This window comes from Demequina flava (genome assembly GCF_000975035.1).
Lineage (GTDB): Bacteria > Actinomycetota > Actinomycetes > Actinomycetales > Demequinaceae > Demequina > Demequina flava.
Window position 1 is genome coordinate 1,172,228 of record NZ_BBRA01000001.1, and the last position, 190,584, is coordinate 1,362,811.

At 65.2% G+C, this 190,584-nt stretch carries 169 protein-coding genes, 6 tRNA genes and 1 pseudogene (1 of these 176 running past the window's edge); 103 read left to right on the plus strand and 73 right to left on the minus strand.

All coding sequences use genetic code 11. The features are described 5' to 3' along the window. A protein-coding gene (locus AOP74_RS05520; protein WP_201774296.1) for an SDR family oxidoreductase crosses the window boundary here: on the minus strand, positions 1 to 175 show its start. 635 nt of this gene lie to the left of the window's left edge; the window shows 175 of its 810 coding nt (coding positions 1–175); its start codon is at positions 173 to 175; the stop codon falls past the left edge of the window. Between the two features lie 65 nt (positions 176 to 240). Here AOP74_RS05520 and AOP74_RS05525 point away from each other — a divergent pair, with 65 nt between their 5' ends. Genes AOP74_RS05525 through AOP74_RS05535 form a run of 3 tightly spaced genes read left to right on the plus strand, consistent with a single transcriptional unit; the run spans position 241 to position 3,646 of the window. Beyond that, positions 241 to 897, plus strand: coding sequence for a nucleoside/nucleotide kinase family protein (locus tag AOP74_RS05525; RefSeq protein ID WP_236683726.1), 657 nt, complete (start codon positions 241 to 243; stop codon positions 895 to 897). After that, positions 894 to 2,384, plus strand: coding sequence for a mannitol dehydrogenase family protein (locus AOP74_RS05530; protein ID WP_061961330.1), 1,491 nt, complete (start codon positions 894 to 896; stop codon positions 2,382 to 2,384). The genes AOP74_RS05525 and AOP74_RS05530 overlap by 4 nt, the downstream gene beginning before the upstream one ends. A gap of 23 nt (positions 2,385 to 2,407) precedes the next feature. After that, positions 2,408 to 3,646, plus strand: a complete 1,239-nt coding sequence (locus AOP74_RS05535) for an AGE family epimerase/isomerase (protein WP_061961916.1) — start codon at positions 2,408 to 2,410, stop codon at positions 3,644 to 3,646. Here AOP74_RS05535 and AOP74_RS05540 read toward each other — a convergent pair. The 3 genes from AOP74_RS05540 to AOP74_RS05550 form a co-directional block, all read right to left on the minus strand. Next, positions 3,631 to 4,029, minus strand: coding sequence for a YchJ family protein (locus AOP74_RS05540; RefSeq protein WP_160297457.1), 399 nt, complete (start codon positions 4,027 to 4,029; stop codon positions 3,631 to 3,633). The genes AOP74_RS05535 and AOP74_RS05540 overlap by 16 nt on opposite strands. After that, the gene (locus tag AOP74_RS05545) at positions 4,026 to 4,664 is read right to left on the minus strand and encodes a hypothetical protein (RefSeq protein ID WP_061961332.1); all 639 of its coding nucleotides are present in this window, start codon (positions 4,662 to 4,664) and stop codon (positions 4,026 to 4,028) included. The genes AOP74_RS05540 and AOP74_RS05545 overlap by 4 nt, the downstream gene beginning before the upstream one ends. Before the next feature lie 81 nt (positions 4,665 to 4,745). Beyond that, positions 4,746 to 5,279: a type 1 glutamine amidotransferase domain-containing protein gene (locus AOP74_RS05550; protein WP_061961333.1), complete on the minus strand. Its 534-nt coding sequence runs from the start codon at positions 5,277 to 5,279 to the stop codon at positions 4,746 to 4,748. 130 nt (positions 5,280 to 5,409) lie between these two features. Here AOP74_RS05550 and AOP74_RS05555 point away from each other — a divergent pair, with 130 nt between their 5' ends. Further along, complete coding sequence (locus AOP74_RS05555; protein ID WP_061961334.1) at positions 5,410 to 5,844, plus strand: RNA-binding S4 domain-containing protein; 435 nt, start codon at positions 5,410 to 5,412, stop codon at positions 5,842 to 5,844. A gap of 3 nt (positions 5,845 to 5,847) precedes the next feature. Here the strand turns inward: AOP74_RS05555 and AOP74_RS05560 are convergent, their stop codons facing one another. The 6 genes from AOP74_RS05560 to AOP74_RS05585 all read right to left on the minus strand — a co-directional run bounded on the left by AOP74_RS05560 (position 5,848) and on the right by AOP74_RS05585 (position 13,195). Beyond that, positions 5,848 to 8,310 (minus strand): glycogen/starch/alpha-glucan phosphorylase, encoded by a 2,463-nt coding sequence (locus AOP74_RS05560; RefSeq protein ID WP_061961335.1) that lies wholly within the window; start codon positions 8,308 to 8,310, stop codon positions 5,848 to 5,850. Between the two features lie 121 nt (positions 8,311 to 8,431). Then, the gene (locus AOP74_RS05565) at positions 8,432 to 9,676 is read right to left on the minus strand and encodes a polysaccharide pyruvyl transferase family protein (RefSeq protein ID WP_061961336.1); all 1,245 of its coding nucleotides are present in this window, start codon (positions 9,674 to 9,676) and stop codon (positions 8,432 to 8,434) included. Further along, the gene (locus AOP74_RS05570; protein WP_061961337.1) at positions 9,673 to 10,686 is read right to left on the minus strand and encodes a lysylphosphatidylglycerol synthase domain-containing protein; all 1,014 of its coding nucleotides are present in this window, start codon (positions 10,684 to 10,686) and stop codon (positions 9,673 to 9,675) included. Before AOP74_RS05570 ends, AOP74_RS05565 begins: the two co-directional genes overlap by 4 nt. Then, a complete protein-coding gene (locus tag AOP74_RS05575) occupies positions 10,670 to 11,758 on the minus strand; it encodes a nitroreductase family protein (protein WP_061961338.1) in 1,089 nt (362 codons plus the stop codon). The genes AOP74_RS05570 and AOP74_RS05575 overlap by 17 nt, the downstream gene beginning before the upstream one ends. Further along, positions 11,755 to 12,816, minus strand: a complete 1,062-nt coding sequence (locus tag AOP74_RS05580; RefSeq protein ID WP_082096022.1) for a glycosyltransferase — start codon at positions 12,814 to 12,816, stop codon at positions 11,755 to 11,757. Before AOP74_RS05580 ends, AOP74_RS05575 begins: the two co-directional genes overlap by 4 nt. Positions 12,817 to 12,850: 34 nt before the next feature. Further along, positions 12,851 to 13,195, minus strand: a complete 345-nt coding sequence (locus tag AOP74_RS05585; protein WP_061961339.1) for a hypothetical protein — start codon at positions 13,193 to 13,195, stop codon at positions 12,851 to 12,853. Between the two features lie 155 nt (positions 13,196 to 13,350). Between AOP74_RS05585 and AOP74_RS05590 the strand changes: the two genes are divergently transcribed. The 13 genes from AOP74_RS05590 (at position 13,351) to AOP74_RS05650 (ending at position 36,725) form a co-directional block, all read left to right on the plus strand. Beyond that, a complete protein-coding gene (locus AOP74_RS05590) occupies positions 13,351 to 15,660 on the plus strand; it encodes a 5'-nucleotidase C-terminal domain-containing protein (protein WP_061961340.1) in 2,310 nt (769 codons plus the stop codon). A gap of 161 nt (positions 15,661 to 15,821) precedes the next feature. After that, positions 15,822 to 18,686: an aminomethyl-transferring glycine dehydrogenase gene (gene gcvP, locus AOP74_RS05595; protein WP_061961341.1), complete on the plus strand. Its 2,865-nt coding sequence runs from the start codon at positions 15,822 to 15,824 to the stop codon at positions 18,684 to 18,686. 159 nt (positions 18,687 to 18,845) lie between these two features. Next, positions 18,846 to 19,958, plus strand: coding sequence for a serine/threonine-protein kinase (locus tag AOP74_RS05600; RefSeq protein ID WP_061961342.1), 1,113 nt, complete (start codon positions 18,846 to 18,848; stop codon positions 19,956 to 19,958). Between the two features lie 3 nt (positions 19,959 to 19,961). After that, the gene (locus AOP74_RS05605; protein WP_152649183.1) at positions 19,962 to 26,015 is read left to right on the plus strand and encodes an Ig-like domain-containing protein; all 6,054 of its coding nucleotides are present in this window, start codon (positions 19,962 to 19,964) and stop codon (positions 26,013 to 26,015) included. A gap of 46 nt (positions 26,016 to 26,061) precedes the next feature. Beyond that, the gene (locus AOP74_RS05610; protein ID WP_061961344.1) at positions 26,062 to 27,027 is read left to right on the plus strand and encodes an AAA family ATPase; all 966 of its coding nucleotides are present in this window, start codon (positions 26,062 to 26,064) and stop codon (positions 27,025 to 27,027) included. Between the two features lie 3 nt (positions 27,028 to 27,030). After that, positions 27,031 to 28,422, plus strand: coding sequence for a DUF58 domain-containing protein (locus AOP74_RS05615; RefSeq protein WP_082096023.1), 1,392 nt, complete (start codon positions 27,031 to 27,033; stop codon positions 28,420 to 28,422). Next, positions 28,419 to 30,992, plus strand: a complete 2,574-nt coding sequence (locus tag AOP74_RS05620) for a transglutaminase domain-containing protein (RefSeq protein WP_082096025.1) — start codon at positions 28,419 to 28,421, stop codon at positions 30,990 to 30,992. Before AOP74_RS05615 ends, AOP74_RS05620 begins: the two co-directional genes overlap by 4 nt. 21 nt (positions 30,993 to 31,013) lie before the next feature. Beyond that, on the plus strand, positions 31,014 to 32,984 hold the full coding sequence (locus AOP74_RS05625; protein WP_061961347.1) for an FHA domain-containing protein: 1,971 nt from the start codon (positions 31,014 to 31,016) through the stop codon (positions 32,982 to 32,984). Continuing rightward, on the plus strand, positions 32,981 to 33,808 hold the full coding sequence (locus AOP74_RS05630; RefSeq protein ID WP_152649184.1) for a PP2C family protein-serine/threonine phosphatase: 828 nt from the start codon (positions 32,981 to 32,983) through the stop codon (positions 33,806 to 33,808). The genes AOP74_RS05625 and AOP74_RS05630 overlap by 4 nt, the downstream gene beginning before the upstream one ends. Next, positions 33,805 to 34,545, plus strand: coding sequence for a hypothetical protein (locus tag AOP74_RS05635; RefSeq protein ID WP_061961349.1), 741 nt, complete (start codon positions 33,805 to 33,807; stop codon positions 34,543 to 34,545). The genes AOP74_RS05630 and AOP74_RS05635 overlap by 4 nt, the downstream gene beginning before the upstream one ends. 99 nt (positions 34,546 to 34,644) lie before the next feature. Continuing rightward, positions 34,645 to 35,778: a glycine cleavage system aminomethyltransferase GcvT gene (gcvT, locus tag AOP74_RS05640; RefSeq protein WP_201774297.1), complete on the plus strand. Its 1,134-nt coding sequence runs from the start codon at positions 34,645 to 34,647 to the stop codon at positions 35,776 to 35,778. Between the two features lie 42 nt (positions 35,779 to 35,820). Then, on the plus strand, positions 35,821 to 36,204 hold the full coding sequence (gene gcvH / locus AOP74_RS05645) for a glycine cleavage system protein GcvH (protein WP_061961351.1): 384 nt from the start codon (positions 35,821 to 35,823) through the stop codon (positions 36,202 to 36,204). Positions 36,205 to 36,212: 8 nt separating this feature from the next. Next, positions 36,213 to 36,725, plus strand: coding sequence for a (deoxy)nucleoside triphosphate pyrophosphohydrolase (locus AOP74_RS05650; protein WP_061961352.1), 513 nt, complete (start codon positions 36,213 to 36,215; stop codon positions 36,723 to 36,725). 74 nt (positions 36,726 to 36,799) lie between these two features. Here the strand turns inward: AOP74_RS05650 and AOP74_RS05655 are convergent, their stop codons facing one another. Both AOP74_RS05655 and AOP74_RS05660 read right to left on the minus strand, forming a co-directional pair. Then, complete coding sequence (locus tag AOP74_RS05655; protein WP_061961353.1) at positions 36,800 to 38,326, minus strand: HNH endonuclease; 1,527 nt, start codon at positions 38,324 to 38,326, stop codon at positions 36,800 to 36,802. Between the two features lie 90 nt (positions 38,327 to 38,416). Next, a complete protein-coding gene (locus tag AOP74_RS05660; RefSeq protein ID WP_061961354.1) occupies positions 38,417 to 38,983 on the minus strand; it encodes a DNA-3-methyladenine glycosylase I in 567 nt (188 codons plus the stop codon). A gap of 134 nt (positions 38,984 to 39,117) precedes the next feature. On the opposite strand from AOP74_RS05660, the gene AOP74_RS05665 reads away from it, so the two are divergent. Further along, entirely contained in the window at positions 39,118 to 40,011 is an 894-nt protein-coding gene (locus AOP74_RS05665; protein ID WP_061961355.1) for a methylenetetrahydrofolate reductase, read from the plus strand. A 41-nt stretch (positions 40,012 to 40,052) separates the two neighbouring features. On the opposite strand, the gene AOP74_RS05670 is transcribed toward AOP74_RS05665, so the two are convergent. Beyond that, complete coding sequence (locus AOP74_RS05670) at positions 40,053 to 40,478, minus strand: OsmC family protein (protein WP_160297458.1); 426 nt, start codon at positions 40,476 to 40,478, stop codon at positions 40,053 to 40,055. 227 nt (positions 40,479 to 40,705) lie between these two features. Between AOP74_RS05670 and metE the strand changes: the two genes are divergently transcribed. Then, entirely contained in the window at positions 40,706 to 43,033 is a 2,328-nt protein-coding gene (metE, locus tag AOP74_RS05675; RefSeq protein ID WP_061961357.1) for a 5-methyltetrahydropteroyltriglutamate--homocysteine S-methyltransferase, read from the plus strand. Between the two features lie 201 nt (positions 43,034 to 43,234). On the opposite strand, the gene AOP74_RS05680 is transcribed toward metE, so the two are convergent. The 13 genes from AOP74_RS05680 to AOP74_RS05740 all read right to left on the minus strand — a co-directional run bounded on the left by AOP74_RS05680 (position 43,235) and on the right by AOP74_RS05740 (position 62,619). Then, on the minus strand, positions 43,235 to 43,639 hold the full coding sequence (locus tag AOP74_RS05680; RefSeq protein ID WP_061961358.1) for a prepilin-type N-terminal cleavage/methylation domain-containing protein: 405 nt from the start codon (positions 43,637 to 43,639) through the stop codon (positions 43,235 to 43,237). 172 nt (positions 43,640 to 43,811) lie between these two features. Next, a complete protein-coding gene (locus AOP74_RS05685) occupies positions 43,812 to 51,878 on the minus strand; it encodes an isopeptide-forming domain-containing fimbrial protein (RefSeq protein WP_061961359.1) in 8,067 nt (2,688 codons plus the stop codon). Between the two features lie 203 nt (positions 51,879 to 52,081). Next, positions 52,082 to 52,570, minus strand: coding sequence for a GNAT family N-acetyltransferase (locus AOP74_RS05690; RefSeq protein ID WP_061961360.1), 489 nt, complete (start codon positions 52,568 to 52,570; stop codon positions 52,082 to 52,084). 4 nt (positions 52,571 to 52,574) lie between these two features. Further along, positions 52,575 to 54,185: an MFS transporter gene (locus AOP74_RS05695; protein ID WP_061961361.1), complete on the minus strand. Its 1,611-nt coding sequence runs from the start codon at positions 54,183 to 54,185 to the stop codon at positions 52,575 to 52,577. 279 nt (positions 54,186 to 54,464) lie between these two features. Beyond that, positions 54,465 to 55,763: a cation:proton antiporter gene (locus AOP74_RS05700; RefSeq protein WP_152649185.1), complete on the minus strand. Its 1,299-nt coding sequence runs from the start codon at positions 55,761 to 55,763 to the stop codon at positions 54,465 to 54,467. 4 nt (positions 55,764 to 55,767) lie between these two features. Continuing rightward, a complete protein-coding gene (locus AOP74_RS05705) occupies positions 55,768 to 56,247 on the minus strand; it encodes a cation:proton antiporter regulatory subunit (RefSeq protein ID WP_061961362.1) in 480 nt (159 codons plus the stop codon). Between the two features lie 68 nt (positions 56,248 to 56,315). Further along, the gene (locus tag AOP74_RS05710) at positions 56,316 to 57,218 is read right to left on the minus strand and encodes a phosphotransferase (protein ID WP_061961363.1); all 903 of its coding nucleotides are present in this window, start codon (positions 57,216 to 57,218) and stop codon (positions 56,316 to 56,318) included. Positions 57,219 to 57,223: 5 nt separating this feature from the next. Further along, a complete protein-coding gene (locus tag AOP74_RS05715; RefSeq protein ID WP_061961364.1) occupies positions 57,224 to 57,790 on the minus strand; it encodes a GNAT family N-acetyltransferase in 567 nt (188 codons plus the stop codon). 9 nt (positions 57,791 to 57,799) lie between these two features. Next, positions 57,800 to 58,720: a phosphotransferase gene (locus tag AOP74_RS05720; RefSeq protein WP_152649186.1), complete on the minus strand. Its 921-nt coding sequence runs from the start codon at positions 58,718 to 58,720 to the stop codon at positions 57,800 to 57,802. A 95-nt stretch (positions 58,721 to 58,815) separates the two neighbouring features. Then, positions 58,816 to 60,039 (minus strand): Dyp-type peroxidase, encoded by a 1,224-nt coding sequence (locus AOP74_RS05725; protein ID WP_061961366.1) that lies wholly within the window; start codon positions 60,037 to 60,039, stop codon positions 58,816 to 58,818. A gap of 2 nt (positions 60,040 to 60,041) precedes the next feature. Continuing rightward, positions 60,042 to 60,662, minus strand: a complete 621-nt coding sequence (locus AOP74_RS05730) for a copper chaperone PCu(A)C (RefSeq protein WP_061961367.1) — start codon at positions 60,660 to 60,662, stop codon at positions 60,042 to 60,044. 88 nt (positions 60,663 to 60,750) lie between these two features. Continuing rightward, positions 60,751 to 61,380 (minus strand): hypothetical protein, encoded by a 630-nt coding sequence (locus AOP74_RS05735; protein WP_152649187.1) that lies wholly within the window; start codon positions 61,378 to 61,380, stop codon positions 60,751 to 60,753. A 60-nt stretch (positions 61,381 to 61,440) separates the two neighbouring features. Next, complete coding sequence (locus AOP74_RS05740; protein WP_061961369.1) at positions 61,441 to 62,619, minus strand: MalY/PatB family protein; 1,179 nt, start codon at positions 62,617 to 62,619, stop codon at positions 61,441 to 61,443. A gap of 124 nt (positions 62,620 to 62,743) precedes the next feature. Between AOP74_RS05740 and AOP74_RS05745 the strand changes: the two genes are divergently transcribed. Then, entirely contained in the window at positions 62,744 to 63,802 is a 1,059-nt protein-coding gene (locus tag AOP74_RS05745) for a hypothetical protein (RefSeq protein ID WP_152649188.1), read from the plus strand. Here AOP74_RS05745 and AOP74_RS05750 read toward each other — a convergent pair. Continuing rightward, the gene (locus AOP74_RS05750; protein WP_061961371.1) at positions 63,729 to 64,157 is read right to left on the minus strand and encodes a hypothetical protein; all 429 of its coding nucleotides are present in this window, start codon (positions 64,155 to 64,157) and stop codon (positions 63,729 to 63,731) included. The genes AOP74_RS05745 and AOP74_RS05750 overlap by 74 nt on opposite strands. A gap of 903 nt (positions 64,158 to 65,060) precedes the next feature. Between AOP74_RS05750 and AOP74_RS12145 the strand changes: the two genes are divergently transcribed. The 4 genes from AOP74_RS12145 to AOP74_RS05770 all read left to right on the plus strand — a co-directional run bounded on the left by AOP74_RS12145 (position 65,061) and on the right by AOP74_RS05770 (position 68,415). Next, positions 65,061 to 65,558 (plus strand): hypothetical protein, encoded by a 498-nt coding sequence (locus AOP74_RS12145; RefSeq protein ID WP_160297459.1) that lies wholly within the window; start codon positions 65,061 to 65,063, stop codon positions 65,556 to 65,558. A gap of 43 nt (positions 65,559 to 65,601) precedes the next feature. Further along, the gene (locus tag AOP74_RS05760; protein ID WP_061961373.1) at positions 65,602 to 66,744 is read left to right on the plus strand and encodes a peptidoglycan-binding domain-containing protein; all 1,143 of its coding nucleotides are present in this window, start codon (positions 65,602 to 65,604) and stop codon (positions 66,742 to 66,744) included. Next, on the plus strand, positions 66,741 to 67,388 hold the full coding sequence (locus AOP74_RS05765; protein ID WP_061961374.1) for an ATP-binding cassette domain-containing protein: 648 nt from the start codon (positions 66,741 to 66,743) through the stop codon (positions 67,386 to 67,388). Before AOP74_RS05760 ends, AOP74_RS05765 begins: the two co-directional genes overlap by 4 nt. 403 nt (positions 67,389 to 67,791) lie before the next feature. Continuing rightward, on the plus strand, positions 67,792 to 68,415 hold the full coding sequence (locus tag AOP74_RS05770) for a hypothetical protein (RefSeq protein WP_061961375.1): 624 nt from the start codon (positions 67,792 to 67,794) through the stop codon (positions 68,413 to 68,415). Between the two features lie 161 nt (positions 68,416 to 68,576). On the opposite strand, the gene AOP74_RS05775 is transcribed toward AOP74_RS05770, so the two are convergent. The 5 genes from AOP74_RS05775 to AOP74_RS05795 all read right to left on the minus strand — a co-directional run bounded on the left by AOP74_RS05775 (position 68,577) and on the right by AOP74_RS05795 (position 73,951). Further along, entirely contained in the window at positions 68,577 to 69,419 is an 843-nt protein-coding gene (locus AOP74_RS05775) for an ATP-grasp domain-containing protein (protein ID WP_061961376.1), read from the minus strand. After that, on the minus strand, positions 69,416 to 70,531 hold the full coding sequence (locus AOP74_RS05780; protein ID WP_061961377.1) for a VanZ family protein: 1,116 nt from the start codon (positions 70,529 to 70,531) through the stop codon (positions 69,416 to 69,418). Before AOP74_RS05780 ends, AOP74_RS05775 begins: the two co-directional genes overlap by 4 nt. 287 nt (positions 70,532 to 70,818) lie before the next feature. Beyond that, a complete protein-coding gene (locus AOP74_RS05785; protein ID WP_061961378.1) occupies positions 70,819 to 72,102 on the minus strand; it encodes an MFS transporter in 1,284 nt (427 codons plus the stop codon). A gap of 32 nt (positions 72,103 to 72,134) precedes the next feature. Continuing rightward, a complete protein-coding gene (locus AOP74_RS05790; protein WP_061961379.1) occupies positions 72,135 to 72,977 on the minus strand; it encodes an LppM family (lipo)protein in 843 nt (280 codons plus the stop codon). Beyond that, positions 72,974 to 73,951: an LppM family (lipo)protein gene (locus AOP74_RS05795; RefSeq protein ID WP_061961380.1), complete on the minus strand. Its 978-nt coding sequence runs from the start codon at positions 73,949 to 73,951 to the stop codon at positions 72,974 to 72,976. Before AOP74_RS05795 ends, AOP74_RS05790 begins: the two co-directional genes overlap by 4 nt. A gap of 209 nt (positions 73,952 to 74,160) precedes the next feature. Between AOP74_RS05795 and AOP74_RS05800 the strand changes: the two genes are divergently transcribed. Continuing rightward, positions 74,161 to 82,236, plus strand: coding sequence for a DUF5979 domain-containing protein (locus AOP74_RS05800; RefSeq protein WP_152649190.1), 8,076 nt, complete (start codon positions 74,161 to 74,163; stop codon positions 82,234 to 82,236). A 92-nt stretch (positions 82,237 to 82,328) separates the two neighbouring features. On the opposite strand, the gene pgm is transcribed toward AOP74_RS05800, so the two are convergent. Further along, the gene (pgm, locus tag AOP74_RS05805; protein WP_061961382.1) at positions 82,329 to 84,008 is read right to left on the minus strand and encodes a phosphoglucomutase (alpha-D-glucose-1,6-bisphosphate-dependent); all 1,680 of its coding nucleotides are present in this window, start codon (positions 84,006 to 84,008) and stop codon (positions 82,329 to 82,331) included. A 120-nt stretch (positions 84,009 to 84,128) separates the two neighbouring features. Here pgm and AOP74_RS05810 point away from each other — a divergent pair, with 120 nt between their 5' ends. Beyond that, complete coding sequence (locus AOP74_RS05810; RefSeq protein WP_082096028.1) at positions 84,129 to 85,124, plus strand: glycosyltransferase family 2 protein; 996 nt, start codon at positions 84,129 to 84,131, stop codon at positions 85,122 to 85,124. Continuing rightward, on the plus strand, positions 85,121 to 86,071 hold the full coding sequence (gene pheA / locus AOP74_RS05815; protein WP_061961383.1) for a prephenate dehydratase: 951 nt from the start codon (positions 85,121 to 85,123) through the stop codon (positions 86,069 to 86,071). Before AOP74_RS05810 ends, pheA begins: the two co-directional genes overlap by 4 nt. Before the next feature lie 9 nt (positions 86,072 to 86,080). On the opposite strand, the gene AOP74_RS05820 is transcribed toward pheA, so the two are convergent. Continuing rightward, positions 86,081 to 87,229 carry a diacylglycerol/lipid kinase family protein gene (locus tag AOP74_RS05820; protein WP_061961384.1) on the minus strand — a complete coding sequence of 383 codons (1,149 nt, stop codon included), beginning with the start codon at positions 87,227 to 87,229 and terminating at the stop codon, positions 86,081 to 86,083. A 41-nt stretch (positions 87,230 to 87,270) separates the two neighbouring features. On the opposite strand from AOP74_RS05820, the gene serS reads away from it, so the two are divergent. From serS to AOP74_RS05835, 3 genes are all read left to right on the plus strand, one after another. Further along, positions 87,271 to 88,542, plus strand: a complete 1,272-nt coding sequence (gene serS / locus AOP74_RS05825) for a serine--tRNA ligase (protein WP_061961385.1) — start codon at positions 87,271 to 87,273, stop codon at positions 88,540 to 88,542. A gap of 68 nt (positions 88,543 to 88,610) precedes the next feature. Then, on the plus strand, positions 88,611 to 89,471 hold the full coding sequence (locus AOP74_RS05830; protein ID WP_236683728.1) for an HAD family hydrolase: 861 nt from the start codon (positions 88,611 to 88,613) through the stop codon (positions 89,469 to 89,471). 33 nt (positions 89,472 to 89,504) lie between these two features. Next, a complete protein-coding gene (locus tag AOP74_RS05835; RefSeq protein ID WP_061961387.1) occupies positions 89,505 to 90,737 on the plus strand; it encodes an AGE family epimerase/isomerase in 1,233 nt (410 codons plus the stop codon). A gap of 12 nt (positions 90,738 to 90,749) precedes the next feature. On the opposite strand, the gene AOP74_RS05840 is transcribed toward AOP74_RS05835, so the two are convergent. Next, positions 90,750 to 91,712, minus strand: coding sequence for an NAD(P)H-quinone oxidoreductase (locus AOP74_RS05840; RefSeq protein ID WP_061961388.1), 963 nt, complete (start codon positions 91,710 to 91,712; stop codon positions 90,750 to 90,752). A gap of 182 nt (positions 91,713 to 91,894) precedes the next feature. On the opposite strand from AOP74_RS05840, the gene AOP74_RS05845 reads away from it, so the two are divergent. From AOP74_RS05845 to AOP74_RS05900, 13 genes and pseudogenes are all read left to right on the plus strand, one after another. Next, positions 91,895 to 96,760 carry an ATP-binding protein gene (locus tag AOP74_RS05845; RefSeq protein WP_061961389.1) on the plus strand — a complete coding sequence of 1,622 codons (4,866 nt, stop codon included), beginning with the start codon at positions 91,895 to 91,897 and terminating at the stop codon, positions 96,758 to 96,760. A 69-nt stretch (positions 96,761 to 96,829) separates the two neighbouring features. Further along, the gene (locus AOP74_RS05850; protein ID WP_061961390.1) at positions 96,830 to 97,270 is read left to right on the plus strand and encodes a roadblock/LC7 domain-containing protein; all 441 of its coding nucleotides are present in this window, start codon (positions 96,830 to 96,832) and stop codon (positions 97,268 to 97,270) included. A 9-nt stretch (positions 97,271 to 97,279) separates the two neighbouring features. Then, positions 97,280 to 97,666 (plus strand): DUF742 domain-containing protein, encoded by a 387-nt coding sequence (locus AOP74_RS05855; protein WP_061961391.1) that lies wholly within the window; start codon positions 97,280 to 97,282, stop codon positions 97,664 to 97,666. Continuing rightward, positions 97,647 to 98,249 (plus strand): GTP-binding protein, encoded by a 603-nt coding sequence (locus tag AOP74_RS05860; RefSeq protein ID WP_061961392.1) that lies wholly within the window; start codon positions 97,647 to 97,649, stop codon positions 98,247 to 98,249. Before AOP74_RS05855 ends, AOP74_RS05860 begins: the two co-directional genes overlap by 20 nt. 70 nt (positions 98,250 to 98,319) lie before the next feature. Then, positions 98,320 to 98,751: a type II toxin-antitoxin system VapC family toxin gene (locus AOP74_RS05865; RefSeq protein WP_061961393.1), complete on the plus strand. Its 432-nt coding sequence runs from the start codon at positions 98,320 to 98,322 to the stop codon at positions 98,749 to 98,751. 8 nt (positions 98,752 to 98,759) lie between these two features. After that, positions 98,760 to 98,848: transfer RNA gene (locus tag AOP74_RS05870), tRNA-Ser, on the plus strand. Between the two features lie 167 nt (positions 98,849 to 99,015). Beyond that, positions 99,016 to 99,102: transfer RNA gene (locus AOP74_RS05875), tRNA-Ser, on the plus strand. An 80-nt stretch (positions 99,103 to 99,182) separates the two neighbouring features. Further along, positions 99,183 to 99,255: transfer RNA gene (locus tag AOP74_RS05880), tRNA-Arg, on the plus strand. A gap of 141 nt (positions 99,256 to 99,396) precedes the next feature. After that, positions 99,397 to 99,462, plus strand: a pseudogene (locus tag AOP74_RS12430) (hypothetical protein); the annotation flags it as partial. A 217-nt stretch (positions 99,463 to 99,679) separates the two neighbouring features. Beyond that, positions 99,680 to 100,903, plus strand: coding sequence for a zinc-dependent alcohol dehydrogenase (locus AOP74_RS05885; RefSeq protein ID WP_061961394.1), 1,224 nt, complete (start codon positions 99,680 to 99,682; stop codon positions 100,901 to 100,903). Next, on the plus strand, positions 100,900 to 101,952 hold the full coding sequence (locus AOP74_RS05890) for an NAD-dependent epimerase/dehydratase family protein (RefSeq protein ID WP_061961395.1): 1,053 nt from the start codon (positions 100,900 to 100,902) through the stop codon (positions 101,950 to 101,952). The genes AOP74_RS05885 and AOP74_RS05890 overlap by 4 nt, the downstream gene beginning before the upstream one ends. A 9-nt stretch (positions 101,953 to 101,961) precedes the next feature. After that, positions 101,962 to 103,596, plus strand: a complete 1,635-nt coding sequence (locus tag AOP74_RS05895) for a DUF885 domain-containing protein (RefSeq protein WP_061961396.1) — start codon at positions 101,962 to 101,964, stop codon at positions 103,594 to 103,596. 68 nt (positions 103,597 to 103,664) lie between these two features. Continuing rightward, entirely contained in the window at positions 103,665 to 104,057 is a 393-nt protein-coding gene (locus tag AOP74_RS05900) for an SHOCT domain-containing protein (protein WP_236683729.1), read from the plus strand. Between the two features lie 69 nt (positions 104,058 to 104,126). Here AOP74_RS05900 and AOP74_RS05905 read toward each other — a convergent pair whose 3' ends face one another. The 3 genes from AOP74_RS05905 to AOP74_RS05915 form a co-directional block, all read right to left on the minus strand. Beyond that, complete coding sequence (locus tag AOP74_RS05905) at positions 104,127 to 105,152, minus strand: DUF8320 family protein (protein WP_061961397.1); 1,026 nt, start codon at positions 105,150 to 105,152, stop codon at positions 104,127 to 104,129. Beyond that, positions 105,149 to 106,234, minus strand: a complete 1,086-nt coding sequence (locus AOP74_RS05910) for an ATP-binding protein (RefSeq protein WP_160297460.1) — start codon at positions 106,232 to 106,234, stop codon at positions 105,149 to 105,151. Before AOP74_RS05910 ends, AOP74_RS05905 begins: the two co-directional genes overlap by 4 nt. Positions 106,235 to 106,395: 161 nt before the next feature. Continuing rightward, positions 106,396 to 107,022: a response regulator transcription factor gene (locus AOP74_RS05915; RefSeq protein WP_061961399.1), complete on the minus strand. Its 627-nt coding sequence runs from the start codon at positions 107,020 to 107,022 to the stop codon at positions 106,396 to 106,398. A 222-nt stretch (positions 107,023 to 107,244) separates the two neighbouring features. Here AOP74_RS05915 and AOP74_RS05920 point away from each other — a divergent pair, with 222 nt between their 5' ends. Further along, the gene (locus AOP74_RS05920; protein ID WP_061961400.1) at positions 107,245 to 107,799 is read left to right on the plus strand and encodes a variant leucine-rich repeat-containing protein; all 555 of its coding nucleotides are present in this window, start codon (positions 107,245 to 107,247) and stop codon (positions 107,797 to 107,799) included. Positions 107,800 to 107,811: 12 nt separating this feature from the next. On the opposite strand, the gene AOP74_RS05925 is transcribed toward AOP74_RS05920, so the two are convergent. Beyond that, on the minus strand, positions 107,812 to 108,477 hold the full coding sequence (locus AOP74_RS05925) for a septum formation family protein (protein WP_061961401.1): 666 nt from the start codon (positions 108,475 to 108,477) through the stop codon (positions 107,812 to 107,814). Beyond that, a complete protein-coding gene (locus AOP74_RS05930) occupies positions 108,474 to 109,265 on the minus strand; it encodes an exodeoxyribonuclease III (protein ID WP_061961402.1) in 792 nt (263 codons plus the stop codon). The genes AOP74_RS05925 and AOP74_RS05930 overlap by 4 nt, the downstream gene beginning before the upstream one ends. A 106-nt stretch (positions 109,266 to 109,371) precedes the next feature. Between AOP74_RS05930 and AOP74_RS05935 the strand changes: the two genes are divergently transcribed. From AOP74_RS05935 to AOP74_RS05995, 14 genes are all read left to right on the plus strand, one after another. Next, complete coding sequence (locus AOP74_RS05935) at positions 109,372 to 110,136, plus strand: SDR family NAD(P)-dependent oxidoreductase (protein WP_061961403.1); 765 nt, start codon at positions 109,372 to 109,374, stop codon at positions 110,134 to 110,136. A gap of 30 nt (positions 110,137 to 110,166) precedes the next feature. Next, positions 110,167 to 110,733, plus strand: a complete 567-nt coding sequence (gene pyrE, locus AOP74_RS05940) for an orotate phosphoribosyltransferase (protein WP_061961404.1) — start codon at positions 110,167 to 110,169, stop codon at positions 110,731 to 110,733. Between the two features lie 50 nt (positions 110,734 to 110,783). Next, entirely contained in the window at positions 110,784 to 111,713 is a 930-nt protein-coding gene (locus AOP74_RS05945; RefSeq protein ID WP_152649192.1) for a DUF3137 domain-containing protein, read from the plus strand. A gap of 18 nt (positions 111,714 to 111,731) precedes the next feature. Next, on the plus strand, positions 111,732 to 112,337 hold the full coding sequence (locus AOP74_RS05950) for a LemA family protein (RefSeq protein ID WP_369345493.1): 606 nt from the start codon (positions 111,732 to 111,734) through the stop codon (positions 112,335 to 112,337). A 12-nt stretch (positions 112,338 to 112,349) separates the two neighbouring features. After that, the gene (locus AOP74_RS12215) at positions 112,350 to 112,511 is read left to right on the plus strand and encodes a hypothetical protein (RefSeq protein ID WP_160297461.1); all 162 of its coding nucleotides are present in this window, start codon (positions 112,350 to 112,352) and stop codon (positions 112,509 to 112,511) included. Next, positions 112,508 to 113,197: a TrmH family RNA methyltransferase gene (locus AOP74_RS05955; RefSeq protein WP_061961407.1), complete on the plus strand. Its 690-nt coding sequence runs from the start codon at positions 112,508 to 112,510 to the stop codon at positions 113,195 to 113,197. Before AOP74_RS12215 ends, AOP74_RS05955 begins: the two co-directional genes overlap by 4 nt. A gap of 176 nt (positions 113,198 to 113,373) precedes the next feature. After that, positions 113,374 to 114,327 (plus strand): metal ABC transporter substrate-binding protein, encoded by a 954-nt coding sequence (locus AOP74_RS05960; RefSeq protein WP_061961408.1) that lies wholly within the window; start codon positions 113,374 to 113,376, stop codon positions 114,325 to 114,327. Further along, positions 114,324 to 115,061 carry a metal ABC transporter ATP-binding protein gene (locus AOP74_RS05965; RefSeq protein ID WP_061961409.1) on the plus strand — a complete coding sequence of 246 codons (738 nt, stop codon included), beginning with the start codon at positions 114,324 to 114,326 and terminating at the stop codon, positions 115,059 to 115,061. The genes AOP74_RS05960 and AOP74_RS05965 overlap by 4 nt, the downstream gene beginning before the upstream one ends. Continuing rightward, positions 115,058 to 115,948, plus strand: a complete 891-nt coding sequence (locus tag AOP74_RS05970) for a metal ABC transporter permease (RefSeq protein WP_061961410.1) — start codon at positions 115,058 to 115,060, stop codon at positions 115,946 to 115,948. The genes AOP74_RS05965 and AOP74_RS05970 overlap by 4 nt, the downstream gene beginning before the upstream one ends. Positions 115,949 to 115,959: 11 nt before the next feature. Beyond that, positions 115,960 to 116,625 (plus strand): metal-dependent transcriptional regulator, encoded by a 666-nt coding sequence (locus tag AOP74_RS05975; RefSeq protein ID WP_061961411.1) that lies wholly within the window; start codon positions 115,960 to 115,962, stop codon positions 116,623 to 116,625. A 109-nt stretch (positions 116,626 to 116,734) separates the two neighbouring features. Then, a complete protein-coding gene (locus AOP74_RS05980; RefSeq protein ID WP_061961412.1) occupies positions 116,735 to 117,091 on the plus strand; it encodes a YciI family protein in 357 nt (118 codons plus the stop codon). Further along, positions 117,088 to 118,392, plus strand: coding sequence for an RNA polymerase sigma factor (locus AOP74_RS05985; RefSeq protein WP_061961918.1), 1,305 nt, complete (start codon positions 117,088 to 117,090; stop codon positions 118,390 to 118,392). The genes AOP74_RS05980 and AOP74_RS05985 overlap by 4 nt, the downstream gene beginning before the upstream one ends. 44 nt (positions 118,393 to 118,436) lie before the next feature. Continuing rightward, the gene (gene fbaA / locus AOP74_RS05990; RefSeq protein ID WP_061961413.1) at positions 118,437 to 119,456 is read left to right on the plus strand and encodes a class II fructose-bisphosphate aldolase; all 1,020 of its coding nucleotides are present in this window, start codon (positions 118,437 to 118,439) and stop codon (positions 119,454 to 119,456) included. Positions 119,457 to 119,634: 178 nt separating this feature from the next. Beyond that, on the plus strand, positions 119,635 to 120,927 hold the full coding sequence (locus AOP74_RS05995; RefSeq protein ID WP_061961414.1) for an adenylosuccinate synthase: 1,293 nt from the start codon (positions 119,635 to 119,637) through the stop codon (positions 120,925 to 120,927). 120 nt (positions 120,928 to 121,047) lie between these two features. Here the strand turns inward: AOP74_RS05995 and AOP74_RS06000 are convergent, their stop codons facing one another. After that, positions 121,048 to 121,398, minus strand: a complete 351-nt coding sequence (locus tag AOP74_RS06000) for an ArsR/SmtB family transcription factor (RefSeq protein WP_160297462.1) — start codon at positions 121,396 to 121,398, stop codon at positions 121,048 to 121,050. A gap of 146 nt (positions 121,399 to 121,544) precedes the next feature. On the opposite strand from AOP74_RS06000, the gene purD reads away from it, so the two are divergent. Together purD and AOP74_RS06010 are read left to right on the plus strand one after the other, a co-directional pair. Beyond that, positions 121,545 to 122,831 carry a phosphoribosylamine--glycine ligase gene (purD, locus tag AOP74_RS06005; protein ID WP_061961416.1) on the plus strand — a complete coding sequence of 429 codons (1,287 nt, stop codon included), beginning with the start codon at positions 121,545 to 121,547 and terminating at the stop codon, positions 122,829 to 122,831. After that, positions 122,831 to 123,727, plus strand: coding sequence for a phosphoribosylaminoimidazolesuccinocarboxamide synthase (locus tag AOP74_RS06010; protein ID WP_061961417.1), 897 nt, complete (start codon positions 122,831 to 122,833; stop codon positions 123,725 to 123,727). The genes purD and AOP74_RS06010 overlap by 1 nt, the downstream gene beginning before the upstream one ends. A 7-nt stretch (positions 123,728 to 123,734) precedes the next feature. On the opposite strand, the gene AOP74_RS06015 is transcribed toward AOP74_RS06010, so the two are convergent. After that, a complete protein-coding gene (locus tag AOP74_RS06015) occupies positions 123,735 to 124,454 on the minus strand; it encodes a trimeric intracellular cation channel family protein (protein WP_061961418.1) in 720 nt (239 codons plus the stop codon). A 156-nt stretch (positions 124,455 to 124,610) separates the two neighbouring features. Between AOP74_RS06015 and AOP74_RS06020 the strand changes: the two genes are divergently transcribed. Genes AOP74_RS06020 through purQ form a run of 3 tightly spaced genes read left to right on the plus strand, consistent with a single transcriptional unit; the run spans position 124,611 to position 126,034 of the window. Next, positions 124,611 to 125,060: a septum formation family protein gene (locus tag AOP74_RS06020; RefSeq protein WP_061961419.1), complete on the plus strand. Its 450-nt coding sequence runs from the start codon at positions 124,611 to 124,613 to the stop codon at positions 125,058 to 125,060. A gap of 24 nt (positions 125,061 to 125,084) precedes the next feature. After that, the gene (gene purS, locus AOP74_RS06025; protein ID WP_061961420.1) at positions 125,085 to 125,333 is read left to right on the plus strand and encodes a phosphoribosylformylglycinamidine synthase subunit PurS; all 249 of its coding nucleotides are present in this window, start codon (positions 125,085 to 125,087) and stop codon (positions 125,331 to 125,333) included. Further along, positions 125,333 to 126,034, plus strand: a complete 702-nt coding sequence (gene purQ / locus AOP74_RS06030; protein ID WP_061961421.1) for a phosphoribosylformylglycinamidine synthase subunit PurQ — start codon at positions 125,333 to 125,335, stop codon at positions 126,032 to 126,034. The genes purS and purQ overlap by 1 nt, the downstream gene beginning before the upstream one ends. On the opposite strand, the gene AOP74_RS06035 is transcribed toward purQ, so the two are convergent. Continuing rightward, complete coding sequence (locus AOP74_RS06035) at positions 126,031 to 127,131, minus strand: LLM class flavin-dependent oxidoreductase (RefSeq protein ID WP_236683731.1); 1,101 nt, start codon at positions 127,129 to 127,131, stop codon at positions 126,031 to 126,033. The genes purQ and AOP74_RS06035 overlap by 4 nt on opposite strands. A 14-nt stretch (positions 127,132 to 127,145) precedes the next feature. Then, positions 127,146 to 127,931: a type I methionyl aminopeptidase gene (gene map, locus AOP74_RS06040; protein ID WP_061961422.1), complete on the minus strand. Its 786-nt coding sequence runs from the start codon at positions 127,929 to 127,931 to the stop codon at positions 127,146 to 127,148. A 46-nt stretch (positions 127,932 to 127,977) separates the two neighbouring features. Here map and AOP74_RS06045 point away from each other — a divergent pair, with 46 nt between their 5' ends. The 3 genes from AOP74_RS06045 to AOP74_RS06055 are packed head-to-tail and all read left to right on the plus strand — an operon-like array spanning position 127,978 to position 130,837. Continuing rightward, positions 127,978 to 128,250 (plus strand): helix-turn-helix transcriptional regulator, encoded by a 273-nt coding sequence (locus AOP74_RS06045; protein ID WP_061961423.1) that lies wholly within the window; start codon positions 127,978 to 127,980, stop codon positions 128,248 to 128,250. Positions 128,251 to 128,298: 48 nt separating this feature from the next. Then, the gene (locus AOP74_RS06050; RefSeq protein ID WP_061961424.1) at positions 128,299 to 129,804 is read left to right on the plus strand and encodes a deoxyguanosinetriphosphate triphosphohydrolase family protein; all 1,506 of its coding nucleotides are present in this window, start codon (positions 128,299 to 128,301) and stop codon (positions 129,802 to 129,804) included. Positions 129,805 to 129,841: 37 nt separating this feature from the next. Then, positions 129,842 to 130,837, plus strand: coding sequence for a GNAT family N-acetyltransferase (locus AOP74_RS06055; protein ID WP_061961425.1), 996 nt, complete (start codon positions 129,842 to 129,844; stop codon positions 130,835 to 130,837). A gap of 88 nt (positions 130,838 to 130,925) precedes the next feature. On the opposite strand, the gene AOP74_RS06060 is transcribed toward AOP74_RS06055, so the two are convergent. The 12 genes from AOP74_RS06060 to AOP74_RS06115 form a co-directional block, all read right to left on the minus strand. Next, positions 130,926 to 131,645, minus strand: coding sequence for an aspartate/glutamate racemase family protein (locus AOP74_RS06060; protein ID WP_061961426.1), 720 nt, complete (start codon positions 131,643 to 131,645; stop codon positions 130,926 to 130,928). Then, positions 131,642 to 133,090, minus strand: a complete 1,449-nt coding sequence (locus tag AOP74_RS06065; RefSeq protein ID WP_061961427.1) for an MFS transporter — start codon at positions 133,088 to 133,090, stop codon at positions 131,642 to 131,644. Before AOP74_RS06065 ends, AOP74_RS06060 begins: the two co-directional genes overlap by 4 nt. Further along, on the minus strand, positions 133,087 to 134,373 hold the full coding sequence (locus AOP74_RS06070) for an MFS transporter (protein WP_061961428.1): 1,287 nt from the start codon (positions 134,371 to 134,373) through the stop codon (positions 133,087 to 133,089). The genes AOP74_RS06065 and AOP74_RS06070 overlap by 4 nt, the downstream gene beginning before the upstream one ends. Beyond that, complete coding sequence (locus tag AOP74_RS06075) at positions 134,370 to 135,707, minus strand: NtaA/DmoA family FMN-dependent monooxygenase (RefSeq protein WP_061961429.1); 1,338 nt, start codon at positions 135,705 to 135,707, stop codon at positions 134,370 to 134,372. The genes AOP74_RS06070 and AOP74_RS06075 overlap by 4 nt, the downstream gene beginning before the upstream one ends. Next, positions 135,704 to 136,393, minus strand: a complete 690-nt coding sequence (locus tag AOP74_RS06080; RefSeq protein WP_082096037.1) for a cysteine hydrolase family protein — start codon at positions 136,391 to 136,393, stop codon at positions 135,704 to 135,706. The genes AOP74_RS06075 and AOP74_RS06080 overlap by 4 nt, the downstream gene beginning before the upstream one ends. Next, positions 136,390 to 137,448: an LLM class flavin-dependent oxidoreductase gene (locus AOP74_RS06085; RefSeq protein WP_061961431.1), complete on the minus strand. Its 1,059-nt coding sequence runs from the start codon at positions 137,446 to 137,448 to the stop codon at positions 136,390 to 136,392. Before AOP74_RS06085 ends, AOP74_RS06080 begins: the two co-directional genes overlap by 4 nt. 38 nt (positions 137,449 to 137,486) lie before the next feature. Further along, positions 137,487 to 138,626 (minus strand): ABC transporter substrate-binding protein, encoded by a 1,140-nt coding sequence (locus tag AOP74_RS06090; RefSeq protein WP_061961432.1) that lies wholly within the window; start codon positions 138,624 to 138,626, stop codon positions 137,487 to 137,489. Between the two features lie 60 nt (positions 138,627 to 138,686). Next, positions 138,687 to 139,562, minus strand: a complete 876-nt coding sequence (locus AOP74_RS06095; RefSeq protein ID WP_236683732.1) for an ABC transporter permease — start codon at positions 139,560 to 139,562, stop codon at positions 138,687 to 138,689. Between the two features lie 14 nt (positions 139,563 to 139,576). Further along, positions 139,577 to 140,419, minus strand: coding sequence for an ABC transporter ATP-binding protein (locus AOP74_RS06100; protein WP_061961433.1), 843 nt, complete (start codon positions 140,417 to 140,419; stop codon positions 139,577 to 139,579). A gap of 2 nt (positions 140,420 to 140,421) precedes the next feature. Next, positions 140,422 to 140,955 carry a flavin reductase family protein gene (locus tag AOP74_RS06105; RefSeq protein ID WP_061961434.1) on the minus strand — a complete coding sequence of 178 codons (534 nt, stop codon included), beginning with the start codon at positions 140,953 to 140,955 and terminating at the stop codon, positions 140,422 to 140,424. 55 nt (positions 140,956 to 141,010) lie between these two features. Further along, positions 141,011 to 141,541 (minus strand): NADPH-dependent FMN reductase, encoded by a 531-nt coding sequence (locus AOP74_RS06110; protein WP_061961435.1) that lies wholly within the window; start codon positions 141,539 to 141,541, stop codon positions 141,011 to 141,013. A 139-nt stretch (positions 141,542 to 141,680) separates the two neighbouring features. After that, positions 141,681 to 142,133 carry a hypothetical protein gene (locus AOP74_RS06115; protein ID WP_061961436.1) on the minus strand — a complete coding sequence of 151 codons (453 nt, stop codon included), beginning with the start codon at positions 142,131 to 142,133 and terminating at the stop codon, positions 141,681 to 141,683. 120 nt (positions 142,134 to 142,253) lie between these two features. Between AOP74_RS06115 and AOP74_RS06120 the strand changes: the two genes are divergently transcribed. The 5 genes from AOP74_RS06120 to AOP74_RS06140 all read left to right on the plus strand — a co-directional run bounded on the left by AOP74_RS06120 (position 142,254) and on the right by AOP74_RS06140 (position 148,731). Beyond that, on the plus strand, positions 142,254 to 142,658 hold the full coding sequence (locus AOP74_RS06120; RefSeq protein ID WP_061961437.1) for a heavy metal-responsive transcriptional regulator: 405 nt from the start codon (positions 142,254 to 142,256) through the stop codon (positions 142,656 to 142,658). Positions 142,659 to 142,878: 220 nt separating this feature from the next. Beyond that, positions 142,879 to 144,447, plus strand: coding sequence for a Re/Si-specific NAD(P)(+) transhydrogenase subunit alpha (locus AOP74_RS06125; RefSeq protein ID WP_061961438.1), 1,569 nt, complete (start codon positions 142,879 to 142,881; stop codon positions 144,445 to 144,447). 5 nt (positions 144,448 to 144,452) lie between these two features. Next, the gene (pntB, locus tag AOP74_RS06130; protein WP_061961439.1) at positions 144,453 to 145,844 is read left to right on the plus strand and encodes a Re/Si-specific NAD(P)(+) transhydrogenase subunit beta; all 1,392 of its coding nucleotides are present in this window, start codon (positions 144,453 to 144,455) and stop codon (positions 145,842 to 145,844) included. Positions 145,845 to 146,086: 242 nt separating this feature from the next. Beyond that, positions 146,087 to 146,314 (plus strand): heavy-metal-associated domain-containing protein, encoded by a 228-nt coding sequence (locus AOP74_RS06135; protein WP_061961920.1) that lies wholly within the window; start codon positions 146,087 to 146,089, stop codon positions 146,312 to 146,314. Positions 146,315 to 146,352: 38 nt separating this feature from the next. Beyond that, on the plus strand, positions 146,353 to 148,731 hold the full coding sequence (locus tag AOP74_RS06140; RefSeq protein ID WP_061961921.1) for a heavy metal translocating P-type ATPase: 2,379 nt from the start codon (positions 146,353 to 146,355) through the stop codon (positions 148,729 to 148,731). On the opposite strand, the gene AOP74_RS06145 is transcribed toward AOP74_RS06140, so the two are convergent. From AOP74_RS06145 to metZ, 3 genes are all read right to left on the minus strand, one after another. Further along, a complete protein-coding gene (locus AOP74_RS06145; RefSeq protein ID WP_061961440.1) occupies positions 148,728 to 150,170 on the minus strand; it encodes a PrsW family intramembrane metalloprotease in 1,443 nt (480 codons plus the stop codon). The two genes, AOP74_RS06140 and AOP74_RS06145, sit on opposite strands and share 4 nt — an antisense overlap. After that, positions 150,167 to 150,847, minus strand: coding sequence for a hypothetical protein (locus AOP74_RS06150; protein WP_152649195.1), 681 nt, complete (start codon positions 150,845 to 150,847; stop codon positions 150,167 to 150,169). Before AOP74_RS06150 ends, AOP74_RS06145 begins: the two co-directional genes overlap by 4 nt. A gap of 102 nt (positions 150,848 to 150,949) precedes the next feature. Then, the gene (gene metZ, locus AOP74_RS06155) at positions 150,950 to 152,167 is read right to left on the minus strand and encodes an O-succinylhomoserine sulfhydrylase (protein WP_061961922.1); all 1,218 of its coding nucleotides are present in this window, start codon (positions 152,165 to 152,167) and stop codon (positions 150,950 to 150,952) included. A 183-nt stretch (positions 152,168 to 152,350) separates the two neighbouring features. On the opposite strand from metZ, the gene AOP74_RS06160 reads away from it, so the two are divergent. From AOP74_RS06160 to AOP74_RS06170, 3 genes are all read left to right on the plus strand, one after another. Further along, positions 152,351 to 152,965: a hypothetical protein gene (locus tag AOP74_RS06160; protein WP_152649196.1), complete on the plus strand. Its 615-nt coding sequence runs from the start codon at positions 152,351 to 152,353 to the stop codon at positions 152,963 to 152,965. Positions 152,966 to 153,044: 79 nt separating this feature from the next. Then, positions 153,045 to 153,296 (plus strand): type II toxin-antitoxin system Phd/YefM family antitoxin, encoded by a 252-nt coding sequence (locus AOP74_RS06165; RefSeq protein ID WP_061961443.1) that lies wholly within the window; start codon positions 153,045 to 153,047, stop codon positions 153,294 to 153,296. Continuing rightward, complete coding sequence (locus tag AOP74_RS06170) at positions 153,293 to 153,568, plus strand: Txe/YoeB family addiction module toxin (protein ID WP_061961444.1); 276 nt, start codon at positions 153,293 to 153,295, stop codon at positions 153,566 to 153,568. The genes AOP74_RS06165 and AOP74_RS06170 overlap by 4 nt, the downstream gene beginning before the upstream one ends. A 16-nt stretch (positions 153,569 to 153,584) precedes the next feature. Here AOP74_RS06170 and AOP74_RS06175 read toward each other — a convergent pair whose 3' ends face one another. Next, positions 153,585 to 154,001: a rhodanese-like domain-containing protein gene (locus AOP74_RS06175; RefSeq protein WP_061961445.1), complete on the minus strand. Its 417-nt coding sequence runs from the start codon at positions 153,999 to 154,001 to the stop codon at positions 153,585 to 153,587. 30 nt (positions 154,002 to 154,031) lie between these two features. Then, positions 154,032 to 155,252, minus strand: a complete 1,221-nt coding sequence (locus tag AOP74_RS06180) for a hypothetical protein (RefSeq protein ID WP_061961446.1) — start codon at positions 155,250 to 155,252, stop codon at positions 154,032 to 154,034. 91 nt (positions 155,253 to 155,343) lie between these two features. Here AOP74_RS06180 and AOP74_RS06185 point away from each other — a divergent pair, with 91 nt between their 5' ends. Both AOP74_RS06185 and AOP74_RS06190 read left to right on the plus strand, forming a co-directional pair. Continuing rightward, positions 155,344 to 155,622, plus strand: coding sequence for an ArsR/SmtB family transcription factor (locus AOP74_RS06185; RefSeq protein ID WP_061961447.1), 279 nt, complete (start codon positions 155,344 to 155,346; stop codon positions 155,620 to 155,622). Continuing rightward, a complete protein-coding gene (locus AOP74_RS06190; RefSeq protein ID WP_061961923.1) occupies positions 155,622 to 156,008 on the plus strand; it encodes a VOC family protein in 387 nt (128 codons plus the stop codon). The genes AOP74_RS06185 and AOP74_RS06190 overlap by 1 nt, the downstream gene beginning before the upstream one ends. On the opposite strand, the gene AOP74_RS06195 is transcribed toward AOP74_RS06190, so the two are convergent. Then, on the minus strand, positions 156,005 to 156,487 hold the full coding sequence (locus tag AOP74_RS06195) for a phosphoribosyltransferase (protein ID WP_061961924.1): 483 nt from the start codon (positions 156,485 to 156,487) through the stop codon (positions 156,005 to 156,007). The two genes, AOP74_RS06190 and AOP74_RS06195, sit on opposite strands and share 4 nt — an antisense overlap. Positions 156,488 to 156,799: 312 nt before the next feature. Here AOP74_RS06195 and AOP74_RS06200 point away from each other — a divergent pair, with 312 nt between their 5' ends. Then, a complete protein-coding gene (locus AOP74_RS06200; RefSeq protein WP_061961448.1) occupies positions 156,800 to 157,189 on the plus strand; it encodes a hypothetical protein in 390 nt (129 codons plus the stop codon). Between the two features lie 332 nt (positions 157,190 to 157,521). Here AOP74_RS06200 and AOP74_RS12220 read toward each other — a convergent pair whose 3' ends face one another. Next, complete coding sequence (locus AOP74_RS12220) at positions 157,522 to 157,665, minus strand: hypothetical protein (RefSeq protein ID WP_160297464.1); 144 nt, start codon at positions 157,663 to 157,665, stop codon at positions 157,522 to 157,524. 157 nt (positions 157,666 to 157,822) lie between these two features. Here AOP74_RS12220 and AOP74_RS06205 point away from each other — a divergent pair, with 157 nt between their 5' ends. The 14 genes from AOP74_RS06205 to purM all read left to right on the plus strand — a co-directional run bounded on the left by AOP74_RS06205 (position 157,823) and on the right by purM (position 174,305). Further along, positions 157,823 to 158,464: a hypothetical protein gene (locus AOP74_RS06205; protein ID WP_061961449.1), complete on the plus strand. Its 642-nt coding sequence runs from the start codon at positions 157,823 to 157,825 to the stop codon at positions 158,462 to 158,464. Positions 158,465 to 158,704: 240 nt separating this feature from the next. Beyond that, the gene (gene purL, locus AOP74_RS06210) at positions 158,705 to 161,008 is read left to right on the plus strand and encodes a phosphoribosylformylglycinamidine synthase subunit PurL (RefSeq protein ID WP_061961450.1); all 2,304 of its coding nucleotides are present in this window, start codon (positions 158,705 to 158,707) and stop codon (positions 161,006 to 161,008) included. Positions 161,009 to 161,156: 148 nt separating this feature from the next. Further along, on the plus strand, positions 161,157 to 161,570 hold the full coding sequence (locus AOP74_RS06215; RefSeq protein ID WP_061961451.1) for a sterol carrier family protein: 414 nt from the start codon (positions 161,157 to 161,159) through the stop codon (positions 161,568 to 161,570). A gap of 215 nt (positions 161,571 to 161,785) precedes the next feature. Continuing rightward, positions 161,786 to 163,177, plus strand: coding sequence for an ABC transporter substrate-binding protein (locus AOP74_RS06220; RefSeq protein ID WP_061961452.1), 1,392 nt, complete (start codon positions 161,786 to 161,788; stop codon positions 163,175 to 163,177). 88 nt (positions 163,178 to 163,265) lie between these two features. Next, a complete protein-coding gene (locus AOP74_RS06225) occupies positions 163,266 to 164,339 on the plus strand; it encodes a carbohydrate ABC transporter permease (protein ID WP_236683733.1) in 1,074 nt (357 codons plus the stop codon). After that, on the plus strand, positions 164,339 to 165,280 hold the full coding sequence (locus AOP74_RS06230; protein WP_061961453.1) for a carbohydrate ABC transporter permease: 942 nt from the start codon (positions 164,339 to 164,341) through the stop codon (positions 165,278 to 165,280). Before AOP74_RS06225 ends, AOP74_RS06230 begins: the two co-directional genes overlap by 1 nt. Positions 165,281 to 165,302: 22 nt before the next feature. Then, entirely contained in the window at positions 165,303 to 165,629 is a 327-nt protein-coding gene (locus AOP74_RS06235) for a hypothetical protein (protein WP_061961454.1), read from the plus strand. 408 nt (positions 165,630 to 166,037) lie between these two features. Then, on the plus strand, positions 166,038 to 167,774 hold the full coding sequence (locus AOP74_RS06240; RefSeq protein ID WP_236683734.1) for an ABC transporter substrate-binding protein: 1,737 nt from the start codon (positions 166,038 to 166,040) through the stop codon (positions 167,772 to 167,774). A gap of 75 nt (positions 167,775 to 167,849) precedes the next feature. After that, positions 167,850 to 168,839 (plus strand): ABC transporter permease, encoded by a 990-nt coding sequence (locus AOP74_RS06245; protein ID WP_061961927.1) that lies wholly within the window; start codon positions 167,850 to 167,852, stop codon positions 168,837 to 168,839. Next, positions 168,832 to 169,818, plus strand: a complete 987-nt coding sequence (locus AOP74_RS06250) for an ABC transporter permease (RefSeq protein ID WP_061961455.1) — start codon at positions 168,832 to 168,834, stop codon at positions 169,816 to 169,818. Before AOP74_RS06245 ends, AOP74_RS06250 begins: the two co-directional genes overlap by 8 nt. Positions 169,819 to 169,928: 110 nt before the next feature. Further along, positions 169,929 to 170,756, plus strand: a complete 828-nt coding sequence (locus AOP74_RS06255) for an ABC transporter ATP-binding protein (protein ID WP_082096191.1) — start codon at positions 169,929 to 169,931, stop codon at positions 170,754 to 170,756. Beyond that, on the plus strand, positions 170,756 to 171,619 hold the full coding sequence (locus tag AOP74_RS06260) for an ABC transporter ATP-binding protein (protein ID WP_061961456.1): 864 nt from the start codon (positions 170,756 to 170,758) through the stop codon (positions 171,617 to 171,619). Before AOP74_RS06255 ends, AOP74_RS06260 begins: the two co-directional genes overlap by 1 nt. A 101-nt stretch (positions 171,620 to 171,720) precedes the next feature. Then, positions 171,721 to 173,196 carry an amidophosphoribosyltransferase gene (gene purF / locus AOP74_RS06265; RefSeq protein WP_061961457.1) on the plus strand — a complete coding sequence of 492 codons (1,476 nt, stop codon included), beginning with the start codon at positions 171,721 to 171,723 and terminating at the stop codon, positions 173,194 to 173,196. Beyond that, a complete protein-coding gene (gene purM / locus AOP74_RS06270) occupies positions 173,193 to 174,305 on the plus strand; it encodes a phosphoribosylformylglycinamidine cyclo-ligase (RefSeq protein ID WP_061961458.1) in 1,113 nt (370 codons plus the stop codon). Before purF ends, purM begins: the two co-directional genes overlap by 4 nt. Before the next feature lie 186 nt (positions 174,306 to 174,491). Here the strand turns inward: purM and AOP74_RS06275 are convergent, their stop codons facing one another. Further along, entirely contained in the window at positions 174,492 to 174,686 is a 195-nt protein-coding gene (locus AOP74_RS06275) for a DUF3073 domain-containing protein (protein WP_061961459.1), read from the minus strand. A 224-nt stretch (positions 174,687 to 174,910) separates the two neighbouring features. Between AOP74_RS06275 and AOP74_RS06280 the strand changes: the two genes are divergently transcribed. Then, entirely contained in the window at positions 174,911 to 175,117 is a 207-nt protein-coding gene (locus tag AOP74_RS06280; protein WP_061961460.1) for a BldC family transcriptional regulator, read from the plus strand. Positions 175,118 to 175,174: 57 nt separating this feature from the next. Here the strand turns inward: AOP74_RS06280 and AOP74_RS06285 are convergent, their stop codons facing one another. Continuing rightward, positions 175,175 to 175,576 carry an FKBP-type peptidyl-prolyl cis-trans isomerase gene (locus AOP74_RS06285; RefSeq protein ID WP_061961461.1) on the minus strand — a complete coding sequence of 134 codons (402 nt, stop codon included), beginning with the start codon at positions 175,574 to 175,576 and terminating at the stop codon, positions 175,175 to 175,177. 86 nt (positions 175,577 to 175,662) lie between these two features. Here AOP74_RS06285 and AOP74_RS06290 point away from each other — a divergent pair, with 86 nt between their 5' ends. Continuing rightward, positions 175,663 to 176,232 (plus strand): methylated-DNA--[protein]-cysteine S-methyltransferase, encoded by a 570-nt coding sequence (locus tag AOP74_RS06290; protein ID WP_152649197.1) that lies wholly within the window; start codon positions 175,663 to 175,665, stop codon positions 176,230 to 176,232. Then, on the plus strand, positions 176,229 to 177,170 hold the full coding sequence (locus tag AOP74_RS06295; protein ID WP_061961463.1) for a DMT family transporter: 942 nt from the start codon (positions 176,229 to 176,231) through the stop codon (positions 177,168 to 177,170). Before AOP74_RS06290 ends, AOP74_RS06295 begins: the two co-directional genes overlap by 4 nt. A 123-nt stretch (positions 177,171 to 177,293) precedes the next feature. Here the strand turns inward: AOP74_RS06295 and AOP74_RS06300 are convergent, their stop codons facing one another. The 4 genes from AOP74_RS06300 to AOP74_RS06315 form a co-directional block, all read right to left on the minus strand. After that, a complete protein-coding gene (locus AOP74_RS06300) occupies positions 177,294 to 177,668 on the minus strand; it encodes a phage holin family protein (RefSeq protein ID WP_061961464.1) in 375 nt (124 codons plus the stop codon). 114 nt (positions 177,669 to 177,782) lie between these two features. Further along, positions 177,783 to 177,858, minus strand: a tRNA-Phe gene (locus AOP74_RS06305). Positions 177,859 to 177,920: 62 nt separating this feature from the next. Beyond that, positions 177,921 to 177,994, minus strand: a tRNA-Asp gene (locus AOP74_RS06310). Between the two features lie 60 nt (positions 177,995 to 178,054). Then, a tRNA-Glu gene (locus AOP74_RS06315) sits at positions 178,055 to 178,127 on the minus strand. Positions 178,128 to 178,246: 119 nt separating this feature from the next. On the opposite strand from AOP74_RS06315, the gene AOP74_RS06320 reads away from it, so the two are divergent. Further along, positions 178,247 to 178,597, plus strand: coding sequence for a metallopeptidase family protein (locus AOP74_RS06320; protein WP_061961465.1), 351 nt, complete (start codon positions 178,247 to 178,249; stop codon positions 178,595 to 178,597). 14 nt (positions 178,598 to 178,611) lie between these two features. On the opposite strand, the gene AOP74_RS06325 is transcribed toward AOP74_RS06320, so the two are convergent. Continuing rightward, positions 178,612 to 178,833, minus strand: coding sequence for a hypothetical protein (locus AOP74_RS06325; RefSeq protein WP_236683735.1), 222 nt, complete (start codon positions 178,831 to 178,833; stop codon positions 178,612 to 178,614). Positions 178,834 to 178,859: 26 nt separating this feature from the next. Here AOP74_RS06325 and AOP74_RS06330 point away from each other — a divergent pair, with 26 nt between their 5' ends. Further along, a complete protein-coding gene (locus tag AOP74_RS06330) occupies positions 178,860 to 179,231 on the plus strand; it encodes a Rid family hydrolase (RefSeq protein ID WP_061961467.1) in 372 nt (123 codons plus the stop codon). A gap of 127 nt (positions 179,232 to 179,358) precedes the next feature. Here the strand turns inward: AOP74_RS06330 and galE are convergent, their stop codons facing one another. Both galE and galK read right to left on the minus strand, forming a co-directional pair. After that, positions 179,359 to 180,336 (minus strand): UDP-glucose 4-epimerase GalE, encoded by a 978-nt coding sequence (gene galE / locus AOP74_RS06335; RefSeq protein WP_061961468.1) that lies wholly within the window; start codon positions 180,334 to 180,336, stop codon positions 179,359 to 179,361. Positions 180,337 to 180,401: 65 nt separating this feature from the next. Next, the gene (gene galK, locus AOP74_RS06340) at positions 180,402 to 181,550 is read right to left on the minus strand and encodes a galactokinase (protein WP_061961469.1); all 1,149 of its coding nucleotides are present in this window, start codon (positions 181,548 to 181,550) and stop codon (positions 180,402 to 180,404) included. A 337-nt stretch (positions 181,551 to 181,887) separates the two neighbouring features. Here galK and AOP74_RS06345 point away from each other — a divergent pair, with 337 nt between their 5' ends. From AOP74_RS06345 to mmsB, 6 genes are all read left to right on the plus strand, one after another. Next, positions 181,888 to 182,859 carry a LacI family DNA-binding transcriptional regulator gene (locus AOP74_RS06345; RefSeq protein WP_061961470.1) on the plus strand — a complete coding sequence of 324 codons (972 nt, stop codon included), beginning with the start codon at positions 181,888 to 181,890 and terminating at the stop codon, positions 182,857 to 182,859. 170 nt (positions 182,860 to 183,029) lie between these two features. Beyond that, the gene (locus AOP74_RS06350; protein ID WP_174435634.1) at positions 183,030 to 183,761 is read left to right on the plus strand and encodes an L-ribulose-5-phosphate 4-epimerase; all 732 of its coding nucleotides are present in this window, start codon (positions 183,030 to 183,032) and stop codon (positions 183,759 to 183,761) included. Continuing rightward, positions 183,758 to 185,269: an L-arabinose isomerase gene (gene araA, locus AOP74_RS06355; RefSeq protein ID WP_061961472.1), complete on the plus strand. Its 1,512-nt coding sequence runs from the start codon at positions 183,758 to 183,760 to the stop codon at positions 185,267 to 185,269. Before AOP74_RS06350 ends, araA begins: the two co-directional genes overlap by 4 nt. Positions 185,270 to 185,551: 282 nt before the next feature. Continuing rightward, positions 185,552 to 186,721, plus strand: a complete 1,170-nt coding sequence (gene chvE / locus AOP74_RS06360) for a multiple monosaccharide ABC transporter substrate-binding protein (RefSeq protein ID WP_061961473.1) — start codon at positions 185,552 to 185,554, stop codon at positions 186,719 to 186,721. Positions 186,722 to 186,813: 92 nt separating this feature from the next. After that, on the plus strand, positions 186,814 to 188,391 hold the full coding sequence (mmsA, locus tag AOP74_RS06365; protein WP_061961474.1) for a multiple monosaccharide ABC transporter ATP-binding protein: 1,578 nt from the start codon (positions 186,814 to 186,816) through the stop codon (positions 188,389 to 188,391). Further along, on the plus strand, positions 188,388 to 189,566 hold the full coding sequence (gene mmsB, locus AOP74_RS06370; RefSeq protein ID WP_061961475.1) for a multiple monosaccharide ABC transporter permease: 1,179 nt from the start codon (positions 188,388 to 188,390) through the stop codon (positions 189,564 to 189,566). The genes mmsA and mmsB overlap by 4 nt, the downstream gene beginning before the upstream one ends. A gap of 108 nt (positions 189,567 to 189,674) precedes the next feature. Here mmsB and AOP74_RS06375 read toward each other — a convergent pair whose 3' ends face one another. Continuing rightward, positions 189,675 to 189,932 (minus strand): hypothetical protein, encoded by a 258-nt coding sequence (locus AOP74_RS06375; protein ID WP_061961476.1) that lies wholly within the window; start codon positions 189,930 to 189,932, stop codon positions 189,675 to 189,677. A gap of 314 nt (positions 189,933 to 190,246) precedes the next feature. Between AOP74_RS06375 and AOP74_RS12225 the strand changes: the two genes are divergently transcribed. Continuing rightward, a partial coding sequence (locus tag AOP74_RS12225; RefSeq protein WP_061961477.1) for a beta-class carbonic anhydrase occupies positions 190,247 to 190,584 on the plus strand: 338 nt, incomplete at its 3' end.

A 190,584-nucleotide genomic window follows, 5' to 3' on the forward strand; every position in this document is an offset into this window, starting at 1 on the left:
GGGCATTCGCCGCCGTGAGGTGACGAACGATGGCGCCGCCAATTCCGCCGGCCGCACCGGTCACGAGAATGGGGCGGCCGTCGAGGTCGAGGTGAGTCATGAGTGCTCCTTCGGTCTTGGGGACGGACAGCGGCGTCGGCATCCCGATGGCGCTCACGATAGCCCAAATTGACACCGGTGTCATCCAGTCGCTATCTTCGAGCCAGGCACCCATACGCGTGTGCCGGAAGGGTGCTCAGCGTGGAACATCTATCGCCGTCGCTACCAGTGATGGATCTTGCACAAGCGTGCTCGCGCGCAGTGAGCTTGGCGAACTCCGGTGAGCGCGTCATCGTCGGCATTGTTGGGCCGCCGGGAGCGGGCAAGTCCACCGTTACTGCCTCTCTGATGGCTTCCATTGCGGATGCCGTGGCCGTGCCCATGGACGGGTTTCACCTATCCAACGAAGTCCTTACGGACCTGGGAAGGCGTGAGCGTAAGGGGGCGCCGGATACCTTCGACGTAGCGGGATATGTCGCCTTACTGAACCGCCTTCGCGGGGACGCTGGCACTATCTACGCCCCCCGGTTTGACCGCAGTCTCGAGGAATCTATCGGAAGCGCGATCCCCGTGCCGCCGGAGTGCACCCTCGTGATTACGGAGGGTAACTACCTGCTCGCGGACGACCACGGATGGAGTGAAGTCCGGACCCTCCTCGATGAGGTGTGGTACCTGGATGTTCCGCGCGAGGTGCTCGTTTCGCGACTCGTCGCTCGCCGTATGAGCGATGGTCACCCCGAAGGCGAGGCACGCACGTGGGTCAAGGACGTCGACGTTCCCAACATGGCCCGTGTTGAGGCAACGGCCGCCCGCGCAGACCGTGTACTGACCACTCCAGATCTTGAAGGAGAACGATGACTGACCGTTTGAATCGCGCGGTTGCGAGCGCGCGACACGAACTTCTTCCGGGGCCGGACTACGACCCGGCAGATGTGGTGACCGGTATCGCGCACATTGGTGTCGGTGGCTTTCATCGTGCACACCAGGCCATGTATGTCGACCGCATGCTGGCGGAGGATCCCACGTGGGGCATTGTGGGAATCGGTCTGCGCCCAGAGGACCGCTCGACTCTTGATGAACTTGCCGCGCAGGACGGCACGTACTCCCTGACCATTGTTGACCCGGCACAGCGCGAAACCACGCGGATTATCGGGAGCATTGTCGGGACTCGTCATCGAGACCGCGAAGGGGCAGCGCTCCTTGTCAGCACCCTCGCGGACCCGGCGATTCGCGTCGTCACGCTGACCATCACGGAGGGTGCCTACGGGATCGACCCAGACTCGGGAGAATACGTGCCCCGCGATGAAGCGGCGGTGGCTGACATGGCGGGGAGCGAGTCACCGCGCAGCGCGATGGGACTCATCGTCGATGCCTTGGCGGCAAGGCACAGGCAAGGACACTCGCCGTTCGCCGTGGTGTCGTGCGACAACATTCCTCACAACGGCGCGGTGTCTAAGGCTGCCGTGCTGGGGATGGCGCGGGTCCGAGTCCCCGAGATCGTGTCGTGGATCAGCGCTGAGGTGTCGTTCCCCTCCTCGATGGTGGACCGCATCACGCCTGCGCCAACTCCGGCGGTGCGCGAAGCAGTGGCAGATGCTTTCGGCATTGAGGACGCGTGTGCGGTCCGTTCCGAGTCCTTCGTTCAGTGGGTGCTCGAGGACGCGTTCCCTCACGGCCGTCCACCCCTTGGGTCAGCGGGCGTGATGATGGTCGAGGATGTCGTCCCCTATGAGCTGATGAAGCTGCGGCTACTAAATGCCTCGCACCAAGTCATGAGTTACCCGGCGCTTCTTGCGGGAATTGAGTGGGTGCACGATGCCTGCAGCGAACCGCGGGTGCGCTCGCTGATGGAGCAGTGGATGATCGCGGCGACCGGGACACTTCCATCTGTTCCGGGGGTTGACCTGGACCAGTACCGCGAGGATCTCCTCGAGCGTTTCTCTTCTCCGGCGGTCAAGGACACCTTGGCTCGCCAGGTTGCCTATTCCTCCGATCGAATCGCGACGTTTGTGCGGCCCGCTTTGGACGAGATGGCAGTCGCGGACCAACAGCGAGTGGGAGCCTTGGTGCTGGCGCTGTGGGGGCACTGGGTAAGGGCGCAACTTTCCGATGCGGACGATCGCTGGAGTGATCCCCGCCGTGACGAACTCCAAGCTGCCATCGTTCGCGAACAGTCCGATGCGGCCGCGCTCCTCGACGTGTTTGACGTCGTCGGGGAAGCGGGACGGAACCCGGAGGTGCGTCGGGTCTATTGCCAGATTCGAGCAGACCTTGATCGCATCCCAGCGCTCGAAGTTATTGACCAGGCGCTCGCGGCGACGCCAGCCTCGGCGGCGCCGCAGTGAGCGATCAGGACCACGCACCTGTGGTGACCCCATGGCCTGATAGTGCGTGGTGGCTTAGGCGTCAAGACGAACTGCTGTCGTTCGGGCGGAATTTCCCGATTGAGGTCGGCGCGGGCTATCTCGACGAACGCGGTGTTCCCATGCCGACTGAACCGCCTGGCACGACGGAACTGTATGTGACGTGCCGGATGACCTACGTGTACTCGTTGGCGCATCTGGCTGGCGATCAGCATGCATTGCCGCTTGTCGCGCATGGGTTGGCGTCTCTGACAGGTTCGCTCTACGACCACGAGTTTGGTGGCTGGCACGCAAAGGTGAGCCCTCAAGGACCCGTCATTTCGACGAAGGAAGCGTACGGACACGCCTTCGTGCTGCTCGCGACCGCATCTGCCTGCGCCACGGGCGTCCCCGAGGCCCGTCCGCTGTTGGATCAAGCCATCGCGGTGTTTGAACAGCACTTTTGGGACCACGAAAGTGGGATGGTCGTCGAGTCCTGGGACCGGACGTGGTCCGAGTGCGAGAACTACCGCGGAGTCAACGCGAACATGCATACGACGGAAGCGTTTTTTGCCGTCGCGCTTGCCACAGGGGATGACGTGTGGCGGCAACGCGCGCTCGGAATCCTTCGCAACGTCATCGCGTGGGCCTATGAGTTCAACGGCAGATTGCCCGAGCACTTCACTCCCCAATGGGAGCCCCAGCTCGACTACAACGAGGATTCACCGGCGCACCCATTTAGGCCGTACGGCGCGACAGTCGGCCACTGGTTCGAGTGGTCCCGTCTCGCGGTGCAGGCGTACACCAGCGAACTTCTTGGAGGTCGTGGCGCGGAGTCGCAGTGGCTCCTCGACGGAGCGCAGTATCTCTACGATGCTGCGGTCCGGGACGGCTGGGCCGTTGATGGTGCGCCGGGGTTCGTGTACACGGTTGACTTTGGAGGTCGCCCAGTCGTGCGACAGCGAATGCACTGGGTTGCTGCCGAGGCCGTCGGTGCAGCCGCGGCGCTACGTATCGCCACCGACGACCCCCGTTTCGCCTCAGACGAGACCACCTGGTGGGGCTACATCGATGAGTACATGATCGACGGCTCCGGCTCGTGGATTCATGAACTCGACGCCAGGAACGTCCCCGCGGGAACGGTGTGGCCGGGCAAGCCCGACCTCTATCACGCAGTCCAAGCCACGATGGTTCCCCGGCTTCCGCTGTGGCCACCGCTCGCCTTCGCCCTGCGCGACAGCGCCCCGCCTCAACCCCCGAACTGACTCCCCTCGAGGTAGACCCACTCGCCGTCCACCCGCACAAAGGTGCTGGTCTCGTGCAGGCTCGCGGGGTTCCCGGCCCCATCCTCATAGTGAGCCGAGAATGTCACGACGCCTTCAGCATCGGCCGGACCGCCGTCCTCCGTTGAGGTCACGTCCAGCCCCCGCCACTGCGGAGCGGACAGGTCGCCAAGCTTTTCCGGCGCCGGGCGAGTATCCGGGTGCCACGTGCGCAGCACATAGGCCGGGTCGCGGCGCACATGCGCGGTGTAGCGCGAGCGCATGAGTTGCTCGGCGGTGTCGGGGAACCGTTCGCCGCGCAGAAAGGGACGGCAACACTCAGCAAACGAGGCCCCTGAACCACAGGGGCACGGCAACGAACTCACGCGGCCACCTCGCGCACCCAACGGTCACCGTTTCTCACAAACCCCACCTTCTCCAAGTACGTGGTGTCGAGGCCCTCTCCGTGGGGCATCTCGACACGGCTGAAGCCAGCATCGGCCAGAACCGAGGACTCACGGTAGACGAACTCCCCCGGGCTGAAGTCGCGGAAGCGCTCTTTCACCCAGTCCAGGTCAATGCGCCCCACGCCGTCGCCGGCATCGGTTAGAGAGACCACGCCGATCGCCTCATCGCCGTTGACCAGCATGAAGACCGTGCGCTTTTCGTCATCGAGAGGCAGCGCGTGGAAGTCCGAGCGTTGCTTGGTGATGTCCTCCGCGTGGACGCCAAGTAGGTGCTGAAGGTAGGTGTCATCGGGCTGGACTGGAAGCGCGCGGTACACCGTGGCGTCGTCGCGCTCGCGGTACAGGCGGCGGAGCCAGTAGGCGTCGATGATCGTGATCGCGAGGTTCATGAACGCGAACGGCCACACCTCGATCAGCCCGTTGTAGATCGTCGCGATGAATGCGCCGATGAAGTTCATCCACCGGAATTTGAGAACCCGTGCCTGCATCAGCGAGGCAACGATGAGGATCGAGCCGACCCATCCGAAGATTTCCAGGACTGTTTGCGTCGTCATTGATCAAGGCTACGTCCCACAGCCCCCTGCGCGCGCGCCTGACCGGGCGGCAGTTGCGTGCCGCCCGGCCAGGTGAGGTGGTTACGCGGCGGCCTTGACCACGGCGCCGGAGAAGGCGTCGAGGTCGTCGGGGTTGCGCGAGGTGAGGAGCGTCCAGCCGTGGGCTGGGCACTCCGCGAGCTCTTCATCGACCCACGTGGCGCCCGCATTGCGCAGGTCGGTCTCGAGCGAGGGGTAGGACGTCATGGTCTTGCCCTCGGTCAGTTCGGCCTCGGCGAGGAGCCATGGGCCGTGACAGATCGACGCGATGGTCTTTCCGTCGCGCGCGAACGTCTGTGCGAGCGACACGGCCGACTCATCGGTGCGGAGGGTGTCGGCGTTGATGGTGCCGCCGGGGACGACGAGAACGTCGTAGTCGGCGGGGTCCACGTCAGCGAGAGAGACGTTGGGATCCACGGTCTGGCCGGGGTCCTTGTCGCTAACCAGAGTCTGAATGGGGTCCGCGTTGGGCGCGGCCACCGTGACGGGAACTCCGGCCTCCTTGAGAGCCGTGAGCGGTGCGAGCAACTCGTCCTGCTCAACACCGTAGTTCGTGGTGATGACTAGCGCGGTCATGTCCTGCTCCTTCCGTCGTGACTTGCACAGCGGCGGCGGCACCGCCCCAGGTCTACGTCAACGGGGTGCGGCCGCTCAGACATTCCCGTGAATGGCAGATGGACGCTTGAGGCGGCCTACCCTGGTGCGCATGACTCCCGCACCCGAACGCACCACGGTGAGGGCCGATGCCTGGGTATGGGCCGTGCGGTTAGCCAAGACTCGGTCGCAGGCCACGTCCGCATGCAAGGCGGGGCACGTGCGCATCAACGGAGACAAGGCGAAGCCCGCGACGCCGGTGCGCATAGGTGACCGCGTCGAGGTGACGCTCGTGCACCCCAACGGCCCGGCTCAGCTCAAGAAGGTCGAAGTGCGCCAACTCTTGCTTAAGCGTGTGGGCGCGGCGGTGGCTCAGGCTGCCTATATCGATCACAGCCCGCCGCCACCGCCCAAGGCCGAGCGCCCCGCAGCGATCGGAGTGCGCGATCGCGGCGCGGGGCGGCCTACGAAGAAGGAGCGGCGACAGTTGGACAAACTGCGCGGCCGGGCAGAGGCCAAGGAGAGGCGTGCCCGGCACGACAGGTGAGGCTTACGCCCGCCAGATGCGCTGCAGGTAGTCGCGGATCGAGCGGTCAGAGCTGAAGTAGCCCGTGCGCGCGGTGTTGAGAATCGCGGAGCGGGTCCAGCCATCCTCGTCGGCATACGCGGCCTCGACGCGAGCCTGAGCGTCCACATACGAGCGGAAGTCGGCCAGGGCCATGAAGCGGTCGCGCTCAATCAGGCTGGCAACGATGGACGACACGAAGCCGCCGGTCTCGCCATCCGTGAAGCGACCCGACGCGATGAGGTCGAGCGCGTTGCGTAGGTCCTCGTCCTCGGCGTAGTACTTCTCAGGCGAGTATCCGGATGCCTGGAGGGCGGCAACGGCCGGCTCGTCCATGCCGAACAGGAAGAAGTTGTCATCGCCCACGAGTTCGCGGATCTCGACATTCGCGCCGTCATCGGTACCGATCGTCAGCGCACCGTTGAGGGCGAACTTCATGTTGCCGGTTCCGGAGGCTTCCTTTCCTGCAAGCGAGATTTGCTCGGACAGGTCCGATGCTGGGATCAGTTTTTCTGCCAACGTCACGTTGTAGTTGGCAGGGAAGACCACCTTGAGCCGGCCCTGGAGGGCGGGGTCGTTGTTGATCGTCGCCCCTACGTGGTTAATCAGCGCGATGGTTTCCTTGGCGCGCACATAGCCGGGAGCGGCCTTGGCGCCAAACACGAAGGTGCGCGGCGTCACATCCTCGATTGCGACCTTGTCCGTCGTGATGCGCTCGTACAGCGACACGATGTGCAGGAGCTTGAGGGACTGACGCTTGTACTCGTGCAGGCGCTTGACCATCGCGTCGATCATGCCGTCCTGGGCGATCTCGAGGCCGTCGCGGGCGCGCAGGGTGTCTGCGAATCGACCGCGGTTGGCCTTCTTGATCGCGGCGTAGGCGCGGCGGAACTCGGCGTCGTCAGCCAGCGGCTCCAACTCGCGCAGGCGGTCCAGGTCGTCGACCCATCCCTCGCCGATCGCGGCGGTGATCAGGCCGGACAGACCGGGGTTAGCCAGAGCCACAAAGCGACGCGGCGTCACGCCGTTGGTGACGTTGGTGAACTTGTCCGGGTACATGTCCGCGAAGTCGCTGAGCACCTTGTCGGCGAGGAGCTGCGAGTGCAGCGCCGCGACACCGTTGACCTTGAAGGCGGCGACGGTAGCGAGGAACGCCATGCGCACGGCGCGCACGGGCTCTTCCTGAATGATCGACATGTGGCGCACGCGCAGCGGCTCGTGAGGGAACTGCTCGCGCACCTGGGCGAGGAAGTCGTCGTTGATCCGGTAAATGATCTCGAGGTGCCGCGGAAGGAGGCGTCCCAGCAGCTCCACAGGCCACACTTCGAGGGCCTCGGGCAGCAAGGTGTGGCAGGTGTAGGCGAAGGTCTTCTGGGTCAGGGCCCAGGCGTCGGCCCACTCCCAGCCGCGCTCATCGACGAGGATGCGCATCAGCTCAGGCACCGCGATGACGGGGTGCGTGTCGTTGAGCTGGAACGTGATGCGGTTCGGCAGCTCGGCCAGGTCCGTGCCCTCGGGCAGAACGTGGTCGATGTAGTCGCGCAGCGAGCACGCGACAAAGAAGTACTGCTGCTGCAGGCGCAGTTCCTTGCCCTGAGGGGTGGAGTCCTCGGGGTAGAGCACCTGGGAGATGGTCTCGGCGCGAGTCTGGGCGCGGACCGCGTCCTCAAAGTCGCCGGAGTTGAAGATCTTCAGGTCGAAGGACTGCGTGGCGCGTGCGCTCCACAGACGCAGCGTGTTGACGCGACCGTTGCGGTATCCGGGAACCATGTAGGTGTACGGCAAGCCGACCACGTGCGAACCGGGAACCCAGCGACGGCGCTCGCGGCCAGCATCGTCCGTATAGCCCTCAACGGTGCCGCCAAAGCCAATCTCGACCTCCATCTCGGGGTGGGGCATCTCCCACGGCGAGCCAAGGTGCAGCCAGTTGTCGGCGTGCTCGACTTGGTGGCCATCCTCAAAGGTCTGCTTGAAGATGCCGTGCTCGTAGCGGATGCCGTAGCCGATCGACGGGACGTTCTCGGTGGCCATCGAGTCGATGAAGCACGCCGCGAGACGACCCAGGCCGCCGTTGCCCAGTCCGGGCTCCACCTCAACCTCACGCAAGACGTCGAGGTCCAGGCCCAAACCCTGCATCGATTCGCGAGCCAGACCCTCGAGGTCCTCTGTCAGCAGGTTGTTGTCGAGCTGGCGGCCCATCAAGTACTCGGCAGAAAGGTAGGCGACCCCCTTCTCGCCCCCCGGCTTGTCCTTCTCAAGCGTGGCGAGCCAGTCCGTCGTCAGGTACGCACGCACGGTGCGCGCCAGAGCCTGGTACTGATCGTTCAGCGACGATCGCTCAAGAGAAATGCCCTGGGTAAAGGTGAGTTCGCGCAGGAACTCCCGAGTGAAGGACTCGACGGAGCGCTCGCGCGCAGCGATGCTGGGGGTGACATCTGACGTGTTCACAGGAGGTACCTCGGTGAATCGGGGACTTGAGGTGCAAGTCCGTTCACCCCCCAAGTTAACGCCTCCCACAATCTCCCGCCGGCGCCTGTAGTCCCAGGTTCATGGCCTGGTGACGTGACGTTTACCTCACTGCGCTCGTCTGAACGTCGCCCTTCGCGGCCGCCTCAATCACATCGAGCTGTGCGAGTGCGGTCTCCTTGACGCCTGGAAGGCGGTCGGCGATCGCCTCCCGGATGGCGCCGGAGGTCCCGTCGAGCTCCGCGACCCGGGCCCGGAAGGCGGGCAGATCAAGGTCCGATGCTGCGGTCGCCCAGTCAGCAAGCCCAAACATGTCGAGCACTTCGCGGTACTTGTGCGACCAGCCCAGGACGAGCGTCGGCACGCCCATCGCGAGCGAGGAGACCATCGCGTGGAAGCGGGACGCGACAAAGAGGTCGCAGCGGCCGATGAGGCTACGCAGCACCTGGCTGGACAACTCGCCATCCGGGAAGAACACCTTCTCGGGGGACTTCACCCGTGCCAGGATCGCGCGGCATACGGGCAAGTCGTTGTTGTGGAGCTTGTCGTCGCTGCGGCGAGTTGAGTGAGCCACCAGGTAGACCGGGCGACCCATCTCCTCGGTGATGATGTCGATCTGGGCCGCGACCTCGCCCACGTAGTCCTCGCCGCGAGCCTCAGCGGCTGCGCGCAACACCTGCGAGGGCGAGATGCCCACCACGTTGCTGGAGTCAAAGAATGACCCGGCCACGGCATCGGCCGTATCCACGTCGTCCTGCGTCACGTCCAGGGTGAACGCGAGGTCGGCGCCGGCGGTCGTGTTTGTCAGGCCAAGGAGGTCGAGGTGTTCCTGAGTCTTGGCGCCACGGGAGACGATCGCGGCCATCTTGGGCAGGAAGGTGGTGGCGGCCCATCGGTTGATGCGCCCCTCGAAGGGACCCAGCGCCTGGGCGCATTTCACGACGGGGGTTTTTAGGTTGAGGGCCGGCAGGACCGAGGCCACGTTGTAGATCAGGTACTTCTCGCGGCCGTCAACGAAGGTGATGCCGCCTTGGTCCAGGAGGACGTCGGCATCGGCGATCGCGCCAACCTCGGGCACCCATGAACGGATCTTCTCTCGCAGGAACGGTGCGAACCGCCATGCCAACGCGCCGGAGTTGATCAGCACGCCGAGGTGGAGCGGCGAGGCGTCCATGACGGTGACGTTCTCGTAAGGGTTGAGTTCATCGTCGGTGCGCGGATACATGCTGAGGTGCGTGATCTCCACGTCGGGGTGGCGCTCGGTGAGGTGCGTCACGGCGCTTTCCAGCATGGCGGCGGCGCCCTTGTTGCCCGCAAACGCGGATCCGATGATGGCGACGGACTTCATGATGACTCCTTGGGGGCGTGATGGCCGATCGACAGTAGGCCGTAGATGGCGGCGATGATGATGTCGGCAAAGGTGGCGAGAACGCGGGCGATGAGTGCGACGAGGATCGCCATCTCGGTGCCGAGGTATGGAGCGGCGAACAGGACGAACACGGACTCGCGCACACCCAGGCCGGACGGGACAAAGACGGCCATGATCCCGACCGCGCCTGCGAGCGCGTAAGCGGCCGCGAGTGGAATCCATGAGCTGGGGGCGGCGTCTGCGAGAGCGACCGCGATCACCACGACCCCGACTCCGTTGATGACGCGGGGAAGCAGGAACGCGAGTTGGTAGCGCAGGGCGCTGCCGGTGGTGAGCAGGGCCGATGCTGGCACGGCTCGACCGAGGGTGCGTTTGCCCAGGACTGTGAGGACTTTGCTGAGGATGGCGGGGTGCATCGCGAGCGCGAGGGGCACCATCGCGGCGACAGCGATCCAGACGGTGGCGCTGACGGCTGTGTCGCCTCCGCGTGCCAGGAGCAGAATCAGGATGGTGGGGACGGTCGAGCCTAGGAGTAGGAAGGCGTTCTCGTAGACGACCGACAGCAGAATCTTGAGCCGTGACAGTCCGCGTGCCTTGCCCCAGACCACCTTCGACATCACAAAGCCGACCTGGCCCGGGATGTACTTCAGGAGCCATGCACGGTTGTGAGCGCGGATGGATTCCTTGAGGCCGATGCGCTCGTGGGTGAGGGTGTGGACGAGCCTGCCCCACAGTGCGCCGGATACGGCGACGGCGAGGACGAACAGGAGCGTGGCTCCGGCCGCCCACCAGCCGAGTGAGAGGTCTTGCTCCTGGAGCGAGTCCCAGTTCTCGGCAAGGGTGGTGCCAAAGAACCACGCCACGGCGCCGATGACGGCAATGGCGATGACGGGGCGCCACCATGGTCGCCGTCTGCGCGACTGCGTGGGCTCCGCCCCTGGCGCGGGGGACGCCGCAGCCGCGCCGGATTCGCTAGCGCTCGAGTCCATGGAAGGTGCGCAGGTTGGCGATGTCCTTCTTCTGCGAATATGCGACCAGGGCATCCGGGTCTGGGTAGCCGACCGCGAGCAACATGATCACGCGCTGGTGAGGCTTGAGGCTGAGGGTCTTCGCCATCTTGGCCTCGAGGGGCTCAAAGTCGGGCCAGTTGATGACTGACGACGACAGCCCCAGCGTTTCTAGAGCGTAGATAAAGCCCATGGTCGCCAGTGAGGCGTCGATGTAGGGCACGTGACGGTCGCGGGGCGAGAAGTAGTTCGACAGGTCGCCCTTGACGACGATGAGCGTCGGGATCTGGTGGGAGTAACCAGCCGCGCCGAACGGAATGCCGGCAACCTGCTTCACCTGCTCGGGTTCGTCGAAAACCTCGAACTCGTATGGCAGGCGGTTGCAGGCGGAGGGTGATTGGCGGGCGACGAGGAGGGCCTTGTCGATCAGTTCGCGCGGCACCGGCTTGTCTTCGAACCAGCGGATCGAGCGGCGTGACTGCGCCAGTTCGAGGACCTGGTCGTAGGTGATGTCAGTGCGCTTGAGCATCCGCTGGGGGTACGGGTGCACGTCCGACGGCGTGCCGTGGGGTGGAAGCCCGTTGAAGCGGGCGCGGGCGCGGGCAATCCCCTCGTCGCCATCGGTGACGATTGAGAAGTACTCCGCGAGGACATCGTGCGCCCACTGCATCTCGCCCGCGTCCATGTTGCTGAAGCTCGCCGGGCGCGCGGCGGCGGCCTCGTAAAACTCCACCGTCTCTTCAATGTAGTCGCGTGCAAACACGTCGCGACGGGGCTGCATGAGGATGCCCTTTTCGAGGCGGTGAACGTTGCGCCGCAGCTCGACGTGATTCGCGCGGTGGCGGCCAAGGTTGCGGTAGTAGCCGCGACGGCCGGACAGCACGGCCCATTGCTCGCGGTTAAAAGTCATGAACCCCGGCAGTGAGTAGAGGGTCGCGCCCACGCGGCTAGAGCCTGCGGCCTCCAGCACTGCGCGGTTGGCGGTGTTGTACGTCTTGCGAATGGTGGGATTGGCGAGCGCGTTCTTCGCGAAGCGCTTCAGCGTGCCGATCATCTGTGCTCCTTGGCCGGGGCTCGGGCGGGTGATGGCGCGGACGGCACCGCCGTCGGTGTGGGGGCCGTGGGAGCGGACCGCGCAGACGTTGCCGACTGTGCCGCGACGCTTGCCGGATGGGCTGGGCCAAAGTGCTGCACCTTGAGGTGCTCGAGCGCCTGCTCCTGGATCGTGCGATTGGTGCGCATGAGGTCAGAGAGGACCCCCAAAGCGAACGACAGAAACGCCCCGACCAGGAGCACCGTGCCCAGCAGCAGTGACTGGTAGTGATTGCCGCTGTCGCCAATGAGTCTCAGGATGAGGAACCGGACAAACGGAATCAAGCCCGCGACCAACAGCACGGTGCCGAGCGAAGCGAAGATTGTCCACGGCCTGAACATCACGAACGACCGCATGATCGCTTGAGCAGACTTCAGCATGTGCTCGAAGCTGTTCTTGAACAGGCGGGACTCTCGCGTCTTGGGGTTGGTGTCGACGGGAATGGACACGATCGCGAGGCGCTTGTTGCCCGCCTGAATAATTGTCTCCATGCAATAGCTGAAGCGCGTCACGATGTTGAGGCGATACAGCGAGTACCGGGAGTAGGCGCGAAAGCCGGATGCGGCATCGGGCAGGTCCGTTCCGGCGGCCTTGTTGACTACCCACGAGCCAAAGCGTTGCATCGACTTCTTAAATGCGGAGAAGTGCTCGATCTTGTGGGTCTGTCGGTCGCCCATGACGATTTCCGCATCGCCGCGCAGGATGGGCGCGACCAGGTCGCCGATGCGCTCTTGCGGGTATTGATTGTCGCCATCGGTATTGACCACGATGTCCGCGCCGTGGGCGAGCGCGTAGTCGACGCCGTCGCGGAACGACTGTGCGAGACCCATGGGACGGGCATGCCGGAGCACGTGAGCACCGTGTTCACGGGCGATGTCGCCGGTGCGGTCGGTGGATCCGTCATCGATGACGAGGAGCTCGATCTCGTCGATTCCCTCAATGCTTGTGGGGATTGATTCCAGGACGACGGCCAGCGTCGCCTCCTCATTGAGGCACGGCACCTGGACAACTAGCTTCATGGTGGTCAAGCGTAGTGACGCGGGGACATCTCGACTACGACTGGTCGTTCTCGCTTGACTGGCGGGCCTGCTGAGCCTCGCTCCATTTGTCCCGCACGACCTCGATCAAGCCCGGCCCCCACCGGTCCCAGGCAGTCTTGAGCAGCCCGGCCGCGACACCAAAGACGATGCCCCCGACGCCGGCACCCGCGAGCTCGCCCGCCATCATGTGGTCACCGAGGGGGTCCGCGAAGGTTGCTCCCCACCAGTGTGCGCCTGCAGGGCCGCCGATGGCTCCAGCGATAGCTGCGATCAGCAGTCCCGGATTGACAGTGGGATGCACGCGGGAGGCGGTGGTGCCCAGCATGATGCCGACGGCGATGAGCGCCATGGTTTCCATGCTCAACCTCCCCTGTCGACGCCCTTATCTTCGCATACCCGCGTAGGTGTCGATTCGGAAACGAGAGCGCCAATCTTTGGTCCCCAGCCTGCGTCTGAGCCGGTTTGCCTCTAACGTCGAAGCGGGTGACCAAACCCGGACAATAAGGAGAAAACATGACACAGCTCACACGAGTGGGGTGGGGATCAGCAGCTGCGCTTGGCGCGCTTGCGGTCACCGCCGTCGCGGCTCCTGCCGCGGCTGATGTGACGGAGCCTGACACGGGCGCGACCGTCCAAATCCTTGGTACCAATGACTTCCACGGGCGCATCCTGCCCGATGCCTTCGGAGGCAGCGCCGGCGCTGCGTCGTTGGCAGGGGCGGTGCAGACGCTAGAAGCTGACTACCCCGACAGCTCGGTCTTCGTGGCCGCGGGGGACTTGGTCGGAGCTTCGACATTTGAGTCGTTCATCGCTCAGGACCAGCCGACCATCGACGCCCTCAACGCTGCGGGCCTCGACGTGTCAGCGGTCGGTAACCACGAGTTTGACACTGGTTATGAAGACTTGACCGACCGCATCATGGTTGAAGCGGAGTGGGAGTACCTGGGTGCGAACGTGCGACTCCTCAATGGTGACCCCGCACTTCCCGAGACGTGGATGCAGACCTTCGGCGAGGGCGACGACGCCGTCGACATCGGCTTCATTGGTGCTGTCACGGATGAGACGCCGTCGTTGGTGACACCGGAGGGAGTGGAGCACCTTCACTTCGAAACGGAGCACGTGGCCGCGAATCGCTCGGCCGAGGTTCTCGAGAATGAGGGAGCCGAACTCATTGTGCTCCTCGTCCACGAGGGTGCTCCCACGACGTCCTACGCAGACGCTGTCGACACGTCCAACGACTTTGGTGAGATGTTGAGCGAACTGGACCCCAGCATCGACGCTGTGGTGTCCGGCCACACCCACCTCGCGTACGACCACCGCGTGCCCGTCCCTGAATGGGAGTCGGAGGGCCGCACGGTCACCGAACGCCCCGTCGTCTCGGCCGGTCAGTACGGCATGAACCTCAACCGCCTCCTCTTCTCGTTCGACGCCGACGGCAACGTGGCTGGCCTCGACACCAGCATCATCGACCTCTGGGAAGACGGCGCGGACGCCCCGGCCTACCCAGAAGACCCCGCCGTGGCGGACATGGTCGCGGAGGCCGTCGCAGAGGCCGACGAGCTCGGCGCAGTGGAACTCGGCACGCTCGACGACCCGCTCTACCGTGCTCGCCTTGCCGACTCCGACCCGGGCTCATCGCGCGGCGCGGAGTCCACGCTCGGCAACTCGGTCGCGGACGTCCAGCTGTGGGCGACTCAGGAGCTTGAAACCGAGATCGCCTTCATGAACCCCGGCGGTCTGCGTGCAGACTTGCTCGGTGCAGCGCAGGGCGACCGTTCGGATTACCCCTCCACGGTGACTTACAAGGAAGCCGCTCAGGTCCAGCCCTTCGCCAACACCTTGGTCACGATGACTCTCACCGGCGATCAGATTGCACAGGTCCTTGAGGAGCAGTGGCAGCCCGAGGGCTCGTCGCGACCGTTCCTGCGCCTGGGCACCTCGGCCGGCTTCGAGTACACCTATGACCCCGAGGCTCCTGCGGGCGAGCGCATCCTGTCGATGTGGCTGGATGGCGAGCAGATCACGGCAGACGGCGAATACACCGTTGTCGCGAACTCCTTCCTCGCCGCGGGCGGCGATAACTTCGCCACTCTCGCTCAGGGCAGCAACGTCACCGACTCCGGGCGTATCGACCTGCAGGCCATGGTCGACTACCTCGAGGAGTTCGGCTCGCTGAGCGCGGACTACCGTCAGCATGCCGTCTCGGTGTCAGGACTGCCCGATTCGCTGGTTGTCGGCGAGAACGTCAGCTTCGATGTCGGCTCGCTGCTGATGACGGACCCTGACGGGGTCACCGATAAGAAGGTCGCGGTGGAGATCGCAGGCAAGAGCCGTGGGGCCGATGCTGTGGTCAACGAGATCTCGGCCGAGCCATACGACGAGCACGGCACGGCGAACATCACCTTCAAGGTGCCGACCGCGGCCAAGGGAGATTCGGTCATCACGTTGACCGGAAAGCAGACCGGTACAACGGTCCGCATCCCCGTCACGGTCGATGCCAAGCCCCGTTGCGTTGTTGACTACGAGGTCCACGGCGAGTGGCCCGGTGGCTTCATCGCTCAGGTCACCGTTGAGAACACGTCGAACAAGGACGTGGACGGCTGGAACGTGGGTTGGACCTTCACCGGCGATGAGTCGGTGCGTCAACTGTGGAACGGCGAGGTCAGCGAGGACGGCTCGACCGTCTCGGTTGCCAACCCGCACTGGGACACGGTCCTCGAAGCAGGCACGTCCGCGACCTTCGGGTTCCTGGGCAACACTGCGGATGGAGCGCAGACCCCTGAGGCGCTGACGCTCAACGGTGACAGCTGCCTGACCAACTAACACCCACCACTGGCGCCAACAGGCAGCGCCAGAACGGATTGCGACACCCCGGCGCGTCGCCCCATTGGTTTTCAATGGAGCGGCGCGCCGGGCCTGTCTGTGGGTCAAAGCATGAGGAAAAGGGCCGCGGACGCGGGGCGGCATCGGCACTGGGCGGGCCGATGCGACACAATGGGCCCGTGACTGCGTTTGCTGACCGACACATTGGCCCCTCCGACGGTTCTGTAGAGGACATGCTCTACGCCGTCGGCCAACCGTCGCTGACCACGATGGCAGAGGCGGCGGTGCCCGAGTCGATCCGTCAGGACGACGTGCTGGTGCTGCCCGAGCCGCTCACCGAAAACGAGACTCTGCACGCATTGCAGGGTTTCGCGCAGCGCAACAAGGTCAACATTCAGATGATTGGCCAGGGCTACTCGGACACCATCACGCCCATGGTGATCCGCCGCAACGTGCTGGAGAACCCCGCCTGGTACACGGCGTACACGCCGTATCAGGCGGAGATCTCGCAGGGCCGTCTCGAGGCCATGCTGAACTTCCAGACCATGATCGCGGACCTCACCGCACTGCCGATTGCCGGCGCGAGCCTGCTGGACGAGGCCACCGCCGTGTCGGAAGCAATGCTGCTGATGCGCCGCGCCGTCAAGGGCCGCGAGGACGGCGTGATGGTCCTCGACTCCGAGTGCCTGCCGCAAACCATCGCTGTCGTTGAAGCCCACGCGGAGGCGCTCGGACTGCGCCTAGAGATCCAGGACATTGATGCACAGTGGACCGCTCCGAGCGACCTGATCGGACTTGTGCTCCAGCAGCCCGGCAACACAGGCGTGCTGCGTGAGATTCAGAACGTGGTCGCTTCCGCGCATGACGCGGGCGGTCTCGTCACCGTCGCGGCGGACCTGCTGTCGCTGACCATGATCAAGGCTCCGGGCGAGATCGGCGCGGATATCGCGGTCGGCTCAGCGCAGCGCTTTGGTGTGCCGTTGTTCTTTGGCGGCCCCCACGCCGCGTTCATTTCCGTGCGCGAGGGCCTGCAGCGTCAGCTTCCGGGTCGCCTTGTGGGCGTCAGCGTCGATGCCGACGGACGATCCGCCTACCGCCTCACGCTCCAGACGCGCGAGCAGCACATTCGCCGCGACCGCGCGACGTCCAACATCTGCACCGCGCAGGCGCTGCTGGCCGTGATCTCTGGCTTTTACGCGATCCACCACGGCCCGGAGGGTCTGAGGGAGATCGCGACAACCGTCCACAACACAGCCGTGACGTTGGCCGATGCGCTGACAGCCGCCGGCGTCGAGGTGGTGCACGAGCACTTCTTCGACACCGTGGTGGTGCGGGTCCGCGGTGGAGCCGACTCCGTGGTGGCGCGCGCCGCCGCAGAAGGCATCAACATCCGCCGGGTGGATGCTGACAACGTCGGCATTGCCTGCGACGAGGTCACGAGCCTCGACATCCTTGATTCGCTGGTGGAGGCCGTCACTGCGCAGCAGCGCCACGGTGTCTACAGCGCGCCCCGCGTTGCGATCCCGATGTCTTTGCGCCGCAGCAGCGACTACCTCACGCACCCGATCTTCCACGAGCACCGCTCCGAGACCTCGCTCATGCGCTACATGCGACGTCTCGCCGACCGCGACCTCAGCCTCGACCGCACCATGATCCCGCTGGGCTCGTGCACGATGAAGCTCAACGCCGCAGTGGAGATGGCCCCGATTTCGTGGCCGGGCTTTGCGCGCATTCACCCCTTCGCCCCGTCGGACCAGACGGCCGGATACCGCGACATGATCGCCCAGCTCGAAGGATGGCTTGCCGATATCACCGGCTATGCGGCCGTGTCCGTGCAGCCCAACTCGGGTGCCCAGGGCGAGTATGCGGGCCTGCTGGCCATCCGCTCCTACCACCGTGACAACGGAGGTGCGGCTCGGGACGTGTGCCTGATCCCAGCATCGGCCCATGGCACTAACGCCGCCTCGGCGGTCCTTGCTGGCTTGCGCGTCGTGGTGGTTGCTACCGCGAATGACGGCGGGGTCGACCTCGATGACCTGGGTGCCAAGATCGCAGCCCACGAGGGTGAGATCGCCTGCATGATGATCACCTACCCCTCCACGCATGGCGTCTACGAGGAGCAGGTCAGCGAGGTCTGCGCCGCGGTTCACGACGCAGGCGGTCAGGTGTACATCGACGGCGCCAACCTCAACGCGCTCGTGGGGCTCGCGAAGCCCGGACGCTTCGGCGGCGACGTCTCGCACCTGAACCTGCACAAGACCTTCTGCATCCCGCACGGCGGTGGCGGCCCGGGCGTGGGTCCCGTCGCAGTGGCCGAGCACTTGGTGCCGTACTTGCCGGCGCTGCGTCAGACGATTCAGCGTCCCGCTGAGCTGGCACGTCGCGGGGCACCCGTGTCTGCGGCGCCCTTCGGTTCTGCTGGAATCCTGCCTATTACCTGGGCGTACATCGCGCTCATGGGCCACGAGGGACTCGGCCGCGCCACCAAGGTGGCCGTACTCGCCGCGAACTACGTTGCCAAGCGCCTTGAGGACGACTTCCCGGTGCTCTATCGCGGTGCCAACGGGCTTGTCGCCCACGAGTGCATCCTCGACGTGCGCCCGCTCACCAAGACCAGTGGCGTGACCGCAGAGGACATCGCCAAGCGCCTCATCGACTTCGGGATCCACGCACCCACGATGGCGTTCCCGGTCCCCGGCACGCTCATGGTGGAGCCCACCGAGAGCGAGAACCTGCGCGAGCTTGACCGCTTTGTGGACGCGATGAAGGCCATCCGCGAAGAGATCGCCCAGATCGAGCGCGGTGAGATTGCCGTTGAGGATTCTGCGTTGCGTCACGCTCCCCACACGGTCGATGCCGTGGTCTCGGATTCCTGGGACCGCGCCTACGGCCGTGAACAGGCCGCGTTCCCCGTGCCGGGACTGCGCCAGGACAAGTACTTCCCGCCGGTGTCACGCATCGACAACGCCCATGGCGACCGCAACCTGGTGTGCTCCTGCCCACCGCTGGACGAGTACGAGGACTGACCCCAGCATCGGCCCTCCACGCCCCACGCGTGCAATGAATCACACGTGCGCGTGAATGCTGGCGCTCTCAGATCGGTCGGTTAAAGTGGCCCAGGTTCCCACTGAGGTCGCAGGCTGAAGACTGCCTGCGCAGGCCGTGACGGGAGGGGGGCACGACTCATGGCGCAAAGGCAGGCCCTGAAGCCACCCGTGTTGCCCGGGTTCACGTATGTGCGCCCGCTCGGCTCCGGCGGCTTTTCCGATGTGTTCCTCTTCCAGCAGGACATGCCGCGCAGGCTCGTGGCCGTCAAGGTGCTCCTGAGCAAAGTTGAGGACCAGGCGGCCGCCCTTGCGCTCGCTGCGGAGGCCGACGTCATGGCGCGCCTGAGCGCCCACCCCAGCATTCTCACGGTCTACCAGGCAGGTGTCTCCGCAGACGGTCGCCCCTACTTGGTGTCCGAGTACTGCCCGGCATCGCTCACGAACCGCTATCGGCACGAGGCGCTCCCGGTCGCGGAGGTGCTGTCGATCGGCATCAAGATCGCCTCCGCGGTGGAGACCGCGCACCGCGCCGGGCTCCTCCACCGGGATATCAAGCCGTCAAACATCCTGCTGACCTCTTTTGGGCAACCTGTTCTGTCTGACTTCGGTGTGGCCTCCGCGCTCGAACACGGCGAGGACGACGTCATCGCGATGTCGCCGCCGTGGAGTGCCCCGGAGATCGTCGACCACAGGACATCGGGCACCGTGGCGACGGAAGTGTGGGCGCTCGCGGCGACTGTGTATACGTTGCTCGCGCAGCACAGCCCGTTCGACATCCCTGGTCAACGGCGCGATGACGCTCAGCTGACGTCGCGTATCAAGAAGGCGCGCTACACCGATATCGAGCGCGCGGACGTCCCCGATGCCCTTCAGCGCGCACTCGAAGGGGGAATGCGCAAGGTTCCCGGGGACCGCTATCCCTCCGCGCAGGCGTTCGGGCAGGCGCTCCAACAGGTTGAGAGGGAGATGGGCGTTCCTGTCTCTGCGCTCGAGACCCCCAGCGATGAGTGGGCCCAGTCCGCCGCCGAACTGCCTTCTGCTGCCGATGCGCGCCAGCCCGTGCGGTCGACGGTGCCCGTGGATTCTCCGCGTCGCCGCCGTGAAGGCACAACGGGGACCGGGGCGGGCACCGCCACTCAGCGTGAGCGCAAGGCTTCCAAGGTGGGACGCAGCATCGTCGTCGGCGTGGCTGTGGCGGGTGCCGCCGTCGTGGGGGTCACTGTTGCCGTGGTGTTGATGGTGGGCGGTTAGCCGATGAGTGCCGTGGACTCTGAGGTGGGGCGAGCCACAGCCGCGCGGTGGCGTACTGCCAGGCGCATTGGCGTCGGGGTTCTCGTGGCCGTGGTGGGCGTTGGAGCCTTCCTCGCGCCCGGTTTTGACGAAAGAGAAGTGACCCCGGACAGCCCTGCGGTGTGGGCGCTCCAGACGTCATCGGGCCAGCGCATGGCGCGCGTGAACACGTCCGTCGCGGAACTCGACACCGTGAAGGCCGTGGCCTCTCCCAGCGACATCGTGCAGGCCGACGACACGCTGCTGGTCTTCACGAACAACCTCGGCTCCGTCACGACGATGAGCGCCGCCGCTCCGCACGACATCTCCGCCGAGGCGCCTCAGGGAACCGTGGGAACGCCGGCCGGAACTGACGTCGTGGTGAACTCCGGCGATTACGTCGCGTACCTGACTGATGCCGGAGAGATCTTCGCGGGGGCTGTGTCCGTAGGTACTGCCACCACGCCCGCACAACTCGACCCCTTCGCAGACGTCGAGGTGGAAGAGGGCGAGGAAAGGCCCCAATTTAGGGCCGATGCTGTGGCCGTGTCGCCGACAGGGGCGGTGGCTGCGTACTCCGCGGAGCGGGGCGCAATGCTGACGTCGGAGTCGGTGACAGGCGCGGGACTGCGAACGAGCGCACTACCCGAGGGGCCTGAGGGCGACGAATTGCAGGTTGCGTGGGTCGGTCCGCGCTGGGTGCTTCTTGACCAGGAGAGCGCGCTGGTCTGGATGAGCGACCTTGACGAGCCGGTGGCTTCCGGCGCCGCCGAGGGTGCTGTCTTGCAGCGCTCGAGCGGTACCGCAGACTCCGTCGTGATCGCCGATGAGTTTGGCCTCGTCACTGTCGCACTGGATGGATCGGTGACCGAGCGCGTGCATGGGTCCGCCGACTCCCTCGCGCTCGGCGTCGCGGCGCGGCCGATGGAAGATCCTTCTGCTGGCGGCATGGTGGCGGCGTGGCTACCCGAGGGCGCGGGCCCGGGAGCTTTGTGGCGAGAAGGTCAGTCGCCGTCCGAGCTTGATTTTGCTGGGCAGACGCTAGGAGATCGCGTTGTGCCGACGTTGCGGTCCAACGGCGCGCGCCTGATCTTGAATGAGGGGCGCTCGGGCTGGGTGTGGGATACGCGCACTGGGTTACTCATCTCGTCTTCGCAGCGCTGGGAAGACGACACCGTGGTGCAAGCGGCTGACGAGGACCGCGACGTTGCAATTGAGGTGACCGAGCCGCGTCCGCCTGTCGCCGTGGCGGACTCCTTCGGGGTACGCGCGGGGCGCCATATTGCATTGCCGGTTCTGCTCAACGACCACGACCCGAATGAGGACGTGCTGGCGGTTGACCCGGAGTCGGTGCAGGGGATGGACGACAGCTTTGGCACCGTGACAGTTGCGGACGATGCGCAGACGATCGTGGTGAGCGTCGCGCCGGAGGCGACGGGGACGGCCACCTTCACCTATGCGATCACCGACGGCACTACAAGCGACGGCCTGCTGTCAGACCCCGCCAGCGTGACGGTGACCGTGCACGACGCATCGGAGAACTCTCCGCCCGTGTGGTGCGGTGTCGACGACTGCCAGCTGGAGTGGCCGGCTCCGCAGGTGGCGCCGGGCGGGACCGTGACCGTTGATGCGCTCACAGGCTGGGTGGACCCCGATGGTGACCCCGTCTACTTGGCCTCCGCAGCATCGGCGTCCAGCGTGGGCGTTGTGGCCGGGGCCCCCGACGGGACCGTGGTCTTTCAGCACACTGATGCGTCGTCAACGGACACCGGAGCCGTCCCGATCGACGTGGTGGTCTCCGACACCCATGGCGCCACAGAGTCTAAGGACCTCCCCGTCGCCGTGGTGAGCGAGACCGAGATGCGTGTCACGGATGCCACCACGACGGTGACTGCGGGCGTGACGGCCAGCGTGTCACTTGCTGACCACGTGACCGGCGCTCGCGCACCCGTCTCAGTGACCGAGGCATCGGTCGGTCCAGACCACGACGCGCAGGTGGCGCCGTCTCAGGGCGATGCGGGCTTCACGTTCACGGCGGACGACCCGGGCAGCTATCTCGTAGAGCTCCTTGTGAGCGACGGGATGTCCGAGGCGCGCGGAACGGCCCGCATCACCGTCATCGACGAGGGCGACGAACAACTATCGACGGTGCCACTGACCGCGTTTGTGCGCTCCAAGGAAGACGTCACGATCGACGTCTTGGACGCAGTGACCAATCCGCGCCGATCCGTCTTGCTCCTGTCCGACCTACGGACGGATGTGGCCGATGGTGCGCAGTTGTCAGCGGACATCGTTGGCCACGCGGCGCTGCGCCTGAGCGGAGATACGTCAGACGGGCAGCCCGGCACGCTGGGAACGGTGCAGTACACCGTGTCCGACGGCACCGGCAGGCCCGCGGGCACCACCACGGGTGAGGTCACCGTGGTCCTCCTCGGAACGGACGTGCCGACCGCGCCGCTGGTTGTCGACGACGCTGTGACAGTGCGAGCCGGTACGCAGGCGGACATTCCGGCGCTCGACAATGACGTCGCGCCCGCCGGTAACGTCATTGCACTCGACGCGGCATCGGTGTCGCTCGGCGAGGGCGGCGGACTCGCATTCCCGGCCGGATCCGTTGTGCGCTACTTGGCTCCCGATGTGCCGGGTACCTATGACATCGACTACGCGTCCTACGTGCTGGGTTTCCCCACGCAGGCGGACACGGCGACAATCCGGGTGACCGTGACGGCCGGCGACACGAATGCTGCCCCGTTGCCCGAGCCGATGCGCGGTCGCGTGGCGTCTGGGCAGGAAGTGCGCTTGCCGTTTGATGATGCGGGAATCGACCCTGACGGGGACGCCGTCTCGCTCGCGGCGATTGAGACGCAGCCGGTCTCGGGCTCGGCCCGCGTGTCCTCTGACGGCCGCTCGTTGGTCTACACCTCAGAGAGCGGGTTCGCGGGACAGGCCTCGTTCACCTTCACCGTAGAAGACGCTCGTGGGGCGACGGCCGTCGGGACGGCCACCATCGGCGTGCTCGACTCTCAGTTGGACCCCCGCCCCGTGACCTACACCGACTACGTGCAGGCGCAGGTGGGCGAGGACCGCCGTGTGGTGATCACGCCCGCGTCGAACGATCAGGACTTGGGTGGCGGGGAGCTGGCGCTCGTCAGTGTGGCGCCGGATGCGGAACCGGGGTCCGCCGAGTTCGCTGCGCTCGAGGAGCGCTTGATCGACGTCGATGACGGCCGGGTGACGCTGTCCGTTGGGACAGAGCCCGGCACTAGTGCCTACGTCTACACCGTGGAGAACGAGTCCGGATCGACCTCGATTGGCCGGATCATCCTCAAGTCGGTGCGCGAACCCATCGCGGATGTGCCCATTGTGAGCGACACGATCCTCACGTCCGAGACCCGCGAGACCTTCGCAAGCGGTGTTGACGTCCTGACCGACAAGGTGGCGTGGGGCGCGGGCGACGCGAGTGATCTCTCCGTCGCGCTGTGGGGCGATGCTGGAGGAAATGCGGTCGACGGGTGGCAGATCTCGGGTTCACTCCCGGACGATTCGCTCCTTGTCCCCTTCCAAGTCAGCGGACTGAATTTCGCCCAGGAGGAAGTCGTCTCCTATGGGTTCCTGCGCGTTCCCGGCGATGAGGAGATCCGCGTCGCTCTGCGCGAAGGCTTCCAGGCACCGCAGGTGAACGAAGAGGAGTCCGTCACGTTCGACATACGTGACCTCATCGCTCTCCCACCTGAGACGCCATTCACGATCGACGCAGACGCGATCGCAGCGAGCGGACAGCGCGCCGAAGGCGTGTGTGTGAGTGCAGGCGCAACGGAGGTTCGGTACGACGCCGGAGAGGGCGAGCCGTACACGGACACGTGCCGCGTCCCCGTCCTCGTTGAGGGGCTGGACGAGGCTGTCCTCCTGCCAGTGCCAATTGTCGTCGTCCCCAATGCTCCTCAACCGATTCTCACCGGCGCCGCGCTGGAGATCTCGCCCGGACAGACGTCCCAGTTCAACCTTGCTGACATGGTGACCTGGCCCCCGGGCGCACCGGGTCGTCCGGTCAGCGTTGCGATGAACTACGTGGGCGAGCAATTCACCGTTGAGCGCGCGGGCGACACCATCACTGTGACGGCCGCCGACTCCGCACAACCCGGCAGTGCCGACGCCGTCACGGTCACCTTGCCCGATGAGCAAGAGATCGCTCCCGTGACGTTGACGCTCACGGTGGGTCCAGCTCCGTCGGCTTTGCCGAAGGGCGCGTCTGTCGTCAAGCAATGCTCGCAAGCTGACGGTAGCTCGTGCACTATCGAGGTCATCGGGGGATCCGGTGAGGTCAATCCGCTACCTGGAACCCCGCTGGAGCTGGAGTCCGTCAACGCGGCGGGCACCTGCACTGGCGTGACGTTCTCGAAGGCATCGGAGACGTCGATCCGTGCCTCGTGGACCGGTTCGACGTCGGGCACTGTGTGTGACGCGACCTTCGTGGTGGTCGACGCCCAGGGCCGCCAGAGCTCGGGAGACCGCGCGGGCCAGATCAGCCTCGACCTCCAGGGCTTCCCCGCGGGGCCGGCCTCAATCTCCCAGGCGGCCTACGGCGATGGCTCGGTGACCTTGTCCGTTGACCCAGGTGCAGCATCGTCCGCATACCCGGCGATCACGGGGTTCACCATCACGTCCGGCGGCTCCGAAGTCACGACGTGTTCCGCTCAGGGCGCCTGTGGCGAGATCACGGGCCTATCCAACGGCCAGAAGGCCCAGTACACGGCGGTCGCGCGCAACGACGTGGGGGCGTCGAAGTCCTCCGCGACAACGACTGCCTGGTCATACGCACCTCCAACACGTCCCGCGCTGGTGTCGTCAACACCGTCGAAGGCGGGCACGGAGGGACTGCGAGCTGACCTCGTATTCCAAGTGAACGATCCGTCCACGCGTCAGTTGGTTCTCACCAGCGCCAGTGGCGAAGAGCGCGTGCACACCGTGTCGGGTCGTGGACAGCAGACGGTCAATAACTACCTCGTTGGGTCAAACGCGCCAACGACCGTGACGGTCACGCCGGTGACGGCGCATGAACTTCCGCCCGTCGGGTCAGGGATTGCACAGGGGGAGTCGCTATCGGTCAGCGCCAATGGAGTTGGCGGTCCGCGCGTGTCTGACGTGACATGGAAGGCGAGCACCGACGGTGCACGCGTCACGTTCAGCGGCAGCGTGGCAAGTGCCGGGGCGGGCTCTCAGACATGGGTCGGAGTGGCCCTGGAGGGCGAACGTTGCAGCACGTCCGTACAGTCGTCCGGTGGTTCCATGGCAGTCACGGTCGAGGTCGACGCCAACCGTTTGTACGACTACGTGGTGTGCGCGGAGAGCCAGTGGGAAGGTGAGACCTACGGCACCTCGACAACGCAGGTCGACGGTGTGTACACCTTCGAAGAGCCGAGTCCGCCTCAGGTTGGCGGCTACGGCATCGACAACACGTGTGAGCCGGCGCAGCGGTCGTTTGAGTGCGAAACGGGTTGGGACGCCCCCTCCGTGTCGAGCAGTCCGAGTGGGTTCCAGACCCGCTATATCTACGACGGCGATCGCTCCAACGTGCTGCGGGACTTCACACTGAACAAGAGCTTTGGGCGCACGCCCGACATCGCAGCCGTGTACTGCCCGACCTTCCTTGGGGCAGACGCGCCGTGCAACGGGCCCGCGACCCCGATTCCCGCGGCCGATTCCTCCCGCGCCTATCCGGTGGCCGTTGAGTTCACTCACTGTTCCGCCCTAGCGGGTACGACATCCGTCGAGATCTCTGGCGGCGGTGCCAATGCCACGGTCGTCGAACAGTGGTGGCAGGCAGGCTCTGGAAGCCAGCAAGCCGTCGAGCCATGGGAGCGCCGATACGCCTCTGTGAGGGTGTCATTCTCGGGCCCGCTGAGCGGGATCACGCCTTGGGAATCTGGCCGACTTCCGTGCAGCGAGATTCCACTGCCGCCCAACCCGACGCCCACGCCCACTCCAACAACGTCACCCACGACACCAGCGCCCGATCCCAACGCAGGCGCGGGAAGTTGACCATGGCCCCTCGACCTTCCGCCTTCGCCACACCCAAGGAGCACCCATGACTGTTACCGACGAGCAAGTGCAATGGTTCGCCGCGTCCTTTTCCTCGCTGTGCGACAACGTGGAGCGCGCGGTGTTGGGCAAACGACACGTGGTGGAACTCGCCTTTACCGCGATGATCTCCGAGGGTCACCTGCTCCTCGAGGACGTGCCCGGCACGGGCAAGACGTCCTTGGCCCGCGCCCTCGCCCAAACGGTCCGTGGCAGCTCGAGCCGCATCCAGTTCACGCCGGACCTGCTCCCCGGCGATGTCACCGGTATCACCGTGTTCGACCAAAAGCAGGGCAGCTTTGAGTTCCACGCGGGCCCCATCTTTGCGAACGTGGTGCTCGCAGATGAGATCAACCGTGCCTCCCCCAAGACACAGTCCGCGCTGCTTGAGGTCATGGAGGAAGGGTCCGTCACGGTTGACGGCGTGACGCGTGAAGCCGGGTCTCCGTTCATGGTCGTGGCGACCCAAAACCCGGTCGAGCAAGCGGGAACCTACGCGCTCCCCGAAGCCCAGCTGGACCGCTTCATGATGCGTACGTCGCTGGGCTACCCGGACCACGGTGCGACATTGCAGATCCTGGATGCGGGTCGGCCAGTGAAGGTCACGGTGCCCCAGATCGCCGAACTCCAGACGATCAGCGCCATGACGGCCTTGTCGCGGGAGGTCCACACCAGCCCGCTCATCCTGGATTACATCGCGAGGATTGTGGACGCGACGCGGTCGGCGACTCAGGTGCGGCTTGGAGTGTCGATGCGCGGCGCTATCTCGCTGTCTCGGGTCGCACGGACGTGGGCGCTTGCCCGCGGCCGCACGTACGTCACCCCGGACGACGTCAAGGAACTGGCCGAGCCGGTCCTGGCGCACCGACTGATTCTGGACCCCGAGGCTGAGTTCGATGGCGTGACAGCCACCGCAGTCATTGGCCAGATTCTTCTCGACACCCCTCCCCCGTCTCAGCAGGACCTTCAGTAGTCCATGACTCCCGCCTCACCCCGGCCGTCGGGCACCACGCGTACCTATACGAGGACACACCGCACTCGTACGGGTCACACGCATGCCTCGACGCGCACCCACACGCAGTACGCGGAGCAATCCCGTGGGCGCTGGGTCTCCCTGGGATTGTGGGGACTGCAGGTGGGGCGCTCGTTCACCGATGCGTCGCGACGGGCGTGGGATGCCGTCACGTCGGTGACAACTCCCGCAGGTTGGGCAGTGATCGTGTGGACGGTCGTCGGCGCGGTGCTTGGATTGGTACTTGGTTGGGGCGAGTTTCTCATCGGCTCCCTCGTGGGCCTGCTGCTGCTTCTGATCGCCCTGCCGTTCCTCCTGGGTCGCGAATCGTATGAGGTCGACTTCCGGCTCTTGCACGATGCTGTGGTCGCCGGCCACGACGCTCAAGCCGAGATCGTTGTGCGAAACCAACGTTCCCGGCTCGCGCTACCTGGGCAAGTCGACGTTCCCGTGGGTGCCGGCCTGATCGACTTCCACGTGCCGATGCTGCGGCGCGACCAGGAGCACCACGAGCCGCTGCTCATCCCGGGCACCCGGCGCGGAATTGTCGATGTGGGGCCGGCCACGACCTCGCGGTCGGACCCCCTCCGCCTCGTGCAACGCAGCTTTCACTGGGCAGATATCCAGACTCTCTACATCCACCCCGTGACCATCGCCATCCCAAGTACGTCGATGGGCTTCATTCGCGACCTTGAGGGCCGCGCCACGCGCACGCTGTCCAACGAGGACATCTCGTTCCACGCTGTGCGCGAGTACGCCCGCGGCGATGCTCAGCGGCAGATTCACTGGAAGTCAACAGCAAAGACCGGCACGCTCATGGTGCGCCAGTTCGAGGAAACCCGTCGTTCCACGCTGTCGCTTGTGCTCGACCTCAACGAAGCGTCCTACGCCGATGAAGCCGAATTCGAGATGGCAGTCAGCGCCGTCGGTTCGCTCGGCGTGCGCGCGGTCCGCGACGGGCGTGACGTGCAGGTTGTCGTGTCAGGCGAAGTGCCGGAGTTCGCGAAGGCCTCCGTGCGCTCCCTCGCACAACTGAATGTCACCACGCCCCGGCGGCTTCTGGACGACCTGTCCGGCGTGGAGTCCTCACCCAGTGTGGTCGCGCTTCCCAGCCTGACCCGCATGCTCGTCGAGGTCTCCCAGGAGACATCGCTTGCGTTCTTGGTGACCGGATCGCGAGCTCCGCTTGCTGACCTCAGTTCCGCAGCATCGGCCTTCCCGGTGGATGTTGCCGTCGCCGCGGTGGTGTGTGATCCCGAAACGGAACCGGGCATGCACGCCATTGGACGCACCCGCGTCCTGAACCTCGGCATCGTCGATGACCTGCGACACCTGCTGGCGAGGTCCGCAGCATGAGTCGACGCAGAGGTCCCCGGAAGCAGCCACTGATGGGCTGGAGCCCCACGCTGATCAACGCCGGCTTCATGGTGGCAATCGGCGCGGTCGCCGCGTGGACCTTGTACCCCGTGTACGAGTCGATGCGATTCGTGGCAGTGGCGGCGCTCGCGATCCTTGGCGGCGCGGCCATCGCGGTTGTCGCCGCGCGTCGTGGATGGGGCGCCATGGGCATCTCGCTCTCCACCCTCGCCCTGTACGCCATCGGCGGCCTCGCGCTCGCGATCCCGGGTTCCACGAGCGGCGTCGACACTGCTCTGCAAGCTGGGATCGAGCTCGTTCGTGGGCCGGTCACGGGGTGGATGGACATCGTGACGCTTCCGCTTCCGCTCGGCGAGTACCGGGCGACGTTGGTTCCTGTCTATGCGCTCTTCTTGCTGACGTCAGTGTGGGCGACAACGGTCGCGCTGACATCGAAGCAGCGCTGGGGTGGCGCGGCAATCGTGCTCGCTGGCCAGCAGGCCGTCGTCATTGCCATCGGGCCTGCGACTCGTGCCGACGCCTACGCCTGGGCCCCATGGGGCGTCTTCGTGAGCCACGAGTTTGTCGTCGGGCTGGCTGCCTTCGGATTGGTGCTTGCGTGGTTTGCGTGGAGGTCCGCGTGGGCTCGTCGTGCTGCAATCCTGAGGGCCCAGGGGGCCAGCGGAGTCCGGCTAGTCCGCGGCACCACCACGACTGCCATGACGGGTGCGGGCGCAGTGATGGCGATGGTGGCCGTCGCCACCGGCGCGGGACTGCTGATTGCAGGTCCTATCTCGGCCGCGACCCCGCGAGAGGTAGCTCGCAGCGTGGTGGACCCCCAACTCACTGTGGACTCGGCCGTGACGCCCCTGGCGGGATACCGCTCGTTCTTCGCCCCCGCCCAGTACGACACGGTGCTGTTCTCCGTGACCGTGGAGGAGGGCTCCGCTGACCGCGTGCGAGTCGCGACTCTGCCGTACTTCGATGGCGAAGCTTACACGGCGTCCGCTCCCGCAGAGGTGGAGCCCTCCCGCTTTGAGCGAGTGCCGTCCACGGTCCAGGTCGACGTACCCGGCGAGCGCGTTGACGCCGCAGTGGAGATAGTCGGCGGCAGCGGAATTTGGGTGCCCGTCGTGGGTCAATTGGAGAGCGTGACGTTCTCTGGTGCACGTCGCAGCCAGTTGGTCGATTCGTTCTACTACCAGCGCGAATCTGGCGCGGCGGTGGTGTCCCTGGAGGGCGGACTCACCGCTGGAGACGGATACGACCTCCAGGCGACGGTGCCGGCGCCACGCCAACTGAGCGACCTGGGTGAGCCCCCGCAGGCCGGAACGGTTTCCCCGGCGCTGATCCCCGATTCTTTGCGTGACTGGGTGGCGAACCAAGAGGTTTCTTCCGATGGCGCCGGTCTCGCGGAACTCGTCACCCGCCTGCGTGAGCGCGGCTACCTCAGCCACAGTCTGGAACAGCCCGATGGGGACGCTGTGTGGGCTACTGACTTGGAGTCGTACACGTTCGTGTCGTCGGCTGCGGGGCACTCGCGGGACCGGATCGACCGGCTGTTCACGGCGCTCAATGCGCGTGAGGCGGAGGTCGGCAGTGACGCCGACAACGCGGAGCTGGTCGCAGCCGCGGGAGACGACGAACAGTTCGCGACGGCGGTGGCGCTGATCGCCTCTGAGATGGGCTTCTCATCGCGCGTCGTGCTGGGCGCTCGTCTCGAGAACACGGATCCCGCGGGCTTTGCCGGTCCCGCTTGCGACGGCGGCGAATGCCGCGGCCAGAACATGTCCGCATGGGTCGAGGTCCAAAGCGCCGACGGCGCGTGGGTGCCGGTGGATGTGACCCCGCAGCACGCCAATCCCGTGTCTCCGGATGTGACGACGCAGCGTGACCCGGAGTTTGCTTCACCCCTTGACCCTGAGACAGCCGAGGAAATTGTCCCGCCCTCGAGCCAGCGCGGCACCGTCGATTCGGAAGAGCCGCCGCCCACGGCTGAAGAAGAGGGGAAGGCCTGGCTCGGCCCCGCCGTGCGCATCGCCGCCGTGAGTGTCGTGGGATTGCTCGTGCTGCTCGGGCCCATCTTCGTGATCTTGATCTGGAAGGGCGTCCGCCGCAGCCGGCGTCGCAACGGCGATCCGGCGCACGCCGTCCACGGCGGTTGGGACGAGTACCTCGACACGGCAGTCGATGCGGGGCTAGAGCCGATGCCAATGGCAACGAGAGCGGAAGTCGCAGCCGCGTATGGCACGGCAAACGCCGTGGCTCTCGCGCGGTCCACGGACAAGGCCACCTTCTCCGGTCGACAGGTGGAACCCGAGGACGTCGAGGAGTTCTGGGAGCACCTAGAGCAGGACCGGCAGGAGTGGCTTTCGCAGCGCGGGTGGTGGTCGCGAATGCGCATGCGGGTCTCGCTGCGTTCGATGTGGCATGCGACTGCAAATACGCCGGACGCTCACGCCGCGCCGAGTGAGGGTCAGCGCGTCAACTGGAGAAGCGACCACACTAGTGCCACGGGGACGCACCGCGGACGGGCGCGCAACCGCACCAAGACCCGTCCTGGTCGCTAGAAGGAGAAGATCGAGTCAAGCATGTACATCGCACTTGTGGCGCTTGCCGGCGCGGCGCTCATCAACCTGGTGTGGATGGGCCTGGCGCTCGGCAGCGTGCTGTCGAAGGTAGGCATGTCTCGCGGACTCGCGTTCATTCCGATCTGGCGCTGGGTTGCCGCTGCGCAAGCCGCAAGATTGTCAGCTGTGCCTGTCGCCCTTGCCCGTGGGATCGCGTTCCTTGGCGGCGCAGTCGCGGTAGCCGGTGCCATTATTGCGGCGGCCGATGCTGGCGATGTATCGCTCGCGCGCACCCTGATCGTCGTGGGCTGCACCGTATGGGTCGTGGGCACGATCGTGGGGTGGGCCCTGTGGATCTTCGGTTCCGGAACCATCGAGTTGCGCCTTCAAGCGCCCGCGGCGCTGAGTTGGGTGGCCGCAGTGTCGCCCGTGATTTGGGCATCGATCGTGGGCTGGGGTCCGTACTCGATGGCCGGACGAACGGCGGAAGCGGCCCGGGCGGCCGCGCGTACCCGGGAGGATTCATCTCCGCGACAGCCCGCAAGCGATGCTGTGCCGGCTGCTGTCCCCGATGTCGAAACGGCAGACGCTGATGCTCCTTTGACTGAGCCCGCTGATGTGGGCGAAGAGGTTCCTCGGTGGGGTGCCGCCGATGTCGCCCCCGGCGCTGAGACGGTTTCCACGCAACCTGAGCCCTCGGCGCAGCCAGAGCCAGCAGGCGGGTACACGCGCGTGCCTTCCCCTCCGTCGGTTGAAGAGCCCCCTGGAGATTCTGCGGACGTGCCTGGGGTGCCAGAGGAGCCAAAAGCTGTCGAGCCCGACGCCGTGTCGCTACCCCCGGGTTGGGCGCCCGTCAGTACAGATGCGATTGAGCAGGACACGCCCGCTGAAGAGATAGGGGAGGCCCCTGCGCCAGACCCGGATGAGTCGGCAGGTCCATCGGACGAGGACGCGGACGAGCAGGTCGACGACGACAGCGCGGCCCCTGCTATCGAGTCGCCTCCTGAAGTACTCGCCGAACCGCCTGCGACCTCCTCGCCAGAGAGCCCGCCCGCCTCGGGCACCGTCCCCGCGGTGTCGCCGTATTTGGGCGCCCCGACCGGCGCCACGCCGATCGTGCAGCAGCCGCCTGCCCCGAGCCCTGCTTCTCCACCCGCCGTCTCGTCCTACGCGGCTACGGAACCAGTCAGCGCGCCTGAGCCCGATTGGCTGGTGCAGGCGCGGGCAGATGCGGCAGCAGCCGCTCGACGCGAGAACGAAGTGCAGGCCGAAGCGCAGGCCGCAGCACAGGCCACTGAGGTCAGCGAAGCCGCGGAAGCCACGCCCGCTCGCGCCGATGCCCGTGTCATCCCAACCGCAGAGCCGGTAGCTGAAGCAACGGCTCACGAGGGCGCCATCGAAGACGGAACCGGCGCAGAACCCGGGAGCGACGCCGTGCGGGACGTGACGGCGAGCGCGGACTTCACCCCAGCATCGGCCCCTGTGGAGGCCCCCGAACCTGAACCGGAGGCCGCCCCCGCACGCGTGGACCCCCTCCCGACGGCGCCGATTCCCATTCGCGCCACCATGCCGCCGGCCACCTCGGCGGTGCCCATCGTGCCCGCTTCGCCCGGCTCGGCACATGGTGATGAGGACGATGACTTCACAGTCATCGCTACGCGTCGGCGCGTGACTGCGCGGCTAGAAGTTGATGGCGGCGAATCCTATGACCTCGTCGGCGACAGGGTCACGGTGGGTCGACTGAGCGCCGCCGTCGAGGACGTCGTGGGGATCGTCGACGCGACGCGGACCATGTCGAAGCGTCACGCGACCCTCACCCGTGTCGACGGGGTGTGGCACATCGAGGATCTCGAATCGACGAACGGAACGTATCTACGCAACGAGGCCGGTCGCGAAACCGAGGTTGCCCCAGGCACCATGGCACCCATCCGCGGCGTCGTCATTCTGGGCGACCTTGAAGCGCGCATCCTCGATATCGAGGGCGGCCAGTGAGCGCGACCGGAATGTGGTCGTCGGGCGCGGGCGCGACGGATCAGGGTCCACGCGCGCGCAACGAGGACTCGTACCTCAGCGAGGGCGCCGTCCACATCGTCGCTGATGGCATGGGCGGGCATCAGGCCGGGGCGGCCGCGAGCAACGCGGTGGTCGACGTCTTCCGAGAGCTCGCCCACGAGGTTCCGGTGCGCCCCGAGCGCATTGCTGAGGCGGTCGTGAAGTCCCAACAGGCTGTCCTGTCCGTGGCGCGCAGCGTGGGCGGAGAGTCGGGAACGACGCTCACGGGCGCGATCGCCGTGGAGTACGCCGGCGCACCGTGGTGGATGGTGATCAACGTCGGCGACTCGCGGACGTACCTGGTTCATGGCGGGCAGGCGTATCAAATCACTCGCGACCATTCGCACGTCCAGGAGCTCGTCGACGCGGGGCGCATCACCGCTGCACAGGCTGAGGGGCACCCCGACAGCAACATCATCACGCGCGCGATTGGAGACGGGCTTCCCGATTTCGATGCGTGGCTCGTTCCCGTGGTGCCCGGATCGCGGATCGTGGTGGCCAGTGACGGCCTGACAAAGGTGGTGCGCGGCGCCAGCATCGGCGCGATTGCATCGCTCGCGGGCACTCCCCAGGAAGCGGCCGAGCGCCTGGTCGACGCCGCCCTCGCGCTCGCGACGAACGACAACGTGACGGTCGTGGTTGCCGACGCGAGCGACGTCACAACACCCCCCGGCGTGGATGTCGCGCCATGGACCTTGTGGGGCGCGCATGTGGATGCAGGTGATGACACGACGCAGACCTCGCACCGGAGGACGCGCGTATGAGTGACGGCTCGGTCCCGACTGCCGGCGCCGGACGCACGGGCCAGGACGACGGCGACGAGACCGTGGTGTCCAAGCGCCGTGCCACAGAGGACGACGTGACGGTTGTCTCCCCGCGACGCGCTCGTACGGGCGAGCCGGACGGCGACGCGACCGTCGTGTCGCCCAGGCGCCGGGTAGACGCCGACGACAGCGCCAGCGGTGACGATGCGACCGCCGTGTCGGAGCGGCGTGCTGCACGGTCCGGGTCGGCCTCACCGCCCGCATCGTCTGCACCGGTCCCATCGCCGGAGCCAGCCTCACCCGCTGCTCCACCCGACGTCACGACGCGCACCGCGGCCAGCCCGGACAACGTCGCGACCGCCCCCATCGCCCCTCCGGCCTGGCGAGCGCGCCGCAGTTCGCCGACCAGCGCCTTGCCGCCCGGGTATGAGCTTCCGGCCGGTGCTGGGGTCACCTCAGCATCGGTCCACTCCGGTGAGAAGGAAGCGGCCTACCGTCCACGCGAGGCTCCTGCCGCGAAGGAAGCACTGTCCAGCGACCCCGCCAGCGACCAGGCCGCGGACAACCCCGCTCACGGTCAAGCGGTCGATCAGGTCCTGTCTCCTCAGGAGGCATCACACAAGCGTGCGAAGGCGCGCCGCGTCCGGCTGGTCACTGCGGTTGTGGCGACCTGCGTTGGAGTCGCGGTGGTCGCGGCGCTGGTGGTCGCAGGGTTCGCCATTGCGAGCGCAGGCTAGGGGCGTCGAGCGGTTCGGTTCGGTCGCTCCTCGACATTCCGGAAGCCCGGTACGGCGCCGGTGCGCCCCGCAACAAGAGCAATCGCGTAGGTTGGAATCGTGACTGACTTGCACACACCTCTCCTGGCCCAGCATCAGGCGCTTGACGCCACTATCGTCGATTTTGCGGGGTGGCAGATGCCCCTGCGCTATAGCGGCGATGTGGCCGAGCACCAGGCGGTTCGCAATGCCGCGGGGCTGTTCGACCTGTCGCACATGGGCGAACTCATGGTGACTGGCCCCGATGCCGCCGCCGCACTCGAGTACGCCCTCGTGGGCCACATGAGCCGCATGAAGTTGTGGGCCGCGAAGTACACGATGATGTGCGCCCCCGATGGCGGCGTGATCGACGACCTCGTGGTGTACCGCCGCGACTGGGAGCACTTCATGGTGGTCGCGAACGCGTCCAACCGCGTCGAGGTGCTCGCGGAGCTGCGGGAACGCATCACCAGCGGTGGGTTCGACGCCGACGTCGCTGATGAGACCCACACCATCGCCTTGATCGCGGTCCAGGGGCCGGCCTCGGCGGACATAGTGGCGAGCATGTGTGAGATTGGCGCGGACGATCCGCCCGCACTGAAGTACTACTCGGCAGCGAACGTGCTTCTTGAGGGCGGCCACCACGCGTTCGTGGCGCGCACGGGATACACCGGCGAGGACGGATACGAACTGTTTGTGCCGGCGGACCTCGCGGCAGATGTGTGGGAGTTGGCGCGTGAGCGGGGGGCCGATGCTGGCTTGATTCCGTGCGGTCTGGCAGCTCGCGACAGCTTGCGCCTTGAAGCCGGCATGCCGCTGTACGGCAACGAACTGAGCCGGGAACGTTCACCCTTTGAGGCTGGTTTAGGCCGAGTCGTGAACTTTGGCCGGGCCGATGGGCCCGAGCGCGGTGACTTTGTGGGCCGGGAGGCTCTCGCTGGAATTAGGGAGGCGGGGACCGCGCACACGCTCGTTGGACTCGTGGGGCGTGGCCGCCGTGCGGCACGGGCTGGCTATCCGGTGGTGGATGAAGCCGGTGCCGTGATTGGTGAAGTCACCTCGGGAATCCCCTCGCCGACGCTGGGTTCGCCTATCGCCATGGCTTACGTGAGTCGTGAGTTCGCCGAGGCAGGGACGGCCGTGGCGGTAGATGTGCGCGGCCGACATGAGGCAATGGACGTGGTGGCGCTACCGTTCTACCGGCGGGGCGCGTAGCCTCGACTATGAGAGGTCCGTCGCGAGCGAAAGGTGGGCCACGTGCCTGACATTCCTGACAATCTGCTGTACTCCGCCGAACACGAGTGGGTGCGCGGCGACGCGTCCCAGGGAGCCGTCGTGACGGTCGGTATCACCGACTACGCCGCGGACGCACTCGGTGACGTCGTCTACGTTGAGGCCCCGTCCGTGGGTGACGACGTCAAGGCCGGCGACGTGTGCGGTGAACTTGAGTCCACGAAGGCGGTCTCGGAGCTCTATTCGCCGGTGACCGGCGCGGTCGTCGAGGTCAACGAGCAGCTCGAGAACGCTCCAGACCTGGTGAACTCGGACACGTATGGCGAGGGCTGGATCTTCAAGGTCGAACTCAGTGACCAGCCTCAGGACCTGTTGGATCCCGACGCTTACTCGGATCTGACCGAGTAGTTCACCCGGTGGGATCGTCGACACGGCTGGTCGTTGCGGCCGCTATTACGGATGACCTCGGTGTCCCGCGCACCCTGCTCGCGGCGCGTCGCACGGCGCCTTCCGCGCTTGCAGGCCTGTGGGAGTTTCCGGGAGGCAAGGTCGAGCATGGTGAGTCCCCCGAGCAGGCGTTGCGACGCGAGTTGCGCGAAGAGCTTGGCGTCGAGATCGAGATTGGCGAGGAACTCGCCGGACCCGATGACGGTAGCGGCGTCGAGGCCCAGTGCGCGGACACCCCCGTGTGGATGTTGCGCCCCGGGGACGCCGACGTTGAGCGCCTCGTGATGCGAGTATGGTGGGCGCGCATCCTGCCTGGCGCGGACGGCGCGGCTGTGGAGCCGAGGCCGCTTGAGGACCATGACCTCCTGCGCACCCTTGAGCCCGGCGGCTGGCGTGACGTGGCATGGCTACCGGCAGACAAGCGAATCGTGGAGGCGTTGCTGGAAGACGCGCGCGATCGTCACCGCCGCGCTTACTGCTAGTTCGCTGTCCGCCACGCGCCACACATCAAGCTCTACGCTTCAGGCTTCACTCTTCACGCGTTGCGTCCTACGCGCTACGCGCTACGCGCTCGGGGGTCGCCTCGCCCAGTGGTGTCGCTGGGATCGGTGGCGGCGTCGAGAGGATTAGCGGTGTCGTCTGGATCGGCGTTGTCGCCTCGAGGCGGGGAGCTGCCAGGCCGCACGGCATCTCCAAGGTCGATTTCGAGCGCGGCGCGCCCCGCAACTATCGGGCGCCTCTCGGGATCAAGTGACGCGGGCGGAATCATCCACACTCCACTGCGGTCGGCCTTGACCTCCCAGCCCGTGTCGTGAATGCGGTGATGGCACGCGGTGCATAGCAGCACCCCGTTGGAAAGATCTGACGCGCCTCCGTCGCGACTCCACCACCTCACGTGGTGAGCGTCGCAATAGCTGGGCGGCGCATGGCACCACGCACACCCTGCATCCCTTTCCGCGAGTGCGATGCGTTGTGCGCGCGTGAAGTGCCGTTTCGCACGCCCTAGGTCAAGCGGCAGGCTCTCCCCGCCCAGCACTGCTGGGAGGACCTCCGCGTCGGCGGCGAGCGACCGCAGCGCGCTCACGGAGATGGGACCGCCGAGGTCGTCGCACTGCGCCACCCCTACGCCGCGGTCAAGATCTTCCTTCGACACACGCACGACGATGGTGGCCTTTACTCCCATGGTCGGTTCCTCGCACCCGAGTCCGTGCTTGGCGAGGTCCGCCAGGGCGTCGGCGCGCATCTGTCCTGGGGTGCGGTCATCGGCCCCAGACGGCAGGTGGCGTCGCGCTTGGAACGACTTACGCACGTGTGCGTCAATCCACGCCCGGAGTGGGGCTGCAGAGGTGGGGTCGAGCCTTCCCGAGATGGTGGTCATCCCGTCAGCGTCCTCGGTGAAGGCGACGTAGCGCTCGCGACGCTGATGGCGCTCGCGGCGCTCTGCCTCCTGAGGCGCCCGCTGCGCGCGAATCTGCCGGCACGCCCGCCGCACTTCCGTGAGTGACATGGTCCGCGCACGCGACACGACCTGCCTTTCGACGCGCGCGACGGCGATCGCAGACGTTGCCTCGTCTTTGTCGCCGGCGTACTCCGCAACGGCATCGAGCGTCCTGGTGATCTCAGCTGCGGCGTGAACGGGAACCGCGCCGTCAGACACCGCCTGTGCGAGGAGCCGATACCGCGGTGCGGGCTCGGCAGAGGGCGCAGGCGGAGCGTCCGTCCCGGCCGGTGAAGCGAGGTCTGCCGGCCCCGGACGAGTCGGCGGCCGAGGCTGGATTGCGTTGCCGACGTCTATCAACCGCCCGGCCTCGCCCAGGTCCATCCCCCACTCCCGCGCGACGGCCTTGACCGGCGACGAGTGCCCCTCTTTCCGTGCCAGTCCATCGCTCCCGAGTTCTGGCGCCGACCTGCGCGCGAGCTCCGATGCCACGGCCGCGCTGAGACTGTCCAGCGCGCGCCGCGCAGAACCCATCGCCTCGCGCATGGCACCGAACTGGTCGCGATCAAGGTCGGAAACCTCGACCCCCGCGAAAGCCACTAAGCGCGCCACCTCGCGCTCCAGGACGTCCGTGTCGATTGCCATGTGTCTACTCAATCATTAGGGTCTGACAAAGAGCATCAACAGTGATCAAACTGTTAATAACCGGGTCCCGGCGCACGCCTGGGGACGACGCTACGAACGCGCCACGCACCCCGCGATGTGGTCGTCGACCATCCCGATCGCTTGCATCAGCGCGTACATCGTCGTCGGCCCCACGAACACGAAACCGCGCGACTTGAGGTCCTTCGCGAGCGCCTTGGAACCGTCCGTGGATGCCGGAATGTCCTCCCACGTCGCGGGAGGCTCGCCCAGGTCCTCAGGAGCGTGCGCCCAGATGACCTCATCGAGCGCCAGCCCCGCCTCATGCAACGCCACAACCGCGCCGGCATTGGTGATCGCCGCCTCAATTTTGCGGCGATTACGAACGATCCCGGCATCGGACATCAGCCGCTCAACGTCCTCATCGCCAAACGCCGCGACCACCGCTGGCTCGAAACCCGCAAATGCCTCGCGAAATGCTTCCCGCTTGCGCAGAATCGTCAGCCACGACAGGCCCGACTGGAACCCCTCGAGGGTCATCCGTTCAAACAGTTCCGCCTCGCCGTGCACCGGCTGGCCCCACTCGTGGTCGTGATACTCGGCGTAGAGCGCGTCGCCCGAGCCAAAGCACCGGACCAAGTCATTTGTCTCCGTGATCATGGGACCAGTGTGACCTGCAGCCCCGACCCCAGACCAGGTGACGAGCAAACCGGGGGATACCCGAGCATCGGCCCTCCCCTGGGGACGACGCCCGACGGTCCTCCCACCAGTGGTCCGCTATTGTGGCGAGCGCTATGACCATCCGTGAACTTTTGAGCGCGCATTCGCCGACGCTGAGCTATGAGTTGTTCCCTCCCCGCACGCCCGCGGCCGAGTCGACCCTCGAAGCCACCATGCGAATGCTCGCGAGCACGGACCCGGATTTCATCTCGATCACCTACGGCGCTTCGGGGACTACGCGGTCCACGTCGCGCGGCGTGGTGCAGCGCCTTGCCGAGTCGCACACGATTCCGCCACTCGCCCACCTCACCTGCGTAGACCAGTCTCGCGACGAGGTGATCCAGGTCATCGAGGAGTACCTGGGAGAGGGCGTCCGCGACTTTCTCGCTCTCCGTGGCGACCCGCCGCAGGGCCAGACGGACTGGAGCCCGCACCCGGACGGCCTGCGCTACGCCTACGAACTCGTCACCCTTTTGCGCGAGGTCGCGGCGACTCACGGCGTCGACAACCTGAGCATCGGTGTGGCGGCATTCCCCACGCAGCATGCGCTGCCTCAGTGGCGCCAGCAGGCCCTCGACGTGCTCCGCTCCAAGCAGGACGCGGGCGCGGACTTCGCGATTACGCAGGTGTTCTACGACCTTCAGCAGTATTGCGGGCTCGTCGACGACGCGCGCGAGCAGGGCATCACGCTGCCGATCATCCCCGAGGTCATGCCCCTGTCGACCGCCAAGCGAGCCCATCGCGCCGCACAGATCACGGGCGTTCCCACTCCCGCGGAGCTCATCGCCGATCTCGAGGCGGCAGAGGACGACGACGCCGCCCGGGCAGCAGGGGTCGCCCACGCGGCGCGCCTGTCACGCGACCTACTCGACGCGGGCGCGCCGGGAATCCACGTCATCACCTTCAACAAGCATGACGCGGCTGTCGACCTCGTCGACGAGCTCCCGCTCCGCAAAACGCAGTCCTAGACGCCAGGCACGGCCCGGGACACAAGGGCCGATGCTGCGGTTTAGACCTCGCGGAGAGTCACCCGGGCGCTATTGGCCACGGTGCGAGAGACCGTGCAGGTCTTCTCCTCGGCGGACTTAAGGGCGGACTGGACGCGGGCGCGCGCCTTGTCGCCATCGGGTCCCTCGGGGAAGGCCACGTCGAAGGCCACGTCGATGTCGCGCAAAATAGCCGGGCTCGAGCCGCCAACCTTGTCTGCGTTGACGGTGGCTTCGAACTTCGAGGGCTCCGCGCGGCGTGACGTCATCATGTCGAGGTCGGTGGCGGAGCATCCGGCAATGGCGACCAGCAACAGGTCGACTGCGCTGAGCGCGCCGTCGACGTTGTAGCCAAAGCGGTACTCCGCGCCATCGGGGTTGCGGGCAACGTAGACGCCCTCGGCTTCACGCACGAGCGTGACCTGCTTCTGTGTGATCTCTTCAGTCATGTCCACCATTGTCTCAGGGTGTAGACAACTGCGCGGGCGGTGCCTCGCCAGGCCCAAGCGGCATCTACCAGGGTGTCTCACAATGTAGACAAACAGTCTCAAACCAAGGTGGCGATTGTCCCCGCATCGCGCTAGAATCGCGACCGCACCCCTCGGCGCCGCATAGACGCGCGTCGACCAAGCGCAATGGCGAGCCCGCCGCGCAACCACCACCTCCTTGAGGAACTATGTCTGACATCACTCAGTCCTCTGCCCCTGCGCCCGCCTTCCCCGGCGGCACGATTCTTGGTTACCCGCGCATCGGCCGAATGCGTGAGCTCAAGCGTGCGCTGGAGTCGTTCTGGAAGGGCAACTCGTCCGAGGCTGACCTTGAAAAGGTTGCCGCAGACCTGCGCGCCGCGAACCGCGACCGCATCGCCGCACTTGGCCTGGGCCGCGCCGACAGCTCGATTCCGTCGAACTTCTCGTTCTACGACCACGTGCTCGACGCTGCCGTCACCTTCGGCGCCATCCCCACCCGTTTCGCCGACCTGCGCGCCGAGGACGGCTCCGTCGACCTCGCCGGCTACTCGACCATTGCTCGCGGCAAGGGCGACAAGGCCCCGCTCGAGATGACCAAGTGGTTCGACTCGAACTACCACTACCTGGTTCCCGAGATCGGCCCCGACACCGAGCTGAAGCTCTCGTCCTCCCGCTGGGTCGACGAGTTCATCGAGGCCAAGGACGCCGGCTTTGTCACGCGCCCGGTCATCACCGGTCCGCTCACGTTCCTGTATCTGTCGAAGGCTGCGGACGAGGCACCCGAGGGCTACCAGCCCATCGACCGCCTCGATGACCTTCTTCCCGTCTACATCGAACTGCTCGCCGCATTCAAGGCAGCCGGTGTGGAATGGGTCCAGATCGACGAGCCCATCTTAGTCGCCGACATCGACGCCGACCGTGCTGACGTTCTCGCGAATGCCACCAAGGTCTACCGCGCCCTCGTGGCTGCCGAGGAGCGCCCCGCGCTGTTCGTCGCTGCCCCCATGGGTGCCCTCGACGACGCGCTGCCTGTCCTCAAGGACACCGGCGTGGACGCCATTGGCCTCGACCTGGTGCGTGGCGCCGTGCCCCAGGGCGTCGACCTCAAGGGCGTCACCATCGCCGCAGGTGTGGTCGACGGCCACAACATCTGGCGCACCGACCTCGACGAGGCACTGCGCAAGGCCGATGAGCTGGTTGCCTTGGGCGCCAACGTCACCATCACCACGTCCACCTCGCTGTTCCACGTGCCCCACACCCTGCAGGGTGAAGAGCACCTGGGCGAGGAGCTGCTGAGCTGGCTCGCCTTCGCCGATGAGAAGGTTGCTGAGGTCGTCACGCTGTCGACCGCGCACACGCAGGGCGACCACGCAGTCGAGGGTGCACTGGGTGAGGCTCGCGCCGCGCTCAAGGCTCGCGCCGAGCACCCCGGCACCAACCGTGCCGACATCCGCGACGCTCTCGCAGCCGTCAAGGACAGTGACTTCGAGCGCACCGACTACTCGATCCGCGCGGCCGCTCAGGATGCCCGCTTCAACCTTCCGGAGCTGGCCACCACCACGATCGGTTCGTTCCCTCAGACCCCTGAGATCCGCAAGGCTCGTGCCGCGTGGGCCAAGGGCGAGCTGTCCGACGCCGACTACGAGCAGGCGATGAAGGACGAAATCGCTCAGGTCGTGAAGCTGCAGGAGGACCTCGGACTGGACGTCCTGGTCCACGGTGAGGCCGAGCGCAACGACATGGTGCAGTACTTCGCCGAGCTCCTCGAGGGCTTCGACGTCACCAAGAACGGCTGGGTCCAGTCGTACGGCTCGCGTTGCACGCGTCCGTCGATCCTGTGGGGCGACGTCGCTCGCTCCAAGCCCATGACGACCCGCTGGGCCGAGTACGCCCAGTCGCTGTCCGAGAAGCCAGTCAAGGGCATGCTCACCGGTCCGGTGACGATCCTCGCGTGGTCGTTCGTTCGCGACGACCAGCCGTTGGCAGACACCGCAAACCAGGTTGGTCTGGCCCTCCGCGGCGAGATCACCGACCTGGAGAACGCCGGCATCGGCATCATCCAGGTCGACGAGCCCGCCCTGCGCGAGCTCCTGCCCCTGAAGAAGGCCGACCAGCCCGCTTACCTGGACTGGTCCGTGAAGTCGTTCCGCCTGGCAACCTCAGGCGCTCAGGACGACACCCAGGTGCACACGCACCTGTGCTACTCCGAGTTCGGCGAGGTCATCGACGCGATTGACGGCCTGAACGCAGACGTCACCTCGATTGAGGCAGCCCGCTCGCGCATGGAGGTCCTGCCCGCAATTAAGGACCACGGCTACGAGCGTCAGGTGGGCCCGGGTGTCTGGGACATCCACTCGCCGCGCGTGCCGTCGACTGAGGAAGTCACTGAACTGCTGCAGCTCGCCAAGGACTCGATCCCTGGCAAGCAGCTGTGGGTCAACCCCGACTGCGGTCTGAAGACTCGCGGCTACGCGGAGACCAACGCCTCGCTCGAGAACATGCTCGCGGCCACGAAGGCTGTTCGCGGCGCATAACCCGTTTCATACAGAAGGGCCGATGCCAGGGTCACCCTGGCATCGGCCCTTCTGTATGTCTGGGCTCCGCCCATGCGAGGTGTGAATAACAGGCGTACCGTTGGTTGAGTCGTTGGCCTGCGAGAGCCCGGTCGCGACGGCTGAGGGGCGACCGGGTTCTCCGGGCCGGCGTCTCACGCCTGGTGCGGAGTGGGTTGCCGCTCAGCAGGCGGCGCGTTCGACGTAGCCGTTCTCGGCATCGAATCGCACACCGGGGTCCGCCGCAGCGTCGCCGCCCGAGTGCTTGAGGTGAACGCACCAGGTCTCGATGTCGCCCGGAACGAAGTTCACGAGTTCCACCCCCGGCGACGCGCCCATCGCGGTCTCGCCATTGATGAGGTATTCGCCGTCGACTTGCGTGACAGCGGTCACTCCGTCGCCGTCCGTCCATGCGGAACGGACCATAATGCCAAGGTTCACGGCATCGGACTCCGCGGCAGCATCCTTGGCCTTGGACTCCTGCGACAAATACAGCGGAATTGCGATGGCTGCCAGGACTCCAATGATCACGATGGTGATCAGGAGCTCCGGAAGCGTGAATCCGCGCTCACGGTCAGTTAACTGCATAGTCCCTGCCCTCCCCTCAGGCCCTCATGGGCGGGACGTCGCCATCGCACGCGCATGTGTACTGGCAACACGCCCATTGTGGCGCAAGTCACACGCTGGGCGCAACGGATGTGGGCGCCGACGGCCGCGTGGAGTTCGCGGCCGTCGGCACCAACAAAGCGTGCGCGGTGCTCTAGCGCCTGAGCACGCGCTCGCGGGCGATCAACGTCGTGGCGCCTGCAGCGAACAGGCCGAGCATGGTCCACAGCAATGCGGCGGGACTGATTCCTGTCGTGGCAAGAATCTGCACCGGGTTTACCAGCACAGCAACGGTGGCGTCGTCGCTCGATGTGCCGGCGGGGGAGTCCGGCTCAGCGGGGTCGGTCCACGTCACCGTCGCGACGTTGGTCAACGTGCGCGGCAGGCCCTCGTCACGCACCTGCGCCGTGATGGTGATTGCGGGAGACGTCTGTCCGTAGCCGGTGTACCCGTCGAGGACGCACTCAACGACCCCGCCATACCCATCGGCATCGCGTCCCGTCACAGTGCAGGTCTGCCAGTCTGCAATAGCTGCGTCCGTGGACTCTTCGACGTCAATCGATGTCACCCGAAGGTCGTCCGAGATCGGGTCGGACAGCACCACGTCATTCGTGGCACCGTAGCCGGCGTTGGTCATGGTGAGCGTGTAGTCGACGGAGTCGCCGCGAGTCACGATGTCGGTGTTGGCGGTCTTGTCGACCTCCAGCATCACCGGTCGTGGCTCTTCACACTCTGGGGTTGCAGGCGGGTAGCTCTGCGACACCGTGGTTTCAGGGTTGATCTCGACGACCGCGAGGGCTCCGTTGCGAAGTTCATACGTCGGAAGTGACTCGTCGACGATCTGGTTCTCCCACTCGGGAGTCTCGCCAGCGACGACCGGGCGCCAACCCGGCCATGCGATGCCGACGCCGTTGGCGTCCACCGCGGCGCCTGGCCACAAGACGGCGCCTTCCTGCACGCCGTCCGTCGTGGTCTCCTGAAGCGTCTGCACCGAGATCGCCTCGCCATCGGGCACCAGGTCACCATCCGCATCCGCGTACCAGGTCACCGTGATGGGCAGGCCTGCGTCGACGTTGCGCGCGTCAATCTGGTACTCAAACCACGGGACGTCCGCGATGCAGACGGATTGAGCAGAGATGTTGATCCACTTGATGTCCACCGTGGTCGAGGACTCGTTGAGATCGTCGACCTTGGTCGGGTGCTCGTCATCGCTGCCCACCGTCGCGGTGTTCACGATCTGGTCCTTGGCCACGCCATCTACCACTGCGACCTCGAAGGAAATCTGCGGTGCGGTGGCCCCAGCGTCGAGGCTTGCGAGCTCGCAGGTCAGCGTGCCACCAAACCCGTCCTCGCTGGCGTCGGTCACCGTGCAGGTCCAGTCGTCCCCGCCGATGCTGTCCACATCAGACGTGACGGCCAGGTCGGGATCGATCACGTCGGTGACGACGACCCCGTCGGCGAAGGCGCGGGCATCGACGTTCTCGACGTCGAGGATGTAGGTGAATGACTCTCCGCCTTCGACGCGGTCCGCCGCAGTGGTCTTGGTGACGACCAGGTCCGGGCTGTCGACGGTGACGTCGTCGCTCGCGGAGTTGTCCTCATCCGTCGTTTCGGCGGTTGTCGTCGTCACGGTGGCAGTGTTTGTCACCGTTGGAACGGCGTCCTCCGAGACGGTGACCACGATGTCGAACGAGGCGGTGTTGCCCTCATCGCCGGCCGGCAACGAGGAGTCCAACGTCGCGGTGATCGCGCCGTCGTCGCCGGGACCAGCGACTGTCCAGCCCTCCGCATTGTCGACGCGCACGAAGGTCATTTCTGCGGGCAGGACGTCCGCAATGGTGACCGCGTCTGCATCGGCGTTGCCGTCGTTCGTGACCGTCAACGTGAACGCCAGCTCATCGCCAGCACGGTAGACCGCCTCCGCGTCGTGCTCCTTGGTCACGGCGATGTTGGTTTCCACGAACGGGCCGCGTGCCACCGAGTCGTCATTGTTGTCGAGGTCGGGGTCCTCGGTATCCGAGCTCACAATGGCGCTGTTGACGATCTCCGCTGTGACGCTGGAGTCGATCGTGACGTCGAACTCGAGCCACGTGGAACCGCCATCAGTGAGGGTTCCGGCGTTACTCGTGAGGACGCAGTCGACCTGTTGAGTGTCTTGTGCGTTGGGCGCGCACGTCCACACGTCGTCATCGGCTGTCGTGACGTTGCCTGCAAAGGTGAGGCCCTCGGGGAGGGTGTCAGCGATGCGGACGTTCAGTGCGTCGGACGGCCCGTCGTTGGTGATGGCAAGCCGGTAACGGCCCGTGTCGCCCGCGACGAGTTCCTCAGATGCGACAGTCTTGTCGATGCCGAGGTCGGCCTCCGTGCCCACGGCACCGGTGGTGGCGGTATCCGTGTTGTTGTCCGTTCCGGGCTCGGTGGGCTCGTCCGTGGTGGGGAAGACCGTGGCGGTGTTGAATACCGTGTCAGTCCAGCCGCTGTTGACCTCTGCGGTGACGGTCAGGTCGGGCAGGTCTGCGTCGACGCTGAGCGCGTCACCGGTCCACGTGCAGTCCAGCTCGCCGGAGTCAGGATCAACGGCGTCGCAGTCCCATCCGGCACCGGAGGTCGTGACCGAATCCCAGGCCACGCTCGCGGGCAGGGTGTCGGTGATGACGATCGGGGAGCGCGAAACCGACGGTCCGTTGTTCGTGACCGTCATGTCCCACGTGATGGGGTTACCGGCTACGTACACCGTGGCGGTAGCGACCTTCGACAGCTCGACGTCAGCGAGGGTGCTGACCGTGTCGGTGTCTGTCGTGCAGTCGTTGGACTCAACGACGTCGAAGGTGCGTGCCCCGACACAGGCCGTGTTCGCGGCGGAAGTGCCGGATTCGACGTCCGCTGCGAACGCCGCGGTGATGTCGACCGTCAGCTCACCGCCGGCCTCCACGGGACCGGCGTGCGTCAGGGTCAGGACCCCGTCAGTGTCCGGACCGTCTGTAGTCCAGCCTTCACCGTCGATGCCCTCGAAAGAGGCGCTGTCCGGAAGCGTGTCGGTAATGACGATCGGCCCAACTGCACGGTCGCTCGTCACGGAGTTGCTCACCGTCAGTGTCCACGTGGTCGAGGTGCCGGCGACGGGCTGACCCTCGTGGGACTTTTCCACAGCGAGGTCTGCGCGGTGAATCTCGACGGTTGCGTCATCCTCATCTGTGAAGACGCGATCCTTGTTGGCGGGCGCCTGAGAGGTGTCATCCATGGTGAGCGTCGCCTCGTTGGTGTGGTCGACGTCAGCCCCGGTGTTTTGCGCGGTCCAATCGAATGAGTCGTCGGTGGTCGCGACTGCCTTGTAGGCCAAGGTGACCTTGGCGCCAGCCGGCATGTCAGCGAGTTCCCACGTGAGGATGTCGCCCGTATCGGCGGCGTTCACAGCAGGGTTGATGACGACGTCCTCGATCGTCGCTGAGTCCTCGACGTAGTCAAACCCAGCCGGAAGGAGGTCCACGAGGGTGACGTCCGTACCAGTGCCGTTTCCGGTGTTCTCAAGCACCAGGGTGAAGGCGTGGTTTTCGCCGATGTAGGCAAGCGGATCGCCGGTCGTCTTCGTGACCTCTGGGGTCGGGAACTCCGGGGTCACGACAGCGTCCGCGCTGGGTCCGGTGTAGTCGCGGCGCTCGTCGTTGTCGAAACCGGGGCCGCCCGCGTGAGACGAATATCCCGTGACATCGACGTCATTGGTCAGTGCGGCATCGGTCAAGTTGATCGAGTCCGCGAGGCGCGCCGTGTACGTCAACACGCGCTCGTCGTTAGCGTTGAGCGTCAGACCCGTCCATGTGATGGTGCCGCCACCGGTGGTTGAGTCCGCGCCCGTAAGAGTGCCTCCACCCGTGATGCTTTCAGAGTCCACGATCACGCCCGTCGGAACGGCGTCGACTACCTTGACGGCTGCGGCGGCAGCGGTGCCTTCGTTGGCGACTGTGATGGAGTAGTTGACCGTGTTGCCAGGCTCAACCGAGTCTGAGTCTTCGCCGTTGACGGTCTTCGCGATCGTCACGTCGGGTTCCACGACGGTCACGGTCGCAGTCGCTTCGGATCCTGTATTCGTGGTGGTGTAGCCCGCGTTGTCGGGGGCTCCATTGAGAACGTCAGTGGTGTTCCATCGTGTGGTTGCCGTGTTGACGAGCTCGGTTTCGTCCTCATTCGAGGGGACATCGAGCACGGTGCCCGTGTAGGTGATGGAGAGAGTGCGGATGTCACCGTCTGCGCGGATGTCGCCGAACCACCATCCGTAGGTCTGGCCCGTGGATTCCAATGGGGTGCCATTGCCGGGGAGCGAGGACATGCAGTCGCCTTCAGTGTCCTCGTACTCACAAGAGACCGTCGCGTCGCCGATGCTTATGCCGGCCGGAACCGTGTCGATAATGGCCGAGTCGTAGAAGTTGACGTCTGCGGGGATGCGGACCTCGATGGTGAAATCGCGCTCTTCGCCCACGCGCGCGGTGGGCTCGTCGACAAACTTCGAGATGCCCGAGCTGATGACCTGAATGTCCGCATCAGCAGAACGAGTGAACTCCTTGCGGTCGGCGGTGGCGTCGTCGAGTGAGTATCCCTTGATGACCGCCGTGTTGTCGTACTCCGCTCCGCCAGCAGCCTCGGGGCTTACCACGACGCTGTACTTGAGCTCAATGGACTCCCTGGCGGCGAGGTCGCCAATGGTCCACGTGATGAGCGATCCCTCGCACTGGCTGTCATCGGTGACAACGCTGGCCGACGTGCCCGCGGGGATCTCGTCAAGAGTCACGTTGGTGAGTTCCACGGGGACGCAGTCGGTCACGACGGTGTCGAAGGAGGTAGGCCGGTTGTTGGAGTTGCTCGCCTCCAACGTGTAGGTGACCGCCTGGCTTGCGGTGACGGTTTCGTCATCGGCTTCCTTGGCCACGCTGGGGTTGGGCGCGACTACTCGAACGTCCGCGCCATCTGTGATGTCGGGGGCCGAGTCGCTCGTGAAGGTTGCGGTGTCGCGGCGAGCGTTATTGGGGCTGTGACCCCAATTTGACGAAGACGCGACCGCCGCGTGGAGGGTCACCGAGAACACCTGATCCGCGTCAGTGTCATTCGTGTACTCCGAAGGGAACGCAAGTTCCCCCACCGCGGGATCGAGAGCAAACCCTGTGGAGCTTGTGTCCAGCGAAGCGCCATCGAGTGAAGCGGTCGTCTTGGACTCGTCGATCGTCCAGTTGCGTGCACCGGCAAAAGCGTCGGTGAGCTTTCCGTTCAAGACCGACGTGTGAGCGGGAATGGTCACGGCATACGTGAACTCGGCGTACTCGCCGTGCACCACCTGACCGGCGTCGTTGTTGTCGGCGGTCGGACTCGTGCGCTCCTTTGTGATGGAAGCGTCAGGCAGGAAGACCTCTGAATCGTCGACGGTGCCTTCACCGTTGGTGTTGGCCTTGTCGGCGTTGTCTTCGTTGAGCGACCCGGCAGGGAAATACGTCTGTGCATCGGGGTCATCGGAGATGTTGATATCGGCCGCGTAGCTGATGATCGATGCCGTGTTCGTGAGCGAGGTGCTCACTGAAAGCGGCGCGGGAATGGTGACGTCGTACGTGAGCGTCGCACCCCCAAGCGGGACGCTCTGATCAGTCCACACGATCACCGAGCGATGGTCATTGCTGTTCGACAGTCCGTCGGGGTAGCCCGACTGGCCGGGGTCCACCACTGTGCCGCCACCACTGATTGCCGACACATCATCGGCGCTGATGCCCTGGGGCAGCAGGTCCCAAACCTCGGCGGTGACGGAGTCAAAACCAGCGCCGGAAAGGTCGATGCGGTAGGTCACGGTCTCATTCTGGGTGACCTCGATGCCATCCCGATCGGAGTTGAAGTCGTTACCGTTGCTGCTGGCAGAGCTCGCTGCATCGCGGCTAGGGTCGGCCTGGTCATCGATGCCGGTGACGGAAGCCACGCCCTTGACGAGCCCGAGTTCGGGCGTGATCTCGGCCGCAGCGAAGTCGCGCAGCGAGTAGAGGTCGCCAGTGACATTTTGCTGGCGATACTTCATCAGGTTCGCGGGCTTGTCCAGAACTGCGCCGTTAGAGGGTTCCATGACGGTCGCCCAGATATGTGCGACAAAGACCGAACCGCGTGCCACGTAGAGATCGCCGCCAGCGCCCTCTTCTCCAAGCGTCCAGTCAAAGCGGCGGCCATTGTGGACCTCCGCATCGATCACGACCGTGGACTCCGTTGCAACCGTGTGGCCTGCGTACGCTATTCCCGCAGGAAGGTAGTCAGTAACGATTGCTTCGCGTACGTCGACGCTGTCGGGGAACTCCACGCGGAGCTCGAAACAGACGGTGTCTCCCAACTGGAATCCCGTTTCTAAGCGAGAGTCAAAGCTTCCTGCCGTGCACGGGTCGACGCCCTCTGCGAGGTTCTGTTCGACTTCGTCTCGTGGCATGACCATTTTGCTGATGGTCGTGAGGTCCGTGGCGATCCCGGCGTCCGAGTCGTCCCACACCCGCTGAGTCTCCGGGTACTCATCGACGAGCGCCTCGATGGCGTCTGTAGAGGCTTCCACCTCGACATGGTTCGAGAATCCGTCTCCGGACGTCGTCGAACCAAACGCGTTGGACGTGACGTAGGCCTCGCGGTTGAGTGCCTGATACGTGATTGTGTGCGTGCCATTGGCAGAGAGGGTGCCGTCGCTGGGGCGCAGGACGACGGTGTAGGTACCGTCCGCGTGAGCCGTGGCGGAGACGATCTCGCCCCCGGTCACGGTGCCAGTCGCATCACACGCGGCAGGAGGAGTGTCACCCTCAACGATGAGCGATACACCGGCTGGTAGTAGCGGGCAGAGGCCGTTGGGGAGCGTGTCCGTGAGCACAATGTCGCTGGAGTCCATGTACTCGCTGGCGCGCAGGGTGAGTGTGAAGTCAGCAACGTTCCCGACCTCGAAGGTGGAGTCCGCGTCGTCAATCGACTTCACGACTGCGAGGTCCATCGCGTGGACCACCTCGGAGTCGTCGACCTCGACCGAGCGGGTGGTGTCGATGCGTACAACGCCCTGATAGGTGGACGTTGCGACGGCCGTGTTGGTCCAGCGATCGCCGTCGGTGGGTTCGCTGTCGCTGCCGTGGCGAGTCGACGGCCCGGTGTTGTTGTCGAGGTTCGCCGCCTGCTCTCCGGACTCGGCGGAGGGGGCGTCCTCCGCGAACAGAGCGTTTTCCTGGAGAGGGATTCCTGCCGCGTAGTGGATGTCGACCTCTTGGCCCGCAGCAAGCGTGCCAAGGTTCCACTCGACGCGGGTGTACACGTCTCCGGCGGTGAGTCCGAACTGGGCTGCTGTGCCCGCGTCGACCGCGACTGTGTCGACGGTCGAGGCCTCGGGGCAGAAGCCGCTCACCGCAGGAGTGTCTGCGAGCGACGCGGCATCGGCATATTCGGGGTTGTAGTCCCCCGTCGCGTCTTCTGCGGGGACTGAATTGTCGACCGCACCACAGCCCAAGAACTCCAGGCCAGCGGGAATGTAGTCGACGACAACCGTGTCAGCGCTGACTCCCTGAGTGGTGTTGCGCAGACTCACGGTGTACACGGTTGTCTGGTCGTGCACGCCGCGGAGCAATTCTGCTTCGGGGCTGGGTTCGCTCTTGTTGATCTCGAGTGCGACCATGCGAGCAGTGAAATCTGAGGGCGTGGCGGTGCCGGTGGCGGCTTGGGCGGCATCATCCCCAATACCTGTGGAGCCGCCGAATACGGGCAGGTAGGTGGGGTCTCCGCTGAGGGCGGCGTTCGCGGTCACAGTGAATTGAGCACCGACGGGGAAGACGATCTCGGAGTCCGTCGTTCCGTTGCCGGCTGCGGGTTGAGCGGGCTCTACCTCGACGGTGCCGTTGAAGGCAGCAGTGGAGGGAAGGTCTGACACGTCTTCCCACACCCAGCGGACAATGCCGTCCGGAATCGCGGGGGAAAGATCGCTTGTGGAGTCGAACACTGTGGGCTCACCCATGCTTGACTCGACGAACTCGATGCCGACCGGAACGTCCAGGTAGACGCCCAGGTTGAAGCCATCGGTGGCGCCGGGGTTCGACGCCCTCACGCTGAGCGTGGTGGTTTCGCCGGCAAGCACCGTGCCGGAACCGTCCGCGGTGACCTCGACTGCGGGCGCGGTCGCAGCCGCCGCAGGAGTCGTGGACACGGTTGTGGTCAACATCACAGCGATGAGGGCAGCCAGCAGCATTGCTGACCATCCTCGGACGTGTCCGTTATACGTATTTTGTGTGTAAAAGTCCTGGAAAAAGCGCATCTTCTGTGTTTCCCTCAGCGAAGTGTGAAAGAACATCGTAACTGTCAAATCACTGTGAGAAATACCACGCCTTAGGGGCGCCGGTTTCCACCGGGCGAGCCGGGCGCCGACGCGTGGCTACACGAGCGACGCCGAGTTCAGGACACGTCGAGCTGAAAGTACGCGACGTCGATCCACCGATCGAACTTGAGTCCTGCTTCCATGAGCGTCCCCATTTCCCGGAAACCCAAGGACTGGTGGAGGCCGACAGACGCGTCGTTCGGCAGCGCGATCAGCGACACCGCGCTGTGCGCATGCGACTTACGAAGCGCGTCTAGCAGCGCCGTGTAGAGCGCACGGCCCGTTCCGCGTCCGCGAGCTTCCGCGCCCAGGTAGATCGTTGTCTCGACCGTGTGGAGGTAGGCGGCGCGCGGACGGTACGGCGAGGCATACGCGTAGCCCACGGGCGCCCCGTCCTCCTCCGCCACAAGGTAGGGCAGATCCTTGTCGAGGATGGCGCCCATGCGCTCGGCGATGGTGTTGGCGGACACCTCGTCGTACTCAAACGTGATGACGGTGTCGCGCACGTAAGGGTTGTAGAGCGCGGCGATGGCTGCGGCATCGTCCGTCGTTGCGGGCCTGATCATGTCTCTATTGTGCGTCAGCGGGCCGGGAGTCTTCGCCGAGGTCGAACGCACCGGCGTCGTCGAGCGCGTCGTCGATGACATCCTCGGCGGCAGCCATGACCTGTTTGGCTGCCTCCATGGCTTCCTCCGCCTCGTCCGCCAAGGCGGCCGCAGCATCGGCCGTCATGGAGCGAAGCTCCCGGACATCCGCGCCCGTGAAGGCGTAGTCGTCCGGTGACGGCGCTTCGGGAGCGGTGGTGAGGGTCGATGCATCGGCTGGGATCTCAACAACGACGGGGATAGTGGTGGTCGGGATGGCCGTGGGCTCGGTGCCGCGGCGGGCAGGGCGGCGTAGGTAGTGCCACGCGGCGAGGGCGGTGACGATTCCCACGACTCCGGCGGCGGCGGTGATCGCGAAACCCGCGGAGGCGCCGTGGCCGTCGATCGCGGCACCTGCGCCCCACGCGCCGATCGCCACACCCAGGTCGATGCCCGTGCGGGTCCAGGTCATGCCCTCGGTCATGCGGGCGCGCGACACCGACTGGTGCACAAGCGAGTCGCCAATCACCATGTTCGGAGCGATGAACAGCCCCATGCCGAAGAGCAGGCCACTGAGGACAAAGAACGACGGCGCGAAGATCAGCATGGCCGCGAACGTTCCTGTCGCTGCGACGCCGAGCACCAAGCGCGTGGCGAGCGAACGGCGCCACGCGATCACACCGTAGGACAGCCCGCCCACGAGCGATCCGACGGACCACACGGCGAGGACCAGCCCGGACATCTCCTTGGCGTGAGCGCCTTCCGCGAAGGCCACGACCGCGGCATCGATCGACGCAAACATCGCGCCCTGCGTGAGGAAGATGAGCGCGGCAACGGCCACCGTGGGTGTGGTGAGCAGGAGGTTGCCCGCGAACGGATTGCGGTAGCGGCGCACCTGTCGCACCACGGAGGTGTCGACGTTCGGCAGGGCCGCGCCCACTCCGGCGGCGGCCGGGGTGACGGCGAGGGACGCTTCGGTCAGTCCGGCATCGGCGCTATTGCGGCGCACGGGGGGTTCGGTCGCCTTGAGCGCGAGGAATGCGTAGCCGCCCACCGCGAGCGAAACGACGGCGATGACCGAGGGCAGCCAGGATGCGACGGACACCGCGAGGACTGTGGACAACGCCGGTCCGCCAATCCACAGCAGCTGCTCGAGCGAGGACTCCAGGGAGAACGCCGTGGCCAACTGGCGGTCGTTCTTCACCGTGTGGGTCCACCGTGCGCGCGTCAGGGTCGATTGCGAGCCGCCGGCTGCGAAGGTGGGGGTGATCAGGAGCGCGATCCACAGTGGCTGGCCGGTCAGGACCACTACGAGCATGGCAACACGGCCTGCGATCGCGATCGCGTAGCCCCAGCGCAGCACGGCTGCCTGGCCCCGAGCGTCGACAAGCCGGGCCACCTGTGGAGCAATCAGCACATAGGACACGGAGATGGCGGCCAGCATGATGCCGCCAGCGGCATAGGAGTCGTACTCCATCTGCACCAGCAGGAACGTGGCGAGGCCGGTCATGCCCATCTGAAGACGGGCAATGAGGCCCCACAGAGCGAAGGCCCGGGCTCCGGGCAGCGAGAGAATCTCGCGGTAGCGCGACAACACAGCAGAACATCCTTGGAGACGAAAGGTGTCCTTGAGCAAGGGGCAGAAGTGACTGCTTGCCTGGGTGGGGACTGCGTCCGGGCGGACCCGGGCGGTTGCCACAACACCTGCGCGATGTGGCCAGCGCATCACCCGCTCAGATGGGGCGACGGCGATAATCCTGACATACGAATATTGGTGCTCGTGACCAGTTTTCCAAGAATTTTTCAGCGAGGAAAGCGCAGGTAAAGCGGCGGTTACCCGCGACTTGGTGAATCGGCGGGGAACGCGCCCGTCAGGTCAAGAAATGCCCCGATCGGGGGCCGTGTTTGCCGGGCCCGGCGGTGGAGGCGGGAAAGGCGGCGCCTGTATCCGGCTCCCCGGTAGTGAGGCTGGGTGTTTGGTGAGGTACCGGGGCATCGGGATCTTGTCCGCAAAGCGCATCATGAGCGAGCCGACGAAGGCGAGTATGAGGACATACGCGGCTGCGAACGGACCCAGCTGTGACTCCACGCCCGCGGCGACACCCAATCCCGCGATCACGATCGAGAATTCTCCGCGCGGGATGAGGGACAGGCCCGTACGCCACTGACCGCGAGGGCCGATGCCGTTGCGCCTGGCCGCGTAGATGCCAGTACCGATCTTGGTGACCGCGGTGACGAGGGCCAGGATCAAGGCGGGGACGAGGACGGGGATGAGGTCCCGTGGGTCGATGCCGATTCCGAAGAAGACAAAGAAGAGTCCACCGAAGACGTCGCGCAGCGGCGGCAGCAAGCCGCGTACGTCGTCGGCCACCTGGCCCGACAGCGTGAGCCCCAACAGGAAGGCGCCCACGGCAGCGGAAACCTGGACAGCATCGGCCAGTCCCGCCACGAGGAAGGTGAGGCCAAGAACCGTCAGCAGCAGGAGTTCGCGCGAGTGCGAATGCACCAGCGAGGACACACGTTCTGAGTAGCGAATCGACACCACGAAGGCGAGTACGACGAGGCTCAGCGCGATGGCCGCGGCAACGGCGCCCTGAAGCAGCGTCGCGCCCACAAGGACGACGCCCGTGATGGGCAGGAACACCGCCATCACGATGTCCTCCATGACGAGGATGCTCAGCAGGACGGGAGTCTCGCGGTTGGCGATGCGATCGAAGTCGTCGAGCAGGCGCGCAATGATGCCGGAGGAAGAAATGTAGGTGATGCCCGCCAGGAGCAACGAGGCCGTGGGCGACCAGCCCAGGATGAGGCCCATCGCGAACCCGGGGATTCCGTTGGCGACGCCGTCGAGCAACCCGGCAACCCAGTTGGAGCGAAGCCCATTTCGGAGATCGCGGGGTGAGTACTCGAGGCCGAGCAGAAGCAGGAGTAGGACCACGCCAATTTCCGCGCCTATCTCGAGGAATTCTTCACCCGCGGACACGGGGATAAGGCCGCCTTCACCCATGAGGAGGCCGGCGAGCAGGTAGAGAGGGATCGAGGGAATGCCGATGCGGTGCGCGATACGCCCAAGCCCCGCAAGCACGAGCAGGATGATTCCCAGCTCGATGAGCACTTCTCCCGCGTGAGACGCTTCCGGCTCCGGAAGCACCTCAAACGCGACCCCTGTCAGCACGGCCTCAACCCGTCAGAATTCGAGTGGCCTGACTGACAGCCTTGGCGCTTCCCATGATGAGCACGGTGTCCCCGGCCTCGAGAAGGAACTCGGGGCCCGGTCCGGGCAGGCCGGTTTCACCGCGGATGATGGCCACCACGGAGGCGCTCGTCTCGGTCCGGATGCGGCCATCGGCAATGGTCTGGCCCGTGAGTCCGCCGCGTGCGGGCATCGTGATCCACTCGATCGCGAGGCCTTCTACGTTGTGGCGCAATGACTCGAGGCGCGCGGTGATGGATGTGCCGCCGAGGAGTTCGGCGAGTTTGGCCGAGTCGCCCTCGGTCAGTTCGACGGTGCCGCTGCAGGAGTCCGGGTCATCCCGGTCGTACAAGGCGAAGTCGCGCTTGCCGTCTCGCCGCACCACCACGCCGACGTGGTCTCCGCTTTCTGCTTGGAACTCGTACCGGACGCCGATGCCCGGAAGCGGAGTCTCGTAGATGTCCATGCGGGACAGTCTGGCACGCGGGGTGTGTTGAGGACGGGAAACTGGGCGCAGTCAGCGCCCGGTGGTACTCACGCCTCGTGGGCGAGTCCCAGTTCGATGAGGCGCTCCCAGGCCATGCGCAAAAGGTAGGGATCGTCGATCTCGATGTAGCGCAGCGCGGCGTACAACTGGAAGGCCTCGGCGCGGCGCCTCGTGCTGACGGACGCGCGGCCATACCCGGCCCAGAATTGGTCGCGCACATGGTCAGGCACCATATTGAGTGCGCAACCCACGTCCGCGGCCGGGTCGCCCGCACCAAAGTTGTGCCACAGCAGGAGACCCGCGAAAGCGCCCTGGTCGGAGCTCACCGAGCGCGGTTCAATGCGTCCGTGCGTCCAGGTCGCCGGGACGTCGATCGGTTCATCCACGAGTGACTCGAAGCGGTCCAAGATGGTTGCCGTATCCAGGACGCGGTTCTCGGGCGACACCGTTTCGCCGACGCGCTCGACGAGCAGAGCGAATCGTTCAAGACGTTCGGGCAAGCCGATGCTGGTGCGAGGATTCTGCGGCGTTCCCTTGGGGGCTGGGGAGTGAACTTCCCGCAGCGCCCGCGCGAACGGAACCACAGCATCGTCCCTCAGCGGCACGAACGAAACGGTCGATGACGAGATCCACTTCACAATCACCCAGTCCCACGGGAACCCGTGGCCGGCGACGCCCCGCGCGAGCGGTGCGGAGGCCGGAAATGACCAGGCCTTCATGGGTGTCGCGATGAGATCGGTGACGCGTCCGTAGAGGTCTGCGTGGGCCTGAACGCGAGGGAAGATGGCGCCGTAGTCGTCGCCAATGCGCATCGCGAAGTGGTCTTCGAGCGTGTAGCGGCGGCCCAGTTCACGGTCGGCCAACCACGGGAACTGCTCGTCGATGAGCGCCCGAACGGTGTCGTCTGAGATGTACAGCGGTTCGTCAGCGCGGGGTGCGGTGTCCACCACTGCGGTCAGTCCTGTTCCCGGCGCGCCCGCCAGTCGCGTGCGAGCAGACCGTAGATGGCGTCGTCGCTCACCTCGTCGTCCACCCAGTAGGCCTCCCGCCGAATGCCCTCGGCCATGAAGCCAATCCGTTCGAGCACGCGAACCGACGCAATGTTGTGCGGGTGCGTCGATGCCTCAATGCGGTGCACCCCTAGGTCAAAGACCGCATAGTCGACCAGCCGCGCGGTCGCCTCGGTCGCGTAGTGCTGGCCGCGAGCCCAGGGGTGAAGCGTGAAGCCGACCTCCGCGGTCTTACCGTTGCCGCTGAGGTGCAGTCCCACATCGCCGAGCACCTTGTCGTCACGACGGCGCACCACGGCGAGCTGATACCAGTGACCAGGCACGGGGCCCGGGCGCGAGGTGATCTCCGCGATCAGTTCACGTGCTCGTTCAACGGGGTAGGGCGCTCGCCATGCCTGGTAAAGAGCGGTGGTGGTGTCCGACCGGCGCTCTGCGAGGTCTTCCGCATCATCCAGCGTCATGGCGCGCAAGATCAGGCGGTCGGTCTCAAGGGGCGCGAAGGTGGGCTCCATGACCCCACGCTAGCCGACGGACCCGCCGGAGCGTCGGGTGGCGTCTCGCAAGGCCTTGAGGCCAGGCTTTCGGTAGCGCGGGTCTTCCATGGCTGCCAGTGTCACGGCGTAGTGGAGGGCCTCGGCGCGAACGTGCTTGCGTCCGGCGGAGCTGGCGATGAAGGATGCCGCTTCGACCGTCGCACTCCCCGCGTAGGCCTCGACCATGGGCGCGACGTTGCTGCGGCCCACGAGGACTGCGGCCTGTCCGAGGTCCGTGGCCGGTGATCCGACGGCGGCGTCTCCCCAATCGAGGATTCCCGCGAGCCGGCCGCCTGCGGTGAGGACGTTCTCACCGTGCAGATCGAGGTGGGTCCACGTCCGCGGAGCGGCGGGTGTGCCGAGGGCGGAGTGGAAGATCGCGCGAAGCGGCTCGGCGACGATGTCGGAGTCACGTTCGACCAGCTGCAGGCGGGTCGTGAAGATCTCGGTGCGCTCGCTCAGCGACGTTGACCGGAACGGATTGACCGGCGCATCGTCGGGAGCGCTCTGGTGAACCTGCGCAAGTGCGCGGCCCAGGTCGCGTGCGCCCTCCACGGAGAAGGGTGCGTCGAAGGCGACCTCTCCGTGAATCCACGGGACCACGGCCCAACGCCACGGATAGCCCTGACCAGGCTGGCCGACGCGTCGGGCCACAGGAGCAGGAAACGTCCAGTTGGCACCAATGATGGGAAGCCAATCCAGTTCCGTTCCTGCGATCCGGGCGGCGAGTTCGCGCCGCGGCAGGCGAACTGCAAGGGCGGGGCCCAAGCGGTAGGTGACGTTGTCCCACCCCTCTGCGCGTTGCCCGAGTGGCAAGAGGGCAAGATCCGGGTGCTGCTCGGCCAAGAGCGCGCGCACGAGCGCGTCATCGATCTCGACCTCCGCCTCCGGAGTGGCCATCGTCGTCATGGCCACCACGGTAGCGTCCCTGTTCGCGTTCGTTTCGATAGAGGTCTCGTTGTGTCCGAGACGTGACCTGGACGGGGCCCGCTGCGACGGTGGCTTTAACCCAGGAGGGTGTCCCCGATGAAGCCGCCCTCACTGCACCCCGGCGGGATCGCAAACACCGCGGATCCGATGGGGGTTGTCCAGGTGTTGAGCAGGTCCGCTTCCGCCAGACGTTGCTGAATGGGCAAGAACTGGCGAGTGACGTCAGCCTGATAGGACGCGAACAGTAAACCTGACTCCGAGACGCCATCACCGCTCGGTGGGACGTCGTAGTTGTAGCCGCGCCGGAAGATCACCTCGTCAGGGTTGACGGGGCGTGCCCGCGCGATGTGAGACACGGGGGAGATGACGGTGTGCCCGGACTCAGTGGTCGCTTCGAAGTCCGGCTCGTCGCCTTCACGCTCCCCGGTCAATGGCGCGCCGTCAGAGATTCGCCGACCTACCGAGAATGAGCGTCCAGTTGGATCGACCTCATCCCAGGTGTCGAGGTCGAGGCGGGTGCGGCGCAGCACCAGTGATGTACCGCCATCGAGCCATCCCGAGCGGTTCCACACTGCCGCGTCGAACTCGGACGTTCCTGGTTCAGGATTGGTGGTGCCGTCGACTTGGCCAAAGAGGTTGCGCATCGTGGTTCCCGAGACTTCGGAGCCATAGGCGCGGCGAAAGCCGTCTTGTCGCCAGCGCACTGATGCGAAGGAGCGGGAGTCTTTCAGGAGCATGCGCGCGGCGTGAGCAACAGTGACTGGATCATCGGCTGCGATGAGCAGCAGCAGATCGCCGTCGTTGAACGCTGGGTCCAGGTCGTCAATGTCGAATGCGGGCAGCGGCGCAAGCCACGAGGGTGCCGCGCCCCCAGCGACAGACACGAACCGGGGCCCAAAGCCGAACGTCACGGTGAGGCCCGCGGGAGTCTGTGCCAACTCGGGCTCGGTATCCGCGAGGGCGCCACGGCCCTCCATGAGTCGCGCGGCATCGTCAGACAGGACTCGCATCAGGCGCGCCAGAGCCCCACGGTCGACCCCTGTGTTCAGGTCCAACGCAATGAAGGACGCGTACGCGGTCACCGGCGTCGCGATTCCTGATTGATGTTCGCCATGAAAGGCGTACGTGACCGCGCCGTTCAGCCCTGTGGTGTCCGGAGTGGGCTGGGGTGCGCTCGCGGCGAGTGCGACGCGGTCGGTCGTGACGGCCACGGCAGCGCCGAGCCCGGCGGCAGCGCCTCCGAAGAGGAGCCGCCGCCGGGTGGTGCCGTGGCCCGAGGGGTGATCGGGCTCAGTCATGGCTAGTGGTCGTGACCGTCGTGGTCATCCTCCGAGTGGTCCATGGAGTCGTCCTCCATCGAGTCGTGGTCCATCGAGTCGCCCTCCATCGAGTCGTGGTCGTGGTCGCCGTGGTCCTCGACATACTCCTCGTTAGCGCCGGAGAAGTCCTTCGCCACGGTGTCCATCTGGACCGTGTCGCCGGATGCAAACTCGAGTTCCACGGTCACTTCAGCGCCCGCTTCAATGGGTTCGGTGACGTCCATGAGCATGATGTGGTTGCCGCCTGGCTCGAGCACGAGGGTCTCGCCGGGTTCGATCGTGAATCCGCCTTCTTTCTGCGACATCGACATGCTGCCTTCGTCGTCTGCCGACGTCTCGTGAAGCTCGACGACATCGGACACGTCGGTAGCGGCGGCGACGAGCGTGATGGCGTCGTCTCCGTCATTGGTGATCTCGCCAAAGCTGGCCGTCATGCCTTCGTCGGCGGTCTTGGTCCAGGCGTCGACGATCGAGATTTCGGTGGCAGCCGCGGCCGCGTCGTCGCCGGCTTCGGTGGAATCGTCAGTAGCGCAGGCCGTAAGTGCCAGGACGGACACGGCGGCCAAAGCGCCAAGGCGGGTGCGGGTGGGGACAGTAAACATAGGTAATTCTCCAGTCAAGTAGGGGCAATTTCACCCCAAGGGTCAGCAAAATAGGTGGGCGCCAAGAGGGCGCTTCGCGATGGCCGGACTAACCGGCGAGGCTGACGCTGACGGGAGGGCCGCGGAGGCCGCGGCCACTGGTGACGGGACTAGTACATGGGGCCAATGCCGGGTGCGGGGAAGCAACAACGCGGCCCGGACGACGGGGAACCACGATGGGTTCCGTGAGGCGATGAACAGGAGCAAGCAGCGCCCGCATGGCATCGAGTGCGCGGGCGAGCGCCCAGTCCAGGCGCGCCAGCAGTGCGGTGGTGACCACACCGGCAGCGATGTGCGCCACGGTCATTGCGACGCCGCCGTGCGCACCGTGCGCGCTCACCTGGCCTGCCGCGACAACGAGATCACCGGGCGCGACGTGATGGGCGTGGCCCGAGGAGGAGCTCATGGCCCCGCCGGAACCGACGACGAACAGTGAGTGGAAGAGCGCCTGGCTGGCAGTCACCCCAAGAGCGGTGCGCCACCAGGAGTTCATGCGATTGCCCAGGTGCCAGCACACGATGAGCGACAGGGCGAAGGGCACGAGGAGGCCCGTCAGCGAGGGAGCGAAGCCGCCTCCAAGGACGTGGGACCCGAGCGCAACGCCCGTGGCGACGGTCGCAGCGACGAGCGCGCGCATTGCTTGCGCGCGGCGCGATAGCGTTCCTTGGCCCCAGTTCACCGGACGATTCTTACACAGGCGACCCGAGCATCGGCCCTCTGGCCACGCACCGCAGCGCAACTATCCCCGGTGGGTCGAGGCGCCCATGCGGCGCACGGCCTCCGTGATGATTTCGCCGTGTGTGGCGATATTGAGGCGGACGTGGCCCGCGCCACCGGCTCCGAAGGTGGGGCCGGAGTTCAGCGCGACGCGGGCGTGCTCGAGGAAGTGTGCGGAGGGGTCCCCGCCCAGCTCGAGCCCCGTGCAGTCGATCCACGTCAGGTAGGTCGCCTGAGGCACGCGATAGGTCGCACCGGCGAGGTGCTCATCGACGAGGGTGCCGAGTAGCCGGCGGTTGGTGTCGAGTCCCTCAAGGAGGGCATCGAGCCAAGGCCCGCCGTGGCGGTACGCCGCCGTTTGGGCGAGCGTGCCGAAGTGCGTGGGCCCGTGGTGCGTCGAGGACGCATAGCGAGCCAGTTCTGCCTGACGCGCGGTGCCACCGATGACGATCGCGGCCGGAATACCAGCGAGGTTCCATGCCTTCGAGGCCGCCATGATCGAGAATCCGCGCTCGCCGCCGGTGACCGACAGGTATGGCACAAACTCAGCGTCGGAGTAGACGATGGGGGCGTGGATCTCGTCGACCACCACTGCCACGCCGTACTGATCGGCAAGGGCCGCGACGCGTTCCAGTTCCTCGCGGGTGTGTGCCACGCCCGTGGGGTTGTGAGGGCTGCACAGCAGGTACGCAGCGGGCTTGCCATCTGCCGTAGCGGCGCGGAAGGCCTCCTCGAGTGTGCCGAAGTCCAGGCGCAGATCGGCGCCCAGCGGCGCATCGGTGATCTGGCGGTCGGCGGCCTTGAGATAGGAGAAGAACGGCGGGTACACCGGCGGATTGACGACGACCTTCGACCCAGGTTCCGTCACCATCGTGATGACGTCGACGTAACCCGTGATGACATCGGTCACGGTGACCATCTGGCCGGGAGAGACGTTCCAGCCCCACCGCTCGGCGGAAAACTCCGCCAACGCCTCGGTGTAAGCAATGCCCGATGCGTATCCCAGGTCCCCCGAGTGCACTGCGCGTGCGAGCTCTTCCCGGACGGGATCTGCGAGCTCAACATCCATCTCTGCGACCCATAGCGGCAGCACGTCCGCGTCATACTTGCGCCACTTTGCACTGGTGCGTGAGCGGAGCTCAGGCAGGGTCAGCGCGGTGAGCGGATTGGGCACAGTCGTCTCTTGGGTGGGCAGGGCCATTGTCACACTGTGGCAATGGCGAGACGTTGGCGCAAGTGCGTGTGAGCCGATTCACTGCCGCGACCCAAGCCATTGGCGGTGTGCCGGGCCGATGCTGGGGCCGGCCGCGCCGTAGTCTCACCCTATGAATGGGCACAGGGCGACACGGCGGCGCGACGATGCGGGACGCGTGCCGATCGGGGCGATTCTGACCATTCTGATTCTCGCTGGCGCCGGCTATGGCGCGTACTGGTTCCTCGGCGAGTACGGCTTCATCGAAACGGGCACGGGTTCTGAAGATTCCACCGACGGAGTGGCCGAGGGCGAAGTGTCCGGTGAGGCGCCCCCTTGGCTCGATACCAGCCAGTACGTCATGCCGGCCACCATCGAGGCCAGCGGCGACCGTCCGGCAATGTATGAGGCTCCTTCATGGCTGTGGGACGTCAACGACAGCTCGTGGGACATGACGGTGATTCGCGAGGGCGAGGGGGACGGCGAAGAGGCGCTCGCGGAACGCCAGAGCCTCGTGTTGGTCAGCCCCACTGACGACCTGTTCCTTGTCACCGAAGAACTGCGCAATGACTACCTGATGTCGGTCGCGCACTGGGACCCGGATATTGACGTGGCGTGGATGCGTCGTGGCGGCCGGCCTGGCGCCACGGTCATGACAGCGCTCGACCTGCCCAGCGGTGAGGCCGAGTCCCAGTGGGGCGACGGCGCCGTTCCCAGCGTGAACAACGTCGATGGCGACATCGTCAATGTGGGGTACATCGGCCTGCAGCCGGACGGACTCGAACTGTGGGAATCCTTCACCGACAGTAACTATGCGACTGGGCTCTTTTGGCGCGACGAGGAAGAGTTTGTTCCGTCATTGATTGAGTCGCGCATCGAGCGCATGTCCGCACAAGGATTCGGCGAGGGCGACGGGGTCGAGGCGTGGCTCGACATCAACGACATGCGGGCGGTCTATCACGGCACCTGGCACAGCGACGATGGCGAAGCCCAAGACGAGGAGTGGATAGTCCACGACCTCAGCGACGACTCATTCGAAGAGGTCAACGTGCAGGTGCCCTTCTACGGCTGCACGCCCACGGATGCGATTCGTCGCGGCACGTTCGCCGGAAACCTCATCATCGCGGACTGTGATGGGACGGAGTACCTGCTGGATCCGTATGACGGGGCGCTTCCCCAGAACAACGGTTAGCGAGCAGGGCGTCGCGGAACGCATCGATGTCGACGTGGCAGGCGGTGAGTCCTGCGGCGTCGAGCGCGACCTCGTAGGAGTCGCGACATTTCTCAAGGACAAGCGGAAGTTGCTTGCCCTTGATCGCCTCGGTGAGGTCGGCGTCAAGTTCATTGCGGTGAAGCAGCGTGAAGGGACCGTCGAGGGTCTCGACCATGCGGTCCCACGCTGGCTTGCGGCGCACCGGGGAGTGAGTGATGTCGCACAGCGCGCACTCGCGGCGGTGCAGCATGTGCCCCACGACATAGGAAATCTCACCGCGAAGCCCGCCGTCCGCGTCGTAGATGCCGACATACGACGTTGTGTGTTCAGCCATAGAGCGTGAACGCCCGCGCGCCACGATTCCTTCCCGCTAACCCCATCATTGGTTTGACACAAGTTTGTTGCCCACGTGGCGCACGTGACGGTTGTGACAGTCACACCAGCACCTGTGTGCACGTGCGTCACAGCGTTGTGTCAAACCGATGGGGAAAAGCGGCGAGGGCCGATGCTTTAGTCAAGTAGAGCGCGAATCGCGGCGGCCGCACGGGCCGGGGCCTCGGAGTCCGTGTCGAGGAAAAGGCTCGGCTCGGATTCCGGGTGAGCTCCCCAACACATTTCGGGTGCATTTGGTGAGTGGAAGACTTGTCAACGCTGGAATGCCGCACCAACATCGAATGGATACCCTGATGAGGGTAGGGCGGTGAAGACGTGAGGGCTCTGATCCGCCGCAATGTCCGGCGGGATGTATGAAGTGCAGTCTCGGATAAACTTACTGACTTTGCACTGCGAAGGATGGGTTGCTACCATGCGAAGTCGTGGCCACACTGGGTCACATGCCCGGGAGAAACGGAGCGTGCAATGGGGCACAGAAGATTAGTGGCATTACTTGGGTCTCTCATTCTCATATTGGCGGTGAGTTCACCCGCTTCCGCGAGTACGGTTTACCATTTGTGTCCGAATGGCGATACGGGAGTGAGCGGATCGACGCAGGGTGATGCGCAGATCACCTATTTGACAGGAGCAGGATACGGATCCTGTGGAACCCTCGGCCTACGCGTCAATTACACCCACGTTGGGGGATCGACGTGGACCGGGTGGAAGTACAGCGCCTACATGGGCGACTTTGTCTCGACGAACGTGGGCAGTTCCGCATACACCTCTCAACACAGTGCATCGGTGGGAGATCTCTTCTTCCAGTCGTATCGATAGTGCAAGGGGGTATCCAGTGCGACTTCACGTGCGCGGACTTCTTGCCGTCGCGGTTCTATCCATCGGAGGCTGTTCGGCCTCTGGCAACTCTGGCGTACCGCTTGACGGGACGAACGGAGCATTGACGGGGCTTGATGTCTCCGGCGCGTCGCAAGCACAAGAGGCCGAGATAAGTGACGGCAAAGTATCTGAAGACGAGTATCGGTCGGCATTTCAGCGCTACCGGGATTGCCTGAGCTCAGCAGGTTATGAACTGAAGGACGTTGTGTTCAGTAACTTGGTCTACGAGTACGGAGTGCCGAACGCTGCGGTCGAGAACGGTATCGACACCGAATGCTATTCGACCGAACTCCGTTTCACAGACATGCTGTGGCAGAGTTCTGACGCAGTTCAGAATGAATCGTCGTCTGCGCAGGTTTTGCGTGACTGCTTGGAGAATCACGGTATTGAGCCCGCCGAGGGAATGCGAGAAATGGAAGAGCAGTTGGTTTCTTCGGGTATTGAACTTTCTCAGTGCCTGGGCTGAGCTACATGTGTGTCGTTCTGTGAGATGTGTCTAGGTGAGTTGGATGTCGACCCGATCGATTGGCGACCGCTACACCGGCTTGAGGTCGTCTTTGCGACTAGTGCCATTGGTTGCGTTGTGGGTAACGCCTATTGTCGCGCTCGCGATCGCAATTCCATTGGCGGGCGAGCGCGAATCGGATAGTGTCGCGCCCGACTTGCCAGATGTCGTCACCGTGGGGAGTTTTTCTTCGGATGGCCGGGTCGCGGTAGACATCGCGGTAGACAGCCAGGAGTCCGTGCAGGTGTGGAGCCCAGTGACTGGTGTGCTCACGGGTGTGGGCGCTTTAGGGGCCCCGGTGTTTGCTGGCACTGAACTGTTCGCTGTTGATGGAGTGCCGGTACTGGCGCAGCCAGGTAGTTCGCCTATGTATCGGGAGTTGCGCCTTGGCGACGAAGGGCCAGATGTTCGCGTGCTAAGTGCGTTCCTGAAGGCGACTGAACTGCTGAACGAGGACGCTCTTGACGATGAGTTTGGTCCTGAGCACCACGACGCAGTTGTAGCACTCCAAGAGATGCTCGGGACCGAGGTCGACGGCGTGTTCCGCCCGAGTTACGTGGCGTATGTACCGGAGGCAGGTGCCGAACTTGGTGAGCCGCTCGCCGCGGTGGGGACGACCGTCTCAGTGGGGGAGGCTGTCCTGGACGTCGCCTTCCGCCCAGAATCGATGCACTTTATCGCGAGTGGTAGCGGCGCCAGTCTCGCGAACCTCGAGGATGAGCCACTTGTGCTGGAAATAGGTGACTATGGGATCGCAGTCTCGGACCTCGACCCAACGAAAGATGAAGCTGAGTCGCTTTACGTCGAGCTCAGGGAGGCTGTCGAATCCGGTGATCTCCGTCTCCGCCCAGGCGAGCAGGAAGCGGGTAGTCAAGTCGAGGTTTTCGAGGGCGGGGTGCTTCGGCTCGCCGATCCTCGCGCCACGGGCGTCGTGCCCGGCACCGCGGTCTACGTGGCACCTGCGGGGACCTATTGCCTGTTCCAGCGCGAGACGGCCAGTGCATCATGGATGCCAGTCGAGTTGGCCGATCCGCGCCCGGAGGCAGGCGCGTTGGGCACTGTGAGTGTGCCTAAGGAACTCGTCGGCGCGCGCGTCGCCCGTGATCCGCAAAGCCTCGGCGAAGACGTCGTTTCCGGGTGCCGATGAATGCCGTTCATGTCGAGGTGACCGACGCGGGCGTGACGTTCGGGGACGAGTGTGTATTCAGGGACTTCACAGCTCGCTTCCCTGGCGGACGAATCACCGCGCTCGTTGGACCGTCCGGTAGTGGCAAGTCAACACTCCTGGCTATTCTTGCAGGCTACGCGCGGTTGACCACAGGTCGGGTTGCGATGCAGTCCGTTGTGGACGGCACGCGTGCCCTTCCTGATGCCTCGCGCGTTGCGTGGGTTCCACAGGGATCAAACGCACTCGGTCGTCGCAGTGTTATCGACAATGTGGCAGTAGCTGCGTTGAGTTCAGGCTTAGCACTGCGCGAGGCTCACGCGCAGGCCAAGCAAGCGCTAGACACCGTGGGCCTGGGCGCGCTTGCCGACGCCCAAGCACGCTCACTGTCAGGCGGGGAACTCCAGCGTGTGGCATTCGCACGAGCACTAGCTTCGAGGAAGGGGCTCATTCTGGCGGATGAGCCTTCGGCCAACCTCGACGCAGGCAATACGGAAGTGATATCGGGACTACTGAGAGGACTTACCGCGGATGCCACCATCGTGGTGGCGACGCACGACCCTCTTCTCATCGACTCGGCTGAGTTCGTGGTGGGCATGAGGCGGGGTGCAACGCGTGTCGACTGACGGTTGGCAGTTGGGTTTGCTCGCGCGCGAAGCACTGCGCAACGTGTGTGGTGTAGGTTCGCGCCTATTCGTAGTGCTGGCCGTCGCAGTGCTCGCGGGCGCGGGATCGAGCGCGTACATCGCGTATGAAACAAGCGTGATGCGCGATGACATTCAAGCCCTTGCGGCTGAAGGTAGAAACGTACTTGTTTTCTCTTCCCAAAGTAGTGACGCTCCGACAAGCATCACACGCGAATCTTGCGAAGGGTTGGTTGGCCAGAGAGGCGTCCGGCGAGCCGGGCTTCTTGAGCCCGATGTAGAGACGGATGTCTTCCCGGTGGGTCGGCGCCTTCCCACGCAGAGAAGTAGTGCTGCCCTTCTACCGGAACTTGCGAGTGCGGATCTGCTCATCGGTAGAAATCTGATGGAACCCGCCACGGAACCTTTCGCTGTGAGTGTGGGCGAGGACCGCGCGCTCGCTGTGTTTGCGGGTGCGCATCCTGGGGACTTGGGCACAGCGTCCACTGTGACGCTTCCGCTTCGGCACAGCGACATCGCGGGCGAGCAGTGCGTCGTGATTCTCAGCGCGTTTTCGGACGCAGCACGCGCATCGGCAGTGGCGATGGCGGAACTAGAGGTCAGCAACAACCCTGCAATTGGCCGAGAGTTACTGACGGCTACGAGCAACCCTGCCAGCGAGTATGCGGATCGCGCCACGCGGTGGCTGCCCCTCTTGCTGGGCGGGTTCGGCGGGGCGCTCACCGCCATCATTGCGCGCCTGCGGTCCAGTGAGATTGCTGTCTACCGAATGTCTGGTAGTTCTCCGAGCTCGGTCTTGACGCTCTTGTCGATCGAAGCGCTCTTGGTCGCGGGCGTTGCTTCGCTAGGCGCGACCTGTGCTGCAATCGTGCTTGCGAAGTACTATATCGACCCCTCAGTTCCTGTTCTATGGGGTATCGCTCTTGCGGGAGTGTGGGCGCTGCTTGCGGTAGCGGGTTCGCTGGATCTAGCCCTTCGAAGTCCGAGCACCCTCGCGAAGGATAGGTGAATGACCCTGACGCCGACCCCGAGGCCATTGTTCACTGCGGTCTCCGTGCACGTAGTTGTCGGCGGACCGCGCAACCGCATCAGTTCAGCCGCTATGCCACGAAGGCGTGGGTTGGCTCATAGCAGTGTGTCGAGGGCCGGATGGAGTCAGGCGCCGACGTGTCAGTTGAGCAGCGCCCGGATCGCGGCGGCCGCACGGGCCGGGGCCTCGGAGTCCGTGTCGAGGAAGAGGCTGGGTTCCGTGAGCTCCAGCTCGAGTACGACGGGCCCGTTGTCCGTGGGCAGGAGGTCGACCCGGGCGTATGTGAGGCCGGGCATGGTCGCGACGACCCGGTCCGCGAGCTCTCGCTCGGCGTCCGTGGCGGTGCAGGCGGAGATCTCCTCCTCAGCGAACAGTCCCGTGGAGTTGGTTTGCTCTTTCGACAGGATCGCGGCCTTGCGCGCCGCGTGCGAGAACTGTCCATTGAGATAAATCATCGCGGTCTCACCCACGGTGTCGACCTGCTCGAGGTAGGGCTGCACCATCGCCACGAGACCGTCCTCATGAAGCGCCGCCACGTGGGCAAGGGCTCCGTCGGGGTCGTCGTGGAACAGGCGCGCGCCCGCCGAGCCCGCACCCACAGCCGGCTTGACGACAACCGCCCCGGTGACCGGAGCATCGGCCGGGCTCTCTCCCGGGGCAACAAAGGTGGTCGGGACAGTCGCGATGTCACGCGCGGCGAGGTCGCGCAGGTAGCGCTTGTCGGTGTTCCACAGAATGGTCGCGAGCGGATTGGCGAGCACCGTGACGGCGTCGACTCGCGCGGCCCAGGCGTGGAAATCCTGAAGGTGTGCGGTGTAGTTCCAGGTGCTCCGCAGAACCACGGCACCGTATGCCGACCAGTCCACGGCGGGGTCATCCCACGCCACACGGTCTGCCTCGGGAAGCTGGGCGATCAGGGCGCTCTCGTCGGCATCCGGTTCGGGGAGCTCGACGGTTGTAGCGAGGGCAATACGAGCGGTCATGGGGCGAGGGTACCTGTGCCCTGCGTGTGACTCGCGCGGATAGCTGGAATGGATCGCACCTCCGTGCCAGAGGCCAAGTCACTGAGCGAACGGCGGTCGCCTCGCACCATCGCGCAGGCCGCATCGGCCATGACCATGAGCGGACCCGCGACGGTCGGCGACACGATCATCGGAACCCACCTCACCAAGGCTCGCACCCACACGGCCCACCCGGGCGGCCTGGTGGTCACGGCATCGGCCCTCACCGGCGCGATGTACATCACGGCCTGGCCCGCGGAAGCCTTGTCTCGCCGCATCGCGGGGATGATCAAGCCCATGACGACACCGGCCGTGATGCGCGCCGCCCACGTCAGGCCGTCGCTCGCGGGCGTGCGACTTGGGTCGCCGCCAAATAACACGTCCCACGCGACGACTGCGGCCAGTTCTGCTCCGCTCAGGACGACGAAGCCCACCACCAGGTCGATGCCGACGCCAATGATGCGGCGCATGTATCCCGGCGGGTTCAGATCGGGATCGCGCGGAGGGCGCGTGAAGGAGAAGACCGCGCCCACGACCGCGGAGATGATGACGCCGATGAGCGCGCCGGTGGTGTTGGCGGCGATGTCGTCAACGTCGAAGCGGCGGTAGGGGCACGGGTAGATGCCGAAGAAGCCGGTGCCCTGCGACAGCTCAATGAGCCCCGACACCATGAATGACGATGCGACCACGGCGATGCCCGGCCAGCGCGCCGCCTGATGGAGGAAGAATCCAAACGGCATGAACAGGGCCACGTTCGCCATGACCTGCAAGAAGGTGAAGGAGGTGAGCGCGGCGCGAGTGCCCTCGGCTGCGCGGATCTGCTGCACGTCGGACACGGAATGACCGATGTCCCATTGCCACGATTCGATCCCGCCGGTGCTGCACAGCAGGTCCGCCTCGGTGGGCAGCGGAAAGACCGTGAACGCCGCGAGCGCGACGGCGGAGGCGATTAACCCGGCGGCGGCGAACAACGGCCACCCGCGCAGGCGCCCGTAGCGACGCACTGTGCTGGCCAGCAGCGGGATCGTCGCAAGCGGAATGAGCGCGGCCGTGGCAAAGACGGTCAGCATCGCGCTCGAGTAGTACAGGTTCACACCGGTCAGCCTAGGTGGGTTACCTGTGAAGAGGGCCGATGCTACGGCTGGGATCCAGGGTGGGTGGCGGCGGGAGCGGCCGGAATGATCCGGCATCGGCGCCTCGGGGGGAGGGTCGGGAGGCGCCGATGCTCGGAAGTGTGGCGGCTCGGGCGACCTAGTCCCCGGATGATCACCCGAGCCACTTCTTTGTCGGTGACCTCTGCGTCACCTGACGACACTTGAAGACTATGGCGCGGTGGGGCCCGAAACCTGGGCCCTTGGTCCCCTATCAGGGGTGATGTGCATCACACATTGGGCGGGACCGGCGGAGTGTCCACCCAGCCCTCCGCTGCGTGCATGCTCGGCGGATCCGCGTCCTCCGTGGGTGCACCCTTGCGTTCGGTGCCCTTGCGAACAATGGGCGCGGTGATGAGTGCGATGCCGAACATCGCTATCGCGGCACCCGCTGCGAGGAACAGGCCCGCCTGTGCGTCGATGTGGTCGACGAGGTAGCCGCCTGCCCACGCGCCAAAGCTCACGCCAACGCCCTGGCCAATGCGCAGCCAGCCCATGCCTTCGGTGATCTGGTCGCGGCGCACCACGCGCTGGACGACCGTGTCGCAATTGGTCAGGGTGGGTGCGATCGCGACACCTGCGAAGAAGCCAATCGCCCCCAGCATGAGGAGATTCACCGAGAGGGTGAGGACGCTCATGCCCAGAGCGAGCATCGCGGTTCCGATGATGAGGCGCTTCCACAGCGGAGTCTTCCAGTGGCGGGTGCCGTAGTAGAGCCCGCCGGCGAACGATCCAAATGCGAGCACTCCGAGTGCGAGTCCAGACCAGCCCTTGTGGCCCATCTCCTCGGAGAACGCGACGATCGAGATGTCGAGCGCGCCGAACATGATGCCGAGCCCCAGTGCGACGAAGGTGACGGCGATGATGGCCGGCGGGATCTTGAGGCCGAGGCTCGCGCCGCTGTGCACGGGGCGTGGCGGCGGTTCGGTTGAACGCTGGGAGAGGAGGAACGCCAGTCCGATGAGCATCGCGGAGGTCGACACGACGATGCCGGCGCCGGACCACACGGTCGTGGCGAGGATCGTGGCAAGGGCGGGGCCAGAGATGAACAACACCTCGTCCAGCGCGCCCTCGAGCGCGAACGCGGTGTGAATGTCCTCATCCGAGTCGAGCATGTGCGACCAGCGTGCGCGCGTCAGAGATCCCAGTGGTCCCTGGAACGACGCGAGAATCACCGCGATCCACAGCACCCATTCGGGTTCGCCGTTCATCGCCGCCCACACGCCGAGCGTCGCACCCACCGTGTGCGCCATCGCCAACGGAATCATGGCTGCACGCTGGCCGAACTTGTCCGCGAGTCTGCTGGTCGGCACGGTCTGTAGCGCCCAGCACAGGATGCCAATCGCGGCGACGCGGCCGGCCATCTCGTAGGAGTCGTACTCGATTTGCACCATGAGGATGAACGAAATGTTGAACATCGACATGGGCAGGCGCGACAACAAGCCTGCAAAGGCGAAGGCCTTGGCGCCGGGGCGGCTCAGAATTGAGCGGTAGGGATCGAGCACACTCGCCATGCTCTCACCTGGCAGGACCGGCCGCTTGCCAGTTAGCGGGGTGCGGGAGGCTCTTCCGGAGTGGCCGCGGTGGCGCTAAGCATTCCCGGCCCTGACGCATCCGGGTCCGTGGTGGGATCCGGTAGTGCATTGCGTCGGGAGGCCCGGCGGTCCTGGATGACAAGTGCGGTCGCGCCGCCAATGATGATTGCGAAGCCGGCGATCACTGCGACCCACGTGAGAATCGTGCCCCACGGAATTGACCCTTGGGCGTCTGCGACGATGCGGATCTCAGGTGTCGTGGCAAGGTCCGCGATGCCGAGCGAGACCGTGTTGCCGGAGATCTCTCCAGCGGTGGCTTCGCGGACGGGTCCGGGGAACGTGAAGGTGGCGTGCACGTCGACTGCGGACTCCACGAGCTCGAGTTGGCTAGGCCCCACCGCTAAGAGTGCAAGCGCGTCATCGCTGGACTGGGTGACTGACACGATGTACATGCCGTCGACGAGTTCCACGGAAGCGCTGGCCCCGACTGTCCCCAGGACCTCATCCGAGGCCTCCGCGAATGCGTCGATCGGCATATCTGTCAGCGTGAGTTCGAGGCCTTCGAGTTCGCCGTCGTCGTAATCGGCCAGCTCGATCTGACCTGGGTACTCCTCTTGCAGAGCGAGGAACTCCGGCGACTCATCCAGTCCCTCGACGACTGAGTCGACATCGAAGCCGAGCCTCTCCGTCAGGTCATCGGCGACAGAGTCTTCATAGGCGACCACCGCACGCTGCGAGAAGGTCTCATCCTCGCCGAACGTGGTGTCCGCGGTGGCTTTGACGCACCCCGTGAGGGCTACTGCGACGGCCACCGCACCGACCACGCGGGCGAGGGTGCGAACGGACCTCGTCACTTGTCTCGGGGTTCCTCGGGGCTGTCGGGCGCGTCGTCGGCATCGTTCGCGTTCTCGGCGCCGGGCGTGTCCGTGCCTTCCGCGTCGGTGCTTGCCTCATCGCTGTTCGCCACCGGCTCGACGTCCGCGAGGGGCTCAGTGAGCTCCGGAGTGGGTGCCACGGGCGCGACCTCAACTGGCTCGCTTTCAGCGCTCGTATCGGGAGTGAACTGCGTGCTCGCTAGGTCAGCGGGTGCGGGGATGATCGGCTGGCCGGGTGCGGCGCCGACGGCAGGCTGCTCTGTCCCAGTCTCATCGGTGACTGGTGCGCCCTCGGTGACCGCAGCATCGGCCCCATCCGACTTCTTGCCGCGCAAGGTGAGCCACAACACAATGCCAACCAGCACTCCAAGGGCGAGACCCACGACGGCGATGATCCATACGGGGAACGATGCGTCCTTCTGTGCCGAACCGCGCGCGTAGACGGGCTCGTCCATTTCGAAGAGGTTCCACGTGACCGTGGTGCCCTCGAGCGTGCCGTTGCTCTCGTGGACCGTGCCGGGGAAGGTCACGGACATGGTGGCCTCTGCCGTCTCGGGCAGCTGCGAGAGGTCGGTGCCTTCGTTGAAGGGTGCATCACTTTCGACGACGTAGTCATCTTCGTCGCGGTAGATCTGCATGCCGTCGGTCGTGGCACCAAACTCTTCAAGCGGCTGGTTTTCGAAGGAGGTCTTCTGGCCGATGTAGCCGTCAGCGTTATATTCCTCGACCGTCCCGCCAGGGAAGTCCGACTCCGTGTCGGCGAACATTTGCTCGGCCAACTCTTCATCACTGAGCCCGAGCGATTCGCCCGTGCCCTCTTCGACGGCCATGAGCACTGAGCCGCTCATGGTGTCGTCTGGATTGAGGGTCAGGTCCATGTCGATCTTCATGCAGCCGGCAAGCGCCAGCACGGAAACGATCGACAGCGCGAGCGCGCGGGCAGTGGTCTTCATAGGTCAAGCCAACCACAGGGTGAGGACAATCGCTGGACCGCTTCATACAGGTAGGGAGTTGCTCACGACGATTGTGTATTCATTGGCGGCTCCGACAATGGGATCTGCCACGTACGTGACCCGCTTGCGGATGTCGGCTACCGTGTGGAGAGATCCGTGTGCGCACGCGCACTGGACAATTTGAGTGGGGTGCAGTTGTAGTGGTGGGGATGCGTAAGACTCTGGCGACGGCGCTAGTTGGTCTGATGGCCACGACTGGTGTCGTGACGATGGCAACAACTGCGGCAGCGGACCCCGAGCCCGCCAACGTGTCCTTGGTGAAGACTGGTCCAACCGACCCCGTTGTTCCCGGGGAGACGTTCAACTACACGATCACCGTCCAGTGCTCGTACCCCGTGCTGAACTCCGGCTGTTTCGACGCTCAGGTGGTAGACGTCGTCCCCGCACCGTTCGAAGTTGCTGGCGACCCCATCGTGACATCGACGGGCAACAGCATCACCGCGAGCCACGACACGGGCGCGAATAGCGCCACGGTTGAGTTCATGACCGATTTTACCAGCGCCGATGGCGGATCCGGCATGCTTGGCGGCACCACCGCAACCATCAGCATTCCGGTTACGGTGCCCGATGACGTGAGCTTCGACGACGCCGAGACTCCCATCACGAACACCGCGACGATCTTCGCAAGCAACCCCGACACCTCGGATGCCTCGGGCAGCGCCGATGTCACCATTGAGGTGCCGCTGGAACTCGATACCTCGACGACGAAGTCGTTTGATCCAGCCGAGGACATCGCCACCCCCGGGACTGAGACAACGATCAGTATCGACTCGACCAACAATTCCAACGGTGGCGCCGAGAGCATGGTCGTGTCCGACCCCGTGGACCCGTCCGCATCGCCGAACCCCTTCGACTCACTTCAACTCAGTTCCATCACCTTGACGGACATTCCGGCGGGTGCGGATACCGCACAGGTTGAGGTGTACGTGAATGGGGCCTGGGTGCCAGTGGGATCGGCAATCGATGTGTCCGGTGGTGGGCCCATCACCGTCGACCTGACCGGCGTGACTGCCGAGGACGTACGTGGCGTTCGCGTCACCTACTCGGACGACGGCACTGCGCCGCTGATTGCCGCAGACGCCACGAGCAGCATCGACGTTGGTGTCACGCAGCGGGACCTCGGCGATGTCGACGGCGATGTCGTCGTGGCCAATGATGCAAGCACGGAAGTAAACCGCGATGACGACTCCGCCTCCTCAACGGGCGATGCCGACTACACGATCCACACCAACGTTCCCGAGGTCGCGGCTGACAAGTCCTTCGACCCCAACCAGGTGCTTCACGGAGACAGTTCCACAGCGACGATCAGCGCCGGCGTGTCGGGTGACCTTCCGGTTGAATCGCTGACGGTGACCGAGCCCAGCAATGGTGACTTCTCGGCGGCGATGAGCTTCGAGAGCATCGGGGCGGTGACGTGGCCGGCTGGGGCGGATGAGGCCTCCATTACCTACACAACCACTAACGGCACCGAGGGCGCGTTCTCCTTTGCCGATGGGGCGATTCCCCAAGCGCCAAGCGACCCGGATGCCGTTTTGTCGTTTGAGATCGTCTTTACCGATACCGACGGCTCCGGCATCACCTCAGACTCGGACGCGTCCTTCAGCTTCGACGTAGGTACTGACCCCGAGGACACCGCTGCTCAGACTCCCTTGGTGAACGAGGCGACCGTCGAGGGTGAAACCGAACAAGGTGCCACGGACACGGCTACCGATGACGACACGCTCTTCGCGTATGACAAGCACCTTGACCCAACTGCGGGCAAGTCCATCGCGCCATCGCAGATTCTCGGTCGGGACGGAGAGTGGGCGGTGCTTGAACTCTCCGGCGGCACCGCGCCCGCGCCTGTTGATGGCAACACCGATGACCCCTACTCGTCGACGAATGCGGACGAGATCGTGGTCCAGGATCCCGCTCCGGTTCCCGGTTCGGGCTCCGATGCGCCAGACCCCAACGACGAGTTCTGGACCTACTTTCATCCTTCAGAAATCACCAACGTCTCGGTTCCAGCCGATGCTTCACTCACTATCGAGTATTGGGACGGCACCCAATGGGTCGAGTTGGCAGGTCCGTTCCAAGGTCCGCAGACCGTCAACGTACCGATTGACGGTGATCCAGCACCCGAAGACGTCGGTGGTCTGAGGTTCAACTACGAATACACAGGCACGGACCCCGATGGGGGCTTCCCCCCGGGAACGACGGTCCAGCCAAATGTCGTGATGAACTTCGATCCGTCGAACGTTGACCCTGCCGATTGGCCGCTCACGATCGAGAACTGTTCCGGAGCCGCTGCGTCAACAGACGAGGGTGTGGAGTCAGGCGACTCTGACCCCGCGTGCGCGGAGATTGAGGTCCTCGAACCGAACACAGGCGGCGGCCCGTCGATCACGAAGAACATCGCGCAAGAGACCATCCCGGCACGCTCGCACGATCGCGCGAATGTCAACCTGCACTGGTCAACCGGTGGCGAGTCCGGTGTCGAGAGTTTCACCCTGACGGACGAGTCTGACCCGCCCGGTGCGCTCACCGGCTCGTTCTACGATGCCTTTGATCTCGTTGCGATTGGCGAGATCACGACGACCAACGATCCCCTCATTGCATACGATGCCGTTGACGCCGTGCTGATCCACAACGGCACTGACTGGGTTGTTCCGCAAAACTCGCCGTGTGGCGACCTCGAAGACAACGGCGCGCATGAGGACGATTGTGCAGGAGGGATGGACCGCATCAACCTCACCGCAGCGGAGCGGGCGACCACGGTTGGCGTGCAGATTGTCTTCGTCGAGTACACCGACGCTCGAGGCGCTGCCGACGCTCCTCCTATCGGATCCGGAGTCGCCCGGTCGATCGATCCGCGCCCCGTCTCCCTGGTCTTTGAGCTCCGTGACTGGACTCGCTCCACGTATGTGGACGCCGACAACCCCGGTGACCCCGTGACCGGATACGACCTGTACAACACCGCGGACGCCGGAATCGTCAGGAACAGCGCCACGGGCGTGGCTGACTACATCGACACTTCAATCCCTGATGCGGAGTCGTCGAACAGCGACATCATCGACATCCTTGATGTCGATCTCGGTGTGACAGGTTCGAAGACGTGGGACGGCGGCCCTGTCGGCATCCCGCCTGAGAACACGGACCTCACGGCGTACCCGAAGACGCGCATCACGCTGTCGGCTACGAACGACTCCGGTGAGGCCTTTGTTGACTCGATGACTATCGAGGACATCCCGGTGCACCCTGCCGCGGACGATTCCGAGATCCTCATGGGCGATGTGTTCAACATCCTCGCGATTGACCAGGTGACCTGGCCCGCGGGCGCCACCGAGGCAGAGGTCGTGAGGTACGACATCGACGGTGACCCGATCGACGTGGTTTTTGGAACCGTCTTAGACCCACTCGTTATCTATCCAGATGACGTCCCATCGTGGACCGCTACGGACCTCGCGAACACGACGGGCTTTTCAATCACGTTCAAGGGACGGATCGAGCCGCAGGCCGTGGGCGGTATTTCCGCGTTGCTTCAACTGCGTGAGACGGACCGTTTCCGCAACGACCAGGCTCTCGCTGACAACGAACAGTTCTACAACGGAGCTACTGCCAACAACGACGGCGTCGTTTCCGTCGAAGACGCTGCGCGAAACCCCGCGACCGAGGACACTCCCACAGAGGCCGTCGAGGATGATGTCCTGCTCGAGACATTCGATATCGGCATCGTCGTAGACAAGACATTCGGTGCCAATGCCACGGACCAGGGACCGGAATACACCGAGACCGAGCCTGCGCGCGAAGAGTTCCTCATGACGTTGAGTGCGCAACCGACGTTGGGAGCGCGCCCCAACTCGATGACTGTGATCGATGTGGATCCCAGCTTCTGGAATGCGTACGAGTTCGTGCGCTTTGACGACAGCTTCTCTCTTGAGCAGCCCATCGAACAGGTCCAGGTCTACGCCTGCTCTGGCACTACCTTCACGGGTGCGCTAAACGGTGCCCTGACGTCCGGTGGGTGTGACGCTGATGCGCTCCTCGCAGACGCATTCGCAGCAGGCCCGGCTGGCGCGACACCGGAACTGCCGGCTGGCCTTGCCCCCACCGACGTCCAAGGACTCGCACTGGTCTTCTCCTCGACAGATGCGTGGGAAGACCCGTGGAATCCCCTTCAAGAGATTCCGATAGTCGTGCAACGCCGCGAAACCATGTTGACGGGCGACGCGCCACCGACGGACCTCGATGGGAATCTGCCGGCGCCTGCCGAAAATGGCCCAGAAGCGGCCGCAGGCCACTGGGAGAACACCGTCGAGGGCACTATCGCCGCGGCGATCACGTCAGGCGGACAGGTCACGGAAGATGCGGACCCCACGACGGCCGACGTGATCTACGCTCACTCGTTGACATCTGTGGCCGTGGAAAAGTCGCCCCATGACTCGGCTCTTGCAGCTGCTGGCGTGACCGAGTTCAGCCTCACTTTTATCAATGACGGCGACACTCCGATCTTCAATCCGGTGTTCACCGACACGCTTCCAGTCGACGGCGATGGTGATCCGATTCTGCTGATCAACCCGTTGCCGGAGACGAACGGAGAGAGCCCCTACTCATTCACCTTGGATTCCTCTGCGGGGGACCCACTTCCGGCTCCATGGACCGAGCTTCCGGTCTCGACCGATGACGGACTCGTGATCGTTGAAGACCCGGAGGGAGCTCCTACTGAGATCACGTTTAGCTTCCCTGACGGGAGCGCACTTTCCGTGGGCGAGAGCTACACGATCACGATTTCCATGGTGACTCAGGCTGGCTACCCGGCCAACACGAACTTCACCAACACCGCCACTGTCGAGGGCGACAGGCCAATCGACACCTGTAACTCCACGGATACCGGCGGCACGGCGACAGAGTGCTCGACCGATGCCACCAACTCCGTTGCCTCAGGCGGCGCGATTCGTTCTGGCAAGTTCGTGAAGGCTGATGACGACTCCCTGGGTGTCATTTCTACTGTTGCCGGCACGGAGTGTGCCCCGGGAACGGGAACTCTGACCGCTGGCTTTTATGGACCGCCGTGTGCTCCGCTGACGGCCCCAGGAGACTACGAGACGTGGCGATTGGTGCTCCAGAACTCGGGCAACGTGCCGCTGAGTCAGTTGGTCGCGATCGACCGCCTTCCGACCCCTGGTGACACGACGGTGGTGGGCGACTTGGACCGCGGCTCGCAGTGGACGCCGATCTTGACCGACCCCGAGCTCTCGAGCCAGTGGCTCGAGGCAGATGGGACTCCCGTGACTGTGTCCGGAGCGAGTATCGAGGTGTTCGCAACGACGGATGCGGATATTTGCGACGACGACCTCACCCCCGGTGGTGTGACCTGTCTGCCGGCCGACTGGCAGCCTGTCGCGGACTTTGGCGGAGACTACTCGTCGGTGACCGCACTCAAGGTGGTTGCTACGTTCCCTGAGGACAACCCGATGCTGCCAACGCAGGTGGTGTCTGTCGATGCGCAGTCCATAACACCCGCGTACCCGGAGACCGCCGGGGTGGAGAACCCCATCGCGTACAACTCGGTCGCCACCGGCGCCACGACGGCAGAGGACAACCCTCAAGACATCGTTCCCACAGAAGGCAACAAGGTGGGTATCGCGCTCGCCACGGGCCCAATGTCTTTCGTGAAGGAAACCACGGGCGATGGCGCGGATCAGTACGCCCCTGAGACCTTCGAGGTCACGGTGGTGTGCACCTCGCTCGGCGAGGAGATCTACCGCGACACGGTCACGGTCTCGGCGAACACCCCGTACGAGGTCGACAACCTTCCGGTTGGCTCGGAATGCACGATGGAAGAGGGCAACAACGGTCAGTGGACGTCGATGGCGGACACGGCAGTTGTGGTTCCAGAATCTGAGGCGAGTAGCAACGGAAGCCCTGTCGTGACCTTGACGAATGACTACCCTCTGGCGTCGCTTGATGTCAGCAAGTTCGTCATCGGTACACAGGGAGGTGGTCAGGCAGACCCCAGCGATGCTGGGCCGTTCGGCATGTTCGTTTCCTGCTTTGCCTTCGACGGCACTCCTGTGCAGGCAGACGATGACGGAACGGCGACGCCTATGGTGTTCTTCCTGCGGCACGACGAGACTAAGACCTTGACCGGGCTGCCCGCAGGCGCGACGTGCAACGTTCAGGAGTGGGCAACGGCGAGTGCTGCCGCCACCGATGTCTCTTGGGAGACGGACCTTGTTGCTGAGATGTCGGCAAGCGGGACGGAGACTGACGACTTTGTTCTGACTCCCGACGCGGCGCAGGGCGAGACCACCAACAGTGTTGAGTTCACAAACCAGTACGAAATGGGCTCGCTCTTGCTCACGAAGCAGGTTGAGGGTCCGGGCGCAGACGAGCACACGGCTGGCCCCTTTGAATTCCATGTCGTCTGTGTCTACCCCAGGACGGGCCAGCCTGACGTTGTGACCTTTGACGGTGACGTGACACTCTCCGGAGATCCGCTTGAAGCAACTATTCCGGCGATTCCGGTGGGCTCCGTGTGTGACATTGAGGAGACCGGCACCGGCGGCGCGGACATAATCTGGATTGATGGCCAAATGACCACGACGGCGGAGGTGACCGTCACGACTGCTGACACACCGGTCGAGGTGGTGGCGCTTAACCGCTTCGAGACTCCAACGGAGTTGGTCGTCGAGAAGATTGTCGACGGACCCATCCTGAACCCCGAGGGAGATGTCCCGGACATCGCGCCGGTTACGGTAGATGTGGTGTGTACCTACGCCGAGGGCACGCCATTCGAGCGTGAGATCACGGCGGCGGAGTTTGCTGACGGTGACCCGATGGAGTTCGAGTTGGCGCATGGCGAGACCATGACCCTCACGGAGCTACCCACGGGCACAGAGTGTGTGGTGACGGAGACGGATCAGGCAGGCGCTTCGTCCACTACGGTCATTGCGCAGCCCGCCCATTCGCAGCCAGGGCCTGCGGCCGACGGCACCGAGACGTCGATCACGCTGAACGACGCCGGTTTGTTCTCGAAGAACGAGGTGACCTTCACCAACATCTACCCGGTGGGCTCGCTTGATCTCACCAAGGAACTGACAGGTGACGGCGCGGTGGAGCGCGGCGATGGACCGTTCGTGTTGCACGTTCAGTGCTACTCGGACGCATACGGCGTCGTCAGCTACGAGGGCGATGTCACGCTGGGAGGTGATGAGCCGCTGACTGCGACCATCACCAACATCCTCGCGCCGTCGACCTGTGAGGTGACGGAGACCGAGGACGGTGGCGCCGACTCAGTGTTCTTCACCCCGGGCACGCCCGATGTGAAGTCTGCGACCGTCGACATCGTCGAGGACGGCGACCAAGCAGCCGCAACTGTCACCGTCGAGAACCACTTCGAGGCGTTCGCGTCCATCGATGTGACTAAGACGGTTGATCCGGTTGTGACGGATGCCGACGGCAACGTGCCTGATCTTGGCCCCTACTTGGTGTGGGTGCGATGCACCTACGACGAGGGTGGTCCAGACGAGCACACTGTGTACGCCGACGGCCACGGCCCCCTGCGTCCCATGGTGGCGTTGCTCAACGACGGTGAGTCCGTGAGTTTCACGGACATCCCCGCTACCTCGACGTGCACGGTGACAGAGGTCGATACGGCCGATGCTGCGGGCACCTTGGTGACGACGGCAACAGCCGATGTCGTGGAGACCACCGCAGATGGCGTCGCGGGGACGGTAGTCCTGACGACGGACAACCCCGACACGACGAACATGGTGGGCTTCACCAACGTCTACGACGTGGGCTCGCTTGACCTCGTCAAGGAGCTCGTCGGCGACGGCGTGGATGACGCGAGCGGTCCGTATGTCTTCGACGTGCTGTGCACGTGGGAGCGTGAGGACCGCGATCCCGTCGTCACATGGGACGGCACTCTCACGCTCAGCGAAGAAGCTGGCATGACCGCGACCATTGACGGTATCGCCGCCGGATCTGAGTGCCTCGTCACGGAGACCGACAACGGTGGAGCCGACGACACGCGTCTGACGCCCGCTGGCGACGCCGACAACGAGGCACGGGTCACGATCGCTGCGGCCTCGTCGGTCACGGTGACGGCCTACAACCAGTTCGACGCACCGCCGGTGCTGCCGATTACTGGTTACGAGAGCTGGTGGGCGGCTGTCACCGCGCTCGCCGTGCTTCTCGCTGGTGTGTTCCTCGTGCTGATCGCCCGCCGCCGGCGCAGCTGAGTGGCGGTTCACGTCAACGCTTCATTGCGACAACGACCGCGGCCCCCAAGCTTCACGCTTGGGGGCCGCGGTCGTTCCACGTGGAACCAGGCTTAGTTGTCGAGGGCCTCCGACACGACCTTGGTGGCCGCGTCCTTGACCTGCTCGAGGTGCTCTGCGGACACAAAGGACTCCGCGTAGATCTTGTAGACGTCTTCGGTCCCTGAGGGGCGAGCGGCGAACCAGGCGTCGGCCGTGGTGACCTTGAGCCCGCCGATGGCCGCGCCGTTGCCCGGAGCCTCGGTCAACTTGCCGGTAATCTCCTGGCCCGCCAGTTCGGTGGCACGCACCTGCTTGGGGGAGAGGTTCTTCAACGTCTCCTTCTGCGCCTTCGTGGCGGTGGCATCGAGGCGGGCGTACCAACTCTGACCCTGATCCTCGACTAGACCTGCATGGATCTGGGATGGGGTCTTGCCTGTGGTGCCCAGCATCTCGGATGCGAGCAGACACATGATGAGCCCGTCCTTGTCGGTGGTCCACACGCGGCCATCGTGAGTGAGGAAGGACGCGCCAGCCGACTCCTCGCCACCAAAGGTGACATCTCCACTGAGCAGCCCTGGCACAAACCACTTGAATCCCACTGGGACCTCTTCGACCTGCTTGCCCAGGCTCTTCGCCACCCTCTCGATGAGCGAACTGGAGACGAGCGTCTTGCCAATCCGAGCATCGGCCGGCCACTGTGGACGGGCGCCGCCGTGAAGGTAACTGATCGCGGCTGCCAGGTAGTGATTGGGGTTCATGAGGGAACCGTCGCGCGTCACGATGCCGTGGCGGTCGGCGTCTGCGTCATTGCCGGTAGCGATGTCATAGGGAGCGTCGCCACCGTCCATGAGGGTGCGCAAGCTGGCCATCGCGTAGGGCGAACTGCAGTCCATGCGGATCTTGCCGTCCCAGTCCAGCGTCATGAAGCTCCACCGCGGGTCGACGTTGGGGTTGACGACTGTGAGGTCGAGGCGGTGCTCCTCAGCAATTGCGCCCCAGTACTCGACAGCAGCCCCACCGAGGGGATCAGCGCCGATGCGCACGCCACCATCGCGGATCGCGTCCAGGTTGAGGACGGACGGTAGTTCGGCGACGTAAGCCGCCATGAAGTCGTAGGGCTGCACGCACGTGGCGCGCTTGGCACGCTCGTACGGGACGCGCTTGACGTGCTTCCATGCGCCGCCTGTCAGGATCTCGTTCGCCCGTGCCGCGATCCAGCTCGTGGCGTCAGAACCGGCAGGGCCGCCGTGGGGCGGGTTGTACTTGAACCCGCCGTCGCGAGGGGGGTTGTGGGAGGGCGTGACGACGATGCCGTCGGCCAGTCCCGCACCAGACGTGCGTAGCCCCGTGGGAGATGCGGCGCCGTTGGCGACCAGGATCGCGCGGCTCACGGCGGGGGTGGGCGTGAAGCCGCCCCGAGCATCGACCCGGGTATCGATTTCCGCCGCGGCAAGCACCTCGATCGCGGTCTCCATCGCGGGACCTGACAGGGCGTGCGTGTCGATGCCAAGGAAGAGTGGGCCATCGGTGCCTTGTGAGGCGCGGTATTCCACAATCGCGGCCGTGGTGGCCACAATGTGCGCCTCGTTGAACGCCGTGTCAGCGGCACTGCCGCGGTGACCGGACGTGCCGAACACCACGCGCTGCTCGGCGATCTGTGGATCCGGAACTCGGTCGTAGTAGTCGCCGAGCAAGGAGTCGACGTCGATGAGATCCTGGGACTGGGCGGGTGTGCCTGCGCGCTCATGCATAGGCCCACTCTTCCACCACTGTCGCTGTCGTGACAACGGGAGGAGCGCGCCAGTCACATGCTGTTCACGGAATCACCAAGTTTCGACAAAACCCGCCGGTGTCGGCGCTAGGCTTGTGCTGTGGCTGATCACGTAGCGAGCGAGGGGTCGCCGTCGCCTGAGGACGGTGCGCGTCCCGAGCCTGCCAGCACACCTGCCAAGACGGACGCCCCGACTAAGGGAACCCGAGCATCGGCCCCATCAAAGGGCACCGGCACTCGCACGCGTCGTATTAAGCGTCCACCGCGTTCCCGGCGCATAGCCGTGCAAGCGCCCGAAGACCTCCATGTCGCCGCCGCCCTGATCGTCGCGCACAACCGCGCCCGCCGCATCGCGGCCACCGTGAGAGCTGCCCGCGCAATTCCAGGCGTGGACCTCGTGCTGGTCGTCGACGATGCGTCAACGGACAACACTCAGGAACTTGCGCGGAAGGCTGGCGCCGTCGTTGTCCGGCACTCTCACTTCCGCGGGCGGACCGCCTCGATCGAAACTGGTGCATCGGTGATTGCCATGCGTGACGAGGCTGGCGCGAAGCCGCGCTCCATCCTTCTTCTTCCTGGATCTATCGGTCACCACGCGGTAGGTGCCGCTCCGCTGGTCGCAGCAGTCACCGAGCAGGTCGCTGACCTCGCGGTGGCTCGGGCAGAAGGCGAGCCGCGCGTCGAGGGCGCTTCGTCGAAGGCGGCCCGCCGCGCTGTTCATCAGGCCACGAACTGGACTCCGGAAGAGCCGCTCGCGCCCATCCGGTGCCTCACCCGCGAGGCGCTTGAGGCCTCGATCCCGCTGGCGCGCGGATCCGGTCTCGAGGTCGGCATGATCCTCGATGTTTTGAAGGCAGGGCTCACGGTCACGGAAGTGGAGTGCGCCCTTGGGCATGTGCCGCGGTCCGCAACCCAAGGTGGCGGACGCGCCAAACTCACCAGGTATCGTGACGTGATGGTGGCGATCAATGCGCGCCGGGTCCGCGACTCGGTTGGCGGTGTGGGCCGGCGAGCTAAGCGCCAGTCTTCCTCCAGCGCGGACGCACCCACGGCCGGCACCGACGCCGCTCCATCTCAACCGAAGGACGATCAGTGACTTCAGCCCCCAGGTACGCATATCTGGGTCCCGCAGGAACCTTCACCGAGGCAGCGCTTCGCGCCATGGTGGACCCCAGCGAGGCCGAGTACGTTCCATGCGTGGACGTGGTCAGTGCGCTGGGCGCGGTCCGGTCGGGCGACGTCGACTACGCGGTCGTCGCAATCGAGAACACCGTTGAGGGCGGCGTCACCGCCACACTCGACACCCTCGCTCACGGCGAGGCGCTCATGATCATGGGCGAGGTCGTGCTGCCAATTGCCTTCGAGCTGTTGGTGCGGCCCGGCACAGAACTCGACGACATCACCGGGGTTTCCGCGCACTCACACGCGTGGGCGCAGGTGCGCCGCTGGGCGCATGCGACGCTGCCCTCAGCGCAGTTCATCCCGTCGACGTCCAACGCGGCCGCTGCCCAAGCGCTCGCGGATATCGATGTTCCCTTGGAGACCCTCGGCTTCAACGCGGCGTTGGCGCCCCCAGGAACGGGGGAGGCGCTCGGGCTCGCCGTTATCGCTGACCACGTCGCGGACAACGTCTCCGCAGCGACGCGCTTCGTCAAAGTCGGGCGTGCTGGCGCTACCGGGGAGCCCACGGGCGCAGATAAGACCACCCTCGTGGTGCACTTGCCGGAAGACAGCTCCGGCGCGTTGCTGGAAATGCTCGAGCAGTTCGCGGTGCGCGGGGTGAATCTGTCGCGTATCGAGTCGCGCCCCATCGGCGACCGGCCGGGTGAGTACTCGTTCTCGATTGACGCTCTGGGACACATTCGCGAGGCACGTGTGGCGGAGGCCCTGATTGGCCTCAAGCGCACCTGTCCTGTGGTGCGGTTCCTGGGGTCGTACCCCAAGGTCGACGGCGATGTGACGCCGGTGAGCGTTGGCACGGGCGAGGAAGCGTTCGAGCAGGCCCGCAACTGGGTCGAAGGACTGCGAAACGGAACGGCTTAGCGGGCCGGGTCAGTCGACCGGGATACGCACCGTGAGCGATGCGGGCTCGACGTGCCCGCGGATGCGAATCGCCATTCCGAGTGACTCGCCGTCCACCTGGACGCGCTGCGGTATTTCCATCTCCACACTGACGCTCTTGGCACGCGCGTGGTCGATGCGCGAGGTCCGCCACGCGTGCAGCACTTCGGTCTGCTTGATGCCGGCGCCTTGAGCCACGACGGATCCAAACAACTCGGTCCAACCCACGAGCCCGCCGCGCGCGTCCAGAGTTGCGATGTCGAGTTCACCATCGGTGATGGACGCGTTCGGGATGAGTTGGAGGCCACCGGGCAAGCGACCCGCGTTGGCCATCAGAACGGTCCGCATTTCCGTGGTCACGGGCTCGTCGTCGTTGATGGCGACGGATGCCTTCATGCGCTTGTCGCCCAGGTGCTCGACGGCGGCAAAGAAGTAGGCGAGCCAGCCCACGCGCTTTTTCAACGTCGCGTCCGCCCCTGCGACCATCTCGGCGTCGATGCCGGCCCCAGCCATGACAAGGAACATGTGGCGACCGTCTTCGCCGTGCCCCGGAAAGGCCCGCTCAACGTCCATGTACCCGACGTCGACACGCTCGTTGTGGCCCTCGAGAACCGTGCGCAGTTGAGCGGACGTGTCGCCAAGGGGCAGGTCGAGGTTGCGGGCAAAGAGATTGCCCGTGCCCATGGGAACAATCCCCATCGCGACGTTGGACCCCACGAGCGCGTCCGCGACGGCCCGGACGGTGCCATCGCCGCCCACGGCGACCACGACATCGGCCCCCTGCGCCATCGCGGCCTTCGCTTGACCGGTTCCCGGATCCTCAATGGTGGTCTGCAGCCACAGCGGCTCGGGCAGGTAGCGCTCCGAGCACGCGCGCATGACGCGTTCGCGCAGATCGTGTACGCCCGTTTTTGAGGGATTCACGACGAAGGCGACGACTTGGCGCTCTCGCCCCTCGAGCGCGCCGGCGTGCTCTGCCGCGGCCGCCGAGATGGGCTTGATGCGCAGCACGCTACGCCAAAACGGCGGCACCGATAGCGGGTCGCGGCTGCCGATCCGGCGCACGACGGAGACGGCCAAGGTCAGTGCAGCGATTGCGATTACGAGCGCAAGCGCACCGAGTGAAATTGACCAAGCCATGACAGGAGCCTACCTACCGCGCGCCCGTTAGACTCGCGCACATGATTGACCTGAAGCTTCTGCGTGCCGAGCCCGATGTTGTCCGAGCCAGCCAGCGTGCTCGCGGCGACGACCCCGCTGTCGTGGACCAGGTGCTCGAAGCGGACTCAGAGCAGCGTGCTGCGCTGACCGAGTTTGAGGCCAAGCGCGCCGAACAGAAGTCGCTGGGCAAGCAGGTCGCGCAGGCGCAGGGCGATGAGAAGCAACAGCTTCTCGCGCACACCAGGGAGCTTGCAGCTGAGGTGAAGAGCCTTCAAGCGACGGCCGATGCTGCAGCCAAGCGGGCGGTCGAGCTTGCCCGGTCCTTGGGTAACGTCCCCGAGCTGGGTGTGCCCTCCGGTGGCGAGGACAACTTCACGGTCCTGCGTCACGAAGGCACACCGCGCGACTTCGTAGCCGAGGGCATCGAGGTGCAGGACCACCTGGCGATCGGCGAAGGCCTCAAAGCCATCGACATGGAGCGCGGAGCAAAGGTCTCCGGCGCGCGCTTCTACTTCCTCACCGGCGTGGGTGCCCAGCTTGAGTTGGCGATCCTCAACGCCGCGATGAACCTTGCCGCCGAGCGTGGCTTCAGTCCCATGATTACGCCCACCCTGGTGCGCCCCGAGACGATGGCCGGCACCGGCTTCCTTGGCCAGCACTCCGATGAGATCTACTTCCTGGAGCGCGACGAGCTGTACCTCGTGGGCACCTCCGAGGTCGCGCTGGCCGGCTACCACTCGGACGAGATCATCGACCTCAGCGACGGCCCCCTCCGCTATGCCGGCTGGAGCGCCTGCTACCGCCGCGAGGCCGGGTCGGCCGGTCGCGATACCCGCGGCATCATCCGTGTGCACCAGTTCCACAAGGTGGAGATGTTCTCTTACGCCCATGCGGAGGATGCGGCGGCGGAGCACGAGCGCTTCCTGTCCATCGAGGAGGAGATGCTCAACGCCCTTGAGTTGCCCTATCGCGTGATTGACACTGCGGCAGGCGACTTGGGTTCTTCCGCCGCGCGCAAGTTCGACTGCGAGGCGTGGCTCCCCAGCCAGGAGCGCTGGATGGAGGTCACCTCGACCTCGAACTGCACCACGTATCAGGCACGCCGCCTCGCGATCCGTGAGCGCGTGGATAAGGGCACCACGCCCGTCGCCACGATCAACGGCACCATCGGTACCACCCGGTGGCTGGTCGCACTGCTGGAGAACCACCAGCAGGCAGACGGCTCGGTCTACGTGCCTGAGTTGCTGCGCCCGTACTTGGGCGGCCGTGAGGTTCTCACGCCCGTCAAGTAGAGCCGATGCTGGCTTGAGTTGCGCGCCAGCGTCACCAAGTTGTCACTGGGCCGTCGTAGGCTCGAGTCATGAGTCCGGCCCTCGAAGACATGAATCCGCCGCTCGGTCCCGACACGTGGAGGCTTCTAGGCCTCGACATTGACGGCACCGTGATGCACTGGGGAGGGGAGATCTCCCCATCGATTGTGCGAGCGATCGAGCAGGTGCGGATGTGCCGCAATCACGTGATCCTGTCGACGGGACGCAACATCGTCGCGACCCTGCCGGTTGCAGAGCAACTGGGGATCCGTCGCGGTTGGGCGGTGTGCTCCAACGGCGCCGTCACGATTCGCTTGAACCCCGCCACTCCCGGTGGCTACGACATTGTCGAGACGGTGACATTCAACCCGCGGGCGGCTCTGGAGCTCATCCGTGCGGAGATGCCTGACGCATTCTTCGCCGTGGAGGACCTGGGCGTGGGATTCCGCGTCAGCCGCGAGTTCCCGATGGGGGAGCTCGTGGGGCGGCAGCGGGTGGTCGACGACTTCGACGAGCTTTCTCATGAGGAGGCAACGCGCGTCGTGATTCGGGCACCGGGTGCAGATGTAAGTCATTTCGATGACTTAGTTCACCGCATTGGCCTCAACGATGTGACCTACGCCGTCGGGTACTCAGCGTGGCTCGACCTCACCCCGCCCGGGGTGACCAAAGCCTCGGCCCTCGAAGCGCTGCGCCGCAAGCTCGGGATCTATCCCGACCACACGGTGGCCGTCGGCGACGGGAACAACGACATCGACATGCTGAGGTGGGCGGGTCAATCTGCCGCGATGGGTAGCGCCCCCCGTGAAGTCATGGAGGCGGCCGATGAAGTCGTGGCCTCAGTGGACGATGACGGGTTGCTGACGGTGTTGGACCGCATGATTGACCCCCAACGCCTGGCGGTTCTCTAGCCCCCAGGTGCACCGCGTCGCTATGGTGGCGCCATGACGTGGCTGACGACTCCTGCACATCACCGCTGGCTCGAGTCGGAAGGCTCGCGGCTCCTCGACTTTGGGCGAGGCAGCCGGCACCCCCGCGGCGGCTTCGGCGGCCTGGACGCACAGGGCGCTCTCGCTGACGACGCGGACGCGGAACTGTGGATCACGTGCCGCATGACGCACTGCTACTCCCTGGCAACTCTGATGGGCCGCCCCGGCGCCGCCGCCCTCGTGGACCACGGCATCGACGCGTTGCGCTCGCGACTGCGGGATGACGAGCACGGTGGCTGGTTCGCCGCTGTCGGTGCTGACGGCCCCACCAATGACCACAAGCAGGCCTACGCCCACGCGTTCGTGGTGCTGGCGGCCTCGTCCGCAACGGCAGCGGGCCGCCCCGAGGCGCGTGACCTCCTCGACGAGGCGCTCGAGGTCATCGAAACCCGCTTCTGGGACGAGGACGCCGGCACAACGCGTGAGGACTTCGCCCGCGATTGGGCAGACCTCGAGGACTACCGCGGCCTGAACTCGACGATGCACATGGTCGAAGCCTTCCTGGCCGCCGCGGATGTCACGGGTGACCGGGTCTGGCTGGACCGCGCGACCCGCATTGTGGAGCGCGTTATGAATAGCCTGGCCCCCGCCCACGAGTGGCGCCTACCCGAGCACTTCACCTCCGACGGCGACGTGCTCCTGGGTTACAACGAGGAGGACCCCAAACACCCGTTCCGCCCGTTCGGCGCGACGATCGGGCACGGATTCGAGTGGGCACGGCTCACGGTCCAGTTGTCGATCGCGCTGCAGCAGCGCGGACTCGGTGCGCCCGAGTGGATGATGCCCGCCGCGAAGTCGCTCTACGATGCCTCAGCCCGCGACGGCTGGAACGTCGACGGCCAGCGCGGCTTCGTCTATACCGTGAACTGGGAGGGCGAGCCCGTGGTCCGCGAGCGCATGCACTGGGTGAGCGCTGAGGCGGTAGCGGCCTCCGCAGTGCTGTGGCGCGCGACCAAGATGCCCGTGTACGCGGAGAACTACCAGGAGTGGTGGGACTTTGTGGGTGACCACCATCTCGATCTTGAGGGCGGCTCGTGGTGGCACGAACTGGATCCCCAGCTCGAGGTTGCCGGCACTGTGTGGCCGGGCAAGGTGGACGTCTATCACGCACTGCAGGCGACGCTCATCCCGCGCCTGCCCGTCACGCCATCACTCGCGTCGTCGCTAGCGGCAGGCAACCTCGCCTGACCTCCAGCCCCGTTAGGGCGTCAGTACTAGCTTTCCGAAGACGTCCCCCGCGGCGAGCGCGTCGTGCGCCTCTTGCGCCTGCGCCAACGGGTAGGTCGTGTGAATCACCGGTGACACGTGTCCGGGCACGAGTGGCCAGACGTGTTGACGGACCGCCTCCACGATCGCGGCCTTCTCGTCATGGGGCCGAGACCGCAGCGTGGTGCCGATCACCCGGAGCCGGGACGCCAGCATCCTGCCCAGGTTAATCTCGCCGCGCGCACCCCGCTGCAGCCCGATGATCACGAGCGCGCCGCCCGTGGCGAGGCAGCGGAGGTTCGCGTCGAGCGCTCCCGCCCCCAGGACGTCAAGAACAATGTCGACCCGGCCGCCCTCCTGGATGCGCGCTACGACGTCATCGCTGCGGTAGTCAAGCGCGAGATCCGCGCCAAGTTCTTGGCATCGCGCGGCTCGCTCGGGGCCGCCAGCGGTCGAAACAACCTTCAAGCCCCGTGCCTTCCCGATCTGGATCGCGAGGCTGCCCACTCCGCCCGAGCCCCCGTGCACCAACATCGACTGCCCGGCCCGAGCATCGGCCGCCTGAAGGTTCGACCACACCGTGCAGGCCGCCTCCATGAGACCGCCCGCCGCGACCAGGTCCAGTCCTTCGGGAAGCGCGAGCGCGAGATCTTCGTGAACCGCGACCTGCTCGGCGTAACCCCCACCTGCGAGCAGTGCGACCACTCTGTCGCCGGGCCGATGCTTGCTCACCTTGGCGCCGACGCTTGCCACGGTGCCGCTCACCTCGAGGCCTGGCCATGAGGGGGCTCCGGGGGGCGGGGGATAGTGGCCCGCGGCCTGCAAGAGGTCGGCGCGATTGACTCCAGCACCGGCAACGTTGATCACAACGTCGAAGTCTCCGGGCTGTGGATCACTCGCCTCGGAAAGTGCCAACGTCCCGTTTGAAACGGCGTCTGACTGAGTGGAAATGATCACACCGGACTCCCAGGGTTTCGTGTCTTGTGGGTCACGTTATAGCGTGTCCTCACAACTAGGCCTCATCACCGGTCAAGGTTTGCGGCGGACGCGCCGATAACTGTGAGAGCCAGGACGGCAGTGACGTCGTCAGGGCTCATCCGCGGAGTGCGGGTGGTGATGGCTCGTGAGGGTGAGGGTAGATGCTCGACAGATTTGGTATTCGCGGCAAGGTGCTTGCTGTTGTTGCCGTGCCGATTCTTGTCCTCATCCTCGCTGCGGGCTTCATCGTTGCCCAGTCTGCGCAGTCGCTGAGCCAAGCTCGCGACGCTGAGCGAGTGCTCGACGTCCTCACCTCGATCCACGCCGTGCAGGACGACTTCCAGGCAGAGCGCTGGAACTCGACCAACTTTGTGCACTCCTTGCAGGACGGCCAGAACAAGTTGAGCGATGGCTACGCGTCGACCGACACCGCACTGGAAGACATTCAGGCGGACCTGGACGCGCTCGCAGCAGAGCCCGAGGTCACCGCGGAGGGGCCCTCCGTTGAGGAGATCACTGCGGAGATCAACTCCGCGATCGGCCGCTCGGACTCCGGCGACTACCTCCTAGCTCAGCGATCCGTCACGATCGGCGCCCCGACCGAAGAGTCTGGCGGGTGGGTGACCTTCCCCGCCGAGGACGAGATTGCCGGCATGCAGGACGGCTACGCAGCGGCGGCCGAGCAGATCGACGCGCTGTCCGAATCCCTGCCCGAGGAGTACGACCTCTCCGTCCCGCTGGCAGCTCTTGCCTTCCGTGTGAACAACGAGGCCACGCTGGCAACGGCGCTGTTTACCGAGCCGCAGACCTACCTTGCTGACTTGCAGACATCCCAGGCCGCCGTGAACTCTTCGGTTCAGCAGCTGGGTGTCGACTCTTCACTGCTCCAGGTGAACGCTGAGAACGAGCAGGCAATCGCCGTGCTGGCAGAGGCCGAAGAGGCGCTCGCAGACCTCCCGCAGGTGCGCCAGTCGGTCATGAACTCGACCGGTAACGTCTCGTTCCTCACGAACTACTACACGGGCGTGATCGACGCCACCGTGCGAAGCACCGCCGTGGTCAGTGTGACGATGGGTAACCCCGACATCGTGTCCCGTCTCCAGGCGTACGGAGACCTCGACCTCCTACTGGAGTCGATGCTCTTTGAAGAGACCGTGACGCAGCGCCTGATTCGCGCGGGAACCTTCCTCCCTGGTGAAGAAGCCCAGGTCCGTACGATGACCACGCGAACCGACATCGCGCTTGACTCGTCACAGCAGGCAAACTCCGGAATTGAGGGCGCTCCCGAGGTTCCCGGCTATGGCGCCTCCGCTGGCGACGTCGACGGCACCGCGGATTCCTTCGTATCCGTGCGAACCCAGGTCCTCACCGGTCTTGATGCATCGCTGGTGGGTTTGCGTGATGCCGACTGGCCCGCACAGGTTGACGCGGAAGCCGCGGTCTACACCGACCTGCGTACCGAGATGTGGGGCGAGGTCGAGGGCACCGCCTCGTCGGCACGTAACTCCGCCGTGCTCCAGACGGTTGTGACCGCCATCGCGGCTATCGTCATCATCGGCCTGTCGCTGCTAGTCGCACTTCTAATCGCACGCCGCATCGTTGGCCCGATGCGCCGCCTGACCACGACTGCAACCGCAGTGCGTACCGAGTTGCCGCGACTGGTGGAGCGAGTCGCTGTTCCTGGTGAAGACGTCGACGTGTCCGAAGTGCAGATTCCTGTGGAGTCGCAGGACGAAGTGGGACGTCTGGCAGAAGCCTTCAACTCGGTCAACGCGACCACCCTGTCGATCGCAGCCGAGCAGGCCGCTCTGCGTGGCTCCATCTCGGAGATGTTCGTTAACGTCGCCCGTCGCGACCAGGTGCTGCTGAACCGTCAGCTCGCCTCGATCGATGACATGGAGCGCACCGAGGATGACCCCGACACGCTGACCAAACTGTTCGCGCTGGACCACCTCGCGACGCGAATGCGCCGAAACTCCGAGTCGCTCCTGGTGCTTGCAGGCATCGACACCGGACGTCGTCTGCGCCGCCCCATGCCGCTGTCCGACGTGGTGCGTACGGCATCGTCGGAGATCGAGCTGTACGAGCGCGTCGACCTTGACCTTCACGATGACCCCGCCATGCTTGGTCACGCCGCGCTGAGCACCGCCCACCTGTTCGCGGAGCTGCTCGAGAACGCGACCGTGTTCTCCGACCCCGGTTCGCCCGTCGTCGTGCGCACCTCCCGCCAGGACGACCACTACGTCGTTGAGGTGATCGACGGGGGCATCGGCATGACCGAGTCCGAGCTCGCCCAGGCCAACGGCCGCGTGGGTTCGACTGCGGCATCGGAGATCCTGGGAGCCCAGCGACTGGGCCTGTTCGTGGTTGGTCGTATTGCTCGCCGCGTGGGTGCTTCCGTGCAGATCGCCTCGCAAGAGGGCGAAGGGACGGTCGCCACCGTCCTGCTGCCCGCCTCGCTCTTCGTGACCGAAGCGGAACTGCCCGGTGACTCGGCGCCCGCGCCAGCATCGGCCCCCGCTCAGTCCTCAAGTGCACCCGAGCCTGCCCGTTCCGTTGCACCGCCGACCGGTGCTGCAGCGCCGGCCGCGCTTGCTGGAGCCGCCTACGCCCCCGCCGCGATGGAAGAGGGCGCGAGCCTGACCGGCCGCGGTGGCGACGACATGCCGACGCGTGGCACGGCTGCCCCTGCTGGCGACGGCAACTCGATCGACGACCTGATCGCAGCCGACGCCGCAGCGGCCCCACAGGCCGAGCCCGCCAATATCGAGGAACTCACCGAGGGTTCAAGCGACGCGGGTCTGCCGACGCGCCGTCGCCGTTCCGCGCCGGATGCCGCCGATGCTGAGCGCGAGCGCACCTCGGTGGTGGGCCTTCCCGCCCGCGCCACGGATGCTCAGCTGTCCGCGCTCGCCGCAGAAGCTAATGACTCCTTCATGCCATCTGTACCGGCCGCGGAGATCGCGCCGCAGTCGGCCGAGGAACGCGCATCGATGTTCCGCGGCTTCCGCTCACGCCGCGAGACCGAGGGCGAGATGGACGCCAGCGCGTCGCCGCTGCCCAGCCGCCGCAAGGTTGAGTCTGAGCCCGAGGTCGACGACTTCGCCGTGCCGGGCCTCGAGGACGATTCGCCGGCGCACGGTGGCGAAGGCAACGAAGACGAGTCTGGATTTGGTGCAGGAGCGGCCGCTGGTGCCGCCGCTGCGGGAGCCGCCGCGTTCTCCGCAGCCGCCTTCTTCGGTGGCCGCGACAACGATGCCGCACCTTCGCAGCCCAGCACACAGGCAGATGAGCCAGCCGCTGAATCGGCTCCTGAGGCTTCGGAGTATGTGCCAGCGCAGGAGGCAATCGAGGACGAGGCTCCGGCCGCGCCTGAGCCTCAGCCTGAGCCCGAGCCCACGTACGACCTGGAGCCCGATGCGGCCGCTGGCGTCGCAGGTTTCCGCATGCCGAAGTTCGATGCCGCCACGACGGGGCAGTTCGCCGCCATCCGCGACGATGAACCGGCTCCGGAGCCCTACGCCACGGCTGTTGCCGACGAGGCACCTTTCGTCCCAGGCGCCGCTGACTCCGCGCCTGAGGCCGAGGCTTCGCCGTTCGACTCTGCGCCAGAGCCTGCCCAGGTTCCCGTGTGGGCACGCACCGAGCAGGAGACTCAGGGCGACGCCGAGGCTTTCGTGGTCCCGACGCTTGAGGACGACGAGGAGTACCCCGCGCCCGCGGTGGACGAGTCCCCGGCCCCTAACCCGTTCGCACCTGTCTTCGCGGCTGAGGACGCTCTTGTAGCGGACGAGCCTGAAACCGAGGCGGAGTTCGCTCAGCAGCCAGAAATGCCGGCTGAGCCCTCGCCCTTCGCGCCATCTGCAGAGGTTCCCTCCTTCGAGGAGCCGGCCGCCGTTGAGTCCCCGGCACCCGCCGAAGATCAGGGCCCGTTCCCGTTCTCGGCGCCTCAGCCCAAGGCCCCCGAGCCAGTGCAGGAGTACTCGGCACCAGAGGCGGCAGTCGCGCCAGCACCCTGGACGCGCAGTGCAACGCCAGCTTCCGCAGCGTCGGCCGCGCCTGTTGCACCGAACTCGGCCGACTCGCCACAGTTGGATGCACTTATCCAAAGCGCGGTGGAGGACGACCACCAGCCGGGGTTCTTCTCGCGCCTGTTTGGCCGTGGCAAGAGCAACGCGGAAGCTGCGCCTCCAGTCCAGGAAAGCCCAGCATCGGCCGCTCCCGTCTTCACGCCCGTGACGGGCGCTGCACCGGCGCCCCAAGCGCCCGAGGCGGAGCCGGCCCAGGCGCCCGCCGAGCCTGCGTCAGAAGCCCCCACGAAGGAGCCTCAGCGCGCATCGTTCATGCCTGCTGCGCCTCAGCCCGAAGCCAGCTCGGCCCCGGAGCCGTGGGCGCAGTCGGCCTCGACGTTCGAGCCCGAGCCCGAGCCCCAGCCCGCGGCACCTTCGCAGCCATCGGTGTCGTCCTTCGAGCCTGCGCCGCAAGCGTTTGAGCCTGCCCCGCAGGCATTCGCCCCCGCTCCCCAGTCATTCGAGCCGGATCCTGCGCCAGCGACAGAGCAGCAGGCACCGGCCGCAGACGCTTTCGGTGACAGCCCCGCGTCCTTCACCCCGGATGACTTGGCTCGCGCCACTGGCTGGGAAGCGGCAGGACAGAACGCCCTCCAGGCGTCCGAGCCCGAGCCCGGTGGCGGTTATCAGCCGATCATCCAGCCGGAACCTCTGGCGGATGACGAACCCGATATGACGTCGGCAGTGTTCTCGGAACTGTCCTCGTTGGCAGCCGAGCGTCCTAAGGTTGAGAAGACCCGGGCGGGGCTCCAGAAGCGCCGTCCGGCGAGCGCTCCGCCAGTCGAAGTGAAGCCTCTCGAGGCCGAACCGCAGCCCCAGGGCACAGGTGATGCCCCCGAGCGTGACGCGGATGCCGTGCGCGAACGGTTCAGTTCCTTCTACTCTGGCACTCAGCGGGCTCGCTCGGACGTTGAGGCAATGGATCAAGACCCGAGCAATCCTGGATCAGGGCACTAGCCGCTGATGCATACGTATACCCCCACTACCGGCTCTCCCACAGGGGAGCAGCTACCTCAAGGAGGACCAGTGACCGAGCTGAGTACGGAGGCCACCAACTTTGGATGGCTCCTGGACAACTTTGTCCAGACGGTGCCCGGCACCCGCCACACGCTTGTCGTTAGTGCTGACGGCCTGCTCATGGCGATGTCGAAGAATCTTGACCGGACCGGTGGCGACACGCTCGCCGCAGTCGTGTCCGGTATGGCGAGCTTGACCCGTGGAGCTGCACGTCAGCTCCAGGCGGGCGAGGTCCGTCAGTCCATCATCGAGATGGACGAACTGTTCCTGTTCCTGATGAGCGTGTCCAACGGTTCTGTGCTGGCCGTGGCCGCTGACTCCACCTGCGACGTGGGCCTGGTTGGCTATGAGATGACGCTGCTGGTGTCGCGCACCGAGAACGCGCTGACCCCGCAACTGATCACCGAAATGCGCCAGAACCTCCCCACCGACGGTGAGATTCGCGCGTAGGGCGATTCCATGAGCGACCAGTCCTACGAGGATGAGGCCTACACGGTCCGGCCTTACGCCGTGACCGGTGGCCGGGTCAGTGCTGCCAGTAAGGATCTCCCCATGGAGGCCCTCGTGGAGGCACGCTCGGACGCACAGACTTTGAAGGGGCTGACCCCGGAGAAGAAAAAGATCCTGCAGCTTGCTGCAGGTCAATATCAATCCATCGCCGAGCTCTCCGCTCACACCCGGCTGCCGCTGGGCGTGGTGCGAGTGCTGGTGACGGATCTTGCTACTGCTCAATACATTGTGATTCACACCGGCGGCACGGTGGAAGACTCGTCGACACATGACGAGTCGGGTGGCCTGTCGCTCAGTCTTCTGGAGAGTGTCCTTGATGGCATCGCAGCCCTCTGACGCCGCGGTCGCGCCTAGCGCCGCACACGTTGCTCCTACGGTCGTCAAGATCGTTATCGCCGGCGGATTCGCCGTGGGTAAGACGACCTTCATCGGCTCGATCTCGGACATCGACCCCCTCAACACCGAGGCGGCGATGACTGAGAAGTCGATCGGAGTTGACGACGCTGGCGGCGTCACTGACCGCAAGACCACCACGACGGTCGCGATGGACTTCGGTCGTATCGCACTGCCTGGTTCGCTGTGGCTGTACCTGTTCGGTACGCCGGGACAGGACCGCTTCCTGTTCATGTGGGACGACCTGGTGCGCGGCGCAATTGGTGCTGTCGTGCTCGTGGACACCGAGCGTCTCGAGCAGTGCTTCCCCGCGGTGGACTACTTCGAGGGCCGCGGCGTACCGTTCATCGTGTGCGTGAACTGCTTCGACGGTGTTGCTCGCCACAAGCTTGAGGATGTCCGCGAGGCTTTGGGCATCCCCGAGAACGTGCCGATGATGTACACCGACGCCCGTGAGAAGTCTGCGACCAAGCAGGCCCTCATTGCCGTTGTCCAGCTTGCAATGCGCCAGCTCCAGGGGAGCTGACCCACAAGCGGCCGGTGCGCGCGCAATGGCGCGTGCGCATCGGCTTCACTTCGGGCATATCCTGTGACGCGTGATCTACCTCGACGGCTCCGCCCTGTGCAGGTTCCTGCCAGGCGTGCGTTATTTCGAAGAGTTCAGTCAGTGGATCCTCCCGCGGCTGGACCAGGTAGCGACCACCCAGTTGGGTTTGACCGAAGTGCGCCAAGCGGCCGAGTTGTATCCGCGTGAGGAGAAGTCCCGCGCTTTCGGTGTGGTGGAGCAGATCCGCACCAAGGTCCCGGTGATCCGCTTCTCTGACCAGAACGTCGGTATCTCAACCCACGCATCGGCCGTCCTGAGGCCTTTTGCCGCGCTCCACCTCGGCGCAGCCGTCGCGCACCCACAGATCGACACGATTGCGACGTACGATGCGGACCTCGCGAAGGTCGCGGAAATCTACGAACTGAGCGTCGTTTCGCCAGGAATGCCTCAGGGCTGGCACAATGGCACGGCTGGGGTGTAAGCCCTACGGGAGAGTTGACCGAGCGGCCGAAGGTGACGGTCTTGAAAACCGTTGAGGCGTTTTAGCGTCTCCGTGGGTTCGAATCCCACACTCTCCGCCCACGTGGCATCGGCCGATGCCACCGCGAGCCGGGTCCCTCGGGGCCCGGCTTTCGTGTTTCTGATGGTCTTCAGGGCCGATGCTGGCGACAGTCGCGGTGGGGAGGCGGGGTGCCGCTTTGCTCCCTAAGCCGTGCGACCGGTACCCTGTTCTCGCACCACTCATGGAGACGTGACTGAGCGGCCGAAAGTGCATCCCTGCTAAGGATGTGATGGGGTAACCCATCCGTGGGTTCGAATCCCACCGTCTCCGCTGCCACGAGGGCAGTGCCGGAGAGTGTCCATAGGGCACTTGAAAGCCTGTATACTCGTGTCTCGGCCCTGATGGGTCACGCGCCCGTAGCTCAACGGATAGAGCATCTGACTACGGATCAGAAGGTTGGGGGTTCGAATCCCTCCGGGCGCGCAGATGACGCCCTCGCTGCTTTTGCGGCGGGGGCGTTTTGCGCTTTATGCGGCCGGCGAAGGGTCCGTTCCGTGCTCACCGCCCGCATGTCATTGGCAACACACTTGGGTGTTGGCGGTAGCCACAATGACATGACCAACCGGTGTCTCGGCATGGGCGTTGGCCGGAATGGGCCTTGCAATCGAGTCCGCGCGCCGACGTCGCTAACCACGCGGCGTGTGAGGCGGCGGCGCAGACCGCCCGTGCTCGAATAGGGCAAGGTGCTATCCCACAGCACCCCCTATCGGGCAATGGCGGAAGTCTTGCGCCGCCGTCGGCGTTATCTCCCATAAGGCGCTCCGTTGTCCAAGGACGGGCACGGCGCAGAGTCGAGCGACCAGGGAGGAAGCATGACGCAGCAGGACTATCTCAAGGCGGTCCGACCATGCGCGCGCTGACGTGGCAGGGGCGTGAAGACGTCCAAGTGCAGACCGTTCCCGATCCCGAGATCCTCGAGCCCACCGATGCCATCATCCGGGTTACTTCCACAGCAATTTGTGGATCGGACCTGCACCTGTATTCGGTTCTAGGTGCGTACTTGTCGCCTGGGGATATCTTGGGGCACGAGTCCATGGGCATCGTCGAAGAAGTGGGAAAAGACGCCAGTCGATTGTCTCCAGGAGACCGGGTCGTGGTGCCCTTCGGGATCGCTTGTGGCCACTGCTTCATGTGCCGAAGGGGACTGCACTCGCAGTGTGAAACCACCCAGGTGACCTCGGAAGCTAAGGGCGCGGCCCTGTTCGGCTACACCCGGATGTACGGCTCGGTCCCCGGCGGCCAGGCAGAGTACCTGCGGGTTCCGCAGGCCCACGCAGGACCAGTGGTAGTGCCCGATGACGGAGCACCCGACGAGCGCTACCTCTACCTCTCAGACGTCATGCCCACCGCGTGGCAGGCGGTTGAGTATGCCGAAGTGCCTGACGGCGGCACCGTCGCGGTCGTGGGATTGGGCCCGATCGGCCAGATGGCCGCGCGCATTGCGCGCTACCGCGGGGCTAGCCAGGTCATTGGCATCGACTCTGTTCCAGAGCGGTTGGCCATGGCGAGACGCCACGGGATCGACGTGGTGGACGCTACAGACACCGACGACGTGATCGCTGCAGTACGGGAACGCACGTCAGGGCGCGGCGTCGATGGGGCGATCGATGCAGTGGGTATGGAGGCCCACGGATCTCCGATTGCTCACGCTGGCCACGCCGTGGTGAGTCGGCTCCCCGATGCGGTGGCGGAACCACTGATCGAGCATGCGGCTATTGACCGTCTCGACGCCCTGCTGACGGCTATCTCGCTCGCAAGGCGTGGTGGCACGGTCTCCGTGGTGGGGGTTTACGGGGGCGCTGTCGATCCACTGCCGATGATGGAGATCTTCGATCGCCAGCTCACGCTGCGGTTTGGCCAAGCGAATGTTCACCGGTGGATGCCGGACCTAGTTCCGCTGGCGTCAGACCCCACGGACCCACTGGGCGTCCTGGACCTGCGCACACACCGAGTGCCGCTTGACGATGCTGCGGCGGCGTACGAGATGTTCCAGAAGAAGCAGGATGGATGCATCAAGGTCGTCCTTGATCCCACCGAGTCGCCTACGAAGGACGTTGGAGAGAAGTCATGAAGGTCGTGGTCGTTGGTGCGAGCGGCAACGCCGGGACCGGTCTATTGCGTGCCCTTCGCGGCGCTGCCGAAGTTACTGAGGTCGTGGGCGTGGCCCGGCGAGTCCCCAGAGCTAGGCCGCCGGAGCCGTACGACCTGGCCGACTGGGTAGCGGCGGATGTCGCCGCGCCAGACGGTGAGGCGGTCGTGTCCACGTTGGAATCCGCCATGCAAGGGGCCGATGCCGTGGTTCACCTCGCGTGGGCAATCCAGCCCAATCACAACCGTGCGCTCTTGCGGAAGACTAACGTCGCCGGTACGGCCCGCGTCCTCAACGCTGCGAGGCGTGCCGGGGTGCCACACGTCATCGTCGCGTCCTCTGTGGGCGCGTACTCGCCCGCTCACGACGACGATCTGCACGACGAGGTGTGGCCCGTTCACGGCATACCGGCGTCCGAGTACAGCGTCGACAAGGCCGATGTGGAGGCGGTCCTGAACGCCTTCGAGGCCGACAACCCCAGCGTCATGGTCACCCGGCTGCGGCCTGCGCTGATCTTCCAGCGTGACGCAGGGTCGCAAATGACGCGTTATTTCTTGGGCAGGTGGATGCCGGGATCCGCATTCACGGGACGCTTGCCAGTATTGCCGTGGCCGACGGGTCTGCGGCTCCAAGCGGTCCACGCCGATGACATTGGCCATGCGTACCTCGCCGCCATTCGCCATAGTTCAGGAGGCGCCTTCAATATTGCGGCGGACGGTGTCCTCGCAGCAGACGAGGTGGCAGGGGTCCTCGCAGGAGGGCGATGGGCCAACGTGCCCGTCCCCGCCGCTCGTGCAGCCGTGTCAGCGGGCTGGAACTCGCGTGTACTACCCGTGAGCCCTGGGTGGATTGATATGGGTAGCGGCGCGCCATTGATGGACACCTATCTGGCGCGGCGCAAGCTGGGATGGGCGCCGCAGTACTCCGCCCAGCAAGCGCTCACCGAGGTAGTTGGAGGCATTCGTGACTCGGCCGGAACTGCCAGTCCGCCGTTGCGTCCGCGAACGCCGCATAGGTCTCCATCGGGTTAGAGTCGAAGGGTGACGACGCTGACTGAACTTGCTGACGAGTACTACGCCTACCGACAGTCCACGGACATCAATCGGCTCCTGTGGGACGGCGCCCTGGAAAACCTCGAGAGGTGGGAGGACGTCTCCCCAGAAGGCGTAGCAACTCGGCAGGATCGCCTGCGTGAGTTTGCCGATCAGGCGGACGCGCTCGCGATCGACGAGGACGACCTCACCCAGGTTGCGCTCCGCGATGCGGTGGTCCACACCGCGCGGGCCTCCGCTGTGCAACTCAAATGGTCCACCGAGTTGGGCGATATCAACCCGCGTATGGGTGTCCTTGCACTCGCTGAAGTCTTTTTGAGCCGCTTCCCGCTGAACTCCGATGAGGACGGCGAGCACTACCTCACGAAGCTCCAGGCCATGCCGACCATGCTGGAGGACCTTGTTGCCGTCGTTCAGGCGGCGGCTCTCGAGGGCAGGACCGCGCTGGCGCTCCACCTGCGCCAGACCGCCGAGGCCCTGCGAAGCCTGGCGAGCAACCCCACACCGTTGCTGGCGCAGCCGGCGCCCACAGCATCGGCTGATGTGGAGACGTGGAAGCAGTCATTGGCGGAAACCGTTGAGGCGGACGTGGTGCCGGCACTGGTGCGGACGGCCGATGCTTTGGCGGCTGTCGCTGAACGTGGCCGTGACGAGGAACAGCCAGGCTTGGTGCACCTTGACGGCGGTGGCGAGCTGTACGAGCAGTTGGTTCACGCGTACACGACGGTGGAGATGTCTGCGGCTGAGGTGCACGAGTTGGGCCTCGCTGTGATCGATGAACTTGAGGCGGAGTACCGCGATGTTGCCGGGCCGGTGTTGGGCACGGACGACAATGCGGAGATCTACGCTCGCCTGCGCGACGACGAGTCCATGCACTACGCCTCTGGCGAGGACATCGTGACGGATGCGACCGCGGCGCTCGAACGCGCCAAGGCTGCAGCACCCGAGTGGTTCGCCACCATTCCTCAGTCGCCGTGCATTGCGCACGCAACGGAGGCGGGTCCCGTCGCGTTCTACTCGGCGCCGTCGCGTGCCTCGGGCAAGCCCGGCGAGTTCTTCTTCAATGCAGCGAACCCTGCTCAGTGGTCCACGTATGAACTGGAAGCGATTGCCTTCCACGAGGCCATTCCCGGGCACCACCTGCAGTTCGCTCTGCACGAGGAGGCGGACGATCTGCACCCGGTGCTGAAGCACTTTGGCGTGACGGCGTATCTCGAGGGCTGGGGGCTCTACACCGAGCGGCTCGCTGACGAGATGGGTCTGTACTCCTCGGACATGGCTCGGATCGGAATGCTCGCCGCTGATTCCCTGCGCGCGTGCAGGCTCGTGGTCGACACGGGCATGCACGCTCTGGGGTGGAGCCGGCGCGAGGCGATCGAATACATGTCCGCACATTGCCCCTTGAGCATTGATCAAATTACCCAGGAGATTGACCGCTACATCGGCATGCCCGGACAGGCGCTGGCGTACATGGTGGGGCGGCGTGAGATCGAGCAGGTGCGCGCGCGAGCCGAACTGCGCGAAGACTTCGATATCCGCGAGTTTCACGACACCGTCCTGCGCTACGGAATGGTCCCGTTGCCGACGTTGCGCAGGCTAGTGCTCGGTACATATTCCGACTAGGCTGTGTCGCGGTCCCCGCGTGAGCGCGGAGACATCACAATTTCTTCCGCCTCACAAGGAGTATTTCAGTGGATTTCTTCGAGAACTTCCTGTCCATCCTGTTCTTCACGCTGTGGATCTTTGTCATGGTGGCGTTCTTCTTCGTCATCATCCGCATCATCATGGACGTGTTCCGCGACAGCGAGCTCGGTGGCTTCGGCAAGACCCTGTGGACCATCTTCGTGATCTTCCTGCCCGTGATCGGTGCGCTGGTGTACCTGATCGCACGTGGCAAGGGCATGTCGCGTCGCGACGCCACGCAGGCCGCTGAGATGCGCGCCGCACAGGTCGAATACACCAAGGACCTCATGACCGAGGCTGGCTCGGCAAGCGAGATCAAGGCGGCGAAGGAGCTGCTCGACTCGGGCGCCATCACGCAGGATGAGTTCGAGGCCCTCAAGGCCAAGGCCATCCAGAAGTAACGCCTTCACGACGCTAACAACGGCGCTCTCACCTCACGGTGGGGGCGCCGTTGTTGTGTCTGCGAGCGGCTACCGCTCGATTGGATAGCCATCCTCGCCCAAGGTGAGGCGGTAGACGTCCTCACCCTGGGACGCGCGAATGGTGAGCGCGCTGGCGCGTCCTCCAGGCCCGAGCCGTACCGTCACGTCGCCGGAGTCGGCATTGTCGAGCGTCAATACGACAGCCGCAACCATGCGGCCAAGTGCGTCGCCGTCGTGTACTGGATCGCCGCGATCGTCGAGCAAAGTCACTCCCACTCCGCGCATACGTGCCTGCTCCGCAGCATCCACGATGGGAGGCAGAGCGATGGCATGGCCGCGGACCCCGTCACGGAGCCGGGCTTCTGCACGCGCCATCTCTGACCGTTCCTCCTCCGAGAGGTCCTTTCCAGCCGTGATTCGTGTGAGCAAGGGAGACACGAGCTGCGCGAGCTCGTCGGCGCGCGTCCGGCGAATCTGCGCGGCCGCACTGGCTGCCGCCCCCTCTCCGGCCGCTACGATCGCGCGCTGGTTAAAGTCAGTGATCTTTTCTGCGGTGCGCTTGAGTGACACCGCAAAGAGTGTGCCCACCACCAGAATGCCGATGTGGGTATCGACGAGCATCGCGCCACTCAAGGCGCCCCTGCCTGAACGCGCCGCCCACTCAATGCTCTGGAGCATCATGATGCCCATGCCCAGCCAAGCAAAGCCGATCCGCCCGCGCATTGTGAGGAAGAAGAGCGCCCACGTGGACGAGCCCAGCTGCCAGGTAGCGCGGCCCAGGTCGTCGTGGGGTTGGAGGTTGGTGAAGACTGCAAGTGACCCCGCAGCGAGGCAAGCCAATACTGCAAGCGTGTCCATGAGGGGGAAGGGGTAGGGGCGATCGCGAACGATGAGGACCCCGGCCGCTGACACGAATGCGACCGCGAGCATCGCCTGCCACGGCCGTACGACGTGGTCGAGGGTCCCGAGCGCGAGGGCCGCGTTCGTCGTGACGAAGAGGACCAGGATGATGCGCGCGGGCGGGCCTGTCAGCGGTAGGAGGTCTGAGGCCTTGACGACGGTCGTGGGAGTCATGGGCGGCTCCAGGCAAGTTCGACGATGGTTCCGTCGCCCGGACGAGAGTGCACCTGGGCGTTGCCACGAGGCACGGTATGCATACGCTCCGTGATTGACACTGCGATGCCGAGCCGGCGGGGATCGACGTCCTTTGGGCTAAACCCGACCCCGTCGTCGTGGATCGACACCCGCGCGCCCTCGGCATCAATCGCGACAGCAATGGTGATGCTGGCCTCAGGTCCCGCGTGCGTGCAGCAATTCCTCACCGCCTCTGCCGTAGCTTCCGTCAATGCCGCCACGGCGCTTCCGGGGACCGGGCCGCTCGCGGTCACGCTCTCCGTGAACGAGACCGACAGCGGGGCTGTCGCACTCACCGATCGCAGTACTGCGACGAGTTCGTCAGCTTCGTAGTTCCGGCTCGTCGCGTCTGGGACCTCGATGATGTGGGCAATCGAGGACTGCGCCCGCTGCGCCTGCTCCTGCACGGCGGGCGTGGCACCTACGCGGCTTGCGGCTAGGAGCACGGACATCACGTCGTCGTGGACGATTGCGTTGATGCGCGCGAGCTCGCGCTCACGGGTATGCGCGACGGCGCGCTCGGACGCGAGCCGGCGTGCAGTGGCGGCGGCGGAGTCGAGGGTGTCTCCGGACTCGACGATCGCCAGCGCCATGCCCGTCAGAATCGAGCAGAAGATCACTGCGCCGCAGCCGTCCAGCACCGCATCGATGGTGTCGGTGTCGCTCACTGCGAGTTGGACGATAGGGACAAGAACCAGCTGTGTGGCAGGCATCACCCAGACCACGCGGGTCGCGAACACGACACCGGCCAAGGTCGATGGGAGGGCATTGATGCCTTGTAGCCAGGGGGTGCCGCCGTTTGCGAGGGTGAGGCCGTCCATCACCGGAATCCATGCGACCTGCACCACAAGGAAGCCCACAACGCAGATGATCGCGATCACATGGAGCACACGCATCGGCGCAGCGAAGGCGGTAGCCAGGTAGGTGGCGGGGAGTGCGGCGGCGATGAGGACCGTCGCCCACCAGAACCACTCAGGCACCTGGCCGCGAGTCGCCAGAATGCCCGAGTCGCCAGACAGCATGAGGAAACCGAACACCACCGCGCCCACGCCGCACGCGAAGTACAAGGCCCGCTGCAGGCGGTGTCGCGCGTCGTGAGCACCGGGCGCGGACCCGGCAGACGACAACGCCCCCCAGCGCTGTTTCGTAGGGCCGGGCGTGGATGCCAGCGACGCCGGATGACTCATTCCAGGAGACCGTCTTCTCTAGCGCGGCGGTACAGATCAACGCGGGAGCTGGCCTCGCGTCCTGCGTCGGTGTATTTGCGGCGGATCCTCGCTACGTAGTCACTGACGGTCGCGCGCGAAATGCCCAGGACGTGTGCAACGGTCTGTGCCGTCTCTCCCGCGGCGTACATCGCGAGAACCTCCATCTCACGGTCGCTCAATCCGGCATCGACCAGGTCGTCGTCAGCATCGATCGCGGCTGCCCATTCCGTCGTGAACACCGATCCGCCATCGGCTGCCACCCTGATGGCATCGAGCAGTTCTTCCGGGGGCGCAGACTTGCGGACGAGCCCCGATGCGCCCGAACGAGCTGCAGACTGAATGAGCTCGCGGTCCTCGGCCCCGGTGTAGATGAGGACAGGGATACTGCGGGCGAGAATGGTGGCGACATTGCTGTCAGGCGAGGAGCCGTCCGCGAGCCTGAGGTCGAGCACCACGAGGTCGAGGGCGCTCTCAGGAAGGTCGGCGACGGTCGTGACGCACGCGACGAGGTCGATGTCGTCGGCAGGGGAGACTAAGTCGCTAAAGCCCATAGAGATGAGCGCGTGATCCTCGACGAGCGCGATCGTCTTGCACTGCGACATGGGCGGGTCCTCCTCGATGTGGTCGCTTGGGCTCACGATAGCGGCGTGAGCCCGTATGCAGGCCACATGCCTCGCGTGCCCTCACAGTTGCTGCCCGTATAAGTAATGGCTTTACGGGTTTAGACGCCAGTGCCACGCTGGGCTTGTTGACGGGCGGCCCGATGCCATCGCGGGCCGCCCCTCAACTTCAAAGAGGGGGCGGCGACACGTAGGGGGGCGCGTATGTCATGGGTCAGTGGGGAACTGATTCTGGCTGTGACGGGCGTGCTGTTCGCAGTGGTGGCCGCACTCGGCACTATGCCGAGTGCGGCCCTCGCCACGTCAATGAGACTCCTCTACCTCTCCATCGGAGTGATGTCGGTTGGCGCTGCCTTCGTGTTGTCCTCCATTGAGGGAATGGCATACCCGCCGGCCCTCTGGGTGCTTCCGCTGGTGCCGTGCATCATCGGTGCGGTCATGATCTCCGACTCTCACCGCCACACTCATCACGACAACCTCCCTGCGGACCCCACCACCGAAACCTTGGCCTGCGGCATGCCCGCGATCACCAAGAACGCTGAGTCTGCGGCGCACCCCACGGTCAGCACCGACGCCGATGTTGCGTTGGTTGCAGCAGACCCGGCCGCAGCCCCTAGTGAGTTAGCGCGTATCGCTTTCGCATGCCCGCACTTGCGAGCCGCCGTTGCTGCGAACCCAGCGACTCCGGCGAACCTGCTGGAGTGGCTTGCTGCAGTCGGTGACGAGGCCGTCGTGGCGTCAATCGCACGCCGCGCTTAGGTTGAACTCGACCTAAGCGTTCTGCGTCTGCGTCGTGTCCTCGTCCTGGTTTACGGGAGCGTCGATCAGGGACTCGGTCAGTTCCTCATTCGCAACGACGAGGCAGCTGACGGTTCTGTCGCCACGCTGCCAAGAGTCGGCGGTCGGGACCCACATGGTCCAGCCAGCGCCTGCGGGCAGGTCGAGCGGGATGCGCGGCTCACAAAATTCCTCGGCCTGGTCGACCACGCCCTCACCCCCCGGATAGACCTCGACGGGGAGATTCGTCGCTGCCACCACTTGCGCATGGTGTGGCCTCTCACACGCGACGACCTCGACGGTGGCAATCGGACCGTCGTCGCTCACCGAGGCGATGCACATGCCCTCGACCACGCTGAGGGCGTGCATGTCGCCTGTCGCGTCCGGGTCTGCTGGCGCGGTGCGGGAGTCAAGGAAGACGAGCACCCCCGCCCACACGATTCCGACCAAAATGACGACTGAGGCGATGACGCCAAACCACAGCGCCCACCGCGGCGCGCCCTTTGTGGGACCACCCTTCGGAGGGCGGCCCGGACCACCGGGATTCCCGGCCTCAGCGGGCACTCCGGCGCCCACCGGCGGGTAGCCACCTGGAGGCGCATCACGCCGCGGCGTGGCCTGCCCGGGTGGAGTCGGTGCCGCGAAGCCGCCGTCGGTCATGGTGCCTCGATGTCCAGCACGACGGGCACGTGATCGGAAGCCCCCTTGCCCTTGCGCTCATTGCGCTCGATCGTCACGTTCGTGGCGCGGTCCACTAGCGGCTGCGAGCCGTAGATGAAGTCGATGCGCATGCCTTCGTTCTTGGGGAAGCGCAGCTGCTTGTAGTCCCAGAAGGTGTACTTGTTCTCGTCGGGGATGAATTTGCGCGACAGTTCGGTGTAGCCGGCATCTGCGAAGGCGTGGAAGGCGGCGCGAGCCTCGTCGGTAACGTGCGTCTCCGCTTCGGAGTCCTCCTTGGACCAGATGTCCGTGTCCAGCGGCGCGACGTTGAAGTCGCCCACGAGCGCGGTCGCCTCCTGTGTCCAACCCGCGGCCTGCTCGCGCAACTGATCCAGGAACGCCAACTTGTAGGTGTAGTGCGGGTCGTTGAGCCCGCGGCCGTTGGGGACGTACAGGCTCCACACCCGGACGCCGCCGCATGTCGCACCGATCGCGCGCGCTTCAACAATGGCCTCCTGGCCGGGCTTGCCAAATGACGGCTGGCCGGGAAAGGACGTCTCGATGTTGTCGAGACCCACGCGGGAAGCGATCGCGACGCCGTTCCACTGATTGAGTCCGTGAATGGCGAGTTCGTAGCCCGCGGCCTCGAACGCCTCGCGCGGGAACTGTTCGGGCTTGCACTTGATCTCCTGCATCGCCAAGACATCGGTGCCGGAGCGCTCCAACCAGTCCACGACACGGTCGCAGCGGGCTCGGACAGAGTTCACATTCCACGTGGCCAGTCGCATGGCCTCCACGCTACCGGTCGCAGGTGACAGCGGGAGCGTCACAGGCTCTCTCGGAGGGCCGATGCTGGGACGCGGTTGTGGATTCAGGTGTGCGTAGTCTGGGGCCATGGCAACTGTATTGATCACCGGAGCATCCAAGGGGCTGGGCAAGGAGTTCGCCTGGGAACTGGCGGCGGGCTTCCACGATTTGGTCCTGGTGGCGCGTAGTGCAGACGCGCTTGCCGAGCTGGCGGAAGACATCAGGGGTGTTGCAGGCGTCGACGTCGAAGTGTTGGTGGCGGACCTTTCCAACCCTGACGACCTCGATTCCGTTGCCGCGCGTGTTGCAGATCCCGACCGCCCCGTGAGCCTGCTGATCAACAATGCCGGTTACGGCATTGGCCAAGACGTGATCGACAGTGACTGGGAGACGGAGAAGGCCGTCCTCGACGTGCTGGTCACGGCACCCCTTCGGTTATCGCAGGCGGCGGCCAAGGCCATGGCGGAGCGCGGCCACGGCGCGATTCTCAACGTGTCGTCGATCGCCGCGCACCTTGCCAATACGACGTATGCCGCTCACAAGCGCTGGGTCCTCGACTTCACGGAGGCGCTCGCAACGCAGTTGCGCGGCACCAACGTCACTGCCACTGCCGTTCTGCCGGGCCTGGTCAAGACGGAGTTCCACTCCCACCCCACGCTTGAGCACATGCGCGACGAGTTCCCTGACGCCACCTGGCTAACTGCGGAGCAGGTCGTGTCATCCGCGCTCGCGGCTGTGCGCCGCGGCGATGTCGTGGTGACGCCGTCGGCGAAATACGCGATCGCGGGCGTCATCATGCGCATGCTCCCGTCGGCCGTGACCCGGCGTATGAACTCGATGCGCTCGCGCTAGTCACAACGGGGCGCCGGTAGGATTTGCGGCATGACGACCGGAACCCCGCGCGAGCAGCTGCGCGACCTCATCAAGGAACTCGCGGTCGTGCACGGCCGCATCACCCTCGCCTCGGGCAAAGAAGCCGACTACTACGTCGACCTGCGCCGCATCACGCTTCACCACCGCGCCGCGCCGCTCGTGGGGCACGTGTTGCTGGACCAGCTTGAAGTCGAGGGCTACGGTCCGGCCGACGTTGACGCCGTGGGTGGTCTGACGCTCGGTGCCGACCCCGTCGCTACTTCGCTCCTGCACGCCGCCGCCTCGCGCGGGCTTGATCTCGACGCGTTCGTGGTGCGCAAGGAAAACAAGGCTCACGGCCTCCAGCGCCGCATCGAAGGCCCGGACATCGCTGGCCGCACGGTGATCGCGGTCGAGGACACCTCCACGACCGGCGGCTCGGTGCTCACGGCAGTCGACGCCATCCGGGAGGCGGGGGCAACTGTCGCCGCCGTTGCAGTGATCGTCGACCGCGATACTGGTGCCCGCGAAAAGATCGAGGCCGAAGGTCTTCCCTACCTGTCGCTGTACGGGCTGGACGATCTGGGCCTCAGCTAACCCGAGCATCGGCCCTATCCCGTGGACCCCGCAATGGCTACAGTTGCGCCATGATGCGTAGGGGCGGGATTGTGCAGTGGGTGATCCCGTGCGCCTTTATGGCCTTCGGTTTTCTAGGCGTGATGACGTTTGAGGGCCAGGGCGTGATTCTCGGGCTCGCAGTGGCCGCCGTGGTCCTTGGCGTGCTCTGGCTCGTGTGGGACGTCTGGCAGGCATCGCGCCACCGCGACGCTTACCGAGAGTTTGCGGCGTCGCAGGGGTGGGACTACCAAGCCCTCTCGCATGCCTACTCCAGCCGGTTCGTGGAGTACCCCTTCGGAACCGGCTCCTCGGTTCGGCAGGAAACGCTGGTAAGTGGCTCGTTCAACGGCCGGCAGTGCGCTGCGTTTGTACATGTCTATGAATCCAACCGCGACCGCAATGGCAACAGTTCGGTCAAGGTGCCACACCAGGTTGTGCTCGCTGAGCTCGACGTCGCACTGCCGCGGCTTGACCTCATTCCGCAGGGAGTCGCGCAGACCGTCGCGACATCGCTTGGGGCCGCCGACATCGACGTGGAGTCGTACGACTTCAACCGTCAGTGGCGCGTGGTGTGTAACGACCTTCGTTACGCGCACAGCGTGCTGGACCCGCGCATGGTGGAACGCCTGCTGTGGGCCGATGCTGTGGGCACCTCGATCCGGATCGAAGGGTCCGCCGTGTACCTGTGGGCCCCGGGCCGGATCGCGCCCGCAGACCTGGCCTCCCGGCTGGGAGTCGTGACGGCGATAGCTCGCAGGATTCCTGATCACGTGCTGCGGGAGTTTCGCGATCTGGGTTACGGTGCAGGCCGTCGCGGAGAACCAAATAGTGGGCCGATGCCCGGGCCCGGCTGGGCAACCGAGAGCGGCGTTCTGAACGGGCGCAGGTATACCGGAATCGGCGTGGACGCTGACGGCGACGGGGTGGAAGACGCCTCTCAGCTGTACGGCAACTCGTAGCGAGGACCCGCCGCATGGGTGAGTGCGTCGTTAGACTCAACGAAACTCGAGGGGATTGAACTGATGGAAGCCTTCTTTGTTGCGCTGGCGATTGGCGTTGTGGTCATCGTGCTGTGGGGCGTGGTGTTGTACAACGCGCTGGTCAAAGTGCGAAACCTTGTGCAGGAGAGTTGGCGCCAGGTCGACGTCGAGCTGCAGCGCCGCCACGATCTGATTCCCAACCTTGTCGAGACCGTCAAGGCCTATGCGACACATGAGCGAGCAACGCTCGAAGAGGTGACGGAGGCTCGTTCCGTGGCCGCCGCGCCCGGATCCAGCCCAGCTGAGCAGGCCACCCAGGAGAACGTGCTGACCCAGGCGCTGGGTCGCCTGTTCGCGCTGTCGGAGAACTACCCAGACCTCAAGGCCAACCAGAACTTCCTGGAGTTGCAACGGGAGTTGGCCAACACGGAGGACCGCATCGCAGCAGGACGGCGCTTCTACAACGCCAACGTGCGCGCCCTCAACACGAAGATCGAGGTGTTCCCCTCTTCGGTTGTGGCCGGCATGTTCCACTTCCAACGCGAGGAGTACTTCGAGCTGGTCAACCCTGAAGCGCGCGAGGCGCCCTCAGTGCAGTTCTAGTGACGGTGCGACATGCTTGAAGTTCTTTTTCCCGTCCTCTTTATCGGTGTCCTCGTGGCGCTGCTGTGGTGGACGCGCAAGAACGCCATGGCGGGCCGGAACTCTGATGGGACGCGCACGGATTCCACCGCGGAGGACGAGTCCCGCGACGACGACAATCCCGGTAGCCCGTGAGTGCTGCGGACCCCGCTCCCTCGGCTGCCAGCGCCGCGGAGGGGGAGGGCGATACGGAACCTAGCCACGGCATCGGCCCGTATCCCGGTGGCGAGGCCGCCTGGCCCACCGGGGAGCAGTTCGACCCCGAGCTGCTTGCCAACGGCGACCGGCGCAACGTCGTGGACCGTTACCGCTACTGGCGTCACGACGCGATCGTCGCCGACCTCGATGCGCGGCGTCACACATTTCACGTAGCGATTGAGAACTGGGCGCACGACTTCAACATTGGCTCCGTGGTCCGCACTGCGAATGCATTCATGGCGCGCGAGGTCCACATTGTCGGCAAGCGGCGCTGGAACCGCCGTGGCGCCATGGTCACCGACCGCTATCAGCACGTGCGCCACCACCCGTCGGTCGAGGAGTTCGTGGCGTGGGCGCACGGCGAGGGTCTGACGGTCATTGGGATCGACAACCTGCCCGGATCGGTGCCGCTGGAGACCTTCGATCTGCCGCGCGATTGCGTGTTGGTGTTCGGCCAGGAGTCCGTGGGGCTCACCGATGCGGTGCGGGAAGCGGCCGATGCCACGCTCGCCATCGCGCAGTACGGTTCCACACGCTCGATCAACGCCGGCGCCGCGGCAGCAATCGCGATGCACGCGTGGGTGGGGCAGCACGGAGACATCGAGGCGGGCCACGAGGGCTGACCCCGTTCTTGGCGCTTTCAACCACCGTGCGCAAGCTCCATCGAGCTTCGGTGTGCGGAGGGTCGGGTGGTTGACCGGTTAGTAGTGCTGGGCGGTCGAGTGGCCAGTGTGGACGCAGGGTCGAAAGTCGCAATCGCGGCTAGCATTCTTAGGGCTTCCTCACTATAGTTTTCGGCATGCCGAACTTCCCAGTGAGTGCCCGTGCCCGCGTTCAACTTGCCACTGTGTTGCTAGCTGGAATTGGAGTGGCGGGCTGCTCCAGTTCTGATGCGGAGTCGGAAACCGGCGCTGCTTCTCAGCCAGCCTCTGACGCGCCCCTGGTGCTCACTACCTTCACCGTTCTCGCAGACATGGCCAGCAATGTCGCGGGCGACGACCTGCGTGTGGAGTCCATCACTAAAGTAGGCTCCGAGATCCACGGATATGAGCCCACCCCGGGCGACATTCGCAAGGCGCAAGACGCTGAACTGATCCTCGACAATGGGCTGGGCTTGGAAGCATGGTTCGCTCGGTTCGTTGAGGACGTAGACGCGCCGCACGTCGAGGTCACCGCGCAGGTGGAGCCAATCGATATCGCCTCGGACGCCTACGCAGGAACGCCCAATCCTCATGCGTGGATGAGCCCGTCGGACGCGCAACTCTATGTCGACGAGATCGCGACGGCCTTTGCGAATCTCGACCCCGACAACGCAGACGACTACGCGCAGCGGGCCAGCGACTACCAAGCCGATATCGCAGCCGTCGCCGGTGACCTCGACGCCGCCGTCGACACCCTCCCGGAGGCCCACCGCGCCCTCGTCACGTGCGAAGGCGCCTTCTCCTACCTCGCCCGCGATGCCGGCCTGACGGAGGTTTACCTGTGGCCGGTGAACGCCGAGCAGCAGGCCACGCCCCAGCAGATCGCCGCCGCCATCGAGTACGTCGACGAGCACCAGGTGCCGGCCGTCTTCTGCGAGTCGACCGTGTCTGACAAGCCCATGCAGCAGGTCGTCGACGCGACCGGCGCCGCGTTTGGCGGAACGCTTTACGTCGACTCGCTGTCCGAGGCAGACGGCCCCGTGGCCACGTACCTCGACCTCCTGCGCTACGACGTCGACCTCATCGTTGACGGGCTGACGGGGACCGCATGACCACCCCCGCCCTCGAGATCGACAACGTCTCCGTGTCATACGGCGAGGTGGCGGCGCTCACGGGCTGCACGCTCTCCCTCGCACCCGGGCAGGTCACGGGACTGATCGGCATGAACGGCTCGGGTAAATCCACGCTGTTCAAGTCGATCATGGGCGTGGTCGCACCGCAGATGGGCACCATCCGAGTTGATGGGGCCGATGCTGCGAAGGCCAGGCGTGCCCAACGCGTCTCGTACGTCCCCCAGAGCGAGGACGTGGACTGGGACTTCCCGCTGTCAGTGTGGGACGTCGTCATGATGGGCAGGTACGGGCTCATGGGGCCGATGCGCCGGCCAAGTCGCGCGGACCGTGCGGCAGTTGAAGAGGCGCTCGAGCGGGTGGAGTTGGCTGACCTGGCCGGGCGCCAGATTGGGCAATTGTCCGGTGGGCAGCGCAAGCGGGCGTTTGTCGCGCGAGGTATCGCCCAAGGCGCGTCGTTGATGCTGCTCGACGAGCCATTCGCCGGCGTGGACAAGCGCTCGGAGCGCACCATCATCGCGCTGCTGCGTGATCTCGCGGCAGACGGTCGCACGGTACTGGTTTCCACCCACGACCTTCATGCGCTCCCGTCGCTGGCCGACGAGGCGATCCTCCTTCTGCGCCGCGTCCTCTATCAGGGCGACGTCGCTGGTGCCCTGGAGCCGGAGAACCTCACGCGTGCTTTCGGCTTGGCCCTGGGCGGGGGTGCGGCATGAGTGTGATCGACATCATCGTGGAGCCGTTGCAATACGACTTCATGGTCCGCGCACTGATCGTGACGGTGATGGCGGCTGTGGTCTGCGCGTTGCTGTCGTGTTGGCTCGTGCTGGTGGGCTGGTCGCTCATGGGCGACGCCGTCTCTCACGCAGTATTGCCGGGGGTGGTGCTCGCCTACGTGATTGGGGCGCCCTTCGCGCTGGGCGCGCTGGGGTTCGGAGTCCTGGCGGTGGTGCTCATCGGAGTCCTGCGCGGCACCAGCCGCATCAAGGAGGACGCCGCGATCGGCATCGTCTTCACGACGCTGTTCGCGCTGGGTCTGGTCCTGGTCTCCGTGATCCCTTCCCAGACTGACCTCTCCCACATCCTCTTCGGCAACATCCTCGGAGTGTCGACGTCGGACCTGTGGCAGATCGGCATCCTCGCTCTCGTGGCGCTCGCGGTGCTGCTGTTCAAGAGCCGGGACTTCACTCTCTTTGCCTTCGACCCTGTGCATGCCCACGGCATCGGCCTGAACCCCAAGCGCCTGGGCTGGTTGCTGCTGGGACTGCTTGCGGTGGTGTGCGTCGTGGCGCTGCAGGTCGTGGGCGTGATTCTGGTCGTGGCGCTACTGATCATCCCCGGCGCGACGGCGTACCTGCTGACCGACAAGTTCACGCACATGCTGTGGATCGCGCCGTTGATGTCCTCCGTCACCGCGGTCATAGGGATCTACCTGAGCTACTGGTTCGACGCGTCCTCAGGCGGGCTCGTAGTCGTCACCCAAGGTGTGGCTTTTGCGCTGGTGTACGTCTTCAGCCCGCGCCACGGACTGCTCCGCACATGGCGGCAGGCAGGCCGGGTACGGAACAATGGGGCCGGACAGCACAGTTCGAACCACGAGTAGGGGGCAGGCCGATGGCTGGACCAACCGTCACAGAGGACTACCTCAAGGCGATCTGGAACGCCCGCGAATGGTCCGACGACCCCGTCACAAACTCGGTGCTCGCAAGCCGGTTGGGCCTGTCGCCCTCTTCGGTTTCTGAACTCGTTCGCAAGCTTGCCGATCGTGGACTCGTGACCCACGCCCGTTACGGGTCCGTGGAACTCACGGACGAGGGAAGGCGAGTTGCGCTCGCCACGGTGCGCAAGCATCGGCTGGTCGAAACCTTCCTTGTCGACTACCTGGGCTACGACTGGGCTGACGTCCACGACGAGGCCGAGGTCCTCGAGCACGCGGTGTCCGACACGTTCATTGAGCGACTCGCGGAAAAGCTCGGCCACCCCACGCATGACCCTCACGGCGACCCCATTCCGACTGCTGCTGGCGATCTGCCGACTGTGGCGCAGGTGCCGCTGGCCCAGGTCGATGAGGGCGCCGTGGTCACGGTCGCGCGCGTCTCCGACGACGACCCCGACCTGCTTCGCCACCTGCGCGAGGTCGGAATCGACATCGGGACCACGGTGACGCTCGCCGCGCGCCGGCCCGCCGCAGGGGTGGTGGAACTCACCGCGGGGGACCAGGCAGTCGCCCTCGGCCTCCCCGCGGCGGAGACGATCCTCACCGAGGTCGCCCAGCCCTGAGTGACTTTCTGAAAGTTTTTCAGCGCGGGGATGTCGATCTGTTGCGCTGAACGCGTCGTAGGGGTGAGACTCGGGAAACACCCGGGCTCATCGACCAGGAGGTCTCCCCATGAAGTACCTACTTCTCATCGCTTCTGACCCAACGCTGCCTTCTCCTGAGCCGGGCGACGCTGACTTCGACGCCTACATGGCCGCATGGACTCAGTACACCGAGGACATGGAAGCCGCGGGCGTGTACTGCGGAGGCGAGGCCCTCCAAGGCGCCGACACTGCCACGACCGTCCGCCACGATTCGGGTGCGACCACCATCGTCGATGGCCCCTTCGCAGAGCTCAAGGAACACCTCGGCGGCTACTACCTGATCGATGTCGACACCCTCGACGACGCGCTCGCGTGGGCCAAGCGCCTTCCCGTCGGCACCGGCGCGGTCGAGGTTCGCCCCGTCTTCCCCACGGACGAGTTCTGACAGACAGCCAAGGGGCCGATGCCGCACTCACCCGGGTAGCCCGGGAGGAGGGCGGGCGATTGCTCGCCCTCCTTGCGGACCGCCTTGGTAACTTGGACGTCGCGCACGACGGGCTGCAGGACGCCTATGCGAAGGCGGCGTCAGTCTGGGCGGCCGATGCTGGGGTTCCCGACGACCCGGCGGCGTGGGTTTACGTGGTCGCACGCAATGCCGCTATTGACCGAATTCGCCGGGACGCTGCGGCTCGCAACCGCCTCGCGAGTCAGGCTCGGGTGCTCGACACGGCAGTCGCGGGGGATGTCGACCCGGGCGAGGAGGAACCGCCGAGCCTCATCGCGGACGAGGGTCTGGCGGACGAAGGCTTGGCAGGTGCAGGCGACGAGCAACTGCGCCTGATGCTGCTGTGCTGCCACCCGGCGCTGTCGCGGGAAAGTCAGGTGGTGCTGACGCTGCGGCTCGCGGGAGGCCTAACCACCGAGGAGATCGCCGCGGCGTTCCTCTTGCAAGAGAGCACCGTCCAGCAACGGATCGTCCGTGCCAAACGCAAGATTCGCGAGGCCCGTATCCCCTTAGCGATGCCGGCCGAGCTGCCCGAGCGGGCGCAACTGCTTGCCACGGTCTTAGGGCTCATCTTCAACGAGGGATATGTGGCGCACTCGAGCGACGCCGCCACTTTGACGCGCAGTGACCTTGCAGACCAGGCGATCAGGCTGACGGCCACCGCGGCGGACGCACTCCCAGACGAACCCGAGCTCGCGGGCCTGCTGGCGCTTGAACTCTTCCATCGCTCCCGTGAGCGCGCGCGGACTGATGCGAGTGGGCGCCTCATACGGCTCGCGGAGCAGGACCGTTCGCTGTGGGAAGCGTCGTTTATTGCTCGTGGGCATGCAGCGCTCGCGGCGGCGCTTAACCACCGACGCCTGGGCCCATGGCAGATGCAGGCACTGATCGCCGCCGAACACACACGTCGCGCCACCGACTGGGAACGGGTCGTGCGGTACTACGACACCCTGCTGGGGATGAGTCCCGGGCCAGTCATCCGGTTGTCGCGTGCGATCGCGGTGGGCGAGGCGCAGGGACCTGAGGCGGCGCTCGCGGAGGTGGAGGAGATCGACGGTCTCGATGGCTATCACCTGTTCCATGCCGCCCGTGCGGACCTACTGGAACGCACCGGTGATCCGCACGGAGCCGTCGCCGCGTGGGACCGGGCAGCGGCGCTTGCGACCAATCCAGCAGAGGTTCAGTACCTTCGCTCGCGCACCCGGGACGTGCGGCCCATACCGCCGCGCGGCGTTATCTGACAGAATGGACGACGGTTCCAACCGCACAACTTCAGGAGAGACACATGGCTATCGCCACTGTTGAGTCGTATTCCGCGATGCTGGACGCCGCTAAGGCCGGCTCTTACGCGTTCCCCGCGATCAACATCACCTCGTCGTCGTCCATCACCGCAGCCATTCAGGGCTTCGCGGAGGCTGAGTCGGACGGCATTATCCAGGTTTCGGTCGGCGGCGGTCAGTACGCCTCCGGTTCCACCATCAAGGACCAGGTTGTTGGCTCGCTGGCACTCGCTGCTTACGCTCGCGAGGTCGCTGACTCGTATGGCGTGACCATTGCGCTGCACACCGACCACTGCCACAAGACCTACCTCGACTCGTGGCTCAAGCCGCTGCTGAAGATCGAGGCCGACAAGGTCGCCAACGGTGGCTCGCCCATCTTCAACTCGCACATGTGGGACGGCTCGACCGTACCGATGGACGAGAACCTCGCTATCTCCGAGGAGCTCCTGGAGCTGTCGCAGGCCGCGAAGACCATCCTCGAGATCGAAATCGGCGTTGTCGGTGGCGAAGAGGACGGCCACTCGGCTGAGATCAACGACAAGCTCTACTCGACTCCTGAGGACGGCATCGCCACGATCGAGAAGCTCGGTCTGGGCGAAAAGGGTCGCTACATGACCGCGATGACCTTCGGCAACGTGCACGGCGCATACAAGCCCGGCGCCGTGAAGCTGCGTCCCGAGATCCTCGGTGACATCCAGAAGGCTGCCGCTGAGAAGTACGGCAAGGACAAGCCATTCGACCTCGTGTTCCACGGTGGATCCGGCTCGACGGCCGAGGAAATCTCGACCGCCGTCTCCCACGGTGTCATCAAGATGAACATCGACACCGACACCCAGTACGCGTACACGCGTCCCGTGGTCGACCACATGATGAAGAACTACGACGGCGTCCTCAAGGTCGACGGCGAGTGGGGCAACAAGAAGGCCTACGACCCCCGCGCATGGGGCAAGCTCGCTGAGGCTGGAATGGCGTCTCGCATCGTCGAGGCCTGCCAGCAGCTCGGCTCCGCCGGCAAGAAGATCTAAGTCCGACATTCGGCGCGTCAGCCCCGGGGAGTCGGACAGACACCCCGGGGCTGACGTACGTCCGGCCGATGCGCGCGTCGCCTCCCGTATGAGGCGTCACTGTGTGGTCGGATAAGACGGCGGGACACACCTGCCGTACCAAGCCCCCGGCTTGAACCGGGGTGAGGGGAGAGGGCGCATGCCCGGAGTAGTAATCGTCGGAGCCCAGTGGGGCGACGAGGGCAAGGGGAAGGCCACTGACGTGCTCGGTTCGCGCGTCGATTATGTGGTGAAGTTCAACGGGGGCAACAACGCGGGACACACGGTCGTCATTGGCGACCAGAAGTTCGCGCTTCACCTGCTCCCCTCGGGCATTTTGACGCCGGACGTCACGCCCGTCATCGGTAACGGAGTGGTCGTCGACATCTCCGTGCTGTTCAGTGAGATTGATGCGCTGATTGAGCGCGGGGTTGACCCGTCCAAGCTGCTCATCTCCAACGCCGCGCACGTGATTGCGCCGTATGCGCGCACGCTCGACAATGTCACTGAGCGCTTCCTTGGCAAGCGCAAGATCGGCACCACCGGACGCGGCATTGGCCCGGCCTACGCCGACAAGATCAACCGTCTCGGTATCCGCATGGGCGACCTGTTTGACGAGCAGCTGTTGCGCGACAAGATCGAAGGCGCGCTCGAGCAGAAGAACCACATGCTCGTGAAGGTCTACAACCGCCGCGCCATCGAAGTGGACGAGGTTGCTGACGAGCTGCTCCAGTACCGCGACCGCCTCGAGCCCATGGTCACCGACACCTCGCTGGTGCTGAACCAGGCGCTCGACCGTGGCGAGACCGTCCTGTTCGAGGGCGGCCAGGCGACCATGCTGGACGTCGATCACGGCACCTACCCGTTCGTCACGTCCTCCAACGCGACCGCCGGCGGTGCTTCGACGGGTTCTGGCGTGGGTCCTACGCGCATCGACTCCGTCATTGGCATCGTCAAGGCCTACACGACCCGTGTGGGCGAAGGCCCCATGCCGACCGAGCTGTTCGACGAGGACGGTGTCAAGCTGCAGACCATCGGCGGTGAGTTCGGTGTCACCACCGGGCGCACGCGTCGTTGTGGCTGGTACGACGCCGTGATTGCCCGCTACGCCTCGCGCATCAACGGGCTGACGGACCTCGTGCTCACCAAGCTCGACGTGCTGACCGGCTGGGAGTCCATCCCTGTCTGTGTCGCATACGACGTGGACGGTGTCCGCTACGACGAGCTTCCGCAGGACCAGGCCGACTTTGCCGCTGCGAAGCCCATCTGGGAGAACTTCCCCGGGTGGACCGAGGACATCTCCGGATGCCGCAGCTTCGACGAGTTGCCCGCCAACGCGCAGAACTACGTCAAGGCTCTTGAGTCGATGTCGGGTTGCCGCATCAGCTCCATCGGTGTGGGCCCTGACCGCGAGCAGACCATCGAGGTCCACGACCTCATCCACGCTCGCTAAGTCGTCACGCAAGCCGCCCCCTTCCCCTGGCCGTACATACACGGCGGGGATCGGGGCGGTTTTTGCGTCTGGCCGTACTTTTCCGTCGAAGGTCGCGGAACGTTCTACCTCGGCCCGTAACTAGAACAGGGCTGTGACATCGTCGATCCATGTCGTGACGACGGTAATCGCCCGTGGGTTTAGGCGGTACAGGCGCTCGCGTCCGTCGCGTCCCATGGAGACCAGGCCCGCTTTCTTGAGCACATTGAGATGGTGTGACCCGCGAGCGAGTGAGATCCCAAACGCTTCGGCTACCGCGAGGGCGAGGTGCGTCGCGGTGGCATCGTCCACTTCTTCGAGCAGTTCCAGAATGAATCTGCGCGCGGGATGCGTCAGCGCGGTCAGAACTTCGTCGAGAAGGGCGTCCTGCGCAATGTGCTCGAGGGCTGGCGTCGCGGCCCGCCCGGAGTGCATACGACGGCTGCGCGGCATGAGTGACCTCGTTTCGTTCATTCTCGGAATTCCGAGAATGAACGAAACGAGCACCGGCCTCCCGCGGAGGCGAGAACGTGTGGAGAAGGCATCCGGCGCAGCAACCTGTGGAACCCGGTTGTGAGTGGCTCGCTAGACTCGCACGCGTGAAGGTACTCATAGTCGGCTCCGGAGCCCGCGAGCACGCGATCGCCCGCTCCCTCCACCTCGACCCCGCTGTCACGGAACTGCATGCAGTCCCGGGCAACCCGGGCATCGGCCAGATTGCGCAGCTCCACACCGCGGATCAGAACGATGGCGCGTCTGTGGCCTCGCTCGCAACGAACCTGCGGGCTGACCTCGTCATCGTGGGGCCCGAGGCGCCGCTGGTAGCCGGTGTCGCCGACGCCGTGCGCGAAGTGGGCATCCCGTGCTTTGGGCCCACCGCCGAGGCCGCGATGCTGGAAGGGTCCAAGGCGTTCGCGAAGGACGTGATGGCCGCCGCAAAGGTGCCGACCGCCGAGCCGCGCGTGTGCACCACCCGTGACGAGCTCGATGCCGCGCTTGCCGAGTTTGGCGCCCCGTACGTCGTGAAGGATGACGGTCTCGCCGCGGGTAAGGGCGTCGTGGTCACCGAGGTGCTCGACGAGGCCACCGCGCACGGTCAGGCCATTTTGGACGCTGACGGCACCATCGTGATCGAGGAGTTCCTCGATGGACCTGAGGTGTCGCTGTTCTGCATCTGCGACGGCGCGACGGTGGTCCCGCTACAGCCGGCGCAGGACTTTAAGCGCGCGTACGACGGCGACGAAGGCCTCAACACGGGCGGCATGGGCGCGTACACACCGCTGCCATGGGCTCCGATCGACTTGGTGGATGAGGTCGTCACGCACGTTGCCCAGCCCACGGTCGACGAGATGGCCCGCCGCGGCACGCCATTCCAGGGGGTCTTGTACTGCGGGCTCGCGCTGACCAGCAAGGGTCTGCGAGTTGTTGAATTCAACGCGCGCTTTGGTGACCCCGAGACGCAGTCAGTCCTGGCCCGGCTCGAGACTCCGCTTGCTGGGGTCCTGCTGGCTGCTGCCGAGGGGCGACTGCACGAGATCGACCCCCTCGTGTGGAGCGAGGACGCTTTCGTGACAGTGGTGCTCGCGTCGCACGGGTACCCCGAGTCCGCGCGCAAGGGTGACCCGATCACGGGCGCCGATGACGCGGATGGTATCGACGGCGCGCACGTGCTTCATGCCGGAACGGCGATCGACGAAAACGGCGAGTTGGTTGCCGCGGGCGGTCGCGTGCTGTCGGTCATTGGTCGTGGCGAGACGTTGGCCGATGCTCGGGCGCTTGCGTACGAGGCGCTCGGCAAGATTGACCTGCCGGGCTCGCACCACCGCAGCGACATCGCGCTCAAGGCCGCCGATGGCGAAGCGAATGCACGGGAGGCGCTCGCCTGATGCCCGGCCACGTCATTCCGCCCACCGCGCCCGAACTCGAGGGCTGGCGGCACATCTACTCGGGCAAGATTCGTGACCTCTACGAGCCGGTGGATCCGCATCCTCGCGGGGACGTCGTGCTTGTTGTCGCGTCCGACCGCATCAGCGCGTACGACTGGGTTCTTCCCACGGAGATCCCCGGCAAGGGGGGCGTTCTGACGGGCCTCAGCATGTGGTGGTTTGACCGTGTGGTCGACATCGTCGACAACCACACCGTGGAAGCACCCGTGCCCGCCGAGGTCGAGGGCCGCGCAATGGTGTGCCAGCGCCTCACGATGTTCCCTGTGGAGTGCGTGGCGCGCGGCTATCTGACCGGTTCGGGGCTGGCCGAGTACCGCGAGTCCGGCACCGTGTGCGGCATCCAACTGCCCCCGGGACTGGAAGACGGGTCCCGTCTACCCGAACCCATCTTCACCCCCGCAACCAAAGCCGAGGTTGGCGAGCACGACGAGAACGTGAGTTTTGAGGCTGTGGTGGCCAGCATCGGCCGGGAAGACGCTGAAGAGCTACGACGCCTGACCCTCGCCGTCTACGAGCGTGCCCACGAGATCGCCGCGGCGAAGGGCATCATCCTCGCGGACACAAAGTTTGAGTTTGGCCGCGACGGCGACGGTCGCATCGTGTTGGGTGACGAGGTCCTGACGCCTGACTCGAGCCGCTTCTGGCCAGCAGACACGTGGGAGCCGGGCAAGGCCCAGCCCAGCTTCGACAAGCAGTTTGTGCGCGACTGGCTCACGTCTGAGGAGTCCGGCTGGGACAAGAAGTCTGACTCCCCGCCACCGGCTCTACCCGCAGAGGTCGTGGACCGCACGCGCCAGCGCTACCTTGAGGCCTACGACAGGCTCGCCAAGCACTAGCCGTGCGTTAGCCCCCGTAGTGGCCAACGTCGGGGTGGCCATGAGGTGCGTCCACGTCGACGCGCTTTCCGCCCACTGTTGGCACGCCCCAACCGAACTTGATGGATGCCAGCCGGATGGCGAGGATCACCACGATCGGCACCCAAAACGCCACGGTGCGCGGTACGTCAAACCAGATCAGCACGCCATAGACGGCTGCGCCAGCGAGCGCGGCGGTCGCATAGAACTGGCCATTGCGCAGGACGTCAGGGACGTCGTTGGCGAGCATGTCGCGGATGATGCCGCCGCCCACGCCGGTCAGGACGCCCATTGTGGCGGCAATGAGCAGCGGAGCACCTGCGTCGATCCCGACACCAGTGCCGACGACCACGAAAACGGAAAGTCCAAGAGCATCGGATGCCTGCACAATGCGGAAGCGACCCAGACGGTCGGGCTGATGCCAGCGGGCAAGGAGCGCTACCGCGAGGCCGGTGACAGCACCGACGATCAGGAAGCTGGGGCTTTCAATCCAGAACACGGGGACGTCGAGGATGACGTCGCGGACCGTGCCGCCGCCGATCGCGACCATGCACGCGAGCACAACGGCGCCCACCAGGTCCATGCGCTTGCGCCCTGCCGCGACTGCACCGGAGATCGCGAACGCCACGGTCCCGATGTACTCCAGGACCGTGCGGAGCGTACCCAGTGCGGAGTCAATGATCTCCGGCGTGGTGGCGAGGTCGAGCAAGGCAGGCACAACTGTGACCGATCTGTGTGGGGGAGGGCAGACCCATGGTAGTCAGCGCGCAGGGCTGGCGAGTACTTGCTAGGTTGACGGTGCTGATATTTCCCCGTCAGCGCTGGTGCAGGCGGGGCCGCTGAGGAACCGTGAAGGACGAACGCCATGACCCGTCTCCGTATGCCCGTCGTGCTGGTCGCCGCTCTTGCGGCGGTGGCCCTGTCTGGATGTTCTCTCTTTGCCGCCGACGAGCCTGACTTCGACATGGCCGCAGGCGAGTGCGTGGTGGATGAGTCCATCACCTCGGACACCCAGACCGAGATCGGCGAACTCCCAGTCGTCGACTGCTCCGAACCCCACCACGGCGAGGTGTACTACGCCGAGGTCATTGACGCCACGATATATCCCGACAACATCGCGACCACGGTCGAGGAAGCGTGCTTGGAGAACTTCGCCGACTACGTGGGTGTCGAGTACGCCGAGTCGCGCTATTACATCTCCCTCATCTACCCATCGGAGACCACGTGGGACGAGGGAGACCGGCAGACGGCCTGCCTCATCACGGGCGATACGGACGAGGAACTGACGAGCTCCGTCGAAGGCTCGGGGGAGTAGTCGCCTACCGGTAGACTTCGGCGCATGGCCACGATCGTCGTTCACGTCATGCCCAAGCCCGAGATCCTTGACCCTCAGGGCAAGGCAGTCGGCAATGCACTTCCCCGACTCGGATTTGAGGGCTTCGCGTCCGTCCGTCAGGGCAAGCGCTTCGAGCTCACGGTGGACGGCGACGTCACCGAGGAGACTCTCGCCAAGGCGCGTGAGGCAGCGGAGACGATGCTGTCGAACCCCGTCATCGAGGATGTCGTGGCCGTGGAGGTCGTTGACTGATGGCACGCATCGGTGTGGTGACCTTTCCGGGCACCCTTGACGACCGCGATGCGGCCCGCGCGGTGCGCCTTGCTGGCGGCGAGCCCGTCAACCTGTTCCACACCGACCACAACCTGCAGAACGTCGACGCGGTCGTGCTTCCTGGTGGATTCTCCTACGGCGACTACCTGCGCGCCGGCGCTATCTCGCGCTTCTCGCCCATTATGGACGAGGTCGTGGACGCCGCCAATGGTGGAATGCCGGTCCTCGGAATCTGCAACGGTTTCCAGGTCTTGACCGAGGTGCACCTGCTGCCCGGGTCCATGATCAAGAACAACGACCTGCACTTCATCTGCCGCGACCAGGTCCTGCGCGTCGAGAACACCGACACTGCCTGGACTAACGCGTACATCACCGGCGAAGAGATCACGATCCCGCTCAAGAACCAGGACGGCCAGTACGTCGCTGATGAGCGCACTCTCGACGAGCTCGAGGGAGAGGGCCGCGTGGCGTTCCGCTACGTGGGCGGCAACCCCAACGGATCGCGTCGCGACATTGCCGGCGTGACCAACGCCCGCGGCAACGTGGTGGGCCTCATGCCGCACCCCGAGCACGCGGTTGAGCCAGGTTTTGGCCCGGACTCCCGTGAAGGCGGCCGTACGGGCACCGACGGCCTGGGCTTCTTTGCTTCCGCACTGAACGCGCTGCTCGCTTCGGCCTAGTACGACCGCCCGCGAAGGGCCGATGCTGGCGTGGGTCCCGTGTGGTCCGGTGCCAAGCGGTCGCGTAGCTCGACAAACGCGTCGAAGGTGTTGCGGTTGAAGGCTGCGCCCAGCTGGTTGGGGATCGTGACGAGCACGGTGTCGGCACTCATGACGGCCTCGTCGTCGCGTAGTTCGGCTTCGATCTTGTCGAGGTCGCCCACGTAGGTCTTGCCGAATGTCGCGGTGAAATTGTCGATCTGGCCCACCTGGTCGCGGTTGGCGCCCATCTCGTCGCGCGCGAGCGTGGTGCCGAAGTAGGTGCGGGTGGCGTCGTCGAAAATCGGCATGATCGAGCGGGACACGGAGACGCGGGGTGTGCCCTCGTGGCCCGCGTCGGCCCACGCCGTCCGGTAGGCGTCGATCTGACGCTGCTGCACAACGCCGAGCGGCTCGCCGGAGCCACCCTCAACGAGCGTCGAGGACATCAGATGCATTCCAAGTGAGCCGACTCGCTTTGCAGACTCCTCGCCACCCGCGCCGTACCAAATCCGGTCACTAAGACCTGGGGACTGGGGCTGGATGGGGAGCTTCTCGCCGGCCCGCACGTGCGCACGCGCGCCCGGTGCGGCGATCCCGGCGCCAGAGATTGCCTCGCGGAAGCGGGCGATGCGCTCCGCAGAATCCTCGGCCGGCGACATGCCAACGGGGAGCGGGTATCCGAACTCTCCCGGGCCGTCGGCTGCGGGCTCCGGTGACCCACGGCTCACGCCGAGCTGGAGCCGACCATCTGCGATCAGATCTGCGGTCGCGGCAGCTTCCGCCATGTACAGCGGGTTCTCGTAGCGCATGTTGATGACGCCCGTGCCGAGTTCGACGCGGCTTGTGCGAGCGCCCATCGCGGCTAGTAGCGGGAATGGCGACGAGGTGTTTTGCTCAAAGTGGTGAATGCGGATCCAGGCGCCGTCCATTCCGGCGTCCTCGGCCGCCTCCGCCAGGGCGATGGTGTCGTGCATGAGGTCGCTCGCGGTGCGCACATTCGAGCCGGGAGCGCCGGAGAACCAGCCAAAGGACAGGAAGCCGATGTTGAGCATGCTGTGAGAACGCTCAGGCCGCACCCACGATTCCTGATCTAGCCGGACTGTCTGCTCGGGAGCGTCAGGATCTCCGCACCGTCGTCCGTGATCGCGATTGTGTGCTCGGTGTGGGCGGTCCGGCAGCCGGTCTCGCTACGTAGGGTCCACCCGTCATCCGGGTCGGTAATGAGTTGGTTCGTATCCGCCATCACCCATGGCTCTAGCGCGAGCATGAGGCCGGGCTGGAGCTTGTAGCCGCGCCCCGGCCGCCCGTTGTTCGGGACGTGCGGGTCCTGGTGCATGGTGGTGCCGATTCCGTGCCCGCCAAACTCCATGTTGATCGCGTACCCAGCGGCTGTGAGCACCGCGCCTATCGCGTGGGAGAGGTCGCCGATGCGAGCACCGGGCTTGGCGGTGGCGATTCCCGCCGCGAGGGCGCGCTCCGTGGTGTCGATCATTCGTTGGTCTTCCGGTGAGCCGGCTTGCCCGACCACAAAGCTGATGGCCGCGTCCGCCGCAATGCCCCGGAGCTTGACCGCGAGATCAAGAGTGAGCAGGTCGCCGTCGGCCAGTCGGTAGTCGCGCGGCATCCCGTGGAGGACTCCATCGTTGACGGCTGTGCAGATGTAATGACCGAAAGGCCCCTGGCCAAATGCCGGCGCGTAGTCGACGTAGCAAGACTCGGCGCCGGCGCTGAGGATCATGTCCTTGGCCCACTGGTTGATGTCGAGCAGGTTGGTGCCTACGCGCGCTCGGCCGCGCAGTGTGTCAAGGATGTCCCCAACGAGGCGGCCCGTACGCCGGGCTTGATCAACCTCGGAAGTGCTCAGAATCTCAATCATTCCAATAACTATACCGGTCATGTAATACCGGTACTAGAATGCTGTCATGGTCAGACTCCCACTTACCGCTGAAGAGATTGAGCGTGGCCAGCGCCTAGGTGCCTTGTTGCGGCAGGCCCGCGCTGAACGCTCCATCCTTGAGGTCGCGCTCGACGCCGGAGTGTCGCCAGAGACGCTACGCAAGATCGAGACTGGTCGCGTGGCCACGCCAGCCTTTTCGACTATCGCTGCGGTCGCGGCGGTGCTCGGTCTTTCCCTCGACGATGTGTGGGCGCAGGTCGCGATACCTATTCGCGAGCCCATGGCCGTGAGTTCCTGACCCCAGCGACGGTGCCCCGGACCGGTGTCATGCGCCAGGATGGAGGGCATGACCGACGCCGCTCAGCAGCCTGACCCCCGCACGGGACGCCGCTCGCCCGAGGAGCTCGATGAGTTCCAGCTCGCGGAGACGCGTCCCGACTTTCGCGTCGACATTGAGCGCATCCGCTTCTCGCCGTACTTCTCGCGGCTGTCTGCAGTCACGCAGGTCATCTCGCAAACCGGCGCCGGGCTCGCGGTGCATAACCGCCTCACGCACTCGGTCAAGGTTGCCGCGGTGGCGCGCGCGATCGCGATGCACCTTCATCGCGATGAGGGGCCCGTCGGGCAATTAGTCGGCGAGCTCGGTGGCTGCGACCCCGTGGTGGTGCAGGCCGCCGCCAGCGCGCACGATGTTGGCCACCCTCCTTTCGGGCACCTCGGCGAGCGTGCGCTGGACCGCCTGGCCCGTGACCGCTTTCGGCTTCGCGAGGGCTTCGAGGGCAATGCCCAGACCTTCCGCATCCTCACCCGCCTCGACGAACACGACACCGCAGGGGTGGGCCTCAACCTCACTCGTGGCGTGCGCGCGGCCGTGCTGAAGTATCCGTGGTTGCGCGGCGAGGGTGGCGACCGTCGCGGTGCGGCCAGCGACAAGTTCTCGATGTACGTGGTCGATGTGGACGATGCTCGGGATGCCTTGACCGCTTATCCCAAGATCGAGGCGGGTCAGCAAACGCTCGAGTGCTCCGTGATGGACATCGCTGACGACATCGCCTATTCGCTGCACGACCTCGACGACTTCTACCGCGCAGGGCTCCTCAACCAGGCGACCATCGCGGGAGAGTTCCGCGAGTGGCGCCGGGACCTGGCGGAATTGCGCGAGCTCGACGAGGCGACGCTCAGGGACACGGCGCGCTCGCCCGGCCACTCGCTCGAACTGCTCTGGCGACGGCTGGAAGACCGCGATCCCTGGATCGCCAACGCGGATGCCTTTGACGCCGCCGTCGAGCGCGTCACCGAGGAGGTTGTCGAGGGCCTGCTGACCGTGCCCTTCGACGGTTCCCTCGCCGCCGACCGCTCGCTCGCCCGCTTCACGACCGACTGGATCCGCCACCTGCAGTCCTCGGTCGAGGTGCACCGGGACCCCGCACACCGCTCGGGTCACGTGTCGCTTAACCAGCGCGCCTGGCACGAGGTCGCCGTCCTCAAGTTCCTCCACGAGCGATTCATCCTGGACCGCCCCGATCTCGCCGTCTACCAGCGGGGACAGGCCAGCCTGATCGAGCGCTTGGTCGATGGCTTCGCCGCGTGGCTCGACGACGATCACGACGCCCGGCGTGCGCCGCGAAGGCTCATCGATCTCGTCGACATGGCCACCGAGGACTACATGCGGATCCTGCACGAGGAGCCGCAACTCCTGCCCACCGTGGACGAGGTGGAACTGCGCCGTCGCGCAGCCGGCCGCGGCATCATCGACTACGTGGCCGCCCTCACCGACGCCCAGGCCACCCATCTCGACGCCATGCTTGCCGGCCGCACCGAACGCTTGTGGGACGCGGGGCAGGGACTGTAGCCAGCATCGGCCCGCTCCAATCCCCGATACTGGTGACGTGCACGACATCACCATTCGCCACAGCCTCGCCGCCGAAGACGCAGTCCTCGCGCTGTGGACCGAGCAGGAGCGCGACCTCGGGATTCGCTACGACGACCCTGAACTGACGCTCGAGAGCGAGTTTCCGACCGGCACCGGCGTGTGGGTCGCCGAGAACGGCAGCGGTGAGGCTCTCGGGGCCATTGCCGCACGCTGGGGGACGCGCTCTGAACTGTGCCCCGGTGACCTGGAGCTCAAGCGCCTGTGGGTGGCGCCCGGCGCTCGTGGCACGGGACTTGCGAAGGCGCTGATGCGCGCCGCGGAGGATGACGGCCGGCGGCTCGGTGCCACCCGCCTCGTGCTCGAAACCGGACTCAAGCAACCCGAGGCGATCGGGCTGTACGAGCACCTGGGCTACCACCGCATCGTCCCGTATGGCGACTACGCCGACCATCCCGACACCGTCTGCATGGCGCTTGATCTACCTTCGCGAGTACTCGTGATCAACGGCACCATGGGCGCGGGCAAGTCGACCGCGGCCGCTGCCGTCCACGAGATTCTGAGCGAGCGCGGGGCACGAGCGTCGTGGATCGACGCGGACGCCTTGTGCCAGGTCTCGCCGTCACTCGCCGACGATCCCTTCAACCAGCGCCTGCTATTCGACGCGCTCGCGGGTGCCGCGCCTGCCTACAGGGACCACGGCATCGGGCTAATGGTGATTGCGCGGGTGGTGGAGGACCCCGCGGATCGCGAGCGCTACGCCACGATCTTTGGGAAGGCCGATGCTGGCCTTGCTTCCGTCTCCATCGTGCGTGTGAGCGCGGGGGAGGCGGAGCGGATGGCTCGGTTGAGTGTGCGGGAGCCCGAGGGCCCGTGGCGCGAGTTTGCGTATGCGCGGACGGTTGAGTTGGAGGAGTCTTTGCTCAGGCTTGATCTGGACGATGCCGTTGTTGCGACCGATGGCGCCGACCGGCTCGAGGTGGCCGCGAGGGTGTTGGATGCCGCTGGGTGGTGAGGTGGCCGTCGAAAGGTGACGGCCAGGGACGTTTGGGCGCCGAAATCCCGCCGAGTATGTACGGCCAGGGGATGAAGGGGTGAGGCGGTTAGGTGAGGGCGAAACGCAGGGCCGCGTCGACGTGGAGCGCCATCGAGTCGAAGTACGGGTCGGCGACGTCGTCCGCGGTCAGCACCATGGGGATCTCGGTGCAACCAGAGATGACGCCTTGGGCTCCGCGTGCCTTGAGCTCGTCGTAAACACCGCGGGTCCACGCCGCCGCACCCTCGGGGACGATTCCGCGCGCGAGGTTGCCGTAGATGAGGTCGTGCACCTCTTGGAGGGTGGGCTCCTCGGGAACGATCGTGGTGATCCCGCGCGCGGCCATGTGGTCGCGGTAGAACGGATCGCGCATCGTGTACCCGGTGCCCAGGAGCGCGATGGTGTCGAGGCCGGCCGCTTCGATGGCGTCTGCGGTGGCGTCAAGCATGTGGATGACTGGGATGTCGATCGCGCTCGCGACGGCTGGCGCAACCTTGTGCATGGTGTTGGCGCAGATGAGGATGGCCTCGGCGCCTGCGGCCTCGAGTGCTTTCGCGTCCTTGGCGAAGGTCTGGCCCAACCCTTCCCAGTCCCCGGCCGCCTGGGCGTCCGCGATGGTCTGGAAGTTGTAGCTGCGCACCAGCAGGTCGGCGGCGCTCGACCCTCCTCGGGCAGTGTTGACGCCCTCGTTAAGCAGGCGCTCGAACTCCAGCGAACTGTGCCAAGTGATGCCGCCGAGCAGTCCCAGGCGGCGCGGTTCGGTGCGGGTGGCTGTGATGGGGCTCATGCCTCCGACTGTACGGCGATGCCCCCGGATGTGGTCCAGGGCCACCGGCGTCCAGTCTGGCCCCCGGGCGCGTCCGGGACTGGCGCGGATGCTCGGGCGAGGCGTGGAGCGAGGACAGCGCCGACGATCGTCACCACGCACATCGGAAGGAGCGTCCACACCATGTTGTCTGAGTTCACGGCCAAGATGGCTGCGGTCACCGCGGCTCCTAGGAGCGCTCCAACCTGACGTTGGGTATTGAAGACGCCCGAAGCGCTTCCTGCCAGTTCCGACGGGATCGAGACCATCGCGATGACTGAGAGCGGTGACCACACGAATGAGTTGGCCACGCCAAACACGGCGAGGGCTGCGCCAATGACGATTGGTCCCGAATCGAGGCCCACCGCCACCGTGACCGCACACACTGTGCTTGCGAGCATGGCTGTGCCCAGGACGGCGACACGGCCTGCTCCTATGCGATTGACCAGAGAGCCGGCGACGGGAGCGCACACCGCCGCACACAGGCCCATCGGTATCAGTACGTAGGACGACGGCCCGGGTGCGAGTCCTACGTCAACTTGGAGATAGAGCATCACCGGGATCATGATCGCCGAGACGGCGAATGCAGTGGTCGCGACAACGATGACGGAGAGCGTGAACGGCCGTGACCGGAAGAGTGACAGAGGCAAGAGAACCTCATCAGGAGCACCGCGCTGATGTCGCAAGTACCAGGTCAGGAGCGCGATGCCGCCAACGATGAGCAGAGGCGCGGGAACCCATCCTTCGATCAGCATCCACTGATGTGCTGGTCCTTCGTGGATACCCACGACGACGGCCAATATCGCCATCATCGTCACGGCTATGCCGAGGAGAGGGACTGTGCGAGCTTGTTGAGGAAGCACTGGTAGCCACAGCCACGCTGTCACGAACGCGATCGCACCAACCGGCACGTTGATGAGGAATATCCATTCCCAGCCGAGGGAGTCGATGAGGGCCCCACCCAGGAGGGGACCACTGATGCTGGCGACACCTCCGACAGTTCCCCATAAGCCCATCGCGATGGGGAGCTCTTTGCCGGCGAATGTCCGCGCGATGATGGCCATCGATTGTGGTGTCATGGCGGCGGCGCCGAGCCCTTGAAGGACTCGAGCGCCCACCAGTACCTCGAAAGACGGCGCGAGTCCCGCGATGGCAGAGGCTGCGATGAACGTCCCAAGCCCCACCAAGTACAGGCGGCGTGGGCCGTACCGGTCACCGAGACGTCCGGTAACGAGCAATGGAACTGCGTAGGCGAAGAGGTACGCGGTTGTAATCCAAAGCACGGCGGCGGCGTCGATACCGAACGCCTCCATGAACGTGGGAGTCCCCACCGAGACGATCGTTCCATCCACGAGGAGGAGGAAGAAGCCAAGGCATAGGGTCGCGAGCGTGTGCCACCGGCGTGAGTCAGAGCCATGCGGCGTCATGCGGGAACCTCGCGGTTTTGCGGCGTCGAATGCGATGCGCCGTTGGCCGTGGCTGTAGTGACAGAGTCCTGCGCACGTGCGGACTTGCGCGCGATGGGGATGAAGAGGATCGCGGAGAGTGTCAGCACGACACCGATGGACGCGAGTGCCCACCACACGGATCCTTGACCGTACAAGGTAAGGACGACGAGTGGGCCCACGACTGCGCCCGCATCGCCGGCCGTCCGTGTGATGCCCACCGCAGTGCCAGTCAGCCGTCGTGGCACGCGGTCCGCTGTCACAACGGCCGGCACCATTCCGGAGACTGCCGAAGACACGCTGTATGCGGCGATCAGGACCCCAAACACCCAAGGTTCGTTGGCGAGGGGGAAGAGCATGACTGCCAAGATTGCGAATGCTGTCGCCGGCAAGAAAACGCTCAGCCGCGCACCGCGATTCACAGCCCGGCCGATAGGCCCGAGCGTGGCAATTGAGAGGCCCGTTCCTACGGCCAGCATGACGCCCAGCATCGTGGGACTTACCTTCGCGATGTCGTATGCCATCGTAGGAATCAAGCCTTGCTCTCCACCAAAGCGGGCAAAGAAGGCCGCAAACGAGACGACGGCAAGCACCGTGATAACCCATGCAATCGACGAGCGCTGGCGCCGCGGCGTTTCGGTAACTTCCACGGAGCGTGATTGGGTCGCGGGTTCACCGCCGCGTGTTGCAGCCCAGTAGTGGCGCGCAGGTCGCGTCACGTCCCAGACCATGACCGCGAGCAGGGGAACAACAATGACGGGAAAGACCCATCGCAAGCCCCAGGTGTCAGCGACCCATCCTCCGACAAACGAGCCGATGGCAGCCGCAGACAGCTGCACGACCGTTGCGGTCGCGATGACTGAGCCGCGTCGAGAAGCCGGGGCGCCTGCGATGAGGACTGCAAACGCGATCGTGATGGTTGCGCCGCCGAAGAGTCCTGCAATGAGCCGGAGGGCCACCAAGTGAGTGGGGGAGGACACGAGCGCTGTCGCGACGGTCGTCACGATCAGCCCGGTCGCCGTGACGAACAGGTAGGGGCGCGGACGCCACCACTTCATCATGATGCCCGCTGGGATGCCGATGATCGCGCGCCCCAGGGCGAAGGCCGCGAGTGCGGGACCGAGCAACGCAATGCTGGTCCCGAACTCGCGGGCGTAAAGGGGTAGTACAGGCGCGAGCGCACCCCACGTGAGCTGGCTCGCGCCGATGAAGGCACTGAGAACGAGCGCTTGCTCGGTCAGGGTGGACTCGCGCGGCAGTGTCATGGCCGGAGGTTCTCTCGCAGCGTGCCGTGGGGGTATTGAGGGGCAAGTGCTCCGCGACGGCGCAGTTCTGGTGCGAGCAGATCAGCGATGTCGGTGTAACCGCCGGGCATCGACAGCGGGGAAGAGAACATGAACCCTCCTCGGCTACCTGTGGCCTCGAAGTTCTCCTCGAGCGTGTCAGCGACAGCCTCTGCCGTCCCACACACGACGTGGTCGTAGTGCGTCGCGTGACGCCACCCGCGCTCAAAGAACTCGTCCTTGGACATCTGGTAATCGGCGCCAAACTCCTCGAGGAGTGACCCCACCAGACCGCCAGGGCTCGCCTGCTGTGCTCGAATCAACTCCCCGAGCTCGCCAAGGACAATCGTGTCCGGTAGATCGGAGAAGTCGTAGCCCGCGTTGTGAGAGAGGTACGCGCCCACTGCTTCCTCGTCCCAGAACTCGAGCGTCTCGGCCAATCGTGCACGGGCTTCGTCGTCCGAGCGACCAACGACTGCCTGAACGGACCAGAGGATGCCGACCTGTGAGGGGTTGCGGCCTTCGGCCGTAAGTGCAGCGTCGAGTGCATCGCGGTGACGTAATTGCGACGCCAAGCCTGAACCTGCGCCAAAGACGAGGTCCGCGAACTTGGCGGACGCTGCGATGCCCCGCGGTGAATTGCCGGCCTGAATGAGAACTGGCCGGCCCTGCGGGCTTGGAACACTCGACAGCGGTCCCTTGACCTTGAAGAACTCGCCATCGTGGTTGATGGGATGCACCTTGGACGGATCCGCGAACCTGCCGGTCTCTCGGTCCGCGACGATCGCATCGGGCTCAACCGAATCCCATAGCTCCTGGCAGACCTTGACGAACTCCTCCATACGCTCGTATCGCTTGGCGTGTTCCATCAATTGATCGAAGCCATAGTTGTTCGCGTCGGCGCTGCGAGTCGATGCGACTACGTTGAACGCGAGCCGGCCAGCGGTGACGTGATCGAGCGAATTGAGCAGGCGCGCGACATAGAACGGGTGCATGAACGTCGACGAGTAGGTGAGGCCAAAGCCGATGTTCTCGGTGACTGCGGCCATGGCCGCGATGAATGGACTCATGTCCTGGCGTGGCCACTGGATTCCCCACTCGACGGCGGGGTCAATCGAGCCGCGCCAGGTGTCGGGGATTCCCGAGCCGTCTCCGAAGAAGAGCAAGTCGATGCCGGCGCGCTCGGCCGTCATCGCGAGTTCCTGAAAGACGCGGACGTCGGGGAACGATGTGCCGACCCACGAGCCTGGTCGGGCCCATCGGCCTTCTGTGTGGCTGAAGGAGAGGTCGAATGCGAGGTGCATGTTGCCGGTCATGAGGCAACCTTTCGTGCTGCTGTTGTGGTGTGCCACAGCTCGACGATGTCGGAAGTCGTCGAGATGAGGGCGGCGTTGTCGCTGAGTTGACGCAACGCGGCGGTGTGGACTGGTAGGTCGTATGCGGCGGTCGCATCGGACGCCACGACTACAGGGAAGCCCGTTTGAAAGGCGTCCAAGGCTGTGGTCGCGACGCAACACTCTGTGGTGAGGCCCGCCATAACGAGCCATGTGATTCCGGCGTGACGCAGTTCGTTCTCGAGGTCTGTGCCGTGAAAACCGGAGTAGCGTCGCTTTTTTACGACGATCTCCCCTGGCTCGGGTGCCACGCGGAACCATTCAGCGCCCACCGTGCCCTCGACACACGGGTACGTCGCGTCGAGCGGGGCATCCATCGGGTTGCCCGCCAGCCAGTTCGATGTTTGCCATGGCTGCGTCGGGTCGGACGCGAGTTCGACCCACACCACCGGGATGCCCAAGCCGCGGGCCGTCGAGACGAGCTCTTGCATGGTGTCGATCGCAGCTGACACTGCCTTCATCGCCTCATCGGTAAGACCGAATTCGCGAATGAAGTCCGGATCTCCGAACGATCGCTGGACGTCGATGACAACAAGGGCGCCATTTTGGTCGTCGGCCACGAGTGCGGCTCCTGCCGGTACCTGCGCTAGTGCGGGTACGCCACTCATGCAGGCACGTCCTTGCCTCGCAAGAGTGGCAAGGCCTCGGCTCCAAAGATCGGAAGCTCTCGCTCGTAGTCCGGGAAGATGAGCATGAGTCCGTCAAGCTCTGCCTTGTTGACTATGGTCTCGATCTTCTCAACGACCGTGTCTCGTGAGCCCGCGACAAAGGGAGTCTGGAATGCGGCGTGGCCCTTTGCCTCTGCGGTCCAGCTCAGCGCACGGTCGTGCGGCATTCCCCAGGACATCGCCATGGCTGTCAACGCCTCGCGATCGACACCCTCGCCGTAGGCCTCCGCGCGCTGCTCCGCGATGGCGTCGGTTTCGTCCATCACGACGGTGAGCATCGCGTAGGTCTTGCACTCGCGGTCGAAGGAAGCGGCCCGTTCGTGCACGTCCCGCGAGAGGTCTCTGAGCTCTTCGGGTGAGTCTGCGCCCAAGAACGCGCCGTCGCAGTGCTTCGCCTGGAACGCACGCCCAGGCTCGGACCGGCCCGCACTAATGAGAGTGGGTGTCGTGCTCGGTTGGGGACGAGACTCACAGTCGGTCAACGAGAAGAACTCGCCGTCCATGTCGACGCGCCCGTCGTTCCAGAGTGCCTTAATGGCCGTGATCCACTCATCGACCATGCGATAGCGCTCGTCCTTCGTCATGGCCGCATCCCACATGCCCATCTGCTCGAACTCGGCGGCGTAAGAACCGGAGACGATATTCATGCCGACGCGACCCGGCGCGATGTGCTCGAGGGTCGTGAACATCTTGGCTGCGATCGCCGGGTTCTGAAGGTTGGCGTGGACGGTGGCCCAGATATCGATGGTGCTGGTGGCCTCTGCGATTCCGGCCATCATGGTGATCGACTCGAGAGTCCGTCCCCAGTGGTCCGTGGTGCCGCCGAAGCCGCGCCACTTGGCCATCGCCATGGCGAAGTCCATGCCGGCTTCCTCCGCGAGGACGGCCGTGTTCTTGTTCTGCTCGTATGTGGCCTCGGCGTGCGGTGCCGTGTCCGAGATGAGCCATCCTCCGTTGCCGATCGGCAGGAAAACTCCGTATTCCTTGGAACCCATGGTTCCCTCCTTCAAGTCAGTGGTGGTCCGCGAGACGGTTAGGACGTCGCGGGCCAGACGAGTGCGGTGCCGTCGTAGATGGCGTCGTTGAACGACCCGTCAAAGAGGTCGAGAGCCTCGTCTGCGGTGAGCCCCGAGGTCACGAGCTCGTATTCGGTGAGGAAGTCGTAGATGGTGGCGACGAGGTCGCTATCGACGGTGCCCAAGGCTGCCTCGGGGTCCGCTGACTCTGTGACGACGCCCACTTCGGTCTCCCACACGGCGATGTTGTGGTCGACGTCGTAACCGGGTCCGGACTCCTCGGAGGCGTAGCCCACGCACTCTTCGGCGTTTGAGGCGCAGTAGTCGTACGCGTGAGTGATGGCGCGAAGGAAGTCCTCAACCGCTGTGGGGTTTTCCGCGGCGAAGTCTGGGTTCACCGCCGTCACACCCATGGATGAAGGCACGTCGTAGTCATAAGGGCGCCACACTGTGACGTCCTCGCCCATAGCGGCGAGAAGGTTGGGCTCGTTTGAGATGTATCCGGTGAGTGAGTCGACTTGACCTCGCGGGAGGATCGAGGGGTCGTAGCCAACGGTCACCTGGTCGATTGCATCAATGTCGACGCCAGCGTTTGAGAGCATTGCTGCGACGGTGGTCGGAAGGGACCCCTTCTGGCCCAACGTTGTGCCCTCGAGTTCCGTGAGGTCAGTGACATCGGTTGGGGTCATCAGAATGTCGAGGCCGACGTCGGAGAAGACCGACACTCCGAGAATGTTGATGTTGTTGTCCGCAGCGAGAATGATGTTCTGGGCGTCAAGGCCTGTGAACTGGATGGTGTTCGCAGCGAGGAGCTGGGTGTTCTGAGCGGTGTCGCCCGTCCCCGGTTGCACCGTGACGTCGAGGCAGAGATCCTCGAAGTACCCAAGTTCCTTGGCTGCGACGACGTTCAGGATTCCCACGGATGCTTGGTAGTAGTAACCAGTTGCGAAGGTAATTTCTCCGGCCTCGGTGTTGAGGTCGCAACGCTCCTGCGAGAACTCGGCTGCCTCGGTTTCTGGTGCAGCGCTCGAGGTCGTAGCTGGCGCTTCGCTTGCCATCGCCGACGTATCTGACGTGGCTTCCGAGTCGGTGGCGCACCCGGTCAAGAGGAGTGCGGTGGACGCCGCGAGGGCGATTGTGGGTAGGCGGTAGTGCATGGTGTGCTCCTTGGAGGCAGTGTGCGGGTGACCCGCAGGGTGGTGGGGAGAGGGGTGGTGCTACTGGCCCTGGCGTGACTCGTGCCAGTGAAGGACTCGCCGTTCTACGACGGTGACGAGGAAGAGAAGTCCAGCGCCCATGAGCGCGAGGAAGAAGATCGAGGCGTAGATCACGGCGAGCTGGTTGTTCGACGACGCCAGGCTGATCGCGGTGCCAAGGCCCTCGGCGGCACCAGGGGCGTTCAACTCGGCGACAACGGCACCGATGATCGACAGCGGGAACACGACTCTGAGCGCAGTGAACATGTACGGCAGCGAACTCGGGAGTCGGAGGTAGCGCAGCGTTTCAAAACGTGACGCCTTCAGGGTTCGGAAGACGTGGAGTGCGGCGGGATCCACTGACAACAGCCCCGTGGAAACGCTGATGAGGATCGGGAAGAAACAGATCAGCGCGGTCACGATGAGTTTGGGCTCGGGACCGAACCCGAAGGCGACGACTAGGGCAGGTGCAAGGGCGACCAGCGGTGTCACGTTGAGGACCACCGCGTAGGGCATGATCGCGCGACGTGCGATCGGCATCTCGCTAATGAGGATCGCCAGCAAAAACGACGTCACGAACGCGATGCCGAGCCCGACAAGCGAGACCTGTAGCGTGACCCACGCGTTGGACACGTAGTACTGCCAATCGTTGACGATCGATTCGCCGACCGCGGTCAGAGGCGGGAGGAGGAACGGCTTGGTGTGCGCGGTCCAGGCCCAAAGGGACGCGAAGACCACGAGGAGTGCGGTGGCCGGTAGCCAAAAGCTTGGCTTCAAGACTGCGACAGCGGACGCCACCGAGCTCGAGATCTTGCCGCCTCGGGCCTGTCTCTCCGCGAACTTCGTCGTGCCCGTCGCATCCGTGGTGGGCGCGGCGGCATTGTTGATAGCGGTCACTCGCTTCTCCTGACTTAAGCCGCAGCTTGGGAGTTGTCGCGCCATGCAGACTGCAGGTGCTGGCGAATGTGGTTTTCGTACTGGTGGAATTCGGCGCTACTCAGGAGCTGCTCGTCTCGCGGCCTAGGTAGATTGATCTCCACTTCTGCCGTGATACGTCCAGGATTCGCCCCCATGATGATCACTCGATCGCTGAGGCGCACGGCCTCAGAGACGTTGTGGGTGACGAACACGACGGTGGTCTGCATGTCTCGCCAGATCTCGAGGAGCTGACCCTGCAGGGCCTCTCGCGTGAACTCGTCGAGCGCGCTGAAGGGTTCATCCATGAGCAGGACCTCGGGCTGAATGCCAAAGGCACGCACGATGGAGGCCCTTTGTCGCATTCCTCCGGAAAGCTCGGCCGGCAACTTGTGTGCAGCATCGGCCAGGCCCACGCGCTGAAGGAGCGCATCGATGTCGACCGGCTCGGTTCGGACCTGCGCTCCGCCGATCCCGTGTCGGCGCCGTCGTTCTGCACCCGGGTTGATTCGCGACGGCAGCGTGACGTTCTTGCGGACTGTCAGCCAAGGAAGCAGGGCGGGCACTTGAGGGACAAGGCCGACCATCTTCGCGTTGCAGGCGTCCTCGGTCGACAATCCGAAGATGGAGACTTCACCGTCGTCTGCCGTCTCAAGTCCCGCGATCATGCGCAAGAGCGTGGACTTGCCGCATCCGGACGGTCCAATGATGCTCACGAAGTCGCCGCGACGGATGGAGGCATCGACGCCGCCAAGCGCGACGACTGGGCGTTCCGCGTCGCCGTATGCTTTGCGGGCATCAGAGACCACGATCGCGTCGGGGTGCTGAGGGAGTGTCATGGCTACACCAGGTTTCGGTAGGCGCGGTTTTGGTAGACCAGCGGCGCGTTCTCGCTCGTGCAGACCGCTTCAACTTCAATGAGCAGCATCAGATGGTCGCCGGCGTCGTCTCGGTGAGCGATGCGGCCTTTCAGTGCGGCCATGTGGCCGTCGATCACGGGCAAATCAACGTGCTCCTCGGCGAGGGCGACTTCGCCAAACTTGTCGTTGTTTTTGCGTGCAAAGTGGCTCGCGACGTCGCCTTGCCCTTCGGCCAATATGTTGATGGCCACGCGCTCCGCTTCGCAGAAGGCCCGGTAGCTGTCGGCCGTCTCTGCGAGGAACACGGCCACGAGTGGGGGAGAGGACGACACGGAAGTAAAGCTGTTCGCGGTGAATCCGTACCGCTCGCCCTCGTGGTGAGTGGTCACAACAGTGACTGAGGTGGCCATGGCTCCAAGTGCTTCACGCAGGTGATTCGGGTCGAAGGACTGGGGCGAGGGGGAAGCGCCGCTTGAGGCGGCCGATGCTGTGGTGCGGTGAGAGACGGTAGTCATGAGAGTTCTCCTCAGGTCAGGAAGGGCGACGGTGCCCCGAGATGTGTGTTGTGAGCTACGCGGAGGCAGCTGCGGAGACGACAGGCAGGATGGGCTCGTGACGAGAGACCCAGGCATCGATTGCGCCGTCGAGTGCGCTCTCGTCGCGGGCTACGGACTCCATGACGCCCAAGCCTGCGAACGGAGTCAGCGCACCGACTTCGCCGAGCAGCGTGCTCGTGTGAAGGGGCGTCGAGTACGCGTGTACCGGTGAGCCAGCGACGGCAACGGGGACCGCGATTGTGCCTGCCAGTGACGCGGGCCCATACCCGTCGAGGAATGCCTTGAGGAGGCCCGTATAGGTCCCCTTGTATGACGGGGTCGCGACTACAACGAGTTGTGCATCGGCTACGCGGCGGCGGGCTGATTCAGCGTCGGGGTGCTGCCACGTGAGCAGGGTGTCCGTGATGTCAGACAACTCCAGAACGGAGATGTCGAGATCTACACCAGCGGCTTCGCCAAGTGCGCGAGTGGCGCGTGTGGCGACGTCGAGGGTCGTGGAATTCGGTCGGGGATTCCCCGAGACGATGAGGGTAGGGCAAGGCATAGAAACCTCCTGAGCTCGATCCTTGAGTGAACAGAGCGGAGAGCTTGCTGGCCGAGTGAGTGATCCAATTGGCCTGCGGAGGTCCGTCGTACTGATGGCTACATTAAGGGCCGGACGTTTCTTGAATCCGCCCCACGTGTTAAATCTGTGTGTCGTCCAGTTCTTGCTCAGCGTGAAGTCGACGGGTGCCGTCCGTGCCATGAACGTAGATGTCAACGCCGAGGTCGTGAGCGGCCTGTGCGGGCCAACTCGTTGCACTGAAGTACGGAGCGACGGGCTCTGTAATGCACAAGACCAGGCGGGCCTTTGGCGCAACGGCGGCGCGTAGCCATGTGAGTTTCAGCATGTCCGCGAGAACCCGGTTGCGGTGCGCGGACCGCACCGTTCCTTGTGTCGCAACTACTTTGACCAGGACGGAGTCATCCGAAGCGGCACCGTCGACCTCTGCCCGCACCCCGGACGGGAGCTTTAGAGCGCGTGGCTCAAGAGGAACTTTTAGGGTGGCCGCCAAGTCGGTGAGCATCCGAACCTCGATGGAGTCCGGTGCAAAGCGGTGCCACGGATGAGGCATCTTGCCAGCGGATTCGGTCATGCCTGCATTGTGGCAATCGAGTGTTTCTCGTCCGTTACTGGCGTGCGCCGGACCGATGACGTACGGGGCGCTGGGGCGAAAGGGTTACAGTGAAGTGGAATGTTGACGGGAGAGTGAGACATGCGCATTGGTGAGTTGGCAGACAAGGCCGGCGTGACCGCCAAGACCGTTCGGTACTACGAGTCGATCGGGCTCCTGCCGGATCCTGGCCGAACCTCGTCCGGCTACCGCGATTACGACGAGGAGTTCCTCAAGCGCCTCACGTTCGTGCGCGATGCTCAAGCCGCAGGCCTGACGCTCAAGGAGTCGCGTCAGATTCTCGACATGAAGTCGGAGGGGCACTCGACGTGCGAGCACACGAGCGCTCTGCTGGACCAGCACTTGGCGCTCATTGAGAACCAGATCGCTTCGCTTGAAGCAGCCAAGTCGGAACTCCAGGCGCTGCGAGCTCGCGCCGACGTTCTGGACCCCGACTCTTGCAACGACCCCAACCGCTGCCAGGTCGTGGAGCACGCCGCGCACTAAGTGGCCCGCGGCGAAGTGCCCAGATACCAGGGGTGCCGGTGGGCGGCGCGGGGACCATCGTCCCGTCGCATTCGGCGCCGTTCCCGATAGAGTCGTGAACCGAAGGCGACGGTGCGCAAGTGCCTCCGCCGCCGCGTGCGCCTGAGCGCGTCGCGGGTCCGGATTCACATGACGACGGCACGACGCATCTGCGCGCGTGGCAGCTCGAGAGGCAGGGCGCATGAAGATCGCCATCCCGAAGGAGACGGCCGAGGGCTCGACCTTGGTGGCCGCGACACCCAAGACGGTTGAGGCGCTCACGAAGCTCGGCTATGAGGTGCTGGTTGAGGCGGGTGCCGGACAGGCTGCGAACTTCGGTGACGAGGCCTACCTGGTTGCAGGCGCCGCGGTCACGGATGCCGCCAGCGTGTGGGGTGGGGACATCGTCGCCGCCTACAACCCGCCCACCGAGCAGCAGCGAGACCTCCTCAAGCGCGGCGGCGTCCTGATTGGCACCCTCGCCCCGCACTCCAGCCATGACCTGATCGCGGACCTTGCCCAGCGCAACGTCACCGCGCTCTCCCTGGACGCCGTACCCCGCATCTCCCGCGCACAGGCCCTCGACGTGCTGTCCACGATGTCGAATGTGTCTGGCTACCGCGCGGTGATCGAGGCCGCGGAGGCGTACGGAGCGATGTTCGCCGGCCAAGTCACCGCCGCGGGCAAGACGGACCCCGCCACGGTCTTTGTCATTGGCGCCGGAGTTGCCGGCCTTGCGTCGCTCGGGGCCGCAGTCTCCCTGGGTGCTCAGGTGCGCAGCTTTGACGTCCGCCCCGAGGTCGCCGAGCAGATCGAGTCCATGGGCGCGACCTTTGTGCACGCCCCGGCTGCCCAGCAGGAGGTCTCCTCCGACGGCTACGCCAAGCCACTCACGCAGGAGCAGCTCGCGGCCGCCCTCGACGTCTACGCAGAGGAGTCGAGCAGCGCCGACATCGTCATCACCACCGCGCTGGTGCGCGGCTCCGCGCCCACGACCATCACCGCAGACATGGTCGCGGCCATGAAGCCGGGGTCCGTGATCGTTGACCTGGCGGCGATCGGCGGCGGCAACTGCGAACTGACCGTGCCCGGCGAGAAGGTCATCTCCGACAACGGCGTGACGATCATCGGCTACACCGACCTGCCCAGCCGCATGCCGCAACACACGTCGCAGCTCCTCGGCACCAACATCGTCAACCTCATGAAGCTCCTCACGCCCGCGAAGGACGGCGAGGCGGTGCTCGACATGGAAGACGAGGTCGTTCGCGGCATGACCGTCGCCTCGAACGGCGAGGTGATGTGGCCGCCGCCTCCCGTATCGGTTTCGGCCGATGCTGGCGCCAGGGCCGCTGCCGCCGCACCCGAGGTGTCGGAAGAGGAGCGCAAAGCGGAAGCCGAGCGAGCATCGGCCCAAGAGGCGGCCAGGAAGAAGCGCAATGCGTGGACCATGGGCGTCTCGGGCGGACTGCTCGCGATTGCGCTGTGCTTCGCGAACCCCGCGTTCCTCATGATGATGACCGTCTTCATCCTCGCGGTCTTCATTGGCTATTACGTGATCTCGAACGTGTCCCACTCGCTCCACACCCCGCTGATGAGTCAGACGAACGCGATTAGCGGAATCATCCTCGTCGGTGCGCTGCTACAGCTGGGATCGTCGTCCACGGTGGTGACGGTGCTCGCATTCATTGCCGCCTCCGTCGCCTCGATCAACGTGTTCGGCGGATTTCTCGTGACCTACCGGATGCTCGGCATGTTCCAGAAGGGAGCGTGAGTGCGATGACTCTCACCAGCATCGCCCAGGTCGCCTACTTGGTGGCCGCCGTCCTCTTCATCCTGTCGCTCGCGGGGCTGTCCAAGCAGACCACCGCGCGCCGCGGAAACCTGCTCGGCATGGCCGGCATGGGTATCGCGATTCTCGCCACGATTGCCCTCGCGCTGGATCAGTCTGAGCGTGCTTGGGGCGTGACGCTTCTGCTGATTGCCTGCGTCCTGCTGATTGGCGCATCCGTCGGCATCTACCGCGCCCGGACCGTCGAGATGACGCAGATGCCCGAGCTGATCGCTCTGCTGCACTCCTTTGTGGGTCTGGCGGCGGTGCTCATTGGCTACAACTCGTACCTGACCGAGGGGCACGACGCGATGCACCTGGTCGAGGTGTTCCTGGGTGTCCTGATCGGCGCCGTGACGTTCACGGGCTCGATCGTCGCGTACCTCAAGCTTTCTGCGCGGATGTCCTCCAAGCCCCTCACTTTGCCGGGGCGTCACGCGCTGAATGTCGGCATCCTGGTCGCATCCGCCGCGCTGATGGTGTGGTTCCTGGCGGCTCCGTCGGTGTGGCCGCTGATTCTGATGACGGTGCTGGCGCTCGCGTTGGGCTACCACCTGGTCGCGGCCATCGGCGGTGGAGATATGCCCGTCGTGGTCTCGATGCTCAACTCCTACTCGGGCTGGGCCGCGGCTGCCGCGGGCTTCATGCTCGGCAATGACCTGCTCATCGTGACCGGTGCCCTCGTGGGTGCCTCCGGCGCGATCCTGTCCTACCTGATGTGCAAGGCCATGAACCGGAAGTTCCTCGCGGTGATCCTCGGCGGATTCGGTGGCGAGACGTCCTCCGGTGGGGCCGAAGTGACGGGCACGCACCAGGAGACCAGCGCTTCAGCGTTGGCAGACCAGTTGGCGACGGCGAAGTCGGTGGTCATCGCGCCCGGTTACGGCATGGCCGTGGCCAAGGCGCAGTACCCGGTCGCTGATCTGGTGTCCCGCCTGCGTGAACAGGGAGTCAAGGTGCGCTTTGCGGTGCACCCCGTGGCGGGAAGGCTTCCTGGCCACATGAACGTGCTCCTGGCCGAGGCTCGCGTGCCCTACGACATCGTGCTCGAACTCGACGAAATCAACGACGACTTCCCCGACACCGACGTGGTGCTGGTGATCGGTGCGAACGACACCGTGAACCCCGCGGCGCTGGACGACCCGTCCTCGCCGATTGCCGGCATGCCGGTGCTTGAGGTGTGGAACGCGAAGAGCGTCGTGGTGTTCAAGCGGTCCATGGCCACCGGCTACGCGGGTGTGCAGAACCCACTGTTCTTCAAGGAGAACACGGAGATGCTCTTTGGCGACGCGAAGGATCAGGTCGAGGCGATCCTCGCCGCGATGACCGCGCGCGTCTAGCTGGCTCTTCACCCCGCGTTCTTCTCCCGCTTGCTGGTGAAGGATCTGCGGTGAGCCGATTCGGGTTCCCAGAGACGTGCGCAGCCAGCTGAACCCGATTCTCTGGGCCGCAGGTTCTCCACCGAAAGGGCCGGAGGCGACTTGGGAGCGCGCCGAGAGCGTCATGAGGCGAACGCCTTGACATTCCAGTGCAGTGGAAGGTTTACCGTGAAGTTATCGTTCATCGACACGGAGGTTTCACCATGCCTGACTCACCACTCATCACCGTCACTGTGATCGGCATGACGTGTAATGGATGCGCCACGTCCGTGCGCGAAGCGCTCGAGGCCTCCGACGGCATCATGACCGCCGCCGTCGACCACGAGTCCGGCCGCGTCGAGGTCACCCCAGACGGCACCGTGCCCGCCGCTGACCTCGAGTTCACCATCGACGAGGCCGTCACGGAGGCCGGGTACTCGGTGTCCTCATGACCCGGGACCACGGAGTTCACGTCTCAGAGAGTGTGCAGGTGCCCGTCGCGCCGACGGCACCGGGCGCTGCCAGTCAGACGTCCTCGGTATCCCTGGCAGTGGACGGCATGACCTGCTCGAGTTGCGCCGCGACAATTCAGGGCGGACTCGCAAAGCTTCCAGGCGTCGAGGACGCCGTGGTCAACTACGCCACGCGTCGCGCCACGGTGCGCTCCGACGGCGCCATCGACCCGGATCAGCTCGACGCTGCGATGCGGGAGACCATCGAGGGCTTTGGGTACGGCGTGATCACCAAGCCGCGCGCGACGTCCGCTGCAAGCGCAGGCGAGCACGCCGAGCATGGCGCCCACGTGAGTGACGGCGGCGACCACGATGACCACGGCGACGAGCACGCGGCCCACATGAAGGCCGACGCCTCCCGCATCGCGGATTACCGCCGCCGCTTCATCGTCTCCGCGATCCTCAGCCTCCCGCTCATGCTGATCTCAATGATCCCGGGATGGCAGTTCACCGGCTGGGAGTGGCTGGCGGCCGCGCTTGCGACCCTGATTGTGTGGTGGTCCGCATGGCCGTTCCACCGGTCCACCCTCATGAGTGTGCGCCACGGCAGCACCAACATGGACACCCTGGTCACGATGGGAACGATGGCCGCGTGGGTGTGGTCGACGGTGGTCGTTCTCGCGCACGCCGCGGGTGCCATGCCTGGTGCCCACATCTATTACGAGACCGCTGGCGTGATCGTTACCCTGATCCTGCTGGGCAAGTGGATGGAGGTGCGCTCGACCGCCAAGGCCGGCGACGCCATCCGCGCCCTCAGTTCCCGCCAGTCCAAGACCGCTCGCCTTGAGGACGGCACGGTGATCGACCGTGATCAGCTCGAGGTGGGCATGCGCTTCATTGTCCGTCCCGGCGAAACCATCGCGACCGACGGCACCGTCGTCGAGGGTGGAGCGGCCGTCGATGCGTCGATGATCACCGGAGAATCGGTCCCAGTCCGCGCGGAAGAAGGCGCCGAGGTCGTGGGCGGAACCATTGCTACCGACGGGTCCATCACGGTTGAAGCCACCAAGGTCGGCTCCGAGACCATGCTCGCCCAGATCGCGCAGATGGTCGACGACGCGCAATCGGGCCGTGCCCGCGTGCAGCGCCTGGCTGACCGCATTTCACGCATCTTTGTCCCCATCGTGATCGCGGTCGCGCTGATCACCCTGGTGAGCTGGCTGGCCATCACCGGCGACGGAAACGCCGCCTTCACGGCGGCCGTCGCGGTCCTCATCATCAGCTGCCCCTGCGCCCTGGGTCTCGCCACGCCGCTGGCCATCATGGTCGGCACCGGCCGAGGCGCCCAGCTCGGCGTCCTCGTCCGCGGCCCCGAGGCTCTCGAGGACACCCGCGATGTCACGACCATCGTGCTCGACAAGACCGGCACGGTCACCGAGGGCAAGATGACCCTCGTCGACGCACAAGCCCCTGCCGTGGAACGCGATCATGGGGCCGATGCCGTGGAGACTTTGCTCAACGCAGTCGCCTCGGTCGAGGCTCGCTCTGAGCACCCGATCGCCCAGGCGATTGCCAACTCCCGGGAGGGCCGGGTCAAGCTCAAGGGCTTCCGGTCGGTCGCGGGTCACGGCGTCGCTGCCACGGTGCAACGCGCTGGTGCGGACGGCGGCAACGCTGACGTCCTGGTGGGCGCGCGTCGCATGTTCGACGTGATCCCCGACGAACTGGAGGCACTCGCGAGCGACGCGGAGTCCCGCGGCCAGACTGCGGTATTCGCCGGACGCATCTCGCCGGTGGCCACCGCGGAAGGTGTCGGCGCAGTGTTGGCGACCCGAGCATCGGCCCGTGCTGAGGCAGCGCTGATGGTGAGCGACACCGTGAAGCCATCGTCTGCCGAAGCCATTCGTGCCTTCCGGGACCTGGGCCTTGACGTGGTGCTGCTGACCGGCGACAACGAGCGGGCGGCGCAGGCTGTGGCCCGTGAGGTCGGGATCGAACGCGTCATCGCTGAGGTTCTCCCTGGCGACAAGGCCGACGTCATCCGCGACCTTCAAGCCGATGGTGCCCGGGTGGCGATGGTTGGCGACGGCGTGAACGACGCGCCGGCGCTTGCGCAGGCAGACCTGGGCCTCGCGGTCGGAACGGGCACGGATGTCGCACGGGAGGCCTCGGACCTCACGATTGTTTCTGGTGATCTCAGGGCCGCGGCCGATGCCATTGCCCTGTCGCGAAGGACGCTCGGCACTATCAGGGGCAACCTTTTCTGGGCCTTCGCGTACAACACGGCGGCGATTCCTCTGGCGGCGCTGGGCATCCTGAACCCCATGATCGCTGCGGCGGCCATGGGTGGGTCCAGCCTGTTCGTGGTTGGCAACTCCCTGAGGCTGCGCGGCTTCGCGGGACACCGTCCGCGCTAGTCCTGCTTGGGCTCGGCGGGTTCGTCGAGGCCGGTTGTGGGCGCCTGTGCACCGGTGGGGAACTGGTCGGTCGTAGCCACCTCGCTCGTGCGCGGGCGGCGCTTGGGGATTTTCCGGATCGCGATCTCGCCTGTGGACCGGGCGACCGTGCGTAGGCCTTCGGTGTCGATGCGCTCGCGCGTCTGGCCCGCCCAGTCCTGGAGCGCGCGCGTTGAGCGCCTCCGCTCGGGCCGATCGATCAGGCCGAGTCCCGGGCCACGCGTCACACCCGCCTCGCGGTAGATCTCGATGAGTTCGTCGCGCAGCTCGGCGACATCGCGCGAGAGTTCCTCTGTGCGCGGTGACCCCCAGCCGTCCTCGTGCGTCGCGGTGAGCAGGCTGAGTTGAGCCCCTTGAAAGTACTTCAAGGTCCGGTCGGCCGCGCGACCGGCAGCGCGCTTAGCCTCGCGGCGTACTTCGCGACGGGTGCGACGCGCGGCGAGGAGGCGGAAGTGCGCGGGGCTGACGAGATCGTCGGGCACCACCTCGGCGGCAAGGCCAGCGAAGGTGCGGCGTTCCCTGAGGTGCGCCCAGCGCAGCACGATCAGGAACAGTACGAGCACCGGGACGCCCTTGGTGATCGAACTGATCCACACGTTGGCGTTCACGATGGGGGTGTCGAAGAAGCCGTGGACCGCCATGGCCAGGCCGAGTGTTCCGAGCAGGACAAACCACCGCCGGCCACGCGAGGCGGACGCGTTGAAGAAGTACCCCACGCCCGCGCCGGCCATCGCTGTGTAGGTGGGGTGGTTCCACAGCCCGCCCACAACGCCGCGCAACAGCACCATCGCGAACACGGTGGTGGCAGTGCCGTCCGCGCTGATGACGGCTGTGTAGAGGAAAGACTCGGATACCTGGAAGCCCAGGCCAATCACGGCGCCGTAGAACAGTCCGTCGGCCGCAGAGCGCACGCGAGCACCGGGAATCATTGCCAGCGCCACGACCCCGAGCCACTTGAGCGGTTCCTCCACAAGGGGCGCCGCGAAGGACGCCACCCACTCGTCGGGGACCGGCACTACCGCGGTGACGATGTCGTGCATCGCTGGCGCCGCGACCGCGGCCATGCCGGGGGCCGCGAGGCCGCCCCACGCGAGCGCGCCCAACACCGTGATGGGCGACCGGCGCTCAAACAGCTCCATCCGGTACAGGATCACAATGAAGACGAAGCCGTACATGAGCCACGCGATCGCAGACAAAACAGCCGTCGCGGGGTGGCTTTGTAGACGTCCCATCACCAATGGCATCCAGGTGATGGCGCCGTAAAGGGTGATTGCGCAACCCACCCAGAACACCCATGAGCGGGTGTCGACAAAGGTGGGAGTGCGCGGCAGGGCGCGCTTCACGGTCGCGAGCGCAACGGTCTGGGGTGCGGATTCCGAGACTCCGCCGGAGATGCTCACGTGGGGCCCTGAGAGAAGGTGGTTGATAAGACCATCGCGGCCACACCATCTTGAAGTGCGGGCCATGTCGCGGAGGGGGAGTCCGCCTCAAAAGTGGCGTACGAGCCGCCGTGGAGCACCGCGCACGTGAACTGAAGATCGGTGGTGGTGGAGGCGGTGATGCACTGTCCTGGATCGTTCGCGTCCGTGGTGATCGGGACCGGGTCCGAGATTACCCACCCGCTCGAAGGGTCCTCCGCCAGCGCGACGGTCGCCTCAGCGAGCACGTCGTCGAGTGTCGCGTCCGGGCCGAGTGCGCGCGGCGGCGTTACGGCGAAGGTGGCTCCCGCATTCACGAGCGTGACGGACGTCGAGTCGGGGCCATTGATGGAGTCGTCCGCAATGTTCCAGCCGTCTTCCAAGGTGATCGTGACGGTTGCGGAACCGGGCGAGTTGACGGCGAGCGTGCGCGCGGCGGGCTCTTCAATGCCCTCTTGCGTAGGCAGGGCCGATGCTAGCCAGGGCAGTCCGAACACGAACGCCACAGCGATGGTCGCCATGAAGAGCGCGCCGGGCCAGCTGGGAAGGGAGATCAGGCGGAGAGACAGGGGGAGCGAGGGGCGGGCGGAGCCGCCCTCACTCAGATATGTGTCCTGCGAGCGGCTTTGTGCCCCACCCCGGGGCACACGCGCGCTCATGGCGAGAAACTAGCACGCGGCAGGCGGGAAACCGCGCGCCTCACCGAACGCGCCGGATGGTGGCAGATCGTCTCAGCCACGGCATCGGCCGCTGGTCAGGATTTACACCGCAGCGAGCGCCTGCTCCAGGTCCGCGCGCAGGTCCTCGACGTCTTCGAGCCCAATGGACAGGCGCACCGTGGTCTCAAAGATCCCCACTTCCGCGCGGCCCTCGACAGACAGTTTGTTGTGCGTCGTGGTGGCCGGGTGCGTCGAGATCGACTTGGCGTCGCCCAAGTTGTTGGACGGGGTAAAGAGCTTCAGCGCGTTGATGAAGCGGAACGCTGCGGCCTGCGCCTCGGGTCCCGCGGGGTCAACGCCGTCGCCCACCGCGAGGTCGACCGTGACGAGTGTGCCGCCAAGAGTCATCTGCTTGAGCGCGCGATCGTGCTGGGGGTGCGACGGGAGCAGAGGGTAGCGCGCGGACGCGACGCCCGGGTGCTGCTCAAGCCACGCCGCAAGGTTCTGCGCATTAGCCGACTGGTGACGCACGCGCACCGGAAGGGTCTCGAGGCCCTTGAGCAGAACCCATGCGTTGAACGGCGAGATGGTCGCGCCCATGTTGCGCACCATGAGCTTGACCGGCCCATCGATGTACTCGGCCGAACCCAGGATCGCGCCGCCCAAAACCCGGCCCTGACCATCGATGTGCTTGGTCGCGGAGTAGACCACGGCATCGGCCCCTAGTTCCAACGGCTTTTGGCCAATGACCGTCGCGAAGACGTTGTCCACGATGAACGTGGCGCCGGCCTTCTTGGAAAGCTCCGCGACGAACGGGATGTCGATGACGTCCTGCATGGGGTTAGTGGGCGACTCGATGAAGACGGCCTTGGCGGGGGTTGCGAGGGCGCGCTCCCAGTCCACGTTGTCGGTGGCGTCCACGTAGTCGATCTGGATGCCCCACTTCTCGAAGAAGTTGGTGAAGGTCTGCAGCGTGGAGCCGAACAGGGCCTTGGCGGCCACGAGCCGGTCGCCGGCAGCGAGGATCGACCCGAGCGACACGAACACCGCGCTCATGCCAGTCGAGGTCGCGAAGCAACGCTCGGCGCCTTCAATCGCCGCGAGGCGCTCCTCAAACGCGGTCACCGTGGGGTTGGCGTAGCGCGAGTACATGTAGACGTCGATGTCGCCGGCGAAGGCATCGCGGGCCTGCTCCGCGGATTCGTAGGCGTATCCCTGGGTGAGGAAGAGCCCCTCGGACATCTCGTTGGCCTCTGACCGGTGGATCCCGGTGTGGAGTGCGAGGGTGTCGGCGCGGAGGTTCTCAGGCAAGTCCGTCATGCGCACCAGACTAGCGCCCCCGTCCCGTCCACAAATGGCTCCATTTATCTCTTTGACGTCGATCAGATAGCGAGATTTAGCCACCGGGGGGCTGCTGGGTGAGGGCCGATGCTGGGGTCTCGTTGGGCTTGCGAGACGCCCCGAACGTCCTGTTACGGTGTCGGAAACGCCAATGGGGGTTACATGCGAAAAGTTGTACTTGCCTGCTTGAGTTTGGGTGTCGTTGCTGCGCTAGGCGGATGCGCTTCCGCATCCGCGGATGGTCCAGTACGGGCCGGCGGGGCGCCCGTCGAGGCCGACGACTTGATTGGGGTCCGCGTCGAAGGTTCGGTGACGTTGGACTCCATCGGGGGCGACCGGTGCTGGGAAGCGACCTACGACGACGGCGGGGGCATCTGGGTGACGCCGTTCTTGGCGCCCGCGGGCTACTCCAAACAAGACATCGTCATGGCGGACCCGGTGAATCCCGGCGAGAACATGCCTAACCCCGCGGTCATGAACTCGCAGGGCGAACCCGTGGGTTTCAACGGCACGCGATCCATCGTGACCGCGCAGTACATCTCCGGCGACGATGGTGCGATCGCCGGCGCTGCGTCGGACTGTGGTTACTCCGGTGTCGTGTTGGTTGCCGACGACCCGGGCGGGATCACGGTCGACCCCGACGGTGTCGCCACCGAGGTGAGCATGTGCAGCGGTTCAGATGGCACAGACGGACCTGAGGGCGACCCGCCCCCGCAGATCGACCTCGGAGACTGCGAGTCGTCACCGATTCCGCATCCCACGGCCAGCGTGGGGTGACGGCACCTCCGCACCGCCTCGAGGCTTGTGAAGTCCAGGCCGCAGGACGTACAATATCTTGTACCTGTGGAGGTGGAAGATGAAGACGATGTCGTACTCACAGTCGCGCCAGAACTACGCGGCGGTGCTCGACTCGGTCACAGACGATCGGGAAGAGGTAGTCATCACGCGCGCGGGCCGCGAGCCCGTGGTGATTGTGTCTCTCGCTGACTATGAGTCGATGCGCGAGACCGCGTACCTGCTTCAGAACCCTGCGAACGCCCGTCGCCTCCTGCAGTCGATTGAACGCCTTGAATCGGGCATCGGCGAGGAGCGAGAGCTGCTCGAGTGAAGTTGGTGTGGGACCACAGCGCATGGCAGGACTATCTGTACTGGCAGACGCAGGATCGGAAGACCCTCAAGCGGATCAATACCGTCGTGCGTGACGTTCTCCGCGGTGCCGAGGACGGTGACCCTCACACTGGCATTGGCAAGCCCGAGCAGCTGAAGCACGGGCTATCTGGGTACTGGTCCCGTCGAATCAGCGATGAGCATCGACTTGTGTACAAGGTTGTCGATGACGAACTTCGGATCGCGGCCTGCCGCTACCACTACTCAGACTGAGCCTCCGGGCTCACCGTTATCCCTGACTCCAGGGCAGGCCAGCGGCCTTCCACCCGGTCGCACCGCGGTGGCCCTCGGCGTCAACCGCACCCTCGAAGCCCTCGGAGATGTTGTACGACGGAGCGAAGCCAGCGGCCGTGGCAGCGGTCGCGCCACCGATCGAGCGCTGTCCCGAGCGGCACAGGAACACGAGAGGCGCGCCCTCGGGGATGTCCGCGGCCTTGAGCTGGTCGACGAAGTCGAGGTTGCGCGACATCGACGGGTACTGCACCCACTCGATCAGGATGGGTTCGTGTCCGAGCGAGGACGTGTCCGCGACACCAACCCACTGCCACTCTGCGGCGGTACGCACGTCGACAAGGCGCGCATCAGGGTTGGACTCGAGGAGTTCCCACGCCTCAGTGGGGGTCAAGTGGCCGGCAAAGTCAGTCATGGCGGGGTCCGTTCGCTGTGGGGTACCGGGTCAGTCTAGGCGGGCCGATGCTGTCGTGACCGGGGTAGCGGAGCCGTCGCCGGCGTGAGGGCTGGGGTGGGTTCTGCCGCTGTGCCCTTGCTTGGCCTTCATGATGCGTTGGACTTGCGTGAGCGACAGGAAACTGATGAGCGCCGCGAGCGCGAGGAGTGCCAGCGGCATCAGCGGAGCCACCGGAAAGCCGATCGGAAGGGGTTCCACGAGGTCGCGGTTCGCGCTTATGTAGGTCAGCTGAGTTGCGCCGATTCCTATCGCCGCTCCAGCCAGAGCGCCCATGGCGCCTATGTCACCCCACGTGCGGCGCGCCCACCATCCAGGTATGTCCTCGGCGCTCGCGGCCTGGGGCGTCTTGGGCCGTGCCGCGAATGCCGCGATGGTCACGAGGGCGAGCGCGCCCACGCCGGCAAGTGCCCCGATCCACAGAGCACGGAGGGCGGCATCGGACTCGAATGAAGTCGTGCGCTCCTCGTAGAAGGTCTCGTTTGTCGCTGTGGTGGCGTTCTGCCACACCACGTCGGTTGTCAGCGGCGCAATCTGCTCGCCAGAGGTGTCCATGGTCGCGTCTTCGCGGATCTGCGCCAACCCGGGATCGTTCGGGGACAAGAACACGACGGCTGCGTTAGACACCGCTTGTCCCACGGGGACGTCGTAGGTGAGAGCGCTGATGGTGCGGGGCCCGATCGCGGCCTCGACATTCGTGGCTTCGTACCCCACGGTGATGTCGTCCCCGAGCCGGAGCCCAAGTTCCTGAGCGGTTGTAGCCGGCAACGTCACTTCGCCCGCACCCGGTGCGCCGCCCTCGGCGACGACCGCTGACCAGTCCCACTCGCCATCGACCCCGGCCGCTTCGCCAAGATCAACCCGGGCGTTCTCGCCTGCCTGGTCCGCAGCATCGGCCCGTTGGACCCAAACCTCTTGGCCCGAGCGGGCGATCGTTGCGGCCTGAGCGCCCTCGCCATTGGCTTCCACAAGGAACGCGTCGAGAGCGTCCTGAGAGATCACGCGCCCCCAGTCGCTTGCGCTCCACTCCGCTTCTTCGTTGCGGTCGATCACAGCAGTGTCGTGCGTGCCGACGGGCATGGCGATGAGCGCTTGGGTGCCCTCACGTTCGCGCGCGTCCTGCTCTTGTGAGCTCGCCAACCAGGACGTCAGTGCGATTGCGGCCGCCGTTGCCACGACGGTCAGTGCGCGTGGCGCATCGGTGCTCCCCATCCGGGCACGGTATCAAGGCGTTACCGCCGGCAGAGGTCGATAGGCAAGTCTCCACTTGCATGCAAGCGTGCGCTTGCCTATTGTCGAAGGCATGACCGACATCTTTGATGCACTCACCGCCCCAGCGCGGCGCGCCATCATGGATGCCCTCGCGCAGCGGGATGAGCAGACCCTGTTTGAGCTCATGAACCGCCTTCGCTCTGACCACGCGCTGACGCTCACCCGGCAGGCAATCTCGCAGCACCTCGCGGTGCTCGATGAGGCTGGTCTCGTGGAGCGCAGGCGTGAAGGCCGCTACACGTTTCACACCCTCAACACGGCGCCGCTACGGGAGATCCCGCAGCGGTGGCCAGACAGGAGCACCTCATGATCCGCATCCACCTCGCATCCGTCTTCGTCACCGACCAAGACCGTGCCAAGGACTTCTACACCCGCGTGCTCGGCTTCGAGGAGCGCCATGACATGGACCTGGGTGGCGGCAACCGCTGGCTAACGGTCGCGAACCCGGGTGAGCAGGGGTTTGAGCTACTGCTTGAACCTGCCGGACACCCGATCGTCGCGCCGTATCAGGAGGGGCTGGTCGCCGACGGAATCCCCGCCACCTCCTTTGCGGTCGATGACGTCGAGGCGGAGTACGCGCGCCTCGTCGACCTAGGCGTGTCGTTTACTCAGCCGCCGACCGCGATGGGTCCGGTCACCACTGCCATCCTCGACGACACCTGCGGAAACCTCATTCAGCTCGCGCAGCAGGACTAGCGGCCCGTTTCCGGGTGGATTCCGTCGGCAGTCACGGGCGGGAGGGCGGACCACGGGAACGTGATCCAGCCGTCAGTGCGCTTCCACACGTAATCGGGGTCAATCACCGAGCGGGACTTCGCGTACAGCACGACCGTACGAACCTCGGAGGCGTGCTGCTTCATCAGGTTCTTCACGAGCGCGAGGGTCTCGCCGGTGTCCGCGACGTCGTCGGCGACCAGCACCTTCATGCCGTCCATCGCCGCCGTGTCCAGCAGGGGCGGGAGCAGAACGGGCTTGTCGAGGCGCTCATCAATGCCCGTATAGAACTCGACATTGAGCGTGCCGACGCCCTTGATGCCGAGCGCGTATGAGATCGCGCCGCCGATCGGCAGCCCACCGCGCGCCACGGCGACCACGACATCGGGCTCAAAGCCATCGTCGACCACCGTCTGCGCGAGCTCGCGCGTCGCGTCGCCAAAACCCGGCCACGTCAGAATCTCGCGCTCGCGTTCGTCAGGTGAGCCAGCCTCGGCCGAGGCTGCGGTTGAGTCTCGCTCGAGTGGGACCTCGGGTGCGTCGTGGCCGGCGAGCTGGTGCTCAAGCCGGTACACCCGGCGACGGGTGGCCTGGAGGTTGATCGCGAGGAGCGCGGCGCCGACCAGCGCGATGATCAGGGCAGTGGTCAAGAGCCAATCCATGACGCAACTCTACGGGGACAGTGGCGGGAGATGTCTTCACAAAGTGCGTGAAATGGGGTCTGATGGAACATATGCCTCATGCGCTGAGGCGAACTGGTCGATGAGACAGGTATGGCAATGGTGCAAGAAAGTGACGAGACCCCCGAGGTCCTCGATCAGGTTGCCCGTGGCTTGGGTGACGCCGAGGACTTCTCTCCCGCGGTCGAGGTTGATGACGACTCGCTGCCTGGGCGCCGCAATGCCCGCGGGGACGTCGCCACCCCGCCAACGCCGATCGACGACGGCGGCATCCTGGACTGCGGGACCTCCCGTCGCTCCGGGTTCACACACGTGCTGTGGGTTGACCGCGGCGCTGCGCCCGAGGACCTGTCTCACGCCGTCGACATGCTGCCGCTTGTCGCGCGCGTCGAATGGGAAGGGACAGAGCTGTTGCACATCGAAGCGCCGGGAGCATCCCACGCAGACCTTCTCGCCGAGGCCCGCCGGCTTTCTCGCCGCTAGCCCTGCACCGCGACGCCGCCCGCACCGCCACTCGTACCCCCGCGCTGTGTCGAAATGCCGATGATTCCGACCGCACCCTCAACTGCCCCGCACGCTGCGCCAGCCCCCAACCCGCGACGTCGGCACTTTGGTACGGAGCGTGACCCGGGCATCGGCCCGATGCCCGAGAACACTCTGCGGTGAGCCGGAGCCCAAACTCCGAGGCTGCCCCCAAGTTCTCGCATGTAGCGTGGGTCCTGCAGGTGAAGGTCGCTACGAGGGGAATCCACAGTGGGACGACGGGTATCAATTGCGCTCGGACTGGGTGTGCTCCTCGCGGTTTCGGGATGCTCTCAGCCTGTGAAGTCTGACGCGACGACAGAACCCGCTACGTCCTCGTCCGAGCCACGGCCCGAACTGTCGGTCAACTCAAGTTCGGACTCAACGGGTCCGTCTCCGGAGCCTGCGAGCAGCGCCGATACAACCGGGTCGCTCACTGAATGGACTGCGCACCTCGAGTCGGAGAGCATCGCGAACCCATCCGGGTTGGGGTGGCCGCATGATGACTACCCCGGTCGTTGGGCGGGGGACACGAGTGACGACCTCCTGCCGATCCCATTCTCGGCCCCGGGATGGGTCGGCTATCAAGGCGACATGACATGGCCCGCGTTCGACGACACTGATGCTGATCCGCGGGTGCCAACGATCATGGGCGGAGCACCGCCGTACTTTGAAGGAATAGCTCCTATCGACATCGATTCGCTTGAGGTGCAGTCGGTGGGCCCTGATGGCCAGGATGTGCGGGCGTATCCGATCGAGGGTGGCCTGATGCCCTATGAGACCGCGGCTGGTGACTTCGGTGCCTGGTACGTGACCTCTGTCGAATCCGACATGTACTCGTCATCTCCGGGCTGGACACTGTGTCGCTTCCACCTGACTCCACGCGTAGGCGCGACTGCTGACCTCGTCTACTGTGACGCCGCCGATGACCCCTTCCTTATGCGCGACGGCGGGCGGATTCTCTACCGCTATCACTGGTCGGTTGGTAGCGATGGCATTCTGAGCGAGGCAATCGCGCAGCTCAACCCCGACGATGTGACTCGCGTGGCTGACTACGGCTTTGGTGTGACGAGGGTGTTTGATCCGGAGGGTCCCTCATTCTCGTGGAACGGCGAGGACATCGATGGCGTGGCCGTGTGGACCAGCGGGGACTCCATTGACGCCGGTCCTCATCTTGATGCTTATCTCGAAGGCTTCGCGGCGACGTGGGACCTTCCAGCGCTGGCGGATTCGTAGGCCCGACGTCAACGTCCGTCTTGTTCCGAAGCGCCGATAAACGCGACGCCAGTTGCTCCAACTCCCGCAGGCCTCGTCCTCGCCCTGACCAGATTGTCGGCACTTCGGTACGGAGCGTGACCCGGGCCTCGGCCCGATGTCCGTGCCCCCTGCGCAGTGAGCCGGAGCCCACCCCGCGACGCCGCCCACCGCGCGCGCCGGTAGGATTCGTGCGTACCGGCCGCACACCCAAGGGATGACATGACCGACGCACCCGCCAGCCAGACCCTCGACACCGTTGAGGACGCCACCGCAACTCCCGACCAGGAGATGCCTTTCGCGGAACTGGGACTCAAGCCTGATGAGTACGACCGCATCGTGGAGCTGCTGGGCCGCCGTCCCACCGCTGCCGAGCTGGCGATGTACTCCGTGATGTGGTCGGAGCACTGCTCGTACAAGTCATCCAAGGTGCACCTGAAGCAGTTCGGCGAGAAGACCACGCCGGAGATGAAGGAACGCCTCATGGTCGGCATGGGCGAGAACGCCGGCGTCGTGGACATTGGCGACAACTGGGCGGTCACCTTCAAGGTTGAGTCGCACAACCACCCCTCGTATGTGGAGCCGCACCAGGGCGCCGCAACCGGCGTGGGCGGCATCGTGCGCGACATTCTGGCGATGGGTGCCCGTCCCGTGGCCGCGATGGACGAGCTGCGCTTTGGCGACATCGACCACCCCGACACTTCGCGCGTCGTGCACGGCGTGGTGAGCGGCGTGGGCTCGTACGGCAACTCGCTGGGCCTGCCCAACATCGGCGGCGGCTCCATCTTTGATCCCTCGTTCCAGGGAAACCCCCTGGTGAATGCGCTGTGCGTGGGTGTCATGAAGCACGAGGACATCCACCTCGCTTCCGCACATGGCCCCGGCAACAAGGTCGTGCTGTTCGGTGCACGCACGGGTGGCGACGGCATCGGTGGCGCGTCGATCTTGGCCTCCGAGACGTTCGAGGACGGCGTTCCCGCGAAGCGCCCCTCTGTCCAGGTGGGCGACCCGTTCATGGAGAAGGTGCTCATCGAGTGCTGCCTTGAGCTCTTCCACGCGGACGTGGTCGAGGGTATTCAGGACCTTGGCGCCGCGGGCATCTCGTGCGCGACCTCGGAGCTCGCGAGCAACGGCACCGGCGGCATGCACGTGTGGCTTGACGATGTCCTGCTGCGCGACCCCACCCTGAACGCCGGCGAGATCCTCATGTCGGAGTCGCAGGAGCGCATGATGGCGGTCGTGACGCCGGACAAGCTCGAGGCGTTTATGGCCATCACGTCGAAGTGGGACGTCGAGTCGTCGGTCGTTGGCGAGGTCAACGACTCCGGTCGCCTGACCATCGACCACCACGGTGTGCGCATCGTCGACGTTGACCCCCGCACGGTGGCCCACGAGGGCCCCACCTACGACCGGCCTTACGCGCGCCCCGCGTGGATGGACGGGCTTCAGGCCGATGCTTTTGCGGCAGATCTCCCGGCCGACGGTGATGCGTTGCGCGCCTCGGTTCTCGAGCTGCTGACCTCGCCGAACATGGCGGACCGTTCGTGGATCACCAACCAGTACGACCGCTACGTGCAGGGCAACACCGCGATGGCCCGCCCCGATGGCGTGGGCGTGGTGCGCGTGGACGAGGAGACTGGCCGTGGCGTCGCGATTGCGACGCGGTCCAACGACTTGTTCACCAAGCTCGACCCCTACGAGGGTGCGCGCCAGTCCGTCGTCGCGGCGTACCGCGCGGTGGCTGTGGCAGGTGCGACCCCGACCGCAATCACCGACGGACTGAACTTCGGTTCTCCCGAGGACCCCGACGCCATGTGGCAGTTCGTCGAGGCCATCCGTGGTCTCGCCGACGTCTGCAAGGAACTCGGCGTTCCCGTCACCGGCGGCAACGTGTCGCTGTACAACGGCACCGGTGAGCCCGGACGCATCGACTCGTCGATCAACCCGACCGCAATCGTCGGCATGCTCGGCATCTTCGATGATGTGGAGCGCGTGACGCCTGCAGGCTGGCGCCAGGACGGGCTGATTCTGTACGTGCTTGGCTCGACCGACGCGGACCTGAACGGCTCGCGCTACGCGCAGGTCCAAGGCCACTTGGGTGGGCTGCCGCCGGCTGTCGACATCGAGGCGGAGAAGACCCTCGCCGAGGTCATGGTGGCCGCGTCGCGCGACGGCCTGGCCGACGCTGCCCGCGAGATCGGCGACGGCGGCCTGGCTGCCGCGCTGGCTCAGGCTTCGCTGCGTTACGGCGTTGGTGCCCGCGTGGTGCTCGACGAGCTGTGCGAGCGTGACGGCGTGACTCCCGCCCAGGCGTTGTTTTCCGAGACCCAGGGCCGCGTGCTCGTCGGGATCATCCGCGAGGACGAGCCTCGCTTCACCGCGATGCTCGAGGCCCGCGGCGTTCCCGCCGTGCGCATCGGCTACACAGTGCCTGAGGAGTCCATCGAGGTCCAGGGTCAGTTTGACCTGCCATTGGCGGAACTGCGCGAGGCCTGGGAGGCGCCGCTTCCCAAGCGCTTCGCTTAAGGCGCGCCGGGGCTACGCGCCCGTCTCGAGCTCACCGCGTGAAGGAACTGCGGTGAGCGGATCAGGTCCTGGTGACCCCGCATGCACCGGCCAACCTGATCCGTGTGGCCGCGAGTTCTTGACGGGCAACATGTGCCACCCTGGTGCTATGCCTGCTCGACGTCGGATCAAGCCAGAGGTCGGACGCGCCGCCGTGCGCAATTGGAGCGCGTCGCATAGAGAACGCGACCTCCATGCGCCGGCCGCCGCGACCGCACAGGACGCTCAGCCCAAGGTTGACCGCGCAACGGTCGCGACCGCGGTCCGCTACTCGCTCGAAGAACTTACAGCTCGCGCGCCTGGCAACTCCGTCGAGGTGCGCGTGCCGCCATTCGGGGCCACCCAGTGCATCGAAGGCGCGACGCACAGGCGCGGTACGCCGCCCGCGGTGGTCGAGGTGAAGCCTGAGGTGTGGCTCAGTTTGGTGACGGGTGCAGTCACGTGGGCCGATGCCGTGGCCGCCGGCGATGTCGACGCGTCAGGGGAGCGCTCGGACCTTTCTGCTCTCCTTCCGCTGGACTGAATGCGCCGGCAACGCCTGACCAGTTGTCAGCGTGCACCCTGGAAATGTCACGATTCGGTGACATCCGCCCCGCATAAGTAGACAGTCCCGCGAAACGCTCCGTAGGTTAAATGTAAGCGTTTGCGTAAACGGTGTACGGACCTGCAAGCGGACGCCGCCGTGACCCCGGCTTCGGAGTTACGGCCCAGCTCAATGAGGAGAAGGGGTGCTACGGCATGAAACGCACAATGATTGGAACGGTGGCCGCACTGACGGCTGCCGGACTCGTCCTGGCGGGCTGTTCGAGTGATGGCTCTGACGAGGAGTCGACCTCAGCCGCGACGGACGATGCGATGGAGAGCGAAGACACCGGCGGCGAGATGGCTGCTGGATGCGAGGACTTCGCTGACTACGGCACCTTCGACGGCGGTGAGGTTGAGCTTTACGGCACGATCTCCGGTGTCGAGGCCGAACAACTGACCGAGTCGATCGTGCCGTTCGAGGACTGCACCGGCATCGACGTGACCTACAACGGTTCCGACGAGTTCGAGACTGAAATCAACGTTCGCGTCGAGGGCGGTAACCCGCCTGACCTCGCGATCATCCCCCAGCCTGGACTGCTCCAGCGCGTGGTCGGTACGGGCGCCGTGGTTGCTGCTCCTGATGCCGTGTCCGCAAACGTGGATGAGTTCTGGTCTGAGGACTGGAAGAACTACGGAACGGTCGGTACGACTTTCTACGCAGCTCCGCTGATGGCTTCGGTCAAGGGCTGGGTCTGGTACTCGCCAAGTGAGTTCGAAGAGAACGGCTACGAAGTCCCGACCACCTGGGACGAGATGATGACTCTCACCCAGACCATGGCTGACAACGGTGGCTCCGGCGACGCGTACAAGCCTTGGTGCATCGGCTTCGAGTCTGGAACGGCGACCGGTTGGGCTGGTACTGACTGGATCGAGGACCTCGTCCTTCGCCAGCAGGGCCCCGAGGCCTATGACCAGTGGGTCGCAGGCGACCTGACCTTCCAGTCTGACGAGATCACGCAGGCCTTCGAGTCCTTCGGTGAGATCGCTACGAACCCCGACTTCATCAACGGTGGTCTGGGTGACGCAGCATCGATCGTGGACACCTCCTTCCAGGAGGCCGGACTGCAGATTCTCGACAGCAACTGCTCGCTGCACCACCAGGCTTCGTTCTACGAGGCACAGTGGCCAGAGGGCACGACCGTTGCAGAGGACGGCGACATCTGGGCCTTCCTGACCCCGAACGTCAATGCTGATGATGGCTCTGCCGTCACCGGTGGTGGCGAGTTCGTCGCGGCGTTCAACGAGAACCCCGAGACGGCCGCGCTGCAGGCGTACCTGTCCTCGGACACCTGGGCCAACGAGCGCGTCTCTATTGGAGGCGTCATCTCGGCCAACAAGGGTCTCGACCCGGCCAACGCGTCCAGCCCCATCGGACAGGCCTCGATCGAGATTCTCCAGGGCGAGGACACGATCTTCCGCTTCGACGCATCGGACCTCATGCCAGCTGAAGTTGGCGCTTCGGCGTTCTGGACTGGTATGAACGACTATGTGAGCGGAACGGATCTGTCGACGGTGCTGTCGAACATCGACAACGCCTGGCCGTAAACCCGCATTGCTCAACCCGGTGGGGTCGCGCTAACCGCGTGGCCCCACCGGGCCCGCTTTACCCTCTGCGAGCTGAAAGGGGTCGACGATGCTGTCGACAGAGCACGGAGCGGTCAGTTCTCCGTTGAGAACAGCGACCGACCTGGGAACCGACTTCTGGGCTTCTCAGGGCCAGAACCTGCTGTTCGGGATGATCGCGATCATCGCCTTCATTGCGATCATCGCGATCGTGATGTTCGGCGCGGACCTCATCAAGGGACGCACCCGCGACAAGGTCCAACTCGTCGTGCTGGTGGCGCCCGTGCTGGTGCTGCTCGGCGTCGGCCTCGTCTACCCGGCGCTCGACACCACGTGGTTGTCGTTCAACGAGATCACCAACGAGCCCGACCCCGACACAGGCATCTTCACCACAACGATGCAGTTCGTCGGACTCGACAACTACCGCTTCGCGTTCTCAGACCCCTCGACCCTGCGCACCATCCTGAACACCTTTGTGTGGATGATCTTGGTGCCGCTGATGTCGACCGGCTTCGGTCTCGCCTACGCGGTCTTCATTGACCGCGCCAAGGGCGAAAAGGTACTCAAGTCGCTGGTGTTCATGCCCATGGCTATCTCGCTCGTGGGCGCCTCGGTTATCTGGGGCAACATCATGTACGACTACAACCAGGTCGGCGAGCAAACAGGAATGCTCAATGCCCTGCGTGAGCTCGTGGGCCTTGACCCGTACAACTTCCTGCGTGACGATCCGTGGAATACCTTCTGGCTGATCGTCATCCTGGTGTGGATCCAGACAGGATTCGCCATGGTGATCCTGTCCGCCGCGATCAAGGGCGTTCCTCAGGAAATGAACGAGGCGGCGTCCCTGGACGGCGCTAGCGCTTGGCAGCGCTTCTGGCGCATCACCGTGCCGTCCATCCGCAGCACGATCGTCGTGGTTCTCACAACGATCACGATCATGGCGTTGAAGGTCTACGACATTGTCCGCACCGTCACTCAGGGGCGAGACAACACCGACATCGTGGCCAACCGCATGTACGTCCTGAGCTTCGTGGAGGGCCGTGAGGCCCTGGGTGCCGCGCTCGCGGTCATCCTCTTCGTCTTCGTGATTCCGGTGGTCATCTACAACGTCAGATCCCTCAACAAGGTGAAGGAGGCCCGCTGATGAGTGTCACCATGCCTCCCCAGCATCCCGTCGACGACACGAAGCCGACGAAGGGCAAGAGCCTCACGCGCTCGGCCAAGGCGAAGAAGAACCTGACGAGTCCATGGGCAACGGCAGCGGCGATCATCATCGCTGTCGCCTGGACCATTCCGACGGTCGCACTGTTCATGACCTCGCTCATCCCGGGCGACCGCTATCGCACCGACGCGTGGTGGACGGTGATGGCCGATGGTGGTCTCACCTTCCAGAACTTCAACCAGGTGCTCTTCGACTCCTTTGGCGACAACTCCACGGCGCCGCCACTGATCGAATACGTCTTCAACTCGATCGTCGTGACGGTCCCGTCCGTGGTCTTCCCGGTGGTGCTGGGTCTGATGGCGGCCTACGCGTTCGCGTGGATTCCGTTCAAGGGCTCGAGCTTCCTGTTTGTGCTGATCTTCGCGCTCCAGGTGGTGCCACTGCAGTTGGCCCTCATTCCGCTGCTGCGCCTGTTGGGACCGGAGAACCTTGGACTGGCTGGAGAGTTCGGAGGCGTGTGGATTGCGCACACGATCTTCGCGCTACCGCTATCGGTCTTCCTGCTGCACAACTTTGTGTCGCATATTCCGCGCGAGGTCCTCGAGGCCGCCCGTGTGGACGGCGCGAGCCACACGCAGATGTTCTTCCGCATCATCATCCCGCTGTCGCTACCCGCGGTGGCGTCGCTGGCGATCTTCCAGTTCCTGTGGGTATGGAACGACCTGCTGGTCTCCGCCGTGTTCGGAAGCGCGGACACCTACCCGCTGACCTATCCGATCTCCAACCTGGCCGGTGACTATGGCCAGTACGCGTACCTGGTGCCGCCTGCGGCGTTCATCTCGATGATCATTCCGCTGATCGTGTTCTTCTCGCTGCAGCGCTACTTTGTCCGCGGCCTCCTGGCCGGATCCACGAAGGGTTGATCGCGACTCGTACACTGGTGCCGTGACCGAGCAGAACACTCCCGAACAGCCCCGCAACGTCGAGGACGCCAAGCACGATGCCGTGCCCGCCCAGTTCCGGCTGGCACCGCGCTTTGGCCGCGTCGTGGGCACGGGTGTGGTGCTCGGTCTCGTCATCGGTGTCGTGATCGCGCTGGTCCTGCCCAACACCACGGCCGTCGGCACGTTCACGGTCGCAATGCTGATCGGGGCGGGTTGCGCGATCCTGGGCGGAGTTCTCGGGGGCCTGGCCGCGGTGTGGCTTGACCGCTCCACGCCCAAGCGCCTCAAGGAGTCGCAGCGGGCCGATGCTTCAGACAGTGACGACTGACGCTCACCTGACGTAGGCCGCGCCACCCACGGTCCCCTCTCGTTCTTGGCGCGGCTAAGGGCAAACCCTGGCGCGCCGTGCGTCGCTGAGGCGACCCGGGCATCGGCCCCACTCCCATGCCTTTAATTGCGAAAACGTGCAATAAACGGAATGTTCCAACAAACCCCGAAGAATGGCTCGCGCACCGCGCTTGATTGTCGATTCTTCCAACCAAACAATGGCATCGTCCCTGGTGGAAGCCGCAACAAATAGCAGTCGAAACGTCACGATGTCTCATTTATGTCACGGAACTTGATCCTTAGCGTTGGGTGCTGGCTATAGTCACGCCAGCGCTCCTTCATTCGGGGGAGCGTCAGCACACATAGTCGTGTGACGGAGTTGTCACTCGGCGACCTTCCGAAAGGACCAATGATGATCCGAACCATGGGACGCAAGCGCGTTGTCGCTGCAGCCTCGATGGTCGCGGGCCTCTCGCTGATCGTGGCGGGCTGCTCCGACAGCGAAGGCGGCGACGACGAGATGAGCGCTGACCCGACAACCTCTGCTGACTCCACGGCCGGTGCCGCCGCAGGCGAGGGCGTCGCAACTGACCGCGAGCTCGTGGTCTGGGCTGGCGCGCAGACCCCGCTCAACCAGACCTTCAACCCGTTCGTGCCCGAGGTCCAGCACCTTGCACTCGGCGGTGTGTATGAGTCGCTCTTCTACTACAACAAGGCAGGCTCGGGGGAGCCGCTGCCCCTGCTGGGTGAGTCGTTCGAGTGGAACGCGGACGGCACGCAGCTCACGATCACGATCCGCGAGGGCGTCACCTGGAACGACGGCGAAGCCTTCACCACAGACGACGTGATCTACGCCTTCACGAACGACATTGCCGCACCGGACTACATCGCCAGCGCCGAGGCCACCGATGACACGACGGTCATCCTCAGCTTCGACGAGCCGCAGTACACCAACGAGCTGTCGCTCCTGGGCCTGACCTGGATGATCCCCGAGCACGTGTGGGCCAACCTCGACGAGGATCCGCTGTCGTTCCCCAACATCGAGCCGGTCGGCACCGGTCCGTACACGATCGCTTCGATCTCTGATGCGAACTACACCGGCGTCGCGAACCCCGACTACTGGGGCGGCGAGCCAAACCTGACGAACGTCCGCTACATCGGTATCGACGGCAACCAGTCCGCCGAGGACCTGCTGCGCACCGGCCAGATCGACTGGGTCGGCATGTTCGTGCCCGAGCCGCAAGGCATGGAGGACGCGGGCCTGGGCTACATCAACACCCCGCAGGACCCGACGGTGCTGTACACCTGCTCGAACGCCGACCTCGGTTGTGAGGGTGACCAGACCGACGTCGCAGTGCGTCAGGCGCTCAACCTCGCAATCGACCGCAGCGCGATCAAGGACAAGGCATTCGTCGGTCTGACCGGCACCGCCTCGCCCACGTTCGCGCTGCTGGGTCGTGACGACCAGTGGATCTCGCCTGATGTTTCTGCCGAGAGCCCCCAGTCGCCCGAGATCGAAGAAGCCCAGGCCATCCTCGAAGAGGCCGGCTACACCGCTGACGCGGACGGCTTCTACGGCAAGGACGGCGAGGCGATCGAAATGTCGCTGACCTCGGTCGACGGCTGGACGGACTACAACAACGCCGCCCAGCTCATCCAGGAGCAGGCCGCTGAGGCCGGCATCAAGGTGACCGCGTCCACCGTGTCGTGGAACGAGTTCGCTGACGGCCGTACCAACGGTGACTTCGAACTGATCATGGGTGGCGTCATCGGTACCTCGGTGCCCGACCCGTTCCAGATCTACAAGGACTGGTTCGGTGGCGACGCCACCACGCCAGCCGGCACCGCGCTCGAGCCCGGTGACTGGAACTTCTCGCGCTACTCCAACGAGACCGTTGACGAGCAGATCCAGGTCGCAGCATCGACCATCGACGAGGCCACGAAGATAGCCGCTTACGCCACCATCCAGGAAGAAATCACCCGGGACCTGCCCTACATCCCGATCGTGATCAACGCCACGCAGACCTTCTACAACCAGACCGACTACACCGGCTGGCCCACGGAAGACAACCTGTACGCGTTCCCGCCGGCTTGGGCTTCAGGCGGCGCCGGAGTTGTGCTGTCGAACCTCGGCGGCACCGAGTAACACCCCTGGAATGGAGAGGCGCCTGATGGACCGAACGCGCACCTGTGCGTGGCTGCAGACCTGGGAGGCCCGACTGTGAGATACGTCGGCCGACGACTGGTCATCTACGCAGTCACCCTCTGGGCGGCGATATCCCTGAACTTCTTTCTTCCGCGCATGTTGCCTGGCGACCCTGCCAGCATCCTGATCGCGAAGATGAGTCGCAACGGAGATGTCACCGAAGCGCAGTTGGAGTCCATTAGGCGCCTCTTCGGCAATCCCGAGGCGTCGCTGTGGCAGCAGTATCTCGACTACTGGGAGCAGCTGTTCAGCGGGGACCTCGGAACCTCGGTGTCGTTCTATCCGACACCGGTGACTGAGCTGATCGGATCCGCGCTGCCGTGGTCGATCGGCTTGGTGGGCGTCGCCACGATCATTTCCTTCACGATCGGAATCGGCGCCGGAATGTTCACCGGCTGGAAGCGTGGCACCTGGGTTGACCACGTGGTCCCCTCGACGACGCTCCTGCAATCGCTGCCCTACTTCTGGGTCGCGATGGTGCTCATCTACTTCTTCTCCGTGCAAAACCAGTGGTTCCCGATCATCGGCGGCTACAACGTATTCATGTTCAACGGCCCCGAATGGAGCTGGGAGTTTGTGGGGTCCGTGCTCTACCACGCGATCCTTCCGGCCATCACGATCGTCATCTCCTCGGTCGGCGGTTGGCTCCTCGGAATGCGCAACATGATGGTCTCCACCATGGGTGAGGACTACGTCACCACCGCGGAGGCGAAGGGCCTCAAGAAGCGCCGCATCATGACCACCTACGCAGCCCGCAACGCGATGCTTCCCTCGATCGCCGGGTTCGGCGTGGCGCTGGGCTTCGTGGTCGGTGGCTTCGTCGTGATGGAAACGGTGTTCTCCTATCCCGGTATTGGCAAGCTCATGATTACGGCCGTCCGCGCCAACGACTACGCACTCATGCAAGGGGTGTTCCTCGTCATCACTCTGACCGTGCTGGTGGCGATGTTCATCACCGACATGATCTACGGACTCATCGACCCGAGGGCGCGCCAGAATGTCTAATCCCGCAACCGAGGCTCCCACGCAGGACGTCGAGCCTGTCCAGACTCACAAGGTCACCAAGCCCAAGCGTCACGTCAATGGCAAGTTCGTCATTGGTGCCGTGATGCTCTCGCTGATCATCCTGTTCGCGATTCTGGGCCCCATGATCACGCAGTTCGACCCGCGGGACTCCGACAACCCCGTGCTGATCCCCCCGGATGCGACGCACTGGCTCGGCACCACGTCGCTTGGGTACGACATGTTCTCCCAGCTCGCGACGGGTGCACGCACCTCTTTGATGGTGGGTGTGGTCGCCGGTCTGATCGCCGTCGTGTTGTCCATCATGTTCGGAGTTGTCGCCGGCTACGTGGGTGGCGTGACCGACGAGGTCCTCACCCTCATCATCGGCGTCATGCTGGTCATCCCCGGCCTGCCGCTGACCATCGTCATCTCCTCGCTGGTGCCCGGTCGGTCCGGATTGCTCGTGGCGGTGATCCTCGGCATCACGGGGTGGGCGGGCGCCGCAGTGGTGCTCAGATCCCAAGCCCAGTCGCTGCGCAACCGCGATTACGTGTCCGCGTCGCGCATCGCCGGAGAGAACCCGTTCCGCGTCATCGGCGTGGAGATTCTCCCCAACCTGCTGCCGCTGCTGACCGGCCAGTTTCTGTTCGGCGTGATCTTCGCGATCCTCGGCGAGGCCGGACTGTCCTACCTGGGACTTGGCCCCACGGGGTCCATTTCCTGGGGCACCATCCTCAACGAGGCGCAGGCCGGCGGCGCCTTGACCCGCGGTGCGTGGTGGTGGTTCGTGCCACCGGGCCTGATGGTCGCGCTAGTGGGCTGTTCGCTCGCCCTGATCAACTTCGCAATCGACGAGGTCATCAACCCCAAGCTCCGCTCCGCACCGCTCGAGGCCCGCCGCTTGCGCAAGGCCAAGAAGGAACGGCGTGCGGAGAAGAAGGCAGCAAAGGTTGAACTCAAGAAGGAGGCGGCATCGTGACAGACAGCACAACGGCCGATGCCGTGGCTGACGGGGCAACCGAAGGCGACACCCGCGTGAGTGAGGCCGGGGACGCTGAGGCGACCCCAGCATCGGCCCTCCCCGAACCCGTGGTGACCGCCAGGAACGTCCACATCGAGTACGAAGTGGAACCCGTCGTGAAGGCCGTGCGCGGGGTCGATCTCACCATCTACCGCGGCGAGATCCTCGGCCTGGCAGGGGAGTCCGGCTGCGGCAAGACCACCCTCGCGTACGGGCTCAACCGGCTGCTCAAGGCGCCCGCGCTCATGACGGACGGCGGGGTGACGTTCCACGACCGTGAGGATGGCGACATCGACGTTCTCGCGCTCGATGGCGACGGGCTGCGCGCGTTCCGCTGGGACAAGATCTCGATGGTGTTCCAGGGTGCGATGAACTCGCTCAACCCGGTCATCAAGATCCGCAAGCAACTCTTCGACGTCTTCACCACGCACCGTCCCGGCATGGAGAAGCAAGCGATGGAGGAGCGCGCGCGGGAGTTGCTGACGATGGTCGGCGTCGATGCTGACCGCATCAACTCCTATCCGCACGAGCTCTCCGGCGGTATGCGTCAGCGCGTCATGATCGCGATGGCGCTGGCGTTGGAACCGCAACTGATGATCATGGACGAGCCCACGACCGCGCTGGATGTGGTCGTGCAACGAGAGATCATCCGCGAAATCATGCGGCTGCGAGAGATCTTCGGATTCGCTGTCATCTTCATCACCCACGACCTCCCCATGCTGCTCGAGATCTCCGACCGCGTGGCCGTGATGCTCGAGGGGCAGATCGTGGAGCGCGGGACTGCGGACGAGATCTATCACAACGCCCAGCACGACTACACGAAGCGCCTGCTCAGCTCGTTCCCGAGCCTGCGCGGCGAGCGCGGCGCGTTTGTGCGCGGCGGAGAGGACCAGTGATGTCTGAGGCGACTACTGACGCGACCACGGACAATGCCAGCTTGGAGTTTCGCAACGTCGTCAAGGAATACAAGGTGCGTGGCGCGCACCGCACCCTACGCGCCGTGAACGATGTGTCCTTCACGCTTGAGCCCGGCAAGACCATCGCGCTGGTGGGCGAGTCCGGATCGGGCAAGTCCACGATCGCGAAGACGATCCTCCAATTGGAGAAGCCGACCTCCGGCGAAGTCTTGATCGATGGCAAGCGGGTGCCTCGCTACGGCCGCGCGCTCAAGCGCTACCGCAAGGACGTGCAGATGGTCTTCCAAGACCCCTTCGCGTCGCTCAACCCGTTTCACACGATCGAGCACCACCTCGAGCGGCCCATCAGGCTGCACAACGCGGTTGCCGAGGGCCAGAGCGTGCACGAGCGGGTTGTCGAACTGCTCGAGCGCGTCAACCTCGCACCCGCAGAAGACATTGTGGGGCGCCGACCTCACGAACTCTCCGGCGGGCAGCGTCAGCGCGTCGCGATTGCGCGTGCCCTGGCTCCGGGAAGCCGATTCCTTATTGCTGACGAGCCCGTCTCGATGCTCGATGTGTCGATTCGCCTTGGCGTGCTGAATCTGTTGGCGCGACTGCAGCGTGAAGAGAACCTGGGTGTCCTCTACATCACCCACGACCTCGCGACCGCGCGGCACTTCTCCGACGAAATCATGGTGATGTACCGCGGCGATGTCGTGGAGCGAGGACCCTCGGATGAAGTCATCCTCAACCCCCAACACGACTACACCAAGACGCTGCTCTCGGCGGCGCCTGACCCCGACCGGCTTGGCCAGATGCGCGACGAGGTCCGCGCGTTATTGAGCCAGTCCGGCACCTAAAGACTCCCGCGGCCGATGCCCGTCGTTGAGAAGGGCGGCGGCGCATCGGCCGTGTGGGACACTACTCCTGTGAACCCCCGCTTCCCTCAGGAGGATCGCTGATGCCCCGCGGCGACGGCATGCTGACCCACGAGCTGGACCCCCAGGACAGAGGACCGCAGGATGCCTGCGGCGTCTTCGGCATCTACGCACCTGAAGAGGAAGTCTCCAAGCTCACATACTTCGGTCTCTATGCGCTTCAGCACCGCGGCCAAGAATCGGCGGGCATCGCCAGTTCTTCAGGCGACAAGATCCTGGTCTACAAGGACATGGGACTCGTCTCACAGGTCTTCGACGAGGGGTCGCTGTCCGCTCTGCGGGGCCACATCGCTGTAGGCCACGCGCGCTACTCGACCACCGGCGCCTCGACCTGGGCCAACGCCCAGCCCACGCTTGGACCCACCAAGCACGGAACCGTCGCACTTGGCCACAACGGTAACCTGACGAACACCCACACCTTGCTCGACCTCGTGACCGAGCGCCTGGGCGCTGACCGCCGCGCGTCGCTTGAGCACGGGGGCGCCACGGACACCGCGATCCTGACGGCCCTGCTGGGCTGGGACCGCTACGAGACCGTCACCGAGACCGCCCTCGAACTGCTGCCCCACGTTGAGGGTGCCTACTGCCTCGCCTTCATGGACGAGGAGACGCTGTATGCCGCGCGTGATCCGCAGGGCGTGCGACCGCTCGTGCTGGGGCGCGTGCCTTCCGGCGGCTGGGTGGTTGCCTCCGAGACTGCCGCGCTGGACATCGTCGGCGCCATCTTCGAGCGCGAGGTGGAGCCAGGCGAGTTCCTCACCATCGATGCGTCCGGCGTGCACTCGCGGCACTTCGCGAAGGCCAAGCCAAAGGGCTGCGTCTTCGAGTACGTCTACCTTGCACGCCCCGACACCCACATCAACGGACGGTCGCTTCAGGCCGCTCGCGTGGAGATGGGTCGCCAGCTTGCGCGCGAGGCGCCGGTCGAGGCGGACATGGTCATGCCGACCCCCGAGTCCGGCACCCCTGCCGCCGTGGGCTACGCGCAAGGCTCCGGGATCCCCTTTGGCCAGGGTCTCGTGAAGAACGCCTACGTGGGTCGCACGTTTATTCAGCCGTCCCAGACGTTGCGTCAGCTCGGTATTCGATTGAAGCTCAACCCTTTGCGCGAGCAGATCGAGGGCAAGCGCCTGGTCGTTGTCGACGACTCGATCGTGCGCGGCAACACTCAGCGCGCCGTCGTCGCAATGCTGCGCGAGTCCGGCGCGGCCGAGGTGCACCTGCGCATCTCCTCGCCGCCCATTCAGTGGCCATGCTTCTACGGCATCGACTTCCCCACGCGCGATGAGCTCATTGGTGTGCGGATGTCTGTCAACGAGATCCGCGACCACCTTGGCGCAGACTCGCTGTCCTACATTTCCGTCGAGGGCATGATCGCCGCGACCGAGCAGGCCGAGGAGCGTTTGTGCACCGCCTGCTTCACCGGCGAGTACCCCATCGAACCGCCTATTAACGCCAAGCACCTGCTGGTCAACCAGCCCGTGGAGGTTACTTCGTGACGCAGCCCAGCGAGCCCATCACTTACGCCGGCGCCGGAGTCGATACCGAGGCTGGCGACCGCGCGGTCGAGCTCATGAAGGACGCCATCGCACGCACGCACGGGCCTGAGGTTCTTGGCGGCGTGGGTGCGTTCGCGGGGCTGTTCGACGCGTCAGCGCTGAAGTCGTACGAGCGCCCGCTGCTCGCCTCCTCAACCGACGGCGTCGGCACCAAAATCGTGATTGCCCGCGCGCTGGACGTCCACGACACCATTGGCCAGGACCTGGTCGCCATGGTCGTCGACGACATCGTGGTGTGCGGCGCCAAGCCCCTCGTCATGACCGACTACATCGCGTGCGGCAAGGTGGTGCCTGAGCGCATCGCCGACATTGTGCGCGGGATCGCTGAGGGCTGCGAAATGGCCGGAACCGCGCTGGTCGGTGGCGAGACCGCCGAGCACCCGGGCGTGATGGACGCTGATGACTACGACGTCGCCGGCGCGGCCGTGGGCGTTGTCGAGGCCGATGCCGTCCTGGGTGCCGAGCGTGTGCAGTCCGGCGACGTCGTGGTCGCGATGGCATCGTCTGGACTGCACTCCAACGGATACTCGCTTGTGCGCCGCGTGGTGTCGCACGCCGGCTGGTCGCTCAACACGTCGATTGACGAGTTGGGCCGCACCGTGGGCGAAGAACTTCTCGAACCGACGCGCATCTACGCCCAGTTGTGTGTGGCGCTCGCCGAGTCCACCCCCGGCCTGCGCGCGTTCTCGCACGTCACCGGTGGGGGACTGGCTGCAAACGTGGCGCGTGTGCTGCCTCAGGGGCTTGCCGCGACCGTCGCTCGCGACGCCTGGGATCTGCCCGCGGTGTTCTCCGTGGTCCAGGGTGCCGGCTCCGTGCCATGGAACGACCTGGAGTCAACGCTCAACATGGGTGTTGGCATGGTCGCAGTGGTGTCGCCGGACGAGGCCGACGGCCTGATCGCCGCCTCCGCTGCCGCTGGTGTTCCCGCGTGGACGCTCGGAGAGATCGTGTCAGACGACGACCGCGCCATCAGCGCTGATGTCGTCCGCGGTGCCAAGGGTGTCGACGGCGGCGCCGTCTACCTCAGCGGCGCCTACAAGGCCTGAGCAGCCTTCGACGCCCGACGCTCATACGCTCCGCGCGGCTACTAGTCGCTCGGCGCTGCGCTACCGGTCTGCGGTATCACTTTCGCTCCGGGGCTTTGCGCGCACGAGCGACCCACCAGCCATGAACGGCAGGGTGAAGTACGCGAAAAGGACGGTAGAGCGGCGTATGAAGCAGGGGTGCGACTTTTAGCGCTCGTCCTCGGCCCAACGGTCGACGTACTCGTCTGACTCGTCAACGGGTGCAGGCTCGGGCGAGCGTCGAGGCGGCTCAGAGCCGCTGATCAACTCTCGCTCCAGGTCGCGTAGATCCGCGCCGTGGTTCGAGTACTTGAGCTGACGCGCGATCTTCGCGTCCTTAGCCTTCTGACGGCCACGCCCCATGAACGCCGTCCCTTCTACTCGTCGCGGGCACACGCCTAAGCGGGCCCGGCGTGCTGAGTCTTAAGCGGTACTTTACAACGGTTCTGCACCTCCTCGCGACCCCCTGGGCTAGGCACAATTCGGAAATCTTGCCCAAACCCGCGTCATAGAGGCTACGCGCGGCCCTCTCAATCTGTGAAAGCGGCTCGACGAGGGGTCGCCTACCGATCTGAGGGAACCGAATTATGACCACTGACACCATGCATGAGCCTGAGAAGTTGCTGACCCCAAGCGAGGTCGCTGCAATCTTCCGCGTTGACCCCAAGACGGTCACGCGTTGGGCCAAGGTGGGCAAGCTCTCGTCGATCCGCACCCTCGGTGGTCACCGACGCTTCCGCGAGGTCGAGGTTCAGGAACTCCTGGCAAAGGCCCAGGAGCAGGCAGTCTCTTAACCTGCGCGCTTCCGGACGCCCCACAGAGGGAGCGCCCAGAAGCCAGGCAGTAAGCCCCTAGCGGGCCTCGAGCACGTCGATCACGAAGACGAGCGTTGAGCCCGCGGGGATCGGTCCCATGTCCGCGAAGCCGTAGCCGGACTCGGGCGGCACCACGAGCAGCAGCTTGGAGCCCACGGGCTGACCGACGATGCCGTCGACCCAGCCATCAATGAGCGTGCCGTGGGCAATGGGGAACGTGATGGACTCGCCGCGGTCCCATGACGAGTCGAACTGCGCGCCATCCCACAGCCATCCGGTGTAGTGCACGGTGATGTGCTGACCCTCGACAACGGGCGCGCCGTCTCCGCCTTCGAGCACGACGACCGCGAGGCCCTCGCCCTGCTCAGCGCCGGCGAAGTCGACGGAAGGGGCGCCATTTGCGGCGCGAGTCACGGTGGGGTGCTGGGCAGTGCTCACAATTGCTCCTCAAGATTGGTGTCCGTCCAGCGTATGGGATCCGTGCGGCATCTCGGGCGTCAGTGCCACGGCGTACGCTGTCGATCATGACGAGGGCGACGTTGACGGTGGCGACTTACGAGACACCGGTGGGGGACTTGACCGTATTCGCGGATGCGGACGGAGCGGTGCATGCCGCAGGCATGGGGCCGATGCCCGAGGTCGCCCGTCAGCTGCCTTCAGCCAGCGCGGGGTTGGGCTGGGAAGTGGGGGAGCAGCCGGATATCGCCGATGCCGTGATTGCGTGGCTCGATGGCGATGCCGACGCGATCACGTCGGTTCCGGTGGTGTTGGAGGGCTCCGAGTTTCTTGTGGACGTGTGGACGCACTTGCGAGACGTCCCAGGCGGCGCGGTCGTGTCCTATGCGGAGCTCGCCGAGATGACGGGACGCCCGCGGGCTTCGCGCGCGGTCGGGACCGCTTGCGCACGCAACCGCGTCGGGATCTTTGTGCCCTGCCACCGCGTGGTCCAGGCTGGCGGCAAGCTGGGCTCGTATGGGTTTGGCGGCACCGGTATCAAGGCGCAGATGCTCCGGCTTGAGGGCGTCGAGGTCCGCGGCTCCGATGAGACTGCACGCCTCGTGGAGAACCCTGCCGTGTTCGAGCGCACCGCGTGACGGGGGTTTCGGAAGTCCCCTTGCGCAGTTGGCTTCCGTACTTCTTGGGGGTCTCGGCTGCGTGGGGCTGCAGCTTCCTCTTCATCGAGATCGCCTTGCGCGAGTTCGCGCCCACGCAGGTCGCCTTTGGGCGCGTGTTGTTCGGCGCGCTCACGCTGATCGTCATGGTCGTGGTGACAGGCAGCATCCCACGTCTGAGCTGGAAGAAGCTCGGAGCAATCGCGCTCGTCGCGGCGTTCATGTCGGCGATTCCACTCGTCTTGATCCCCGCCGCGCAGCAACACATCTCGTCAATCCTCGCGAGCCTGCTCAACGCGACAACGCCGTTGTGGACCGCACTGTTTGTCGCGCTTCTCATCCCCGCAGAGCGCGTCACGCGAATCCAACTCGTCGGCCTCGTCATGGGCGCCTTCGGCATCGCGATCCTGCTGGGCGCGTGGCGAGTAGACGACTTCCCACTCATGGGAGCCGCCCTCATGATGGGGGCGACGGCTTGCTACGGCATCGGGTCGACCCTGTCGCGCGTGCTCCTCAGCCGGGTACAAGACTCGCCCATGGCGCTGTCGAGCATGCAAATCACCGTGTCCGCGCTCATGCTGGCGCCTGTCGCACTGGCAACGCCGGCACCCAGCACGGACGCAATTGCCCTGAACTCGGTGTCCCTGTGGGCATTGATCGCGCTCGGCGTGACGGGCACGTCATTCGCCTACGTGTGGTTCTGGAAGGTCGTGAAGGCCGCTGGCGCCACCACTGCGGCGTCGGTGACGTACTGCGTTCCTGTCGTCGCGACCGCGCTCGGCGTGCTCGTTCTAGGAGAGCGCCTTCGTTGGTACGAGGTCGTGGGCGCCGGCGTAGTGTTCGCCGGCGTGTGGCTTGCGCAGCGCCGCCCGAAGCCGCGACCGGAGACCGTGCCCGAGATTAAGGGCTCTGCCGTCTAGGACGACCACGCCCAAAGGTGGGCCGCTTGCCAAGGGAAGCCAGCATCGGCCCTGATCCCCAGCATCGGCCCCCTAGACACAGCACAGCGGGCGCCCCGAAGAGGCGCCCGCTGCAGTGAAGACTTAGAACGAGTCCTTGATGCGCTCGATCGACGCGGTCGGGACAATGTCCTTGTTGCGCTTGATCTTGTAGCTGCCCCACCATCCAAAGAGGATGACGAAGAACAGCAGCACGCCGGCGACAATGAGCGCCGCGCCCCAGACGGGCATCGCGTTGGACAAGCCAGCGATCGCCGCAACGATCAGCACAAATGTGAGGAAGAAACCGAACACCGCGGCCACCAGCACGAATGCGGCACCAATGCCGAGTTCACGGGACTTCGCCTTGAACTCAACCTTGATGATCTCGGTCTCAGCCCGAATGGTCGCGATCCACTGGCCGGCGATTGCTCCCAGCAGCGTGTTGATCAGCGTCTTGCCGAAACCTGACCTGGACATGGGGCCTCCTTAAGCCGTTTCCCCTAGTGAACCGTCTATCGGCACTGGGATGCAAGCGCTTGAGGCTTGCGCGGGCAAAGCAAAAGGCCCCCGGTCTCCCGAGGGCCTCTTAAGTGGTGGCTCCGACCGGCGTCGATCCGGTGACCTTTCGATTTTCAGTCGAACGCTCTACCAACTGAGCTACAGAGCCTTGCGAACTTCCGCCCGCTAGCGAGAAAGCCCCTCTCCATATGAAAAGGGGCAATCGCACCGCGACCCTGACGGGACTTGAACCCGCGACCTCCGCCGTGACAGGGCGGCGCGCTAACCAACTGCGCTACAGGGCCTTGCGTCGGCCATCCGAAGAGGACCGACTAGTAGTGTAGACCATTTCTGATCCCACCTTGTACCCCCAACGGGATTCGAACCCGTGCTACCGCCGTGAAAGGGCGGCGTCCTAGGCCGCTAGACGATGGGGGCGCCGTCCGCGGCTCTCACGAGAGCCGTTGACCCGTCTATCTTACGGGGTAAATGGCAGTGCTCCAACCCAGCGGCGTGGGGAGGGGGTGTGTCGCGCTTGCTGCGCCACAATTGCGGCCATGGTGGAGATGTCAGATGAGGACTTCGAGACGGCCGTCGACGACGCTTTGGACGCGATTCCCGAGCAGCTGCTCGCGATGGTCGACAACGTCGTGGTGCTCATCGAGGCCGAACCCGAGGGCGGCGAGGACTTGCTGGGCCTGTACGACGGCGTCGCGCTGACCGACAGGGGAAGCGACTGGGGCATGGTCGATCTCCCTGACCGCATCTTCATCTACCGCGGTCCCACGCTGCGCCACTGTGACGACGCGGATCACGTGCGCGAGGAGGTCGCCATCACCGTGGTCCACGAGATCGCGCACCACTTTGGGATTGATGACGAGCGGCTTCATGCGCTCGGCTGGGGCTAGGGCCCGGACGGCCGCTATGCGGGCTCGTCGAGCACCCATCCCTGGCGCTGCAGGTCGAAGACGAACTTGTTGAGGACGGCGGTCGACTCTTCCTCGTTCTCGCACTGCTCGTAGGCCACCTGTGCGGGGCGATCGGGCTGCGCGGTGTCGGTGGACGTGACGACCACGGTCGCGCCGTTGTCCTCCACGTGAAAGACCTTGACCTGTGTGTCGTGGGACATGCTGAACGGCTCCATGGCACCAGCCTAGGTAACGTGAGGGGATGCGACAGAACATCAGCTCCGGCGGGCAGTGGGAGGACTCCCACGGTTACTCCCGCGCCGTGCGTGTGGGGTCCATGGTGATGGTCGCCGGCACTATTGCCGGTCCTGAGGCCCTCGATGAGGGTCCTGAGGGGCAGACGGCCGATGCTTTGGCCAGGATCGAGCGGGCGCTAGAGGAGGCGGGGGCGAGCCTTCACCACGTGGTCAGGACGGTGGTCTTTGTGGTCGATATTGAGCAAACGCCTGCGATTTCACGCGCGCACCGGCGGGCCTTTGGCGGGATTCTTCCTGTCTCGACCCTCGTTGAGGTGACGGCGCTCGCGGACCCGCGCGCGGTGGTGGAAATTCAGGCGGACGCGATCATCGCGTAGCGCTCTTGAAGCCACCCGGGCTCGACAGTAGGACATAGGCGCCCGATACGGCGGCTGTGCGGGCCCTCATGTCCCATTGTCGCGAGTGTTGACTGAACTGAGGGGTGGGGACTGGGGCGCGTGGGCGCTATGAGGCGTCCGGCGCTGCCGACCAGGCGCTTGAGGCCATCTCCTCGATGCTGTGAGCCATCTTCCACTCGATGTCATCGGCGGCCTTCTCGCCGCGCGCCACGATGCGGTCGGGGTCGCCGGGCCGGCGGTCCTTCACGATCGGCTCCAGGTCCGAGCCGGCAGCCTCAAGCAGCGAGCCCACGATCTCCTTGACCGAGGTGCCGTCGCCGGAACCCAGGTTGTAGACGGGCTCCAGCGGCCGGCCAGCGTCGAGCATCCTGGCCGCCGCGACGTGGGAGTGGGCGAGGTCCTGGACGTGGACGTAGTCGCGCACGCACGTGCCGTCGGGGGTGTCGTAATCGTCGCCGAAGACCAGCGGTGCCTGGCCGCCCTTGATGGCGCGGATGACCTTGGGGAACAGGTTGTGGGGTGAGGCGTCGTAGACCTCGTCCGTGCCGGAGCCGACGACATTGAAGTAGCGCAAGGAGGTCGCGCGGAGCGGGGCATCGGAGCCGGCCGTGGCGCGGACCTGGTCGCGGATCAGCCATTCGCCAATGAGCTTGGACTCGCCGTAGGGCGACTCGGGCGTGGTCGCCGTGCCCTCGGTGACGACCTCCGCGTCGGGGGTGCCGTAGACGCCTGCGGAAGACGAGAACACGAGCTGGGTGACGCCCGCCCCGGCCATCGCCTCGAGCAGGCACACGGTGCCCTCGACGTTCTGGCGGTAGGTGTGCAGCGGGTACTTCACGGACTCGCCCGCGTACTTGTAGCCAGCGCAGTGGATGACGCCGCGCACACCGTGCTCGCGCATCGCCGCCTCGACAGTTGCGGTGTCGAGGATCGAGGCCTGCACGAAGGGCACGCCCTCGGGGACAAAGGCCTCGAATCCGCTGGAGAGGTCATCCAGCACCACAGCATCGATCCCGCCATCGCGCAGCGCACGCACCACGTGGGCGCCGATGTATCCCGCGCCTCCAGTCACCATCCAGCTCACAGTTGCCTCATCTCGTCTCGGCAGTCGGCGAAGGGCCGATGTTCGGGTTCAGTGGGGTGCGCGGCTCAACGGTCGCGGCGGGCTCCCTCGGAGGGGACAACCGCGAAGATCGTCGGCTCACGCATTCCGGCTTCCGAAAGCCTAGCGCGCACGGCATCGGCAATCTGGTCTGCCTGCTCCAGTGGCACCAGCGCAATGGCGGAGCCGCCAAAGCCACCTCCGGTCATGCGGGCACCGATGGCCCCGGCCGCCACTGCGGTGTCGCACGCGGTGTCGATTTCGGGCACGGTGATTTCGAAATCGTCCCGCATGGAGGCCTGCGAGGCATCGAGGAGTTGCCCGATGCTGCGCGGCCCGTCCTTCTCGAGGGCCGCCACGGTTGCGAGCACCCGCTCGTTTTCGGTGACGACGTGCCGCACGCGTCGGAAGGCTTCCTCGTCGAGGAGCTCCTGGGCGCGGGGAAGGTCATCTGCGGTGATCTCTCGCAGGGATTCCACGTCGAGGATGCGGGCCCCTTCGGCGCACGAGCGGAAGCGGTCGCCGTAGCCGCCGGTGGCGTGCTCGTGATCGACGTTCGAGTTCATCACGAGAATGCCGAGGCCTTCTTCGCGCAAGTGCAGCGGGACGGCGCGTGCTTCCTCGGTGAGGCAGTCGAGAACTACGACGTGGTCCTCTTGCCCCAGCATCGACGCTGCTTGGTCGAGCAGTCCGGTGGGTGCGCCCACGGCGGTGTTCTCGGCCACACGCCCCAGGCGAGCGAGGGCAACGTCTCCCAGGTTCCAGTCCCACAGCTCGTTGAACGCGGCGCCGGCCGCGCACTCGAGGGCCGCGGAGGAACTCAGCCCCGCGCCCACCGGAACCCGCGAGTCGACCAGGATGTCCAAGCCGAACGCAGCGTCGATGGCGACCCCGGCATCGGCCGCAGCCCATGCCACACCCAAGACGTATGCGGACCAGCCGTCCATGGTGTCCGGGGACAGGGAGTCGAGGGATGCCACGACCTCGCCCTCGGCAAAGGTGGAACGCAAGTGGATTTCGCGGTCGTCGCGGCGGGCGACAGCGGCCTGCGTGCGGAAGTTGATCGCGAAGGGGAGAACAAAGCCTTTGTTGTAGTCAGTGTGCTCACCGATGAGGTTGACGCGCCCGGGAGCGGACCAGACGCCCTCGGGTGCGCGGCCGTACGCGGCGGTGAACTCTGAGGTGATGTCGGTCATCGGGGGCTCCAAGAAGAGGGGCGGAACGGCGCGCGGGTGAGGCACGCGTGCGGGGCGGGGGCGGCGGTGCGGGGGAGAAGAGCGCGCACCCGGAGATCACCGAGCGCACTCGGTGGTGTGACGCGCTGCATTGCGCTGTGCGGGTGAGGCACGTGAACTCCAGTTCTACCGCGGTGTCCTACTAGATGTGAACGTTACCATGCGCGGCCCAAGTCGGGTAGTACGCTCTACTGGGACCGGTCACAGGATAGCGTCGTTCCACTTTTCACAACCGTCCCGCTACAGTGTCAATCGCGAAAGGGGAACCTCAATGGCGAAGCAAGGACGCGGGCCGAGCATGCACGACGTTGCTGCGCGCGCTGGGGTCTCTCACCAGACCGTTTCGCGCGTGCTGAACAACCATCCGAGCCTCCGGCCCGCCACGCGCCAACGCGTTCTCGACGCCATCGAGGAGCTCGGATATCGCCGTAACCTCGCCGCCCGCGCACTTGTCACGGGACGCACCCAGACCATCGGCATGATCGGTCCGGCTACGGCGGAGATTGGCCCGCTGTCCACTCTGCACTCCATCGAGCTGGCGGCCCGCGATGCCGGAATGTCGACGCTGATGACCAGCGCCGCGCCGTCGCGCGAAGACATGGACCGCGCTGTTGACTTCCTGCTGGGGCGCGGCGTTGATGCGCTCGCGGTTGTCGCGCAGGAGGCGGTCGTGGGCGAGGAAAGTGCCGATCACGCCCTTGGCGTTCCGGTCGTCCACCTGCTGGCCGGTGACCGCGAGGTTGACCTCGCCGTGTCCATCGATCAGGAGCATGGTGTGCGCATGGTGCTGGACCACCTCCGGGAACTCGGGCACGCGCGCATCCAGCACGTGAGTGGGCCCATGACCTATGGCGAGGCGCGGGTGCGTAAGTCTGCGTACGAGGCCTTCGTGGGGTCGGACGTTGCGGGGGAACTTCCCGCGATCGAGGGTGACTGGACCGCGGACTCCGGCTACCAGGCCGGTCTCGAGATCGACGCCTCTGCCACCGCAGTCTTCTGCGCTAACGACCAGATGGCTCTTGGCCTGATCCACGCACTGAGCGACCGGGGGATTGCGGTTCCCGGCGACATGTCGGTCGTCGGATTCGATGACAACCCCGAGTCTCGGCACTCGCTACCACCGCTCACGACTGTGCGGCAGGACTTTGAAGCGGTAGGCCGCGTAGCCGTTGAGGCGATTGTGGCGCGGCTAGACGGTGCCACCGATTCCCCTGAGCTCATTGACCCCGAGCTCTTGGTGCGTTCCTCCACCGCGCCCGTCCGCAACTAGCGGACTCACCCACTCCGCGCGCCACGCGCTCCCTGCAAGCGGGCGGCAGGCCGGGAAAGTAGTGGGCACTTGAGGCATGCCTCGTGATACGCTCCTGTCAGATGTGAACGTGAACATAGAGTGGCCGCAACGAGGCGTGCCGCACGTTCCGCGCGAGAGGAGCGTTCGCTGTGAGTAGCAGTGTGGACATCGAAGCCATCGAGGAAGCCGTCTTGGGCCTCCGTCAGCGAGTGAGCAACCTCCACAGTGAGTTGACTCGCTATGACCTGGTAGCGTGGACGGCAGGAAATGTCTCGGGTCGCGTGCCCGGACACGATCTGTTCGTCATCAAGCCCTCGGGCGTCGGTTACGAGGATCTCAGTGCCGACGCCATGGTCGTATGCGACCTCGACGGCAACGTGATCCCGGGCACGCGTGGCTCGGAGCGGTCCCCCAGCTCGGACACGGCGGCGCACGCTTACGTGTACCGCCACATGGGGCACGTCGGCGGCGTCGTTCACACCCACTCCACGTACGCGACCGCATGGGCAGCGCGCAACGAACCCATTCCTTGCGTCATCACCGCGATGGCCGACGAGTTCGGCGGAGACATCCCCGTGGGCCCCTTCGCGATCATCGGCGATGACTCGATTGGCCGTGGAATCGTCGCGACACTTGCCGACCACCGCTCCCGTGCCGTTCTCATGGCCAACCACGGCGTCTTCACGATCGGCAAGGACGCGAAAGACGCGGTCAAGGCCGCCGTCATGTGTGAAGACGTGGCCCGCACCGTGCACATTGCCCGCCAGGGCGGTGACCTCGTCCCGATCGCACCGGACGCGATCGACTCACTCTTTGACCGCTATCAGAACGTCTACGGACAGCCCGGCAAGGTCGCCGGCGCAGAAGGAGCATCAGCATGACCACCTCGATCGTCCCCGACCTCGCTACCTACGAGGTGTGGTTCCTCACCGGAAGCCAAGAGCTGTACGGCGAGGAAGTCTTGGCCCAGGTGGCCCAGCAATCGCAGGAGGTTGTCGCTCACCTGGAGCAAGCATCGGCCGTCCCTGTGACCGTGACGTGGAAGCCGGTGCTCAAGGACCGCGCATCCATTGAGCAGGTCATGCTTGAGGCCAACGCCGCGGAAAATGTCGTTGGCGTCATCACGTGGATGCACACGTTCAGCCCCGCGAAGATGTGGATCGCTGGTCTGCAGGCGCTGACCAAGCCGCTGCTGCACCTACACACGCAGGCGAACGTCGAGCTGCCGTGGGACAAGATCGACTTCGACTTCATGAACCTCAACCAGGCTGCCCACGGCGACCGCGAGTACGCCTATATCGAGACGCGCCTGGACATTCCGCGCACCACGGTGGTGGGCCACGCCTCGCACGGCGCGGTTCAGGAGCGGGTGGGTGAGTGGTCTCGCGCTGCGGCGGGCCGCCTGGCCGCCAAGAACATGAAGGTCGCGCGCTTTGGCGACAACATGCGCTTCGTGGCCGTCACTGAGGGCGACAAGACCGAGGCCGAGGCCGTCTTCGGCGCCCAGGTCAACACGTGGGGCGTGAACGAGCTCGCGGCCAAGGTCGACGAGGTCACCGAAGCGCAGGTTGATGCGCTCATCGCCGAATACGTCGACCAGTACGACGTCGCAGCCGAACTCCTGCCCGATGGCGACCGCCACCAGAGTCTGCGCGATGCGGCCGCGATCGAGGCTGGCCTGCGCGCGTTCCTGGTCGAGGGCGGCTTCCACGCGTTCACCGACAGCTTTGAGGACCTCGGCGGGCTCAAGCAACTTCCGGGCCTCGCGGTCCAGCGCCTCATGGCCGACGGTTACGGCTTTGGCGCGGAGGGCGACTGGAAGACCGCGATGCTCGTGCGCATCGCCGCAGTGATGGGTGCGGGCCGCCCCGGGGGTGCGAGCCTCATGGAGGATTACACCTACCACCTGGTCGAGGGCGAGGAATTGTCGCTCGGCGCCCACATGCTCGAGGTGAGCCCGTCGCTCACTTCTTCGCGCCCGCGCCTTGAGGTGCACCCGCTGGGCATTGGCGGCAAGGAGGATCCGGCGCGCCTGGTCTTTACGGCCGATGCCGGGCCAGCCATGGTCGTCGCGCTGTCCGACATGCGCGATCGCTTCCGCATGGTCGCCGCTGACGTGGAGCGCGTGGACCTGCCCGCGCCCATGCCCAAGCTTCCGGTGGGCCACGCGGTGTGGCGTTCCAAGCCTGACTTCCGCACCGCGACGACCGCCTGGATGGCGGCGGGCGGTGCACACCACACGGTGATGTCATCTCAGACGTCGATGACCACGTGGCGCGACTTTGCGCGCATGACGGGCGTGGAGCTGGTGTCGATTGACGAGTCCACGACGATTGACTCGGTCGAGCGTGACTTGGCGCTCGGTGGCGTGTTCTGGCGCGGCCGCTGACCTGACGTTTCGCTGTGACGAAGTGCTGGTAGATTGCACTTTGGCCGCTTCCTGGTATGCGGGGAGAGGGCCGATGCTGTGGTGATCTTCCGGCACTTTGTTGCGTTTGTGGGGGCACAGCGTGAGCCGAGTGGGACTGTCAACGGGGGCCGCTGCCGCGAGCTGTTACCGAGCCGTTATCGCACTGTGACCCATTCCGGTTGACATGTGATGTGAACGTGAACATACTGAACTCACCACGACGGTTCGTAACGATGCGGACCGTGTCTCGAGGAGGAGAACATGGTGAAGAAGTTCCTAGTCGGCGTTGCGTCGGCAGGTATGGCCCTCACGCTGGCTGCATGCTCCGGCGGTGGCGCCGGCGAAAGCACTGACGAGACTTCCGCAGCTGCTACCGGTGGCTCAGAGCCGGTCGTCGAAGGTGGCCTCGTGGGCGTTGCAATGCCCACCCAGACCTCAGAGCGCTGGATCGCTGACGGCGACGCCGTGCAGAGCGGTCTCGAAGAGCTCGGCTACGAAGTTGACCTGCAGTTCGCAAACGACGACATCCCCACCCAGGCCAACCAGATCGACCAGATGATCACCAACGGTGCCGAGGCACTGATCATCGCCTCGATCGACGGCACCGCGCTGGCATCGCAGCTCGAAGCTGCCGCCGCCGCAGACATCCCCGTCATTGCCTATGACCGCCTGATCCGTGACTCGGAGAACGTCGACTTCTACGTGACCTTCGACAACTACAACGTGGGTGTCCAGCAGGCCACCTCGCTGCTGGTGGGTCTGGGTCTGCTCAACCAGGACGGTTCCGAGGGCGACGCCGCCGGTCCGTTCAACGTTGAGCTGTTCGCCGGTTCGCTGGACGACAACAACGCTCACTTCTTCTGGCAGGGCGCAATTGACACCCTCCAGCCCTACCTGGACGACGAGACCATCACGGTTCCTTCGGGCCAGACCGACATCGAGCAGACCAACACCCTGCGCTGGCAGCAGGAAACTGCGCAGAAGCGCATGGAGGACCTGCTCACGTCCACCTACACCGGATCCGACCTTGAGCTCCACGGTGTGCTGTCGCCTTACGACGGCATCTCGCGCGGCATCATCACCGCCCTGCAGAACGCCGGTTACGGCCCCAGCATCGCTGACGGCCTGCCCGTCGTGACTGGTCAGGACGCTGAGATCGCATCTGTGAAGCTGATCGCTGACGACATCCAGTCCGCCACGATCTTCAAGGACACCCGCAAGCTGGCCGCACAGGCCATCACCGCCACCGACGACTACCTCTCCGGAGGCGAGCCTGAGGCGAACGACACCGAGACCTACGACAACGGCGTGAAGGTCGTTCCCTCGTACCTGCTCGAGTCGGACATCGTCTACGCGGACAACATCCAGTCCCTCTTGGTCGACTCCGGCTACTGGACCGCTGAAGAGGTCGAGGCAGGCGTCGCGGAGTAACCTCCCCGAACACTGACTCATCAGATGCGTGGCGCCAGCCACTGCGCGCTGGCGCCACGCATTGACCCTCGCACCGGCCCTGGAGAGGAACGATGGCTACGAACATTCTGGAGATGCGCGACATCTCCAAGGAATTCCCGGGAGTGAAAGCGCTCTCGGACGTGAATCTCACAGTCCGCGAAGGCGAGATTCACGCGATCTGCGGCGAGAACGGCGCAGGAAAATCCACGCTGATGAAGGTTCTGTCGGGCGTCTACCCGCACGGCACCTATACCGGCGACATCTACTTTGACGGCGCGGAAGCGCGCTACGGGTCGATCAACGACTCGGAAGACGCGGGCGTGGTGATCATTCACCAGGAGCTCGCGCTGGTTCCCCACCTCACGGTTGCGGAGAACATCTTCCTCGGCAACGAGGTGCGCGGCCGTTTCGGTCTCATCGACTGGAACGAGGCCAACCACAAGGCCCAGGACCTGATGGACCGCGTCGGATTGCACGAAAACCCGGTGACCCCCGTGGGCCAGCTGGGTGTGGGCAAGCAACAGCTCATTGAGATCGCGAAGGCGCTGTCCAAGGATGTGCGCCTTCTCATTCTGGATGAGCCCACCGCAGCCCTCAACGACTCGGACTCCGAGCACCTTCTGCAGCTCCTGAAGGACCTGCAGAAGGAAGGCATCACCTCGATCATGATTTCCCACAAGCTGGGAGAGATCGAGTGGGTCGCTGACCGCACCACGATCATTCGCGATGGCCAGACCATCGAGACGATTGACATGTCGGAAGAGGACTCCACCCAGGACCGCATCATTCGCGGCATGGTGGGCCGAGACCTCGAGCACCGCTACCCGCCACGCATCGACCACGAGATTGGCGAGGAGCTCTTCCGCGTCGAGGACTGGACGGTTCACCACCCCACGCAGCCCGACCGCGTCATGGTCGACCACGCGCACTTCCACGTGAAGGCCGGCGAGGTCGTCGGAATCGCTGGACTGATGGGTGCGGGACGTACCGAACTTGCGATGAGCATCTTTGGGCGCACCTACGGCCGTGGCACTACGGGACGCGTGTACAAGCGCGGCGAAGAGATCCAGACCCGGTCAGTATCCGAGGCCATCGACAACGGCATCGCGTATGCGACCGAGGACCGCAAGAAGTACGGCCTCAACCTGATCGACAACATCAGCCGCAACATCTCGGCGGCAGCCCTCAAGAAGCTGTCCAGCCGCGGATTCATCAACGGTCACGAAGAACTCAGCGTGGCCGAGGCGTACCGCAACAACATGAACATCAAGACTCCGTCAGTACTCCAGCTCGCCGGCAACCTCTCAGGAGGAAACCAGCAGAAGGTCGTGCTGTCGAAGTGGATGTACACCGATGCGGACGTGATGATCCTCGACGAGCCCACACGCGGTATCGACGTCGGTGCAAAGTACGAGATCTACACGATCGTCAATGACCTGGCTGCCCAGGGCAAGGGCGTGGTCGTCATCTCGTCCGAACTTCCCGAGCTGCTGGGAACCTGCGATCGCATCTACACCCTGGCCTTCGGCCGCATCACGGGCTGCCTCGATGTCTCCGAGGCCACACCAGAGGCCCTGATGACTCTCATGACTCAAGACAAGGAAACGGCGTCTGACAACGACGCGGACGCCAAGGAGACCGACCGATGACTGGAATCGCCAATGTGCGCGAATTGATGACGCGCAACCTTCGTCAAAGCGGCATTTTCGTCGCCTTCATCGCGATCGTGGCGCTGTTCGCGATCCTGACTGATGGCGTGTTGCTGAGCCCGACCAACCTGACGAACATCGTCCTGCAGTACTCCTACATCCTGGTCCTCGCGATCGGCATGGTCATCGTGATTATCGGCGGGCACATCGACCTGTCGGTCGGATCGGTGGCCGCGCTTGCGGGAGCAGTGTCCGCGGTCCTTGTCATCAAGGAAGGCATGCCCTGGTGGGTCGGCGTCATCGCCGGAATCCTGGTGGGAGTCCTGGCCGGTGCGTGGCAGGGATTCTGGGTGGCCTTCGTTGGCATCCCGGCGTTCATTACGACCCTGGCCGGCATGTTGCTGTTCCGGGGTCTCACGTTCCGCGTGTTGGACAATATCTCGCTGTCGCCGTTCCCCTCGGAGTACTCAAAGATCGCCACCGGCTTCCAAAATGGATTGCTTGGCGGTGACGGGTTCGACGTCTTTACGCTCGTGGTCTTCGGCGTGGCCGTTGCCGCGTACTTCGTGCAGCAGTTCCGTGCCCGCAAGGCGGCGATTGCCTACAAGCAGACCGTGGGAGCCTTCCCGCTGTTCCTGCTGAAACTCATCGCCGTCGCCGCAGTGGTGATGTGGTTCGCATGGCAGCTCGCCAACTACCGCGGTCTGCCCAACGTGCTGATCATCCTTGCGATCCTGATCATCGTCTACACGATCGTGACCACGCGCACCGTCTTCGGTCGCCACGTCTACGCGATCGGTGGAAACCTGACCGCTGCGACGCTGTCGGGTGTGAAGGTCAAGTGGGTCAACTTCGGCATCATGCTCAACATGGGCCTCCTCGCCGGTGTGGCAGGTGTGATCTTCTCCTCCCGTACCAACGGCGCTCAGCCCGCGGCCGGAAACCTCTTCGAGCTCGACGCGATTGCCGCATCGTTCATCGGTGGTGCTGCCGTGACCGGTGGTGTGGGTCGTGTGACCGGCGCCATCGTCGGTGGTCTGATCATGGCCGTGATGTCCAACGGCATGCAGCTCATGGGCGTGGAGCAGTCGATCCAGCAGGTTGTGAAGGGCCTGGTGCTTCTGCTCGCTGTCGCCTTCGACGTGTGGAACAAGAAGCGCGCTGGCGGTCGCTAGGACGCGACTGCGCATAGAGATGGGCCGATGCCGGGGTGACCTGGCGTCGGCCCATTTCGTTGTGTGCGGGCGCCTTTCGAGGCGCGGCCCGTGGTGGGCTGGTGTGAGCTAAGCCTTGGGCTTGTACTCGTCCTCGCCTGCTTCGGTGGCGTCGTCGGAGTCGCTCACCGTTGTCGACTCTGCAGCGGCGGCTTCTTCTGCGGCGACTTCCGCGGCTTCGCGCTCGTCCTTGGCCTTCTTGTCCTTGTAGACCTGCCGGCCAAAGTAACTCACGGCAATGGCGCCAGCCACCCACAGGAACGCGGTGGCCCAGGGAGTGGACTCGGACGTTTCTTGGGCGGCGGCCAGCAGCTCTGCGGGGATCATCTCTCTAGTGTCTCGCACCTGGCACGGCTGGTTGTCTGCCTCGCCGCACACGAGGGTGCACAGATGTCACTCGGGAGGTCGGGCACGACGGCCGTCGTGTACATGAGCTGCCTCGTGAGGGCTGGTGGGGGCCTCGCGTGGACATGAGGTGCCTAGTTCGAGGGGGCGGGGTGGCCCGGATAGCCCGAAGCCGCACAGCAACAGAACGGCACACAACGCCTGCAGCTGTACGGCTTCGGTTAAGCAAACCGTACCGCGACCTCTAGCATGGGGGCCAGGATTTCCGCCCTGGTATCGAAAGGTTGTGATTGCTCGTGCCGATCGCTGACGAACTCATCGAGAACAACAAGGCCTACGCCGCTCACTACGCCCCGGACCGGCCGCTTCCGCCCCGCCGCCAACTCGCCGTCGTGGCGTGCATGGACTCGCGCCTGGACGTCTTCGCGCTACTGGGTCTCGAGGTCGGTGACGCGCACATCATGCGTAACGCTGGCGGCGTGATCACCGATGATATGATCCGCTCGCTCGTGATCTCCCAGCGCAAGCTCGGCACGCGCGAGATCATCCTCATCCACCACACCGATTGCGGTGCACTGACCTTCACCGACGACGAGCTGCGCAACCAGCTCCTCGACGAGACCGGCATGAAGCC

Bases quoted from the DNA above. Each gene is read 5' to 3' on its own strand.
- AOP74_RS05530 (WP_061961330.1), top strand. From the start codon at position 894: ATGACTGACCGTTTGAATCGCGCGGTTGCGAGCGCGCGACACGAACTT.
- AOP74_RS05545 (WP_061961332.1), bottom strand. From the start codon at position 4,664: ATGACGACGCAAACAGTCCTGGAAATCTTCGGATGGGTCGGCTCGATC.
- AOP74_RS05550 (WP_061961333.1), bottom strand. From the start codon at position 5,279: ATGACCGCGCTAGTCATCACCACGAACTACGGTGTTGAGCAGGACGAG.
- AOP74_RS05555 (WP_061961334.1), top strand. From the start codon at position 5,410: ATGACTCCCGCACCCGAACGCACCACGGTGAGGGCCGATGCCTGGGTA.
- AOP74_RS05565 (WP_061961336.1), bottom strand. From the start codon at position 9,676: ATGAAGTCCGTCGCCATCATCGGATCCGCGTTTGCGGGCAACAAGGGC.
- AOP74_RS05570 (WP_061961337.1), bottom strand. From the start codon at position 10,686: ATGGACTCGAGCGCTAGCGAATCCGGCGCGGCTGCGGCGTCCCCCGCG.
- AOP74_RS05575 (WP_061961338.1), bottom strand. From the start codon at position 11,758: ATGATCGGCACGCTGAAGCGCTTCGCGAAGAACGCGCTCGCCAATCCC.
- AOP74_RS05580 (WP_082096022.1), bottom strand. From the start codon at position 12,816: ATGAAGCTAGTTGTCCAGGTGCCGTGCCTCAATGAGGAGGCGACGCTG.
- AOP74_RS05585 (WP_061961339.1), bottom strand. From the start codon at position 13,195: ATGGAAACCATGGCGCTCATCGCCGTCGGCATCATGCTGGGCACCACC.
- AOP74_RS05590 (WP_061961340.1), top strand. From the start codon at position 13,351: ATGACACAGCTCACACGAGTGGGGTGGGGATCAGCAGCTGCGCTTGGC.
- gcvP (WP_061961341.1), top strand. From the start codon at position 15,822: ATGCGACACAATGGGCCCGTGACTGCGTTTGCTGACCGACACATTGGC.
- AOP74_RS05600 (WP_061961342.1), top strand. From the start codon at position 18,846: ATGGCGCAAAGGCAGGCCCTGAAGCCACCCGTGTTGCCCGGGTTCACG.
- AOP74_RS05605 (WP_152649183.1), top strand. From the start codon at position 19,962: ATGAGTGCCGTGGACTCTGAGGTGGGGCGAGCCACAGCCGCGCGGTGG.
- AOP74_RS05610 (WP_061961344.1), top strand. From the start codon at position 26,062: ATGACTGTTACCGACGAGCAAGTGCAATGGTTCGCCGCGTCCTTTTCC.
- AOP74_RS05615 (WP_082096023.1), top strand. From the start codon at position 27,031: ATGACTCCCGCCTCACCCCGGCCGTCGGGCACCACGCGTACCTATACG.
- AOP74_RS05620 (WP_082096025.1), top strand. From the start codon at position 28,419: ATGAGTCGACGCAGAGGTCCCCGGAAGCAGCCACTGATGGGCTGGAGC.
- AOP74_RS05625 (WP_061961347.1), top strand. From the start codon at position 31,014: ATGTACATCGCACTTGTGGCGCTTGCCGGCGCGGCGCTCATCAACCTG.
- AOP74_RS05635 (WP_061961349.1), top strand. From the start codon at position 33,805: ATGAGTGACGGCTCGGTCCCGACTGCCGGCGCCGGACGCACGGGCCAG.
- AOP74_RS05655 (WP_061961353.1), bottom strand. From the start codon at position 38,326: ATGGCAATCGACACGGACGTCCTGGAGCGCGAGGTGGCGCGCTTAGTG.
- AOP74_RS05660 (WP_061961354.1), bottom strand. From the start codon at position 38,983: ATGATCACGGAGACAAATGACTTGGTCCGGTGCTTTGGCTCGGGCGAC.
- AOP74_RS05665 (WP_061961355.1), top strand. From the start codon at position 39,118: ATGACCATCCGTGAACTTTTGAGCGCGCATTCGCCGACGCTGAGCTAT.
- AOP74_RS05670 (WP_160297458.1), bottom strand. From the start codon at position 40,478: ATGACTGAAGAGATCACACAGAAGCAGGTCACGCTCGTGCGTGAAGCC.
- metE (WP_061961357.1), top strand. From the start codon at position 40,706: ATGTCTGACATCACTCAGTCCTCTGCCCCTGCGCCCGCCTTCCCCGGC.
- AOP74_RS05680 (WP_061961358.1), bottom strand. From the start codon at position 43,639: ATGCAGTTAACTGACCGTGAGCGCGGATTCACGCTTCCGGAGCTCCTG.
- AOP74_RS05685 (WP_061961359.1), bottom strand. From the start codon at position 51,878: ATGCTGCTGGCTGCCCTCATCGCTGTGATGTTGACCACAACCGTGTCC.
- AOP74_RS05690 (WP_061961360.1), bottom strand. From the start codon at position 52,570: ATGATCAGGCCCGCAACGACGGACGATGCCGCAGCCATCGCCGCGCTC.
- AOP74_RS05705 (WP_061961362.1), bottom strand. From the start codon at position 56,247: ATGGACATCTACGAGACTCCGCTTCCGGGCATCGGCGTCCGGTACGAG.
- AOP74_RS05715 (WP_061961364.1), bottom strand. From the start codon at position 57,790: ATGGAGCCCACCTTCGCGCCCCTTGAGACCGACCGCCTGATCTTGCGC.
- AOP74_RS05720 (WP_152649186.1), bottom strand. From the start codon at position 58,720: ATGACGACGATGGCCACTCCGGAGGCGGAGGTCGAGATCGATGACGCG.
- AOP74_RS05725 (WP_061961366.1), bottom strand. From the start codon at position 60,039: ATGACTGAGCCCGATCACCCCTCGGGCCACGGCACCACCCGGCGGCGG.
- AOP74_RS05730 (WP_061961367.1), bottom strand. From the start codon at position 60,662: ATGTTTACTGTCCCCACCCGCACCCGCCTTGGCGCTTTGGCCGCCGTG.
- AOP74_RS05740 (WP_061961369.1), bottom strand. From the start codon at position 62,619: ATGGCCCTGCCCACCCAAGAGACGACTGTGCCCAATCCGCTCACCGCG.
- AOP74_RS05745 (WP_152649188.1), top strand. From the start codon at position 62,744: ATGAATGGGCACAGGGCGACACGGCGGCGCGACGATGCGGGACGCGTG.
- AOP74_RS05750 (WP_061961371.1), bottom strand. From the start codon at position 64,157: ATGGCTGAACACACAACGTCGTATGTCGGCATCTACGACGCGGACGGC.
- AOP74_RS05760 (WP_061961373.1), top strand. From the start codon at position 65,602: ATGTCGACCCGATCGATTGGCGACCGCTACACCGGCTTGAGGTCGTCT.
- AOP74_RS05765 (WP_061961374.1), top strand. From the start codon at position 66,741: ATGAATGCCGTTCATGTCGAGGTGACCGACGCGGGCGTGACGTTCGGG.
- AOP74_RS05770 (WP_061961375.1), top strand. From the start codon at position 67,792: ATGGAACCCGCCACGGAACCTTTCGCTGTGAGTGTGGGCGAGGACCGC.
- AOP74_RS05775 (WP_061961376.1), bottom strand. From the start codon at position 69,419: ATGACCGCTCGTATTGCCCTCGCTACAACCGTCGAGCTCCCCGAACCG.
- AOP74_RS05785 (WP_061961378.1), bottom strand. From the start codon at position 72,102: ATGGCGAGTGTGCTCGATCCCTACCGCTCAATTCTGAGCCGCCCCGGC.
- AOP74_RS05795 (WP_061961380.1), bottom strand. From the start codon at position 73,951: ATGAAGACCACTGCCCGCGCGCTCGCGCTGTCGATCGTTTCCGTGCTG.
- AOP74_RS05800 (WP_152649190.1), top strand. From the start codon at position 74,161: ATGCGTAAGACTCTGGCGACGGCGCTAGTTGGTCTGATGGCCACGACT.
- pgm (WP_061961382.1), bottom strand. From the start codon at position 84,008: ATGCATGAGCGCGCAGGCACACCCGCCCAGTCCCAGGATCTCATCGAC.
- AOP74_RS05820 (WP_061961384.1), bottom strand. From the start codon at position 87,229: ATGGCTTGGTCAATTTCACTCGGTGCGCTTGCGCTCGTAATCGCAATC.
- serS (WP_061961385.1), top strand. From the start codon at position 87,271: ATGATTGACCTGAAGCTTCTGCGTGCCGAGCCCGATGTTGTCCGAGCC.
- AOP74_RS05830 (WP_236683728.1), top strand. From the start codon at position 88,611: ATGAGTCCGGCCCTCGAAGACATGAATCCGCCGCTCGGTCCCGACACG.
- AOP74_RS05835 (WP_061961387.1), top strand. From the start codon at position 89,505: ATGACGTGGCTGACGACTCCTGCACATCACCGCTGGCTCGAGTCGGAA.
- AOP74_RS05845 (WP_061961389.1), top strand. From the start codon at position 91,895: ATGCTCGACAGATTTGGTATTCGCGGCAAGGTGCTTGCTGTTGTTGCC.
- AOP74_RS05855 (WP_061961391.1), top strand. From the start codon at position 97,280: ATGAGCGACCAGTCCTACGAGGATGAGGCCTACACGGTCCGGCCTTAC.
- AOP74_RS05860 (WP_061961392.1), top strand. From the start codon at position 97,647: ATGGCATCGCAGCCCTCTGACGCCGCGGTCGCGCCTAGCGCCGCACAC.
- AOP74_RS05885 (WP_061961394.1), top strand. From the start codon at position 99,680: ATGCGCGCGCTGACGTGGCAGGGGCGTGAAGACGTCCAAGTGCAGACC.
- AOP74_RS05890 (WP_061961395.1), top strand. From the start codon at position 100,900: ATGAAGGTCGTGGTCGTTGGTGCGAGCGGCAACGCCGGGACCGGTCTA.
- AOP74_RS05905 (WP_061961397.1), bottom strand. From the start codon at position 105,152: ATGACTCCCACGACCGTCGTCAAGGCCTCAGACCTCCTACCGCTGACA.
- AOP74_RS05910 (WP_160297460.1), bottom strand. From the start codon at position 106,234: ATGCTGTCTGGCGACTCGGGCATTCTGGCGACTCGCGGCCAGGTGCCT.
- AOP74_RS05915 (WP_061961399.1), bottom strand. From the start codon at position 107,022: ATGTCGCAGTGCAAGACGATCGCGCTCGTCGAGGATCACGCGCTCATC.
- AOP74_RS05920 (WP_061961400.1), top strand. From the start codon at position 107,245: ATGTCATGGGTCAGTGGGGAACTGATTCTGGCTGTGACGGGCGTGCTG.
- AOP74_RS05925 (WP_061961401.1), bottom strand. From the start codon at position 108,477: ATGACCGACGGCGGCTTCGCGGCACCGACTCCACCCGGGCAGGCCACG.
- AOP74_RS05930 (WP_061961402.1), bottom strand. From the start codon at position 109,265: ATGCGACTGGCCACGTGGAATGTGAACTCTGTCCGAGCCCGCTGCGAC.
- AOP74_RS05935 (WP_061961403.1), top strand. From the start codon at position 109,372: ATGGCAACTGTATTGATCACCGGAGCATCCAAGGGGCTGGGCAAGGAG.
- pyrE (WP_061961404.1), top strand. From the start codon at position 110,167: ATGACGACCGGAACCCCGCGCGAGCAGCTGCGCGACCTCATCAAGGAA.
- AOP74_RS05945 (WP_152649192.1), top strand. From the start codon at position 110,784: ATGATGCGTAGGGGCGGGATTGTGCAGTGGGTGATCCCGTGCGCCTTT.
- AOP74_RS12215 (WP_160297461.1), top strand. From the start codon at position 112,350: ATGCTTGAAGTTCTTTTTCCCGTCCTCTTTATCGGTGTCCTCGTGGCG.
- AOP74_RS05960 (WP_061961408.1), top strand. From the start codon at position 113,374: ATGCCGAACTTCCCAGTGAGTGCCCGTGCCCGCGTTCAACTTGCCACT.
- AOP74_RS05965 (WP_061961409.1), top strand. From the start codon at position 114,324: ATGACCACCCCCGCCCTCGAGATCGACAACGTCTCCGTGTCATACGGC.
- AOP74_RS05970 (WP_061961410.1), top strand. From the start codon at position 115,058: ATGAGTGTGATCGACATCATCGTGGAGCCGTTGCAATACGACTTCATG.
- AOP74_RS05975 (WP_061961411.1), top strand. From the start codon at position 115,960: ATGGCTGGACCAACCGTCACAGAGGACTACCTCAAGGCGATCTGGAAC.
- AOP74_RS05980 (WP_061961412.1), top strand. From the start codon at position 116,735: ATGAAGTACCTACTTCTCATCGCTTCTGACCCAACGCTGCCTTCTCCT.
- fbaA (WP_061961413.1), top strand. From the start codon at position 118,437: ATGGCTATCGCCACTGTTGAGTCGTATTCCGCGATGCTGGACGCCGCT.
- AOP74_RS05995 (WP_061961414.1), top strand. From the start codon at position 119,635: ATGCCCGGAGTAGTAATCGTCGGAGCCCAGTGGGGCGACGAGGGCAAG.
- AOP74_RS06000 (WP_160297462.1), bottom strand. From the start codon at position 121,398: ATGCCGCGCAGCCGTCGTATGCACTCCGGGCGGGCCGCGACGCCAGCC.
- AOP74_RS06010 (WP_061961417.1), top strand. From the start codon at position 122,831: ATGCCCGGCCACGTCATTCCGCCCACCGCGCCCGAACTCGAGGGCTGG.
- AOP74_RS06020 (WP_061961419.1), top strand. From the start codon at position 124,611: ATGACCCGTCTCCGTATGCCCGTCGTGCTGGTCGCCGCTCTTGCGGCG.
- purS (WP_061961420.1), top strand. From the start codon at position 125,085: ATGGCCACGATCGTCGTTCACGTCATGCCCAAGCCCGAGATCCTTGAC.
- purQ (WP_061961421.1), top strand. From the start codon at position 125,333: ATGGCACGCATCGGTGTGGTGACCTTTCCGGGCACCCTTGACGACCGC.
- map (WP_061961422.1), bottom strand. From the start codon at position 127,931: ATGATTGAGATTCTGAGCACTTCCGAGGTTGATCAAGCCCGGCGTACG.
- AOP74_RS06045 (WP_061961423.1), top strand. From the start codon at position 127,978: ATGGTCAGACTCCCACTTACCGCTGAAGAGATTGAGCGTGGCCAGCGC.
- AOP74_RS06050 (WP_061961424.1), top strand. From the start codon at position 128,299: ATGACCGACGCCGCTCAGCAGCCTGACCCCCGCACGGGACGCCGCTCG.
- AOP74_RS06060 (WP_061961426.1), bottom strand. From the start codon at position 131,645: ATGAGCCCCATCACAGCCACCCGCACCGAACCGCGCCGCCTGGGACTG.
- AOP74_RS06065 (WP_061961427.1), bottom strand. From the start codon at position 133,090: ATGACGCCGCATGGCTCTGACTCACGCCGGTGGCACACGCTCGCGACC.
- AOP74_RS06070 (WP_061961428.1), bottom strand. From the start codon at position 134,373: ATGACACTGCCGCGCGAGTCCACCCTGACCGAGCAAGCGCTCGTTCTC.
- AOP74_RS06075 (WP_061961429.1), bottom strand. From the start codon at position 135,707: ATGACCGGCAACATGCACCTCGCATTCGACCTCTCCTTCAGCCACACA.
- AOP74_RS06080 (WP_082096037.1), bottom strand. From the start codon at position 136,393: ATGAGTGGCGTACCCGCACTAGCGCAGGTACCGGCAGGAGCCGCACTC.
- AOP74_RS06085 (WP_061961431.1), bottom strand. From the start codon at position 137,448: ATGGGTTCCAAGGAATACGGAGTTTTCCTGCCGATCGGCAACGGAGGA.
- AOP74_RS06090 (WP_061961432.1), bottom strand. From the start codon at position 138,626: ATGCACTACCGCCTACCCACAATCGCCCTCGCGGCGTCCACCGCACTC.
- AOP74_RS06100 (WP_061961433.1), bottom strand. From the start codon at position 140,419: ATGACACTCCCTCAGCACCCCGACGCGATCGTGGTCTCTGATGCCCGC.
- AOP74_RS06105 (WP_061961434.1), bottom strand. From the start codon at position 140,955: ATGACTACCGTCTCTCACCGCACCACAGCATCGGCCGCCTCAAGCGGC.
- AOP74_RS06110 (WP_061961435.1), bottom strand. From the start codon at position 141,541: ATGCCTTGCCCTACCCTCATCGTCTCGGGGAATCCCCGACCGAATTCC.
- AOP74_RS06115 (WP_061961436.1), bottom strand. From the start codon at position 142,133: ATGACCGAATCCGCTGGCAAGATGCCTCATCCGTGGCACCGCTTTGCA.
- AOP74_RS06120 (WP_061961437.1), top strand. From the start codon at position 142,254: ATGCGCATTGGTGAGTTGGCAGACAAGGCCGGCGTGACCGCCAAGACC.
- AOP74_RS06125 (WP_061961438.1), top strand. From the start codon at position 142,879: ATGAAGATCGCCATCCCGAAGGAGACGGCCGAGGGCTCGACCTTGGTG.
- pntB (WP_061961439.1), top strand. From the start codon at position 144,453: ATGACTCTCACCAGCATCGCCCAGGTCGCCTACTTGGTGGCCGCCGTC.
- AOP74_RS06135 (WP_061961920.1), top strand. From the start codon at position 146,087: ATGCCTGACTCACCACTCATCACCGTCACTGTGATCGGCATGACGTGT.
- AOP74_RS06150 (WP_152649195.1), bottom strand. From the start codon at position 150,847: ATGAGCGCGCGTGTGCCCCGGGGTGGGGCACAAAGCCGCTCGCAGGAC.
- metZ (WP_061961922.1), bottom strand. From the start codon at position 152,167: ATGACGGACTTGCCTGAGAACCTCCGCGCCGACACCCTCGCACTCCAC.
- AOP74_RS06160 (WP_152649196.1), top strand. From the start codon at position 152,351: ATGCGAAAAGTTGTACTTGCCTGCTTGAGTTTGGGTGTCGTTGCTGCG.
- AOP74_RS06165 (WP_061961443.1), top strand. From the start codon at position 153,045: ATGAAGACGATGTCGTACTCACAGTCGCGCCAGAACTACGCGGCGGTG.
- AOP74_RS06175 (WP_061961445.1), bottom strand. From the start codon at position 154,001: ATGACTGACTTTGCCGGCCACTTGACCCCCACTGAGGCGTGGGAACTC.
- AOP74_RS06180 (WP_061961446.1), bottom strand. From the start codon at position 155,252: ATGGGGAGCACCGATGCGCCACGCGCACTGACCGTCGTGGCAACGGCG.
- AOP74_RS06185 (WP_061961447.1), top strand. From the start codon at position 155,344: ATGACCGACATCTTTGATGCACTCACCGCCCCAGCGCGGCGCGCCATC.
- AOP74_RS06200 (WP_061961448.1), top strand. From the start codon at position 156,800: ATGGCAATGGTGCAAGAAAGTGACGAGACCCCCGAGGTCCTCGATCAG.
- AOP74_RS06205 (WP_061961449.1), top strand. From the start codon at position 157,823: ATGACATGGCCCGCGTTCGACGACACTGATGCTGATCCGCGGGTGCCA.
- purL (WP_061961450.1), top strand. From the start codon at position 158,705: ATGACCGACGCACCCGCCAGCCAGACCCTCGACACCGTTGAGGACGCC.
- AOP74_RS06215 (WP_061961451.1), top strand. From the start codon at position 161,157: ATGCCTGCTCGACGTCGGATCAAGCCAGAGGTCGGACGCGCCGCCGTG.
- AOP74_RS06220 (WP_061961452.1), top strand. From the start codon at position 161,786: ATGAAACGCACAATGATTGGAACGGTGGCCGCACTGACGGCTGCCGGA.
- AOP74_RS06225 (WP_236683733.1), top strand. From the start codon at position 163,266: ATGCTGTCGACAGAGCACGGAGCGGTCAGTTCTCCGTTGAGAACAGCG.
- AOP74_RS06230 (WP_061961453.1), top strand. From the start codon at position 164,339: ATGAGTGTCACCATGCCTCCCCAGCATCCCGTCGACGACACGAAGCCG.
- AOP74_RS06240 (WP_236683734.1), top strand. From the start codon at position 166,038: ATGATGATCCGAACCATGGGACGCAAGCGCGTTGTCGCTGCAGCCTCG.
- AOP74_RS06250 (WP_061961455.1), top strand. From the start codon at position 168,832: ATGTCTAATCCCGCAACCGAGGCTCCCACGCAGGACGTCGAGCCTGTC.
- AOP74_RS06260 (WP_061961456.1), top strand. From the start codon at position 170,756: ATGTCTGAGGCGACTACTGACGCGACCACGGACAATGCCAGCTTGGAG.
- purF (WP_061961457.1), top strand. From the start codon at position 171,721: ATGCCCCGCGGCGACGGCATGCTGACCCACGAGCTGGACCCCCAGGAC.
- AOP74_RS06275 (WP_061961459.1), bottom strand. From the start codon at position 174,686: ATGGGGCGTGGCCGTCAGAAGGCTAAGGACGCGAAGATCGCGCGTCAG.
- AOP74_RS06280 (WP_061961460.1), top strand. From the start codon at position 174,911: ATGACCACTGACACCATGCATGAGCCTGAGAAGTTGCTGACCCCAAGC.
- AOP74_RS06290 (WP_152649197.1), top strand. From the start codon at position 175,663: ATGACGAGGGCGACGTTGACGGTGGCGACTTACGAGACACCGGTGGGG.
- AOP74_RS06300 (WP_061961464.1), bottom strand. From the start codon at position 177,668: ATGTCCAGGTCAGGTTTCGGCAAGACGCTGATCAACACGCTGCTGGGA.
- AOP74_RS06320 (WP_061961465.1), top strand. From the start codon at position 178,247: ATGGTGGAGATGTCAGATGAGGACTTCGAGACGGCCGTCGACGACGCT.
- AOP74_RS06325 (WP_236683735.1), bottom strand. From the start codon at position 178,833: ATGGAGCCGTTCAGCATGTCCCACGACACACAGGTCAAGGTCTTTCAC.
- AOP74_RS06330 (WP_061961467.1), top strand. From the start codon at position 178,860: ATGCGACAGAACATCAGCTCCGGCGGGCAGTGGGAGGACTCCCACGGT.
- galK (WP_061961469.1), bottom strand. From the start codon at position 181,550: ATGACCGACATCACCTCAGAGTTCACCGCCGCGTACGGCCGCGCACCC.
- AOP74_RS06345 (WP_061961470.1), top strand. From the start codon at position 181,888: ATGCACGACGTTGCTGCGCGCGCTGGGGTCTCTCACCAGACCGTTTCG.
- araA (WP_061961472.1), top strand. From the start codon at position 183,758: ATGACCACCTCGATCGTCCCCGACCTCGCTACCTACGAGGTGTGGTTC.
- chvE (WP_061961473.1), top strand. From the start codon at position 185,552: ATGGTGAAGAAGTTCCTAGTCGGCGTTGCGTCGGCAGGTATGGCCCTC.
- mmsA (WP_061961474.1), top strand. From the start codon at position 186,814: ATGGCTACGAACATTCTGGAGATGCGCGACATCTCCAAGGAATTCCCG.
- mmsB (WP_061961475.1), top strand. From the start codon at position 188,388: ATGACTGGAATCGCCAATGTGCGCGAATTGATGACGCGCAACCTTCGT.
- AOP74_RS06375 (WP_061961476.1), bottom strand. From the start codon at position 189,932: ATGATCCCCGCAGAGCTGCTGGCCGCCGCCCAAGAAACGTCCGAGTCC.